This is a genomic window from Streptosporangium amethystogenes subsp. fukuiense (genome assembly GCF_042665875.1).
In the GTDB taxonomy this organism is placed as follows: Bacteria; Actinomycetota; Actinomycetes; order Streptosporangiales; family Streptosporangiaceae; genus Streptosporangium; species Streptosporangium fukuiense.
The window spans coordinates 4,413,101-4,639,053 of the sequence record NZ_JBHTEE010000001.1 but is presented as its reverse complement, the minus strand read 5'-3'; the positions used below and the strand labels follow the sequence as shown (position 1 = coordinate 4,639,053).

The window sequence follows — 225,953 nt, the reverse complement described above, 5'->3', positions numbered from 1 at the left end:
GGCTCCGAATATCCGCGGCCTTGTTGACGGAGTCAAGGACGACCTGTTCCCGCCGGACGGGCTCTCTTCCGATCGGCTGGTAACGGAGAAGGACGCGGTTCTGCCCTGGGTCTCGGCCCGGACCGGCCTCCCGGTCTGGAAGGAGGATTCCTCCGGGCCGAGATCGGGTCAGCGGTCGAAGTCTCCGGTCTTGATGCCGCGGACGAAGGTGGCCCACTCGGTGGGGGTGAGGAGTAGTTTGGGGCCGTCCGGGTCTTTGCTGTCGCGGACCGCGATGACTTCGGGCAGGTTGGCGGCCACCTCGACACACTGGCCGCCGTTTCCGCCGGAGCGTGATGATTTCCGCCAGATGGCAGCGCTCAGGTCCATTCGTGTTTCACTTCCTGGGTCTTCTTGAGGGGTGCGTGCTGACGTTCCCTGGCCGAGACCGGTTCAGTGGTCGAAGTCTCCGGTCTTGATGCCGTGGATGAAGGTGGCCCATCCGGTGGGGGTGAGGAGTAGTTTGGGGCCGTCCGGGTCTTTGCTGTCGCGGACCGCGATGACTTCGGGCAGGTTGGCGGCCACCTCGACACACTGGCCGCCGTTGTCCGAGGAACGTGATGATTTCCGCCAGATGGCAGCGCTCAGGTCCATTCCCGTTTCACTTCCTCGATTTTTTTGAGGGATATGTGCTCAGGATAAGCCCATAGCCGTATCGCCTCATAGCGCTTCCAAATGGAAGCCACAAGATCTTGGTTGTTCGTGATGTGTCCCTGAGCAGGTGAGTCTGAATGGACAACGTCCGGTTCCCCGTTCGGAAGCTCGGCGATCATGAAGGCTCCCGCCAGGCCCGCCACGCACTCCGAATCGACGACCTGGATGGAGATGGCGGACCGATGCGCGGCCTCCAGTAGATGACCAAATTGCTCTTGCATCAACTCGGGGTTACCGATCCGACGATGCAGCACACCCTCATCGATAAGAGCGAGGAGCGTGGGTGCATCTTCCTGATCAAGGATCCGTTGCCGCTGCATGCGGGCTTCGACACGCTGCTCCAGTTCTTCGGACGTGATTTGGGGCCCTCGGCTGAAGAGATACCTGGCGTATGCCTCCGTCTGGAGCAGGCCGGGCACCAGGAGGGGATCCCAGGAGCGGATGACGAGAGCTCTGGGTTCGATCTCTTCGGCCCAGTTCCAGAACCAGGCTGGTCCTCCGGGCTGGGCGATGATGTGCTCGCGTATCCCCGTGAAGGAGATGCCGTTGGCCTTCCCATAGAGCTGGTCCAGTCTCTCGGCGTCGGACTTGGACGGCGTCCGGCTGGCGCTCTCCAGGCGGCTGATCTGGGTCTGGGTGCAGCCGAGGCGTCTGGCCACGGCGGTCTGTGAAAGCTGAGCGGCCTCCCGTAGGCGACGCATCTCGGCACCGAACCGTACTCGGGGGGATCCAGGGTCGAGAGACGGCGCGTTTTCCATCACATTTCCTCTCGAATTAGGAAAAACGGACTTAATGTCCAGTCGGTGATATCGAACCCGGTCCGGGTAGACCAACGGCTGTCATCATCAGCTCTAGCCTGGACTGCCGATCCGCTAGCAGGCCAACTGCCGGTAAGACAGTCTAGGCACAGAAATTCTCTTCACGAAAGCACAAGAAAGAAAGTGGTTGATCACCTTCTTGGCCAGAGGAAGGTCGGACCGCACATGAATAAGACAGCACTCTCTCGCGCTCCGGTCGAGAACATCGGAAATCACTCGAAAAGGAGGTCCGTGACGGCAGACGGCCTTTTGGTTGGCCAAATCGCGGCTCTGGTCGGCGAGAACGTCCCTCCGCCGGGGCCACCGGCGGCCGGAACGTGCGGATCGTCTCGAAGTCGCCCTTTGCTGCGGATGGGCATGTGAAGGGTGTGGCGAAGGCGGGCCGGGTGAGTGAAGATTGATACGTCCCGGCGTCAACCCCTCCGGAGGTACTGAATGCGCGTCGCCCGGTTGCTGGCCGCTAGCTTGGCGCTGGCGATGCTGACCTCGGGATGCACTTCCGAGCCCTCCCTGGGAGAAGCGGCAGCGGAGCTACAAAAGGACACCCAACGCCTGGAAACCGACGACGTCTTCAAGAATCCACTCAAAAAGCTGCGCTTTCTTCAGCGTCCGGACAAGGATATTCCCTGTGCCAAGGACGGTTTTAGGCGTGTGCTGCGAGTAACGGCCGATTACCAACGTGGCAAGGAAGAATCGTTGGACTCCCATCTGGACGGAGCTCAGAGGCTTATGGAGAACACTCTTTCCCAGATCTTGGGCTACAGGATGGAATATGACATCAGCCAGGTGGATGCTCCGGAAGGACGGTTCATCTATGGCAGTAAGGAGATAGGGATCACCGTGAACGTGTATGTGGCACCAGAAGCGCCTACCTGGCGACTGCATGCGCAAACCGCTTGCCTGGCGCGCTGAGAGAGTCGGCCGCGTCAGTCCCGAGCTTGGACCTTCAGTAGGTTCTCGGCCAGGTCGCTGGTCTGGACTCGCGAGGAGCTTTCAATCTTTTCGTCGAGCTTATCGTTGCCGTCCATCCAGTCCTCATAAGCAGCCAGCTTCTGCTGGAGCACCTGCTCCCATCTCTTGTTGCCGATGGCTTCACGCTTGGCCTCGGCCACGAACTCGTCGTACGTCTTGAGGGTACTGGTGGTCGCATTAATAAGCTCTTTAGGAGGCTCGCTTGCTGGGTAGCCGCCGCTGTGGAGAAGGGATGCCATGTCGTACTTCAGTCGCTTGGCGAGATCGGACCGCTCCTTTTTGGCTGCGTCGACCTGTGTCTCGAAGCTGTCGGCCCATGCGTCCGACGCGGAGCTGACGATGTACGCCTGAGTGATCCCCCATCCGAGTTCGGCGACCGGACCCGCGATGGGAATCTCACCTAGAAGAAAGCCGGCGGTGTTCTTGGTGAAATCACGGGCCAAGTCGGCGACGGCGTCTTCTTCACCGAGCACGTCTACCGTCGTCCTGAATGCGATGCTGCCGAAGTCGCCAAACATCATCGAGATATCACGGAAGTGATTGTTATCACTCTGTGCGTCCAGACGGGCGGCGGCCAGCAAGGTGTCATGGCGAAACCGTGCCACCGTCGACTTGAACGCGTCGGCGACCTTGTCCTCGCCGACGAAGGTCTTCATGAATTGAGAGGTATCGACGGGATTGAGATAGAACGCGGGGGTCACCCCGGGGAAGGCTTCCCAATGCTTGGGGATCTGCATGCTGGAGGCGCGGTCGGCAGCCTTGTCGAAACGTCCGCCCGAGACCAGCTCGTGGACATACGAATTCGCGATCACGCCCATAGAGTCCTTGGCGACCGCTGGCAGGGCAGTGCCGAAGGAGCCTGCAACCTTTATTACGTCCAGGGCGAAGGCGGCGGCCTCCGGACTGTGCTGCCCGGGTTTCTCGGTCGTGGCCTCGCTGCCCGCCTCCGCGACCCGGCCGAAGGCGTCGGCCACCTGATCCCCGGTGCCCACCTCCTTGGCGTAGTCGAGGAACAGCTTCATCTTGTCGGTTCGGTTCAGCGTGACCTCGGCCCCGCCCATCCTGGCGAACACGTCCCGTACCGCCGTGCCGTCCCCGGCGAGCACCTCCAATCCCATGGCGACCAGGTCGGAAGGCAGGCCGTACGCCTTCGTCTCGGCAGGCCCGCCGGCACGCCAGTCCTGCCGGGGCTTCTTCGCGAAGTCGTCCAGGACCAGCGCACGGGTCGCCGCGCTACGTACGGACGAGGGGGCATTGGCGCCTTTGAGCAGCGCGAGCCGGTTCCACGCGGCGGCCCTGTTATCGGCTGGTTTCACCAGGTCGGCTCTGACCTGGGCGAAGGCCGGGACGAGGGCGGGGGCGTTCAGGGCCGCGCCGAGAACCTTGCTGAAGGTGGCCAGGTCCTGCTTGGCGGTCTTGCTGCCGGTGTTCGCGATGAGATTGGGCAGGCTGTCCCGGACCTTTGGGGACAGCAGGGCGAAGAAGGCGGCGGCGGCCTGGGGGGTGTCGGCGAGTTCGGCGACCTCGTCGATGTGCTCGTGGATGAGCTTGGCCTGCGACTCGCCGTGGAAGTTCACCAGGATGTTCTCGCCGTACATCCTGGCCAGGCCCTGGGCGATGTCAAAGTCCTTCAGCTCGTCGGGGAGCCGGATGAGCCCCGGTCCGCCCGCCGCGATCGAGGCCGCGCCGCCAGTGCCCCCCGCCCCGCCCAGCTCCGGGGCGCCGTTGCCCAAAGTTTTGATCAGGTCGATCCGGCCGTGCAGCATGGAGACCTGCCTCCCGCCCCAGTCGGCGATGTCGACGATCTCCCGGAGTGCGGGGGTGCCGATCCCGTACCGGCCGAGCTTCTCCTCGAACTCCCTGCTGAACGCGGTCAGCCGGTCGGCGGCGCCGCGCAGGGAGGTGGCCAGCGCACCCATCTGTTCGGGGTCGATTCCGCAGAACTCGGCGGTCGGTGCCATGGAACGTTCCCCCTCATGGTCATGACGGTCACGTGCGTCCGGCCAGCTCCCGGCGCATGGCGTCCGCCTCCGCCTCGGTCACCAGCGGGGGAGAGCGGCGCAGCTCTTCCTCGACCGCGTCCACCACGTTCTGGGCGATCCGTCCGAGCCGTTGATGCCGGTCTTCCAGCTCGGTGGTCCAGGCGGTGGCCGTCGGCCCTGTCCATACCCGCCCCGACCGCATCGCCGAGGAGGCGTGCTGGTATGCCTGCCGCACCTCGTGAGCCCGGTATTCGGCTTCGACCAGCAATTGCCTCAGCCGTTCGCGCCGGGGATTGGGCACCATTCGCTCGGCCACGCCACCCCCGTCCTTTTCATGACCCCGTGATGAAGGAAAAAGTCGCATACCAGAGTAGGTATTGATCGTCTGAATCGGCAAGTCCGGTACCCGGCCGGTATCGCGCTTCCGCTGGTGGAGCCATGACCACCCGCGCGGGCGAAACCGATATTTCGGTCATTCCCTCTCACGCTGGAGCGACTACTCCCCCCAACACCGTCGGAGTAACGGATGACGCTGTTCGAAAAGCACATCGACGCGATAGAAATCGCCGTCAAGACCGCGTACTGGATGTGTTTCGCCGCCGGTTTCACGCTGCTCTTCGCCGGTCACGTGACCGTGCTCATGGCCATCGCGATCGGCACCATGTGGCTGTCCCGTGCCACCCTGCGTCATATCAAGAAGACGCGGACACGCTGGGACGACGCGACCGCCGAAGAACTGGAACTACGGCGTGAGCAGCAGCACGCGCATCGTGAACGAGAGCTGCGCCTCCAGATCCGGCGACTACAGCGGCCGGAGGGGCGTGGCGACGGCCCGTGAGTCCCGTCTCCCGCCTTTCGGGGAGCGCCTGTGGAATGTCCCCGGCATGTGAGATGACGAGGCCCGGATCCGACGCGAGCCTGAGGAGCCGAGTAAGGCGGCCGGGTTCCACCGAACCACCGGTGACAGCGCCGCGAGTGTCAGGCCCTGTTTCACGACATGCTCTCCAAGGCGTCGCGGGTGTCCATGAGGGCGAAGCCGAGCAGGTTCAGGCCCCGCCAGGTGGTGGCGGAGGCGGCGCGTTCGTCGTCGGCGGTCAGGCCGATGCCCCAGATCCGGTCGACGGGGCTGGCCTCGACCAGCACGCGGGCCCGGGTGCCGAGTAGGAAGTCCCTCAGCTCGGGGTGTTCGCCGAACTTGGCGATGTTGCCGCGTACCACGATCTCGTAGCGGTGCTCGTCCCACACGGCGCCGTCGAAATCGCGGACCTCGCGGCCGAGTCTCTTCGCCTCGCCGGGGTGTTCGGCGGCGAGGACCCGCGCCGCGGTCTCGTCGTCGCCGAACAGCCACGCCTTGTGCGCCATCATGTAGTGCTCGGCGGACCGGAAGAGGTGCCCCTCCGTGGTGAAGGCGACCTCCCACCACTGGCTGAGGCATCCGGCGCCGACCCCGCCGTCACGTGGCGGCCGGTGGCCCCAGAAGAACAGGTAACGCAGCCGCTCGCCGTCCTGCTCGGCGGTGACGGCTTCGGCGACCGAGCGGGGAAGTCTGCTGAGATCGGACACCGGTACACCGTGTCATGGTCGGCCACCGTCCTGCCAGCGGATAATCGTTCTGGCCGGACGGCGAGATGACACTGATTACTTCTCAGAAAAAAGACGTCTCAGGAGGCGGGTGGTGGTGCGCTTCCGTTGTGGAACGGGTTCTCGGGCAGACGCTCTGGCGTGACGAGCAACCGGATCACGCCGGCCTTCACCTGCCACGCGTGCCAGACGATCCAGCCGCGTCCGACCCGGTCCGCGGGTAGCGGTTCGAAGGACAGGCCGCCCGTCTCCTCATCCGTCCGGATGAGGCTGAACACCGCGGTCAGCTCGCGCTTGCGCGCCTCGGCCAGCATGTCGTGCACGGAGCGGCCGTCTCTCAGCCGGACCCCGGCGAACATCTCACCCGGGGCCAGGGCCGCGTCGAAATTCGCGTACTCCTCTCCCGGCCTCGCCTGGCGTCCCAGCCTGACATTCACCCCGCCGGCGAAACCGGCGGGGATCCGCATCACCATGACGCAGTGGCTGCTCCGTCCCGGATGGCATCCCCTGGGCGCCGTCTCCACCGAGAGGGCGACACCCCCGAATCGGGGGCCGGAGGGGTCTGGTGTGCCCCGCGGGTCGGGGTCGGGAGAGTCCTTGCCGGTGATGACCATCCCCAGGGTCTTTCCCACCGCGTCCGGCGAGACGGGCACCGGGCGCAGATCGACGTTCAGGCCGACCGCGTGGAACGCCTCGGTGTACCTGTCGTAGTCGGCGAACGGATCCTTGATGCGGGCGACGTACTGGTCACCTTCCCGGTGGATCTCCACCGCGGAGTTGGCGTAGGAGGTGGCCGCGCCACCCCCGTCCTCCAGCAGGCTCGGACCCACGACGATGCCCGCCGCGAGCACGACCGCGGCGGCCAGGACCGGCACGAGACGACGGGGCCGGCGCCGGAGGAGACCGGGTCGACCGGCACGTCCCGGCTCCCGGACCGTGATCGAGGCCAGCAGCGCCCGTGCCCCCGCACCGGACGCGTGGCCGTCCGGCTGTCCGGGTTCGATCCGGGACAGCGGCCTCAGCAGCTCACTGATCTCATCGGCGTTCCTCACAGCGACCTCCCCGCCGGAACCATCCGGCTTTCCGTGGTGGACCGGACACCGGCTTCGTCGAGCGCGCGGGAGAAACGCCTGCGGGCACGGTGCAGCCTGACGCGTACGGCGTTGCGTGACAGACCCAGCATCGTGGCGATCTCCTCGCGTCCCAGTCCCTCCCAGGCGACCAGCGAGAGGAGCTCACGGTCGTCGTCGGACAGGCTCCCGAACACCTGGGCGATCACGCTCAGCTCGACGCCGTTGTCGGGTGAACTCCCGTAGAGGTCGGCCATCTCGGTGTCGAGCTCGACGCTGCGCCGCCGACGCCGGTCCGCGCTCCGGCGGTGGCCGGCCAGCACCTTGCGCGCCACGCCGTACAGCCAGAGCCTGGCCTCCTGCCCCGGTGGCAGCTCGCTCACCCGGCGCCAGGCGATGGTGAAGGTCTCCGCCACGACGTCCGCCGCGTCCTGCGGCGAGTCACAGCGGCGCACGGCGTAGGCCGTGATCTGGTGGTATGTCTCCCGGTAGACGGCCTCGAATCTGGCCAGCCAGTCGTCATCCATGGGCGCTTCCCAAGGCAGGTCTCCTTCGTGGGTACGAAAAGTGGACACTCCCTACATGGCGCGGACGGTCCCATCATTTCGCGCGGATTCCAGAAATCTGATGAACGCGCTCGTCGGCGAGAACCGGCTGACGGTGGAGCAGTTCATTCCAGTCGTGCGGTGAGGTTTCGGAACCCACTGTTCAGATCGGTCACAGCTCGTGATCCTCCCGTCGTGGAGTACCGTCCGGTTGTGACCGATGATCCGCTGGAGTCGCTGCGCCGGCTCTGTCTCGCGCTCCCCGAGAGCATCGAACGAATCAGCCACGGCGGGCCGGCCTGGTTCGTCCGAGGCAAGAAGATGTTCGTGACGTACACCGACCGTAACCACGACGACCGGACCACCTGCTGGTGCGCCGCTCCGCCCGGTGTCCAGGAGGCGCTGCTGGCCGAGGACCCCCAGCGTTTCTTCCGGCCGCCGTACGTCGGTCATCGTGGCTGGCTGGGGGTCTATCTCGACGTTCCCCAGGACTGGACCGAGCTCGCCGAGATCGTCACCGACGCCTACCGAACCGTCGCGCCCAAGCACCTGGTCGCCCGCCTGGAGTGAGCGCGGCCTGGGCGATCACGCACGGGCGCTTCCCACGGCAGGTCTCCTTCGTGGGTACGAGAAGTGGGCACTCCCTACGTGGCGCGGGCGGTTCCGTCGTTTCGCGCGTCTGGCGGACGCACGGGCGCGGACGTCGACAGCGGACGTCGACAATGGGGCATGCCTTTCACGTTGAGCCATACCGCCGCGATCCTGCCGCTGCGGCGACGGTTGCCCCCCTCGGCGTTGGCGGTCGGTGCGATGGTGCCCGATCTGCCGTACTACCTGCCGTTGCCCTTCTCCTCGAACACCACCCACGGCTGGCCGGGTGGGTTGCTGGTGGCCCTGCCGGTCGGAGTCGCGGTGCTCGTGGTGTTCCAGTTGCTGCTCCGCGCGCCGTTGACGGCGCTGGCCCCGGAAGGGGTACGTGACCGGCTGCCCGATCGGGCGCCCCTCGGGAACGGGGTCGCGGTGTCGGCCGCGCTGCTGATCGGGATCGCCACGCACCTGGTGTGGGACGGGTTCACCCAGGTGGGCGGTTTCGCCGTGGTGCACTGGCCGGCGATGCGCGTCTCGGTCGTCGGGGCGCACCGGGTGTTCAACGTGGTGATGTACGTCAGCTCGCTGGGCGGGCTGGTGGTCCTGGCCGGTTGGTTCGCGCTGTGGTACCGGCGTGCCGCCGTCACGCCGGGGCGCCTGCCCGGGGTGCCGGGACGGGTGCGCGGGTGGGTGCTGGCCGCCGGGGTGGGCGCCGCGGTCCTCGGCGCGGCCGTGCTGGGGAGCGGCGACCGTGCCGCGGTGAGCCTGTACGACCTGGTGCGCTGTGTGATTCTGGGCGGGGTCGGTGGGTTCGGCGTGGTACTGGTCGGCTACACGGCCGGGTGGCACGCGTGGTCGGTGCTGCGCTCCCATCGGGGCATGCCGACATGAAGCGGGGTCAGATCCGAGGGACCAGGCGCGTCCATGAAGCGAGGTCAGGCCTGAGGGTCCAGGCGCGTCCTGACCGCTTCGAGCACCTGGCTCTTCGACGGGTTCACCATCGCCTTCCCGGCCACGGTCACGGTCGGTACCGTCTCGTTCCCGTCCGCGACCGAGCGGACGAACGCCGCCGCCTCGGGATCTCCCCAGATGTTGACCTCGCTGTAGCGCAGCCGGGTGAAACGCAGGCGGGTGCGCAGCCGCATGCAGTACCTGCAACCGGGCCGCCAGTAGACGACCACGCCCTGGTGGTCGGCGTCCTGGTACGACGTGGCCCGGCCTCGGTGAGGCAGGTTCGTGACGACCAGCACCACGAACACGATGATGAGGACGAAGGTTGTGGGGGACATGGGAGCAGTATCTCAAGTCCCCCCGATCTCACCTCCGGCAGACGGGTGGTGGTCAGCCGATGAGGAGGGGAGCCAGCAGCCGCAGCTGTTCCAGTTGCCGATCGAGTGTCCGGGCAAGGGGTTGCACGGCGACGTGGTCGGCGCCGGCCGGGTAGTGGGCGCGGACACGTTCGGCGACGGTCTCCGCGTCCCCCGTGGGCACGATCGCGTCGACGAGCGCGTCACTGCCGCCCTCCTCGAAGTCCGCGTCGGAGAAACCCAGGTCACGCAGGTTGTTCAGGTAGTTGGGCAGGGCCAGGTACAGGGCCATGTAGTGGCGCGCGGTGGCCCGGGCACGCTCGGAGTCGGTGTCGACCACCACTGCCTGCTCTGGAGCGAGGACGGGGTCGGGGCCGAGGATCCTTCGGGCCTTGGCGGTGTGTTCGGGGGTGACGAAGTAGGGATGAGCTCCCTGGGCACGGGTCGCGGCCAGCTCCAGCATCTTCGGGCGCAGCGCGGCCAGCAACCTCGGCGCCTCCTCCGTCAGTGGGAAGCCGAAGACGGTGGCGTCCATGGTGTCCAGGTAGGCGCGCATGGCGGACACCGGTCTGCTGTAGTCGTGCCCGCGACTCGTGACCAGCGGAGCATGGCTCACGCCCAGGCCCAGTACGAAGCGCTCCGGCCACGCGTCGATGAGGGTTCTGGCCCCGTTGGCGGCGGCGGTCGCGTCTCGTCCGTAGATGTTGGCGATGCCGGTGGCCAGGATCAGGCGCTCGGTGGCGCACAGCAGCACCGCGGCGTTGGCCAGGGCCTCCTTGCTGTTCGGGGTCTCGCCGAACCACAGCGTGGAGTAGCCGAGCCGTTCGATCGCGGTGGCCGCGCGCCGCGCCTCGGCCGCGGGTGCCGTCGAGATCGACCCCAGCCACACACCGGTGCCGCCGAGGCGCCGCTTGAGCGCGGGCAGATCCACAGGGGGCGGTGCCGTGCGTTCGGACATCTTCAAGTTCCTTCCCGGACTCCTGCCGAGATCGACAGAGGATCCTCAGGTTGACCGAACGCCACGGAGCCGAGGGCTCCGGGCTGCCGGGTTCGGTGGCCCGGTCTCCGTCACCAGGGTCCAGGGGGCTCTGTACCCGGTGGCGGATCAGGGAATCGGCCGCCGACCTGCGATGGTGGATGCTCGCGGGCGGCCGGGCCGGGTTACCTTGGGGGAGATGGAAGAGAACCGGGCCCGGCGGGTGGTCGACGCGTTGCGTGACCGTGGCATCAACGCTCAACTGGCAAGAGGCGGCTATCAGATGGGGGTCCGGGTCCTGTTGCCCGACGGCCGCGAGGCCGACTGGGACACCGACGGTACGGCGGGGCTCGAAGCGCTGGTGATGCGGAACGGGATGCTGGTCGGTTTCGTGCCGGTGATCGAGGGGTCCGAGGACTTCGACGAGCAGCAGGTGGTCGACGCCATCGCGCGGACCGACTACGACCAGCCCATCGCCAGGCAGCGCGCGGTGGCCCCGCCCCCGGCCGAGCCGCTGCCCCGGGTGGGCGGCGTCTTCCGCCGTTTCCTGGACGGCTTCCGCTACCGGTGACGGGGGCATGGTTTCCGGCTGTCCCCCGGCGAGCGGCACGACCCGCCCTGTCATCGCGACCGCGGACACGTCGGCGGGCGTCCGGAGCTCGTGGGTCCCCGGTGGCCCACGCCCATGATCGGAGCGAACCGATCGCGACGACTTTCGTTCAAGTATGAACATCTCTGATTTTTCGTGAATAGTCCGATTGTGCTTTTTCTTACTGCTGCCAGAATTTCTCGTTCTTTGGTTTTTTTGTTGCTTCGCGACGGGTATTTCGGCCACGGAAGTAGGTCGTCCTATGAATGGAGCAAATAATGGCCATAGACGCTATTGCCCGCAAATCGGACCACTGGTTCAAGCTGGTCGACGTCAACGGAGACGGCAGGATCCAGCACAGTGACCTGCAGGCTCTGGCGGACAGGACCCTCAAGCACTTCGGCTACGAGAAGGGATCCGCCAAGGGACGCCGCCTCACGGAGGCGTACGACCGGGCCTGGGTGTCCATGGCCGAGGCCATGGACGCCGACAGGGACGAGGAGATCTCCAAGGAGGAGTTCCGCTCCTACATGGAGAACAACGCCAAGAAGGAGAACGCCGAGAAGCTCCTTCGCCCGGTGACCGATGCCGAGTTCGCGGCGGCCGACGTCGACGACGACGGACTTCTGTCCCCATCCGAGTACGCGAAGTTGCTGCAGGCCTGGGGGCTGTCCAGCAGCGAGGCGGAGAAGGGGGCGGGCAATATCGACACCAACCGCGACGGCCAGATCAGCAGCGAGGAATACTTCAGGGCCTGCCGCGACTTCTTCGTCGGCGAGCTCACCTCCCGTACCGGCCAGGTCTTCGGTCAGGTGAAATAGCCGGGGTGACGAGGGTGGCGGTCGCGCGGTCGGCGACCGCCACCTTTTTCGCGCGGTCCTTTTCCGGCGACTGCCGGGTGCGGCGTCACCGGGTGACGGGCAGTGTCTCCACGCGGCGGATCAGCAGATCCGAGCGCCACGGCAGCTCGTCGTCCGAGACGGCGAGGCGCATCGGCGGGCCCTCCGACAGCGAGGAGATCGCGACCCCTATCAGCATGCGCACCAGGGGCGCCCCCATGCAGTGGTGCGTTCCGTACCCGAAGGACAGGTGCGGGTTGGCGCCGCGGTGGAAGTCGAGCTCGCCCGGGTCGGCGAACACCGACGGATCGCGGTTGCCCGAGGGAAGGGCGGGGAGCACCTGCTCTCCGGCGCGCACCAGCGTGCCGCCCACCTCCACGTCCTCGGTGGCGTAGCGGGCGAAGGTGACGTGCGAGGGGAACGGCGCGTAGCGGATGAGTTCGTCGACGGCCGCCGGGATGAGACCGGGATCCGCGCGCAGCTCCTCCAGCTTCCCGGGTGAGGTGAGCAGGAGATAGAAGGCGTTCGTCAGCTGTGTCGAGACGTTGTCGACCGCCAGCAGGATGTCGTTGACCAGTTCCTTGATCTCCGCTTCGGCGAGCCCCCCGTCCTCGGCGGGAGCGCCGTCGGGACCCTCCTCGTCCAGGGCGTGGGCGAGGACGCTGACGAGGTCGTCTCTTGGCTCCGCGCGCCGGGCGGCGATGAGCCGGTCGGTGTAGCGGGAGATCTCCTCGACCCTGGCCTCCACGACGTCGGCCGCCAGCGCGGTGCTCGCGAACCCCTCGAACCAGTTCAGGAAGATCGCGAGATCCTGCTTGGGAATCCCGATCAGCGGGCACAGCACCTCCACGACCAGCGGCTTGATGTAGTCGCCGACCAGGTCGTACGGGGGAGGCGTGTCCGCGAACCCGGCCATGAGCGTAACGGAACGCCGCTCGGCGATCGATCGGAGCAGGTGGATCCGCTCGGTGTTGAACCTGAGCCCGCCCGCCAGCACCCGCCGTAGCCGGGTCTGCTGCGGCGGGTCGGTGTTGAGGATGCTGTCCTGGAGCGGGAGGGCGGTGAGGCGCGCCTCGTCGCCGCCGGTGGGGGGCGTCCGGACGAAACGGCGGTCGCGCAGCACCGAACGCATGTCGTGGTAGCGGGTCACCAGCCAGGCGTCGTCACCGTAGGGCGGGCGGACCCTGGTCAGCCCCGGCCGCTCGCGGCACCGCGTGTATTCGGAGTCGACGTCGAGACGGATGGGCTTGCCGAAAGGGTAGTCGACGGGCTCGGGAATGATGTCCACGGTCTCTCCGGTGAATGACTCGGTTCGCTGGCTTGGGTTCAAGTCCGGAATCGGCCACCGCGCCGGACCTCGGCGTCGCCGTTGACACCCGTCAGCCTGAGTCGGTTATCCGTTTTGTGGGCAATGGTGCCGTCGGTTGGTTCACCATCCGCGGAGGCGGCCCGGCTTCCGTAGCGGGGTTACCCGTGGGGCGGGAAAGGCAAAACCAAGAAAGACGGATCCCCCCTTTGTCGATAAATGGTTTTATGGCGAAAGGGGGGGCGTGCCGGTACCGCCGTTCGTGTAAGTGTTGACCCGAGTGGGTGGGAAACCGATATTCGAGGTCGTCGACTGTGCCGACCCCCACTGCTACTGTTTCGCTCGGCCGGGGAATTGATTCGATCGGCAATTTAAGCTTATTGGTGCCGGTTCGGGAGGTTTCTCATTTCTGGTCTGAATGGTGAGGACTCCGAACTCCGGGTGGACGCGGGAAACGTCAGAACGGCTCCCTCGGAGATCGAGTCGACCTACAACGAGATCGCCGCACTGGTGGGCGAGACGGCGGGGCCCGACCGGCACTACGGCTTCTGGGCGGGGCCCGACGACGACACCACGATCTCCGAGGCCACGGAGCGGATGACCGACTTCGTGCTGGCCCGGCTGGACGTGGGGCCCGGCTCACAGGTGCTGGACGTGGGCTGCGGCAACGGCCGTCCGGCGGTGCGCCTGGCCCGGACATTCGGGGCACGGGTCGTCGCGATCGACATCGACCGGCAGGCGCTGCGCAACGGGGCCGAGCACGCCGCGGCGCACGGGATGGCGGAGATGGTGGACTTCCGGCGCGTCGACGCGCTGGACCTGCCGTTCGCCACCGCCTCGTTCGACGCGGTGCTGGCCTTCGAGGTCACCCCGCACTTCGACATCGCCGATCTCTACCGGGGCATCGCCAGGGTGCTGCGTCCGCGGGGGCGCCTGGTGGTCGAGACGCCCTACCCGCGGGTTCCGATGACGGAGGAGATCCGCGGGCGCATCGGCCCCTATCTGGCCATGCTGAACGCCGTGTCGCTCGACACGCCCGAGGACCACCTGTCGGCGGCGCGGGAGGCGGGGATGGCGATCACCGAACTCGTCGACATCACGGAGAACGTGCGCGGTTCCTTCCCCCGGCTCGTACGGGCGCTCCGGAGGCGGCTTGAGACCGGGGCCGGCGCCGAGCGACTGCTCGACACCTTCGCAGCCTGGGCGGACGCCACCGAGGTCGGTGGAGTGGTCATGACCTTCAACAGGATGGAGCACTGACATGGCGGACATGACAGTCATCGGAACCGGCGTGATCGGTTCCGCGGTGGTGCGGGCCTGCGCCGACTCCGGCCTTGAGGTCTCGGTCTGGAACCGCACGCCCGAGCGGTCGGAGAGGCTCGCGGGAAGGAACGTCCACGTCCACGAGAAGGCGGCCGCCGCGATCGAGGCATCCCCGATCGTGCTGTTCTGCCTGCTCAACTACGAGGTCACCCACCGGGTCCTGGACGAGGCCGCGGCCGATCTCTCCGGCAGGCTCGTCGTGCAGAACGCCAGCGGCGTCCCCGACGACGTCACCCCGCTGCGAGCGCGGGTCGAGGCCGCGGGAGGCAGATACCTGGAGGCGGCGATCCTCAACTATCCGGACGCCATCGGCACCGAGGACTGCTTCACCGTCTACGGCGGGGCGGCCGAGGACTTCAAGGAACTGGCGAATGTGACCGAGGCGCTCTCCGGCAAGCAGGTGCGTCTGGGCTCCGACCCCGGTTACGCGAAGGCCTACCACGTCGTGTCCAGCGCCTTCTACTACGCGTTCGTCAACGGCTTCCTGGAGTGCTCGGCCATCGCGGAGAGCCTGGGCGTCCCCCTCAACGACTTCGCCGAATCCGTGCCGCTCTACGACCCCGGTTTCCAGAACACGATCGGCGTCGGCCTCGGTCTCATCGCGCGCCGCGACTACACCTTCGAGCAGGCTCCGCTGACCTCGCACCTGGACGTCCTCAACAACCTGACCGGCATCGCGGAGCGGGCCGGGATCGACCAGTCCTACCTGGGCGTGATGCGCGAGCGCGTGCTGAAGGCGATGGAGCAGGGCTACCGGCGCGAGCACGTGGCGGTGCTCACCGAACAGTTCCGCAGCCGCCGAGCGGCCGTCCATAACCGCTGAGGGGAAACATGCACGGGTTTGAACCGGTCGGCGGCGCGGCCGGTGCCGACCGTCTCTTCGAGAGATGGGCCGAGGTCGCGCCCGAGCGTGACGCCCTCGTCCACCCGGGCGGGCGGATGACGTACGCGGAGCTGCGCGAGCACGCCACGGTCCTGGCCGGTGAGCTCATGGCGGCGGGGGTGCGGGCGGGCGACACGGTGGGGGTGCTGATGGAGCGCTCCTTCCTGCTGCCCGCCGTGGTCCTGGCCATCTGGAAGGCCGGTGGCGCCTACGTGCCCCTGCCGCCGTCGCACCCGGTGGGACGGAACGAGCTGGTGCTGTCCGACACCGGCACCCGGATCGTCGTCGCCGACCGGGACCCGGAGGAACTGCTGCCGGGATGTGGCCTGCGCTCCGTACGGCCGGGCCTCGAAAGGCCGGAGCCCGCCACGGGATCGGCGCGGGGAGGCGCCGCACCGGCGACCCGGGCCGACAGCCTCGCCTACGTGCTCTACACCTCAGGATCGACCGGCGCGCCCAAGGGTGTGCTGGTGGACCACGGCGGCGTGACCAACCTGGCGGAGGGGCTGCGGCTGCTCTTCGGCGACCTCGAAGGGGCCCGCGTCCTGCAGTTCGCGCCGTTCACGTTCGACGCCTGGGTCTGGGAGTTCGCGATGAGCCTGCTCAACGGCGCGACCCTGTGCGTCCCCGAGGCCGGGGTGTCGCTGTACGGCCGCGAGCTGAGCCGCGTCCTGTGCGAGCTGGACATCACCCACCTGTCCGGCGCTCCGTCGCTGCTGGCCACCCTGCCCGAGGACGTCCCGGTGCCGGTGACCACCATCACCTCGGGCGGCGAGGCGCTGCCGGAGTTCCTGGTGGAGCGGTGGGCGCCCAGGGTGCGCCTGTTCAACGCCTACGGTCCGACGGAGGCCACCGTGTCCGCGACGGCGGGGCGCTGCCGGCCGGGGGCGGGCAGGCCGTCCGTCGGACGCCCGCTGGCCGGGGTCGAGGTCCACATCCTCGACGCGGCGGGTGACCCGGTCGCGGAGGGGGAGACCGGCGAACTGTACGTCGGAGGACGCGGTGTGGCGCGGGGATACCTGAAGCGGCCCGACCTGACGCGCGAGAGGTTCGTCCCCGACAGGTTCGCGGGGCGCCCGGGCGCGCGCCTTTACCGTACCGGCGATCTCGCCCGGCGGCTGGGAGGGGGAGAGATCGACTTCGTGGGGCGGATCGACGAACAGCTCAACGTCCGGGGATACCGGATCGAACCCGGCGAGGTCGAGGCGGCCCTGATGCGCCACCCGCGCGTCACCGGAGCGGTGGTGACCACCACCGGTGAGGAGACCGGAACCGCCAGGCTCACCGCGTACACGCAGCTCTCGCGGGGACCGGAGGTTCCCGCCGGTGAACTGCGCGAGCTGCTCGCCGGCCGGCTCCCCCCGTACATGATCCCGTCGCTCTTCGTGACACTGGACCGGCTCCCGCTGACCCCCCACGGCAAGGTCGACCGCGCGGCGCTGCCGAGCCCGGCGGGCGGCCGGCCGCGGCACGGCCACGCGGTGTCCTCGCGCCCGGGAGAGCGGGAGGTGGCCGAGATGGTGGGGCTGCTGCTGGGACTCGACGAGGTCGGCGCGGAGGAGAACTTCTTCGAGCTGGGCGGGACCTCGGTCGACCTCGTCACCCTCCAGGCCGACATCCACGAACGCCGGGGGGTCCTGCTCCCCGTCGCCGACCTCATCGCGGCCCCCGACGTGCGGTCGCTCGCGGCACTTCTCGACACGCGCGCCGGGGATCGTGACCGGTCCGGGCGAGACCTCGCGACGGCCGCCGCGAACAGGAGGAACCTGCTCGCCGGAAGCCGGTCACTGGAGGAACGCCGCTGGAAAGGACGACAGAGTTGAAACCGACGAACGCGGACGGCGCCGACATCGCGGGTGTCGGCGTCTCGGGTGCCGACATCGCGGTCGTCGGCATCGCCTGCCGCTTTCCCGGCGCGCGCGACGCCGCCGAATACTGGCGCCTCATCGCCGAGGGCCGCCGGGGCATCTCCGAGCTCACCCCGGACGAGCTGCGGGAGGGCGGGGCGAGCGAGGCGCGCCTCGCCGATCCCGAACTCGTTCCCGCCGGTGGCATCCTCTGGGACGCCGACCGGTTCGACGCCGCCTTCTTCGGCTACTCGGCGCGCGAGGCGGCCCTCATGGACCCGCAGCAACGCATGTTCCTCGAAGCCGCCTGGCACGCCCTGGACGATGCCGGCCACGCGCCTGACCGCTTCCCCGGCAGCATCGGCGTCTACGCGGGGCAGACCCTCGGCACGCACCGGGACAGGGACCGCGGAGCCTTCCTCGGCACCTCCGCGGACCTCCTGGCGGCCGCCGACGACAAGGACTTCCTCTCCACCCGGGCCTCCTACAAGCTCGGCCTGACCGGGCCGAGCATCACCGTGCAGGCAGCCTGCTCCACCTCGCTCGTCGCGATCCACCTCGCCTGCCGGGCGCTCATCACCCACGACTGTGACATGGCCCTGGCCGGCGGGGTCTCCTGGACGCCGCTGCGCAGGCAGGGCTACCTGCACCAGGAGGGCGGCGTCTGGTCCGCCGACGGCCATGTCCGGTCCTTCGACCGGGACGCGTCGGGGTTCGTCCCCGCGGACGGCCTCGGGATCGTGGTGCTGCGCAGGCTCGGGGACGCTCTGGCCGACGGCGACCGCGTCTACGCGGTGGTCACCGGAAGCGCGGTCACCAACGACGGTTCGGACAAGCTCAGCTACGCGGCACCCGGTGTCCGCGGCCAGCAGGCCGCGGTGGAGGCCGCGCTCGCGGTCTCCGGCGTCGACCCGGACACCGTCGGCTACGTCGAGGCCCACGGAACGGCCACGGCGCTCGGAGACGCGGTGGAGGTCACCGCGCTGACCCGGGCCTACCGGGCGGCGGGGGCGACCGGGCGTGGATACTGCCGGCTGGGCTCGGTGAAATCGAACATCGGGCACACCGACGCGGCAGCCGGAGTGGCCGGTTTCATCAAGGCCGCGCTGATGGTCCGGCACGGCCGGATCCCGCCCAGCCCCGTCGTCTCGCCGCACCCCAACCCTGAGATCGACTTCGAGACGAGCCCGTTCCGCCTCGCGGCGGAGCAGGAGGACTGGCCGCTCACGGATGTTCCCCGCCGGGCGGCCGTCAGCTCCTTCGGCATCGGCGGCACCAACGCCCACGTGATCCTTGAGGAGCCGCCGCCGTGCCCGCCCACCGCCCCGGCCCCTCCGTGGCAGCTCGTCGCGCTGTCCGCGCGTGACGAGACGGCCCTCGCCGAGATGGCCGGAGCCTGCGCGGACGCCCTCTGCGACGTCTCCGATCCCGAGTTCGCCGACCTCGCCCGTACCCTCGCGGCCGGCCGCCGTCATCTCCCCTTCCGGTACGCCGGAGTCTTCCGCGACCGCTCCCACGCCGTGGCGGAGCTGCGCGGGCGCGCGACCTGCGAAACCGCCTCCGCCGTCCGCGCGGGCAACGCCGACGTGGTGTTCATGTTCCCCGGCGGAGGCACGCGGTATCCCGGGATGGGGCGCGAGCTCTACCACGAGGAGCCGGTCTTCCGCGCGGCCGTGGACGAGTGCCTGGAGCTGCTGCCGGACCGCTCCGCCGCCGGGCGGTTGGGCGCCCTGTGGACGGACGAGCCCGGCGCGACGCCGGTCCCCGTCCCGGACGGGGAGAGCGATCCCGCCCTGGCGCTGCCCGCCGTGTTCGTCATGGAGATCGCGCTCGCCCGGCTCCTCATGTCGCGGGGGGTGATCCCCGCCCTGCTGATGGGGCACAGCCTCGGTGAGTACGCGGCGGCCTGCGTCGCGGGTGTCATGTCGCTGCGCGACGCCCTCGCCGTCGTGTCCAAACGCGGCGAGCTGCTGGCCTCGCTGCGCGACGGGGCGATGCTGGCGGTTCCGGCCTCCGAACGGGAGGTCGAGCCCTTCCTCGGAGAGGGGGTGTGCCTGTCGGTGGTCAACGGCCCGGCGTCCTGCGTGCTCGCCGGCCCCGCCGCCTACATCGCAGAGGTCAGGGAGCTGCTGGACCGGCGCGGGATCACCGGCCGCCTCCTGCCGCTCGGCACCGCCGCGCATTCGGCCCTGGTCGACCCCGTACTCGGGGAGTTCCGCGGCTTCATGGCCGGAATCGAGCTGCGTGCCCCCTCGACGCGCCTGGTCTCAGGCGTGACGGGGACCGGCGACGCCGACTTCGCCGACCCCGAGTACTGGGTCAACCATCTGAGGGCGACGGTCAGGTTCGACGCCGCGCTCGGCCACGTCCTGGCCGACGGGCCGAAGATCCTCGTCGAGGTGGGTCCCGGTACGACGCTGAGCACGCCGGCCCGGGCGAGGGCGGGCACGGACTCCGTGGTCGTCAACGTCACCCGCCATCCGCTGGAGGAGCGGGCCGACCGGGAGGTCCTGCTCCGCGCGCTGGGCCGGTTGTGGGAGGCGGGCGTCGAGGTCGACCTGCCCTCGCTCTGGCCGGAACGGCGGCTCCGGCTGCCCGCGGTGCCCTACCCCTTCGCGCCCACCGTCATCCGCCCGCCGGACCCGGCGCGCGGCGCGGAGCCCGCCGCCTTCTCCGGTGCGGAACGCTCACCCGGCGGCCTGTACGGGGTCACCTGGAAACGCGCCGTGGAGGTGCCGGCGGATCCGGGGCCGGAGGTGCGGGAGCACCGCTGGATCGTGCTCTCCGACTCGTCGTCCCTCGCCGAGGCGATCGTCGCGAAGCTGGCGGAGTACGGGGCCACCACGGTGGTCGTCACCCCGGGGCGGGCGTTCCAGCGCGTGGCCCCGGACCGGATCACGATCGACCCCGGGTGCGGGGAGGACTACGAAAGGCTCCTGAAGACGGTGGAGGCCGACGCGGCCGGACCGGCGCGGATCGTCTGCCTCTGGGGAGCGTCACCGCTCTCGCGGACCTGCCCGCCGCTGGGCCACGTCGTCGGCCTGGCCCGTGCCCTGAGCGGCCGGCCGCGGGCCGATCTCTCCCTGGTCACCAGGGGGGCCCTGGAGATCACCGGGAGCGAGCGGCTCGACCCGCGCGAGGCCCTCACGATCGGAGCCGCGGGGCCGCTCCGCCACGAGCTGGCCGACGTGCGCATCCGGCTCGTGGACCTGGATCCCGGTGACGGAAAGGAGCACGGAACCCGAGCCGCGGAACTCCTCGCCGAGCTCTGCCGCCCCTCACCCGAAAACCCGGGCGAGGACCCGATCGGCCTGCGGGCAGGACACCGCTGGCTGCGCCACTTCGAGCCGCTGCGGGTGACACCGGGAACGGGCCCCCGGATACGCCGGGGCGGGACCTACGTGATCACCGGGGGGACGAGCGGGATCGGGCTCCGGCTGGCCGGGCACCTGGCGGACACGTACTCGGCCCGGCTCGTCCTGATCGGGCGCGGAGCGTCCGGGGAGTCCCCGCCGCGCGGTGGCGAGGCGACGACCCTCCTTGCGGGCCGAGGAGACGAGGTCCTGGTACGCGGCGCGGACGTCGCCGACGCCCGGCGCCTCAGGGAGGTTCTCGACGAGACGCGGTCGCGGTTCGGCGAGATCCACGGAGTGATCCACGCCGCCGGTGTGCCGGGGGGCGGCATGGCGGAGTTCCTGACCGAGGACGACGTCGCCGCCGCGCTGCGGGCCAAGACCGAGGGGACCTCCACCCTGGTCTCCGCCCTCCGGGAGGTCGGCGCGCTTCCCGACTTCGTCGCGCTGTTCTCCTCGCTGGCCTCGTTCTCCGGGGTTCCCGGGCTCACCTGCTACGGGGCGGCCAACGCCTTCCTCGACACGTTCGCCCTCTGCGCGCGGCGGGACGGCCTGCCGGTGCTGTCGATCAACTGGGACCGCTGGAACGGGGTGGGAATGGCCCGTGACATGGAACGGCGCCACCGCGAGCTCACCGGTGAGGGGCTGAGCGGCGGGTTGAGCCCCGAGGAGGGAGTCGCGGCCTTCGAGAGGTGCCTGGCGGCCCTTCCCCTGGGACAGGTGGTCGTCTCCTCCCGGCCGCCGGAGGGCGCGGGGCAGGCCGCGCGGCGCCCCGCCGTGCCCGCCGCCCGGTCACGGCCTCCTCGCCCGCGCCACCCCGCCGCGCCACCCGCCGGCGGCACCGATGAGTGGAGCCCCCGCGAGCTGGAGCTGCTGGCCGTCTGGCAGGACGTGCTCGGCGTCGAGGTGATCGGGAGGCGCGACGACTTCTTCCTCCTGGGCGGTCACTCACTGAGCGCGCTGCAGGTGGTCCAGCGCTGCAAGGAGCGATTCGGGGTCCAGCTTCCGGTCAAGGCGCTGTTCGTCGCTCCGACGATCGAGGGCCTGGCGAAGGCACTCGCCGTGGCCCGGGCGGACGGCGAGGGAGAGGCCGGGGCGGGTGGTCCGCGCCCGGTTCTCGAAAGGAGCGATCTATCATGACCGAGACGATCCCCGCCGATCAGTGCATGTGGCTGCGCCGGCGGCAGGTGCTCGCCGAGCCTCGGCTGCGCCTGGTCTGCTTTCCCCACGCCGGGGGGTCGCCGAGTTTCTACCGGGGATGGCAGGACCATCTGCCCGAGGACGTCGAGCTGTCCGCCGTGTGCTACCCGGGCAGGCAGAACCGCATCAACGAGCGGCCGATCGACCGGATGGAGCCTCTCGTCGACCAGGTCTGCCGGGTGCTCCTCTCCCTGCTCGACCGCCCGTTCGCCCTGTTCGGGCACAGCATGGGCGCCGTGGTCGCCTACGAGGTCGCGGTCAGGCTCGCCGTGGAGCACGGGATCTCCCCGGTGTCGCTACTGGTGTCCGCGCACGCGCCGCCGCACCTGTGCGCGAGCGACGCGCGGCGGATTCCCATCGGCGACGACCAACTCGCCGAGCAGGCCGCGGCCGCGGATCCGGCGCTGCTGCGCTTCCCCGAGCTGATGGACCTGGCGATGATCGCGCTGCGGGCGGACCACGACCTGCTGCACGCCTACCGGCCCGCCTCGACCCCGAGGATCGCCGCTCCGATCACCGCCTACCTGGGGACGGACGACCGGCGGGTGAGCCACGACGAGATGCGCGCCTGGAACCGCGTCGCGGCCGCGGGGTTCGAGCTGCTGACCTTCCCGGGGGACCACTTCTACCCGGTGGGCGCGGAGGCGGCCCTCGTCACCGACATCGTGACCCGCCTCGGCGACACCGGTGTGCGGCGACTCTCCTCCTCCCCGCACGCGTGACAACCGTGATCGACGACAGCCCGCCGGTGCCGCTCTTCGTCCGCCGCTCCAGCGTCTGCCCCCTCGACCCGGCCGAGGAGTTCGCCCGGTTGCGGGCCGAGGAGCCGGTGGTCCGGGTCACCCTCTCGACCGGGGCGAGCGCGTGGCTGGTCACCCGCTACGCCGACGCCCGCCGCGTGGTCGCGGACCAGTGGCGATTCAGCTCCAGGGCGGCGGTCGACGGCCCGATCCCGCCGCCGGAGCCGCCGGGAGGGTTCCCGCCGCCGCGTCCCGGCTTCTTCTCGACGTACGCCCCCCGCGAGCACGCGCGCCTCCGGCGGATGCTCAACGCGGAGTTCGGTGCCCGCCGGCTGCGGGCGCTGCGCCCGCGTGTCGAGGCCGTGGCCGACGAGCGGATGGCGGCGATGCGCCGTTCCGGGCGCGGCGCCGACCTGATCGCGGACTTCGCGCTCCCGGTCCCGGCGCGGATCTTCCTCGAACTCCTCGGGATCCCCGAGCCAGACCGGGAGGGGTTGCGGCGCAACGCCGACGTCCTCCTCGACTTCGCCCCGAGGCCGATGGAGCAGGCGGTCGCCTTCGCCGAGCTGGACACCTACCTGAGCGCGTTCGTCTCCCGGTGCCGCCGTGATCCCGGCGACGGCCTTGTCGGCAGGCTGATCTCGTCGTACGGCGCGGAGCTCTCCGACGTCGAGCTGGCCGGGATCGCCGCCCAGTTGCTGCTCGCGGGGTACGCGACGACGGCCGGCACGATCGGGCTGGGAGCCCTGCTCCTGCTGCGCCACCCGGACCAGGCCGCGGCGTTGCGCGACGGTTCGGCGGATGTGGACCGCGCGGTCGAGGAGATGCTCCGCCACCTGTCGGTGGTCTCCTTCGGCAAGGTCTTCACCGCCGAGGAGGACGTCACGGTCGGCGGCCAGGAGATCCGGGCGGGGGAGTACGTCCTGTGCTCCCTGCCGTCGGCCAATCGCGACGCCGTCCTGGGGCCCGACGCCGACCGCTTCGACATCACCCGCGAGCCGCTGCCCCATCTCGCCTTCGGGCACGGCGCCCGTTACTGCCTGGGCGCCGAGCTGGCCAGGCTGGAACTACGGGTCTGCGTTCCCCGCCTGCTGAACCGCTTCCCCGGCCTGCGGCTGGAGGTCCCGTTCGAGGAGCTCCGGTTCACCCCGATGAACGCGGCCTACAGCCTCGAATCACTGCCGGTGTCCTGGTGACCGGCGAGCCAGATCGGTGTACGGAGGAAAGATGCCCAGCACGCCCTGTCCCACCACGGGTTCCTACGACTACCTGGCCTCGCTGACGGAGAAGGTCGGCGGGCTCGACCTGCACTACGGCTACTGGTCGGGGCCCGACGACGACACGCCGATCGAGGAGGCCACCGACCGGCTGACCGGGGTCGTGGTCGACCGCCTGGACGCGCGGGCCGGTGAGCTGGTGCTGGACGTGGGCTGTGGGAACGGGCGTCCCGCGGTGACGGTGGCGGAACGCACCGGGGCGCGGGTGACGGCGATCGACGTCGACGAGCGGGCGCTGGAACGAGGGAGGGCGTGGGCGCGCGAACGGGGCGTGGAACCGCTGGTCTCCTTCGAACGATGCGACGCGCTGGCCATGCCCTACCCCGACGGCGCGTTCGACGCGGTGCTGGTCTTCGAGTCGACGCCGCACTTCGCGCCGGAGCCGCTCTTCGCCGAACTCGTCCGGGTGCTGCGGCCCGGTGGCCGGTTGGTGGTGGAGGCCCCGTGCCTGCACGTTCCCGTCACCGGCGAGCTGCGGCCTCGGCTGGCGGCGTACTTCGAGATGTTCCAGGTCCACTCCATCGAGCAGGCCGGGACGTATGTGGAGATCCTGCGCGCCGCCGGTCTCGGCGTCGACGCCGTCGAGGACCTCACCGAGTACACCGAACCGTTCTACCGGCGGATCCTGGAGCGGCTCGACACCCATCGCGCGGAGCTGGCGGCCGAGTACGGCGCGGGGACCGTGGCCTGGATCCGCGACGGCATCGCCGACTGGGCCACGATCCCCTCGGGCAGCGTTCTGATCACCGCCCGAGGGCCGGACCGTCCCGCCTCAGCGGACGGGGTCGAAGTCCCGTAGGGCCGCGGGCTGCTTTCCGGTGGTGATCTGCTCGGCCAGCATGCGACCGGTGACCGGCCCGTGGGTGAACCCCCACATGCCGTGGCCGCCGGCGACGTACCTGCCGGGGGCGCGGGTGGCGCCGATCAGCGGCCTGCCGTCGGGGGTGACGGGGCGCGGGCCGACCCAGGTGTCGGTGCGCTCCTCCCAGGAGACGCCGCTGAGCAGCGGCCGGGCGGACGCGATGATCGCGTCGACGCGCCTCTGGTACAGCGGGGCGTCGGCGTCCCGGAACTCCATCGTGCCGGCGACGCGCAGCTTGCCCTGGTAGGGCGTGCAGGCCACCCGCACGGCGGGCAGGTAGATCGGCCCGGGTACGGGCTCGTCCGTCGGCACGGTGAACGAGTAGCCGCGTCCGGCGCGTACCGGCACCCGGACGCCCCAGGAGGCGCCGAGCTGGTTCAGCCACGCGCCGGTGGCCAGCACGACGGCGTCGGCGCTGACGGAGTCCCCGTCAGCCGACCGGACGGCGATCCCGCCGGAGTGGGAGTAGACGTCGATCACCCGGAAGCCGGACCGGATGGTGGCGCCCCGGGCGACGACGGAGCGGGCGAGCGACCGGGTGAACTCCCCGGGGTCGACGTAGCGCTGCCCGTCCAGCCGGATCCCGGCCCGCGCGCGCGAGGAGAGCTGCGGCGCCTGCCTGCCGAGGTCGTCACCCTCGAACGCGCTGTACTTGATCTCCAGGCCGGACTCGTTGATGCGCCGAAGCTCGTGCAGGAGCGCCACCGCCTGCCGCGGGGTCTCGAAGGCGGCCATGATCGGGGCCTCGACCGTGGGGGCCTCGACGCCGTTCGCGGTGAGCACGTCGAACGCCTCCAGGCACTCCTCGTTGAACGGGAGGTTGGCCCGTACGGCACGGCCCCAGGACTTCCAGCTGCAGTTCGCGGCGAACCGGGTGAGGAACGACAGCAGCGCCGGGTCGGGGGTGGCCGGGATGTGCAGCGGGGCGCTCGGGTCGAGCAGGGAGCGCAGGCCGTAGCGGAGGACGCCGGGCTCGTTCAGCGGGATGGCCAGCCCGGGGGAGAGCCAGCCCGCGTTGCCCCACGACGCGCCCGCGGCCACGTCGTCCCGGTCCACGACCGTGACCTCCACGCCGCGCTCCTGCAGGAACCACGCGGTGGACAACCCCACCACGCCGGCGCCGATCACCACTGCCGTACGCGGCCCACCGTCGATGCCCATGACCATTTTCTCCACTCTGATATTCATTGCCTCTTTCGAGGATCGCTGGCCTGGCCGGAGAGTGGTGTGTGCATTTCGGACAAGCGCAATGGTGTGTTTTGTCGTGCGAGAACAAGCGCCGGGGGCTGGGCCCCGGATCCGGCGCCCACCGCGGTTCCCTCCTCCGCTCCGCGGGGCACCGGCCGGACGGTGCCCCGCCGCGGGTCTAGGTCCGGCCGACCGCCAGCGCGATGATCATCGCCAGCCGCTTCTCCGGCAGTTCGAGCTGGAGGTTCGTGATCTCGGCCATCTTCCGCAGCCGGTAGCGGACCGTGTTCGGGTGGACACTGAGGCGGCCGGCGGCGACGGCCAGGTCGCCCTGCGCCTCCAGCCACGCGCGCAACGTCGCGATGTACTGGGTGCCGTGCTCGGAGTCATGCCGGGTCAGCTCGGCGACCGGCCCGCGGGCGGGGGTACGCCCCGCCGAGGCGGCGGCCCGGAGGCGTTGCAGCAGGATCTCGTCCCACGCCTCGTCGTAGACGACCGCCGGGGCACCGGCGGGCCGCATCGCCCGGAGGGCGAGGCTCTCGTCGGCCTCCTGCCTGCTCGCGGCCAGCTGGGCGGGTCCCGCCGGGCCGCCGACACCGGCGAGCACGGTGACCCGCCGCGGCAGGACGTTCGCGATCGCGGCGAGCCAGTCCAGGGCGGGCGTGGCATCGTTGTCACAGGGCAGCACCGTGTACAGGGTGTTGCCGAACAGCGCGCTCCGTCCTGCTCGCGACCAGCCGAAACCGGTGGTCGCGCGTTCGAAGGCCAGCAGGATCGCGGCATGCCGCTCCTCGGCGATGTGCGCCTGGAGCGCGATCACCCGGAACCGCTCCCGGGGCAGGCCGAGCCTGCTGATCACCGCGGCCGTGTCGGCGGTCCCCTCCAGCAGCTGGATGACGAGATCGGACTCCACCTGACGCTCCAGGTCCGCACTGACCCGGGAGCGCAGCAGGTGCAGCGCGACCGCCCGCGCCCCGTCCTCCAGGATGGTCCGGCGCGTGTCGGACAGCGGGCTCTCGCACTCGACCCAGATCGATCCCAGCAACTCGCGCCCCGCCCGCACCGCGACCACCATGCGGCCTCTGAGACCGTGTGCCGGTGAGGGGTCGACGAACAGCGGCTCGTCGGAGGTCGCCAGATGGGCGAAGACGCCCTCCCGCTCGAACAGCCGGCGCATGGCGTCCGGCACCCGCCTGCCCAGGATCGTCTCCAGCCGGGCCGGATCGGCGGTCTGCTGCGAGCCGGAGTAGGCCAGGACCCGCGACATCTGGTCCTCGATCGTCACCGCGTAGCCGAGTTCGGCCGCGAGCGTGTCCGCGAAGGCCAGCAGATCGTTCGGCCCCCGCCCGGTCTGGCTGCCTTCGAGCACCAGGCCGTACACCACGCCGAGGAGCTGGCTCCAGGACACCGCCGGTTCGACGAGCAGCACGGCGATCCCGTCGGCGAGGGCCTGTTCCAGCGTGCCCTCGTCGAGGGGAGGGTTCCCGTGCACCAGCACCGTGACGGCCCGCGCCGCCCGTGCCAGGCGTACGGCGTCGGACGCCGACTCCACGCCCACCGCCAGGAACACGTCACCGGTCGCGGGGCGGGTGTCGGTCGGATCATGTACCACCACGCTGCGCAGCTCGACGTCCCGCGACGCCGGAGCGCAGCAGAGCCGAGCCCCGTAGCCGCCGAGAACGTTCACCAACCGGTCCAGCTTCAACATCTACGCGACCTCTGCATGCTCTCTGCCGTGCCCGCCTGCCGGCGGGCTTGTGGCATGAACACCGTTCTAGCAGTTCGACGGTACGGCGATCCGGTGGGAACCGCCGAGGGCGGGGTCCGTCGGTGCCTGGTCCGGCGGTGAAATTTTCACCGGGCGGCTGGCGGGCCGGGGTGAGTCCGTCCAGGTGGCCCGGTGAGTGCCGGGCCGGCAGGCCGGTGGGGAGGTGGAGGTCCCTTGGCCCGCGGGGGGCCGCATTCTATGGTGCGAGGTGTGGGAGCGCTCCCACGATGGCCGGCGCAAGCCGTCCGACCCGCCTTTCCGGAAGACCTCCCCGAAGGGGCCCGATGTGCGCACCTCCCTCCTGACCGATCGGCTCGGCCGGCCGGGCCGCCGTCTCCGCGCCGGGCTCGCCGCGCTGCTGCTGGCGGCCGGGATGTCCGTCCCGGCGACGGCGACGGCGGCCGTGAATCCCTACCAGGATCCCGGCCTGCCGGTGGCGACCAGGGTCGCCGACCTCCTCTCGCGGATGACGCTGGACGAGAAGATCGGCCAGATGACCCAGGCGGAACGCGGCTCGGTCGGCAACTCCGACGTCACCACCTACCGGCTCGGCTCGGTGCTGTCCGGCGGCGGTTCGGCGCCCTCGCCCAACAACGCCACCTCCTGGGCGAACATGTACGACGGCTACCAGAACGCCGCCCTCGCGACGCCGCTGGGCATCCCCATGATCTACGGCGTGGACGCGGTGCACGGCCACAACAACGTGGTCGGTGCGACGATCTTCCCGCACAACATCGGGCTCGGTGCCACCCGGGATCCCGCCCTGGTGCAGCAGATCGGCCGGGCGGTCGCCGAGGAGGTCACCGGGACGGGTGTCGACTGGAACTTCGCCCCCTGCGTCTGCGTCGCGCGCAACGACCGGTGGGGCCGCACCTACGAGTCCTTCGGGGAACTGCCGGAGATCCCTTCGTCGATGACGAGCTTCATCACGGGCACGCAGGGCGCGACGCTGAACGGGCCGGCCTCGGTACTGGCCACCGCCAAGCACTATGTCGGCGACGGAGGCACCGTGAACGGCGTCGACCAGGGCGACGCGCAGCTGACCGAGACCGAGCTGCGGGCGGTCCACCTGCCGCCGTTCAGGGCCGCGGTGGAGCGCGGGGTGGGGTCGGTGATGGTCTCGTTCAGCAGCTGGAACGGCAGCAGACTGCATGGGAACCGGTATCTGGTCACCTCGGTGCTCAAGGACGAACTGGGCTTCACCGGCTTCGTCGTCTCCGACTGGAACGGCGTCGACCAGATCGACGGCGCCCTCGGGCTCTCCGCCGTCGACGTGCGAACCGCGATCAACGCCGGCATCGACATGGTGATGGAGCCCGAGGCCTGGCGGCAGTTCATCGACCTGCTCCGCGCCGAGGTGCAGGCGGGGCGGGTGCCGCTGTCCCGCGTCGACGACGCCACGAGGCGCATCCTGACCAAGAAGTTCGAGCTGGGACTCTTCGAGCGGCCACTGGCCGACCGGACCTACACCTCGACCGTGGGCAGCGGCGCGCATCGCGCCCTGGCCCGCCAGGCGGTGGCGAGGTCACAGGTGGTGCTGAAGAACGGCGGGAACATCCTGCCGCTGGCCACCGGCGGCGGCAAGATCTTCGTCGCGGGCAGGAGCGCCGACAACATCGGCCACCAGAGCGGCGGCTGGACGATCTCCTGGCAGGGCTCGTCGGGGAACATCACCCCCGGCACCACCATCCTGCAGGGGATCCGCGACACCGTCGGTTCCGCCACGACGGTGACCTACAACCAGAACGGCAGCGGCATCGACTCCTCCTACCGGGCGGCGATCGCGGTGGTGGGCGAGACTCCGTACGCGGAAGGTCAGGGAGACCGCACCGGGGCCATGGGGCTGGACGGCGCGGACCTGAACACCATCAACACGCTGCGCGCCTCCGGGGTGCCGGTGATCGTGGTCCTGGTCTCCGGCCGCCCGCTGGACATATCCTCCCAGCTCTCCGGGTGGAACGCGCTGGTGGCCTCCTGGCTGCCGGGCACCGAGGGGCAGGGCGTCGCCGACGTGCTCTTCGGCCTCACCCAGCCCACCGGCAGGCTCCCGGTGACCTGGATGAACAGCGCCGGCCAGCAGCCGATCAACGACGGGGACGGCAAGACCCCGCTCTTCCCCTACGGATACGGGCTGACCTACGAGTCCGCCGCGGACACCAGCCCGCCGACGGCGCCGGGCACCCCGACGGTGTCGAACGTGACCTCGTCGTCGGTGAACCTGACGTGGACGGCGTCCAGCGACAACGTCGGCGTGACGGGTTACGACGTGGTGCGGGTGCAGGGCACGACCGAGACCACGGTGGCGACACCGACGACCAACTCGGCATCCGTCACCGGGCTGGCGGCGAGTACCGCCCACACGTTCGCGGTGTACGCGCGTGACGCGGCGGGCAACCGCTCGGCCCGCTCGGCCGCGGTGACCGCGACCACGGGTGGCGGTGGCGGCGAAAACGGCACCTGCAAGGTCACCTACACGGTCAACGACTGGGGAGGTGGCTTCAGCGCCAACCTGACCATCGCCAACACCGGCACCTCGGCCGTCAACGGCTGGACGCTGCGGTTCGCCTTCCCCGGCGACCAGAAGGTCACCCTGCCCGCCTGGTCGGCGACCTGGTCGCAGTCGGGCACCGCCGTCGCCGCGACGAACCTGTCATGGAACGCGAACATCGCGCCCAACGCCTCGACCGGCATCGGGTTCAACGGCACCTATACCGGTGCCAACCCCAGGCCGACCGAGTTCACCCTGAACGGCGCACCCTGCACGGTGGGCTGACCCGCACCTCCCCGCGGCCGACCGGCGGACCCACGCGGCCGAACGCGTGGGTCCGCCGGCCCCGGTCACTTCCCGGTGGTCGCCTCGATCCTCACCGCCACCCCGCCCTGGAGCATCACCTTGGCGTTCAGGGGCTTTCGCGCGTTGAGCGCCCTCTCCAGCTGTGCCGCGGTGCACCTGTGCGGGACCTTGCCCGTGTCGCAGATCGTCCCCCGCGCGTCGAGCACCACCGCGTCCGGGCTGAGCATGACCGACTGCACATCGCCGTCACCGGTCTGCACGGTGATCCAGCCCGGCTGTCCCAGACTCGTGCCGAGTGGTCCGAGCAGGTAGACGGCCGGTCCGGTGTCCCCGGCGCCGTCGCCCTGCTCGTCCCTCCCGGGCTCGGCGGGGGGGTCGGTCGAGTCTGCCGGAGGCGAGGGCTCCGCGGTGACGGTGACGGTGACGGCAGGGGCGGGGGTGCTCTCGGATCCGGTGGGAGAGGCGGAGACGGCCGGAGCGGTGGAGGAGGCGGACGAGCCGTCCTCCGCCGAACAGGCGGAAAGGCCGGCGGCGAACGCGGCCACCAGCAGGATGTGTGTCATCTTCAACGACCTACTCATAAGCCGCAACACTCCCACGGAGTCCGGCACAACAACGAACCAGCCGAGATGTTCCCGATCAAGGTGATCAGCCGGTGCCTGCCGCCCGGTGTGTACCGCCGAAGGCGCGGCCGGTACGCCGAGGGTGAGCGGTGGGCGCGGCGGTGCGGCCGGCCCTGGGGTGCTGCGCAAGGAACTCGGCCGCTACGGCGAGGCCGAGACCCACTACCGCGGAGCGCCGGCCTGCCTGGAGCGGCACGAGGTGGAGCGCCTGGCGAGGTCCGGGCGGTGAACCCGTGCCCCGCCGGGGCGCGCTCACGGCCGGGGACGGTGCACCGGAAGGTCGAACCAGACACCGGTTCCGATCTGCCCGGTGCCGCACAGCCGGGTCCAGCGCGCCCCGCAGCGCCCGGAGGTGTACTCCTCGACGATCCGCAGGCCCCGTCCGCCGAGTGACAGCTCGTCCACGTGGCCGGGGAGCGTGAACGGGCGGCGCAGCAGGCGCTCGATCAGCGGGACCCCGCCGCCGGCGTCGGCGACCTCGGCCCTGATCGGCAGCTCGCGGTCGTGCAGGACACGCAGCTCGTAGGGGCCGGGGGCGTAACTGCCGGCGTTCGTGGCGAGCTCGGTCACCACGACCTCCAGGTCGGCGACGTCGTCGGGGGCGAAGGGCGGCCGGGACAGCAGGTCGTGCAGCAGCTTGCGGGCCCGGCGGGCGGCGTTGCCCGGGGGGAGACACCAGGCGGTCACTCGAAAGCGTCCGCGGTGCCTGCCGCGCACGCCGACCTCCAGAGCTGGAGCGTGCTCGGTGAGCATCGTTGCTCCTATCGAGTAGGACACCAGGGCCGCGGGATCGCGCTCGCTGGTCTGAATCCCCCATCCTGAGGGACAAGGCCGATATACGGAGAGTCGCAGGACCAATACTGTCCGCAGATCGGTCGGGTGATAGGTCGAGCCGATCACCTTGGGTGATCGGTCGCACCGATACGGCTCCGGCGACGTCGTATCGCCGGTTACCTTGGCGGCAAGGGAACTCGGCCGTGGGAAGAGCGGATGAACGTCAGCAACGTGAACGCGCGGGAAGTCGACCCCGCACTCTGGGAACGCCCACAGATGCGACAGGCTCTGGCCGCCCGCGACATGGCCACCGTGTACCGGTTACTGCAGCGGATCGGCGTCTCGCAACGTCACATCGCCGCCCTCACCGCGCAGTCCCAGTCGGAGATATCCGAGATCCTCAAGGGCCGCCAGGTGATGGCGTACGACGTGCTGGGCCGGATCGCCGACGGTCTGGGCATTCCCCGTGGCTACATGGGTTTGGCCTACGACGCCTCCTGCACCACACCGGTCCCGGCGGCGGCCGACCAGCGCGACGACTCCAACGAGGACGAGCAGGTGCGCCGCCTGCTCGCGCACGCCGCGCAGGTGACCATCGGCGCGGCGTCCGGGAACGCGGAGGAGTGGATCGAGCCGGTCACGCCCACGGAGACCCCCGTCCCGCACCGTATCGGCATGGCCGACGTCGAGCAGATCGAGACGGTGACCCGCACGCTGCGCGCCCTGGACTACCGGCACGGGGGCGGGGTCTGCCGCGACGCGGTGGTGGCACAGCTGGCCTGGTCGCAGCGGCTGCTCCGGGCCTCGTGCCCGGAGTCGGTCACCCTCCGCCTGCACCAGGCACTGGCCGACCAGCACAACCTCGCGGGCTGGACCTCCTTCGACGTCGGCCTGTACGGCTCGGCCAGAAGCCACCTGGCCCGCGCGCTCGAACAGGCCAAACACGCGAGGAACTCCTCGCTGGCGGCCAACGTCCTGTACCGGATGGGCCGCGTCCACCTGCACTGCGACCGCATCCTTGACGCGCTGCGGTTCTTCCAGCTCGGACAGATCTGCGCGCAGGACGCCAGCTGCGAGCGGACCGTGGCGATGCTCTTCGCCAACGAGGCGTGGGCCTACGCCCTGCTGGGCGACAGCGATCTCGCGCTCAAATCGATCAACCGGGCGGCCGACGAGCTGGCTCGCGCCCGTGACCGCGAGTCCCCGGCCTGGGTGAGCTTCTTCGGCGCCGCCGACCTCGACGCCACGAGCGGCATGGTGCACGCCGACCTCGCCGAGACCCACCTCGACACCCACCTCGGCATCGCCGAACGCTTCCTCACCGACGCGCTCGGGCAGCGCGACCCGAGCATGGCCAGGAGCAGGGCCTTCGAGCTGACCGCTCTGGCGACGGTGCAGCTCAGAGCCGGTGACATGACCGCCGGGATCGCCAACGGCAACGAGGCGGTCACCCTGGCGACCGAGATCCGCTCGATGCGGATCACCGACCGTCTCGCGCCGCTGCAGGCGGTCGCCATGATGCGGGCGCACGCCGGTGACGCCCAGGACCTCGCCCGGCGCATCTCGGTGGTGCGTGCGGCATGACGATGACCACCGACCACGCCGCAGAGCACGCCGCCGGTCAGGCAGGCGGTCTCACCCGCGATCGGCTCCACTCGCTGCTGGCAGCCGTCTGTGACCGGGCCGGGCTCGCGTCCGGTGACGCCGAGCTGATCAAGTTCACCAACAACGCGGTCTTCCGCCTGCGCCGGGCGCCCGTCGTGGTGCGCATCGCCGGATCCTCGGCCGCCCGCTCGCGGGTGCCGACCGTGGTGCGGGTCGCCCGCTGGCTGGCCGACCACGACTTCCCCGCGGTACGGCTCCTGCCGGGCTGCGAGCAGCCGCTCCAGGTGGAGGGCCACCTGGTCACGCTGTGGAAGCACGTCCCCGAGGTGGGCCCGCGCCCCGGCGGCGGCGAGCTGGCCATCCTGCTCAGACGCCTGCACAGGTTGCCGGACCCGCCGGTGGACCTGCCGGAGTGGGCCCCGATGGCCGAGGTCCGTCAGCGGCTCGCCGAACCGGAGGACCTGTCCGCGGGCGACCACGCCTTCCTGCTGGACGAGTGCGACGAGGTCGAGGAGCGGCTCGCCGCGCTCGACTACGCGCTCCCCGCCGGGGTCATCCACGGTGACGTGTTCATGGGCAACGTCATCGCCGGGCCCAGGGGGCCGGTGCTGTGCGACTTCGACAGCACCGGGACAGGCCCGCGCGAGTGGGACCTCGCCCCGGTGGCGGTCGGCCGCCTGCGGATGGACTACCCGGCCGACGAGCACACGTCGCTCGCCGAGGGCTACGGCTTCGACGTCACCCGCTGGCGCGGTTTCCCGGTGCTGCGCCGCCTCCGCGAGCTGAAGCTGGTCACCAGCGTCCTGCCCGTGCTGCGCAGCAACCCGGGTATCCGGTCGCAGTGGGAACACCGCATGCGCAGTTTCAAGGCCCGCGACCAGACGGTCAGGTGGCAGCCGTACCGGTGATCGATCCGGGCGGATCACCGGCGGCTGGTGTCGTACGGCGGCTGCACGGGTACCCAGCCTAGGGGGAAAGCCCAGGTGAGGGCAGTGGTCGGCGGGGGAGGGGTGGGGCGATGCCGCTGAGGCGGCCCGGTCACACCGGGCGGGGAAGCCGCGATCTGGAGGTCAACCCGATCTTCAGCCGGGAGCCGCTCCGGGTTCCGCGCTACGCCATGCCCGACGGGGAGATGGAGCCGGAGACGGCCTACCAGCTGGTGCACGACGAGCTGATGCTGGACGGCAACGCGCGGCTGAACCTGGCGACGTTCGTCACCACCTGGGCGGAGCCGCAGGCGCGGCGGCTGATGGCCGAGTGCGCCGAGAAGAACATGATCGACAAGGATGAGTATCCGCAGACCGCGGAGCTGGAGATCCGGTGCGTGGACATGCTCGCCCGGCTCTGGCACGCCGAGGACCCCCACCGCGCGGTGGGCTGTTCGACGGCCGGGTCGAGCGAGGCGGCGATGCTGGGCGGTCTGGCGCTCAAGCGGCGCTGGCGGCACCGGCGCCAGGCGGAGGGGCGCCCGGCCGGGAGGCCCAACCTGGTGATGGGCGTCAACGTGCAGATCTGCTGGGAGAAGTTCGCCGACTACTTCGACGTCGAGCCCCGGTACGTGCCGATGGAGGGCGACCGGTACCACCTGAGCCCGGAGACCGCCGTCGAGCTGTGCGACGAGAACACCATCGGGGTGGTGGCCATCCTGGGCTCCACCTACGACGGCAGCTACGAGCCCATCGCCGACATCGCCGCGGCCCTGGACGACCTGCGGGCCCGTACCGGACTCGACGTGCCGATCCACGTGGACGGCGCCTCCGGCGCGATGATCGCGCCCTTCCTCGACCCCGACCTGCACTGGGATTTCCGGGTGCCGAGGGTGGCGTCGATCAACACCTCCGGGCACAAGTTCGGGCTGGTGATGCCGGGGGTGGGCTGGGTGCTGTGGCGTGACTCCGAGGCGCTCCCCGACGACCTGGTCTTTCACGTCAACTACCTCGGCGGGGACATGCCGACCTTCGCGCTGAACTTCTCCCGCCCCGGTGCCCAGGTGGTCGCGCAGTACTACAACTTCCTGAGGCTGGGTTTCGACGGCTACCGCCGGGTCCAGCAGACCTGCCGGGACGTGGCGACCCGGCTGTCCGGGGAGATCGCCAGGCTGGGCCGGTTCGAGCTGGTCACCGACGGCGGCCAGGCTCCGGTGTTCGCCTTCCGGGTACGGGAGGGAATCGACAACTTCACGGTCTTCGACGTCTCCGCCGCGCTGCGCGAGCGCGGCTGGCTGGTGCCCGCCTACACCTTTCCGAAGAACCGCACGGACCTGGCGGTGCTGCGCGTCGTCGTCCGTAACGGTTTCAGCAACGACCTGGCCGACCTGTTGCTGCAGGACCTGCGCCGGGTCCTGCCCCGCCTTTCCGACCAGGACCGGCCGCGTCACACCGCCGAGGACGCCGGTGGTTTCGCGCACGGCGCCGGGGCCGTGCGGTCCCGGCACCACGGCTGACGGCGCCGGGCCGGGTACGGGCCGGAGCGGAGACGACGGAGAAGGAGAACCTTGGGATGTGCCGTCTGTTCGGCCTGAGCAGCACCCCTGAACGTACGCGTGCCACCTTCTGGCTGCTGGACGCCCCGGACAGCCTGAGTCGCCAGAGCCACCGCGACCCCGACGGGACCGGGCTGGGCTACTTCGACGCCGACGGCACCCCGCACATGCACAAGGCCCCCATCGCCGCCTACGAGGACCGGTGCTTCGCCGAGGAGGCCAAGGAGGTGGAGTCCAGCACCTTTCTGGCGCACATCCGCTTCGCCTCCACCGGCGACCTGGAGGTGCGCAACACGCACCCCTTCCTGCAGGACGGGCGGCTCTTCGCGCACAACGGGGTGATCGAGGGCCTGGACGACCTCGACGCGGAACTGGGGAAGGACCGGGAACTGGTCCGGGGGGACACCGACTCGGAGCGCTTCTTCGCGCTGATCACCCGTGAGACCAGGGCGCACGGCGGCGACGTCGCCGCCGGCATCGAGAGCGCCGCGCGCTGGGTCGCCAGGAACCTGCCCGTCTATGCCCTCAACCTGGTCCTCACCACGCCGCGGGACCTGTGGGCGCTGCGCTATCCCGACACCCACCGGCTTTACGTGCTCCGGCGTGCCGCCGGCGGGCAGCACGGCGTCCGGCACCTCGACCACAGCGGCAGCAACGACCGGATGCGCGTCCGCTCCCGCGACCTGGCGGGCGTCTCCGCGTCCGTGGTCGCCAGCGAACGCATGGACGACCATCCCCAGTGGCACCTGATGGAGCCCGGCGAGCTGTTCCACATCGGACCGGACCTCAGCCCCACCCGCCGGGTCGTGCTGCCGGAGGAGCCGGCCCACCGGCTGGGCCTCGCCGACCTGCGCCCGGAGGCCGCGGCCTCACAGCAGGCGACCTGAGAACGGGTTCCCAGGTCGCGACATCGAGCCGCACCCGGAGGCGAGGCCGACTTCCGCGCGGTCCACAAGGCGTACCCGGCCTCCTGGTCCGTGCCATCGCCCGGTGGGTCCGGCGGCTGAGCGAGGCAGGATGCCGCCGGCCGGGTGAGCCGGGGCATCAAGCCTGCAGTCAGCCCGGAGCCGACGGTCTCAGGGGGCCGATCGCTGGTCGACCGTCATGTCCCGGCCGGCCGTGTAGGCGTCCCTGCCCGCGTGGATGTTCTGCACGAGGGGCGCCGGAACCGGATGGTCGCGCGCCCATCCCTCCAGTTCGGCGGCGAACTCCTCGTCTCGCCGCGCGTACCAGGACAGTGCCTCGGCCAGCGACCTGACCCGGCCCTCGTCGCCGGGCTCTTCGATCGCCTGGTCCAGTGTCTCCGTGGAGCGCTCGTCGGAGCCGAAGATCGAGCGGATCCTCGCGCGGATCCGCTCGATCACCTCCAGGGCCATCTGTTCGCCCACAGTCGTGACCGCGCCGCCAGCGGCCATGAGGGCAACGGCGGACGACACCGCGGCTATGTCCATTAGAAACCGTCCCTATGCCGACGACTGTGGGATCAGACTAGGGCGAAGACGGCCGGAACAGAATCCCTGAAATCCGCATCTGTCTCGGCTATCCCAGCCTGGCGACGACCCCGGCGAACGCCTCATAGGCATCGGCCGTAATTACAAAATAGGAAATACCATATATTTCGCGATATTCCTGGAGGGAGTCCACCAGCCGCTCGGTGTCGCCCAGCAACAGGTGGGGTGAGCGCAGCGCTTCGGCGACCGGCAACCCGGTGAGCGGGCCGAGTCCCTCGGCCGCCGCTTCCGCGTCCGAGGTCACCGCCGTGTAGTAGACCCGGACGCTGAGTTCCAGCGCGTCGAACCGGGATCCGGCCGCAGCCCGGATCCACTCCACCTTGGCGGCGGTGGCCGCCCCGGTCATGGTCGCCGCGCTGGAGGCGTCCGAACGGCTCGACGCCAGGTTGGCGTTCAGGCCGACGATGTCGGCCTCGCGCGCGGCCAGCGACAGGATCGCCCGCCCGCCGCCGCCCACCATCAGCGGCGGCCGCGGCCGCTGCGCCGGCCGCGGTAGTCCGGCCACCTCGTCGAGGGTGTAGTGGCGGCCGGAGAAGCTGAACGACTCGTGCTCCAACAGACCTTTGACGACGGCGATCGCCTCGGCCAGCCGGTCCACCCGGGTGGGCGGGGCGGGCAGCTCGACCCCGATCCGGTCGTGCTCGGCGCGGTTCCACCCCGCCCCGAGGCCGAGCTCCAGCCGCCCCTCCGACAGCAGGTCGACGGTGGCCGCCTCCTTCGCCAGCAACGCCGGATGGCGGAACTCGTTGGCGAGCATGTGCGAGCCGACCCTCAGCGTCGTCGTGGCGTCGGCCGCCGCCAGCATCGCCGGAACCGGTGCGAGCTGGTCGCTGAGATGGTCGATGACGAGCAGCGTCCGGTAGCCGAGGTCCTCGACCGCGCGGGCGGTGTCCCGCCAGCGGGCCGCGTTCCGGGCACCCTCCGTCTCCACCCCAAAACGGAATGGCCGAATTTCCGCCACGGCATCTCCGTAAATGTCATCCGGTGGTAGAACCGGATTTTTCCTTGTCATTCTCCGGCTTTCTCCTCTAATAAGAGCAGAGCCTTCAGATATTCGCCATGACGGTGCAGCCCCACTCACGCGAGGCAGACATGCCGGTCCCCCCTGTCAGATGCGCCGTTGTCGGCTGCGGGAACGTCTCCGCCAAATATCTGAGGACCCTGACCCGGGCGCCGATCATCGACATCGTCGCCTGCTGCGATTCGATCCCCGAGCGGGCCCGGCGGCTGGCCGCGTCCTGTGCGCGGGCCGTGCCGGCCTCCCTGCCTGAGACGCTGCGGGACGCCTCGATCGAGCTGGTGATCAACCTGACCCCGCCGCGGTGGCACGCCGGGATCACCCGTCAGGCGCTGGAGGCGGGCAAGTCCGTCTACACGGAGAAACCACTCGCCGCCTCGGCCACGGAGCTGGACGAACTGCTGGCCACGGCCCCGGTGGACGGCGCGCTGCTGGGCGGCGCGCCCGACACCGCACTCGGGGCCGCCGCCCAGGCCGCCCGCCGCGCGATCGACGGGGGCCTGATCGGACACCCGCTGGGCGCGGCGGCGGCACTCCTGACCCCTGGACACGAACGGAGCTGTCCCACCCCCGAGGTCTTCTACCGGCCCGGCGCGGGACCGCTGCTGGACATGGGCGTCTACTACCTGAGCATGCTGGTCGGGCTGCTCGGCCCGGTGCGCGACGTCGTCGGCACACATCGCCGGCCCTCACCGTTGCGGTCGATCGACACCGGGCCGCGCGCCGGGGAGACCTTCCTCGCGGACGTGCCGACCCACCTGGCAGCCCTCCTGGAGTTCGAGACCGGGGCCGTCGCCACCCTGACGGCGAGTTTCGAGGTGTGGGGAACCCGGATCCCGCACTTGGAGATCTTCGGAACGGAGGGGACCCTCGCGATCCCCGACCCGAACTTCTACACCGGCAAGGTCCGGCTGAGAACGGCCCGATCACCGAGATGGACGACCGTGTCCTATCCGGCGGACGCGCCGCAAGGACGTGGGATCGGGGTCATCGACATGGCGCACGCCCTGCGGGGCCTGACCGAACAGCGGCTTACCGGCGAACTCGTCGGACACGTGATGGAGACCATGCTGGCCATCGAGACCCCTGAGACCTCCCCGGTGCGGCTGAGGGCCCGGTGCGACCGTCCCGCGCCGCTGGGCGCCGCCCCGTACGCCACCGGTTGCTGGTGGTGCGATCGGTGCGGTGATCCGTGAACGCGGCGCTGTGGTCGCTCGGTCTCTCCCTTGCGCTGCTCGGGCTGAGCCTGATCAACTGGCCGGTGCGGGCCGTCTGCCCCGATGGCCGGCGCTACCTGAGGGCGGGATCCGGGCGGCCGGTCGCGTTGCCGTTCATGCTGCGCTGGCTGTTGCCCGCGCTGTGCGGGGACTCCCCACGCCGATGGCGCTGGTGCACGACCACGCACCTGGTGGCGCTGCCGCCGCTGGTCACCGTGTGGATGGAGCCCTGGATCCCCGACGCGCGCCTGCGGGTGATCGGTGGCCTGCTGGTATGCGGCATGCCGGGAATCTGGCGGATCCAGCTCCGCTGGCCGGTGCTCGTCGATGGCACGGCCCTCGCCTGGGCACTCGGCTCGGCGATTCTCCTCCAGCGCGGGCTCTGGTTCCCGGCCCTGCTGGCGGCCCTCGTCGCCGGGTGCGTCAAGGAGTCGGCTCCGCTGTTCGCCGCCTGTTTCGCCTGGCACTGGCTGCCGTTGGCCGGTCTTGCCGCCCCGTTGATCCGCCGGCTGACCGGCACCGTCGGCGAGGACCACTTCGGGCAGTCCGAGCTGATGCGAAACCCCTGGCGGGCGGGCAGCCTCTACCACGCCGGAAGGTGGTTCGACCCGCTGGCGATGCTGACCCCCTGGGGGGCCGGGCTGCTCGCGCTGCTCGTCACCGACGTGCGCGTCGTGCCCATGCTCGTCGTCACCGTGATCTTCGCCTACGCCCAGCTGCTCGTCGCCACGGACACGGCGCGGCTGTACCAGTGGGCGGCCCCGCCGGTGGCGCTGGGCGCCGCCTCGGTGATGCCCGACCGCTGGGCGATCGCGATCCTCCTCGTCCACCTGTGCAACCCGTGGGCCGGCAGTGCCGAGACCTAACGCGAGACCTAACGAAGGAGAAGGTATGACGGGTGTCGTGGGGTTCGGCGGCTCCATTCACGACTTCGCCACCTGGCTGATCACCGAGGACGGCGGCAGCATCGCGATCGAGGACGAGCGGCTCAGCCGGGTCCGCTACGCGCTGCTGGACCCCGACCCCTGCCGGGCCTCCCTCGCCTACTGCCTGGACGCGGCAGGCCTGAGGGCCGAGGACATCCGGGCCTTCGCCGCGAACGACATGCTCACCCAGCTGCGCGGCTGGGAGCCCGAGATCTCGATCCGCTGGGTCAACCACCACCGGTCGCACGCCGCGAGCACCTTCTTCACCAGTCCTTTCGAGGAGGCCGTGGTGCTGGTCGTGGACGGAGCGGGAAGCGTCGTCGGACCGGGCGCCGGGGACCGGCACGAGCGGGAGACGACCACCTGGATGCTGGGCCGGGGCAACGAGCTCACCCAGCTCGGCCAGGTGGTGGGGGCCAAGCGGGGCGCCGCGTCGTCCAACGACCTGGCGGCGCTGATGTCCAACTCGCTCGGTGATCTCTACCGAGCGGTCACCGAGGGGATCGGCTTCGCCTTCATGCAGGCCGGCAAGGCGATGGCCCTCGCACCCTACGGTGACGACCGGTTCACCGGCGAGCTCATGGAAACCGTCGAGCTGTTGCCGGACGGACGCTTCACCATCACGCTGGAGGGACCGTACGGTGTGGTCGAGCGGATCCGCCGGATCCGCGCGGACCGGGTGTCCGGCGGGTTCGAGATCGACGCGAGCATCGCCTTCGCCGGTCAGTGGGTCCTGGAGCAGGTCCTGCTGCACGTGCTGGCCCACGCCTGGCGGGTGACCGGCTGCCCCAACCTGTGCCTGGCCGGGGGAGTCGCGCTGAACTGCGCGTTCAACGGAAAGATCATAAAGAACACCCCGTTCGAACGGGTTCATGTGGTCTACGCCCCCGGCGACGACGGAACGGCGCTCGGCGCGGCGATCCTCGCCGCACTCGAACTCGACCCGCCGACATCGACCGCGCGCTTCCCGGTCGGTCCGTACCGGGGGCGGACCTACGGCACGGAGGAGATCGACGACCAGGTCCTGCGTCGCACGGCCGAGCTGCTCGACCGGGGCGGGGTGGTCGGCTGGTTCGAAGGGCGCGCGGAGTTCGGACCGCGCGCGCTCGGCCACCGCAGCATCCTCGCCGACCCCCGGCGCGCCGACGTGGCACGGCGGATCAACAGCCGCGTCAAACAGCGCGAGTGGTTCCGGCCGCTCGCCCCGGTGGTCCTCGCGGAGGCGGCCGGGGACTACTTCGAGGCCGACTGCGCCTCCCCCTGGATGCAGTTCGCCTGGCCCATCCGGCCGGAGCACAGAAAGACGCTCGCCGGCGTGTGCCATGTGGACGGCACGGCCCGGGTCCAGACGCTGGACCCGGAGGGCAACCCGTCGCTCGGCCGGCTGCTGGCGGAGTTCGCCGGCCTCGGCGCGCCCCCGGTGCTTCTGAACACCTCGCTCAACATTCGCGGTGAGCCGATCGTCGAGACCCCGGCCGAGGCGATGGCGGTGTTCCGGGAGGCCGATCTCGACGCCATGGTGGTGAACGGAACCCTGTTCGAACGCCGGCCGCACTGACGGCGGGCCGTGCCGAGGTCAGGGGACGGCGCGGTCGTCCGCCGGCTCGATGAGCCGGCCGGTCACCGGATCCATCGCGGGCAGTCTGCCGAAGAGCGTCAGCCGCCGCCGTACGCTCCCGGCGGTCCGTTCCAGGCGGGTGGCCACCGTGTCGAGGTCATGGAAGACGTCAAAAGCGCGTACCAGCGCCGCGTCCTCGGCGTCGTTCCAGGGCCGCTCCAGCACGCCGCCGGTATCGGTCCCGGGTGGGTCCGCCGCGAGTGCCGCGGCCACGGCCCCGAGCGGCTCCGCGAGTTCGGCGGCCGTCACCGGCCCGGTGTCCGGACGCAGGTGAACGGTGATCCGCCAGTCGCCGTAGCGCGCTTCGAGGACATGTACTCCGTCGCGGCGGGAAACGTTGGTGACAATCGCCTTCATCATCGGGCTCCCCTCGGGGATAATCCTCGTGTCACTCTGGACTCCTTCCCGATGCGGCAGGTGCGATGCCCGAGATGCACGCCGGACGCGACCTCTACGTCGCCGGACGAGACCTGATCATCCATCAGCATCTGGACCAGCCGTTCACCATCACCGCGGGGCTCTACCAGCTCCCTGCCGACCTCGCGGACTTCACCGGGCGTGAGGAGGCATTGGAGACCCTGCGCTCCTGGCTCGCCGGAGCCGAGGACACGGTGGTGCTGAGTGCGATCTCGGGCATGGGCGGGGTCGGCAAGACCACCCTCGCGATACGGCTGGCGCACCGGCTCCGGGACCTCTTCCCCGACGGCCAGTTGTACGTGAACCTCCGGGGCGCGGAAGCCGAGTCCCTTGACCCCTCGGAAGTCCTCGCCGGATTCCTGCGCGCGTTCGGCGTGCAGGGCCCGGCGATCCCGCCGGGGACGGCCGAACGCGCCGCCTTCTACCGGGGGCTGCTGGACGGCAGGCGGGTGCTCGTCGTTCTCGACAACGCCGCGTCCGCCGCCCAGCTCCGGCCGCTGCTGCCCGGCATGCCCGGTTGCGCGGCACTGATCACGAGCCGCCAGCGCCTTCCCACGCTGGAGGGTGCCCGGGGCTTCGACCTGGACGTGCTGACGCACGAGGCGGCGCTCGAACTGCTGAGGAAGATCGTTGGTCCGGTTCGGGTCGATGCCGAGGCGGAGGCCGCCGAGCGGCTGGTGCGGCTCTGCGGCCACCTCCCGCTCGCGGTCCGGATCACCGGGGCCAGACTGGCGGTCCGGCCGCACTGGCGGCTGGCCCGGATGCTCATCCGGCTCGAAAACGAGCACCACCGCCTCGAAGAGCTGAAAGTCGGTGACCTCAGCGTGCGCGCCTCGTTCTCCCTGAGCTATGCGGCCCTGACCGAGGAGGAGCAGTCGGCCTTCCGGCTGCTCGGGCTGGTCAGGGCACCCGACTTCGCCCCCTGGGTACTGGCGGCGGCGCTCGACTCCGACCTGGCGGTCGCGGAGGAGCTCATCGAGCGGCTGGCCGACGTCCAGCTCCTGGAGGCGGTCGGCGAGGACGCGGTGGGGCAGCTCCGCTTCCGCTTCCACGACCTGCTGCGTTCGTTCGCCCAGGAGCGGCTGCGTGACCACGGCTCCGCGGACGAGGCCATGGAACGCGTACTCGGCGGGTATCTGGCGCTGTCCAAACGCGCCCTCCACCTGATGTCGCCGAACAGCAAACGAGACGCCCTGGCGCCCCGGGCGAGGCTCTGGCTGCCCCGCGACCTCGACGCCGACCTCCTGGTCGGTCCCCGGCCGATGGACTGGTTCGTCACCGAGGAGGCGGGCATCGTCGCCGCCGTCGGGCAGGCCTACGAACACCGGCTGTGGGACCTGACCTGGGAACTCGCCGATCCGCTGCACTACCATTTCCGGGTGCTCGCCCGCTGGGCCGAATGGGTGGCGACCCACGAACTGGCGCTGGAGGCGGCGAGGCTGGCGGGCAACCGGCGGGGCGAGGCGTGCATCCTGCGCAACCTCGGGAACGTCTACCGGGACCAGGGCCGCCCGGCCCGGGCCATCGCCTGCTACGAGGCGGGCCTGGCCATCGCGACGGATCTGGACAGCACGCTGCTGAGCGCCTTCATGCTCAACGGGATGGGGGAGGTCTGCCTGGATCGCGGCCGGATGGTCGAGGCGGCCGCCTACTTCGAACGGGCACTGCCGGCCTGGGCCGGGATCGACGACCTGACCGGGGTGGCGTACACCCACACCCATCTCGCGATGAGCTACCTCCAGCTGGGGCGGCTCGACGAGGCCCTGGCCCAGGCGGAGCGGTCGCTGGTCATGCAACGTGAGTTCCACGACCGCAGTGGGGAGAGCTACGCGCTGACCGCGATCGGGGACGTCCAGCGGGTGCGCGGACGCGCTGAGGCGGCCGCCGGGCTATACGGGCAGGTGCTGGAGATCGCGCGCGAGCAGGGCGCGAAGCTGTCCGAGTCCGACGCGCTGATCAGGCTCGGCTGGGCGCACCGTGACCGGGGCGAGGTCGGCGAGGCCGAGGCGGCGTTCGCGCGGGCGCTGCCGCCGTACATCGAGTACGGGCATCGGCGCGGCGAGGCCGAGGCCACCGCGGGGCTCGGCGCCGTCGCGGCCGACGCGGGCCGCTTCGCCGAGGCGGTCACCCGGCTCGACCAGGCGTTGCGGATCGCGGCCGAAGCCGACGACGCGCTGGCGCAGGCCCGGATCCTCACCCTGCTGGGGGACACCTGGGCGGAGGCGGGCGACACCGGGGTCGCCGCCGAGCACCGGCGGCTGGCCGCCGACCGGTTCCACGAGGTGGGTTCGCCCCGCGAGGCGGAGCTCAGGAAGCCGATCTCAGGGAACTGATCTCAGGGAGTCGGTCTCAGCTCTCCAGCAGAACGCTCGCCTGCATGTAGTTCGCGTTGTAGCCGAGATAGCGGAAGCCCAGGGCCCGCTCGGCGAGGAACTCACGGAACGCCCTGAGCTCTCCCTCCTCGGCCTCAAGGTAGTTCCAGTACTCGTCGAACTGGATGACCGTCCCGGGCCCGAGACGGTCTCCGAGCAGGTCGAACGCGGTGCGCGTCGAGGAGTAAAGATCGCAGTCGACATGGACGAAGCCGACCCGGCAGGCCAGCTCCGGCAGGGCCCTCGGGATCGACTCGTGGAACCAGCCCTCGTGCACCCGGATGTCCGGCAGGTCCAGGTGGGGCCTGGCGAACCGGTAGTCGTGCTTCCTCGCCTCACCTCCCCAGTCCTCGGGCAACCCTTCGAACGAATCGAACCCGTGCAGCGTCACGGCGAGTCCGGCTCGTGCGGCGACGGCCCTGATCTGCAGGGCGCTCTCCGCGCTGCCGAATCCGAGCTCCACCCAGCACCCCAGCGCCGGGTCCACGGCACGGATGCTGGCCTCCAGCAGGCTGGGCTGGTCGTAGAAGACCGGCACCCCGGAGAATTCCCGAGCCTCGAACTCGGCCGCCCTGATCGCGTTGGCGACCTGCCGCCGGAAGGCGGCCGAGTGCGGTACCTCCTGACCGCTGTTGCGCGGCCTGCCGTCGGTCATCCGAGCCGGTCCTCCCCCACCAGGGCCAGGGCCCTGACCAGACCTGCCGACCGGGACGCGGCAGCGATCAGCGCGGGCCAGCGCTCCAGCAGGAAACAGTAGTCGGCGAATCCGTCCGCGACCTCCGTGACATGACGGTGGACCTCGTCGAGCGTGGCCGTACCGATCGCGTTCAGCCGTGCCGCGACATCGCCATCGGTCTCCGCCGCTGCGGCCAGGTGCGCCGCGCCGAACTCCGCGGCGATGCCGGGGAGCGATGGAGCCTGCCGGGCGACCGCCTGCTGTGCCGCCGTACCGAACCGTTTCGCGTCGACCTCTCCTGGCGGGCGCCAGAAGTCCTCGGGACGCGCGGCCACCCGCGCGGCAAGCTCGCTCCAGATCCGCCAGAACAGCAGGTAACGCAGGTCCCGCACCGCATAGCGGACCGCGGCCGAGAAGTCGGAGCGCCCGCGCCGGGTCTCACCGTAGCGGTGGTGGACCTTCCGAGAGTGGAACAACACCGGGTACCCGACGGCCAGCAGCAGATTCCGCTGGATGAAGTCCGATCCCAGCATCTCGGTGAGCGGCATCTCCGGCACCGTACGGAAGATCTCCTTGACACAGGAGACGCCCATCTCCACGCTTCCGGGCCGGTCGGCGGTGACGAAATCGGAGTCGTAGGCGCGGGCCGGTTCGTCGACCAGGTACTCGCGGAGCAGCTCGTCGATCTCCCGATCGCTCAGGCCGGGTTTGATCTCACGCTCGATACGGCGCACGAACTCCGGTCCCGCCGACAGCAGGTCGCGCCGGTCCAGTGGCGGATCTCCCACGTAGGTGCTGGCGACGAAATACACCCCCGGTCCGGTCAGCGCGCGCAGTTCCAGTTCTCCAGGGAACGCGAGGACCTCCCCGCGCGGCGTCGGGTGCGTGTCGGAGTCCCGGCGCAGCAGCACCTGGGCGTCGAGTGCCACCGCGACCAACGCCGCGATGTTCGGCCCCGCGCCGTACGAGACCCCCTGGGGGATCAGGAGCCTTTCCAGCAGATCCCGATCCGCCGGTTCATCGGCCGCGGCTTCCACCAGCGCCCGTACGTAGGTTCGCCGCCCCTCCGGGGTCAGATGAAAGGCCCGTACGGACCGTTCGGCGCTGAGCCGCCCGAGCAACTCGGCATGTTCGGAGATCCAGTCGGCCGGAAACGACTCGACGAGCAGGAAGGGGATCTCCTCCCCGTACTCGCGGGAGAGGAACAGGCTCTCGTCCATATACGAGACGATGGCCTCGGGACAGCGACGGTGCGTGGGAACGTAGAGCAACCGTTTCGGCATGCCACAGCCTCACTGGGAAACTCGCGATCAGCACACTCCCGAACTGTAAGATGCCTCGACATTCCTGTCCATGCTCCGTACGTCCGAGAGATCTCCTGTGTTCGGGAGAGCCCGTACGTCTGGGGATCAGGAGAGGCCGCCGGCGACGGCCGCGGTTCCGGGTCCCTCAGCGAGGGGCGGACGGCTTCGCGCAGGACGAGCGCAGGACGAGTTGGGCGCCCACCCGGTAGGCCCGGCCTGCCCGCCCGGTCCGTACCGGAGCCGTTGACCGGTCGGCCCGTTCGATCTGCTGGAGCAGCAGGTTCATGGCGAGATCTCCGAGTTCGCCGGCCCCGTTGTCGACGACGGTGATGGGCGGCTGCCACCAGCGCAGCCAGGGGATGTCCTCGTAGCAGATCAGCGAGAGCTGCTCGGGAATGACGATGCCGGCACCGACGAGGGTGGGCAGCATGCCGAACACGGCCTCGTGGTTCGCGGCGAACAGCGCCGTCATCTCCGGGTTGCGGCGCAGCAGCCGCTCCGTCGCCTCGGCGCCGAAGGCGGAGTCGAACGGTCCGCGTTCGACGAGTGACTCGTCGACCTGATGGCCGCGTTCCCTCAGTGCCTGCTCGTAGCCGGCGAACCGCTCCAGGCCGGAGTTGGCGCTCAGCAGGCCGCCGATGAAGCCGATCCGCTCGTGACCCAGGTCGAGCAGGTGTGAGGTGGCCGCGTGGGCGCCCTCGCGGTCGGAGGCGAGCACCGACGGCGCGGCGCTCTCGGCGGCGGCGCGGATGACGTTGACGACCCCGATGCCCTCGGCGAGCAGCGCGTTGGCCATGGCCGTGTTCCTGCCCGTGCCTATCATGATCAGCCCGTCCACCCCGTGCGCGGCGAGGGTCCGGAGGAAGGACTCCTCCCGCCGCGGGTCCGCGTCGGTGATGCAGAGCATCACCTGGTAGCCCTCGGCCGCGGCGCGACGCTGCACGACCTCGGCGATGGTGTGGAAGGACGCGTTGATGAGGTTGTTCAGCACCAGTCCCACGACGTGAGACTGCTTGGAACGCAGTGCGCTGGCCGCGCGGTTGGGGCGGTAGCCCATCCGGTCCGCGACCTCCTTCACCGCCACCCGGGTCTCCGGGGCGATCAGCGGTGAGCCGCTCAGTGCGCGGGAAGCCGTGCTGCGTGACACCCCGGCCGCGGCGGCGACGTCCTTCAGCGTGATCGCCATCGTCCTTCTTTCTGGGATCGATCCCATCCGGGGGAAAATTTTGCCACAAGATCGTGAACTCTTGGTGAGGTGTCGGGAAATTTACCCAGGTTAAAAACATATTTCAGCCTTGACCTGAATCTCCCGAGTGCTGCAACCTAATGCAAGCGATCCCAAAAAATGACTACAACATTGATCTCCGGGGGTTCCATGGACCGCGACGACGTCACCTGGCACGGCTACTGGCCGGCCGCGCCCACCCCTTTCACCAGCGAAGGCGAGCTGGACGAGGACGCGTGGCGTGCGCTGCTCCGGCTCTACGCCGCCCAGGGCGTGCACGGGGTCCTGGTCAACGGGAGCACCGGCGAGTGGTTCAGCCAGAGCGCGGCCGAACGCCGCCGGGTCGCCGAGATCGCGGTGTCCGAGCTCTCCGGCAGGGTCCCGGTGATCGTCGGCGTCACGGCCTACACCGCCGCGGAGGCGATCGGGTTCGCGCGGCACGCCGCCGAGGCGGGCGCGGACGGCGTGCTCGCCACGCCCCCGCCGTACGTGCACCCGGGGCCTGAGGACATCCTCGCCTTCTACCGGCAGGTCAGCTCCGCGACGGAGCTGCCGTTCATGGTCTACAACTGGCCGCGCGGGGTGGCCGTCGACATCTCCGCCCATCCCGGGCTGATGTCCGGACTGGCCGACCTGGACAACGTGGTGGCCATCAAGGACAGCACCGGTGACTGGCTGCGGATGCTCGGCACCGTGGAGGAGGTCGGCGACCGGGTTCGGGTGTTCGGCAGCTTCCTGCACCGGCGGGGCCTCGCCGTGCTGCTGGAACTGGGCGGGGACGGGAACATCGACGGCGGCGGCATGGGCGCCCCGTTCGCCGTCCCCTACTACGAGGCGGTCGCGGCGGGGGACCGCGAGGCGGCGCGCGGCTGGGTCGACCGGTACGCGGGGCTCTCCTCCCGGCTGATCAACCCCGACTACAGCGGCGTGTACGGCGCGCCCATCGCCCAGCTCAAGGCCGCCATGGCGATGCTCGCCCAGCCGGGCGGGCACGTCCGCCCGCCGCTCCTGCCGATCACGGATCCGGAGAGGCTCGACGCGATCGGCGCCGTGCTGAAGGAGTCCGGCCTGGTCGAAGCCCTTTCCGGGGACAACGCGGACACCGTCTCGGGGCGGGCCGGGCGATGACGACGGCGCAGGGCCGCACCGGCCGGCATGCCGGGCCGAGCCGGGCCCCGCAAACGGAGATCGTCGTCGACGGCGACCCGGTGCGGGCCGTCGACGGCATCAGCCTCGCCGCGGTCCTCGTCGGCGAGCGGCGGTGGAGCCTGCGGCGCAATCCGGTGGGCGGCGACCCGCGCGGCCCGTTCTGCGGGATGGGCGTGTGTTTCGAGTGCGAGGTGACCGTGGACGGCCGTCCGGGGGTCCGCGCCTGCATCACCAGGATCTATGCCGGCATGCGGGTCGAGACGGCCGCAGAGGGAGAGGCTCCGCATGACCGCTGAGCGCAGCGCGGCCACGTACGGCGAGGTCGTCGAACGGGATGTCGTGATCGTCGGCGGCGGTCCCGCGGGGCTCAGCGCCGCGGCCCGGCTCGCCTCCGCCGGCCTGGCCGTGACGATCCTCGACGAGCAGCCGGAACTGGGCGGGCAGTACTACCGGCGGCCCGCGCCCGCGGTGGCGAGGCACTGGGGCGACCACCGGCCCGAGGGCGGCCGGCTGATCGCCCAGGTGCGCGCGGCCGGCGTCGAGTGCCGTACCGGCCATCTGGTCTGGGGCGTGGACGACGACGGGCGCACGCTGCTCGCCTCCGACGACGCCGAGCATCCGGTGCGGTTGCGCGCCCGCCATCTCGTGCTGGCGACCGGCGCCTTCGAGCGGGTGTTCCCCTTCCCCGGCTGGCAGCTTCCCGGAGTGACCACCCCGGGCTTCGCCCAGCACCTGGCCGCGAGCGACCACACCACCATCGGGGACCGGGTGATCCTGGCCGGTTCGGGGCCGTTCCTGCTGCCGGTCGCCTGCTCGCTGATCGAACTCGGCGTGCGCGTGGCGGGCATCGCCGAGGCGGGCAGGCCGTACCGGCCGAGCCTGCGGGCGCTGGGCACGCTCGGCCACCCCGCGCGACTGCGCGAGCTGGCCTCCTACGCCGCGCGGCTGGCCCGCGCCCGGGTGCCGATCTGGCAGGAGACCGTCGTGCTCCGCGCAGACGGCCGCGACCGGGTCTCCTCGGTGACCCTCGCCGCCGCGGCCAGGCCCACGCGTCCGGTCCGCACCGTCGAGGTGGACGCGCTCTGCGTCGGGTACGGCTTCCGTCCCCAGACCGACCTGGCCCGCATGCTGGGCTGCGAGGTGCGGATCGACGTGGCCAGCGGGGACGCGGTGCCGGTGACCGACGCGGCGGGACGCGCCTCCCGGGCCGATGTGTACGTGGTGGGCGAGGCGGCGGGAATCGGCGGGGTGCACGCGGCGAAGGCCAGAGGGCTCGCCGCCGCGCACGACATCCTGGCCCGCGAGGCCCGCGTGGCCGTACCGGTGTCCGAGGCCCGGCGGGTGGCGTCGGCCAGGCGCCGCCTGGAACGTTTCACCGCGCTGACCGACTCCCTCTACCCCGGCCCGGCGGCGCTGCTCGCCACGCTGGCGCCCGCACTGCCCGCCGACACCATGGTCTGCCGGTGCGAGGCGGTCCGCGCGGAGGAGATCCGCACCACCGCCGCGGGAAGCGCCGACGGCGACCTCAACGCCACCAAAGCCTGGACCCGCGCGGGAATGGGCCCCTGCCAGGGCCGGGAGTGCGGATTCGCGGTCGCCGGACTGGTCCGGTCCGTCATGCCCCGCCGGGGCGCGGGCGACGGTGAGTCCCGGGTGGAGGTCTTCCCCTCCCGGTTGCCGGTGCGCCCCGTCCCTCTCGCCACGCTGCTGGAGCTGGCCGGACCGGAATCGCAGAAAGGCGACGCATGAGCACGCGGACCGCGGACGCGGTGATCGTGGGAGCCGGGGTGCTCGGCGCCTCGGTGGCCAGCCACCTGGCCCGCAGCGGCCATCGGGTGCTCGTACTCGAACGCGGCGCCCCCGGCAGGGAGGGCTCGGGAACCACCGCCGGCAACCTGCACATGCAGGCAGTGCACACCAAGCGCCCCGGTCAGGCGGTACCGCTGGACAGCGCGCGGTTCCTGCCGCTGCAGCGCGCCGCGAGCGACCGGTGGGAGACGCTGGAGGAGGAGCTGGAAACCTCGGTGGAGGTCCGCCGCACCGGTGGTTTCACCATCGCCGAGACCGAGGAGCAGTACCAGGAACTGCGCGACAAGCACGGCTGGGAGGCCGCCGCCGGGATCCACACCGAGATCCTCGACGGAGACGCCGCGCGGGCCGCGCTGCCCCTGCTCGGACCGACGGTGGCCGCCGCCACCTGGTGTGACCTGGACGGCTACGCCAACCCGCTGAAGGTCACCCCCGCCTACCTGGACTCGGCGGCCAGGCACGGCGGCCGGACCGTGGCGTTCGCGCCGGTCCGGCGGATCACCCGCAACGGCGACGGCTGGCGGGTGGTCGCCGGGCGCGGCGCCGCCGAGCGGGTGGTGGACACCCCCGTGGTGGTCGACGTCGCGGGGCCCTGGCTGGGGGAGATAGCCGCCCTGGCCGGGATCACGCTGCGGATGACACCGGTGGCGATCCAGATGCACGCCACCGTGCGCTCCTCGGCCACCATGTCCCACCTGGTCCAGCACATCGGCGAGGGACTGTCGGTGAAGCAGGTCGCCGCGGGCAACCTGCTGATCGGCGGCGGCTGGCCGGCCCTGAGCATGGACCTGGCCGGCCGGAGCGACACCAGCCTGGACAGCCTGGTGGGCAACGTCGCGCTGGCGGTCCGGGTGTTGCCGTTCATCCGGGACCTGCGGCTGCTGCGGATGTGGGCCGGGCCGCTCGCGGCCACGCCCGACGAGATGCCGGTGATCGGCGAGGTACCCGGCGCCCCCGGGTTCTACGTGGCCGGAGGCACCTACGCCTTCACCTTCGCCCCGCTGTGGGGGGAGACGCTGCGCTGCCTGATCGAGGGGAAGCCGCCGCCGGTCGACGTCTCCGACCTCGGTCCCGGCCGGCTGATGGAGCGGTGGGGTCAGCAAGACAACGGCCCAGAGCAGGAAAACCACCAGGACAGAAGGAGTAAGCGGTGCTGACATCACCTCGGCTGCGGCCCACGTCGGAGCCCGAGACCCTCTGGTTGACCGGTGGGCACGTCGTGGACGTCCGATCAGGACGGATCCGCAGGAACGCCAACGTGCTCGTCGCGGCCGGCCGGATCGAGAAGATCACGGCGGACGCCCCGCCCCCGGGAGCACGGACCGTCGAGCTGGGCGGCAGGTACCTGATGCCCGGCCTGATCTCGGTGCACACCCACCTGTCGGTGCTCTACCCCTTCTCCGCCACCGACGAGACGGAGAACCCGGGGCTGACCGCGCTGCGCGCGCTGTCCCGGGCACAGGACGCCCTCGTCGCGGGGGTCACCACGATCCGCTGCGTGCACGAGCAGAACCGCGCCGACCTGCTGGTGCGCACCGCCGCGGACCAGGGCTGGGTGGCCGCGCCGCGGATCGTCGGAGCGGGCCGGGCCATCTCCACCACCGGTGGCCACGGCAAGGGCGCCGACTGCTCCTACGCCGACGGGCACGACGGCTTCCTGCGCGCGGCCAGGCAGGAACTGGACGCGGGCGCCGACCTGCTCAAGATCTTCATCACCGGTGGCATCGCCCACCAGGGCGAGTCGTTCACCGGCGCGCAGATGACCGCCGAGGAGATGCGGGCCGTGGTCCGCGCCGCCGAGGAGCACGGCAGTTACGTGACCGCGCACGCCGGCGCCGGCTCGGCGATCCGCGAGGCGCTCGCCGCCGGAGTCCGCGGCTACGAGCACGCCTACGACCTGGACGACGACACGGCCAAGCTGATGGCGGACCGGCGGGTGTTCCTCACCCCGACCCTGTGCGTCACCCGCTGCCCCGACTGGATGGCCGAGCACAGCTTCACGCCCTGGCAGATCGAGCGGGCGGTGGAGGTCGGCCCCGGCCACCTGGCCAGCATCCGGCGGGCGGTCGCGGCCGGCATCGCCGACCCGGACGACCCCGGCGCGCCGGGCATCACCATGCTCGCCGGCACCGACTACCCGCCGGGCGAGCCCATCGAGGACACCGTCGTGGCGGTCCGCGAGATGGAGTTCCTCACCGACGCGGGCCTCAGCCCCCTCCAGGCGGTACGGGCCGGCACCTCCGAGGCCGCGCGCCTGGTCGGGCTGGCCGGCCAGGCCGGTGCCGTCGAGGAGGGTTACCTCGCCGACCTGGTCGTCACCGAGCGCGATCCGCTGAGCGACGTCTCCGCGCTGCGCCGGATCCCCTTCGTCATGCAGGCCGGCCGGATCGTCCGTGACGATCTGCCGGCCGTCCCCGCCCCGCAGCAGGTCCCTGGAGGTGCCCTGTGAATTCCCCCGACACTCCGGCCGGCCGTACCCGCTTCGCCGTGGACATCGGTGGCACGTTCGTCGACGCGATCGCCTACGACGAGGAGACCGGGCAGATCCGGCTGCACAAGGCCTCGACCACTCCCGGTGCCCCCGAGCAGGGCGTCCTGGACGCGGTGGGCGGCCTCGCCACCCGGCTGGACGGGGTGGAGGCGTTCGTGCACGGCACCACGCTCGGCCTGAACGCGATCCTGCAGCGCCGCGGCGCGGACCTCGGCATCATCACCAACGAGGGCTTCAGGGACCTGCTGGAGATCGCCCGCGCCAACGTCCCCGGCCAGCACATGTACGACTTCTCCTACGCCCCGCCGCCGCCACTGGTGCCGCGCCGCCGGCGGGTCGGCGTGCCCGGCCGGATCGACGCGCAGGGCGACGTGGTGCAGGACCTGGACGAGGACGCCGTGCGCGAGGCCGGCCGGATCCTGGTCGAGGAGCAGGGACTGGCCTCACTGGCCATCTGCTTCCTGCACTCCTACGCCAACCCCGAGCACGAGCGGCGGGCCGCGCGCATCCTGCGCGAGCTCTACCCGGACGTGTCGATCTCGGTCTCCACCGACATCACCCGCGAGTACCGCGAGTACGAGCGGACCAGCACCGTCACCCTGGACGCCTACATCCGGCCGGTGCTGAGCGACTACATCGGCACCCTGGAGGCCAGGCTGACCGAGGCGGGGCTCACCCACCCGCTGCACATCATGCGCTCGGGCGGCGGTGCGATGACCGCGGAACTGGCCCGCCGCGCCCCGCTGATGACCGTGCTGTCCGGCCCCGCCGGGGGAGTGGTGGGCGCCTCCTTCCTGGCTCGCGAGCAGAACCTGCCCAAGGTGATCTCCTTCGACGTCGGCGGCACCAGCGTGGACTGCTGCGTCATCGAGGACGGCGAGCCGGGCGAGGTGCACGAGGCGGGCATCGACGGCTTCCCGCTGCTCATCCCGATCTTCGACATCCGTACCGTGGGCGCGGGCGGCGGCTCGATCGCCTGGATCGACGAGGGGCTGCTCAAGGTCGGCCCGCACAGCGCCGGCGCCGTGCCGGGGCCGGTGGCCTACGGCGCGGGCGGCACCGAGCCGACCGTCACCGACGCCTCGCTGGCACTCGGCTACCTGGACCCCGCCGCGTTCCTCGGCGGCGACATGACCATCGACGCGGACGCGGCCCGCGCCGCGATCGACGTCAAGCTGGCCGGCCCGCTCGGGGTGACCGTGCCGCAGGCCGCCGCCAGCGTGCTGCGGGTGCTGCTGGCCCGGATGGTCGGCGCGCTGCGCGAGATCACCGTGGAGCGGGCGCTGGACCCGCGCGAGTTCGCGCTGCTGGCCATCGGCGGCGCCGGACCGCTGCTCGGCCCGATGCTCGCCAGGGAGATGGGCATCGCCACCACGATCGTCCCGCAGGTGCCCGCCGCGTTCTCCGCCTTCGGCATGCTGATGTCCGACCTGGAGTACGAGTTCGCCGCCACCGTGCTGCGCTCCCTCAGCGACGACAGCCTGGCCGTCCTGGAGAGCGAGTTCGCCGACCTGGAGGCACAGGGCGACGAGGTGCTGTCCGCGCAGGGCATCAAGCCGGAGGACCGCACCCTGATCCGCAGGCTGGACATCCGCTACCACGGCCAGGAGCACAGCCTCGGCATCGACCTGCAACCCGGCGACACCGCCGCGAGCGTGCTGGCCCGGTTCAACGCCCAGCACGAGGCGCGCTACGGCCACGCGATGGCCGACACCGGGCAGATCCTCACCCTGCGGGTGCGGGCGGTGGGACGGCTGGCCAAGCCGGCGCTGCGCGAGCTGGCGCCCGCCGGACCCGGCGGGCCCGAGGCGGTCGGCGAGCGGCCCGCCTTCGACGTCGCCACCGGCGAGACCGCCGTGTTCCCGGTCTACGACCGGACCACCCTGGCGCCCGGCCACGAGGTGAGCGGCCCGGCGATCGTCGAGGAGGGCACCTCGACGACGGTGATCTTCGGTGATCAGCGGCTCACCGTCGACACCTATGGACAGCTGCTGGTGACCGGTACCGGAGGAACCCTGTGAACAGCCCTGAGCGCCTGGACGGCGCGACCGTCGAGGTGATCCGCAACTACCTGGTCTCGGTGGGCGAGCAGATGCGCCGCACCCTGGTGCGGGCGGCCTTCAACCCGGTGATCTACGAGGTGCTCGACTTCGGCATCTCGATCTACAACGCCGACCTGGACCTGACCGCCGAGGCCGCCGGGATCACCTCGTTCCTCGGGGCCAACGACCACGCCATCGTCAAGGGCGTGGAGTACGTCGGCCGGGAGAACTTCGCGCCCGGCGACGTCTACCTGCTGAACTACCCGTACTGGAGCGGCGCGCACTCCTACGACGCGATGCTCTTCGCGCCGGTCTTCCGCGACGGGCACGAGGGCCCCGCGGCCTACCTCGCGGTGCGCGCGCACTGGATGGACCTCGGTGCCAAGTCCCCGGGCTACGTCCTGGACTCCACCGACATGCACCAGGAAGGCCTCATCTTCCCCGGCACCAAGATCGTGAGTCGCGGCGAGGTGGTCCGCGACATCGTCGAGCTCATCCGGTTCAACTCCCGGCTGCCCGACCTGACCATCGGCGACTTCCACGCCCAGCTCGCCGCCCTGCGCACCGGCGAGAACCGGCTGGCGCAGGTCTGGGAGAAGTTCGGCGGCGAGACCGTCGACCAGGCCATCAGGCAGGTCATCGAGCACGGTGAGCGGGTCGCCCGCAAGGCCCTGGCCGCGCTGCCCAACGGCACCTGGACGGCCTTCGACTACTGCGACGACGACGGCATCACCGAGGACCTGATCCGGATGGAGGTCAAGGTCACCATCGACGGCGACCGGATGGAGGTCGACTTCAACGGCTCCGACGGCGCGGTGGCCGGCCCGGTCAACCTGCCGATCGGCTCCACCGAGAGCCTGGGCAAGGCCATCTTCAAGGAGCTGACCACGCCCAGGGAGCCCTCCAACGCCGGGCACTACCGGGCATTGGAGATCAAGGCCGATCCCGGCAACTTCTTCCACGCCGTCTACCCGGCCGCGACCTTCACCCAGTGGAGCGCCATCGTCGCGTTCGAACTGATCCACAAGGCGCTGGCCCAGGTGATGGACTCGATCCCGGCCTCCTCCGGTGGCGACGAGCCGGGCTTCATGGCGCTCGGCCACGACCCGCGCACCGGCGCGGACTTCGTGATCAGCAACAACGAGGGCATCGGCTGGGGCGCGCGCAAGGACCGCGACGGCGCGAACGCCCAGCAGCACCCCTCCCAGAGCGTCGTCAGGAACACCCCCGTCGAGGTGCTGGAGCACAAGTCCACCGTGTTCCACGAGCGGCTGGAGCTGATTCCCGACTCCGGCGGCGCCGGCCGGTTCCGCGGCGGCGTCGGCGTGCTCAGGCAGGTCCGCTACCTCGCCGACGGCGAGGTGCTGTCGATGAAGAAGAAGAGCAAGACCCGGCCCTGGGCGCTGGACGGCGGCCAGGAGCCCGAGCCCAGCGAGATGGTGCTGTGGCCGGACACCGACCGGGCCAAGCGGGTCGGTATGTACCGGGCCGCCATGAAGGCCGGCGACCGGTTCGTGAACCGGACCGCCGGAGGCGGCGGCTACGGCGACCCTCTCGACCGCGACCCGGCCGCGGTGGTGGCCGACGTGCTCAACGGCTACGTCAGCGCCGAGGCCGCGGAGCAGTCCTATGGCGTGATCGTGGACGGCGACGGCTGGCGGCCCACGCCGGCCAGGGCCGCCCGACTCAAGAGCGAAGGGTAGACGACAGTGCACCGACCCCCCGCCACCCCGGTGGCACGTGGCCGCAAGGGCACGCTGGGCCTGACCTCAGTCCTGCTCGTCGGCGCGCTGGCCCTCGCGGCCTGCGGCCAGAGCACCTCGGGCGCCTCCGGCGGCTCCGACGTCCGCAAGCAGACACTGATCATCGCGGAGAACGAGCCGCCGGCCACCTTCGACCCGGTCCAGGCCGACAACTCGACCGTCGACGAGGTGTCCATCCCCGCCTACGACACCCTGGTCAAGTACGGTAAGGGCGGCGTGCTCGCCCCCGCCGTGGCCACCGAGTGGACGTTCTCCAAGGACGGCAAGACCCTCGACCTGACGCTCCGCGACGACGTGACCTTCCACGACGGCACCAAGCTGACCGCCGCCGACGTGAAGTACACGATGGACCGGATCAGCAAACTGCAGATGGGCGTCGCGTCGCTGCTGACCGCCTACGACTCCGCCGAGGTCGTCGACGACACCCATCTGACGATCAGGCTGAAGCAGTCCTACGCGCCGTTCCTGGGTGCGCTGTCGCGGGTCTACCTGCTCAACTCCAAGCTCGTCCAGGCCAACGCGGGCTCCGACGACGGCCGCCAGTGGCTGGCGGCCAACGGCGCGGGATCCGGGCCGTACAAGCTGGCCGGGTACACCCCCAACCAGGAGGCCAAGTTCACCCGGCACGACGGCTACTGGGGCGGCTTCACCAACCAGGCCAAGGACGTGGTGATCCGCTACCTGCCGCAGGCGACGACCCAGAAGACCGCGCTGAGCAACGGTGACGTGGACATCGCGATGGACATCGACCCCAACGACTGGGCCGGTCTCGAAAGCGCCGGCCACGTGGTGGACAAGGCCGACACCAACGTGCAGCTCTACACCTTCTTCAAGATGAAGGACTCGCCGACGGCCGACAAGGCGCTGCGCGAGGCCATCACCTACGCCTACGACTACGACCAGCACCAGTCGGCCATCCTCAAGGGCGCGGGCAAGAAGGCCGCCGGCGTGCTGGCGGGCACCATGGCCTGCGCCGACCCCACGGTCGCGCAGGCGGGCTACGACCTGGAGAAGGCCAAGAGCGTCCTGGACGCCGCCGGTCTGAAGAACGTCACGCTGACCATGAGCTACCTCAAGGCCACCGCCGAGATGGAGCAGGCGGCCACGCTGCTCCAGTCCAACCTCGCCAAGATCGGCGTGAAGGTCGAACTGTCGGCGGTCACCTACCCGCAGTACGTCGAGATGCTCAAGAGCAACGCGACCACGCCCGACCTCGGCATGATCTACGGCTTCCCGCCCTACCCGGACCCGGACTCGGTGCTGTACCTGCAGTTCGACTCGAAGTTCATCAACAACGGGCAGAACAGCGGCGGCTACCACAACCCGAAGGTCGACAAGCTGGTCGAGGACGCTCAGAAGCTGACGGACATCGAGGCCCGCTGCGCCCTCTACAAGGAGGCCCAGCAGACCATCGCGGCCGACCACCCCTCGGTCAACATGTCCAACCCGCAGTACGTGACGGTTCACCGCGAAGGGCTCACCGGCTACGCCTATGACCCCGCGCACCACCAGACCGTGGACGTCTACCAGGTGCAGGTCGGCTGACCCGCCGGGCTCGGCGCGGACCGCCGCGCCGAGCCCGCCCATCATCGGAGATCACCACTGAGGGGAGGTACCCCATGGCTCGTTTTCTGCTACGGCGGCTCGTGACCAGCGTCGTCGTTCTGGCAGGCCTGGCCGTCGTCACCTTTCTGATGACCCAGGTACTGCCCGGCGACCCGGCCAGGACCGCCGCGGGGCGTAACGCGACCGCCGAACAGGTGGCACAGGTACGGATCCAGCTCGGCCTCGACCAGCCTCTGTGGCAGCAGTTCACGGGGTATCTGGACCGGCTGCTCCACGGCGACCTGGGCATCTCGGTGTTCACCCAGCGGCCGGTGCTCGACGACATCGCGGCCATGCTGCCCTCCTCGGTGGAACTCGTGCTCGCCGCGATGGCGATCAACATCGTGGTGGCGGTACCGCTGGGCGTGTACGCCGCCTACCGCCGAGGCCGGTCGGCCGACATCGCGGCCCGGCTCATCGCCCTGCTGGGCGCGGCGGTCCCGGTCTTCTGGCTGGGCCTCATGCTTCAGCTCGTCTTCGCCGCGGAACTCAGGCTGCTGCCGCTGACCGGCCAGCTCGCCTTCGGCCAGGACGTGCCGAGGATCACCGGGATGACCTCGCTGGACGCGCTGCTCGGCGGGAACCTGGCCGCCTTCGGCGACGCCCTGCAACACCTGATACTTCCCGCCCTGACGCTGGCCGCCTCGTTCGTCGCGGTGGTGGCCCGCACGGTGCGCTCCTCAATGATCACCACGCTGGACTCCGACTACATCACGCTGGCCCGGGCGACCGGCGCCTCGGAGTTCCGTGTGGTGGTACGACACGGCCTGCGCAACGCCATGGTCCCGGCCAGCACGATTCTCGGCATGCAACTCGGCTGGATGCTCGGCTCCACGGTCCTGGTGGAATCCATCTTCGGCAGGACGGGCATCGGCGCCCACGCGGTCGCCGCCGTCCTGCAGAGCGACCTCTACACCGTGATCGGCACGGTTCTCGTGATCGGAGTGGTCTTCGTGGTGGCGAACATCGCCGTGGACCTGGTCCAGCTCTGGCTCAACCCACGGCTGCGCAGGACGAAGCGCCGCACGGGCGAGCCGGCCGCACCCGCCCTCGCGGAGGTGAACGCGTGAGCGCCGGCGCCACGGCGCACGCCGGCACGCGCCGCCGCGTCCTGCCCCGCGTCCCGATCGTCGAGCGCGCCGCGGTGACGGTGGCCGTGGCGATGGTGCTCCTCGCCGTCGTCGGGCCGTTGATCGCGCCACACGACCCCTACGCGGTCGACCTGTCCAAGGCCCTGCTGTCCCCCTCGGGTGACCACTGGTTCGGCACCGACGCCAGCGGCCGTGACGTGCTCAGCCGGGTGCTGTCCGGCGCGCGGGTCACCCTGCCCGCCACGATGATCGTGATCGTCGCCGCGGCGCTGATCGGGACCGTGGTCGGCACGGTCGCCGCCCTCGGCGGGAAGGTCGTCGACGAGGTGCTGATGCGGATCACCGACATCGGCCTCTCGCTCCCGTCGATCATCCTGGCCCTCGGCCTGGCCGCCGCGCTCGGCTCCGGCCTGCAGTCCGCGGTGATCGCCCTCTCCCTCACCTGGTGGCCCGGCTACGCGCGGCTGGTGCGCACGCTGGTCCGCGACGTCAAGGACGCCGAGTACGTCGACGCGGCCAGGATGCTCGGCGTCTCCAGGACCCGTCTCGTCTTCCGGCACATCCTGCCCAACGCGCTGAACACCCTGTACGTGCAGACCACGCTGGACGTCGCCGCGGTGATGCTGGTCATCTCCGGCCTGTCCTTCGTCGGCGTCGGCGCGCAGGTGCCGTCCGCCGAATGGGGGGCGATGATCGCCGCGGCGGCCAACAACCTCACCAACGGCTGGTGGGCGGTGGCCTTCCCCGGCCTGGCCATCATGCTGACCGCGATCTCCTTCAACCTGCTGGGCGACTGGTTGCGGGTGCGCAACGACCCGACGATCCGCGAGGGGGCCGGCCGATGACGGACACACCACTGCTCGCCGTACGAGATCTGCGGGCGAGTTTTCCCGGGCCCGAGGGGCCGATCGAGGTCGTGCACGGCGTCGACCTGGAGCTGGCCCGCGGCGAGAAGGTCGCGCTGGTCGGCGAGTCCGGCTCCGGCAAGTCGGTCACCGCGCGAGCCGTGCTGCGGCTGGACGCCGGCGCCACGCTGACCGGGCGGATCGAGCTGGACGGCACCGACCTGCTGACGCTGCCGCCGCGCCGGATGCGCGAGATCCGCGGTTCGGGGGTCGGCCTGGTCTTCCAGGACCCGCTGGCCTCGCTCAACCCGGTGATGACGATCGGCTGGCAGATCACGCAGCCGCTGGTCATCCGAGGGGTGTCCAAGAAGGTCGCCAGGCGGCGCGGCGTCGAGTTGCTCTCCCGGCTGGGCGTGCGCGACGCCGAGCGGCGTTTCGACGACTACCCTCACCAGTTCTCCGGCGGGATGCGGCAGCGGGTGGTGATCGCCATCGCGATCATCGCGGAACCCGCGCTGCTCATCGCCGACGAGCCGACCACCGCACTCGACGTGCGGGTCCAGGCGCAGGTGCTGCGGCTGCTGCACGAGCTGGCCGACGAGCGGGACATGGCGGTCCTGCTGATCACCCACGACCTGGGCATCGTGGCCGGGTTCGCCGAACGGGTGGTGGTGATGCGCCACGGCCTGGCGGTGGAGAGCGGCCCGGTCGAGGAGATCTACGCCCGGCCCCGCCACCCCTACACCAGGGCGCTGCTCGCGGCCGTGCCCCGGATCGGGGGCGACCTGTCCAGGCCGCTGGCCACCATCGGCTCCGCGGTGGAGACGGCCGAGGAAGGGACGGTGAGCCCGTCATGAGCGAGCCCCTGCTGCGGGTGCGGAACCTGGTCAAGTCGTTCGAGGGCAGGCGTGTGCTGGACGACGTCTCCTTCGACATGATGCCGGGCGAGGTGCTCGGCCTGGTCGGGGAGTCGGGCTCCGGCAAGTCCACCACCGCGCGGTGCGTGGCGCGGCTGACCGAACCCGACTCAGGCCGGGTGGAACTCGGCGGGCGCGACGTGCTGGCGGCCGGCCGCGGGGAGCTGCGCTCCCTCCGCCGCGAGATGCAGATGGTGTTCCAGGACCCGTACTCGTCGCTGAACCCCCGGATGACCGTGGCCCAGTTGCTCGAGGAGCCGCTCGCCGTGCACGGTCTCGAACCGGACCGGCGCCGGCGCAGGGAGCGCGCGGCGGCCCTGCTGGAGACGGTGAGCATGTCCGCCGAGCACCTGGACCGCTACCCCAGGTCGTTCTCCGGCGGGCAGCGCCAGCGCATCGCCATCGCCCGGGCCCTGGCGGTCGAGCCCCGGCTGCTCATCTGCGACGAGCCGATCTCCTCCCTGGACGTCTCGGTCCAGGCCCAGGTGCTCAACCTGCTCCGGGACCTGCGGCTGCGGCTGAACCTGTCGATCCTGTTCATCGCGCACGATCTGGCGGTCGTCTACTACCTCTGCGACCGGATCGCGGTCATGGAGCAGGGACGGCTCGCTGAGATCGGCACCCGGGAGCAGGTGTACGGGGCGCCGGAGCACCCCTACACCCGGTCGCTGCTGGCGGCCGTCCCGATCCCCGACCCCGCCGCCGAGCGTGCCCGCCGCGCGGCCGAACCCCAGTACTGAAGGAGGACCCGTGGAGAATCTGCGGATGTTCGTCAACGGCCAGGCGATGTCGGGTGGCAGCCTGAACACCGCGCTGAGCGGCGCGGTGTTCGTCGGCCCCGTCGAGACCGCCCCCCGCTACCGGTTCTACTCGGTGCGCGACGAGTTCCCCGGTCTGTACCCGGTGACCTCCGACGGGCACGCCGTGCCCGGCGAACTGTACGAGGTGAGCTACCGGATCCTGCGCGAGCACCTGTTGCCGAACGAGCCCGAGGAACTGGAGCTGAGCGTGATCGAGCTCTCCGACGGCAGCGGATCGCTGTCCATGCGGATGCGCGACGGGTCGCTGACCCTGCCGGGGGTCACCGACATCAGCACGGCCGGTGGCTGGCGCGCCTATCTCGCGTCCGGCCGGACGCAGGGCGCGATCGGATGAGGGACGCCGAGCTGGTGGTGCGGGGCGGCACGGTGGTCGAGGCGGGCTGGTCCGCCCCCGCCGACGTGTTCGTGGCCGGCGGCGTCGTCGTCGCCCTGGCCGAGCCGGGCACACCCGCGCCGGGCGGCGCGACCGAGGTCGACGCGACCGGGCGGCTGGTCATGCCGGGCGGGGTGGACCCGCACTGCCACGTCGGCTTCACCTCCGGCGACTTCACCTCGCTCGACGACTACACCAGGTGCACGACGGCCGCGGTGTTCGGCGGCACCACCACGATCGTGGACTTCGCCATCCCACGGCCCGGCCAGGCACCTGCCGACGCGGCGTACGCCCAGCGGGCCAAGGCCGATCGGGGACTGTGCGACAGTGCCCTGCACGCCTGCGTCGTGGAGTGGGACGAGACCGTGCCCGACCAGCTCGGCGCGCTGGTCGCGGACGGCATGCCCACGGTGAAGATGTTCACCACCTACCGCGGCGAGACCATGGCGGGCGAGGACACCATCCTGCGGACCATGAGGACGCTGCGCGACCTGGGCGGCATGGTGGTGATCCACTGCGAGGCCAACCACATCATCGAGGACACCCAGGAGCGGTGCGCGGCGAGCGGCAGGATCGGCGCCGAGCACATGGCCGCGACCCGTCCCGAACTGGCCGAGACCGCCTCGGTGGCCGAGGTGCTGGCCATCGCCGAGTCGCTGACGGCACCGGTCTACTTCGTGCACCAGTCCACCGCCGAGGCGGTCGAGCTGGTGGCGGCGGCCAGGCGGCGCGGCGTGCCGGCGTTCACCGAATCGGTCGCCCACCACCTGGTGCTGGACGACGGCAACTACGACGGCCCCGCCCCGGAGCGGTTCGTCTGCTGCCCGCCGCTCCGCTCCCGCCAGGCCGTCGACGCGCTGGGACGCCACCTGTTCACCGGGGAGATCACCACGATCGGCAGCGACCACTGCTGCTACGACGTGGCGCAGAAGGAGTCGCGGCGCACCGACGTGCGGGCCATGCCCAACGGCCTGCCCGGGGTGGAGACCCGGCTACCGGTGATCTTCTCCGAGTACGTCGCCGGGGCCGGGCTGCCCGCCACCCGGTTCGTCGAGCTGACCGCCGCCAATCCGGCCAGGACCAACGGCCTGTACCCGCGCAAGGGCACGCTGATGCCGGGCTCGGACGCCGACATCGCGATCTGGGATCCGGCCGCCCGGTGGCGGGTGAGCGCCGGCGACCTGCACATGGCGACGGACTACACGCCGTACGAGGGCATGACCCTGACCGGCAGGCCGCGGACCGTCCTGGTCGGCGGCCGGGTGGTGGTCCACGACGGCGTCCTGGTCGACCCCGTCCCCCGCGGCCGGCACCTGTCCGCCGGGCCGATCTCGCTCACCCCGGCACTGGGGCGCACGGCCCCGTGACGACATCGCCCCGGCCGGCGGCCGGGGCGATCTCACCCTCCCCGCTACTCGGGCTTGGCGCCCACCAGGGCGACGGAGTTGCCGAAGACCTGCTCACCGCGGCCCATCTCGGCGTGCACGCGGGGGAGGTCGGTGAACTCCACGACGCGCCCCAGGCACGGGTCGATCTTTCCGGCGATGACCAGGTCGTTGTAGGCGACGGCCTGCGCGTCGTTGGTGCCGTGGCTGCCCTGGAAACGCTTCTGCCGGGTCCAGTGGTAACGCAGGTCCACCATGGCGTCGAAGCCCGTGGTGCCGGCGCAGATGACCACCATGCCGCCGGGCTCGCAGACCATGATGCTGGTCGGCACGGTGGCGGCGCCCGGGTGCTCGAAGACGATCGCCGGGTCCTTCCGCTCGCCGACGATCTCCCAGATCTTCTTGCCGAAGGCGCGCGCCTGGCCCAGCCACTCCTTCTGGCCCGCCTTGTCGTCGACCAGCGGCGGGATTCCCCAGTGGCTGTAGTCGCCGCGCTTGATGTAGCCGATCGCGCCCTTGGCCAGGGCGTACTCGCCGCGCTCGTCGTCGGAGACCACCGCGACCGGCTTGGCGCCGGCCAGGTTGACGAGCTGGATGGCCTGCGTGCCGAGACCGCCGGAGCCGCCCCAGACCAGGACCACGTCGCCCTCCTGCACGGTGTTCCCCTCGAAACCGTGCAGCATCCGGTAGGCGGTCGTGCCGACCAGGGTGGGCGCCGCGGCCTCGGCCCAGGAGAGGTGGCCGGCCTTGGGCAGCACCTGGTGGGCCTGCGCCCGGGCGAACTGCGCGAAGGACCCGAAGTTCGTGTCGTAGCCCCAGATCCGGGCGGACGGGGCCACCATCTGGTCCTTGCCCCGGAGGATCCAGGGGTCGTTCTCGTCCCAGTAACCGGGGTGCACGATGACCTCGTCGCCGACGGCCACATTGGAGACCTCGGAGCCCACGGCGTAGACGATGCCGGACGCGTCGGAGCCGCCGATGTGGAAGTCGTAGGGCTCACCGGCGCGCTGGCGCAGCCCGATGACGTCGACGGGGTAACCGCGGGCCGCCCACACGTTGTTGTAGTTGACCCCGGCCGCCATGACGGCGACGAGGACCTCGCTGGGGCCGAGCGGCGGGACCTCGATGTCCGTCTCGACCTGGAATGCCTTCTCCGGGTCGCCGAACCGGTCCTGCCGTACGACCAGCGCGGTCATCGTCTTCGGAACCTCGCCGATCGGCGGCAGTTCTCCCAGCGGGACCGCCCTGTCGGTCGTGCTGACCGATTCGCGCTTCATCTCGGACATGCGTATTCCTTCGTACGTTGAAATCGAGAACTACGGGCCGGGTGACCCGTCAGGCCTGCTCCGCCGCCTCGTCGGCGAGGGTCAGCACCTTGTCGAGGACGTCCACCGCGAAGTCGATCTCCTCGCCGGTGATCACGAGGGGCGGGGTCAGCCGGAGCACGTTGTTGTTCGCCGACAGATACAGCCCCTGCTTCTTCGCCGCGGCCACCACGGCCGTCATCGGTGCGGCGGCCGCCCCGGTGGCGTTGAACGGGACCAGCGGCTCGCGCGTCCCACGGTCGGAGACCAGTTCGAGTCCGTAGAACAGGCCACGGCCCCGGATGTCGCCGATGCTCACGTGCCTGTCGGCCAGCCGGTCCAGGCCGAGGCCGAGGCGCTCGCCCATCTCACGGGTGTTGGCCAGGATGTTCTCGTCCTGCATGGCCTTGATCGACGCCACGCCGGAGGCGCAGGCCAGCGGATGGCCCGCGTAGGTCAGCCCGCCCCAGAACTTGTTGACCATCAGCCAGTCGGAGATCCGCTGGTTCACGACCATCGCGCCGAGCGGGACGTAACCGGAGTTGAGGCCCTTGGCCGTGATCAGGATGTCGGGGGTGACGTCCCAGTGGTTGCAGGCGAACCATTCCCCGGTACGGCCGAAGCCCGCCATCACCTCATCGAAGATAAGGATGATTCCGTACTTGTCACACACCTCGCGGATGGACCGCAGATAGCCCTCGGGAGGGTAGATGAGCCCGTTCGTCCCGGTGACGGTCTCCAGGACGACCGCGGCGACGGTGTCCGGGTTCTCGTACTGCAGGATCTCCTCAAGGTGCGGACCGCCGGAGCAGACGGGGCACGGGTCGGGGTGGCCCACCGGGCAGCGGTAGGTGTAGGGGTCGAACATGCGCACCACGCCGAAGGAACTGGGTTCGGCGGCCCAGCGTCGCGGGTCGCCGGTGAGCGCCATGGCGCCCGCCGTAGCCCCGTGGTACGAACGGTAACGGGCGACGATCTTGTGTCGCCCGGTGACGTGCCTGGCCAGCCGGACGGCGTTCTCGTTGGCCGCCGCGCCGCCGGTGGTGAAGAAGGTCATCTTCAGGTCGCCGGGGGTCAGTCCGGCGATCAGCTCGGCGAGCTCGGCGCGTGACCGCTCGGCGTAGTTGGGACCGATGTAGCACATCCGGTCCGCCTGCTCCTTGATCGCCTCGACGATCCTGGGGTGCTGGTGTCCCAGGTTCATGTTGACGAGCTGCGACTGGAAGTCCAGGTACCTGTTGCCGTCGTAGTCCCAGAACCAGGAGCCCTCACCGCCGGCGATGGGGGCGGCGTTGACGCTCCCCTGCGTCGACCAGGAGTGGATGACGTACTCCCGGTCGGCGGCCCTGATGCGGTCGGCGGTCCACTCGTTCGTGTCCACGACCCTGTCCGTGATGGTCATTCTCGCCTACTGTCCTGCGGTTTCCGCACCGAAGACCGCCAGCCGCGCGAGCGGGCGACCGGCGCTCGCCGCGACGCAGCCCACCAGGATCTCGCCGGGCAGCGGTGCGCCGGGGACCTGCAAGGTGACCGTCTGGTGGTGTGAACGGGTCTTCGAGTCGGTCTTGTGCTTGAGGGGCACGTCGATGGGGGCTCCGGGCAGGCCGACCTTCTCGGCGGCGGGCAGGAGTTCCGTCCCGCCCGCGGCGTTGCGGAAGACGTTGCCGAAACGCAGGTTGTGGATGAGCGCGGAGCCGTGCTCCACCTCGCCCGCGACGCCGACCAGCGCCACCTTTCCGAAGGCCTCGACCTCGGTACCGAGGAGCTCGACACAGGCCGGTCCCACCAGCTCGCCGATCTGCTCGCCGACCTCGTCCGCCAGCGTGACCAGGTCTTCGACGTACCCGCTGCCGTAGGGGTTCTCGATGACAATGCCGACGAAGGCCACCCGGTGCACGGGGTCGACCTCACGGCCGTTCTCAAGGTGGGTCTCTTCCAGGTGCCGGATGGTCTTTCTGACCTTGATGCTCATGTTCTCCCCTTTAATGGTTCATCTATTGAACCAGCGGTTCAGATAGTACGCAAGTGGTGCCGTGGCCTGTCAAGGGTTGACCGCCGGTCCCCTCGCGCGCCGCCGCGAACCCGCGGCGGCGCGCGAGGGGTGTGCGAACGTCAGCCCAGCTTGATGACCGTGCTCTTGTTCTCGGTGTAGTGCTGCATGACGTCGTAGCCCATCTCGCGGCCCCAGCCGGACTCCTTGAAGCCGCCGAAGGGCAACGCCGGGTCGAAGACGCCGTAGCAGTTGACCCAGACCACTCCCGCGCGCAGCGCGCGGCTCATCGAGTGCGCCCGGGAGATGTTCTGGGTCCAGACACCGGCCGCGAGACCGTACGGCGAGTCGTTGGCGACATCCACCAGGTCGTCGACCTCGCGGAACGGCGTGGCCACCACGACGGGGCCGAAGATCTCCTCGCGGACGATCCGCATGTCCGGGGTCACGTCGGTGAAGACGGTGGGCTGGAGGTAGAAGCCCCGGTCGCCGACCGTTTCGCCGCCGCTCAGCACGGTCGCGCCCTGCTCGACACCGGAACGCAGGTAGCCGGTGACGCGCTCCAGGTGCTCCTTGCTGACCAGCGGCCCGATCTGCGTCTCCGGATCGAACCCGTCGCCGATCCTCATCGACGCGCCGATCGCCGCCACCCGCGCGACCACCTCGTCGAAGACGGACTCCTCGACGTACAGGCGCGAGCCGGCCACGCACTGCTCGCCCATGTTGGAGAAGATCGCCGCCGCGGCTCCCGCCGAGGCGGCCTCGAGGTCGGCGTCGGCGAAGACGATGTTGGGGCTCTTGCCGCCGAGTTCGAGCGTCACCCGCTTGAAGTTGCCGAGCGACGCGGTGGCGATCGCCCGTCCGGTCTGGGTGGAACCGGTGAACGACACCTTGTCCACCAGCGGGTGCTCCGCGAGGGCGGCTCCCGCCGAGGGGCCGTAGCCGGGCACGACGTTGAGCACCCCTTCGGGAAGCCCGGCCTCGATCGCGAGCCGGGCCAGCCGCAGTGCGCTCAGCGGTGTCGCCTCGGCGGGCTTCAGCACGCAGGTGTTACCGGCCGCCAGGGCCGGGCCCACCTTCCACGCCGCGTTCGACAGCGGGTAGTTCCAGGGGACGATGAGGGCGCAGACGCCGAGGGCCTCCCGCTGGGTGAAGGCGTGGTAGTCCCCGGGCGTGGAGAGGGGGATCGTCGCGCCGGTGACCTTGGTGGCCCACCCGGAGAAGTAGTGGAACGCCTTGACGGAGCCCCGCACGTCGATCATCTGGGACTGGGCGTAGGGCTTGCCGTTCTCCAGCGTGGTGAGCCGGGCGAGTTCCTCCCCGTCCCGCTGGATGAGGTCGCCGAGCCGCCAGAGGATCTGCGCCCGCTCGCCTGGCTTCATCCTCGGCCACGGCCCGGAGTCGAACGCCTTCCTGGCCGCCAGGACGGCACGGTCCACGTCGCTCTCGCGCGCCTCCTGCACCGAGACGAACACCTCGCCCGTCGCCGGGTTCACGACGGGGATCCGGCCGCCCGCCTCGGACTCCTCCCACTTCCCGTCGATGAACAGAAGCGTGTGCTCGATGGGCTTCTGCTGGGCTTCGGTGTCGGGGGTCGCGGCCATCACTGTCCTTTTCGTGCGGATCGTACGGTGGTTGGGAAGACTGTCAGTGCTCGTGCAGGATGACGCCGCGGATGTTGACCCCGGCGTGCAGGTCGTCGTAGGCCTCGTTGATCTGCTCAAGGCGGTACGTGCGGGTCACCAGTTCGTCGAGCTTGAGCCGGCCGGCGGAGTGCATCCCCAGCAGCCGCGGGATGTCGGCGACCGGGTTGCAGTTGCCGAACAGGGAGCCGGTCAGCGTCTTGGTCCGGTTGGAGAAGTCGCGGGGGTTCACCGCGATGTGCTTGTCGGTGGAGCCGAGGGAGGCGACGACGCAGGTGCCGGCCTTGCCGGTCAGGTCGAAGGCCTGGCCGATGATGTCGCCGTTGACCCGTCCCACCGTGATGACGGAGACGTCGACGCCCCGCCCGCCGGTGATCTCCTCGATCCGCGGCCGGGCGTCGTCGAGGGAGGCGAAGGTGTCGGTCGCGCCGAAGGTGGGAGCCTGGCTCCGCGCGAACTCCGAGGGGTCGACAACGATGACGTGGTCGGCGCCGGCGTGCCTGGCACCCTGGACCACGTTCATGCCGACCCCGCCGGCGCCGAGGACGAGGACCGCGTCACCCGGCCGGACGTCTCCGGCGTTGACCGCCGCGCCCCAGCCCGTGAGCACGCCGCAGGAGACCAGGCACGCGGCGGTGAAGTCCGTCGAGTCGGGCACGGCGACCGTCTGGCTCTCGTGGCAGACCAGGTAGTTCGCGAAGGTCCCCAGACTGCTGGTGGCGGTGACCCCGTGGCCGTCCGCGAGCTGGAAGCGCAGGGTGCCGTCCATCGCGTATCCCGGCCGCACGCCGGCCGTGCTCTCGCAGAGGTAGGACCTGCCCGCGGCGCAGTAGCGGCACGAACCGCAGACGGGCACGAACAGCGTCGCCACCCGGTCGCCGACCTTCACCCGGGTGACACCGACGCCGACCTTCTCCACGATGCCGGCCCCCTCGTGCCCGCCGACCTGAGGCAACTCGGCGCGGATGTCCCCGCGCACGACGTGGTCGTCGGAGTGGCAGATCCCGGTGGCCATGACCTTGACGAGTACCTCGCCGGGGCCGGGGTCGCCCACCTGGAGATCCTCCACGCTCCACTTCTCCCCGACACCGTGGATTACCGCTCCCCGCGCCTTGACCATCGTTTCGCCCACCTCGCCAGCTACGAATATTCGGTTCACTCAGCAAACCATTGTTTCAAAATCGTCCTCTGTTGCATAATGCCATGTCAAGGGCCTCGGGAGAATGTGAGCGGGAACGCAGTGCCCCGCCGAGCGGGGTGGTGAAGGCGCCCGGACGGTGTCTGGAGGCGGGAGCCATCGGTCGCGGCCCCCGGTGGATGGGGGTGCGCCGGAGTCGGCGGGAGATCCGGGCGGTGGAGGCGCCGATCGTCGCTCGGAGGTCCGGCGGGGGCGGCCTCGTCACGGCGGGAAGCCGGCGGGCCGGGCGCGTGTTCCCGCGGATCACCGGCACGTTCTGCCGGCGCGGGGCCGACGGGCCCCGGCGCGACGGAGCCTACCCGGTGCCGGTCGATGCCCTCGCGGTGTCACAGGGTGTCATGAAATGTCGCGGAGTGTTGTGCGATGTCCGCACAATGTGGATCGGCCGTCGCCGGACCGGTCGGTCCGGCGACGGCCGATCGACTCAGTAGAGCGGCAGTCCGCTGGCCATCTGCAGGTCGGTGACGCTGAGCAGGTCGCTGAGGCGCTTCGACGTCTGGAGCAGGTACGGCGCCGTCGTGTCCACCCACTCCTTGGTGAGGCGGAAGGTGGGGCCGCCGATCCACACGGCGTACGGGTACTTGTCGCGGACCCGGACCGGCGCCGCTATCGACGCGGCGCCCTGCTCCAGCTCGTCGACGGTGTAGGCGTAACCGTGCTCCCGGATGACATCGAGGCTCTTGAGGAACTCGTCGAAGTCGCCGAGGTGGTCCGGCGCGTGCTCCTCGAACTCCTGCGCGTAGTCGTCGACGACCGTCTGGCGGTCCAGCGCCGCGAGCAGCACCTTGCCGGTGGAGGTCGCCCACACGGGCTGGGTCCGCGGGACGGGCTTGGGGGTCTGGCCGATGAGCCGCGGGCCCGGCATCTGGGCCACCACCATCACGTTGGGTGGGAGGAGCACGTCGAAGCCGCAGGTCTCCTGCGTCTGCGCGGCCAGCTCGGTCAGGACCTGCCGCATGTTGCGGTAGGCGCCGTCGTTGTCCAGCAGCCCGCCGACGAGCGACAGGAGCCCCAGGGAGACCCGGTATCGGCGGTTGTCGGGGTCGAGCGTCAACCAGCTCTCGCGCTCCAGCACGTTGAGGACGCGATAGCAGGTGGCCTTCGGAATCCCTGACTCCCGGGCCACCTCGCTGAGCCCGACTCCCTCGGGGTGCGCGGCGACGGCACGGAGCACCGAGATGGTGCGGCGTACCAGGCCTGACTCACTCGCCGCCATTCTTCCTCCGGAGAGATTTGCTTGTTCGGCCGAACCCTAGCGGGAAATCCCGAGCAATGCTCAACATCTTTCTGCTCGCCAGAAACAGTGGCATTTGTCTGATTTGTTCCGAATGTTCAAGTTTCGGGGTATGGCCCTCTTCGTGCAAGCGTGACGAGATTATCGTTGAGGATGCGGATGCTGCCAAGCGCGCACCGGGCCTCCGTGGATCTCTCCATCGTCGCACCGGTGCGGGGGCCGCCGAAATGCAGACGTCCTGAACCGAGGACGGGCACCTGAACGCCGGCATCGGTGAGTGAGGGCGGAGCCTTTGACGATCTTTCCGTGAACCGGAACGCGCACGCGTTCCGGCACGGGCGTCAGCGCAGAGTCGGGTCGAAGGTGTCACGGAAACCGTCACCGACCAGGTTGAGCGCCAATACCGTCAGCAGGATGGCCATGCCGGGAAAGATGCTGATGTGCGGGGCGGAGGCGACGTACTGCCGGCCGTCGGCGAGCATGGCGCCCCACTCCGGGCTGGGCGGCTGTGCTCCGAGACCCAGGAAGCTGAGCGAGGACACGCTCACGATGGCGAGCGCGAGACCCACCGTGGTGATGACGATGATGGGCGCGCTGATGTTGGGCAGCACGTGCTTGAACGCGATGCGGAAACCGCGGACCCCCGAGGCGTGGGCGGCCTCCACGTACTCCTTGCCCACCACCTCCATCGTGGCGCCGCGCACCACGCGGGCGTACTGCGGGATATAGGTGATGCCGACGGCGATCGCCGCGTTGCGCAGGCTCGGGCCGGCCACCGCCACGATCAGGATCGCGAGCAGGAAGTAGGGAAAGGAGAGCACCAGGTCCACGCTGCGCATCAGCAGGCTGTCGGCGACGCCGCCCCGGTAGCCGGCGACGATGCCGATGGCGGTGCCGACCACCCCGCTGAGAACGATCACTCCGATGGCGGCGAGCAGGGTCGCGCGCGCGCCGAGCATGATGCGGCTCAGGATGTCGCGCCCGAACGCGTCCCGGCCCAGCCACGCTCCGGCGTTGGGCCCCTCCCTGCGCAGGCTGAGGTTCTGCGCGGTGGGATCGTGTGGAGCGATCCAGGGGGCGAGTACGGCGATGAGGATGATCACAGCGAGGATGACCAGGCCGATGAGCGCCGCACGGTTGCGGGCGAACATCGTCCAGGTCTCCTTCCAGGCGCTGCGCTCCTGGACGGCCCCTTGGGCGCTCTGCGCCGTGGCTACTGCCGCACTCATACTCAGACTCCTCGCTGCCGGGGGTCGGCCCACTTGTAGAGCATGTCGACCAGCAGGTTGATCAGGACGAAGACGACGGTTCCGAGGAGGACCGCACCGCGCACCACCGGATAGTCACGTCCTTCGATGGCCGTGACGATCAGGCGGCCGATTCCGGGGATGCCGAAGACCGTCTCGGTGAGCACGGCGCCGCCGATCAGTCCGCCGAACTGAAGGCCGATCACCGTCATCACCGGCACCAGGGCGTTCTTCAGGGCGTACTTCATGACCACGGTGCGTTCGGGCAGCCCGGCGGCCCGCGCGGTGCGGACGTAGTCGCTGCTCATCACCTCGAGCATGCTGGACCGGGTCAGCCGCGCGATGACGGCGAGCGGGTAGGTGCTGAGCGCGATGGCCGGCAGCACCAGGTGGCCGTAGGTCCCCCAGCCGAAGGCGGGGAAGATCGGCCACTTCACCGCGAAGCCGATGATCATCAGGATGGCCAGCCAGAACACCGGGAGCGACACCATGGCCAGCACCCCGACGCGGGTGACGGTGTCGATGAACGTGTACTGCTTGACGGCGGCGACGATGCCCACCGTCACACCGACGAGCACGGCCAGGATCATGGCCGTCAGCGCGAGCGTGGCGCTCACTCCGGTGGTGCGCGCGAGCTCGAAGGCGACCTCGCGCCCGCTCCGGTAGGAGACGCCGAGGTCTCCCTGTACGGCCTCCGTGATGAAGGAGAAGTACTGCAGGAACAACGGCCGATCGAGTCCGAGTTCGGCACGGAGTTCGGCGACCGCCTGTGGCGAGGCGTTTTGGCCGAGCAGCAGGGTGACCGGGTCACCGGGGGCCATCTCCAGGGCCACGAAGATGACGAACGAGATGACAAGTAGCAGCGGCACCAGCTGCAACAGCCGTCTGCCTACATAAGACAACATTTCCTCGCATCTCCTCATTTAGGCCGCGGAGAAGCTCCCCCGGTGACCTTCGAGCGGGGGGTTACTTCTTGACGGTGACGCCCGACAGGTCCCAAAGACTGGCCATCGTGGTGTGGAACCCCTGGACCTCGGCACGCGTCGCGTAGAAGTTGGTCGAGTAGTGGATGGGAACCACCACGACGTCCTCCTCCACGATCTTGCGCTGGATCTCGTTCATCAGGGCCTCGCGCTCCGGCGTCCTGATGGGCAGGAGGGCGAGTTCGTCGATCTCCTTGTCGGCGCCCGAGTAGCCCGCCATGTTGTTCACCGCACCGGAGCGGAAGACGCGGGTCAGCATGTCGGCGGGGTCGCCGGCGGCCACACCCCAGCCCAGCCAGTACATCTGGGTCTTGTGCTCAAGCAGCGAGGTGAACCACGTCCCGGACTCCTGGACCTTCAGGTTGGCGGTGACCCCGATCTCCTTGAGCTGGGACTTGATGACCTCGGCCACCTCCTTGTCCTTGAGGTAGTAGCTGGCCGGCAGGACCAGGTCGAGCGTCAGGTCGCCTGCTCCGGCCTCGGCCATGAGCTTCTTGGCGCCCTCGAGGTCGTGGTCGATGTTGATCGGGTCGGCGGCGGCCGTGACAAGCGCCGGCGGGAGCAGCCCGTTGGTCGCCGGGGTACCCACGCCTTCGAGGACGTTCTTGACGATGCCTTCCTTGTCGATCGCCATCGCGATCGCCCGGCGGACCTTGACGTCGGGAACCTGCTTGAGCTCGAAACCGAGGAAGATCGGCTGCGCCTTGGGCTCGATGAGCTCGTTGATGTCCGGGGACTCCTTGATGAGGGAGAGCTCGGAGGGAGGCGGGTTCTCGATGACGTCGACGTCGCCGGACTGGAGCGCGGCCAGACGGGTGCTCGCCTCGGGGATCGGGACGATCTCCACGGTCTTGACCTGTGACTTCTCGCCCCAGTAGCCCTCGTTGCGCTCCAGGACCATGCGCTCGTCAGGGTTCCAGCTCTTGAGGGTGTACGGCCCGGTGCCGACAGGGTTGGCCGACAGGTTCTTCTCGTTCTCCTTGATCGCCTTCGCACTGATGATGCCCGCGACGGGGACGGAGAGGTTGTTGAGCAGGCTGGAGAAGGGCTTGCTGAGGATCAGCTTGACCTGCTTGTCGCCGACGAGCTCCACCGACTTGATCACGCCGAGGTAGCCCTTGCCCTGCGGGGCCTTCATCGCGCGTTCCAGGTTGGTCTTGACGACCTCGGGGGTGAGGTCCGTGCCGTCGGTGAACGTGATCCCGTCGCGGATGGTGAAGGTCCACTCGGTGTCGGAGTTCTGCTCCCACGAGGTGGCCAGCCCAGGGATGGGCTTGCCGTTCGGGTCGAGCTTGACCAGGCGCTCGTAAATCAGGTCGAGGCGGATGAAGTCCGCGGTGAGGGAGAAGTTCGGCGGATCGAGGCTCTGGGCGTCGGAGGCCATGCCGACTCGCAGCGTCGCGTCCTCGGCCGCCACGGGGGCGCTCTCCTCGGCGCCTCCCGAGCTCAGGCCGCAACCCGCCAGGGTGAGGGAGGTGAGCATGGCCAACGCCGCGGCACTGCGGCGCGGCCATGTTTTCCCGGGGTGTTTCATGAAGTTACGTCCCTCTCTCTTTCGCTGTCCTCGGACGTAGTGTTCGGCCCCCGAAACCGATGCCGGCGCCTGACGCCGGCGGTGTCCTGCCAGGCAGGTGTGTGGGTGTCACGCCTCGCGGTAGGGCGCGTCGCGCGCCTCAAGGAACGCCTTGAGACCGTGTTCGGCGCGGATCGCGCGCAGGTTGTCCCGCTCGGGAACGCCGGTGGAGTCCAGGACCAGGGTGTCGGCGAAGCGGTGCCCCATCTGCAGCCCCCGGAAGCCCTGCATGTCCTGCATCATCCGGACCGAGCGCTTGACGGTCTGGAGCGTCAGCAGCGGGGCGTTGACGATGCGCTGGGCGAGCCGGAGCGCCGCCGCGTCGACCTCGTCGTCCGGCACGACGGTGTTGACCAGGCCGAGGCGGTGGGCCTCCTGCGCGTCCACGCTGTCGCCGGTGAGGTACATGTGGTTCATCAGCTTGAAGTGCGTGAGCCACGGGAGCAGCAGCAGCGGGGACAGGGTGCCGTGGCGGATCTCGGGCTCGCCGAACGAGGCGTTCTCCCCGCACACGGTCAGATCACCGATGAGCGCCAGGTTGCAGCCGGCGGCGAGCGCGACTCCCTTGACCGCGGTGATCACCACCCGGTCCATGTACCAGAGCTTCTCCAGCATCTTCGCGTTACGCTGGGCGATGTAGTCCGTCTCCACGGTGTTCGCCGGGGACGGGTCGTTGACAAGGTCGATACCTGAGGAGAAGGCCCGGTTGCCTTCCGCGCCGAGGACGACGGCCTTGATGGTGCGGTCCGCCTCGATCTCGTCGATCGCCGCACTCAGCTCGTTGACGGTCTGGGCGCGGAGGGCGTTCAGGGCCTTCGGCCTTGCCAGTGTCAGTATCGCGACCTGACCGTCACGTTCCAGACGCACGTCTTCGTAGGACACTCGCTCTCCAACCCCTGAGGTATCGGTCCGCTGTGTGGACCATCGATTTGAGTAGTGGACCCGAGGTGGCCTTGAGGTGTCAAGAGAAAACGGGCAAGTTCATATGGGTGAAACGGACAGGCAACAATAGGAGGGAAGCCTCCGGAGGGTCTTGGGGTGCGTGAACCCCCGATGGCTCCGGCGGCGCGCGGCCCGATTTTCCGGCCGATCCGGCGCCGGAGCCGGGGTCTCCCGGCTGGATCGGCCGCCGATCCGCGGATCGGCGGTCACGTCGATCGAGTGACCCATGTCATAGCCGTCGAGGTCATTCGAGTCCCCGGCGGCGGGTTTCCTGGCCGTGGGTGTCGGACCCGGGCATTGACAGAGACTGTACCCTCGTCAAAAATGAACTGGCAGTTCGCTCAGTGAACCAGTTGACGGGTGTGGCCGAGGGCCGGGATCGCTGTCACCGCATGTCCGACCATGAAGAGAGGTTTCGTGCACTTCGATGTTGCTGTCACGGGTGGACTGCTTGTCGACCCGGACTGGGGAACGCTGGCGGGCAGTCTGGGGATCAAGGACGGGCGGATCGCCGCCGTCCTGGCCCCCGGTGAGCGACTCTCCGCGGACGAGGAGATCGACGCCACCGGGCTGGTCGTCATGCCGGGTGTCATCGACCCGCACACGCACCTCGGCTACGCGCAGTCCTTCGAGGCCGACCTGGAGACCGAGACCCGATCGGCGGCCCTCGGCGGCGTCACCACGGTGATGAGCTTCTACCGTCAGTACAAGGGCGCGGAGCCGGCGCCGTACGACGAGCTTCCCGAGCTGATCGCCTCGGTCGACGAGAAGTCCACCGTCGACGTGGCGCTGCACTTCGGCATGCTCGCCGAGTCCCAGGTGCGGCAGATACCGAAGTACGCGGACGCCGGCGTCAGGTCGCACAAGTTCTACATGGCCTACCGGGGCGCGGACGGAGCCACCGTCGGGATGGTGAACGAGTGCGACGACGGGCTGCTGCTGGAGGGCCTGCGCCTGCTCGGCGAGTCCGGCGGCGTGGCCTGCGTGCACGCGGAGAACACCGACATCGTCAACCGGACCATGCGGCAGGTGCGCGAGTCCGGGGCCACCGGGCTGCGGGCCTGGTCCGACGCCCGGCCGGCGTTCGCCGAGGCGGAGAACATCCAGCGGGTGGCCTTCTTCGCCGAACGGGTGGACGCCACCGTCTACCTGGTGCACATCGGATCGAGCGAGAGCCTTGAGGCGGCCAAGCGGGTCAGGGGCACCGGCGGCAAGGTCTGGGTGGAGACCTGCCCGCACTACCTCACCCACACCTACGACAGCGAGGTGGGATCGCTTGCCAAGATCAACCCGCCGGTGCGCACGGCGGAGGACGTCGAGGCGATGTGGCGCGGACTGATCGACGGTGACGTCGACACCGTCGGCACGGACCACTGCGCCGTGCCGCTTGAGCGCAAGCAGGGCGACATCTGGTCCGCCGCGGCGGGATTTCCGGGCATGGCGACGACGCTTCCGGTACTCCTCTCCGAGGGGCACCACAGGCGGGGGATGAGCCTGCAGCGCATCGCGCAGGTCCTGTCCGGCAACGCCGCCTCGATCTTCGGCATGCCGGCCAAGGGCAACCTGCGGGTGGGGGCCGACGCCGACCTCGTGCTGTGCGACCTCGACGCGGAGCGCGTCGTCGACCACGAGACCCTGGGCGGCTCGTCGGCGTACAGCATCCTCGACGGGCGGACGCTGCGCGGGTGGCCGGTGCGCACGCTGCTGCGCGGCAGGACCGTGGCCGTCGACGGGGAGGTCGTCGGCGAGCCGGGTGGCCGGTTCCTGGCGCGGTAGAGACCGGAAAACAGCGACAACCACTGAAGTCAACCCGTATTACCGGGTCTGACCTGCGGATTATCGGTAATGAGTGAGAAGGGCTGAACCCCAATGAAGGCAAAAGTGCTGCTGGTCCAGAACGGACCGGCGACCGTTGACACCGAGAAGAACGTCGAGGAGAACCTCGCCCTGGTCGCCGAGGCCACGAAGGACTACTCGCCGGACTTCGTGGTGTTCAGCGAGCTGTCCAACACGCAGTACTTCTGCGGCTACAACACCCCCGAGCACTTCAAGCTCGCCGAGCCGATCGACGGGCCGTCGGTCAGGCGTTTCCAGGAGCTGGCCAAGCGGCTCGGCAGCTATGTGCTCTTCCCCTTCTACGAGAAGGGCGAGGTCAAGGGCGAGTTCTACAACAGCGTGGCGGTCATCGGCCGCGACGGCGAACTGATCCCCGGCGACCTGCCCGACGGTCGTCAGGTGAAGGTCTACCGCAAGAACCACATCCCCGACCAGTGGAGCTACAGCCCCGGCCTCAACGAGCGCTACTACTTCAAGGAGGGGCCGGGCCTGGCGACCTTCAGGACCGAGTTCGGCAAGATCTCCATCCTGATCTGCTACGAGCGCTCCTTCCCCGAGGCGTGGCGGGTGCTCGCGCTGCAGGGCTCGAAGATCATGTTCGTCCCGGTGGCGGCGTGGGGCCCGAACCGCGCCGACTCCTGGGGCGGAGAGCTGCGCACCGCGGCCATCCAGAACGGCCTGTTCGTCGTCGCCTCCAACAAGGGCGGCGTGGAGAACACCGAGGGCCCGCGTCACTTCTTCGGCGCCAGCCGGATCATCAGCCCGCTGGGCGAGGAACTGACCGCCGCGCCGGCCGGTGAGGGCCCGCACATCCTCAAGGCCGAGCTCGACCTGGACGAGATCGACCAGCACGGGGTCCGCTACACGTTCTTCCGCGACCGCCGTCCCGAGCTCTACGGCTCGCTCAGCGACGACATCGCGCGCGGTGTCCTGTAAGTCGGTGGCCGCCCACTCGGAGATAGGAAAAACACCATGGACGTAGGCGTCTTCCTCGGGTCGCAGTACGCGCCCCAGCAGGACATCTACTCGGCCTTCCAGGGCCTGGTCGAGCAGACGCGGTTGATCAGGGACACCGGCTACGACGCCGTCTGGCTGGGCCAGCACTTCCTGAGCGCCCCCGACCAGTACCTCCAGACGACGCCGATGCTCGCGCGTCTGGCGGCGGAGGCGGGTGACATGAGGCTGGGCACGAACCTGCTGCTGCTGCCCCTGCTGAACCCCGTCGACATCGCCGAGCAGTACGCGACGATGGACGTGATCACCGGCGGCAGGCTCATCCTGGGCGTCGGCCTGGGGTACCGCGACGAGGAGTTCAACGCCTTCCAGATCAACAAGAAGCACCGGGTGGGCCGCCTGGTGGAAGGCGTGGAGATCCTCAAGCGGCTGTGGACCGAGGAGAACGTGTCGTTCGAGGGCAAGCACTTCACCCTCGACAACGTGACGATCAGTCCGCGCCCGATCCAGAAGCCCCGCCCGCAGATCTGGTTCGGCGCCACCGCCGACCCCGCGATCAAGCGCGCCGCCCTGCAGGGTGACGCGTGGATCGCGACGTCGATGACGGAGTGGGGGGAGATGAAGCAGCAGGTCGACCTCTTCCACCAGACCAGGAAGGAGGCGGGCCTGCCGGAGAAGGTGGAGTTCGCCAAGTGTGTGGAACTCTTCGTCGGCGACGACAAGGAGTCCGCGCTCAGGGAGGCCGAGCCGTTCATCGGCGCGAAGTACAAGGCGTACTACAGCTGGGGCATGGGCGACAACGTTCCCGGCAACAGCGGCGCGAACAGCAGTGACTTCGCCGACCTGGCCAGGAACCGGTTCATCATCGGCGGCGTCGACGACGTGATCCAGGACTGCCTGCACCACCGCGACACGCTGGGCGTGACGCACCTGATCGTCCGGCTGAACTTCCCCGGGATGCCGATGGAGCTGGTCCGGCGCAACATCGAGCGGTTCGGCAGGGAGGTCATTCCGGCCATCCGCTGACCTGGGCCCTCCGGTCGCTCCGTCACGGCGCTTTCCTGCGGTCGTCGCAACACGCTGATCTGTTGCCGGCGGCAGCCGGCCTGGCGAGGGCATGGGTTTCCGTGTCACCTCATGGTGTGGGAACGCGGAAACCCATGGCCCTGAACCGGGGGACCGGCCGGCGTGGGCGCGTTCGGATCCCCAGCCTAGAAACGGTCCGCGTGCTCGTCCGCCCACTGTGTGAACGTACGTGCCGGACGGCCGGTCACCCGGGTGACCGTGTCGTCCACGGTCTTGGAGGAGTCACCGGACGCGGCGTACCAGCCGACGACATACTCGGCGTCCGCCCGGGACACTCCGGTGGCCAGCAGCCTGTCGACCGCCTGTTCGTGCGTTATCGGCTCGAAGGCGATGTCGCGGCGGAGCGTCCGGGACAGGATCGCGATCCGCTCACTCGGGGTCAGCGCTTCGGGTCCGGTGAGGTTGTAGGACTGTCCCGCGTGGCCGTCATCGAGCAGCGCGACGGCTGCCACGGCCCCGATGTCGGCCTCGTGCACCAGCGCGCTGGGAAAGTCGTACGGTTCGCGGACCACTCCTTCGGCTCGGATCGATTCGGCCCAGCCCAACGTGTTGGACATGAACTCCTGTGCTTCCAGACGTGTCCATTCCACGCCTGAGTCCGCCACCGCCTGCTCGACCGGGCCCACCCAGCCGCCCCACAGCACGGTGAGGCGCTGAACGCCCGCGGCGACCGCCCGCTGGACCAGCTCGGGCCCGACCTCGGCAAGTCCGTTCGTCACCGTGATATGCAGCCGGTCGACGCCGTGGAGTGCGGTGTCCAACTTCTCTGGTGTGTTGTGCGTGCCGGCCACCAGCTCCACCTCGGCCGGAAACCTTCCCACGTTCGCCGCCGGGTCTCGCGTCAGGGCCCGAACCCGCTCTCCTCGGCGGACCAGTTCTGCCACAACGTGCCGGCCGGTGTTCCCGGTGGCACCTGTCACCAAGGTCGTCATAGTCGAGTTCCTTAGGTCGTCTTGCTCGGATGGGTCGCCGACGAGCCTAGAAACTCAACCGCAGTTGAGGTCAAAAGTCCGGCACGATAACGCGATCACCGGTGTTTCCCCAGGTCGCGGTGGTCGATGTCCATCCTCATGCCGGCCTCGGACGCCGCGCTCCGCTCGTTTGGGGATGGTGGCACGAGTCTTGCCGACACCCCGATTCCCGCACTCGGCCTCCTCGAAGGCCGACAGGCCAACAGCCTCGCGCATCAACGGAGATCTCGCCGCGCGGACCTCCGGTGGTCCTAGGTCCAAGGTCCCGGGTCATGCCGACCGGGCGTCCGATGCCGCGGACCGCGGCGAGCGGCATAGTCGTGCCGAGGACAGCGCGGAACACGCAGGGAGGGGAGGGGCGATGACCGGACCTGACGGACCGAGCCCGGGCGCCGCCCACCCCAGTGCCCTCAAGGGGTGTGCCAACAAATGTCCGCCGGTTCCGGTGCAGCCATGACAGGCCACCGAACCACATACGGACGAAAGGCACACCCATGTCCACAGCTCAGTCCCCGGCCCGCGGCCGACGGCCGGGATGGAGCCTCGCGCTGCTCGCGCTCGGGCACCTGATCATCAGCCTCGACTTCACCATCATCTATGTTGCCCTGCCCGACATCGCGACCGATGTCGGCTTCACGCCGCACACCCTGCAGTGGGTGGTCACCGCGTACGTCGTCCTCTATGGAGGCTTCCTGCTGTTCGGCGGCCGGCTGTCCGACCTGGTGGGACGCCGGCGGATGTTCGTGCTCGGCATGGCGCTGTACGGCGTGGCCTCCGTGCTGGGCGGCCTGGCCACGGCGCCGGCGGTGCTGCTCACCGCGCGTGCCTTGCAGGGCCTCGCCGGCGCGGTGCTGTTCCCCGCGGTGCTCGCCCTGGTCAACACCGCCTTCGCCGAGGGCAGGGAGCGCAACCGTGCGCTGACGGTCTGGGCCATGGCCGGCGCCGGCGGGCTCACGGCGGGCGCGCTGGCCGGCGGGGTGCTCACCCAGGCCCTGGGCTGGCAGGCCGTGTTCTACGTCAACGTCCCGCTGGCCGCCGCGGGTGCCGCCGCCGCCTTCGCCCTGTTGCCCCCCGACGGCCGCGTCAGCAGAGGAAGCGTCGACGTGCTCGGAACCCTGACCGGTACCGCGGGCGTCACCCTGTTGATCTTCGCGGTCGCGCACGGCTCCGAGGTCGGCTGGGCACGGGCCGAGGTGATCGCCGCGACCGTTCTCGCGGTGGTTCTGCTGGCCACGTTCCTACGCGTCCAGGCCCGGGGCCGGACGCCGCTGATGCCGCTGCGGCTGTTCCGCAACCGCGCGCTCAGCGGAGCGGTCGTGGTCATCCTCGTCTTCGGGCTGACGATGCAGGCCGTGCCGTACTTCCTGACCCTGTACTTCCAGGACGTCCTCGGCTTCAGCGCCCTGGAGACCGGGCTGGCGTTCCTTGGCCCGACCCTGTCGATCACGGCGGGAAACCTCCTCAGCGAGCGACTGGTCCACCGCTTCGGCACCCGGAGCACACTGATCACCGGCATCGTCGTCAACGCCGTGGGCGCCGCGTTCCTGGCCCCCGGCATGCACACGGACGGATCCTTCCTCACCGTCCTGGCCGGGATCGTCGTCATCGGCCTGGGCATGGGCATCACCTACGAGGCCATGTGGATCGCCGCGGGCACCGGCGTCTCGGCGGGCGAACAGGGTCTGGCCTCCGGGGTGGCCTCCACCGCGCTGCAGGTGGGAACCGCCGCGGGTCTGGCGGTTCTGGTGGCCGTCGCCAACCACGACATCGAAGGGCTGTCCGGACAGGCCCTGCGCGCCGCCTCCGCCGAGGGAATGCGCGCCGCCGTCTACGTCCTGGGCGCCGTCATGCTGACGGCCGTCCTGGCCGCCCTCAGGCTTCCCGGCCCGCGTGCCCGGGTCGCCGCCGCCTCCCAGCCCGTCCCCGACCCGGACGCCGCCGACCTGCGTCCCGCCGGCTGACAGCGTCCGCGGCTCCGGTCGCGGCGAATCTCCCGGCCGATGGCCGAGGGCGCGCGGCCCGGCCCGCGCGCGATCTCCCGCACCCGGTCGGCGATGTGGATCCGCTCGTCCTCCCGCAGACGGCGGGAGATGTCAGAAGGGGGCTCCGCCGGTCGTCCGACCGGCGGAGCCCCCTTCTGCCTCGCCCTGTTCGGCACTGAGCCGTTCCGCCGTCGCTTCCCGGCCCGGTGGTCGATCCCGGCGATCCGACACGCTCCGATGCGGCCGGAGTGCCGGTCAGCTCGCCTGGTCGTTGATGAGCAGGCAGTCGACCGCGGCGACTCCCTCTCCCTCGGGCAGCACCAGCAGCGGGTTCACCTCGGCGGCGGCCAGACCGGGCAGCGAGGCCGCCATCTCGGAGAAGCTCACCGCCGCCTGGACCAGCGCGGCACGGTCGTAGGCCGGGCCGCCCCGGTAGCCCGCGAGCAGCCTGCCGAGCACGCTCGCGTCGAGGAGTTCCTCGACGTCCCGCGCGGTGACGGGCACCGGGCGGGACGCCGCCTGGCCCATGAGCTCGGCGAGGATCCCGCCGGGGGCGATGGAGAGCACGAGCCCGACCTGCGGGTCGTCGACGACCCCCATCAGGCACTCCAGCTTCTGGCCGCCCACCATCCGCTGCACGAGGATCCCGGTGATCCGTGCCCCGGGCAGGTGGCTCTCGACAGAGGCGAGCATCGCCTCGGCGGCGGCCTTGGCCTCTTCGGGGGTGGTGACGCCGAGGACGACGCCTCCCGCCTCCGTCTTGTGCGCGATGTCGGGGGACTCGACCTTGAGCACCACGGGTGTGCCGACGCGCTCGACCAGGGCCGCGACCTCGTCGACGCCCGCCGCGACGCCGAAGGGCGCGACCGGGACGCCGGCGGACACCAGCGCCTCCATCGCGTCGGCGCCGGAGGCGACGGCGTGCGGCGAGGGCCAGCCGCCGAGCCTCTCGACCTCGGGCCGCGCGGCGAGGGTGAACCTCGGCCAGTCGAGCCACGAGGTGAGCGCGTGCACGCCGGGGCGCAGCCCCATCACGACCGGCACACCGGCCGCCGACAGCGTGGCGTGGATGACCGGGTCGAGCGGCCCCGCGGTCATGGTCAGCAGCACCACCGGGGTCTCGACGTCGCGGGCGACCTCGGCCAGGATCTCCGCCTGCCTGCGGTAGAGCGCCTCCTGGCCGGGGCCGGAGAGACCGACGTTCATCGCGAACACGACCGCGCCGATCTGCGGCTGGTCGGCGACCAGCCGCAGGGAACGGAGCAGGAGCGTCGGGTCCTCGACGGCGGAGCCGGTGACGTCGAGCGGGTTGTTGACCGCGGCGAAGCCGGGCAGCAGTTCGGTCAGCAGGTCGACGGCGGCGGGTTCGAACGCGGGCAGTGAGAGGCCGGAGGCCTCCGCGGCGTCGGCCATCAAACCGCTCGCGCCTCCGGAGATCGACAGCACGCCGACGCCGGTGGCCGCCGAACTTCCGCGACGCAGGTGCGAGAAGAGCAGCACCGTCTCGCGGAACTCGTCGAGGTCGGAGACGCGGATGGCCCCGACCGAGGCGAGCAGGCCGTCGAGCGCCGCGGCGCCGCCGGAGATGGCGCCGGTGTGGGCCATGGCGGCCTGGCGGCCGAGGTCGGACCGGCCGCTGGAGACGACGACGACCGCCTTACCCCTCTCGCGGGCCAGGCGGCAGGCCGCGGCGAACTTCGGAGCGTCCCGGAGCCCTTCGAGGAAGACGCCGATCACCTCGGTCGACTCGTCCTCGGCGTACCAGGCCACGTAGTCCGAGACCGTCGCCGACACCTCGTTGCCGGTGGTGATGAGCGCGGAGGCGGCGAGCCCCCGGCCCATCGCGGAGTCGGTGACGGCGTGCGAGAGCGCGCCGGACTGCAGGATCAGTGCGACGTTGCCCAGGGGCAGCGGATCGACGATCCGCCCGGAGTACGCCGCCGCGCCGCTCGCCAGGTCCGCGGTTCCGTAGCAGTTGGGGCCGCAGGCCACCATGTCGTACTTGTCAAGCAGGCGGCGCAGTTCCGCGGCGCGCTCGGAGCCGACACTTCCCTCGCCGAAACCGCTGCCGATCAGCACCGCCGCGCGGATGCCGCGCTCGCCGGCGTCCCTGACGGCCGCCAGCGCGGAGTCGGCGCCCACCGCGACGACGATGAGGTCGACGCCGTCGGGAAGCTCGCGCACGGAGGGTACGCACGGAACGCCGAGCACGTCGGCGTACTTCGGGTTGACGACGTGCAGGGCGCCCTCGAAACCGAACCTGCGCAGGTTCTCGAGGACCCGGGTGCCCCGGTTGAGTCGTGGTGAGGCGCCCACCACCGCGATGGAACGCGGGCGCAGGAGCGGTTGAAGGTTGCGGAAGCCCGAATCAGGCACGGTTTGTCACCATCCGGTCACGGAGACGGACGTTGGCTTGCGAGAGAACATCCCTGGAGGGCGGATCGGGAGATTCGAGTGATTCTCACCACAAGCCGACGACTCTGCCCCTGGTATCAGTAACATAAGGGGACGAATTTGATCCAGTGGTTTACCTACTGAACCACTTGCTTAGTGTAGCAAGGGCCAAACCGCCTCAGGAGACGCCATGACAGTCAACGATGGCCAAGGCGACATCGTTCTTGATATCCGGAACCTGCGTACCCGGATCGAAACCTTGAGAGGCGTCGTCCATCCCGTCAACGACGTCTCCTTGCAGTGCTTCCGTGGTCGCACTCTCGCGGTGGTCGGCGAGTCTGGATCCGGAAAAAGCATGACATTTCTATCCGTACTTGGGCTACTGCCCCCCGGCGGGTCGATCGAGTCCGGGACGGTGAGCTACCTCGGCCAGGAGTACACCCTTGAGGGTAAGAGCCGGTTGAGCCAGTTGCGCGGCAAGTCGATCGGGATGATCTTCCAGGACGCCCTGGCCGGTCTCAATCCCTCCTTCACCATCGGGCAGCAGATCGGCGACGTGGTGCGCCACCACGAGAAGACCTCCCGGGCCGAGGCCAGGCGGCGGGCGATCGAGACCCTCGGGCTGGTCGGCATCCCGAACCCCCGCGAGCGCGTCGACTACTATCCGCACCAGCTCTCCGGGGGAATGCGCCAGCGAGTGATGATCGCGATGGGGGTCGCGCTCCGGCCCCAGGTGCTCGTCGCCGACGAGCCGACCACGGCGCTCGACGTCACGGTCCAGGCCCAGATCATGGAGTTGCTGGACGGGCTCCGCCGGGAGCTCGGCATGTCGCTCGTGATCATCACACACGACCTCGGCGTCGTCGCGCGCTACGCCGAGGAGGTCGCGGTGATGTACGGGGGCCGCGTCGTCGAGCACGGCAGTGTCCGTCAGGTGCTCAAGAACACGGTCCATCCGTACACCGAGGCGCTGCTCCGGTCCAGCCCCCGGCCCGACGCCCACGTCGCGGAGCTCGACCCGATCCCCGGCCAGCCCCCGAACCTGCTGGCCGTCCCCACCGGCTGCAGCTTCCATCCGCGCTGTCACCGCCGCGACGACCGCGAGCTCTGCGCCACCGACATCCCGCGCCTGCGCGCGCTGACCCCGACCAGCCAGTTGACCGCCTGCCATCGCGCCGAGGAGATGGCACTGCAGGATGTGAGTGTGTGATGGCCGCTGAGATCGCGGAGCCCGCGGACAGCCCGGGTCCCTTCGTCGCCGGACCCGACGCCGTTCTCCGGGTGGAGAGGCTCTCCAAGCACTTCGGGAAGAAGAAGCGGTTCGGCGGCTCGTCCAACATGGTCAGGGCGGTGGACGAGGTCTCCTTCGACCTCGCCCGCGGCGAGACGCTCGGCCTCGTCGGCGAGTCCGGGTGTGGCAAGACGACGCTGAGCCGGATGATCCTGCGGCTGATCGAGCCCACCGGCGGCCGGGTGCTCCTGGACGGCGAGGACGTCACCAAGCTGGCGGGGCGCAGACTCCGCGAGTTCCACCAGCGGGTCCAGGTGGTCTTCCAGGATCCGTACGCGTCGTTGGACCCGCGCCAGCGGGTGGCGGCCAGCGTCGCCGAACCGCTCACCAACTCCGGCATGTCCAAGCAGGAGAAGCTCGACACGGTGCACGGGATGCTGGAGCGGATGGGTCTCCAGCGTGCCCAGGCCAAGCTGTTCCCGCACCAGTTCTCCGGCGGTCAGCGCCAGCGCATCGGCATCGCCCGCGCGCTCTCGGTCACCCCCCAGGTGCTGCTCCTCGACGAACCGGTGTCGGCGCTGGACGTCTCGATCCAGGCGCAGGTCCTCAAACTCCTGCAGGACCTGCGTCAGGAGTACGGCCTCAGCTACATCCTCATCTCGCACGACCTCTCCGTCGTACGGCACGTGAGCGACCGGGTCATGGTGATGTACCTGGGGCGGATCGTGGAGATCGCCGCCAAGGACGACATCTACACCTCGCCGCACCACCCGTACACCGCCTCACTGCTGTCGGCGGCGCCGGTGCCCGACCCCGATGTGGAGCGTTCCCGCGAGCGCATCCAGCTGCCCGGTGACCCGCCGAACCCGGCGAACCCTCCCTCGGGATGCACCTTCCACCAGCGCTGCTTCCACGCCGAACTGCTCGCCCAGAAGCTCCCCGCCGGCGAGGTCCACGAGCTGGACGGCGGGCGCAAGGTCCCTCGCGCCTGCGTCCGGCAGGCGCCGGCCCTGACCCTCAAGGCCGACGACGAGCACTGGTCGGCCTGCCACTTCCCGCTGGAGCGGGAGCAGGCCGCGACGATCATCGCCTGAGTCTCCGTTCCCGAACACGTCCGCGCTTCCGATCGGTGAGCCTCTCCCGGTCGGGGTGTCGGCGTGCCCCGGGGCCGCCGCCGGCGGCCCTCCCCGGATACAAGAAGTTAACCGCCGCCCCGTTGACAGTGCCGCTGTCGACCCGTTGAATGAACCGCAGATTCACTCAGTGAACCGCCACCACCATGGGAAGTCATGAACGCACAACAGCCAGCACGCAGCAGGGTCGTCATCATCGGTGGCGGCATCGTCGGGACAAGTGTCGCCTTTCACCTGGCCAAACTGGGTCTGACCGATGTCGTCCTGCTTGAGCAGGGCAGCCTGTCGTGTGGCACCACGTGGCACGCCGCCGGACTGGTGGGCCAGCTGCGCGCGACGAACGAGATGACCAAGCTGATCAAGTACTCCACCGAGCTCTACGCGACGCTGGAGGAGGAGACCGGGCTCGGCACCGGCTGGAAGCAGTCGGGCAGCCTCTCGGTCGCCCGCTCGCCCGAACGGATGACCTCGCTGAAGCGGACCGCGGCGACCGCGCAGGCGTTCGGCGTCGAGGCGCACGTGATCAGCCCCGCCGAGGCCGGCGAGAAGTGGCCCATGATGCGGACCGACGACCTGGTCGGCGCGGTCTGGCTGCCCGGGGACGGCAAGGCCAACCCCACCGACATGACGCAGGCCCTCGCCCGCGGCGCCCGCAACCGGGGCGCGAAGGTGCTGGAGAACACCAAGGTCATCGGGATCGACGTGGTCGACGGCCGGGTCACCGGGGTGCGCACCGAGGCCGGCACGATCGAGTGCGAGATCCTCGTCAACTGCGCCGGCCAGTGGGCGGCGCAGGTCGGGGCGATGGCCGGGACGACCGTCCCGCTGCACTCGGTCGAGCACTTCTACGTGGTCACCGAATGGATGGAGGGCATCACCAGCGATCTGCCGGTGATGCGCGACCAGGACGGCTACATCTACTTCAAGGAAGAGGTCGGCGGCCTGGTGATGGGCGGGTTCGAACCCGACGCCAAGCCGTGGGTCGGCCCGCACGACATCCCCGACCCGTTCGTCTTCCAGTTGCTCGACGAGGACTGGGAACAGTTCGCCGTCCTGATGGAGAACGCGATCATCCGCGTCCCCGCGCTGGAGACCACCGGGATCAAGAAGTTCTACAACGGGCCGGAGAGCTTCACCCCCGACAACAACTTCATCATGGGGCAGACCCCCGAGATCCCCAACATGTACGTGCTGGCCGGGTTCAACTCCACCGGAATCGCCTCGGCGGGCGGCGCGGGCCTGGCCCTGGCCGAGTGGATCATCGAAGGCGAGTGCACCCGCGACCTCTGGCCGGTCGACGTACGGCGCTTCGCGAAGTTCAACGGCAACGAGACCTGGCTGCGGGAGCGGACCAAGGAGACGCTGGGCCTGCACTACGCGATCCCCTGGCCCAACCGCGAACTGGAGACCGGCCGGCCGCTGCGCCGTTCCCCCGTCCACCACCTGCTGGAGGCCGCGGGCGCGGTCATGGGCAGCAGGATGGGCTGGGAGCGGCCGAACTGGTTCGCCCCCGAGGGGGTGTCCAAGGAGGTGGAGTACTCCTTCGGTCACCAGAACTGGCGCCCGCAGGTCAACGCGGAGGTCGAGGGGACCCGCAACGGGGTGGCCCTGCTCGACCAGACGGCGTTCTCGAAGTTCCTCATCAAGGGGCCCGACGCCGAGGAGACGCTCCAGTACCTGTGCACCGCCAACATGGCGGTCAAGCCGGGCACCACCGTCTACACCGGCATCCTCAACGACCGCGGCGGCTACGAGTCCGACGTGACGATCACCAGGCTCGCCCGTGACGAGTACCTACTGGTGACCGGCTCGGCGCAGACCACCCGTGACCACCACTTCATCACCGTGAACCTGCCCGCGGGCTGCCGGACCCAGGTCGTCGACGTGACCTCGTCGTACGCGGTGCTCGGAATCATGGGACCGAAGTCTCGCGAACTGCTCAACCGGCTCACCAAGGCGGACCTGTCGAGCGAGCGGTTCCCCTTCTACACCAGCCAGGAGATCGAGCTGGGGCCGGTGCCCTGCCGTGCCACCCGGGTCAGCTACGTCGGTGAGCTGGGCTGGGAGCTCTACATCCCCACCGAGTACACGGTGACCGCCTACGAACACCTCACCGACGCCGGTGCGGACCTGGGCCTCCTGCCGATCGGCCACTACGCGATCGACGCGATGCGCATCGAGAAGGGCTACCGGGCCTGGGGCCGTGAGCTCACGCCCGACCGGACGCCGGTCGAGGCCGGCATGTCGTTCGCGTGCAAGCTCAACACCGACATCGCGTTCCGCGGACGTGAGGCCGTCGAGAAGCAGAAGCAGCACGGCGTCACCAGCCGCATGGTGTCGGTGACCGTCGACGACGCCGGAACGGCGCTGTGGGGAGGCGAGCTCATCCTCCGCAACGGCGAGCCGGCCGGGTTCGTCAGCTCGGCGGCCTTCGGGCCGACGCTGGGCAAGGGTGTCGGGCTGGCGTACATCGAGCGCGAGCACGACCTCGTCGACGCCGAGTACATCAACGCGGGGACCTACCAGCTGGACGTGGCCGGGGACATCCTCGAGGCGAGCGTGAGCCTGCGCGCCCCGTTCGACCCGACCGGTTCGAGGCTGAAGGCATGAGCCAGGAAGAGACGCACATGGAAAGCGGCAAGAAGTCCATCGTCATCACGCTGTCGTGCACCGACCGGCCCGGCATCGTGCACGCCGTCATCGACTTCTTCTTCCGGCGCGACTGCGACATCGCGGAGAGCCAGCAGTTCGGCGACCCGGACTCGGGACTGTTCTTCATGCGGGTCCACCTGCGGACCGGTCCGGCCACGCCGTCGGTCGCGGAGCTGGAGAACGAGTTCGGCCCGGTGGCCGAACGGTTCCAGATGCACTACAGAATCCACGACCTCGGCGTCAAGCCGCGGCTGCTGCTCATGGTCTCCAAGTTCGACCACTGCCTCAACGACCTGCTGTACCGCTGGCGGTCCGGGCAGTTGCCGGTCGAGATTCCGGCCATCGTGTCGAACCACCCCGACCTCGCGCCGCTCGCCGAATGGCACGGGATCCCGTTCCACCACGTGCCGGTCACCAAGGAGACCAAGCCCGCCGCCGAGCAGCGGCTGCTCGAACTGGTCGAGGAGAACCAGGTCGACCTGGTGGTGCTGGCCCGGTACATGCAGATCCTCTCCGAGGACCTGTGCAAGGAACTGGACGGGAGGGCGATCAACATCCACCACTCGTTCCTGCCGAGTTTCAAGGGGGCCAACCCCTACGGCCAGGCGCACGAGCGCGGTGTCAAGCTGGTCGGCGCGACCGCGCACTACGTGACCTCGGACCTCGACGAGGGCCCGATCATCGAGCAGGACGTCGCCCGGGTCGACCACTCGGCGTCGGTGGAGGACCTGGTCGCGCTGGGCAGGGAGACCGAGTGCCGCACCCTGGCCAGGGCCGTCCAGTGGCATGTGCAGCAGCGGGTGCTGCTCAACGGTCACCGTACGGTCGTCTTCACCTGACCGTCGCCGGAGTGCGCCGGGGCCCGGTCGGCGAAACCCAGGTCGGGGTCCCAGCGTAGGGAGACGTGGCCGCCGGGAGTGCGGACGCTCAGCCGTCCGCCGGACCGGGTGACCTCGGGGTCGGCGGTGCCGGGCACGATCAGGGTGAGTACCGACTCGGCGGGCGGGGACAGGACCGTCGTCGCCTCGGCCTGCCTGAGGTGGCCGAGGGCGATCGTCTCGGTCCGCACGGTCTGCCCGCCGAGCGGCCGGCCCGAGGGCGTCGCGAGTTGGAGCAGCGTCACCCACCACTCCCCGTCGGCCAGGACCACCTGGCCGTCACGGTTGGCGACCACCGTGAGCGAGGGGGCGAAGTGCCACAGGTTGCGCAGCGCCGACCCCGCCGGGACCGAGTCCAGCACGGCCATCAGGTCGGCGCCGTGGCCGACCAGGACCGACCGCGTACGGCCGACGCCGTACGCGGTGTCGGTGAACCGGTAGCACTGCCGCGCCTGGGTGACGGACGAGCCCACCAGGCGCGTCGCCGTCCCCTCGCGGAGGTCCGCGCCCACCACGACGGGCACGTTGTGCGCCTCGGGGGAGATCGTCCACCTCCGGTAGGCGGTCCGCTGGTAGGAGTGGAAACCCGCCTCCACCAGGATGTCCCGGCCGTGGGCGTGGTAGGTGACGCCCAGATGGTCCTCATGGCCGTGCAGCCGGCGGCCGGCACCGAACCTGATCGAATAAAAGGCCGACCTCGGGTCGTCCCATGCCGTCCTGCCGAAGACGTAACCGTCGTCGAACACCCGCACGGTGTCCTCCCCGTGCCGGAAACCGCTCGGGCGCGTGTCGGCCGGGCTGTCGCCGATCGGCACCAGGCGGCCGTCGGGCTGGGTGGCGTGGCTGACGTAGGTCTCCAGCGAGTCGCGCCGCGCGACGAGCCCCGCGGGGACCTCGGCCCCGGACGCCCTGATCGCCTCGATCGCGACGCCCAGCCGCCGGTGGACGTATATCCCGTACCGCGGAGCCTGCTCGTGCAGCACGCCCTGCGCGTCGATGGCGAGTTCCGCCGAGTCGGTCATCCGCCGGACGGCCAGGTCCTTCCACCGCTCCTGGCCGAGACGGCAGCCGACCGTCAGCAGCGCGATGTCCTGGTCCAGGCCGTGGTTGTGACCCCGCCGGTAGAGCGCGGGATCGGACAGGATCTCGGCGTGCTCGACCAGGCTCTCCGACAGCCAGTCGTCGCGCACGTGCGCGCTGAGGCAGACCAGGACCGGGGCGCGTAGCGCGACCGGGTGCTCGGCCCAGGCCCAGGGACTGATGCCGGTCGCGCCGCGGGGATTGGCGCGCGCCCAGTCCTCGGCGATCCGGGTGGCGCGGTCGAGGTACTCCGCCTCGCCGGAGCGCTCGTACTCGGCGATCAGCCCGCCCACCCACCGCAGCGCGTGCAGGTTCAGCGTCCAGGAGCGGTTCCGGTGCGGGTCGGTCCGCCAGTCGATGTCGGTGCCCAGGTCGACGGGGGGCAGGCCGACGAGCCTGACCAGGCCCGCCATGACCTCGGACACCTTGATCGCGGGAAACAGGTCGGCGGGGCAGATGACCGGTCCTTCGCTCGTCGCGAGCGAGGGCGCCTCGGGACGATTCCTGATCAGGTCGAGCGCCTTACGGGCATGCCAAAACAAGCGATTGCTCCAAACAGTGTCTCGGGCGGCCCACCCGCGCACCCGCGAAGGGGCGGCGAGGGCGAACGGGCCGTCAGCGTGCGGGGGCAGGTCCCCCGGGTGGGCTAGGGAAGTTCGGGAACGGCGGGCCGGTCATCGGTCCAGCCCGCCTCCAGGACCAGCTCGACCTCATCGCCCCTGACCCCCGGCCGGCCGGTGACCGTGGAGGAGAGCACCCGGGAGCTGTCCGGATCGATGATCAGTGTCCGCCGCACGGCCGCGCCGTTCCGCGCCCCGGGAGGCTGAACGGTGAAGGAGAACCCGGCCCCCACCCGGCCCCGCTCGTCCGTGGCGCTGCCCAGATACCGGATGTTCGGCAGCTCGGCCAGCGCACGGTAGGCGGCCGCGCGCACGTCCGGCGGCGACGGCTTGCTCCACAGCAGGCCGCTGAGCGCGTCCGCGACGACACCGTCGACGGTGCCGGCCGGAACGTCGCTCACCGCCTCGGTGACCCACTCCTTCAGCGCGGCGGGGGCGACCGGGAGCCTCTGGAGCTGCTCGAAGGTCATCTCATGACCGGCCATGCTGAAGGGCACCTTGCCGGTGATGGCCCGCAGCTCGCCCTTCTCCGGCGAGGTGGAGAGCACCTCTCCCTGGCTCGACCACTCGGTGGGGGAGCCGTCGCGACGCCAGGCCTCCTCGTCGGCCGCGCTTCCCGGGCGCGCCCCCAGCGCCCGGGAGGCGGACCAGACCCGGCCGTCCCTGGCGACCCACTGTTCGGTGAGCCGTGACTCCACCACCCAGTAACGGTTCGCCCCCCTGCCCAGCCGCTCCGGGTACGTCCGCCGGTGCAGTTTCCTGACGCGCCAGTAGGCGTTCGCCGCCGCGGGGTCCGACTCGGCGGTGGTCGCCGCCGCGAGCAGGACCGACCGCCCGGAGATCGTCGCGACCCGGTTCGGCGCCCCCGCCTCCCCGGTCATGCCGGGAACCGCGACCGCCACGGTCACCGCCGCTGTCACGGCGGCGGCCGCGAGGCCGGCCACGGCCGCGGTCCATGACAGCCGCCACCGTCGCCTCCTGGGCTCGTCGGTCAGCAACCCGCGTACCCTGGCCTTGAGGAGCGGATCGAGCCGCGGCTCGCCGTACAGCTCGCGGACCGTCTTCAGCTCATCCACGATCGGCCTCCTCGGACTCCAGCATCGGGTTGGTCTCGCCCAGCGTGGCGCGCAGCTTCCTCCTGGCCCGGTTCAGCCGTGACCCGACAGTCCCGTACGGGATGCCCAGGGCGGTGGCGACCTCCTCGTGGCTCAGCCCGGCCAGGGCGACGAGGAGCAGGACGTCGCGATCTCGCTGGTGTAGTCCGGCCAGGGCCGCCGCGAGACTCGGCCGCAGGCTTTCCGCGCTGACCCGCACGGCGACGTGCTCCTCGTGCCCCGGGGTGTCCGGGTCGGGGCCGTGGCGCCCGAGCGCGCGCAACGTTCGCACCTCGACGCGGCGGTGCCTGCCGATGAGATTGGTGGCGATGCCGTACAGCCAGGCCCGCACGCCGGCCCGCGACGGGTCGTACTGCGCCCGCTTGCGGAACGCGGTGAGGAACGTCTCCGCGACGATGTCCTCCGCGGCGTCGGCGCCGAGCCGCTGGGCGACGTAGCGATGGATCTCGCCGAAGTAGGTGTCGAAGATCGCGCTGAACCGCTCGGACTCGGCGAGGGAGAGCCGGACGACGTGGGCGTCCTCCGCCGGATGGGCGGCCCAGGACATCGCGGTCACGATGGTCTTCCCGTCATGTGCAATCCTTCGAACGCGAACGGCGGTCCCTCTCTATCGCCCGATCCGCCGATTCGCTTTCACGGTCGCGAAGCCCACCTAGCGCGCCGCCGGAACGCGGTGCCGGTGAACGTCCCCGGCCGGTCCGCTCCCGGCGCCCGCCGTGGGCCTCCTTTCCGGACTTCTCTCCGGTGTCCACGTGTCGCGCCCGGCGCGGTGAACCCCGCGGGCCGGACGCCGGATCCGCGTCGCGGTGCGCGGGGCAGGAGGTCCGCCGGACAGTGGAGCGACGATAGGCCATGAGGAGGACGACGCGCGCCGCGTCGTCGCCTAGCGTTCCCGGCCTCGCCCCGCCGGTCCAGACGCGGGCCGGAACGCAAGGGAAGATCTCATGCCGTCGCTCTCCAATCCACTCGGCTTCCGCAGATGGGCCGCGGGGGTGTGCCTCATCGTCGCGCCGCTCCTCTACATCGCGGGCGCCGTCGTCGACCCGGCCCTGCGGCAGGGCGGTGACACCACCGGCGTGTACGGCAGGTATCCGGAGCAGGTCTCGGTCAGCGCCTCGCTGCTGCACTGGAGCTGGGTGCTGATGATCCCGGGAATCATCGGGATGATCCACCTCATCCGGCACCGGGGAGTCGTCTTCGGCCATCTCGCCGGTGGTCTCGCGCTGCTCGGCGTGGTGAACTTCTCCGGGCTGATGCTCGGGGACTTCTTCTACTCCCGGCTCGAACGCGCCCTGCCGCCCGCCCAGGGCGAGATGCTCGCCGAGCAGGCGTTCGCCGACCCCGGTGCCACCTTCGGGTTCCAGATCCCGGGCTTCCTCGGGCTGCTCGGCCTGTTCCTGCTCGGACTGGCCCTGGCCTACGCCGGCCACGGGCCGTGGTGGGCGCCCTTCGCGATCATCGCGGGCGTCTTCGGAACCCTGGTCTTCCCGATCGGCACGGCCGTGGGCGGCCTGCTCTACCTGGCCGGTTCCGGGGTGATCGGGCTGCGGATGCTGCGGATGACCGACGCGGAGTGGGCCGGGCGGGAAGCGGATCAGCCGGTCGCCGCCGGGGTGCCCAGCGGGAACCGGGCGACCACCCGGTAACCGCCGCCGGGGACGGGACCGGCGGACAGCTCGCCGCCGTGCAACGCGGCCCGCTCGCGCATCCCGATCAGACCGTGCCCGCCAGGGCGCCGCCCGTCCGAGCGGCGCCCGCCTCCTGTGCCGTCGTCGGTGATCTCCACATCCAGCCCGGTCGGGCCGTGCGCGATGACGACGTCGGCACTGGCGGCGGGGGAGTGCTTCAGCACGTTGGTCAGAGCCTCCTGGATCACCCGGTAGACGGAGAGCGCGAGTCCCGGCGGCAGGGCACGCGGCTCGCCGGTGATCCGGAGGCGGACGTCCAACCCGGCCTCCCTGACCTGCGCGACCAGCTCGTCCAGCCGCTCCAGGCCCGGCTGGGAGGCGCCGGGGTCCGGATCGCCGGTCCTGCGGAGCACCCCCAGCATGAGCTGGAGCTCCTCGACCGCCTCGCGGCCGGCCTTCTCGACCCCGAGCAGCATGTCGCGCTCCCGCCTGTGCTCCTCGCCGAGCCGCATCCGCACCCCGCCGGTGTGCAGGGTCATCACGCTCACGTTGTGCGAGACGATGTCGTGGAGCTCCCTGGCGATCCGGGCCCGTTCCTCCGCCACCGCCTGCCGGGCCCGCTCCTCGCGCTCCACCTCAAGGCGGATGGCGCGTTCCGCCAGCCGCAACGTCCGGTCGATCTGGCGACGCAGCAGGATGCCGCTCCCGTACGCCACCCCCATGAAGACGGCGCTGATCATGAATTCGGCGAGGTCGTTGCGCTGGAACGTCTGCAGGCCGGCGTACGCCACCAGTACGCACGCCAGCCCCGCGAGCCCGCGGCGGCTCCGCAGCTCCGCGGCGCTGGCCACGGTGTGGACCAGGATGAGCGTCGAGTAGAAGTGCCAGGCGGCGTAGTAGCCGTCGCCCGCCACCGCCCGTACGGCCAGGCCGATCGAGATCAGTGCGAGGAGCAGGGCGGTGGGGAACCTGCGCCGGAGCAGCAGCAGCGTCCCGGCGACGACCGCCCCCACCGCCAGCGGCACCGGATCGCTGATCTGGCCGGGCTGGGAGCCCTGGCGGCCGAAGGACTCGACGAGGCCGGTGATCACCACGGCGAGGGAGAGAAGGAGATCCAGCCAGGTCGGCCGCCAGTCGCCGAGCGCTCTCCTCAGCACGACCGGTCCCGCTGTCCGGGCCGCACGACCCCGGCCTCGTAGGCGAACACGACGGCCTGGATCCGGTCGCGCAGGCCGAGCTTGTGCAGCACCCGGGCGACGTGGGTCCTGATGGTCGCGTCGCCCACCTGGAGCCTCCTGGCGATTTCGGGGTTGGACAGCCCCCGGGCGAGCAGACGCAACACCTCCAGCTCACGCGAGGTGAGCGTGGCCAGCTCGGGCGGTGCGACCGGCCTGTGGTGCGCGGTGAACGAGGCGATCACCCGCATGGCGGCCGCCGGGTCGATGAGCGCGTCGCCGGCCGCCGCCACCCGTACCGCCTCGATGAGCTGCTCGGGGGGCGAGGTCTTGAGCAGGAAGCCGTTCACTCCGGCGCGGAGTGAGGCGTGCAGGTTCTCGTCGGTGTCGAAGGTGGTCAGCATGACGATCCTGGGCGGATGCGGGTCCGAGAGCAGTCGCCGGGCGGCGCCCAGGCCGTCCAGCCGGGGCATCGCGATGTCCATCAGCAGCACGTCCGGTCGCAGTCGCCGGGTCACCGAGAGGGCTTCCAGCCCGTCGACGGCCTCCCCGACGACCTCGATGTCCGCGGCGCTCTCCGCGACGAATCGCAGCCCGGTGCGGATCATGGCCTGGTCGTCCGCGATGACCAGCCTGATCCTCGCGAGACCGTCCGTCCTACCAGGCATGCGTAGCAGGTTACCGAGATCGACCGCCTGCGGACCACCCCGGCCGGGGCGCCGTGGCCGACCGGGCATCCGCCGGGTGGCGGAGCGGGGGTCCGTCACACGGCGGACGGCCGGGTTCGACCTGATACCGGAGCCGAGACCGCGGCGGGCCGACGGCGCGCGGCGGCCACTCGCGGACCGCGCCGAAAGCCGGGTGGAACGGCACCGGCCCTGGTTTTCGGGACACCCGGTCGCCGCCCTGAGATTCATCTCAGATTCGATTGTTGTTCATTTAGGTGTTATGCCACGGTCCTTCTTATGATCAACCGCTATGAAGACTGACGCTGGGAACAATCTCCGCAACCGGCTGCTGGGCTCGACCGTGTCGCTGGGCCTGGGTGCCGGAGTCGTTGCCTGGCTCTCGCCGGAGGGAACGGGCGGGGCCGGTCCGGCGAAGGTCGTGGAAGGCGCCTCGGCCTCCGGGTACCGATCGGTGACCGAGGCGGTGGCGAACGCGCCCTGGTGGGCGAGCACGGCGATGGAGATCGCCACCGACGGCACCCTCGTGCTCCTCGGGCTGATCCTCGTCGGAGTGTGGTGGACCGCCCTGCGCCGGGGGGACGTACGTGGTGTCGCCGGAACCGTCATGATCGGCGTGGGCACCGTCGCCGCCTATGCGATCAGCGAGACGGTGAAGCTGATGGTGACCGAGGAACGCCCCTGCCGGGTGGTGCCGGGAGCCGCGGCGGCGATCGCGGAGTGCCCGGAGGTGGGGGACTGGTCGTTTCCCAGCAACCACGCCACCCTGGCCGCCGGGCTCGCGGTCGGGCTGGCCCTGCTCCGTCCCCGCCTCGCCGCGCTGACCCTGCCGCTGGCCGCGGTGGCGGCGCTGCTCCGGGTGATGGTGGGAGTCCACTACCCGCACGACGTGCTCGCCGGTGTGATTCTCGCCGCAGGCGTGGTGGTGGCGGTGCTGCTCGCGCTCACGCCGCCAGCGGTGCGGCTGGTGTCGCCGCTGGTCGAGCGCCTGGGCCGGAACGACTCCGACCCCGAGGGCCGGTACGGTCGCCGTCCGGTCGCCGCCGCGGGCCGGCACCGGGCCGGCCCCTCCCTCCAGCACGGGCGGCCGATGGGGGACCTGCCCGCCGAGCCGCATCACTTCGATCCTTTCCGGGCCGACCTGTCGCAGGCGTCGGACAACGGCCGGCACAGCGGACGCTTTTGATCCGAGGCCGAAGGAGCCGTTGCGCGACGTTGAACATCCGTTTCCGGGGGGCGCGAAAGGCCGGCACTACGCTGGGAACGGTGGTCGCGCGGGGATTCGCCGACCCCTCCCGCGCGCTCCCGCGCGGCGGGCGGACTCGAACCGAGTTCCGCGGGCGACCACACGGACCGACGGGGAAGGCTCCGATGGACGAGGCCGGGCTGCAGCGGCTCGTGGACCAGGTCGTGCTCGACATGGGGGCCGCGTTCGGAGCGGCGACGGTCGTGCTCGGAGACCGGCTGGGCCTGTGGAAGGCGATGGTGGGTGCGGGCCCGCTCAGCCCCGGTGACCTGGCCTGGCGCACCGGCACCAACGAGCGGCTCGTCGCCGAATGGCTCGCGGCCCAGGCATGTGCCGGATACGTCCGCTACCGGGACGGCACCTACACGCTGACCGACGAGCAGGCGAGGGTGTTCGCCGACGAGACCAGCCCGGTGTTCATGACCGGGCTCGCCGAACTGATCTCCTCCGTCTACCGCGACGAGGCCGGGATCGCGGCGGCCTACCGAGGTGCCGGGGAGCTGGCCTGGCCCGACCACGACCGGGCGCTGTTCAACGGCACCGAGCGGTTCTTCCGCCCCGGATACGCCGCCCACCTGCGAGACAGCTGGATTCCCGCACTCTCGGACGCCGAGGGGAAACTGACCGCCGGGACCCTGGTGGCGGATGTCGGCTGCGGGCACGGCGCCTCGACCATCGTGCTGGCGGAGGCGTACCCGAACTCGCGCTTCACCGGCTTCGACGCGCACCTGCCCTCGATCGTGCGGGCCCGCGAGCTGGCACTGCAGGCCGGGGTCACGGACCGGGTGAGCTTCGAGACGGCCTACGCCGACGACTACCCGGGGGCCGGCTACGGCCTGGTCTGCCTGTTCGACTGCCTGCACGACATGGGCGATCCCGTTGCCGCGCTGCGACACGTGCACTCCACCCTGACGCCCGACGGCACCGTGTTGCTGGTCGAGCCGTTCGCGCACGGGCGACTGCCGGACGACCTCAACCCGGTGGGCCGGCTCTTCTTCAACGCCTCGGCCACCATCTGCGTACCCAACGCGCTCGCCCAGGGCGGCACCGAGGCCCTGGGCGCGCAGGCCGGGCGGGAACGGCTCTTCGAGGTGGCCCGGCAGGCGGGTTTCACCCGGACCCGCCAGGCGACCGCCACCCCGTTCAACCTGGTACTGGAGCTGAAACCGTAGCGGGGTGCGTCATCGGCCGGACAAGTCGATGACCACGCCGCTCCGCTGTCCGCGACGGCATGGGAATCCGGGCCACCCCTTTCAGGGCGATCATGCGGTGGAGCCGGTCCCGCCCTGGCTGAAGTACCAGAGCCAGATGATGCACAGGTTGCTGACCGCGATGCGGCTTTGTTCCCTGCCGGCGAGGTCGCCCTGACGCAGGCTGTCCAGCAGGGCGCGGCCCAGCGCGTCGAGGCCGCGGCTGTCGGAGCCGGTGGCGGCGAGCGAGATGTCGAGCAGGTACCGGTTGTAGGCGGAGCCCAGGCCCATGTTCGCGCCCCTACGGTAGATCCACTCGCAGGACTGGCGCAGAGGCGTACGGTGGGTTGGAGCCGAGGCGGTGACCTCCGTGAACACCGGTGTGCCTTTGATCTGCGAGGGGGCCGTCACCCCGTTCACCTGAAGCCAGGTGTGCCCGCCCGCCAGGACGAGTACCAGGGTGACGGCCAGCACGCCCGCGGCCCCGAGCGCGGTCGCGCCCGATCGGCGAGCCGGCCGGAAGTCCTGGACGTCGGTTGCCCCACCCGCCGGGGCCCGCACGGGTTTCCGCCGGGTGGTGCGTAGCAGCGCACCGATGCCCGAGCCCGCCAGCGTGCCCACCGTCCCCGCGGTCAGAGCCATCGCGCCGTGCAGAAGGGCCAGCGCGCCCAGGTAACCGGCGAGCGAGTTCGGTGTGCACAGCGGAGCCGATCGGCCACAGAGGATGATCGTCGCTCTGACCGTGAACACCAGGGGCAGGGTCATCCCGACCAGGTAGGAGGTCAGCAGACCGTACACCGGGCCGAGTCCTGATCGGTTGGAGCGGCTGACCACCAGCGCGGTCGCGAATCCGGCGACCAGTGCCGAGGTTCCCGTCGCGATCACGGCCGACCACCCCTCGGCATGCGCCTCGCCCGCGAACGCGGGGGCGAGCGGCAGTAGGAGGCGAGTGAGCCAGGCATTCAGTCCCTCTGGCAGGAGGAGAGCGCCACCTGTCGTCAGTATCACCACGCAGCCGACAGGGACCACTACCGCGCCACGCGGAACCACGGAAAGGGTGTGCTTCTCCAGGGGCCGGCGGAGCCGTGCGGAAAGTGGCAGCAACAACGCCAGGACGAGCGCCATCAGCGTGCTGAGGTCCGCCAGGCCGCTGACCGTCTGGTAGACCAGCTGAAGGAACGGCAGGCTGATCTCGGCGGGCAGGCCACCGGCCGCCGCGTACCAGTTCGCGAACAGCGTGCCGAACAGCAGGCCGCCCACCGGGACGGCTGCGGCCAGTGGTAGCCGGGGCCGTGCGGAGACGCCGAGCCAGGCGGTCGCGGTGACGGCGTTCCATCGGCAGAACGCGATACAGATCACCATCAGCAGGAGCGCCGCCACCACTCCCAGGCGGATGTCTCTGACCAGCAGTTGGGCGAGGTTGCCGTCGATGGTGAACAGCAGGCTCAGCAGCCCGATGTACAGCCCGGCCGCCAGAGCCATGCCCGAACCGATCCCGCCGGGCACCGGGAGTCCCGACTCCCGAGCTCGCAGGACGCCCCGCCAGAGGGAGGTTCCCGCCACCGCCGCGACCAGCGGCCCCTGGATCGTTCCAGCCAGCAGATACGCGTTGCGCCCCTCGTCACCGAGCAGATCCGTCGCGAAGACGGTCAGGTAGGGAAAGGTCAGCGCCGAGGTGACCCCGGTCAGAAACATGTCCAGGAGGTTGGGGCGCAGCAACCAGGCCGGATCGTCGACCACGCGTTTCCTGGACTGGACGGTGGGGTGCCACAGGAGCGTCCGTCGCCACGATCGGACCCACCGGGAATCCGCTCTCGCCAGGTCGACGGCATTGGGCGGGAAGGCGGGATCTTCGGCTGCCAGGTTGGCCTCGGCCGCTCGAACATCGGCATAGTGCTCGCGCACCCTGGCGACGGCGACCGTGGTCAGGAAGGCGATGGCCAGGGTCAGCAGCAGTGGGATCGCGCGTCCCGGTAGCTCACGGAGCGGCCCGGTCATGACGAACACCAACATCACGGTCACCGCGAGTGCGAACGTCCACCAACTGGCCAGGGTCAGGCCGGTTATGTTCAGGTCGCGGTTGCGGACATGGGCGAGCTCGTGGCGCATCACCGCGTTGAGTTCCGGCTCCGACTCCGGATACCTGCGGATGAGCCCGAAGCTGAGCCGTACCCGGCGCGAGCCGAACCGGCCGAAGGCGCGCCCGCTGTCCCCGTCGTCATGAGGGTTGACGAGTATCGTGACGCGGCCCTGGAGCCCGGCCTCGGCGATCAGCCGCTCGACCCTTGCCGAGGCTTCCGGATAGGCGGCGACGGGCAGTGGCAACAGGTGCTGCCTGCGGGAGGTGATCGCGGGCGCGGCATTGTGCAGCAGAACCACGACCAGTAGGAAGAGCGCGATGACCACCACGTCGAACAGCGCGTTCCAGAGATGAGCGTCCCTGTCACACGTCAGGTAGGTGGAGACCACCTGGGCGGCCCGGCCGGTCACGGCCTGCCGATCCGCCGCGACGGCGCACTCCAACTGCATCGGGCCTATTCGGCTGACGGGACTGGCGAGGTAGATGGCGGTTAACGCCGAAAGTCCGATCAGCAGGACGAAACGGGTGGTGGTAGCCGTGGGCAGCGTGAAAGGAGTCGCTGTCACTTCGGGTGTTTCCAGCCCTTGACGATGGTTTCGGCGAGTCGGACGGCATTCTCGGGGGTTACCCCATGTTCGGCCGCCGCCTGGATGGCCAGCTCGCGCAGGCGCTCCTCGTCGTCGGCGGCGGGAAGCTCGGTGTCCGTCCCTTCCTTGGCGAACCGGCCTTTCAGGGCCGACCATGCCGACTGCCCGGCCGCCTTGGTCAGGTCCTTGCCCACATCCGTGATCACGGCCATGGCCAGGGTGGTGAGAAACGGAACGGCGACCGACCATCCCGAGGCGTTGGGCTCGTTGGACGGTTTCCCCGCACGCCGGGCGGCCTTTGGATTGTCCAGGTACGCCTGGGACAGGAAATCAAAGTCCTTGAGCTCGCCGGGAGCGAGTTCGGCGACGACGTCACGGGCCAGCTCAACGACGGTCTGTGGCACGATGCCTCCACACTGAAAGTGATCTGGGCCCCGATGTCACGAATTCTAGCCAGCCATGGATCGTTTTTCAGGCGGCAATACATGCCACAAATGAATTGACGCTGAAATATCCTATTTTGGGATTCAATGCGCTTTATGTGTACTGATGGCGTTCCTGTCGTAGCGATGCTGGAACCGGCGGCCCGCCCTCGTCGTGGAGATCGAGTGCTCCCGAGGCTCGGCCAGGCCGCCCGATGGACTGGTGACAGCCTCCGGCCGGCCAGACATCTCGTGTCTCTTCCGCCGGTCCCGCGGATCAGGACACCCGGGACGGGCCGGCGGTCCAGGTGTCGCAGGCGGCGGGGGAGAGCGCGCGATAGCCGCGTTCGAACCAGCGGACCCGGTTGGCGCCGCTGCCGTGGGTGCGGCGCTCGCCCTCGTCACCGCTGGCGCGGAGCTTCTCGGACAGTGCCTTCCAGTCCTGATCGGTACGGGGCAGCGAGTCCCGTACGCTGCCCAGGAACACCCCCGACAGGCAGTCGGCCTGGAGTTCGTAGCGGCGGCCGAGTTCGGCCTGGCGGGTGTGGTCGGAGCGGACGCGCCTCTCGTAGTGGTCCCTGACGCCGGTGAGGCTCTGCAGGTGGTGGCCGTACTCGTGGGCCGCCACCTTGAAGGGGTACAGATCGGTGCGGTCCTCGATCCAGGAATCGGTGAGCGGGAACACCAGCGTGGCCCGTTTCGTGCAGTAGAAGGCGTCCGCGCCTTGGGGCCAGGGTATGCCGCAGACGCGCCGCGCGGGTTCGGGGTAGAGGCGGACCGTGGGCGCGCGGAACCGCAGCCCGGACCGAGCGAAATGGGCGGACCACGAGGTGTTCAGACACTTCATGACCGCGGTGAGGTACTCGCCCGGCTGTGGGATGCCTCTGTCGATGAGCGGCGGCTCCGGGCACGAGGTGGCCGCCAGCCTGCCGGACTTCAGCAACGAGGGCTTGGGCGCGGCGGCCTGCGCGACTCCGGCGGGCAGGACGGCAAGACACGCGGCGACCAGCGGGACCCAACGCCGGAGAGGTCGCCGGGAACCGGCGCGGAACGGGAGGAGGCGCATGACCGGACAGCTTAGAACTCCCGGTGCCTCTGCCACGCACCCGGCTCGCGCCGGCCCGGGTGGCGATCGGCGGATCAGCGTGTCGGGGCGCCGTCCCACCCTCGCGCCGCCGGGCCCGCGTCATCCGCGGCCTGGCGGGCGTTCCCCGGCGGCACGCCGAAGGTCCGTTTGAACGCCCGGCAGAACGCCGCCTCGGACTGGTAGCCGAAGCGGCGGGCGACCGCCGAGAGCGGCTCCGGTGTCCGTCGAAGGTGCATGCGGGCCAGCTGCATGCGCCAGTGGGTGAGATAGCGCATGGCGGATTCACCGACCAGGTCGGTGAAGCGCGCCGAGAAGGCCGAGCGGGACATGCCGACCTCCTGCGCGAGCGCGGCGACGCTCCACTGCCGTTCGGGCGCGCGGTGGATCAACGTGAGCGCCCGCCCCACCTGCTCGTCGCGCAGGGCGGCCAGCCAGCCCTGATTCGCCTCGGGCGCCGAGTCGAGCCAGGAACGGATCGCCTGGATGACGAGGATGTCGGCGAGCCGGGTGATGACGGTCTCGCCGCCTGGTCGCAGGGCGAGAGCCTCGCGGGAGATGAGCCGGAGCGTGCTGTTGAGCCAGTTGGCGGCGTCGTCGTCCCAGGCGTCGATGTGCAGCACCTCGGGAAGTTGCGCGACGAGACGCTGGGCCGCCACATGGTCGAAGCGCACGACACCGTAGGTGGCGTGCGTGAGGTCCCCGCCGCCACCGTGACGCATGATCTCGTAACACTCGCTGACCTGCTCGACCGGTATGTCGAAGAGCGGTTCGGTATCGGCGTCGGGACCGCTCCGCAACCGGTGCGGGGTGCCGTGCGGGATCAGGGTGAGACTGCCCTGCCGGAGCAGGAGCGGTCCGGCTCCGTCGATCTCCAGCAGGCAGCGGCCCGCGGTGACGACCAGCAACGTCATCGACCCGTCGAGCGCCGGTACGTCGACCCCCCACGGCGCGGTGAGTTCGGCACGGCAGTAGAGGGTGCCGGTCAGCCGGAGCAGGTGCAGGGTCTCGCCCAGCAGGTCGGCGGGCGCGGGGAACGGGCGAGGGGCACTCGGCATGGCCGTCATGGTGTCACCGCTCTCGGCCAACCGTCCACGAAGATAGACGAGCTGCAAAGAAAAGCGGACTTTTTTCCATTGTTAGTCCAGAGATGCCGCACAAGACTGGACTCATCGGCAACCAAAGGAGCATCAGGAGCATGCGGCGACCCCACACCCTCGTCATCGGCTCGACCGGCAAGACCGGCCGACGAATCGTGCAACGGCTCGCCGAGCGCGGCCACCCGGTCAGGGGCGGCTCGCGCCACCTCGACCCGCCCTTCGACTGGGAGCGGCCCGACACCTGGCCCCAGGCGCTGCGCGGCGCCGAATCCGTCTACGTCTCCTACTTCCCCGACCTCGCCGCGCCCGGCGCACCGGCCGCGATCGAGGAGCTGACCGCGTGCGCGGCCGACGCGGGCGCCCAGCGGCTGGTGCTGCTCTCCGGCAGGGGCGAGCCCAACGCGCAGCGCTGCGAGCGGATCGTCGGCGAGTCCGGCCTGAACCACACGCTCATCCGGACGAGCTGGTTCTCGCAGAACTTCAGTGAGGGCCACCTGCGGGATTCGGTGCTCGGCGGCGTGATCGCGCTGCCGGCCGGCGAGGTCGCGGAACCGTTCGTCGACGTCGACGACATCGCCGACGTCGCGGTCGCCGCCCTCACCGACGACCGCCACTCTGGACGGCTCTACGAGCTCACCGGGCCGCGCCTGCTGACCTTCCACGAGGCCGCGGCCGAGATCGCGAAGGCCGCGGACCGGCAGGTCGAGTACGTCGCCATCTCATCGGAGGTGTTTCACGCCACCCTGGAGCGGAGCGTCGGTCTCGGCTACGCCGACCTGCTCACGGACCTGTGCGAAGAGGTGTTCGACGGACGCAACGCCTCGACGGCCCACGGCGTGCGAGAGGCACTCGGCCGCGAGCCCCGCGACTTCGCCGACTTCTGCCGTACGGCCGCGGCTTCCGGGGCGTGGAGATGACGAGCCCGCCGTACCCGCCGGAGGGAGCGGTGAAGACGCGGAACGCGAGACCGGTGAGACTCATCCTGCTGGTGTCCGGTGTGGTGGCGGTCGGGATCGGCGCGGCGACGCTGTTCGCGCCCGCGGCCTTCCACGGCGCCAACGGCATCGAACTCGGGAGCGACGCCGGCCTGCTCAGCGAGACCCGGGCCGCGGGCGGCGCGCTGCTGGCGGCCGGTGCGCTGATCCTGCTCGGCGCGTTCGTCGCGCGGCTGGCCTTCACCGCCACGGTCGTCGGTGCCGCGACCTACCTCGCCTACGGCCTGTCCCGCCTGCTGAGCATCGCACTGGACGGGATACCGGCGAGCGGGCTGGTGCTCGCGGCCGCGCTGGAGCTGATCATCGGGCTGGCCTGCGCCTTCGCCCTGGTGCGGGATCGCCGCCAGGGCGGGCGAGAGACCCCGGCTTGAGCGGTCAGTGGCGGGACAGGGCGCGGGTGATGCCGGTGGCGATGGTGGTGACCAGCACCCAGCCCGCGATCACCAGCCCGTAGGCGACCCACTGGCCGCCGCCGGCGGGCTGGTACGCCTTCTCCTGCCCGAAGTCGATGATCGGAAGCAGCAGATCCAGCGCGTAGAACAGCGCGTTGAAAGCGGGACCCTTGCCGGGTTCGGCACGGGGCGGGTTGTGCACGGCGAACACGACGGCACCGGTGACGAGCAGGGCCAGAAACCACAGGGCGGCGCGGACGGGGCGGTAACCGTACCCGACCGTGACGTCCTGCAGCCACCCCCAGGCCCGCGCGTACAACGGGAGCGCGGCGCGCTGCCGCCGCTGCTTGACCAGCAGCACGGTACGGGCGTCGACGTCCTGCCCCAGCCGCCGGTAGGTGGCGGCGAGCTGCTCGTACGGCTGCGGCACGTACCCGTCGGGATCGTCCCGCAGCCAGGCCAGGCGCCGGGCGGCGGGCAGCCTCGGATCCAGGGCCTCGTAGCCGAGGCCGTCCTGGCGGCGCGGCGACCAGGTGGCGGGGTCGTCGCGGATGACCCCGATCTGGGCGTGCCGCAGGTCGACGACGCCCTCGGGCGCCAGCTTGGGGCGCAGGTACAGCTCGCGGGCCTGCAACTGCCAGGCGGCCAGGGCGCGGCCGCCCGGCGCGGACAGGGTCGCGTCGTTGAGATACAGGTGCCTGCCGACGTGGGTTCCGATCAGGGTGAGCTCGCCTTCGGCGACGAAGCCGCGCCCGCACTCCAGGCCGCCGCCGATGCTCGCCCCGGCGAGGTCGAGCGCCCGGCCACCCGGGTTGCTCAGCCGGGCGCCGCTGAAGTCGGCGGACGTCCCGACGCGCGCGTCGGCGAGACGGACCGCACCGTCGGCCCGGAACCCCTTGGTGCACGACAGCCCGCCGCCGACGTTCACCCCGTCGGCGTCGAGCACGACCTCGCCGGGCGCGGACAGGTTCGTGCCGGTCAGGTTCAGCGACCCCGAGATGCGCGCCTGGGAGAGATCCACCCGCCCCTCGGTGCTGAGCTCCTCCGCGTCGAAGCTCCCCTCGACCTGTAGCTCCGCGGCCTGGAGCGCGTCACCGCCGGGACGGATCAGGCGGGCGCCGCTCAGGTTGAGCTCCCGGTCGACCCGCGAGTTGGCCAGCCGTACGGTGCCCGTCGCGGTGAACTCGGCGCCCAGGTACAGGCCGCCTTCGGCGGTGACCCGGGAACCACGGAAGGCCATCTGACCGAGATGGTCGATCGTGGTTCCGGTGAAGCCGAACGGCCCGCTCACCCGGGCGTTGCGCAGGCTGACCATCCCGGTGACCGTCATCCACCGGCAGAGGACGTTTCCGTCGGCGATCAGTCCGTCCAGGTTCAGTGCGCTCCGGCCGGAGGCCGCCAGACGGGCATGATCCAGAATCACGGTGCCGCTCACCTTGACGTTGGAGAACCCGACCTGGTCCGTGGCGTCGAGCCCGATCGCGGCGATGCCCCGCCCTGCCTGGAGCCGGTCGCAGTCGATGGCCGTGCTCCGCGCGTGGCTCAGCATGAGGCTTCCGGCGAGCTGGGCTCCGCGCAGTTCCACCGGGCCGGTGAACACGCATCCCTCCAGCAGCAGATGCCCGTCGATCTGCGCGTTGGAACCGTACAGGCCCGGAAGGTGGGAGCCGTTGAAGCTCAGCTGCGGGCAGCGAGTCCAGTGCAGGCTGGGTTTCTCCACGAAGAAACAGGACAGGAACCGGGCGGAGTGGCGGAGGGTGGAGTAGGCCAGGTTCACCCACTCGGTGATCCGGGCCCCCTTGATCCGGAGCGCCGGGATCCGGTGCGACCGGGGCGGCTCCTCGCTCATCAGCAGAACGGCGATCACCCTGGCCCGGATCGTCCGCCCCTCGTCCCAGGCCGCCCCCGCCGCCGGGTCGTCCTCCTCCGGTCTCCCGGTACTGAAGTCGACCTCCTCCCCAAGCGGAAACGCCTCCCACACCCGGCGCTCAGCATCGGACAAGTCCTCGACCCGCACATCGCCCCCTTTACGCAAACACTGCCATCTTTTGATCGTTTGCGTCCAGAGAGTCGAGGCAGGACGCGCGCCGGCTCGTGCGGCCGGGAGAACATCGGCCAGTGGCCGGTGTTCATCTCGACCAGCCGCCAGTGCTCGCCGTTCAGCAGCCTGGCCACTCGGGCGGCCCACCTGGTAACGGGTGTTCGCGGTCACGTTGGACGCGGCAGGGGTGCCCGGGATGCCCGGCACGGTGGTGTCGGCGGAGGCGCCGACGGGCGGGGTCTGCTTGATATGAAATATCCAGATGGTGGCGGTTTTGCTGTCGGAGGAAACGGGGCCGCCCGAGGCGGGGGAGGCGGATGATCCTCTATCCAGGGCCTTCGCTCACGGGCAGTCGAACTCTTCGTTGGCCGTGAACCAGATCTTCTGGTTCTTCCCGTTCGGGAGCAGGCCACACGCCAGCCTCTGCTGCTGCGTGCCGTCCGACAGCGGTTCGAGAACGTAGATGGGCCTGTTCGGCGGGTACTTGTTGCCGCTGTCGAGGTTGAGGGTTCCGGTCGCGCCCAGATGTCCTTCGATGCCGGGGTCGTTGAGCCTGGCCTGCACCTCATGGGACTCGACCGTCTTCGGGCTCCCCAGATAAACCGCGTCGACGGCCTCGGACATGACGTTGAGCGCGTCATAACCACCGGCGGCATCACTGTCCGGGGTAATTTTCAACTTATTGAACACATCGCCGAAATTTTCTATGAATTTTTGGGAGGAGAAGGGCAGTGGTGTCGTTTCCAAGTCCAGGAAACCCGTGTAGAAAAGCCTGACGAAGGGGTAGTTCTTTTTCAGGATGTGAGGTTCCTCGATGAAGTCCTTCGGCATGGTCTCCGACAGAATGTTGAGCGGCGGGACGATTCCCCCGGTCTCGCACTCGCTGGACCTCTGCAGGGCGGCGAACAGATTCGGTATCAACGCGGACCGGCCCGTGTAGACGACCAGCCCCTGCGGCTTCTCCGCCGCCCGGCAGATTCTCGCGGCCACATCGCCCGGCTGCTGTTTGGGGTCGTTCTCGTCGTAGGCGACGTGTTCGACCGCGCCCGGACCGTACTGTTCCGTGAATTTCTCCATGAGGTCGACACTGAAGGATTCGTCCGCGGGGTCGTAGACGACAACGGCCTTCCGATAGCCGTCGGCGTTCTGCGAGGTGTGGGAGGGAACCCGGATCTGGTCGGAGTGCCGGGAGAACTCGACCATGATCTGCGCGATCCGGCTGTTCGGCGGAGAGACCTGAAAGTAGTTGCGTGACTTGTGGTCTTCGACCATGTTGCTTCCGGTGACGGAACTGGCTATCACCGGGATGTCCTCGGCGCCCAGTTCCCTGACCGCGGCGAGGGACTCCTCGCGGCTCTGAGTGATGCCGACGACGCCCACGATCCGGTCTTCGGCCGCACGACCGATGATCTTTGCGGCGACGTTCGGATCATCGGGACTGTCCGGTCTCAGTGCCCCGTACGCGAAACGTTCGCCGGGGTTGGCGATGAGCAACTTGAGTTGCATCCGGCTCTGCAGGCCCGCCTGCTTCTTCTGCGTGTTCAACCAGTTCTGTGCGGCGATCACCCCGCGCAGGGTCTGCAGGCCGTTGGGGGGAAGGTTGCCCGCTCTGGCGCTGAGCGGGGCGAAGAAGACCACGGAGCGGTAGGGGAGGTCGGGGTCCAGGCGCCTGTTCTGCTCATCGACGATCTTCTCCAGCGCGCGTAGTTCCTCATCCCGGCCCGGAGCGGCGAGACTGCACTCCTGGCCGTCGGTGACCCCCACGATCTCGCCGGTCTTCACCCGCTCGCACGAGTTCTGCTGCCAAGGCCGGAGGTAGTACAGGGTCGTTCCCGCGACGAGCACCAGCACCAGCGGCAGCAGGGCCGGACGTACGTAGTCCGCGAAGCTGTTCGGCCGCACCATGACCCGGGACGGAGGCGCCAGAGCGTTCGCGGCCGCACCGTCGTCGTCCTCCGGCGAGAGCGTCACCACGTAGACGCCCTCGGTCACCGGGCCCTGCGGCTCGGACCGGTAGAGATCGCCGACCAGGTCCGCGACGGCGGACGGGTGCTGCGGGTCGGAGCCGACCGGAACGGCGTAGGACGGCACCGGGCCGGTCAGGGCGCCCAGGATCATCAGGGGCGCGGAGTCCTGGGCCCTGACCACGTGGGCATAGGTGTCGAGGAATTGGCGGCCGGGGGTGCCCGGGGCGCCGACCTCGCGGAGCAGGACCACGAACGACCACTGCCGCCGCAGGCGATAGATCCACAGCCGCGAGGGCCGGGAGGCCCTCTCAAGATCACGGAGCAGGGCCATCACCAGGATCCGCTGGGTCAGCACCGGGTCCTGCCGGTACCGGCCCTCGGCGGAGAGATCCAGGGCCGCCGTCAGGAAGTCCCCGCCGGCGCCGGGTATCTGAGGCCCCACCCAGCGCAGGCCACGACTGCCCCGGAGCCAGAGGCCGTAGATCCACGCGGGTAAGCCGAACACGAAGAAGCTGAAGACGGTGCGGACCAGGCCGACCAGGCCCTCCTGGCCCAGGGTCCCGGCCAGTTGTGCCAGGGTCGCCAGCCATTTCCTCCGGCGGATGAGCTCCAGATAGAGGCCGTCGCGGAGCTGACCGCGCTTCGCGCCGATCGTGCCGTCCCCCGCCGACGTCCGCAGTACCGCCCGGCAGGTGTGGAACCGTGGCAGCTTGAGCTCACCGCCGTTTCCCCGGGGAAGATTGCGCGCCAACTGGTGGACGAGGTCGTCGAGTAGGTCGATATGCGGCTCGGCGTCCCGCAGGCGGGTGTCGTCGATGAGGGCGTACGGGACGAGGGCTCGCCTCGCGCCGTCGCGGGTCTCGCAGAGCCGCTCCTGGTAGTCGACGATCGCCCGCACGGCCGCGTCGTCCGCGGGGTCGGCCTCGATCTCACGTCTGAGCAGGATCACCGGCAGCCTCCGATTATCGGGCCGGTGGCCCGCGAAGGCGTCGAATTTGCCGATCAGGTAGTGGATCCCCAGCGGGAGCGCCACATCCGTCTCCTTTGATGAAACCTGTCCCTTGGGATATATCAATGGATCGAGTCAAACCGTACTTGAGTCCCCCGGGTAATGGTGTCAATTTTCAATTGAACTAACAACATGTAGTTTCTCCGCAGATTTACGGCTTCGTGTGATGCTAGTAGTTGGGGTATTTTTCCTAGAAAGTGGTATCTCATACCACGACGTCCTGTCGTACCGAATCCGAAGGCCCAACGTGACCCGTGATCACGCTTCTGGCCTGCGGCGACAGACGCCCCTGGGCAATGGAGAGCTGACAGGGGGCGGTCCCTTTCGCGGTCACTGCCGGGCCAGGGCGCGGGAGATGGCGATGGTGGCGAACAGCACCCAGCCCGCGATCAATCGCCGGACGAACCCCCGCCTGTCCTGCTGCGCTGGGGGGATCAGCTCGACGTGCGGCCGGTCTACCTCTCCACCGACCTGGACGGCGTGAGTGATCAGCGGGTGGCGTCGTACGTTGCCAAGTACGCGACCAAGAGGGCCGAATCCGCGGGAACGGTGGACCGTCGCATCCGTGACGCCGGAGAGGTCGCCCGGCTGGCCGTGACCGAACACGCCCGGCGCATGATCTTCACCTGCTTCGCCCTGAACCGCCTGCCTCAATACCGGCTGCTCCCGCTGCGGCAGTGGGCTCACATGCTGGGCTGCCCGTGGCCGCTTTTCCACGAAGTCGCGCTACTACTCCACGACTCTCGGCGACCGACGCCGGACCCGTGCCGACTACCGCGCCGCGCAAGCCCGGATGCTCCTCGGCCTGCCCGACCCCGTCGAAGGGAACACGCTCACCCTGTCGGAGTGGCGTTACGCCGGAAGCGGCCACCGGAACGGCGAACCCTTCTGGGCCGAACTGGCTCGGCAACGCATCGCCACTGCCTGCATGACCGCTCGTGAACGGGCGGAATCATCTGCTTCGACTTTCAACGTGATCCCGTCACGCGGAGGGCGGCGCTTCGGGAGAAAGCATGGATTGCAGGTGTTCGCGCGCCTGCCGTATCTCCGGGGTGGCGTTCCATTTGAGGGATGCTCGGAGTATTTCGTGGACCCGTTTGTTGACTCTGGCCGAAGCGATGAACGGGAGTGATCGAGCCAGCTCGTTCATTCGGTCGGCTGCGAAAGACGGGTCGGAGGCTCTTAGAGCCGTTTGGATCTGCCGTCCCAGATATTGAGCCCTAAAGAGCGGCGACCACTGCCCGATCGTGCTGGCCGCTTCGTTGAGCAGCGTTCCGGCTTCCTGGTATTCACGAAGGTGGCTCAGTCCTATACCGACATCGCCCGACAAGGCGGCTTCCCCGAAGGGGGAAAGCCCACCGACGTTGAGCGCGCGATTAAGCGCGTCTCGGGACGCTGCTCCCTGCTCGGGTATGAGCGCCAGAGAACGCCCAAGCCTCATGTTCAAGGAGGCTTGCTGACTGCTGGTGATGTCCGGGACCTGTAGTCCTCGCTGAGCGTAGGTGACTCCTCGGGCGTGATCGCCTCGGTAGAGACTGACCCGGCTCAGGCTGTCGTACGCGCGGGCCTGGCTCTTGAAGTCCTGGGCTCGCAGTGCGAGGTCAAGCGCGATTCCGCCGGTCCGGTCGGCTTGGGCCAGCTTCCCGGCGTCATACAGAACGAGGGTGACCTGGTACATAAGCTCGGAAACCGCTTTTTGCAGGGACCGCTCGTTGACGTTTTTCAATACCCGATCGACGTGCTGCATGTGGCTTGACGCACGCGACATAAGCGGAATTCCGCCAAGCTCATACCGGCTGCGAGCAAGTGACGTGGCCAACGCATTCACATAGTTGGCGTCCTGGTAGGAATTCGCGCCGGTAGAGGGAACGAAGATAACGGATGCGGCAGCTGCCAGAAATTCCCTGCGTTCCACAGACTCCTCCACTTTGGGTGATATGCGTATTTCCCGGCCTACGCGTGCCAGTAGGCTGACGGCCTTGGCCATGCCGGTGTCCTTCTGACCTCGGGACACCTCGGAGACCCATGCCTGGGAAACGCCCAGTTCACGGGCGAGATCGGTCTGGGTCCATCCTCTTTGCTCCATGATCGCTTTAAGGGCTTCTGGGAAATTCCGCACATCCACCGAATGAGCGTATCGTTGTGAGCGATCTTTCCCTAGTGCTCCTATCGCTGTAAGCGATGCCCCCGCTGGTGCTCTCAAAAACAGGTCTGAACCATGAGGCTCCCAAAGAGCGCACGCCTGTGAGAGGAAAGCCGGGTGTTATGAGAGTGACGAAAGCCGAAACAGAGGGGCAGAACGAAAACCAGCGTGGCGATGAGTACGGCGAGACGATCACCGACGCCACAGCGGAAAGCCAGGACGAGGCTTTGGCCGTCGTGCAACGGCTTCTCACCGAGCGGGGCATCCGTTCCCACCGCCACAACACGATCAGCCTCGGGCTCTACGGCAGCCACCTGGACCTCCCCACCTGGCCTAACCGGCCTGACTCCCGGACATGGATGAAGCGGCATCCGCCCGAACTGGCGGTGATCGGTCCTCAGGGCTGGCGCGATGCCACGGTGACCGTGGGCTCTCGCTCGGGCTGCTACCTGGTGTCCATCCGCAACGGTCCTGATCTTCAGGCTGTCGGGCAGGAACAGCCGGAAAAGGTGGTTGACCTGATCCTGGCCGCTCGTGGGACGTGATCGTGTACGGCTGGGTCATCCTGGGCGATGCGGCCACGAAGCGAGTCAACGGCCAAGAGGTCATCATCACTGCTGGGAAGTCGGGTGACCTCGGGGCGGCCATCAGGGCTTGGGAGGACGGCGAACGTCACCGGATGGTTTACGAACTGGGAAACCTCGGCCGCCTGGTCGATGATGCGATGACCCGCCTACAGCTCCGACAGTCACAAAAGCGCACAGTGAAAACCGCTGACGTCAACTCCTGCGAACCATGCGCGGGAGCGGAGACGGCCGGCGCCAATGCGAAGCACCCCAAAGGGGCCGCGTAGCGGTTGGGGCCGGTGGTCGCAGCGGGCGCAACTTCCAAGCTGACCTGGGATGAATCCTGATCAGCCTGGGCAGCTGCATATCCGGGACCGTTGAACGTGGGCGGCCGATGGGGTGAGGCAAGACGGGGAATTAGTAGTTGCTGTTCACGTCGCCATGGTCACCCGGTGGCAAGCCCCGACGAAGGAGGGGCGCGGCAGTCGATCGCCCCGACTCTCGTCGATGGGATCCGGAGTCGGCGATCGTCAGGGCTCAACCCATTCGATCGTCTTTGGATAGGAGCCGGACGAATGATCTTTTAGGCGTGTAAATCCTGCGATGCTACAAATTACACATGCATAGATCGCTGGCAGGCGTGGTGGTGCTCACAGGAATGTTGCTCGCCCTCGTAGGCGCAACCATGGCGGTGCTGTTTGGAGTCGGCGCGTCATCGAGGGTTGTGGATCCCCTGTCCTCGCCACCGACTTCGGTCGCGAATACGGGTGCGGTGACAGAGATCCTGGACGATAACGCGGATGAAGATGAGGAAGAACCTGAGAAGCGCCTGGCCGCCGGGAGGGCGTGGCCGCTCAAGATAAGCCAAGCCACCCGCGACAAGTTGGCCACCGCGAGCCGCACCGCCGCTGGCCCCTCCGCAAAGTCTGCCAGGGTGGCCACCGGGGGAGTTGTCTACTACGGCGTGGTCTACGGCGAAAGCGAGGAGACCGACACCTACTACGTGGTCGCGTCGCTGAGCGAACTGCACTTCTGGGCACGTGAGGGCCGCGGCGAGTGGCGCTTCCGAGGTGACTACAACGCGCGGGTCTGCGCGCCGCCCGTACCCACCTCGTTGTATGCCGCGTGGGGATTGAATTTTTCGACACGGGCCCCGGGTGAATATGAACTTTGCCGCGAATGATGCAGACAGCGCAAGCCCTGTCCTTCTAGCCGCTAGAGGCTGGTCAGAGCGCCCTGTGAGCTTTTAGGGCTAGCTATGTCGGTAAGTTCAAGCGCTGGATGTTCGTGATCGCCAGAGCTGGCGCAATGTGAAGCGTTCCGTGGGAGCCGCGTAGCGGTTGGTCCGGTCAGTCGCAGCTCGATCCGTGGGCGGCGGTGCGATCCCACTGCGGCGGTCGATGGTCGAGTGTGGCGACCCGGCGGTGCGGTGGGCGGCGGGGTCCGGCCGTTCGCGCCGGGCGGGCGCGGGACGGGACCGGCCCCCAGGCCGCATGCCCGGTCCCGATGTCCGCGCGGCGCGGGCGGGCGTGCCCCGCCGTGCGGCGGCGCGGAGCGCTGGCGCCTTGACCATGTAATGAAAATCCTCGCGGATAGACCTGCTGAATCGATCTTGATCATGCAAATCAGGGACCTGCATGGCCGGTTACCTGTAAGTCCTGGCAGCTCAGAGGATCGATCGCTCAACGAGCCGCTGCGCCGCCCGCTCCCTGGCGAATAGTTGCCTTTGCGAGTGAACTAGTGATAGCCGATGTCAAACCACTTGATCATCTCCAGTGCCGGGACGTCCTGGACGTCGTGGGCCATCGCGAAGTACCGGTCCAGGCCGGTCAGGTGCCGGTAACGGTCGGGCACCGCGTCGACCAGGACACCGGTGTCGAGCACCTGGTCGTACTCGCCGGGATCTGCCAGGGCTGGCCCACCCCCGCCGACCTGTCGGGCAACCCTGTTCACGGCGCCCTCAGCGGCCCCTGCCCTGCGTCCTCTACCCCCGGTTCCAGCTGTCGCTCTTCATCCTGACCACAGCCTCCCGGCGACCCACATCTCAAGATCCTGCGGCGGCGAGGGCCTTTTCGAAGGAGGTGTAGGCGTCCGGGGTGAACAGGACGAACCGCAGGTCGGTGACCTGAGCCGGAATGGTGCGTACGGTGCCGAGCGCGATGCGGGCGGCGTCGTCGATCGGCCAGCCGTAGACGCCGGTGGATATCGCGGGAAAGGCGACGCTGGTCGCGCCCAGCTCGTCGGCGACCCGGAGGGACTCGCGGTAGCAGGAGACCAGCAGGTGCGAGCGGTCCTCGGCGGCGGAGAAGACGGGGCCGACGGTGTGGATGACCCAGCGGGCCGGCAGGTCGCCCGCGACGGTGGCCACCGCCTGGCCGGTCGGCAGCCCCTTGCCGTAGTGCGAGGCCCGCAGGTCGCGGCAGGCGGCCAGGATCGCGGGACCACCGCGCCGGTGGATGGCCCCGTCGACTCCGCCGCCGCCCAGCAGCGAGGAGTTGGCGGCGTTGACGACGGCGTCGACATCCTGAGCGGTGATGTCCCCCCGGACCAGCGTGATCTCCATGAGGTCGAGTCTGCCGGAAGAACTCCGACCTCGGCCGAAACAACCGAACTCCTCGGTCGTTTCGGTACTGCTCGGCCTTCGTGATTCCAGGAGAGGTCAGGGGCGCGACGTTGCCGGGATGGCGGGCCTGTCCGGGGAGTCTGGCCAGGTGGGCGGCATTTATCCCGTTGAGTTCTCGGAGACGATCTGTAGGTTGTCAGCATGTCTTCGTCGCTTCGCCTGGAGAAGGTCACCGCGGACAATGTCGAGGCAGCGTGCCGGCTGAAGGTGCGCCCCGACCAGGAGGAGTTCGTGGACCCGGTCGCGTGGTCACTCGCCGAGGCGTACGCGCGACCTGAGGTCGCCTGGCCTCGACTGATCTTCGACGGTGAGCAGCTGGTGGGCTTCGTCATGGGCTTCTTCATGGTCCGTTTCAACCCGGACGACCCGGATGACACGCCCCGCTGCGGAATCTGGCGGCTGAACATCGCCGCCGACCAGCAGGGGCGGGGATATGGCCGCTTCGCGGTGGAGTCCGTGTGCGAGGAGGTCCGCGGACGTGGACAGAACCGCGTGACGGTGACCTGGGCTCCGGGAGAGCGCGGGCCCGAGCGCTTCTACCTCCGGCTCGGCTTTCGCCCGACCGGTGAGAAGAGCGGCGATCAGGTCGTCGGCGAGCTGGCCCTGACCGGGCGCCGAGATGGATTCCAGACGGGGCCGGCCGAGGTTCGTCGTCTGACGACCGAGGACTGGAGGACGTTCCGTGATGTCCGGCTCGCGGCACTGGCGGACGCACCGGAGGCCTTCTCCTCCTCGCTCGGGCGGGAACAGGCGTACGACGAGGCACGGTGGCGTGCCGGGATGCTGCCGGAGCGCGGGGTGAAGGCGGTCGCGGTCGTTGACGGCCGGGTGGCCGGGGTCGTCGGCGGCTGGGTGCCCGAAGGCCGGGGTGGGGCGGTCGAGGTGTACGGCATGTGGGTCGATCCGGCCGCGCGGGGCGCCGGGATCGGTGCCCTGCTCGTCGAGGAGGTCGTCGCGTGGGCCGCCGAGCACGGACATCGGAGGATCCAGCTGTGGGTGGTGGACGGCAACGACGGGGCTGACCGGCTGTACCGGCGCCTGGGTTTCGAGGCCACCGGCGAGTCCGAGCCGCACACCAACGACCCCGGCCTCCACGAACGGCTGATGGTCCGCATGCTCGCCGCCCGGCCTCAGGTCCATCACGGCACCTGAGGGGCGAGGGCGGAACAGACGCCGCCTAGTGCGGGACGTGCTGAGGGTCCTCCACATTGTCGAGTATGTGCTCCCGTCCCCATGCGCCGAGCGGCGCCAGCGCCCCGTTGAGCGAGACGCCAAGCGAGGTCAGCGAGTATTCGACGCGGGGCGGCACCTCGTCGTACACCTCGCGGTGCACGATGCCGTCCGCCTCCAACTCCCGCAGATGGGAGGCGAGCACCTTCTCGGTCACCCCCGGCACCAGCCTGCGCAGCTCACCGAAGCGGCAGGCCCGTTCGTCGAGCGCCCAGAGGATCAGCACCTTCCACTTGCCGCCGATCACGTCCATCGCCGCGTCGATCCCACACACGTACGCCCCCGGCCTCCGCGCGACCACCATGGTTCACCTCTCCCGCCTGCTCACTCACCCCAGAGTAACCACGCACCTCAAAGTGCGTACTTGATCGATTCGGCGCGTGCGGCAAGTCTGACCTGCATGAACGACAACACCTCTGAGAAGTCCCGGCTCACTCTCCTCGGGCTCGGCGCCATGGGCACCGCGCTCGCCCGTGCCTGGCTCGCCGCCGGGCATCCGCTGACCGTCTGGAACCGTACCTCCAGCCGGGCCGAGCCGCTCGCCGCCGAGGGCGCGACGGTCGCCGTAACGGTCGCCGAGGCGGTGACCGCGAGCGATCTCGTGGTCATCTGCCTGCTCGACGACGCCTCGGTCGGCGAGGCCCTGGCCGACGCCGATCTGACGGGCAAGGACCTGGTCAACCTCACCACCGGCACCCCCGCCCAGGCCCGCGCTCGCGCCGAGTGGGCCGAGAGGCGTGGCGCCCGCTTCCTGGACGGTGGGATCATGGCGGTCCCGCCGATGATCGGCGCGCCGGAATCCGGCGGCTATGTCTTCTACAGCGGATCCCGTGCCCTCTTCGATGCCCGCCACAGCGCACTGGCCATCCCGGCCGGCACCGTGTACGTCGGTGAGGATCCCGGCTTCGCCGCCCTCCACGACGTGGCGTTGCTGAGCGCGATGACCGGGATGTTCGCCGGCATCTCGCACGCCTTCGCACTGATCCGCAAGGAGGACATCGCACCGAAGGACTTCGCCCCTTTGCTGGTCGATTGGCTCACCGCCATGGCCCCCTCCGCGTACGAGATCGCCGGCCACCTGGAGAGCGGCGACTACACCAGAGGCGTGGTCTCCAACCTCGCGATGATGGTCGAGGGCAACTCGACGCTGCTGCGCACGGCCGAGGAGCAGGGGGTCAGCGCCGAGCTACTGACCCCGTTCACGGCCTTGATGGAACGCCGCCTCGCCGGCGGCCACGGTGATGAGGGCACCACAGGCGTGATCGACCTGCTCACTCGCTGAGGTGCTTCGCCTCCCCGCGACGGGGAGACGACCTCCACGGGGCCGGGCGTGTCCGGCGAAGCACGGGGCGGACCAGCTGGAACACCCGCTCGGCCACGGAGCAGGCGGCGCCGGCGACTCCGGAGATCACGGGGGCGGTGCCAGCAGTTCGACCGTGCCGCGCTCGCCGTCGACCCGGATCCGGTCGCCGTCGCGCAGGCGCATGGTCGCGTTGCCGGTGCCGACCACGGCCGGGATGCCGAGCTCGCGGGCGACGATCGAGGCGTGCGACAGGGGCGCGCCCATGTCGGTCACGACCGCGGCGGCACGGGGGAACATCGGTGTCCAGCCGATGTTGGTCAGCGTCGTCACGAGGATCTCGCCCGGGGCGAGCCGGTCACCGTCCTCGGGACCGGAGATGACGCGGACGACCCCCTCGACGATGCCGGGCGCACCGGGGAAGCCGGTCACCGTCTCGCTCACCGGGGCGCCGTCCCCTCGGGCGTCGAAGATGTCGCCGCGCCGACCGGGGTCGGCGGCCCAGCGCTCCGGATCGAAGCGGCCGACGATCAGCGTGGGGTAGGCGGGCAGCGCGGCGTACCGCTGGTACGTCGCCCGCCGGACCGCCACCTTCTCCAGGGGGGACGCGTCGCGGCGCAGCACGGCGAGGATCTCCTCGATCCGCAGGAAGAACAGGTCGTCACCGTGGCCGGTGAGCTCCCCGGCCCGCAGGACGAAGGCGCGCAGCGCCCAGAAGGCGCGCACCACCTCCGAGCGGGCCGTCTCCCGGTCGCGGACGATCGCGTTCCACCGTGCCACCCGCTCTCGCGTCCTCGCCACCTTGTCGGGGTGGCGCTCTCCGAAGCGCTTCCAGGCCGCCTCGCGCGCCTCCCGCTGCCGGTCGAGCAGCGTGCCGGCGTGTCCCCGCGTTTCCGGCATGGCCGCGAGCTGCGCGTCGATCCACCCCGGGTCCTCGCCGGGACGGGCGGTCGAGACCTCGAACTCGTGCGCGCCCCGGTGCCCGTAGACCTCGGCGAACGTCTCCCGGTCGATCTCTTCGGCGGCGAGCCTCTCCAGGCCGACGATCGTGCCGAGACTGGCCAGTTCCCCGTCGACGTTGGCGCCGGTGAGCATGGCCTCGGCGTCCCGCTCGCCCACCAGTTCGCGCAGCCTGTCGCGGGTCATCACCAGGGCGTTGCCACCCTGGCGCCCGGCGGCCTCCAGGACCTGGCAGGACTCCACGAAGTACGGCAGCAGCTCGGCCTCCCAGAGCCGGGCCAGCTCGTCGGTGGTCGCGGCGGCGGCGACCCGCCCGCGCAGCGCCGTGCAGCGCTCCCGCGCCGTGGCCAGGAAGGGGCGCATCCTCTCGGTGTTGACCGCCACCCGCCTGCGCAGGGTGAAGGCGAGCGGCAGCACGCCCTTGACGATCCGCCAGCGTGAGGCCGGCAGCAGCGGCACGTCCAGGCCGGGCGGCAGCTTGCCGAAGACCTGCTCGATCGCGCCGAGCCTGCTCCGCATGCCCAGGGCCCGCGCCACCGAGAACGCGATGCTCAGGTTCATGTAGAAGCGGCCGCCGATGTTGCCGACCACGTTGAAACCGGGCATCTTCGAGGCCGACATCGCCTCGCCGATGAAGATCTGCACCAGCGACCAGGTACACGGCGTCATCACGTCGGGGATGGCCTCGCCGAGGTTGGCGCCGGTCCACAGGTAGTCACCGGCCAGGCTGTCGTTCCACTCCTCGACCGGCTGCCTGAGCCGGGTGATCGGGCGGGCCTGCAGGACGAGGAACACCCCGTCGCGCCTGGCCCACTCCACGTCCATGGCCGTCCCGTACAGCTCCTCGATCTCCGTCGCGAGCCGGGCGAGCCGCAGGACCTGCTCGCGGTCGAGCACGCGGCGGCGGCGCAGCTCCTCGGGCACGGGTTCCTCACGCGTGCCGCCGGGCGTGCGGACCGTCATGACGGTCTTGTCGCCGACGTGCTCCTCGACGATCTCCCCGCCGTCCCCGGCCGCCCTGCGGACGACGACGGTGTCGGGCGTCACCTGCCCGCCCACGACGGCCTCGCCCAGCCCCCAGGAGGCGTTGATCACAACCTGGTCGCGTGCGCCGGTGACCGGGTTCGCGGTGAACAGGACGCCCGCCGCGTCGGCCTCCACCAGCTCCTGCACCACCACGGCCAGCGCCACACCGTCGTGCGGTACGCCGTTCGCCGTCCGGTAGGCGATGGCGCGCGCGGTCCACAGCGAGGCCCAGCAGCGACGGACCGCGTCCAGCAGGGCGTCGGCGCGGACGTTGAGGTAGGTGTCCTGCTGACCGGCGAACGACATGTCGGGAAGATCTTCGGCGGTGGCCGACGAGCGCACGGCGACCGGCACGTTCGCGCCGAGTCTCGCGTGGGCCGCGCGGATCTCGGCGGCGGTCTCCGCGGGCATCTCCCGGGCGGCGAACAGCGCCGCGATGTGCCGGGACGCCTCCTCGGGGGGCGTGCCCGAGACGGCCGCCATGATCTGGTCGTTCAGGCCGTCGCGTGAGACGAAGTCGAGGTAGGCGTCGGTGGTGACGTGGAAGCCTCCGGGAACCGGCAGGCCCGCGCGGGCCAGCCGGGCCAGCGAGGCCCCCTTGCCGCCCGCCAGGGCGAGGCGGGCCGCTTCGTCGTCAAGGGGGAGGGTCTTCAAGGCGTACTCTCCTCAGAGCCAAGGGAGACGCGCAGTTTCCGCTGCGCGGCCTCCACGGCGGCGTCGACGTACTCCAGGGTGGCCCGCGCCACCGCGCGGGCGTCGGCGGGCGGGATCGGGCCGCCGGGCTCCAGCGCTCTGCCGCCGGCGTCGGCGATCAGCTCCGCCAGGCGCTCGTCGGCCGGCCGGTACCCGGCCGGCATCATCGACGGGACGCTCAGGAACCCGTACAGGATGGAGACGAGCGTGGTCACCTGCTCGGCGGGCGTCAGGTCGCTGCGCAGGGCGCCGTGTTCGAGCAGCGTGCCGAAGTAGCCCTGGAAGCCGGCGTCCAGTTCGGCGCCCGCCGTACGGTCCCGCTTCTGGCGGGTGAGCCTGCCCAGCACCTCCGAGTCGCCCAGGACACTCGCCCGGATCAGGGGCCTGCCCAGGATCCCGGAGGCGAGCAGCCTGAGCAGCTCTCGGAGGGTGGCGGGGCCTTCGCCGATCCGCCTGCGCACCTCGGTGATCATCTCGACCCGCTCACGGCGCAGCAGCGCGGCGAACAGCTCCTCGCGGGTCTTCCAGTGCAGGTAGATCGTGCCCTTGGCGACCCCGGCCCGCCGGGCGATGTCCTCGACGGTGGTCTTGTCGTATCCCCAGCGCAGGACGAGGTCACCGGCGATGTCCAGGATGTGGTGCGCCCGCGCGAGCCGCTGCGAGGCGTCCTGCGGCGGCCGCCCCACTCTTCTGGTCCGTGACTCCACGACCCCTACCATTTCCCAAAAACTTGACCCTATGGGCTTATCTGGTCATTTAATTGATAGCACATCGTCGGGGTGGCGGGCGAGCACGCCCGCCACCCCGAACCGACGCCCCCGCTGCCGAGCCCCTGACCGGCTCGAACGCGAGATGACCTTTTGCTCGGGCGGGAACCGGAGTGTGACGAGGTGCGGTGGCGTCAGTTCGAGGGGACGGAGCCCTTCCTTCTCCGGGGCCCGGCTGAGGCCGGGGTCGGACCAGGAATACGCGCAGTGCGGCGACCCTTCGCCGGTCAGGTGAACCTGAGTGTGATGGCGTCGCTGTGTCCGGACCAGTTCACCGTCAGACGCCGGTATCTGCCCTGATGGGCGTGGGGGCGGGCCGCAGAGGTCACGGTACGGACAGGACGATCTTTCCGTGGGCGTGACCGGTGGCGCTCAGTTCGTGGGCCTTCGCGCCGTCCTTGAGGGGGAGGACCGCGTGCAGTGGCACGGTGAACCGGCCCTCGGTGGCGAGGGCGGCCGCCACGGCCAGCCCGGCGTAGCCGAGCTCGTGTTCGCTGTTGCCGGGGCCGAGGGAGAGCCGTACGCCGTGTTCGTGCGCGTTCGGGTCGGCGATGGACACGACCCGGTTCGCGTCACCGGCGATGGTGACGAGATCGGGCAGTGAACCCGAGCCCGCGGTGTCGAGCACCGCGTCGACACCGTCGGGTGCCAGGGCGGTGACCCGCTCGACGAGGCCGGGGCCGTAGGTGGTGGGCGTCGCACCGAGGCCGGCGAGGAACTCGTGGTTGTGTTGACCGGCGGTGCCGATCACGGTGGCCCCTCGGGCGACCGCGAGCTGTGTGGTGACCGTGCCGGTGCCTCCGGCGGCGCCCTCGATCAGCAGTATCGTGCCCGCTGTGACGCCCAGGGCGTTCAGGACTCGGGTGGCCGTCTCGACATCGGCCGCCGCGCCGCCGGCCTGTTCCCAGCTCAGCGCGTCCGGCTTGGCCGCCCACACGGTGAGCACGGCGAACTCGGCCGCCGCGCCGCCGTGGCCGGCGACGTCGACCAGCCCGAAGACGGCGTCGCCGACCGCGACACCGGTGACGCCGTCCCCGATTTCGTCGACGATGCCCGCGGCGTCCACGCCGGGGATGTGCGGCAGGTCGAGGGGCAGTAACCGGTGGAGCATGCCAGAGCGCAGTTTCCAGTCGGAGGGGGTGACGCCGGCGGCCCGGACGGTGATGCGGATCTCGCCGGGACCGGCGTGCGGCTCCTCGGCATCGGCGACGGTGAGCACGTCAGGGGAGCCGTACTGGGAGAACTGAAGAGCGAACATGTCGGTGCCTCTCCCGGATGGAAGCAAAAGCGGACGGGGTGTTCCGTTTGTCTCGGACCTTAACATGAAATCGGAACACCCCGTCCACTTGCGCTAAAGTGAGAGACATGATCGCCAACGCCTCTCGGATGCCGAGCGACACCGCCGAATCGCAGGGGCTGCGCACCGATGCGCTGCACAATCGCAACCGGATCGTCGAGGCGGCCCGCGAGACCTTCGCCGCACTCGGACTCGACGTGACGATGCGCGAGATCGCCCGGCGTGCCGACGTCGGGGTCGCGACGCTCTACCGCCGCTTCCCCACGAAGGAATCGCTGATCACCGAGGTGTTCGCCGAGCAGATAGCGGAGTGCGCGTCGGCCGTCGACGACGCCCTCGCGGACCCCGACCCGTGGCACGGATTCTGCACGGTCATCGAGAAGGCGTGCACCATGCAGGCCGTCGACAGGGGTTTCACCGCGGTGTTCCTCTCGGCGTTCCCCGGCGCGATCGGCTTCGAGCGGGAACTCGACCACAACGTACGCGGCTTCGCCGAACTGACGCGGCGCGCGAAGGAGAGCGGGCGGCTACGCGCCGACTTCGCGTACGACGATCTCAAGCTCCTGATCATGGCCAACGGAGGCGTCAGCGCGGAGTCCCCCGAGGCGACGCTGGCCGCGTCCCGCCGGCTGGTGGCCCTGCTGCTCCAGTCCCTCCACGCCCACCCGGCCGACCCGCCCGCCCCCCTTCCACCGTCCGTCGCCCTCGGACCGCATCACCTGGTGAACCCGCCGACGGTGTGAAAGGTCCGGCTCCTCGTCAACAGGCCGTCGGCGCGAAGACCATGAAATACGAGGAGCAGGTCGGCGCCGACCGCTCGGGGGAGTGGGACGGCTTGGGGCGGCCCGGCTGAAGCCGGGGTCGGATCAGAACACGCGCAGCGCGGTGATGAACCATTCGAAGTCAGGGACCCTGGGCGGAAACGGCGGCCTGCCGTTGAGCACACCCACGAGCTGCCAGTATCGCTCCACCCGGCGGTCGGTGAACGTCTCCACCTGGTCGGCCACCCGGATACGGTCTTCGGCGGGCAGCTCCGGATCCACGATCCGATCCAGGATCGCCCTCCCCTCGGCCGACTCGGGGCTGATGCCGGCGGCCACCGCTCTCCCGGCGTGCTCAAGGACCAGAGCGGGATCGTACGGCTGCGGCCCGGACTCTTCGCCGGGTGCGGCGCCGGCCACCGCCATCTGGCGCACGCGCTCCTGGAAGCCGGCGTCACCGATGAGTTCGGCGAGTTCCAGCCAGGCCTCCACCTGCTCCGGGGTGGGTTCGTCCGGCAGCTCCGCCGGGATCTGGCGCATCGAGGCCGCGATCTGGGCCCCTGGCGCCTGCGGGTCGATGCCGTCGAACGTGCGGTCGACGAAGTCGTCGATCATTCGCTGCCGTTCCTGAGCGGACAGGCGGATCAACTTGTGCATGAGCATCATCTCCTCGGTCGTGCTCTCCTGCTGGGCGATCGACCGCAGCACTGCCCGGCGCAGCCGGAGGGAGCGGATCTGGGTGTCCAGCGCCCGCATGTGCGCCCGCGCGACGTCGGCCACCGTGCACTGCCTGGTAAGGACCTGCTGGACGGTGTCGAGGTCCAGCCCCAGTTCGCGTAGCGTCCGCACCAGGTCGAGCCGGGCCACCGCCTCCATGTCGTACAGGCGGAAGCCGCCCGCCGACCGGCGCGTCGGCGGGATGACGTCGATATCGGACCAGAAGCGGATCGTACGCACCGACAGGCCCGTGCGGTCGGCCAGCTGTCCGATGGTGAGCAGTCGGTCGCGGTCGTTCATCACAGCAGCATCGACCCTCCAGTCGCTGGAGAGTCAAACCGAATTATGTGCTTCCTCGGGGCAACGGCCGGCGGGCGCCGCGAACCTCTGACGGCCACCGGGCTTCCCCCGCCCGTACGTCAGCTGGGAAAAGCGCTTCGTGCCCGCACCCTCAGCTCCACGACCCCCGGTTTTTCTGAGCTCTGTGTCGTACGCGAGCCCCACGGGTGGCAAGTCAGCTGGGCCAGCCGACCGGGTTCGAGCATGACTCGCGGGAGATTCCCGATCCGGTGTCCGGGAAAGTGCCGTAGCGCTCGTGGTGCAGGTGGGCGAAGAAATAGCACATCCTCTCGCACTCGGCGTCCGGCACCGCCTTCTTCGGATCCTCGGCCACCGCGGCGTAGAAGTCGCGGCCCAGCGCGACGATGAAGCCGCGCGCGTAGAGGAAACCGTCGTCGGAGCCGTCGGTGACCGCGTGGACGTCCGCGCGGTCGATGTCATGGAGCTTGGCCTCGACCACCCGGTCGAGGTCCGTCAGTTCGTCCGCCGACAACCCCTCGCTGAGGGAGCCGAGATTGCTCAGGAACTCCTTCAGAGCGGTGTCGACCACAGTGAACGGCGGATTGTCGTAAGGGTCCTCGCCGGGGGCGGGCGTCCGATGCGCCAGCTCACGTCGCGCCTGGTTGACGTCCACCCCCAGCGGTGCCCAGGCCGCCTCCACCAGGTCCCAGAAACCTGCCTCGTCCTTCATGCCCGTCGCCGCCTCTCATGACCAACCCTGCGATCTGTGCCGCTCACCCAACCAGAAGGCACCGACAGTCAGCCGCCGTCCGGGCGGCTCGCCGGTCACCGACTCTCCTGCCGCGCTGGTTGTAGTGCCGATTACACCGGACGCGGTAGGAGATCGATCCCGTTGGTTGACGCCCTGAAGTACGCAGTCACTTACCGTCGGGGTGCGGATTCAACGGTCATGCCGGATTTTCGAGGCGATCGTGTCCCTGGGGGTCGGCGGTTGTTCCCGTGTCACCGGTCGTGATGAAGGAGTCGTGCATGCGCGTACAGCGGATCAAGCAGAAGACGGCGGCGGTCCTGGCCTCGGCGATCGTGATGGCCGGCTTGGGGGTTGTCACCGGCGTCTTGTCCGCGTCCGCCCAGGCGGCGGAGTGTCATCAGAACTCGGTCCAGAACAACTCGGACCAGGTCCTGAGGATGAAGGGCGACTACAACCTCAAGAACGGCATCGGCTCGGTCTGCGGGAACATCACTCTTCTCAGCGAAGGCACCATCTTCTACGTCTGGTGTTTCGTGTTGAACCCGGATTCCGGGAAGGTCTGGAACTACGGCCGGGTAAAGGGCACCCAGACCAAGGGGTGGATCTCCAACGACAACGCGACACACGTGAGCGGCACCGCGGACTGGTGCTGAGGCCCGTCCTGCGCACGGCGGGGGCCGGCCCATGACGGTGATCAGCAGGCGAGGAGGTCCTTGAGCGGGCCGCCGAACAGGGACATCGCAAGATCGAGCTATGGGTCGTGGACGGGAACGACGGGGCCGAACGGCTGGGACGCGGCGGGTGGTGCGGCCGAATCCAGCCGGGAGCGACAGCCGAACGCGACAGCCGGGTGGCCCGAGGGGATCGCCCCCTCGGGCCACCCGGCCGACGGCCTCAGCCCCCGATCGCGGGCATGCTCTCGGGAACGGTCTCCGCCGCCGCCTCAGGCCTCGGGGCCGTGAGAAGCCCCACCAGGTGGTCCGCGATCGCGGAGATGGTCGGCTGCTGCCACAGCAGGGTCGCGGGGAGACGGCAGCCGAAGCGCTTCTCCAGGCGCCGCCGGACCATGACGGTCATCACCGAGTCCAGCCCCTGCTCGACAAGGGGACGCCGGGGCGCCAGGTCCTCAGCGGCCAGCCTCATCACGGCCGCGATCTCCGCGCGGACCTCGGGCAGGACGCGCTCGCGCAGGTCCTCGGGCGTCAGGCCGGCGAACGCCTCCGCGGGCCCCCGGAGATCCTCCTCGGCCGGGGCGGGCGCGTCGATCACCGGATAGCGGAGTCCCGTGAGGTGTCCCACCACCCGGCCGTCCACGTCGGCCAGGAGCGCCCGAACGGTGTCGTCGGCGTCCGGGTCGACGGCCGCGTCGATGATCACTGTCGAGGGTGGCGTGCCGATCAGCACCATCTCGTCGATGTGCACGACCATGCGCAGCACCGGATCGCCGGGGAACACGCAGGGCGCCACGGACATCGTCGCGTCCAGTGCCGGCGCCCAGCTCCCCGGTTCCCCGGTGCGGACCGTGGCCCGCAGCACGCCGTCTCCGCTCAGCAGCGTCTCAATCCTCCAGTCGAAGCCCGTCGAGGGCACGCCGACGGTGGCCAGCCGCCTGTGCACGAACCCGGGGTCGATCGGGGTGAGAGCACCGGCGTCCGGCAGCACGTCTGGTTTCACCTGGCCCGGAGCGGCCACGTCCGCGGTGACGTGCACCAGCCAGGCGGGTTCGGGCTCGTCGGGGCCGGCCGGTGTACGGGCCGCGAGCCGTACCACCGGAGGCTCGTGCACGACCTGGATCTGCCTGCGCTCCGCGGTCATCAGCGGATGCATCATCTCCACGTCGGTGAGCGTGACGTCCTCGTCCTCGACCGCGTGCAGGAACGTGTTGACCAGCACGGCGGCGGGCACGATCTCGACCCCGTTGAGGGTGTGGCTGCCCGGGTAGGGCCGGTTGGCGTCCTCCAAACTGGTCCGCCACACCCGGGTCCGGCTGCCCGCGAGGCTGGTCCCGGCTCCGAGCAGGGTGTGGGAGTGCACGTCGTGCCCTCGGTTGTCGTCCTCAATGTACGATTCGCGCCAGTGGCGGCGGTGCTGCCAGGCGTACGGCGGCAGCTCGGCCAGGCCGCCGGACGGCTGCAGCCGGCTCCAGTCCACATCGACGCCGTGACAGTGCGCCGTGCCCAGCGCGACGAGGAAGGTCTGCGGCTCCGGCTGGTTCCGGCGCAGCGACGTGCCGACGAACACGTCCTCGAACCCGTTCTCCGAGAGCGTCTCGGTCACCGAGTGCGCGACCACGGGGTGAGGGGAGATCTCCAGGAACACGCGGTAGCCGTCCTGCGCCGCGGCCGTCGTCGCCGCGGTCAGCCGCACCGGGTCCCGGAGGTTCGCCGCCCAGTACGCGCCGTCCAGGACGGGCGTCGACCGGGGGTCCGTCAGCGCGGTCGTGTACATGGGGACGCGAGGCGCCCCGAACGAGAGATCGGCGGTGGCGGCGGCCAGTTCGACGGCCAGAGGCTCCATGTGCGGGCTGTGGAAGGCGACATCCGACGCCACCCGCCGCACCACGATGCCCTCGGCCGGCCACTCGTTCAGCACCGCCTCGACCGCGGCGACGTCGCCGGACAGCACGGTGGAGCCGGGTGCCGACGAGATCGCGGCCACCAGGTCGGTACGGCCGGCCAGCCTCTCCGCCGCCTCCTCGAAGGACAGGTCGACCATCACCATGGCCCCCTTGCCCTCGGCCTGGCGCAGCAGCCGGGAGCGGCGGCAGATCAGGCGGGCGCCGTCGGCGACGGTCATCGCGCCGGCCGTCACGGCCGCCGCGATCTCGCCGACGGAGTGACCGATGACGGCCTTCGGAGCGACCCCGTACGCGTTCCAGAGCCTGGCGAGGCCCAGCTGCATCACGAAGATCATGGTTTGCACGCGGTCGATGGTGTCGAGGTCACCGTCGGCCAGAACCTGCCGGGGAGAGAAGCCGATCTCCTCGGCGAAGATCGGCTCCACCTCGTCGACCAGGGACGCGAACTCCGGCACGGCGAGCAGCTCCCGCCCCATCCCGCGCCACTGGCAGCCCTGACCGGAGAAGACCCAGACCGGCCCGGGGCCGAGCTCGGGCAGCACGTCACCGGTGAGGACGGCCTCGGCCGGCACGTCCTCCGCGAGCCTGCGCAGGCCGGCCGCCAGCTCGTCCCTGTCCGCCCCGATCACGACGGCACGACGGGCCAGATGGGTGCGCCGGAGCGCCAGCGTGTGCCCCGCCGACGCCAGGTCGAGCCCGTTGCCGAGGTGATCGGCGAGCCTGCCCGCGTACTGTCGCAGAGCCTGCTCCGACGCGGCAGACAGCGGGAACAGCTCTCCGGTCCCCTCACCCCGGGGCGCCTCCCGGGCTGAAGGAGCCTGCTCCAGCACGATGTGCGCGACCGTGCCGCCGTACCCGAAGCTGGAGACGCCCGCCCGGCGGGGGTGGTCGCGCTCCGGCCAGGCTGATCGTTCGGTCACCACGCGAAGGCCCGAGGTCTCCCACGGGATGGCCGGGTTCAGGGTGGTCAGCACGCTCGGGGGGATCTCACCGCGGTCGAGGGCGAGCACCGCCTTGATGACGCCGGCGATGCCGGCGGCGCCTTCGAGGTGACCGATGTTGGACTTGACCGAGCCGATGAGGCACGGGTCGCCGGGGGACCGCCGCGTGCCGTACACGGAGGAGAGCGCCCCCGCTTCGAGCGGGTCGCCAAGCCGGGTCCCGGTGCCGTGCGCCTCGATGTAGTCGACGGTGGACGGCGCGACGCCCGCCTGCCGGCAGGCCCGGGTCATCACGTGTTCCTGAGCCTCCCCGCACGGCGCCATGATGCCGTTGGTGTGCCCGTCCTGGTTCACGGCGCTGCCGATGACGAGCGCGAGGATCCGGTCGCCGTCGCGCTGCGCGTCGGACAGCCGCTTGAGCACGACCACGCCGCAGCCCTCGCCGCGCCCGTAGCCGTCGGCCGACGCGTCGAACGACTTGGACCGCCCGTCGGGGGCCAGGGCTCCGGCTGTGCCGAGCGTGAGGGTCTGGCCCGGGGTGACCAGCAGGTTGACGCCGCCGGCGAGGGCGATGTCGCTCTCGCCGAGCCGCAGGCTCTGCGCGGCCAGGTGCAGCGCGACCAGCGACGCCGAGCAGGCGGTGTCGATCGCCATGCTGGGTCCGCGCAGGTCCAGGGAGTAGGAGATGCGGTTGGCGACGGCGCAGGTCGCGGCGCCGATCCCGGTCCACGCCTCGATCTGGGGCAGGTCCTCCAACAGGCGGCCGCCGTAGTCGGCCGTGCAGACCCCGATGAACGCCCCGGCGTCGGTGCCGGCCAGCCGGTGCGGCGGCAGGCCGGCGTTCTCCAGGGCCTCCCACACGGTCTCCATCAGGATCCGCTGCTGCGGGTCCATCAGCTCGGCCTCGCGGGGCGACAGGCCGAAGAACTCCGCGTCGAAGCCCTCGATGTCGCTCAGGAAGCTGCCGTGACGCACGGCGTCGCGCAGCGCGGCGGCGTATTCGGGGCTCCGGTTCTCATACCGGCGCCAGCGTTCGGCGGGCAGCGGCCGGGTCGTGTTCCGGCCGGCGCACAGCAGGTCCCAGAACTCGTCCGGTGAGCGGACGTCGCCGGGAAGGCGGAATCCGATCCCGACCACCGCCACCGGTTCCGCCCGGACTCCGCGCGGGCTGTCGACCATCTGCTTTCGTTTCCCTTCGGTTCAGACCCATTGAGGATTTTCGATGATCTTGATCACGGCGCCGGAGACGGTCACCCCCGGCCCGGTGCCGAGCATCAGCATGTGGTCGCCGGGACCCAGCTGCCCGGTCATGAGCAGGTGGTCGAGGGAGAGGACCTGGTCGCCGGCCCCGCAGTGGCCGATGGTGCGGCCGTAGTCCCAGGTCGAGCGGGACATGGGCAGGTCGAGCGCGGCCATGCACCGCTGTTCGACGATCTCCTCGGAGTAGTTCATGAACGCCACCCGGGCGAGATCGCGGGCCTCGATCCCGCTCTCGGCCAGCACGCGCTCGATGACCTCCAGCAACGCCCGCTGGATCTTGAACAGCGCCGCGGTGGCCTCGCCCTTGGGCATGACCTGCTGCCGGAACTGCTCGTTCCTGGCCGCGAAGCTCATCCGGCGCCCGACCGTGACGCCCGGGGGGAACAGGGGTTCGCTGCCCCGGTGCAGTTCCTCGGCTTCCACCACCGTCGTCGTGCAGACCGACGTCAGGCGCGCGAAACCCCGCTCCTTGGTGAGCACGAGCGCGCCGGCTGCGTCCCCGCCGATGTAGCCGGGGCCCATCCGCCACCGGTCCATCAGCGGGGTGCCGTAATTGTCGGCGGAGACCAGCAAGGCGGCCTGCCGGCCGGGAGCGGCGCCCAGGTAGCCGGCCGCCAGTTCCAGGGCGATGAACATCCCGTTGCAGCCCTGCCGGATCTCGGTGGCCAGGACGTCCCCGCCGACGAGGTGACGCTGCAGGTAGGAGTGCGGAGGCCAGCCGTCCGGTCCCTGGTGCCACGTCGAGGCGTACAGGAGAAGATCCAGGTCGGCCGGCGCCCGACCGCTGCGCTTGAGCGCGCTCCGCGCCGCGTGCAGGGCCATCTCCGGAGCCGGTACGTCACCGGCCACCGCCGCCCCGGCCAGGTTGTGCAGCTCGGCCTCTTCGGCCGGGTACCAGCCTTTGGCGACGGCTTTCTCGACGCTGACGACGGTCCGGGGGAGGAAGGCTCCCACTCCGCTGATGTACGTGTCCGCCAACTGCATGACTCTGCCCTTGCCCCGGCTAAACGGATTCGAGTTCTCTGACCATCGCCACGATGGTCACGACGTCCCGGAAGTTCTCGGGGTCGAGCTTCGCGGCGGGGATCGGGATGCCGATGTCCCTCCGGAGGAAGTTCAGCAGCCGCGCCGTCCGCAGGGAGTCCAGGAGACCCGACAGCAGGAGCGGGGTCGTCTCGTCGACCTTGATGTCGTCGCCGTCCAGGACGAGGTTCTCCTGGATGAAGTCGACCAGCCTTCGCGTGAGCTCGGTCATGCGCGTGCCCCGCTCGTGACGGGAGAGGTGGCCAGGACCCTGAACGCCGCCGCGGCGACGGACGTCCCGGAGCCGAACCCGACCATGAGCAGATGATCGCCGGCCACGAGCCCGCCGGTCGCGATCAGATGCTCGAAGGCGATGAACTGGTCCACCGCGCCGCAGTGACCCACGCGCCTTCCGTAGTCCCAGGTCGTCTGATCCTCGTCGATGCCCAGCCAGGACATCTGCCCGTCCAGGTCCTCACGGCGGCCGTGCGGCAACGCCACCCGGGTGATGTCGGAAAGTCCGATCCCGGCCTCGTCCAGGGTCTGTTCGACCTGTTGCATCATCGTTTTTTGGATCGTCAGATGAATACCGGTTCCCTGCGCCTTGAGCAGCCGCTGACGGAACTCCTCGTGCCGGTCTCCGAAACTCAGCCCTCTGCCGATGGTGGCGTCCGGGGGGAACAGGGGGTAGGCGCCGTCGTTGACCGCGTCGGCCTCCGGGATCACCGTCACGTTCACCGACAGGAGCTCGGCCATGCCGTACCCCTTGCCGAGGATGAGCGCGGCCGCGGCGTCGCCGATCAGCGCCCCGGGGGTCATCCGCCAGCGGTCCACCAGCGGGGTGCCGTGGTTGTCCGAGGAGACGACCATGGCCGTCTCCCGGTCCGCGTCGGCCTGCAGGTAGCTCGCCGCCAGTTCGAGCGAGCTGATCATCCCTACGCAGCCGCTCCGGATCTCGAACGCCGGCACGTTCCCGCCGAGGAGGTGCATTTGCAGGTAGTGCTGGGGCTGCCAGCCGTTCGGGCCCTGGTGCCAGACCGACGGGTAGAGCAGAAGGTCGAGATCGCGCGGGGAGGACTCCCCCCAGCGGTCGTACGCGTCCAGGACCGCGAGACGCGCCATCTCGGGCGCGGGCATGTCGCCGGCCACCGCCGCGCCGATCTGCTGGAACTTCTCGGCCTCCTCGCCCGGGTACCAGCCCTCGCGAACCGCCTGCTCGACGCTCACACTCTCAGGCACATAGACGCCGAGACTCCTGACGAACATATTGGATGTACGCACACGTTTCCTAACTCATAGACGATCCCGGACAACGGCCTTCAGGCAGCGGAAGGCGGCTTATCCGATTTATTTTGGGTCCGGGATATCAAGCGGCCCCCGGCCGGCCAATGAAAACAACAGGAAATAGGCCGGCGAGCCGTCCGGGGCAAGACTAGGGGCGGACCGTCGGATAAAGCAATATGAACGCCGGCGTCCCGGTCCGCGACATTCCGTGACCGGGATTCGACGGAGCGTGTTTAATTCTGGAAATGCGCCTTTCCGCTCCACGCCGCGTTTTCCCGAATGTAATTCCGGACGACGGGAGAAAACGGTGCCGGGCCGTCGCCGTTCAGCTCAGGCCCGGTGCGTCATATCAGGCGGGCACTCTCGTGCAGACGATGTTGTTGAGTTTGAACTGGGCTGGAATGTCGTTCGTCCCGGTGGCGGTCGCCGAGAAGCCGAAGCTCTGACTGGAGCCGGGGCCGACGTAGGAGTTGTGGCCGGCGTCACGGACGGTCACCTGGGTGCCGGTCTGGGTCACCGTGGCGTTCCAGGCGGTCGTGATCTGCTGGTTGCCCGGCCAGGTCCACGTCAAGGTCCAGCCGTCGATGGCGGTCGTGCCGGTGTTCCTGATGGTCACGCTGCCGTTGAAGGCGCCGTTCCAGACGCCGGTGGAGTAGGTGACCTCGCAGGAGGTGCCCATCTTGAGCCCGCCGCGCAGGAAGGTCGCGAAGTTGGCCCAGGTGGGGTTCAACGTGCCGGTGCCGACGGTCTCGGCGCAGTTGGAGGTGGTGCGGACGGTCTGCATGCCGTACTGGGCGGGGTCCATGATCTGGGGCACCATGTGATCCGCCCCGGGTACCGAGACGAACGTGGCGTTGCCGCACTGAGCCTTGATCCTGTTGTAGAGCAGGACGCTCTGCCCGTGCGGTACCAGGAAGTCGGCCTGGCCGTGCAGGAACATCAGCGGCGGGTCGTTGCTGTCGACGTAGGTCATCGGATTGGCCTGGGCCACCTGGGCCGGGCAGGTCTGGATCGGGCAGCCGACCAGGAGGGATTCCGGGGAGGCGGGAGAGTTGTGGTCAAGCCCGCCGGTCGGCAGGTTCTGTGCGTTCATCTGCAGGAAGTCGGTCGGGCTGTAGAAGGCGAGTCCTGTCTGCACGGCGCTGGAGACGCCGGTCGTGCCGACGGTGCCCTCCAGTGCCGCCACGCCGCCGGACAGGGTGGCCATCTCCGTCAGCCAGCCGCCCGAGGAGTCGCCCATGATCGCGAAGCGGTTGGGGTCGATCTGGTACGTGGCGGCGTTCGCGCGCAGCCAGCGGATGGCCGCCTTGATGTCGTGCACCTGGGCCGGGAAGATCGCCTGAGCGCTGGACCGGACGCTGACGCCGGCCACGGCGAAGCCCAGCGGGTTGAAGATGTTCGCGATCGCGTCCGTGCCGGCCTTGCCGTCGTCGCTCGTCCACGCCGAGCCGGTGTGCCAGATCAGCAGCGGCCGGGGCGTGATGCCGGTGGACGGCAGGTAGAGGTCCAGTAGATGTCCCCTGCTGCCGGCCGGTTGTGCGGGCGCGTAAGCGATATCGGTGATCACCTGCGTGGCGTGAGCCGGCGGCGCGGAAGCAGCTGACACACCGACGGTGGCCAGCACGGTCATCGCCATGCCGACAATCATGGCCCTGCAGATTCGAGCTTGCATGGTGCGACTCCGGTTGGTCGGATGATCGCCGCTTCCCCGGTGACCGTCCGTGTCTTCTCCTGTGCCGGGGCAGCCACGATCAGCACGCCGACCGTAGCGCATGCGAGAACAACGTCCTGCTCGAGTGTCGCGGCTTACATCGATATGGGCGGGGAGACGATATGACAGGTAAGTGACGATGGTCAAAGTTTTCTGCACATCGTGCCAACCGAACAGGAAGAGCGGTATAAATCGTACTTTATAGATCACATAGTACGAAGACAGTCCAGATCATCCATGGCATGCACAGGCGGTCGGATACCCGCCCACGAGGTCTTTCAAGGCCGCCACGTCTGGAATTGGACAGCGGCTGGAACCCCGAGAACAGGCGACCCGGGAAGAGACGCCGGCTTTACCGGCGGTAAACATCCGTGAACATGTGCCGCCCGCGACAACGCCGATGAAAGTTTCAGCGCCTTCCCGCGCTGATTCGAACGTGACAATCGTCATGGCGCGCGGTGAGTGATAATGTCCACCGTCATGATCACCCCAGTCACAGGAGGACGAATGCGAAAGGTACGCGCTGTTCTCGTCTCGGCCGTCATGGTTCTCGGCGTGTCATTGACGATCGGCGCCACCCCGGCGCACGCCGAGAGGCTGGCCGGCGTCTTCAAGGACCACTCGGAGTGCGAGCGGATCGGAACCTCCGGCATCACCCAGGGCTGGTGGGACGGCTATTCATGCGTGTGGGAGGGCGACTACCGCTATTACTTCCTCTACGCGTGACCCCGTGAGACGCACGCGTCCCCGGCTCTGCGGGATCGAACCGGGGGCGCGAGCCCGTGACCCACGGGTCGCGGCTTCAAGCCCCACCCGCCCTGCTGAGCCGATCAGGTGTTGTGGGCGCCGGTGGGGTTGAGTGCGGATGTTCTTCTGGTGAGAAGATCGGGGGTGCTCCGAATAGCGAACGCAGTACTCACAAGATCACCGGAACCGCTGCACGCACTTGCGCTGAAGCACCGTGAACTGCTGAAGTTCGTGGTGGTGGGTGGAACAGCGTTCTTAGTGGACAACACGGTGTTCTACGGGCTGAAGCTGACCATTTTGGAACCGAAGCCGGTGACCGCGAAGATCATCGCGGTGCTGGTGGCGACGATCGTGTCCTACGTGTTGAACCGCGAATGGTCGTTCCGGACCAGGGGCGGCCGCGAGCGCCGTCACGAGGCGGCGCTGTTCTTCCTGGTCAGTGGCGTCGGTCTGGTGCTCAGCTCCGCGCCGCTGTGGATCTCCCGGTACGTGTTTCGCCTGGAGACCCCGGATGTGAGCCTGGTGACCCAGGAGATCGCCGACTTCATGAGTGCGCAGATCATCGGCACGCTGATCGCCATGGTCTTCCGCTTCTGGGCGCTCCGAAAGTGGGTCTTCCCCGACGAGAAGGTCCAGTCCGGCAGCGTGCGGCTGGCTCCCACTCCCGATTCCACGGATGAGGCGGCTTGATGGCGGCGAATGTTTCGGCATTTGGGCTGCTTCATGCCGCTGCTGCGCCCCACGAGCCCGGCCCCGCGGATGACCGCCGAAGATCATGATCAGCTGCACTTGCTCACGGAATCGCGGATCCTGCATGTTCGACGATCGCCTGGCGGTGTTCCTCCACTACGCCGGCAGCGGCCTGGGAAAAGCGAAGGTGACCTCTACCGATCCAGGCGACATGGCGTGGTGCAAGAGCGCTTTCGAGACCGTCTGGAAGTTCGCGATCCCGCACATTGAGTACACGCCGACTTAGCCCCGCCCAGTGTCAATGGCCAAGGGCGTGTGGTTCTGGTGCTTGTTGTGTGGAGTCGTAACGGAGCGTCGACTGGGTGAGATGGTGCGGTCGCGAGGGGGGCGGTTCGGCCGGACGAGTGGCCTGGATCAGGCATCGCAACCGCGGCCGGTCACCGCACGCGGGGTCCGGTGTGTCCGACGATCGCCAGGATGACCGTGTCCCACACCTGGTACGGCGGCATCTGGTGGCCCACGCCGGGCAGCGGGACCAGCGATGTATCGGGGATCTCGCGGGCCAGGGCCTCGGCGTGGCCGTAGGGGAAGAGCGGGTCCTCAGTGCCGTGCAGGACCAGGGTCGGTGCGGTGATCTCGCCGAGGCGGGGGCGGATCGGCTCGCCGCCCTCGATCATCCAGTGGTTCGACGCGGCGGCCGGGACCGGGCTGCGGTCAAACGCGCGCCCGGCGGTGCGGCGTACACGGTCCTCGTCGACCGGGATCGTGCCGGAGAAGGCGTGCTCGGCGGCGAGGAAGTACGCGATGACCGCGTCGCGGTCGGACCAGTCGGGGCCGGAGGCCGGCTCCTCGAACATCTTGGCCAACGCCTCGCTCATCGGCGGCAGGTCAGGATTGTCCGGACCACCGGGTCCGCCGGGGCTGGTGGACATCAAGGTGAGCGACAGGACCCGTTCCGGGTACTCGATGCCGAGCAGCTGTGCGAGGCCCCCGCCCATCGAGATGCCCACGATGTGCGCTGCGGCCAGGTTGTACGCGTCGAGCACACCGACCGCGTCGGCGAGCAGGTCGTCTTGTGTGTACGTCGGCGCGCCGACCGGGAACGTCGTGGAGCGGCCGGTGTCGCGGGTGTCGTAGCGGATCACGTACCGGCCGGACGCGGCGAGCCGGGCGGTGAAGTCGTCGTCCCACCAGTCCATCGACGACTCCGCACCCGAGATGAGCAGGATCGCGGGGGCGGCCGGGTCGCCGAAGGCCTGTACGGCCAGGTCGACACCGTTGGCGTGCACTGTCTTTTGCGGTGTGGCCTGGGACGGGCTCGTGGCCTGCCGGCTGTCGTGCATGGTGTGCCTCCTGGGTCGGGGCCGAGTGCGCCTCGTCGTGACTCTACTTCGATAATCGAAGTAGATGCTACTGTTTTCATAGTTAAAGTTGACCGTCTACGGACGAGGTGGCGATGGCGAACGTGAAGACCCCCGAGAAGGCCGGTGAGAAGTCCGGGAAGCGGACGTATGGACAGGCGTGCCCCATCGCCCACGCGCTCGACATGATCGGCGAGCGCTGGGCGCTGCTGGTGGTGCGCGAACTGCGCCTCGGGCCACGCCGCTACGCTGATCTGCAGGCCGCCCTGCCCGGACTCGGCCCCAGCGTGCTCGCACAGCGGCTGCGTGATCTCGAGGCAGTCGGCGTACTGCGCAGGCGTACGCTGCCACCGCCTGCGGCCAGCAGGACGTACGAACTCACCGAATGGGGCACCGAGTTGGAGCCGGTGTTCGCGGCGCTTCGGACCTGGGGCATGCGCTCACCGGTCGTGCCGCTGACCGGAGGGATCAGCGCCGACACCGTACTGCTCGGCTTGCGGGCCTTCTTCGTGCCGCAGTTGGACGCGCCGTGGACCGCGACGTATCGGATCGCCCTGGAACGCGACGTCTACCGCGTCGAGATCGTCGACGGCGAACTGGCCACCGTCGCGCGCGACCAGGGTCCTGCCCCCGCGGACGTATACCTCGAGAGCGACCACCTCACGCTGCAGTCCGTACTGAGCCACGAACGCTCACTGGCCTCGGCAATCGATGACGGCGCGCTCACGGTGACCGGCGACCTCAAGGCAGTCAGGCGACTGATCGGCGCAGTCCCACCACGCTGACGGCGATCAGTGCACCCCAGGCCAGGGAAGGCGAACTCGGAGTCGCGGACATGGACGGTGCCGGCGCAGCGAGAAACCCCCGGGTGACCGTCAGCCGTATCGTGTGGTGCCTGCGCTGCAAGGCCTTGACGGCCGCCGCTCATTCAGCCTTCCTCGTCGTCTCCGCACCGACGGAGCGCTCGCTCGGCAATCCCGCTGGAAAGCCTGTCCGTCACCGATCTGGCCCGGTCGAAGGTCTCGTTACCGACGCGCCTGGCGGCATCGACGCCCGCTGTTCCTGTCTCGAACACCTTGTCCCGCACCTCCGCGGCCGCGTCCACCCATCGTCTCGCCTCCAATGACTGCCGACCGCGCTCGATCCCGAGCCGCCCTTGAAAGTCAACGACGGCGGTCGCGACCTGGTTGCTCGAATGCACCACGGTCCGGGACGTGGTCGGGTGCAGCAGCACTTTGGTGTTGGCCGTGTCGGCGGCCGCATCCATGCGGGCCATCAGATGGTCGGTGCTCCGTGAGATGAGTTCCAGCCGATGACAGCCAGGCCATCGCCGTCACTGATCAGCTGAATCTCGCTGTCCATCGTTGGCTCCTGGGGGCGGGCAGGGAGAGCCCTGCGATGGATGGGGACTCTGCGTAGCGCGCGGGCAGGCACGTCGGAGTCTTCCAGGATGGAGGTTCCCACGCTCGCCATCCGGAAAATCTCGACGTGCCCGACGCCACCCCTGGACTGATCATGTCGATCCCAACCACCTGCCCGCACCAAGCTCGGTTGACCGACCTGGGTGAGGCTTGTCCTTGCTGCGGTGCGCCCAGATGATCAAGATGTAAGCTCCCCGGACGCGGGTCCGGACACGCAGTGCGGGGCGTCCTGCGAGATACCCCCTCCTCCGAGAGGCGACCATGCAGTCACCGACCTACCTGCACGACCTTCTGGTCTCGACCATCTTCACCGAGGGACTCGATGCCGAGATGGACCTGTGGGCGCTGGGATTCAGTGCCATGTGGATCAAGGGCGCGGACCTCAACGCCCTCGCCCGAACCTTCCACCTGGACCTCGCCACTCGTACCCCGTGCTACCTGAGCGAGATCCTCGACCACGCCATCGACGACGAATCCCGCTGGGTGGCCGAGGTCAACGGCTGGATCGGCATCGTGCCGGCGCACGGCCACGGCGAGTTCCTGCGCTCCGTCACCGAAGGCGGCCGCCAGGCCCTCGGCCTCCTCATGGACATCAACGGCAACGCCTACTTCGACTACGCCCGCGACGGGCGCACGGTCGTCTCCTTCGCCCCGCTCTCGCCCGAGAACTGGAAGCGGTCCGGCGACGACCCGCACGCGCTCGATCACCTGATGTACGGACTGCGCTTCCAGATCAGCGATGACGACGTCCTCGACAATCCCGTGGAGGATCCAGAGAGCATCAGCTCGGCCTTGGCGCTGATCGGGCGCATCACGGAAACCGACATCGCCACCGACTGGTTCCTGGCACAGCACTCACGCATCAGACCCACCTCCTGAGGGCTCGCGCCCGGGACAGGAGTGCACCGTTGGCTGGCCGTCGTGACCTGCTGGAGGCGGGAGAACAACTGACCGCACCAGTCAAGGAGGGGGCAGCCCAGGTAAGGGTTTCGGTCGGTGTCCGAGAGATCTCACTGCTTGCCATGAAGTCCGATTCCGCCGGAAATCGTCAGGAATTCAAGCGACACCCGCGTATAGGCTTATGAGGTGGTGCTTTCCGAGCTTCGACGTGAGATGGTGCTCGCCGCCATCACCGAGTTCGACCGGCTGGGCCGTGACACCTTTCTTGAGAAGTACGGCTACCGCCGGGCCATCGGCTACTTCCTCGTCCACGACGGCAAGCGGTATGACTCCAAGGCGATCGCCGGAGTCGCCTATCGGGGAGTCAGCGGCAGGCCGCTGCGTCCTGACGAGTTCTCCGGCGGGAACGCCACCGTTGCCCGGGTGCTCGGTGGCCTGGGCTTCGAGGTGACGAAACCGGGGCAAGCCGCCAAAGTGCCCTGATCGTCGCGAGGTTGCTCAGCGCCTACTTTCCCCCGGCGTTGACCACAAACCGAGTCGGGTCAGCCGTCGATGTCCGGTGAAGTTCAACGTGCCAGGGTGCCGCACTTAGCGGTCAGGGTGGGATGAGGCGGGCCTGTGATGCGATGTCAGTCTTCTGGAAGCGGTCGTACGCTGAAAGGGATGCTGGACAGCTCTTCGTCGTTCATGGTGAAGATCCACTTGTAGTGATGGCCTGGCTTCAAGGGCGGGGGCGGCACGTTCACCGTAAAGCTGGTTTGCAAGCCCGTCTTCTGTAGGATTTCATCGACTTCCGCCTGTGCTGCCTTGTCCAGGCCGACACTCCCACCGAACTGAATCGGCCTGTCCCCTTCCGGGGACGGTGCCTTGACTGATTTACCGTCCTCGTCGACCAGGTAAAGGTTGAATTCGTGCGGCGAACTTGCCTCATCCCAGGACAGCCGAAGGAAGACGGCAATCGTCATGGCTGGAACAACGGGACCGGTTACCGACCATCCTGCGCCAAGCATATGGATTTTTCCGGTGACCGAGTCGGGCTGAGCGGAATCGCATAGGAGAAGGAACGCCTGCACTATGCGCTCCTTCGATTAATATTGACGGCCATGATGCCTGTTGTGCCATTTTGCGCCGTTGTCGTCGATGTTTCTCCTCCGGCACCCTTCATGCGAACTATGAGCGAGGAAGGCGCCTGGGTCGCGGGCTCCTTGGCAGTGGTCACGCAGACCATGTGGCGAACTTCGGCTCCGATGGCAAGGGCGTACCGGCGAATCGTGGAAAGATGTGGATCTCCCCCGATGCGCTCGAAGTCGGAAACGGACGGCTGGCTGCGCCCCATGCGGCTCGCCACATCCGACTGAGAGAGGCCGAGTTGCTTGCGCGTCGTGACAAGAGCCTCGATCAGCTGCATGTCACGCTCGATGGCAGCGCTCTCCCGGCGCACGGCAGGGTCGTCTAGATCGATGCCCAGCAGATCGGCGATGTGCTGATCCATCATGACCTCCTCATATCGGGTTCACCTTATATCCTGCCTCGCCACTCGGCCAGCCGATCCCGAGCGACTTCCATGGCTCGGTCTTGAGCTCCAGAGCTTCCCTTCATGTGGAACTTGAGACCGAGAAGGATGTGTTCCCCTTGAGGGTTGACGGCGTAGTACAGGCGGTACTCGTTCCTCTCGTAGGTAAGCCGAGCCTCGTGTAGCCCTCTGCCCAGGTGCTTGGTGTCGCGTCGAAGCGTCGTGCCATCCGCGATGCGCCGCATGAGGTTCCCTAGCTCCAGCCTCGGCGGCTTGCCCTGCAAGACCTCGTGGATCTCCTTGCTGACCACATCAGATCCAGAAACCGTGGTATAGAACTGCCACGTTGACCTCGGCCTGTCCTGCACGCGTGCACCTTTGCCTGCGTTTGGCTATCGATAGTGAATGAACCTACATGGCTTGAAGTGCAATTGCTCCCCAACTTGGGGAGTCCACTTCGGTAGATGTGGATCGCGCGGCTGAGCTGCTAGGAGCTGAGGTCTGAATTGTGTCAAAAATCCGACAGTGAGGTGATTACTGGGTCGATCATAGGTTTTGGTGCGTTTAGGGCGGAGCTGGGAGTATGGCTAGAAAAGGTGGTGGAGTGACGTTCGAGGAAAAGGCCTTCGCCCTTGCGGTTGCTGGAGCAGGGCATGTCACCGACCTTGGAAGTCCTCGCCCAGATGAACACCTCCGGAGGAGATTGCCGGTGAGATCCCCGACCGAATGCTTCAGTTCTTCACGTCGGCAGGCCCATGAACATCTCTGACGACGCGTTCGAGGAGCTGTTGGCCGGCTTCGAGCGCAGCGCCGTTCACCTGGAGATGCGGGATGCCTACGGCACCGCGGTGGAACTGCCCTACATGGCCAGGTGGGCTGCTGGAGAACCGGATGACCTGGAGTGGCTGCAGGGCTGGTGTTCCACACTGCGCGAACACGTGAAAAGCGGCAGGACGGTACGAAGAGCGCGTATCGTGTCGGAGCCGCTGAGCGACTATCAGCGCTGGTCGTACAGCATCGCTCAGCCGATGGTGGAAGCCGGTGAGGACATCCGCTGGGTTCCTCGCCGTCTGGTCTCGTCGATCCCCCTGCCGGGCAACGACTTCTACCTGTTCGACGATCGCCTGACGGTGTTCCTCCACTACGCCGGCAACGGCCTGGGAAGAGCGAAGGTGACCTCTACCGATCCAGGCGACATAGCGCTGTGCAAGAGCGCTTTCGAGACCGTCTGGAAGTTCGCGATCCCGCACAGTGAGTACACGCCAACCTAGCCCCGCCCAGCGGGCCGCCGAAGCTCTCGGACAGCGCCTTCGTGAGATTCGTACGGGTGCCAACCTCACCGGCCGCGTCCTGGCGGCCGAAGCGGGTTGGCACTACACCAAGGTCAGCCGCCTGGAGCACGGCGGCAAGACCCCCACCGAGGAAGAGCTCCGGACCTGGTGCCGGATCTGCGACACCGAGGACCAGATCCCGGATCTGATCGCCACTCTTCGGTCGATCCACTCGATGTACCAGGAGTTCCGGCGTCAGACGCACGCCGGAATGAAGCGCCTGATGCAGGTACACGTCCCCCTGTACGAGCGAACTTCGCTGTTTCGGATCTATGAGCACAATGTGATCCCGGGCCTGTTCCAGACGGCCGACTACGCAGCCGCGATGCTCTCGCTCTGGATCTCGTTTCTCGGCACCCCGAACGACCTGGAAGCCTCCGTGATCGCCCGCATGGAGCGTCAGCGGGTCATCTACCAGGCGGGCAAACACTTCAGCGTGCTCATTGAGGAACAGTCCCTGCGGACCTGGTTCGGTACGGCCGAAGTGCAGGCCGGACAGCTTGACCGCCTGCTCACCGTCATGTCGTTGCCGACGGTCTCGATCGGCATCATCCCGATGATGATCGAGCGGCCCTGTGTGTCCTCCACCGGCTTCTGGATCTTCGATGACGAACTGGTGTGCCTGGAGACACCGACCGCGAACATCGAAGTCACCCGCCCTTCCGAGGTCAAGCTGTACTTGCGCATGTTCGGTCACCTCGCGAGCGTCGCCGTCTACGGGAAGGCCGCGCGCCAGATCATCACTTCGGTCGCCGAGGAACTACCCTCCACGAAATAGCGCAACATTCCGCAGCCAGTCCTCTTCGGTATCGCCGTCTAGCGCTTATGGGCGATCACCCGCTCGCTTGCTCCGGGAAACACCATAACCAGGATGTGCTGCGGCAGGTCCTGCGCCCAGACGGGCTCGCGGTAGTGCACTCGCACCCGGTAATGCCCTTTGCCGAGGAAGGCGAGATTGGATACGGTGCCCGGCCCTGACATCGGATTCACGATCACGAAGTCTCCCGTAGGGCTCTCATAGCCGATCTCGACCACCTTGTCCCAGGCCTTGACCTCGACGGGTGGCCGACGCCGGTAGGTCTCCGCGGTCAGGCAGATCTGGGACTCGGCGCTGGCGCCGATCACCAGGTGCCCCGGTGTGCTGCCCACCAGATCGTGACGCAGGGCGGGATCATCGTCCGAAGTGAGCTCATGATCCTCGAACGCCGCCAGACCGATCTCGGACCATAGGCGATCGCGGGCCACAGCGACGGGTGTGATCAGCGGCCGGTGTCTGGCCTCGTCACAGGCGACCTGGTTCGCCGCGTCCCACCGCTCGATCTCGGCCTCCTCGGCGGCGATCTCCATGTCCCACTGGCGCGCGGCCGCCGGGCAGATGGGCACGATCAGCGAGACGTCCACGCGGATGTTCGGATACGCCTCGCACTGCTTACGCCCGTAGGCGAGCAGGTGATGGTCGGGCATGGTGGGAAAGTAGAGGCGCGCGTTGCAGAGGAAGGGCAGCTCGCCCCGGAGCGACAGGGGCTCCTCGGACCCGCACGCGTCGCGGCCGGTGACGGGCCCGGACCCGAGGTCGGCGACGGGCAGGAAGCACAGCAGGCCGCTCACCGTCGCGGTCGCCGCCGCGCGCTGGAACCACCGGCTCCGGGCAAGCCTGCGCAGCCGGTGCCGGGGCATCCGCACCGCTGCCAGCGCGCAGAGCGCGGCCAGTGCAAGCGCGACATCGGCGATGAGGAAGGCCAGCACGCCGCGCAGGAAGCCCACCTCGTCCAGAGTCGTCCGGCAATACCGGTCGGCACCCAGCTCCAGGGCCAGGGTCAGGGCACCCGAGCCGTGGGTCAGCAGGGCGGCCACCATCGGCACTCGCGCGATCGTCCGCCCGACCGGCTCGCGCCCTCGCCTGACGCCTGCCCAGTGCGCCCCGAGGGCCAGAACCAGCGCGGAAACGGCCGCGTACCGCAGCGGCGTCCTCCACCGAAGCGTCGCCCACACGCCGGAATCGATCTCAAAGCCCGAACAGAACCCCACCAGGAGCGCGAGGTTCCCTCCCGGCCGGGTGACGACGCCCCACATCCCGGCGGTGGCCAGGACTACAGCGGCGGCCCACCATAAACGCGATCTTGCAGACACGAACCGTCAACCTATCGTGCTGTCAGGCGGACTGACAGAGAGGCCTTTCATCCTGAGTAGCGGCCCTCTTCAAGGGCTTGCAGGACGAGAATGGCCTGGACGATCGCGGTGGCGCGGCGCGGGCAGCAACGCGGCTTGGTCAAGACCTTCCAGGTCTTCAACGTGGCGACGGCTCGCTCACCGAGGGCGCGGATACGGGCGCGGGAGCGATTGACGTCCCTACTGAAGGAAGCCGCACTGACCAGCGGGGATATTACCGGAGAGGCCTTTTCGAGCGTACGTTTCGACGATCGATGGCCGCTTGATGCTTTGGGGAGAGTGCGGGAGTGCCGCCGTCAGGGGGCAGGGTCGCGCCGAAGCGCCGGTAGCACTCCAGCCGAGCGCGAGCGGCGTGCCAATTGAGATCGCGATCGTCGTCCACTGGTGGTTCCCCGGTAACCTCAAGAACCCTTTTGTAGCCCTTTCCTACCTTGCCGTCATCGCCGTGCACCACCAGAGCGGTGAGCTGCGGGTCACCGCTTTGATGGCTTTCATAAGCCACTTTGTCCAGAGTGGCTCCGATCCAGTTGGGGAGAATAACCCTGGTGCGGATCCCTGTGCTCTCCTGAATCTTCTCGGCGAGCTCCTGGTAGGTAATGGTCGCGTGATAGGTCCCTGCCACGCCAACGAGCAAGGAGTAGGCCTCATGGGCCCAGATCTCCAGGGCCTCCGTTCTCGTTACGGGAGTGTCGTCAGATACGCGCCAATAGCCATGTCGTGACATGCTCGGCCCCCTGAAGTCCACGGTGCATCTAGCCGTCCAACATCACTTTTCCGCATTTCACGCATATATGCCATGAGTTTGCTTGGGCTGTATTGGTACCGGTCACTTGGTGCAGGTCATCGGAATTTTCCGTGCGCGGGTTAAACGTTGCCGCTTCGTGGTGAGTGCTGGACGCCGAGGTCGTTCATCTGGGTCAGCAGGTCCTGGACGTTTCTGGCTTCGATGGGGCCGGGGGTGTTGGGAAGCCAGGTCGGGAAGGCCCAGTATCGGCGGGCCCAGCAGCGCCAGAGGATGACCCAGCCGGGGTGGCGGGCTTCCAGGTCGCGGGCCAGGTCGGTGGCGTTGTCCGTGCTCGCCGCAGGCTCCGGATCGGGGAGGTCGGGTACGGGGTCCGCTCCGCGACGGCGGCCTTTTGGGCGGAGGGATTCGTTTGCTGGTTCGGCCATGAGAACCGGTGCTTTCCGTCGTGGTGGGAGTGGGAAGGCCGGCGTCCCGGACGAGGGGGATCAGATCCGTGGACGCCGGCCTTTTGTTCGGTCCACGCTCGGCCGGGGAAGCCACTGGCGTGGACCGACTCCGGGGTCAGGGTGATCGGGGGACGATCCTGGCTGCCCGGAGGTCAGGGGGGATCAAGTCTGGGTCGGTAGGTCGAACCAGACACCGGTGCCGAGTTGGCCGGTGCCGCATAGCCGGGTCCATTGGGTGCCGCAGTGGCCGTGGGTGAGTTCGGTGACGATGCGCAGGCCCCGGCCGCCGAGTTCGAGGTCATCGATGCGGTCTGGGACGGCCGGTGGGCGGTGCAGGAGGTGGTCGATGAGGGTGGTTCCGGCTCCGGCGTCGACGACCTCGGCTCTGACCGGCAGGCCGTGGTCGTGCAGCAGGCGCAGTTCGTAGGGGCCGGGGGCGTAGCGGGTGGCGTTGGTGACCAGTTCGGAAACCACGATCTCCAGCTCGTCGAGTACGTCGGCGGCCAAGGGCAGTTTGGCCAGCCGGTCGCGGAACACTTCTCGGGCCCGCCGGGCCGCGTTGCCGGGAGGCAGACACCAGGCGGTCATCCGGAAGCGGTTCTGGGCTCTGCCGTACTCGCCGGGGTCCGGGACGGGAACGTGCTCGATGAGCATCGTCGCTCCTAACGGGTGGAACTGGGGGCAGTCCTGCGATCAGGTCGGCAGATGCTCGGCGGGCTCGCTTGGTTTCGCCCCGGTGGGAAAGCCTGAGGTCAACGCTGCTTCCAGGACCGGCGGCGCACATGGGGCGTCTCCATGAAGGCGTACAGACAAAGCCAGCGGTCGTGTCTTTCTGTGACTGTGCGAACACTGCTCGCTGTCACGCCTCGATGATGCAGTGCAGGCCGCCTCTCGGGCAAGTCATTCCTAGAAGAAAGTCTTTCCTCTAGAGAGGATGGCGTTTCCTCAAGCTGTCCCGAGCACTACGCTCCCCACGAGGAAGGAGGTGACCATGCCCGTCGAACCCACCCCGCGACGTCGGCGTCTGGGCGCGGAACTCAGGCGCATCCGCGAAGCCCTCGGCTGGACCCAGGAGGAAGCGGCCGGCCACCTCGGATACCAGTCCCTCTCAACGGTCAGCAAGATCGAGAATGGACTGCAGGGGCTCAAGATCCAGCAGCTTCCGCACTTCTTCGAGGTCTTCGGCATCACCGACCCCGCCCTGCGGGAAGAACTCCGCGACCTCGTACGCCGGGCCGGCGAAGCCGACTGGTGGCAGCGCTACGAAGGCGTGGTCGACGACCCCCTCGGCGACTATCTCTCCCAAGTGGAGAGCGCCAGCGGCCTGTTCGTCTTCAATCCCCTCGCCGTTCACGGACTGCTCCAGACACCCGGTTACGCCCGCGCGGTGACCGAAGGCAGCAGAGTCTGGAAGACACTAGGAGACATCGACCATTTTGTGGCGCTACGGCTGGAACATCAGCGCACCATGCTGGAGCGCCGATCCCCACTGAAGATCTGGACGGTGCTCCCCGAAGGGCTGCTGCGCCAGGAAGTCGGCGGAAGGTCCTGCATGCGCGCCCAGGTCGAGCACCTGATCCACCTCGCCCGCACCAACCCCACCGTCACGATCCAGGTCCTGCCGTTCTCCGCCGGAGCGCACGCGGGAATGGACGGCCCCTTCATGCTCATGTCCTTTCCCACGGGTCGGGACCTCGTGTGCATCGAGTCCCTGCGCGCCTCCCTGCACCTGAACGAGCCCGAGACCGTCGAGCTCTACCGAACCGCCAGCGACCTGCTGAAGTCCGACGCCCTGTCGCCGAAGGCATCGCTCCCCCTTCTCACCACGATCGCCAAGGACCTCGCATGAACAAGAGCACCCTCGACCCCGAATGGATCGAAGCCCAACTCCACAACGCCCGCTGGCACACCAGCAGCCTCAGCAGCGGCGGCACCAACTGCGTCCAGGTCGCCTTCCTGGACCGGGGCATCGTGGCCCTGCGCGACTCCAAGAACCCGGAGAAGACTCCGCACCTGTTCACCGACGCCGAGTACGACGCCTTCACCGGTGGCATCGAACGCGGGGAGCTCCGACGCCCCTGAACGCGCGAACTCATTTGAACGAAATGACTGACCGCGATCCTCGTGTCATCGTTGCTGTTTCGGACATCTACGCACGAGCTGGATGTCGCTTCCCGGATGGCGAGGTTCGCTGTTTCGTCAACATCGGTGTTCTGATGAGACGGAGCGACTCAAAGCAGGTCACGTACATGCTGGATGAACGTGAACCACTCGCCTGGCCGAGTGCTGCTGTGCTTGTTGCGCTTCAGAGTCAGTTCCAGAGTCTTCCTGAGGGGGACCGGCGACTGCATGATGGCTTCGTTCCGCTGTGCGAGTCTGAACGTCTCCTGCTCCGTGGGGAGTCGGTTGCTCTTCTGGCCGTTGCATCCCGCGTGGGTGGGAGCCAGGTTCCAGACCGCGTCCAGGTCGGGTGTCGTCCCCTTGCCACCGGTGGGAAGAAGCCTCCTGAACGAGAGGGGGAACACGTGGTCGACGGCGACGCTGTCGATGCCCAGTGTGATGAGGTCCGCGCAGATCAGGCAGAGGCCGCGCTGGAAGCCGATGACCGCGTCCGTGACACCTGCGACCGATCGGCGACGCTGCCTGTCGGTGAGTTGCAGGGTGCTCATGTCCACGACGACCCCCTCACGGATCAGGCTCTGGCCGATCCCGATGGCGAAGGACGTCTCCACGATGCTCCAGCGGGCTGACAGTTCGCCCCGCAGGGTCGGGGCCTGCTCCGACTGGGCGATGTCGCGGAGTTCCTTGCTCAACCGGACGACCCGTTCGTGGGAGCGGCCGGTCACCTCGTAGAAACGGTGCGGCACCTCCGCTCCTTCGCCACGCAGGTTGTGGAACTTCTGCATCACCATCCTGGGCATGGAGTCGACAGCCGCCGCCAGTAGTTCTTCGGTGGGACTCCCGAGTCTGAGGGACTCCGCGGCTTCTCGCTCAGCCACCGAGAGGAAGTCCTTCTCTCCCCGTTCGCCCTTCTGGGATACCTGCGGTGCCTGGCCGAGATGCCGTACCAGCCCCATCGCGTACGGCACCGCCAGGTCCCGGAGCAGGATCTCCGAGCGGCCTTCGGCGGCGGCGTCCAGGAGGGCGGCGCCAAGGGCGAACTTGTAGGTACGGGTGTTCGCCCCTATCAGTACGGCCATCCGCCACGAGGACCGCGCGCTCTGTTCCCAATGAGAGAGATCCAGCCCCATATGACGACCGCCACCCTTGGTGTGTATTTGCCGAAATACAGGCCATTTTCACCGCTTGTGTCGGGGAACGCGCACGGCGGAGGAGCCCGGTAGTCTCTGGGCTTTCCGAAGGAGGCTGTACGTGCGCGAAGGAGTGCTCTGAGGTGGGGAAACTCGTGCGGGACAGGATTCCGGAGATCATTCGGGAGCATGGCGGGGAGCCGGTGGTGATCGTGCTCGGGGAGGCCGACTATCGCGCGGCGCTGCTGGAGAAGCTGTTCGAGGAGTCGGCGGAGCTGCGCGAGGCCGCGGTGACCGAGGTGGCGGAGGAGATCGCCGACGTGCTCGAAGTGCTGCGGGCCATCGCCAAGGCGCACGGGCACGAGTGGGCGGACATCGAGAAGGTCGCCGAGGCCAAACGAGCCGAACGGGGGGCGTTCCTCGGACGCGTCTACCTCGAAGGATGACGGCAATCGGGGCAATCTACGGTCTTTCCTCCCATCCCTAACGCGGCCCTCTGGAGTCCGGCGAATGATCAAAAATGGGTTGATCTTCTCGGTAGGGTGAACGCAGGTGCCGGTTCGAAACCGAGCTGTTCTGCGTGGGGGCTGTAGCGCAGTTGGCCGTCGCGCTTTCTCTGGCAGGGGAAGAGGGCGCTGGTTCGAATCCAGTCCCGGGAGGATGACGTGGACTCCGAGACCGTCTGGACGGTCCTGCGAGCGCTTGGCGAGGCCAGGCGGCTCCCGCTGGACGATCCGGATCGCAGGTGGATCGCGCACGCGGCGCTCGCACTGGTCCGTGACGGGCAGCAGCGCCGCAGGCAGGACCGAGATCGTGCCGCGAAGGAGGCCGACGCCGCGGTGCTGGCGGCGACCGCGATGGGCAGTCCGGACCGGGTGATCGACGCTCCCCTCTCGGAGAGACCGGTGGGCGAGCCGGCCGGAGAGCTGCGCAGGGCGCGGTGTTGCTACGTCTGCAAGGGGAAGTTCACTCGGGTGGGCAGTCTGTATCACCTGCTCTGCCCCTCGTGCGCGGCATTCAACACCGCGCGCCGTACGGCCCGTACCGATCTGTCGGGGCGGCGGGCGCTGGTCACCGGGGGACGGACGAAGATAGGGCATCAGCTCGCGCTGAAGATGCTCCGCGACGGCGCCCACGTCACGGTGACCACCCGCTTTCCGGCCGACGCGGTCAGCAGGTTCGCCGAAAGCGGTGACTGGGGCGGGCGCCTGGAGGTCGTGGGGATCGACCTGTGCGACCCTCGCCAGGTCATCGCGCTCGGCGAACGGTTCCTGGTGGCCGGGGATCCGCTGGACATCCTGGTCAACAATGCCGCACAGACCCTGCGCCGGCCGCCGTCGGCCTACGCCGCGCTGGTCGAGGGGGAGCGGGCCGGGCTTCCGCCGGGGGCGTCGGCGGTGCCGGGGTTCACGCCGGGTCCTACGGTGCGACTCTCCGGTGACGGGAACCGGGGTCCGTCGGGTCTTCCACTGCCGCCTTCCGGTGATGAGGGCTGGGGTCTGCCGGGTCTTTCACTGCCGCCGCCAGGTGCCGGGCTCCGGGATCTGGCGGGTCTTCCGGTGCCGTCAGGTGACGGGGCTTGGGATCTGCCAGGTCCCCCGGTATCCCCTTTCGGGGATGAGACCCGGGGCCTGCTGGTCTCGACTTCCGTGGGCGAGGCCGAGCGACTGTCGGTCTCGCCTTCCGGGGATGTGAATCCGGGGCTGCCGGACGCGTCCGGTCTGCTGCCGGATACGTCGGCGGGTAACTCATGGTCGGTGCGGATCGGTGAGGTGGACCCGGCCGAGCTGCTGGAGGTCCAGCTCATCAACGCGGTCGCGCCGTTCCTGCTGATCGACCGGCTGCTGCCGTTGCTGCTCGCCGCGCCCTTCCCTCGCAGATACATCGTGAACGTGTCGGCGGTGGAGGGACAGTTCGCGGTGCCGAACAAGACCGGCCGTCACCCGCACACCAACATGGCCAAGGCCGGACTTAACATGCTGACCCGTACCAGCGCCGCCGATCTGGCGCGGCAGGGTGTGTACATGTGCAGCGTGGACACCGGCTGGATCACCGACGAGAACCCGGTGCCGGTGCGGGAGTGGCTCGATCGCCGGACGCCGCTGGACGTCATCGACGGTGCCGCGCGGGTCTACGACCCGATCGTGCGCGGCGAGGCGGGCGACCCGGTGCACGGCGTCTTCCTCAAGGACTACGCGGAGGCCCCATGGTAGGCGGACCTCATGACCGGGATCGTACGGAGGCGCCTATGGACGCGGGCGGGCTCGCGATGCTCGTTGACCGGGTGCTGCCCGCCGGAGGTATCGGGCGACTGTTCGTCAGTGGCAATCCTTCTCGGTCCGGCGGGTGCCGAGGAGCCGGCGAGGCTGATCTCGGCGGACGGCTGCGGCGGCCAATGAAGCGGAGAGTCAGGTAGGTTTCAGCCGGGTGGTGTCTTGCGCGCCCACCGGGGCGGTTCGCGTCTGGCGGCTTCGATCGCCGCGCGGGTGGGGCGCCCGACCGAATCGGGGATCCGGTCGAGGGGGACACCGAGCGCCTCAGCCCAGAGGCTGCGCCAGGAGAGTCGCCGGGCGGCCTTCCGCTCGGCGCGGTGACGGCGACGGTCGGCCTCCGCCCGGGCAGCGGACTCGTCCCGCAGCCACGGCGGGGTTTTCCGGAGCAGTCTCGCGACGTGGTCGGCCGCCCAACGGCCACTTGCCGGGCGGAGCCGCCGGATCACGTCGGCCGGTATGCCGAACATCTCGGCCACGGACTCGTCGGACAGCCGGGAGGCCGCTCGGGTGGCCTGGTCGACGGCGGCTCGCTCGGCTCGGCGCCGCTGGGAGACTTCTTCGGCGGCACGCCGCTTCTCCGCCTGGACGGCTCGTTGCAACTCCACCTCCGCCCGTGCCCGCAGTAGCCAAGGAGGAGGTGAGGAGATCGCCTCGCGGAGGAGGGGAGCCAACAGGTGGCCGCCGAACTGGGGCAGCTCGGCTGGGACCATCTCAACGGGCACACCCAGCTCCTGTTCCGCGTCCCGGGGCGAGACCAGGAGACGCACAAGTTCCACTGATCTCGGAGTGAGTTCGGCGAGCATCGCCTCCAGCTCGGCGCGAGAGAGGCGGGCATCCCGCAGGATCTCGGTGAGCGGTGGGACGCGGGGGTCCGCCATGCGGTGAAGGGGTCTGAGCGGCCCCGGCCAGACGCCGGCGGCGGCCATCAGTGCAGCGGTCCACAGGAGGACCCGCACGCCGTCCGCGTCGAGGGTGGGCTTGGTCGCCTCTATCTCCGCGCGGGCCGCGACGGCGCGTGCGAGGTTCAGCTTGCGGGTCTGGACGGCCTTCCTGGCGGCCTCGGAGCGAGAGACCGCCCGCGCGGCGGCGCGTAGCTCGGCGTCCGCGTGGACGTGGTCGGCCAGAGCGTCCACGTCAGCGGCGCGGTAGTAGCGGACGGTGAGGGTCTGGCCGTACTTCCGGATCTCCTCGGTGGCCACGGGCGCCAGACCGGCGGCGGCGATGATCCGTTTGAAGCGGTCGGCCGAGACACCGAGTCTGGCCGACGCCTCGGTGATGGTGCAGCGGCGTTCCGCGGCGAGTAATTGCCGGAAGTGCTCGATGTCGGCTTCGGCCGCCCTGACGGAGACGGGATCGAAGGTCCGGTCGGGAAGGCGCCGGAGCAGGCCGGTCGTGACCGCGAGCTCGATCTCCCAGACGCTGAGCCCGAGCGACTGCCGGACCGCGTTCCTGCCCAGGCCCCGTGCCATGGCCCCACCTCCCGTGTCGGACGTCAGTGTGCCGGGCCGCTACGACATTTCAGTGAGTCGTCACCTGGAATCGGAGAGTGATCGGGGCATCGTCGTGGTTGTCGCAGGCGTCGTCACTTCGTGGATCGCCGCTATCGGCGACGGCGGCTTCGCGCCCGGGGGCGGATCGTCGCCACCGGTTTCACTGACGAACATCACCGGGGCGGCTGCCTGCTCGCCACCGGTAGTGGGCGTCGGGGAGGTTCTCCTCGTTGTCGGTGCCGTCTCCCAGTGCCATCAGTGTGAAGCCGTGTCGTTCGTAGAAGCGGCGGGCGCCGGTGTTCTGCTGGAACACGTGCAGGTCGAGCAGGCCGGGCCGTACCTTTCTGACCTGGGCGAGCAGGGCTGAGCCGATGCCGTGGCCCTGGGCCTCCGGCGCGACGTACAGGTGTTCCAGCCACTGGCCGTCCAGTGCGGCGAACCCGGCGACCTGGCCGTGCAGTTCGGCCACCCAGGTCTCCTGGCGGGCGACCACGACCCCGGCGATCCAGGCCCTGGTCTCCTCGTCGGTGTGCAGGCACGGCAGGTAGGTCATCTGGCCACGCGCGGCCAGGAAGACGTCCGCGATCCGCTCCGCGTCGCCGTGCCATGCTCGGCGTACGAGAGGCAGCGCGTCGTGTGCCGTGAGTTCGGCCATCTTGCGCAGCCGAAGGAAATGGGTGAACGCCTCGGACATCGTCATACAGTGACATGTCCGGATATGAACGGGCCATCGGATATCGCGGCATCCTTTGATGTCAGCGCAGGCCGAGCGTTTGGTGTGGCCGTGGGGCGTGAGAGCGAACGGTGCGCCGGGCGGGCGCGCGAGGTGGTGGCGGTCGAGTGCCCACGGCCGGTGGCGCGTGGTCACTCGCTCGTCAAGGATCGGTCTGCGTCTCCGACTTGGGGGAGAGCCGCGGAAAACCGGTCGCTGTCCGAGGTGGTCTGCTTCTACGCTCAATGACCATGACTGTCGAGTGGGCTCCGCTGAGCAAGGCCGATGTCGAGGCGTGGGCGGAGTTGCTGGTGGCGATCGACGAGGTCGATCAGGTCGGGGGGCGAGAGGACGCGGACGATCTCGCCGAGGAGCTCGTCAACCCGCTGCTCGATCCCGTCGCGGGCACGCTGGGGGCGTGGGAGTCCGGCCGGCTGGTCGCGTACGGGGTGATCATGGCTCGGGCCGCGGCCGAGCCGGTGCATCGGATGAGTTTCTGGGGCGGGGTGCGTCCGGAGTATCGGCGCCGGGGGCTGGGGGGTCACCTGCTGGAGTGGGCGATCGGCAACGCCCCGGTGCTGCACGAGCGGCGGTTCCCCGGGCGGCCGCTCGAACTCCACGTCGAGGTGGACAGTCGCAACGAGGGCCTGCGGGCGCTGGTCGCCGGGGCCGGGATGGAGCCGGCCCGGTGGTTCTACGGGATGGCCCTCGACCTGGGCGCCGAGCTACCGGAGGTCTCGCTACCCGATGGGCTCCAGATTGTCACCTACCGGGACGACCTGGAGGGCGCCGTCCTGCAGGTGCGTAACCGCTCGTTCGTCGACCACTGGGGGAGTGTCCAGCACACCGCGGAGTCCTGGCGGAACACCGTCGTCGGGGTGAAGGTGTTCCGGCCCGAGGGGTCCTTCGTCGTGCTGGACGCGTCGGGGCAGAGCGTGGGCGTGCTGCTCACCCACTACTTCGAGGCCGACACCGAGGCGACCGGGGTCCGCGAGGCGTGGATCCAGATCATCGGTACTCTGCGCGAGTGGCGCGGGCGCGGGGTGGCGAGCGCGCTGCTCGCGCACGCGCTGCGCGAGTTCCGCACGCAGGGGTACGACAAGGCCGGGCTGGGGGTCGACGCCGACAACCCGACCGGGGCTTTCGGCATCTACACCCGCGCCGGGTTCGAGATCGCGCACCGGACGGTCGCCTACGGGCTCCCGCTGGTTTCCTAGTGCGAGGAAGCACGGATCCGCACCGGCCCAGGAGGCCGGGGCGGCCGCCCTGACAGTCTCGGGGGTGCGCCTTCCGTTGAGGAAAGGTCACTCACATGGGAGACCGAGTTGGGCGCGCAACTCTGACTGATCGAAGTAGAGGCGCAGGCTCACGATGAGCCCGTTCTCGATCGTGCAGATGTAGCAGCAGCGTAACGATATGGGGCGACCCGACGCCGTGATCACCTGGCCATCGGGCAACATGTACGGTCCCGTATGGGTGCCCACCATCAACAGCTCGTCAATCGCCACATCGCCGACGTCGAACGACTCCATGATCACTGCGTGAACGTCCGGAAAGGCCTCCCAGAACTGTTCCAGGTATGAGGCGAGTTCTTCGTGCCCCTGGGACAGGCCTTCCGGGCTGACGGTCACCCCGATCGGACTGACGGTGCGCAGCAGCGCGTCTATGTCATGGGCGTTGAACGCGGCGGTGTACCTGTCACGTACTTTCCGGGCATCGGTCATGGTGTCGCTCCCCTCGCCGCGAGTGGATGCGTACGACGCGGCGTTTTCTCCTCAGGTCGGCCGCCTCTTAAGGGAGGCCTGCCATGTAGATTGCCGCGACGACTGGGGCGAACACCTGAGTGAAGGGTGCGAACGCGCGGCCGAAGACCTGAGGCTGTCAGGGCGGTCTACCCGGCCCCTGGGCCGGGGAGGCCGGTGCTTCCGAAGGAACGTCGCATTAGAGATCCCGGCAGTACATGATCATGTCGCGGCCCTGCACGGTCGGGTGGTGAGCGTTACTTCAGGCGCTTCTCCACCGGATCGGCCGGTACTTCGGGTCACGCGTCGACCCGGTACGGCCGTGGGCCGGCCGCACCGGGAGGGGAGATCAGCGCTTCCCGCGAGTGGGGAGCATGTCGTCGGCGGGGAGGGGCGGCGGGGTGGGGCTGTTGACGGTGACGCCGTCCGACAACCCGGCCCAGCGTTCGAGCGTCGCGATCGCCGCGGCACGATCGGCAGGGCTCAGCCAGGAGATGTTCGCGCTGTGGCCGATGCGGGGGGCGACATACAGATGGGAGTCATTCTGGCTGGGTGTGAACCGCTCCGCGCTCCACGGGTCGTTCTCGCCGTAGATGAACATCATCCGGCTTGACTCCTTACGCACCCAGCGGTCCACGTCGAGCATCGGTTTCGGGTCGTGCTTGGGGCGCAGTTCGGGAGGGAGCACCGAGTTGGGCTGGTACAGCTTGGGGTACCTGGTCAGGTGGCGCAGGTGCGCGAACTTCAGCTCGGGCCAGCCGAGCTGGCTCGCCGCCTGGTAGTAGTACGGGATGTAGCGCGCGATGCCCTGATCCGTGTTGAACGAGAAGTCGGCGAGGTCGTCGATCCAGTCGTAGATCTCGTCGTCGGAGGCGGCGGTGGCCGGTACCTCCGAGCAGTCGGTCCCCCGGGAGTAATGCCAGAACACCCAGGCCGTGTCGAGGACCGTCAGCTCGAACGACCGGTCGGGGGTGCCCAGTGACCTTCTGAAGGTGAGCCCGTCGAGCGCGGCGGCCCTCACCAGCTTCGGAACCAGCCGCTTGCGCCGCTTGAGCGCCTCGATCTGCACGTTCTCCAACGCGGTACGGCAGGCCCGGGTGGCCACCTTCGCGAAGAAGTCGTCGTAGGCGCGGTCGGACGGGTTGACCCGGTCGTTCGGCGTGACGTAGGCCACGACGCCGTCCACGTCGTCGGGGTAGAACCGCCGGTGGTAGACCGAGGCCATGCCTCCCTTGCTCGCGCCGGTCTGGATCCACTTCCCCGTGTAGATCGTCTTGAGTGCCTCGACGATCCGGTGCTCGTCGTCGGCCTCCTGCCGGATGTCGAGCTTCTTCCAGTCCATCGGGTCCGGCCGGGAGGTCCGGAAGAAGCGGTGCTCCACCGAGACCTGGTTGGCGTCCAGCAGCCGGGTCGGCTCGGTCTGGGAGGGACGGGGGGTGATCGGCAGACTGTACCCGCCGGTGGAGAGCACGGTCGGTGCGTCGGCGGACCGGTGCAGCAGGGTGAGCCGCTGCTGGTATGTGCCCCTGCCAGGATCACGATGGTCGACCGGCTGGGTGAGCCGCAGGACGAAGAACCGGTAGCCGATCGACCGGGTCTGCGATACCACGGTCAGCCCGGGGATGGCCGTGAGCTTGCCGAGGAGCTCGTCCTCGACCGCCGCGGCGGAGGACACGGGGGCGGGTTCCGCCGCTGCGGGGGTGACTCCGGCCATGCAGGCCGATCCGGCGGTGAGGACCGCCAGGATGAGGGCGGAAGGTGCTCGCACTGATATGTCTCCTTCTGACACACAAGGTGTTGAAAGAGGCTATCGATCATGTTTTGTCGGTGGTGTTCCTCGGTTCCAGCGTTACGGAAGTGTTCGTGATGGTCGGCTGTGGACGGCCGTACGCGGCGTGGCTGGAACGCCTGCCAGACCAGGGGGAACCTGGCGACCCCCTGAGACATGAGGGCGGGGACGCCCCTGTGGGCCGTCCCCGCCGGTCACGCGTGTCAGTTGTGGTTGTGCTCGTACATGCCCTTCTCCGGGACGGTGCTGGAGACCACGGCCTCGTAGGACTTGCCGCGGGGGTTGGGGCGGGGGTCGACGAGGCCGGCGCACTGGCCGCTGCCGGTGACCTGGTTGGACACTCCGGCGTTGGACGGCGCGGGCGTGTTGCCGCGGCAGGAGAGCGCGCCGCGGACGCCGGTGCCCGCCATCACGAGCGCGTCGACGGTGGTGTTGTCGTTCAGCACCGCCGCGCCCCTGAGGTCGGAGCCGGCGACGATCAGCCGGCCGGTGGTGCCGGAGATCGAGACCGCACCGTTGACCTGGGCCTTGAGCAGGTGCACCTCGGCGGCGCCGGTCGCGGTGACGGCCCCGTTGATCGTGCCGCCGGTCACCACCAGGGACGCGCCCGAGGAGACGGTCACCCCGCCGTTGATCCGGGCGTCGTTCAGGCAGGTGACGCCGGAGTGGGCGACGAGGGTCCCGTTCCTGGTGCCGGTGACCGTGGTGGTGCAGGCGGGCGGCGGCGCGAGGGTGGTGACCGTGAAGCTCCTGGCCGGGCCGTGGTTGCCGCTGGGGTCGATCGAGCGGTACTCGACGGTGTGCCTGCCGCGCGGCAGCTTGCCGAACGTGAGGCTGTCGATGACGGTGCCGCTCTCGCTGAACGTCCACGGCAGGTCGGCGGAGGTCGGCCAGCCGAAGTAGTTGAACCAGCCGTCGCCGTCCACTCGGGACTCGCTCACCACGTAGCCGTCCTGGTCGTCGTCGCCGGTGAGCTTCATGGTGAAGGGGCCGTTGTAGACGTGGACGTCGCCGGAGGCGACCAGCGGCTCGGAGAGTTCGTAGCCGGTGGTGGGCGGTGTGTTGTCGACGGTCCAGGACCGGGTGTCGCCGCCGGAGACGGCGGTGAGGGTGTGGTTGCCGGGGGTGAGCGTGAGCGCGCCCAGGTCCAGGTCCCCGTCGCTGTCGTCGAGCCGCGTGCCGTCCAGTGTCCAGGTGACGGCGGGGACGCCGTCGTCGGGGTGGGTGGTCTCGACGTAGACCACCTCGTCGTGGCCGACGGCCTGGTTGGTGGGTGTGGAGGAGAGCAGGCCGGCGCCGACCTCGGCGGGGACGGTGGTCACGGTCGTGTCCACGGTCCAGGTGCGGGTCGCGGTGAGGGCGCCGGAGCGGATGGCCGGGTCCCGTACGAAGTCGGTCGGGTCGGTGACGGTCGCCTTCACCGTGTGGGTGCCGGCCGGCAGGTTCAGCGTGCGGAGGTCGAGCGCGGTGCCCTCACCCGGCAGTTCGGTGCCGTCGACGCTCCAGACGGTGGTCAGCGAGTGGCTGTTGGGGTGCAGCGGCTCCACCCAGAGCACCCGGTCGGCGCCGACCGGCGACGTGGTGGGCGTGCCGTCCTGGATGAGGCCGGTCTTGGCGGAGATCCTCTGGGTCATGACCTCGCGGCTGACCTGGTCGTAGTAGTAGCCCAGCGTCCTCATGATGGAGTGCTCGCTGGGCCGCCAGACGCCTTTGCCGAAGTACAGGCCGCCCTCGTGACGGCCGATGGTGCCGCCCGCCTCGCTGGGCTCGCCCAGCCAGCGCCACCACTTCTTCCGCTGGTCGGCGATCTGCTGCTCGGTCAGCAGGGTGTGGTGTACGGAGCCGGGCTCGGCTCCGGTGTAGGTACCGCCCTCCACGCCGCGCGTGTAGTAGGTGTACTCGTCCTGCAGGCCGCCCAGCGAGTGGCCTATCTCGTGCGGTGCGATGAGGGCCGACATCGAGTTGTGGCCCGAGGAGGTGGCGTAGGCGCCGCCCGCTCCGCCGTAGGTCCCGCTGTTGCCCAGGGCCAGGATCTGCCGGTTGGCGCTGCTGGTCCCGGTCACCAGGTTGGCGTACGAGTTGGCCGCCGAGTTGCTCATGGTGATCAGGCGTTGGACGCTGGCGGGGTTGCAACCGCCCCAGAAGGCCATGCTCAGCGGGGTGTTCTTCTTCCCCGAGGCCAGGTCGGGGTCACAGCCGATGCCGGACTCGCCGGAGACGATGTCCACCCGGTAGACGTTGAAGTAGTTGCGGTAGGACTTGTACGGCTCGATGGACCACATCACATTGAGCTGCTGGTCGGTGTCGGCGGCGAACGCGGACTGCTCGCTCTCGGTGTAGCCGTCACCCATGATGATCAGATTGAACCGCTTGGCCGGGGCTCCGGTGACCTGGAGCGGCACCACGGTGGCGCTGCCGACGGCGGCGTCGGCGGCGTTGGCGGCGTTGGCGGGTGCCATCGGAACGGTGAGCAGGGCGGCGGTCATCGAGACGGCCGCCAAGGCGGTGAGCGGCCTGGTGATACGCATGGCGGGGGGAACCTCCAGGGGGTGACCGGGGCGTCGACGCCCCGGGTACCTATTTCAAAATTTGCGGGCTCATTTGGTGGAGCGCCCGGGGCCTGGCCTGGGCTGGGCTCCACCGGAAGCTCCCGGCAGGGCCGAGGGCCGGCCGCACCGGGAGGGCGATCAGCGCTCCACGCGAGGGGGGAGCATGTCGTCTTCGGGGAGGGGCGGCACCGCGCGGTTGTTGACGGTGATGCTGTCGGACATCCCGGCCCAGCGCCTGAGCGTCGCCGTCGCCGCGTCACGATCGGCGGGGCTCAGCTGGGAGATGTTCGCGCCGTGGTTGGCGCCGGGGGCGACGTACAGGTGGGAGTCCTTCCGGCTGGGCGTGAACCGCTCCGCGCTCCACGGGTCGTTCTCGCCGTAGATGAACATCATCTGGCTCGCGTCCTTGCGCACCCAGCGGTCCACGTCGAGCATCGGCTTCGGGTCGTGCCCGGTGCGCAGGCCGGCGGGGAGCACCGAGTTGGGCTGGTACAGCTTGGGGTATCTGGCCACGCCGCGCAGGTGCGCGAACTTCAGGTCGGGCCAGCCGAGCTGCTGCGCGGCCTGGTAGTAGTACGGGACGTAGTACGACATGCCCTGGTCGGTGTAGAACGAGAAGCCCGCGACGTCGTCGATCCACCGGTAGATCTCGTCGTCGGAGGCGGTGGCGGCCGGTACGTCCGCGCAGTCGGACACCCTGGAGTACTGCCAGAACGCCCAGACCGCGTCGAGGACCGTCATCTCGAACGAGCGGTCCGCGGTGCCCAGGGAGTCGTCGAAGGTGAGCCCGTCGCGGGCGGCGGTCGCCTCCAGCCGGGGAACCAGCCGCTCGCGCCGCCTGAGCGCCTCGGCCTGCACGTTGTTCAGCGCGGTACGGCAGGCCCGGTCGGCCACGTTCGCGAAGAAGTCCTCGTAGGTGTGGTCGGACGGGTTGACCCGGTCGTTCGGCGCGACGTAGGCCACCACGCCGTCCACGTCACCGGGGTAGAACCGCCGGTGGTAGACCGAGGTCATGCCGCCCTTGCTCGCGCCGGTCTGGATCCACTTCCCCGAGTAGACCGTCTTGAGCGCCTCGACGATCCGGTGCTCGTCACTGGCCTCCTGCCAGAGGTCGAGCGTCTTCCAGTCCGCCGGGTCCGGGCGGGAGTTCCGGAAGAACCGGTGCTCCACCGAGACCTGGTTGGCGGTGAGCAGCCGGGTCGGCTCGGTCTGGGAGGCGCCGGGGTTGACCGGCAGGCCGTACCCGCCGGTGTGCAGCACGACCGGCGCGTCGGCGGACCGGTGCAGCAGGGTGAATCGCTGCTGGTACGTGCCCCTGCCCGGGTGGCGGTGGTCGATCGGCTGGGTGAGGCGCAAAACGAAGAACCGGTAGCCGGTCGGCCGGGTCTCCGAGACCACGGTCAGCCCGGGGATGGTGGTGAGCTTGCCGAGAAGTTCGTCCTCGACCGCCGCGGCGAGAGAGGCGAGGCCGGGTTCCGCCGCGGCGGCGGGGGTGACCCCGGCCACGCCGATCGAGCCGGCGGTGAGGGCCGCCAGCATGAGGGCGGGAAGTGTGCGCACTGATATGTCTCCTTCTGGCACACGAAGTGTCGAAGGAGGCTATCGATCATGTTTTGTCGGTGGTAGTCCTGATTTGTATCATTTCAGTGTTATGGGAGTGTCTGTAGTGATTGGTCGGGGCCGATCATGACTTCGTGTACAGGGCCTGCCAGTAGTAGCTCCACGGGGTCCCCCAGCCGTCCGCGACGAGTCGCCAGTCGTCGCCGGGCTGGTACACCTCGACGAAACGCTCGGACTGCGCCTGGACCGCCTCGCTGTCGTGCACGTCGATGATCTCGCGGAGCAGGCCGGATTCGAGGGCCTGCTGGACCACGGCCTGCCCCTCGTAGTGCCCGTCCAGGTCCGGGTCCAGGTACTTGCCGACCGGGTTCTTCGTGTAGAAGCGGGTGGCGACGCCGTCGATGAGGGAGAGGTAGTTCCTGACCGTGTCCGCGGGCATCTCGGCGAACGAGTCGATGTTGACGCACAGGTCGAAGGGCTCACCGCCGGTGAGATCCTCCACCTCGTCGATCCCCAGGAATCTGATCTTCTCGAACTGCTCGCCGTCCAGCACGGCGCGCAGGTACTCGCGGGAGAGCCTCAGGCAGTTCTCCAGGTCGATGATGTGGTATTCCGCGACATCATGGTTCGACAGGATGGCGTGGCAGGACCGGCCGTACCCGGCACCGATCTCCAGGATCCGCGCGCCGTCCAGTTTCACGGACCGTGCCATGAAATCGAGTTCGAGAACCGCCTGCAGATAGTCCAGGCAGATCGGCTCACCTTTCAGGGTGACCGCGATGGGCTCTCCCAGCTGGCGGTTCCTGATTCGGAGCAGTCGCTCCCAGTTCTCCGGCGACAGCTGGAGGCCAAGATTGTGGATGAGCGTCTTCAGATATCTCCGGCCATTGACCTCGGGATTCCAGAGCGCGAGCTTGTAGTTCACCCGGCTGGATTTGAAACGGCTCAGATCGGGGGTCTCCGCCAGCGCGAGATTGGTCTCGTTAATGTGCGCCCACTGACTGCTCTGGCCATATTTATGACTCATTTGTCTGCTCTTTCCTGGAGCTCGGCGATTCAAGGTCCGCAGGGCGCCGCACCCACGTCCGCACGAGTATCGCGCACCGAACCGGCTCGCGCCTAGATCACTTCTCCGGCTCTCCCGGGGCCGGGAACCCCGGCACGCGGAGGCCATCCGGAGGGGGCGGTGCTCGGGCACGGTGTTGATCGTGGACATGATCATTACAGAGGGTCAACAGCGGTGCCGTCGAAAGCCCAGGTCAGCGCGTGGGCGTTACCCCTGGGACAACTGGATGTACGCGCAGTTCCACAGGTTGTTGTCAATAAATTTATCCAATTGTGACCTACCGACTATAAGATCACGTTTCATGATCACGAATCTCGCCGTACCGGACGGGCCATCGGTTTGGCCGTGGCATAAGGCTCCGGGCGTCGCGGCGCCGGACGGGCGGTTACCCACGGTTACCCGCTGACACGGCGGGTCTCGGTGGGCTAGGAATGATGTCTGAACGAGACGCTCGCCGACCGATTCGGAACGTGAAGGAATTCGGGATTGTCGATGCTTTTGCCGTTGGGTCAACGGACTTGCCGTGGCGCAGGACCCGATACGATCGCCAGTTTTTCACGAACAGCAGGCCGCCCTCTCACCACAGCCCCGTCGAGAACGACCCCCGTCTGAGAACTCCACGAAGTGCGGAGTGGTTCACTCTGCCACCGCGTGGGACCCGGGTCGCCAGACTAAACGAGGATGTAGTAAATGCTGGCATCGCAGCATCGCAGCGTACTTGATGTCCTGAAGGGGTTGCTCGCCGAGAGTGGCGCGGGGAACGGCCGGTTGGTGCTGGTCAGTGGGGGGCCGGCGAGCGGGAAGACCGAGTTGCTGCACGAGTTCTCGCGGGTCGCGGCCACCTCCGGCGCGTTGCTGCTCAGTGCCACCGGGTCCCTGGGGGAGAACACCCTGCAGGCGGGCATGATCGACCAGTTGTTCCACGGCGCGGGGCTGCCGCCGGAGGTCTCGGACCAGGTGTCACGGCTGATCCGGCGGCACACCGTGACACCCGGCGCCACCCGGCACGCCGAGGCCGAGGTCGTCCGCGAGATAGGCGATGTCCTGCTGGAGCTGTCCAGGGAGCGCCCGGTGGTCGTCGGCGTCGACGCCGTCCACCTGGTGGACGGCCTCTCACTCCGGCTGCTGCTCTATCTGTGCCGCAGGATAAGCTCCGCCCGCATTCTGCTGATCATGAACGAGTGGGATCTGCCGCAGTCCACGGTCCCGTCCTTCTCCGCCGAGGTCACCCGAGGGTTCCACCACCGGATCTGGCTGACCCCGCTGTCGGTCGGTGACATCGCCGAGGTGCTGCCCCCGCCGATGGATCCGGCCGCCGCCGTCGCGATCCACCGGCTGAGCGGCGGGAACCCGATGCTGGTCGACGCCCTGATCGAGGACCGGCGCGCCGACCCCGACGACCCGGTCGCCGCCGGGGCGGCGTACGCCCAGGCGGTGATGGCGTGTCTGCACCGGTGGGAGCCGGAACTGCTCCGGGTGGCCCGGGCCCTGGCGGTCCTGGGGGAGCCGAGCTCCGCCGGGCTGACCGGCGGCCTGGCGAAGATCAATCCGAAGGCCGCCGAGCGGGCGGTGGAGGTCCTGACCGAGGCGGGCCTGCTGGCCGACGGCTGGTTCCGGCACCCGGTGGCCGCCGCGGCGGTGCTGGACGGCATCGGCGCCGAGGAGCGTTCGTGCCTGCACGTCCGCGCGGCCGTGCAGCTGTACCGGCGCGGGGTGTCCACCACGAAGGTCGCGGGGCATTTCGTCGCCGCGGACCGGGCGCCGGAGGACTGGGCGACCGGGGTGCTGCGGGACGCGGCCGAGCAGGCGCTGGCCGGCAACGAGGTGGCCGTGGCCGTGCAGTGCCTGGAGCTGGCCCTGCGCTCGGTCCGCGACGAGGGCGAGCGTCTGGTGATCACGAAGGTGCTGGTCCGGGCGCTGTGGCGGGTCAACCCCTCGGCGGCCGCGCCGCATCTGCCGCTGCTGCGGGAGGCCCTGGAGAAGGGATGTCTGTTCGGCCAGGACGCGGCGGCCGTGGTGCGGCACTCGCTGTGGAACGGCGACGTGCAGACGGCGTCGAGGGCGATGGAGGCGCTGACCGCGACCCCTGACCTGCTGAACGTGCAGACCGCCGCCGAGCTGCACCTCACCTACCAGTGGTTCTACGGGACGTCGCGGGGTCCGCACGGAAGGTTCGACACCGCCTCCGCCTGGGGCGACGAGGCCCGCAGGATGACCTCGATCTGGACGCACGGCGACGGCGAGGTGGCGCTGGTGAGCGCCGAGAACATCCTGCAGAGCTGCCGGCTCGGCGAGACCACCCTGGAGGTGGTGGCCATCGCCGTGCTGACCCTGATGTACGGGGGCAGGACGGAGCGGGCCACCCACTGGTGCGACGAGCTGATCGACGAGGCGGTCCGTAGCGGCGCGCTCACCTGGCAGGCCGTGCTCGGTGCGGTTCGGGCCGAGATCGCGTTCCGGCAGGGGGAGGTGGTGGTCGCCGCGGCCAGGGCGGAGGCCGCCCTGGAGCTGATGCAGGCGCAGAGCTGGGGCATCCTGATCGGCTACCCGAGGTCGACGCTGCTGCTGGCCCACACCGCGATGGGGCAGTACGAGGAGGGGGCCGAGCTGCTGCAGCAGCGGGTGCCCGACGAGATGTTCGCGACCCTGATCGGCCTGCGTTACCTGCACGCGCGCGGTCACTACTACCTGGCCACCGATCGGGTGCTCGCCGCGATCAGCGACTTCCAGACCTGCGGCAGGCTCATGCAGGACTGGGAACTCGACCGGCCGATGCTGGTTCCCTGGCGCAGCAATCTGGCCGAGGCGAACCTCCGGCTCAGCCGCTGGGGGGTGGCCCGCGACCTGGTGACGGAGCAGATGGAGCGGCTCAAACCCATCGACCTGCGGACCCGGGGCATCTCCCTGCTGATCCTGGCCGCCGCCAGCGGGCTGGCGCGGCGCACCGAGCTGCTGCGCGAGGCGGCGGAGTGCCTGCGGACGGCGGGCGACCGGCTGTTGCTGTCCCGGGCGCTGGCCGATCTGGGCGCGGCCCTGCAGCAGCTCGGAGAGGCCGACGAGGCCAAGCCGCTGATCTGCCGGGCGATGCGGGAGGCCGAGATCTGCCACTCCGGCGTGATGCCCCTGCGGCTCGGCAGGAGCTGGACCACCGGCCCCGTTCTGCCGGACGCGGGGGAGCCCGCCGAGGAGCCGAACCCGCTGGGGCTCAGCGACTCGGAGTGCAGGGTGGCGGAGCTGGCCGCGCTCGGGCACACCAACCGGGAGATAAGCCGGACGCTGCACATCACGGTGAGCACCGTCGAACAGCATCTGACCCGCGTCTACCGGAAGCTGGGAGTGAAGAGCCGGGCCGATCTGCCCCCGGAACTCGCGCCCCCCGACCGGCGGGTGTCCGCCAGGCCACCCGATACGGGATCGAGGGCCAGGCCGGGCATGCGGGGAATCGCACAGTGAACAGTCTGCCAATCCCAGGAGTCACCTATGCCAGTCACGTCGTCGTGCCGGATCTGCTCGGGCACGGTTCGCGAGTTCCTCGACTTCGGAAGGCAGCCTCTCTCCGACGCGTTCGTGACGCCTGAGGACTTGGCGGAGGAGTTCTTCTTCACCCTCGCCGTGGGGATCTGTGAATCGTGCACGATGGTGCAGCTCATGGAGGAGGTGCCGCGTGACCGCATGTTCCACCAGGGCTATCCGTACCTCTCCTCGGGCTCGGCCGTCATGCGCGAGCACTTCCAGGCGATCGCCAAGCGCTTCCTGGCCACCGAGTGCACCGGCCCCGACCCGTTCATCGTCGAGCTCGGCTCGAACGACGGCACCATGCTCGGAGTGATCGCCGAGTCGGGCGTCCGGCACCTGGGGGTGGAGCCGTCCGGCGGGGTGGCGGACCTGGCCGCGGCCAAGGGCGTCCAGGTGCGCAAGGACTTCTTCGAGGAGGAGACCGCCGCCGACATCCTCGCCGACGAGGGACCGGCCGACGTCATCTACGCCGCCAACACCCTGTGCCACATCCCCTACATGGAGTCGATCCTCCGCGGGGTCGACACGCTGCTGGCGCACAGCGGGATCTTCGTGTTCGAGGACCCGTACTTCGCCGACATCCTGGAGCGCACCTCGTTCGACCAGATCTACGACGAGCACTTCTTCTTCTTCACGGTCCGCTCGGTCCAGGAGATGGCGCGGAGATTCGGATTCGAACTCGTCGACGCGGAAAGGCTCCCCGTGCACGGCGGCGAGGTCCGCTACACCCTGGCGCGCCCGGGGGCGAGACCGGTGAGTCAGGCCGTGACCGACCTGCTGGCCGAGGAGAGCGCGGCCGGGATCACCGAGCCGGCGACGCTCGCGGGCCTCGCCTCCAGGGTCGAGCTCATCCGCGAGCGGTTGCCGGCGCTGCTGGGCGAGCTGCGGGAGCGGGGCGAGCGGGTCGTCGGATACGGCGCCACCGCCAAGAGCGCGACGGTGACGAACTACTGCGGCATCGGCCCCGAGCTGGTCCCCTTCGTCTGCGACACGACCGTGGGCAAGCAGGGCAGGCTCACCCCGGGGGCGCACATCCCGGTACGGAGCCCCGAGGCGTTCCGCGACCCCTACCCGTCGTACGCGCTGCTCTTCGCCTGGAACCACGCGCAGGAGATCATGGAGAAGGAGAAGGAGTTCCGCGAGGCGGGCGGCAAGTGGATCCTCTACACCCCCGAGGTGCACGTTGTCTGACCGACCGTTGCTCGTGGTCCTGGGCGCCTCCGGTTTCGTGGGCTCCGCCCTCGTGGCGGAGCTGGTCCGGCGCGACGTCCGGCTGAGGCTGGTGGCACGGAGGCCCGCCGTGGTCGGCTCGGGCCACCCTGCCGAGATCGAGATCCGCACCGCGGACCTCACCGTCGAGGGCCAGGTCGCCGAGGCGATCGCCGGCGCGGACGCGGTGATCAACCTGTTGCTCTACACCGGCGGCGACGGGACCTGGCGGGCGGCGGAGGACGAGTCGCCGGGGGAGCGGGTGAACGTCGGCGTGGTACGCGACATCGTCTCGGCCCTGCGGGCGGAACGCCGGGACGGCCCACCCCCCGTGGTCCTCTTCCCCGGCTCGACCTCACAGGTCGGCCCGAGGACGGAGGCCAGGGTCGACGGCACCGAACCGGACGCCCCGGTGACCGCCTACGACCGGCAGAAGCTGGCCGCCGAGCGGGAGCTGAAGGCCGCCACGGAGGAGGGCCTGCTGCGCGGGATCACGCTCCGGCTCGGCACGGTGTTCGGCGGCCGGGTCTCCCCGACCGCCACCGACCGGGGGGTGGTGACCACCATGGCGCGCCGCGCGCTGGCGGGTGAGCCGCTGACCGTGTGGAACGACGGGAAGGCCGAGCGCGACCTGCTCTACGTCGAGGACGTGGCCGGCGCCTTCCTGGCCGCGCTCGACCACGCCGACTCCCTCGCGGGCCGGCACTGGCTGGTGGGTACGGGCGGCGGTCGCAGCGTCCACGACATCTTCACGACCATCGCGGAGACCGTGGCCGCACGCACGGGCGCCCCGGCGGTCCCGGTCGTCTCGGTGCCGGCGCCGCCGGACGCCACCGGAATGGACTTCCACAGCGTCGTCGCCGATCCGGTCGCCTTCCACGCGGTCACCGGATGGCAGGCCCGGGTGCCGTTCCGCGAGGCGCTGGAGCGCACCGTCTCCTCGCTGATCCGCGGTGACGAGGTGCCGCTCTGACCCGACCCCTATCTTGCTCGCGGGCGACCCCTACCTTGTTGACCCCGCCCCGGCGGCCCGAGCATGCTGGACCGCGCTCCGTGAGCGTCCGTCATCCTTGACCGATTGGCGACTGTTGTGACCGAACACCCCCCGGCGGCGCAGCCGTAATGAGATCCCGCGCGCTCGCCGTCACCGGCGCTTTCGAATTCACTCCCGAGGTGTTCCCCGACGAGCGGGGCCTCTTCGTCTCCCCGTTCCAGGAGGCGGCGTTCGTCGAGGCGGTCGGGCACCCGCTCTTCCCGGTCGCGCAGACCAGCCAGAGCGCCTCGGCGCGCGGTGTGCTCCGCGGGATCCACTTCACCCTCGCCCCGCCGGGGACCGCCAAGTACGTGCACTGCGCGCGGGGAAGCGCGCTGGACATCGTCGTCGACCTCCGGGTCGGCTCCCCGACGTTCGGGGTGTGGGACCAGGTGGTGCTGACCGGTGAGAGCTTCCGCTCGGTGTACTTCCCGCCGGGGCTCGGCCACGCCTTCGTCGCGCTCCAGGACGACACCGTGATGTGCTACCTGCTCTCGCAGCGGTACCGGAAGGAGAACGAGCTCGCGCTCTCGGCGCTCGACCCGGAGATCGGGCTGCGGCTGCCCGGGGACCTGGCGCTGACCAGGTCGGAGCGGGACCTGGAGGCGCCCACGCTGGCGGAGGCGCGGGCGCTCGGCAGGCTGCCCGACTACAAGGAGTGCCTGCGGATCGAGGACACCTTCCGGCGGGTGTGACGGCGGCGTGCGCGGGCCGGCCCCCGGGCCGCGGCCCTGGGAAGATGAGATCTCGTATCAAGGGAGCCAGCATGGCCGTATCCCCCCGGCGGCAGACTCGTTCACCGTTGCAGGTGCGGCTCGCGGAATCCGTGCTCTCCCCCGGCGGGTGGTTCGCGACACTCGACGAGTTCCACCGATGGCTGTCCGAGACGGCGAGCCGTGCGTACATGAACGTGCGGAAGGTGCCGTTGAACGGGCTGTCCGGCTGGGAGGTGGAGCGGCACACCGGGAACATCCGGCATCGGACCGGAAAGTTCTTCAGCGTCGAGTGCCTGGACGTCCACGTCCCCGGCCGGACGGTCTCCCACTGGTCCCAGCCGATCATCAACCAGCCGGAGATCGGCATCCTGGGCATCCTGGTCAAGGAGATCGACGGGATCCCGCACTGCCTCATGCAGGCCAAGCACGAACCGGGCAACCACAACGGCCTGCAGCTCTCTCCCACCGTGCAGGCCACCCGGAGCAACTACACCCGGGTGCACCGGGGCAGGCCGGTCCCCTATCTCGACTACTTCCTCGACACCTCCGGCCGCGAGGTGATCGCGGACATCCGCCAGTCCGAGCAGGGCGCCTGGTTCTACCGGAAACGCAACCGGAACATGATCGTTGAGATCACCGGGGAGATCGAGGTCGCCGAGGGCTTCTGCTGGCTGACCCTCGGCCAGCTGCACACCCTGATGTCGGTGCCGGACCTGGTGAACATGGACGCGCGGACCGTGCTGGCCTGCATGCCGTTCTCGGGGGCCGGGCTGACGTCGGCCCTGATGTCGGCCCTGACCTCGGCGCCGTCCGCGGAGCCTGGCGACGGGTTCCGCGCCGCGCTCGTCCGCTCCTGTGATCCGGGCGAGGCCGGCCCGCACACCATGGGGGAGGTGCTGAGCTGGATCACCGACATGCGCACCAGGACCGACCCGCGGGTCAGCCTGATCCCCCTCAACGAGGTGCGGGGATGGCGGCGTACGGACGAGCTGATCTCCCACGAGACCGGCCGCTACTTCGACGTCGTCGGGGTGAGCGTGGAGGCGGGCGGGCGCGAGGTCGGCCACTGGGACCAGCCCATGATCGAACCTTCCGGGACCGGGGTCATCGCGTTCCTGGTCGGGGAGATCGACGGAGTGCTGCACGCCCTGGTGCACGCGCGGGTCGAGCCGGGCTACGCCGACGTGGTGGAGCTGGGGCCGACCGTGCAGTGCACCCCGGAGAACTACGAGCACCTGCCCGCCGGGGCCCGCCCGCCCTTCCTGGACGAGGTGCTGGGGGCCGGCCCCGGGCGCGTCAGGTTCGAGACGATCCTGTCGGAGGAGGGCGGGCGCTTCCACCGCGCCCGCAACCGCTATCTCATCGTGCACACCGACGCGGCCGCCGGGATCGACCATCCCGAGTACCGCTGGCTGAGCGTGTCCCAGCTCGGAGAGCTGCTGCGGCACAGTTTCTATCTCAACATCCAGGCGCGCAGCCTGCTGTTCTGCCTGACCACCCTGACTACAACGCCGCCAGCACCTCTCGCAGCGCGCTGATCACCCTGTCCTGGACGTCGGCGGGCAGGGACGGGTACATCGGCAGCGAGAAGATCTCACCGGCCAGTTCCTCGGTGACCGGCAGGCTGCCCCTGCGGTAGCCGAGGTGGGCGAACCCGGTCATGGTGTGGACCGGCCACGGGTAGCTGATGTTCAGCTGGATGTCGTACGCCTTCAGCGCCTCGATGATGTCGTCGCGGCGGGGGTGGCGCACCACGTAGACGTAGTAGACGTGGTCGTTGCCCTCGGCGAGCGCGGGAAGGACGAGTTCGGTGTCGCCGAGGCCGTCGGCGTAACGGGCCGCCACCGCGCGCCGGTCGGCGATGTACCGGTCGAGCCGGCGCAGCTTGCGGCGCAGGATCTCGGCCTGCAGCTCGTCCAGCCTGCTGTTGTGGCCGGGGGTCTCGACGACGTAGTAGGTCTTCTCCATGCCGTAGTAGCGCAGCCTGCGCAGGTTCCGCTCGACCTCGTCGTCGGAGGTGAGCGTCGCGCCGCCGTCCCCGTAGGCGCCGAGCACCTTGGTCGGGTAGAAGGAGAACCCCGCCGCCTTGCCCATCGACCCCGCGACGCGCCCGTGGTGGCGGGCGCCGTGCGCCTGCGCGCAGTCCTCGAAGATCATCAGGTCGTGCCTGGCCGCGAGCCGCTCCAGCGGCTCCATCTCGACGCACTGGCCGTACAGGTGGACCGGCAGGAGGCATCGGGTCCGCTCGGTGACGGCGGCCTCCACCTGGGCGGTGTCCATCAGCTGGTTCTCCCGGTGCACGTCCACGAAGACCGGGGTCGCGCCGATCGCGTCGATCGCGACCACCGTCGGCGCCGCGGTGTTGGAGACCGTGATCACCTCGTCGCCGGGGCCGATTCCCATGGCCTGCAGCCCCAGCTTGATCGCGTTGGTGCCGTTGTCGACGCCGACGCAGTGCCGCACCCCGTGGTAGCCGGCGAACTCCGTCTCGAAGGAGCGGACGCTCTCGCCGAGGACCAGCTGCCCTGACCGGAACACCGTCTCGACGGCGTCCATGATGTCCTTCTGCTCGCTGTCGTATTCCCGCAGATAGTCCCAGACGCGCGTGGTCATCGCAGTCCCTTTCTCGAAAGCTCGGCTCAGCATAATGACCGGCGGGAATCGGGGGAGCCCCTGTATCCAGGCGGAAACCGCCACTCTGGGGGGTGCCGCACGGGGGGTTAGGGGTTACCCCTAACCCCCCGTGCGGCACCCCAGTCTCCGTCACCGGTCATTGCGGGCGAATGGCGGCCCGGGTAGGGTGGCGCTCTTTTCTCGTTGTCGCGCGGTGAACCCGATCCCGGGCGGGGGCGCCCGCGGAAGACGGTTAGGGGTGTTGCCCCAAATGGGCCCTAACTAGCATTGCCGACAGGTCGCAGTGACTGATTTGTCGCCGATGGGCTAGTTCTTTTTGCCGCGAAATCAGTGCTTATCAGATCAGACATCCCAGAGAGACAGGATTCTCCAAGATGGCGAAACATTTCCTCTTCATGGTTCATCCCGACCACGGTCACGTGATCCCCAACCTGGCCGTGGTGACGGAACTGGTCCGCAGAGGAAACCGCGTCTCCTATCTGACCGGAGACATGATGGTGGGCATCGTGGAGGAGGCCGGCGCCACCGCGCTGCGCTACGACTCGAAGTACCGGGACTCGGACTTCCTGAACCTGGCGCGCGACCCGCTCTACCTGCTCTCGGTCCTGCTCGACGAGAGCGCGGACATGCTGGCGGCCCTGGAGTCCTACCCGGCCGACGACCTCCCCGACATGATCGTCTACGACACCTCCATTCTCTACGCGGGGCGCATCCTGGCCAGGAAGTGGAACCGGCCCGCGACCCAGCTGATCCCGATGTTCGCGTCGAACGCGAACTTCTCGTACCTGAACGCGATCTACAACTCCGACGGGGCAGAGCAGTCCATGCCGAACTGGGTGGACGACATGTTCGCCCGGATCAGCGCCCTGTCCGGCGCGCACGGGGTGGACGTCCCGCCCGCGGAGCTGTGGTGGGAGATCCAGGACTTCAGCATCATCAACATGCCGCGGTCCTTCCAGTACGTCGGTGACAGCTTCGACGAGCGGTTCGCGTTCGTGGGGCCGTGCCTGGGCGAGCGGAACTTCCTGGGTGAGTGGCGGCCGCCGGCCGGCGGGCTTCCGGTCGCGCTCGTCTCGTTCGGCGCGGTCTTCAACGAGTACCCGGACTTCTTCCAGATGTGCGTACGGACCTTCACCGGCGTTCCGTGGCACGTGGTGATCACGGTCGCGGACGGGATGGACCCCGCGGACCTGGGCCCGCTGCCCCCCAACATCGAGGCGCATCGGTGGATGCCGCACCACAAGGTGCTCCAGCACGCCTCGGTGGCCGTCACCCACGGGGGCATGGGCACCGTGATGGAGGCGCTGCACTCCGGCTGCCCGATGGTGGTCGTCCCGACCTCGTCCATCGACGCGGTGGCCGCCCGGCGGATCGAGGAGCTGAACCTCGGCCGGTCCATCCCGCCGGAGGAGGTCACCGGGGAACTGCTGCTCCAGGCGGTGCTGGAGGTGGCGGGCAGCGAGGTCATCCAGCGGTGCACGGGGGAGATGCAGAAGGATCTGCATGCCTCGGGCGGCACCCTCCGGGCCGCCGACGAGCTTGAGAAGTACCTGATGCGGATCCAGTGATGGGCGGACCACTCGAGTTTCGGATCATGGGACCGCTCGGGGTGTTCAGGAAGGGCGAGGAGCTTCGGATCGGCGGTCCCCGGGAGCGCGCGATCCTGGCCAGCCTGGTGCTGAACGCCAACCGCGTCGTCGGGGTGGACCGGCTGATCGAGGCGGTGTGGGGCGGGCACGCCCCACGGAGCGCCCGCGGGCAGATCGCCATCTGCGTGTCGCGGCTGCGCAGGGCGCTGGGGGACCGGGCGGACGACGTCATGACGTCGAGCCCCGGTTACCTGCTCAGGGCGGCCCCCGAGCAGATCGACAGGCTCCGCTTCGACGACCTCGTGGCGCGGGCGCGACGGCAGGCCGCCGGGGGAGACCGGGAGGGCGCGATCACCGTCCTGCGGGACGCGCTCGCCCTGTGGCGGGGGACCCCGTTCGAGGACATCCACAGCATGCGCTACGACGCGGCCCGGCTGCGGGAGTCACGGCTGGAGGCGATCGAGGCCTGCCTGGAGCTGGAGCTGGAGCTCGGCAACCACCTCAAGGTGATCGCGGAACTGGTTCCGGTGGTGGAGGAGCACCCGCTCAGGGAGCGCGCCCGGGCGCAGCTGATGCTGGCCCAGTACCGCTCGGGGCGCCGCGCCGAGTCACTGCGGACCTACCAGGAGGGCCGGCGGCACCTGGTGGAACAGGTCGGGCTCGAACCCGGCCCGGAGCTGAGACGGCTGCACGACCAGATCCTGCGGGACGAGTCCGCGCTGATGGAGGTGCCGGAGGTACGGCGGGCCGAGGAGTTCGTCCTCCCCTCCCAGCTGCCCCCGCAGACCCTGCCGTTCACCGGGCGCACCGCGGAACTCGCCGTCCTGGACGACGCGCTCCGCTTCTCCCCGGAGACGACCGGGCCGGGAACGGTGGTCGTGACGGGCCTGGGCGGCTTCGGAAAGACCGCGCTGGCCCTGCGGTGGGCGCACCGCAGGATCGCCCAGTTCCCCGACGGGCAGCTCTTCGCCGACCTGCAGGGGGACGAGGGCGCGGCGGCCCTGACCCCCGGTGTCGTCGCCGGCCGTTTCCTGCGGGCGCTCGGCGTGGCCGGCCACGCCATCCCGGAGGATCTCAGCGAGAAGCTGGCCCTGTACCGCAGCAGGACGGCGCGCCGGCGGCTGCTCGTCGTGCTGGACAACGCCCGCGACAGCGCCCAGGTCATCCCCCTGCTGCCGGGCGGCGCGCACTGCCGGGTGATCGTCACGAGCCGGGATCCGCTCGACGAGCTCGTGGCCCGCCAGGGCGCGCACCGGGAGTTCGTCCGGCCGCTGGGGTTCGAGGAGTCCAGGGCGCTGGCGGTGATGCTGGTCGGCACCGCCAGGATGGAGGCCGAGCCGCAGGCGATGACCAGGCTCGCGGCCAGTTCCTCGGGATGCCCGCTGACCCTGCGGATGGCGGCGGCGCGGCTCTGCTCGGGGTCCTACCGGGGATCGGCCGACGAGCTCGCCGGCCACGACGGCTACAGCCTCGCCAGGATGGTGCCCAGGGCGTCGGTCAGCGCGTTCGCCGACGCCGCCGCGCCGGGGGAGCGCCAGCCGACGTGACCGTCGGGGCGGATGAGCACGGCTCCGGCGGTGCCCACGCCGAACTCCTCCGCCCACGTCGGTGAGGTGAGCTCCGCCGAGCCGTCGGCGGAGATCTCCAGGGCGGTGACGGCGACCCCGGTGTCCTGGGCCGCCTGCTTGGCGGCCTGCGCCCAGCCGGTGCCCGCGGGCGTCATCAGGGTGAACGAGCCGCCCAGCAGGTCCAGGGTGGAGACCCGGCCGCCCCGCCGGGACAGCCAGACGTGGGGCATGCGGTGGCCGGGGCGGGCGGTCGGCACGTAGGTCCGGTAGGGGTCGGCGGGTTCCGGGGCGGGCGTCCCGTCCGCGACGACGGCGGCGGAGTCGTAGTGGAAGCCGAGCACCAGGCCCTCCGAGCTGCGCCGGCCCGCCTGCTGGTCGATCGACTCCTGCATGGTCAGGCGGCCCTCCATCATCTGGAAGGTGATGAGCGCGTTGTTCAGGCTCTCGGTGACCGTACGGTCGGAGATCGGGCGCCGCTCGGGCGTGTAGGTGTCGAGCAGGCCGGCCCCCGCGGTGCCCCGGAGCACGGCGGCGAGTTTCCAGCCGAGGTTGTGCGCGTCCTGGATGCCACAGTTCATGCCGAACCCGCCCTGCGGGGTGGACACGTGCGCGGCGTCCCCGGCGAGGAAGACCGGGCCGCTGCGGAACTCGTCGGCGACCACGGCCTGCTGGAGCCAGGGCATGATGCCCACGATGTTCACCGCCAGGTCGGGGATGCCCGCCGCGGACCGCACCGCCGCGACGCAGACCTCCTCGGTGAAGTCGTCGGGGCTGCCGCCGTTCGCCGGGTCGTACCCGGTCTGGATCATCCACCGGCGCTGGTTGTCCACCGCCTCCACCGCGCACGGCGGGTTGCTGAGCAGGAAGTAGAGCGCGGCCTGGCGATCACGGAGCAGCGGCCCCAGGTCGGCGTCGAACATGACGCTGATCATGTTGCCCAGCGGGGGAGGGCCGGTCATGGCGATGCCGAGCGCGTCCCTCGTGGTGCTCCGGCCGCCGTCGGCGGCCACCAGGTAGCGGGCGCGGACCCCGCGGCGGACCCCCGCGGACTCGATCGTCGCCTCGACGCCGTCCGGGGTCTTCCGCATCTCCGTCATGGTCGTGCCGAACCGGACGTCGGCGCTCGGCTGCGCCTCGGCGAGCGCGCGCAGGATCACCTCGAAACGGTCCTGGGCGCAGATGTAGGTGTAGGTCGGGCTCTGCGGGGCGTCCTCGTGCAGGGGGGCGACCGCCCGCAGGAAGTCGTCGTCGGTCAGCGACGTTCCGACGCCCACCGCCAGGGTCTCCTCGCGGGGCAGTCCCGCGCGCTCGACCTCGTCCTGAATTCCCCACGCGCGGACCAGTTCCATGGTCCTGGTGGAAATGAGGCGGGCCTTGGGAAAGAGGGAGGTTTTCTGGTGCCTTTCGACGAGCAGCGAGGATATTCCGTACCTCGAAAGCTCGATCGAGGCGGACAGGCCGACCGGGCCGCCTCCGACAATCAACACCTCGACATCGAGCTCGTCCATGGCGTCAGCGTTCCGCACCGCTGTTATCAGCGTCAATAGCCGGATATCCGGATGATATCGGGCTGAAAACCGCCTTCAGTAGCCTCTCCCCTTGTAAGTGGACGATCAGATCGGCTCCCTTTCACCTCACCACTGACACCCTGGAGACGAGGATGCTCTTTACCGAAGGCTCCGTGGCCCTGGTAACAGGCGGGTCGCGCGGAATCGGGCGGGCGGTGGCGCTCGATCTGGCCAGGGAGGGCGCCCACGTCGTGGTCAACTACCTGCGCGCCGAGCAGGATGCCAAGGACCTCGTCGCCCAGATCGAGCAGGAGGGTGGCGGCGCGACGGCCGTGCAGGCCGACGTCACCAAGGAGGAGGAGGTCCAGCAGCTCTTCCGCGGCCTGCGCTCCGACTTCGGCCGGCTGGACGTGCTGGTGACCAGCGCGGGCATCACCCGCGACCGGCACCTCGTCGCCATGAGCCTCGCGCAGTTCCGCGAGCCGATGGACGTCAACGTCACCGGCACCTTCCTGAGCTGCCGGGAGGCTCTCCGGATCATGCAGCACCAGCGGCGCGGCTCGATCGTGACGCTGTCGTCGGTCAGCGGGCTCGACGGTGGCTTCCCCGGCCAGACGAACTACGTGGCGTCCAAGGGGGCGATCATCGCCTTCAGCAAGGCGCTGTCCTACGAGGCGGCGCCGCACGGCGTCCGGGTCAACGTGGTGGCCCCCGGCTTCGTCGCCACCGACATGACCCGCAGCGTTCCCGCCCAGATCAGGAAGCAGTACGAGTCCCGCATCCGGCTGGGCCGGATGGGCAGGCCCGAGGAGATCGCGTCGATCGTGAGCTTCCTCGCCTCGGACAAGGCCTCGTACGTCACCGGAGAGGTGATGGTCGCCCACGGTGGCGGCCTGGGCTGAGCCTGTCATCGCAAGCACGAGCTTCGACAGCACGAGCACGGAGGAAAGATGACCATCGACGAGCTGCGCGCCAGGGCCGCCCAGCGTCAGCAGGCGTGTGACCAGATCAAGAAGATGATCGTGAACCGGTTGGATCTGGAGATCGAGCCGAACTGGATCACCGACGACCAGCCCCTGTTCGGCCGCGGCCTTGAGCTGGACAGTCTGGACATCCTTGAGCTCTACGTGGCGATCGAGGCGGAGTTCGGGGTGGCCCTCTACGACAGCGAGATGGCGGTCTTCGGCTCGGTGTCCCGGCTCGCGGAGACGATCAAGCCCGAACTGCGAGCGGCAGCCGCGGTATGACCGTTGCCCAGTCGTCCAGGGAATCGCTCAGCCTGAACAACGACCAGATCAGGGAGCTGATCCCGCATCGCTGGCCGATGCTGCTGCTCGACCGGGTCGACAAGGTCGAGCCGGGCGTCAAAGGCACCGCGATCAAGAACGTCACCGGGACCGAGATCTGGTTCCAGGGACATTTCCCCGACGAGGCGATCCTGCCGGGCGTCGTGGTCATCGAGGCGATGGCCCAGCTCGCCGGAGTGGTCTTCTCGCTCACCGGGACAAGCAAGATCAGTTACTTGGCGGGGGTCAGGTCGATGCGCTTCCGTCGCCGGATCGTCCCCGGTGACCAGCTGGTCCTGACCGCGGAGCGGAGCGCGGGCGGCAGAGGCTTCGGGGAGTACCGGGTCTCGGCGCGAGTGGACGGGAACATCGCCGCCGAAGGAATCATCACGATCGCCGACCCGGCGGCCGGCAGCACTCATGGAGAGGTGTGAGAAATGGAATCCGTGCTTGCGAACGCGCATCCGGAGGAGACCGTCTTCGGCGAGGTGCTGGACGCGACGGTTCCGCTGCGCTTCTCGACGCCGGCCGAGGAGTACAAGGCCCTCAGGGAGCGGGCCGCGATGCTCGACCTGAGCGGGCTCGGCCTGATCGAGATCAGCGGTGACGGCGCCGTCGACTTCGCGCAGCGGGTCCTCGCCCGCGACGTCGAGTATCTGACCTCCGAGCGCTGCATGATGAGCCTCGTCCTGGACGAGTCAGGACAGATCGTCGACCAGGTGGTCGTGTGGGGCCGGGAGAACGGGATGTTCCTGGAGAGCTCCTGCGGAGCCGGGCCGCGCCTGCTCGAACACCTGCAGAAGCACAACGACGAGGGCGTCGACATCGTCGACCGCTCCGGCGAGCTGACGATCCTGGGCCTGGAGGGCCCCTACGCCTGGGGCGTGGTGGGCCGGCTGATCGACAGCGAGCTGGCCTCGCTGCCTTTCGAGGCCGTGGTGGACACGACCTGGAACGGCGTGGACATCGTGTTCGGGCGGACCGGGTTCACCAGCGAGTACGGCTACCAGATGATCGTGCCCAGGGAGTCGGCCGCCGAGCTGTGGAGGCGGTCGCTGGAGCAGGCGGTGCCCGCCGGCAACGAGGCGCTGGAGATCGCCATGCTGGAGGTCCGGCAGCCGGTGATCCGGCACGAGGCGACCGACGGGGTCAGCATCATCGAGGGCGGCGCCAACTGGCTCGTCGACATCACCAAGGAGTCGTTCATCGGCAGGGAGGCGGTGCTGGAGGCGTTCAACGGCTCCGTCGCCCGCCGGACCCTCGGCTTCGGCGGCGGCGACTCGGTCCCCGAGCCCGGCACCCGGGTCCTGGCCGCCGGTCAGGACATCGGCGAGGTGGTGTACGCGGTGCACAGCCTCGGGCTGGGCACCACGCTCGGCCTGGCACGGGTGGACGCGGAGTTCGCCGCGGCGGGCCTGACGTTCACCGTCGGCGACACCGAGGTCACCACGCTGACCAGCCCCTACATCGCACCCAAGAGCTGGAGCATCCCGATCATCTGATCGGTCGATCGTCGAAGAAGGAGTGAGCATGGCGTCGCGCCCCGTCGTCATCACCGGTCTGGGTGTAATCTGCGCCATCGGCCGTGACCCGGAAGAGTTCTGGCTACGGCTCATGGCCGGCCAGGGTGGTGTCACCCCGGTCGACGACGAGGCGTTCGCCGTGTTCACCGCCAGGTACGCGGGCCAGGTCCCCGAGGAGTGGATCACCGGGCAACTGCCGGACTCCGACGCCGCCCTGGACCGCACCGCCCAGCTGGCCCTCATCGCGGCACGTCAGGCCGTCGGCCAGGCGGGGCTGTCGGCGGGCGACGTCGAGGCCGATCGGTTCGGGCTGGTGCTCGGCAAGTGCCAGGCGACCCCCGACGCGGCGGGCCGCTACCAGCCCATGCACCGCACCGGCGACGTGGTGGCCGGGCGGCTGGGCATGCGCGGGCCGCGCATCCTGGTGTCGACGGCGTGCGCGGCCGGCGGCAACGCCGTCGGCCTGGCCAAGGACAAGATCCTCACCGGTGAGGCGGACGTGGTGCTGGCCGGCGGCGTCGACCCGCTGCTGTTCGGGACCTACGCCGGGTTCGCCGGGTTGCAGGCGCTCAGCACCGGGCCCTGCGCGCCCTACAGCCGCTCCGACGGCCTCAACCTCGGCGAGGGCGCGGCCTTCCTGCTGCTCGAACCGCTGGACCGGGCGCTGGAGCGGGGGGCGACCCCGCTGGCCGAGGTCGCCGGGTACGGGCTGTCCGCGGACGCCTACCACGCGACCGCGCCCGACCCCACCGGGCGAGGCGGTGCGAGCGCGGTACGCCGGGCGCTGGCCGACGCGGGCATGAGCACCGACGACGTGAGCTACGTCAGCGGGCACGGCACCGGGACGCCGGCCAACGACGCGATGGAGGCCAAGGTCATGCGGGCGGTCTTCGGTGACCGCGCGCCGCGGGTGCCCACCAGCAGCATCAAGTCCTTCGTCGGCCACACCCTGGGCGCGGCCGGCGCGGTCGAGGCGGTCGCCGGCGTGCTGGCGCTCCGGCACGGCATGGCGCCGCCGACCATCGGCTTCGACACCGAGGTCACGACGGACCTGGACTTCGTGCCCAACGTGGCCAGGCGGATGCCGATCGAGACCGTGGTCTCCAACAACTACGCCTTCGGCGGCAACAACGTCGCGCTCGCGCTGACCACCCCGGGGAGCGTGCGGGATTACGAGGAGTTCCCCGACCGGCCGGTCGTGATCAGCGGTCTGGGCCCGGTCAGCGGGCTGGGCACCGGGATCGCCGAAGTGGCCGAGGCCATCGCGGAAGGCCGCCAGGCCGTCGGCCGGGCGCCCTCGCTGGAGGGGCGGACGTTCGCGCCCCGCTCGCTCTGGCGGCATATGAACCACCTGTCCAGGATGGCGATCGCGGCCTCCCGGCTGGCCTGGGAGGACGCCGGGATCAAGCTGCCCAGGGCGGCGCTGGACAACGTCGGGTTGATCTTCGCGACCGCGGCGGGCTCGGTGGAGAGTACCGGCGGATTCGACGAGAGCGTCGCGGTCGACCCGAACAAGCCGGCCGTGCTGAGCTTCTCCAACGTGGTGCTGAACGCCACCGGCGGCGCGGTCTGCCAGACCCTGGGGCTGCGCGGCCCGACCACCACGATCTGCAACGGCGAGGCCTCGGCCTCGATCGCGCTGGACTGCGCCGTTGAGATGATCAAGGCGGGCAAGGCGGACGTGGTGCTGGTGGTGGCGGCGGACGAGGCGACGGCCGCCGGGGCCGCCGGGGCCGCCGGGGACACAGCGGTCACCCCCTATGACCGGGAGCGCACGGGGTCCGTTCCCGGATCCGCGGCAGTGGCCATCCTGGTGGAGTCGGCCGAGCACTGCGCCGAACGCGGGGGGCGCGCCTACGCGCGAATCCTGGGCAGCGGCCACGCCGGTACCGGGGAGCAGGGCGAGCGGGAGTCGATCAGGCGCAGCCTGGCAGGTCTCTCCGCGGGGCAGGCCGGTCTGGTCGTCGGCGCGGGTACCGGCGGCCGGTACGACGCCGACGAGGCGGCGGTCCTGCTCGAACTGGTGCCGGACGGCCTGCTCACCACCTCGGTCGGGCAGACCGGTGACTGCCAGGCGGCCTCGGGCGCGATGAACCTCGCCGTGGCCGCCCTGGCGATCCGCGACGGGATCGCTCCCGCGCTGCACGGCCTGGAACACCCGTACGCCGGTGAGGTGGAGTCCTACGTCAGGAAGCCGCACCTGTCGGAGGCGGTCGATCAGGCGCTGGTGCTGACCGCGGCGGCCGACTCGGTGCGCGGCGCCGTCCTGCTGGGGGCGATGCCATGAGACCGGTTCCCGAGGCCGGCCCGCCGTTCGACGTCTCGGAGACCGATCGGCTGCTGACCACCACCCGGTCCGTCCGGCGGCGGCTCGACCTTGACCGGCCGGTGCCGCGCGAGGTCGTGGAGGAGGCCCTGGAGGTCGCCGTCCAGGCCCCGACCGCCAACAACCAGCAGCACTGGCGCTGGCTGGTGGTCACCGAGGCCGGCATCAAGGAGAAGCTCGCCGAGATGATGCGGGTCTCCTGGAACTTTCACCGCAACGACGTATGGACCGGTGCCGGTCGCAGGAGGAACACCGAGGCGGCACGGCGGAACAACGCATCGGTGGTCGCGCTGGCCGAGGGGATCGCGAGGGTGCCCGTCCTGGTCATCCCCTGCGTGCTCGGCCGGCCGCCGGACATCGCGGCCATCGACGCCGCCTGGGAACGGCAGATGGCGGCCAAGCCCGCGGAGGACACCGGACACGGGGTGCGGCTCGGCGCCATGCGGGCGAGCACCTTCTACGGCTCGATCTTCCCGGCGATCTGGTCCTTCCAGCTGGCACTGCGCAGCCGGGGCCTGGGCAGCACGATCACCTGCATGCACGTGCCCTTCGAGCGGCAGGTGGGCGAACTGCTCAACATCCCGTCCGGGGTCACCCAGGTGTGCATGGTGCCGGTCGCCTACACGATCGGTACCGACTTCCAACCGGCGAAGCGGTACCGAGCCAGAGAACGCACGTATTGGGAGGGATGGCAGACATGACCGTTGAGTACGCCGACGTAGTCGTCGTCGGTGGCGGAATCGCGGGCGCGTCCGCGGCCAGCAAGCTGGCCGCGGGTGGTCTGTCGGTCGTCTTGCTGGAGAAGCAGAAGGTCTACCAGGACCTGGTGCGCGGTGAGTGGCTGGCGCCCTGGGGCGTTCGGGAGGCACAACTGCTCGGCGTCGCCGACTGCTTCGCGGCCGGCGGTGCCTGGGAGATCCGCGAGTGGATGACCTGGGACGAGGCCATTCCCGCGGACGAGGTCGAGGCCATCGACATGACCCGGTCGATGCCCGAGGTCGGCGGCCCGCAGTCCTTCCCGCACCACGCGGTGTGCGAGCTGATGGCGGCGCAGGCGGCGGAGTACGGCGCCAGGCTGGTGATGGACGCGGCCAAGATCAAGGTCACTCCCGGCGCGGAGCCGAGGGTCACCTACCTCGACAACGGCACCGAGCACGAGATCAGGACCAGGATGGTGCTCGGCGCCACCGGCCGGGTCGGCAACGTCGGCCGGCAGATCGGCGTCTCGATGAGCGGCTCCGTGCACCACTGGGGCGGCGGCATGATGGTCGAGGGGCTGGACGACTGGCCCTCCGACGTACAGGCGATGGGCACCGAGGGCGACGTCATGTTCATGGTGTTCCCGCAGGGCTTCGGCCGGGCGCGGCTCTACCTCAACCTCGCGACCGGCACCCAGCACCGCTACCGCGGACCCGACGCGGTGCGGAACTTCCTGAACGCCTTCGAGCTCAACTGCCTGCCCGACCGGGGCAAGGCGGTGACCCAGGCGATCCCCGCCGGGCCGCTGGCGGTCTGGCCGTCGATGACGCTCATCCCCGACGGGCCGCCGCTGACCGATGGGGTGGTGCTGATCGGCGACGAGGCGGGAAACGGCGACACCGTGCTGGGCACCGGCCTGTCGTGCAGCATGCGCGACGCCAGGACCGTCGCCGACATCCTGCTGGAGAACGACGACTGGTCGGTGGGGGCCTTCGACCCCTACCTGAAGGAGCGCAAGGCGCGGATGGACCGACTGAACTTCGGCGCGGCCATCATCAGCAAGCTGTACGCGGAGTTCGGGCCCGAGGCCACCGAGCGGCGCAGGCGCGCCCGCCGGTTGATGTCGCAGAACGTCGCACTGCAGGTGACGGGGCTGTTGAACATGGTGCCCCCGGAGGATGTGCCGGAGTTCGGCTTCAGTGAGTTCTTCGCCGAACGGTTGTTTAGGGAGACCGCATGAGCATGGAATCGTTGGTCAACAGGACGCTGCACGTCAACGGCGTCGACATCGCGTTCGTCGACCAGGGCGAGGGCGACCCGGTGGTCCTGCTGCACGGATTCCCGGACTCCTCCTACCTGTGGCGCCACCAGATCCCGGCGCTGGTCGAGGCGGGTTTCCGGGTCATCGCCCCGGACCTGAGAGGGTTCGGCGAGTCCGGCAAGCCGCAGGAGGTCGAAGCCTACGACATGCAGACGATCGTCAACGACGTCGTCGAGCTGACCCTGGCACTGGGCATCCGCAAGGCGCACCTGGTCGGCCACGACTGGGGTGCCGCCATCGCGTGGATGTACTCGTTCCTGATGCCCCGCAGGGTCGACCACCTGGCCGTGCTGTCGGTCGGCCACCCGGGGGTGTTCTCCACCCCGACGCTGGAGCAGCGGGCGGCCTCCTGGTACATGCTCTTCTACCAGTTCCCCGGGGTGAGCGAGGCGCTGCTGCGCCGCAACGGGTGGCGGCTGTTCAAGCAGATCATGGGCCGCGAGGGCGACCACACCCGCTACCTGCGCGACCTGGCCCGCCCGGGCGCGCTGACAGCCGGACTGAACTGGTACCGGGCCAACCGCTCGCCGGAGTCCGAACTCCGTCCCGAGCGGCCCTTCCCGCCGGTTCTCGCCCCCACGCTGGGCATCTGGTCGGCCGGTGACAAGGCCATGATGGAGGAGGGCATGACCGGCTCCGCCAAGTACGTCAAGGGCCCCTGGCGCTACGAGCGGATCGAGGACGCCAGTCACTGGATCCCCCTCGACGCCCCCGATCAGGTCAACAAGCTGCTGATCGGCTTCCTGGGCACCGAGAAGCCGGCCGAGGCGGCCAACCGCCGCAGGCGGCGGCTCTAGCCGGGGGGACAGGGAGATCTCATGCTCGGGTTCCTGTTTCCCGGACAGGGCACGGTCCGCGTCGGCATGGGCGCCTGGCTGCGCCGCAAGCCGGTGGCCGCGCAGGTGTTCGCCCAGGCGGACGAGCTGCTCGGGCAGCCGATCTCGCCGCTCTGCGCCAAGGGGCCGCTGGACCGCCTGGTCGCCACCGAGCACGCCCAGCCGGCGGTGACCGTGTGCAACCTGGCGGCGCTGGCCGTGCTCCGCGCCGATGGGCACGAACCCGGCCTGGTCGCGGGGCACAGCGTCGGCGAGCTCAGCGCGCTGTACGCGGCGGGCGTGCTCGACCTGGCGGGCACGCTCCGGCTGGTGGAGATCCGGTCCCGGCTGATGGCCGAGGTCGGGGTGACGGGCGGGATGAGCGCGGTGATGGGGCCGGCCGTCGAGGAGGTCGAGGCGCTGGCCGCCGAGGCCGCCACCGCGGACGAGCCGCTCGTCGTAGGCCTGGAGAACGCGCCGGGCCACACGGTGGTCTCCGGCGCCCTGCCCGCGATCGAGCGGCTGGGCAAGCTGGCGAGCGGCGCCAGAAAGATCGTGCCGCTCCAGGTCAGCAACGCCTTCCACTCTCCGCTGATGGCCCCGGCGGTGCCCGGCTGGCGGGAGGCGGTGCGCGCCGCGCCGATGGCGCCGCCCCGCGTCCCGGTCGTGCCCAACGTCACCGCCGAACCCACCACGGATCTGGACGTGATCAGGGAGGCACTGATCACCCAGCTCACCGAGCGGGTGCGGTGGACCGAGACGGTGCTGCGGACCACCACGACCACCCTCTGCGTCGAGGTGGGAGACAGCAAGGTGCTCGCCGGGCTGTCGCGCGGCGTCGGCGCCCGCTGCCTGAGCATGACCGACCCCGGCACACCGCGGCGGCTGGCCCAGGAGCGGGGCGCGTGAGCCGGTGGGGCTGCGCCATGGTCTCCTTCGCCGGGCTCTCCCGGCCGAAGGAGCTCCTCGGCGAGATGCGGCTGGAGCAGGTCTACACCCGCCCGGAACGTCTGCGATCGGGCACCGGCCGCACCCTCCAGCACTGGGCGGGCCGCCTCGCGGCCAAGCGGGCGGTGCTGCGCCTGCTGGACGTCGCGGAGACCGCCGAGCATCTGGGCCAGGCGGAGGTGCTGCCCCGGCCCACCCCGATGTGCTCCCGGAGCGCCGTCTGCCTGCACGGGCACCCGCCCGGCGTACGGCTGAGCGGTGCCCTCGCCGACGCGGCGGGGGACAGGGAGCGGATCCGGATATCCATCAGCCACACCGCCGCCTGCGCGCTGGCGGTCGCGCTGGTCTCGGCGCGGCTCCCCGAAGACGACCACCCCGATGGGGTTTGACGATGAGGTTCGACGGTGAGGCCTGACATGGACATGCGACAGATCGCGGAAAACCACCTGAAGGCCTGGCAGAGCGGGGACGCCGAGGCGGTGGCCGCGTCGGTGGACGCCTTCGGCGATCCGGACACGGCGGGCCCGCTGAGCGGGGAGGCGCTGGCCGCCCACGCGGGCGAGGTACTGGCCCGGTTCGGCAACCTGCGCTTCCACGTCGAGCACCTGGCAGCCACCGAGGAGTTCGCCGTGCTCTCCTGGACGTTGGAGGCCGACCACCGCGCCCCCTACCTGGCCATGCCCGCCGTCGGCAGGCCCGTCCACGTCACCGGGACCGACCTGCTGGTCAGGGAGGGGGGGACGGTGCGCGTCCAGCGGTGCTTCGACCGGCTGGCCGTCGCCGCCGCGCTGGGATTCGAGGCCAGGTTCGTGCCCGAGGCCGACGAGGAGCGGGAGTTCGGGGTGAGCACGCGGACCACCCCGGGGCGTACCGCACGTCCCGGCGCCCTGGCGCTGACCTGGCTGGAGGTCGACGACGGCGCGCAGGCGGCCGAGGTCGACCTGCTCAGCGTGGAGGTCGTCAAGGCTTTGCGCGCCTCGAAGGGATTCCTCGGCGCCTCGACCTTCGACATCGGCAGGCGCAAGTTCACCCTGAGCGCCTTCGACCGCCCGGAGTCCGTCCGCGCCGTACACGGCCGGCCCCACCAGCGGGCGATGCGGCGCTTCTTCAAGGGTGGACTGTGCACCCGGGCGCTCACCAGCATCTGGCTGCCGGCCACGGTCCGCGAATACGCCCGCTGTCCCGACTGCGAGACCGTCTTCTCGACGGACGAGGGCGCGGCCTGTGGTTGTGGCTGGATTCCTGAGCGCGAATCCCTATTGTGACTGGAGTGCGATCTTGCCCACCCCTTCCCCCTGGTCCCCCTTCACCGCCGAGCACCGGCTTGACGACGGTGACCGGCCAACCGTGGTGTTCATGTCCGCCCTGTTCGCCGGAGGCTGGATCTGGGATCATCCCTACCGGCGGCTGGAGAGCGCCGGCTGGCCGGTGCTCCGCACCAACGAGCCCATCTGCGCGCTCGACAGCAAGATCGTCGGTTCGATCGAACGACTCGGCGACGTGCTGCTCGAGGTCTGTGACGAGGCGGGGGTCAAGGACATCGTCATCTGCGCCAACTCCCTCGGCGGCCTGGTCGCGATCGACCTGGCGGGCCGCTTCCCCGAGCGGGTACGCGGCATCGTGGTGAGCGGGGCCCCCGGTCTGACCCCCGACCCCGACGTCGGCCTGAGCTTCGACCGCAGAGCGAGCGTGCAGCCCGCCGGCGAGGAGTTCCGCGACCGCATGCTGAGCGCCCTGTTCCACGGCGAGCCGCTCTTCACCGAGGAGCAGCTGGAGACGACCGCCACCCTGCTGCGGCACCCGCCCGCGATGGTGAGCATGGCCCGCAGCATCAAGGCCACCCGCGTCTACAAGGTGCTGCCGGCCATGGACAAGGTGACCTGCCCGTCGATGTACGTGTGGGGGGAGCACGACCGGATGACCCCGGTCGACGCCTGGGTGAAGGCCCTGGCCGGCTACCCGCAGTACGAGATGGTCCTGGTCGGGGAGTGCGGGCACATCCCGATGATCGAGCGCGCCGAGGAGTACTCGGCCTGCCTCGACCGGTTCCTGGCGCCCTTCGCCGAGGCGGCCGGGACGGCCGGAGCGCCCGCGTGACCCGCTCGGCGGTCCTGGTGGGCGTGGACATCGTGGAGACGGACCGGATCGCCAGGACCGTCTCCGACGGCGGCGCCGCCTACGGCAGGCGGGTCACCACGCCCGCCGAGCGGGAACTGCACGCCGGCTCGCCTCTCGCGGCCGCCGCCTCGTTCGCGGTCAAGGAGAGCTTCATCAAGGCGGTGGGCGGCCGGCCGGCCGGGTTCGACTGGCACGACTTCGAAGAGCGGGGCGAGGAGCAGCGGTGGGCCACCCCGCTGCTGGCCGAGGCGGCGTCGGTGCTGGGCGCGTCCACCGAGCTGACACTGACCACGGGCGCGTCGTACACCATCAGGGGCGCCAGCCGCCGTGCCGCCCTGGCCCGGCTGGCGCCGCGGGAGAACGACGCCCCGGTGGCCGGCGCGGCCCGGTGGGGCCTCCGCGCCGGACTGCTCGTCGCGCTGGCGATAGTGACCGTCGATTCCAAGGGAGCATTGTGATGTCGCTTGTCCAGGCGGAGGGGGAGACCTTCGTCGAACCCGGAGAGTCGATCCAGCGAGCGCTCGACGAGGCGGGGCCGGGAGCGACCATCCGCCTGACCGAGGGAACCTACGCCGAGAGCCTGTGGATCAGGCACAGCGGGGTCACCCTGGTCGGTGAGGGGCCGGAGCTGACCAGGCTGGTTCCCGGTGCGGCGGCGGAGGTGGGCATCCCGCAGCTGCACGACGCGTCGGAGGACGTGGTCAGCGGCGTCAGCGTGCACGGTGACGGCATCCGCGACGTCACCGTGCGCGGGCTGGCGGTGAGCGGCTTCTCCGGCTCCGGCGTCTACGCGCACACGGTCCAGGGGCTCGTCGTCGAGGACGTCGAGGCGCGGGACAACGACTTCTGGGGCATCTACGTCCGCGAGTCCAGCGGTGTCGAGGTACTGCGCTGCCGGGCCTCGGGGAGCCAGTACGCGGGCATCGCGCTGAGCTTCTGTCCCGAGGCGAACGCGCTGGTCGCGGAGAACGAGACCTCCGCCAACGCCTTCGGGATCTTCGTCGACAACTCCTCGAAGGCGCGGATGCTGCGCAACACCTGCCACGGCAACTCCGCCGGGCTGCTCCTGCTCAACCAGACCTACGAGGGCGAGCTGCCGGGTGGGGTGAACGACTGCCTGGTGGCGGAGAACGAGCTCCGCGGCAACGGGCTGCTCAGCGGGGAGGGCAACCCGAACGGCCTCGGCGAGGCGGGCCCGCCGATCTCCGGGGTGGGCCTCGCGCTGATCGGCGCCCACCGCGTCACCGTGGTGGGAAACCGGATCCACGACAACCACCCGAGCGGCCCCTCGGTCATGGGCGGGGCGTTCGTGCTGGGATCGTCCAAGGACTGGGGAGGCGACGAGTCCCTGGACAACCACATCTCCTGGAACCGGATCACCGGCAACACCCCGCTCGACGTCCAGGTCGACGCCGACTTCACCCGGCAGGGTTTCGCCAACAACGTGGCGAACGCCACCGCGCCCGACACGATCGAGGGCTGCGCCGCCGAGGAAACCCGATGACCGCCACCCTGAGCTGTACGGGGCTGAGCAAGAGGTACGGCGACATCCTCGCCGTACAGGACGTCGGCTTCTTCATCGAGAAGGGGGAGGCCTACGGCCTGCTCGGTCCCAACGGGGCGGGCAAGACCACCGCGATCTCCATGCTGGTGGGCCTGCTGCAGCCGGACACGGGGAGCGTACAGGTCTGTGGCCACGATCTCGCGACCGATCCGCTCGCGGCGAAGGCGAAGATCGGGTACGTCCCGCAGGAGATCGCGCTCTACCCCGACCTGACCGGCAGGGAGAACCTGCGCTTCTTCGGCAGGCTCTACGGGCTGCCCCGGCGGGAGCTGGCGAAGCGGATCGACGAGGTGCTCGACTTCGTCGGCCTGTCGGACCGGGCGGACGGAAAGATCGACACCTACTCGGGCGGGATGAAGCGCCGGATCAACATCGGCGCGGCCCTGCTGCACCGGCCGGAGGTGCTCATCCTGGACGAGCCGACGGTCGGGGTGGACCCGCAGAGCCGCAAGGCCATCCTGGACGGGGTCGAGCAACTGGTGGCCGACGGCATGAGCCTGCTGTACACCTCGCACTACATGGAGGAGGTCGAGCGGGTCTGCAAGCGCGTCGGGATCATCGACCACGGCAAGGTCATCGCCGAGGGCACCCGCAAGGAACTCGTCTCCACCCTCGGCAGCGCGGACCGGGTCGAGCTCGTCCTCGACGGCGACCTGGACGTCGCGACCGACAAGCTGCGCGCGGTGGAGGGGGTCACCGAGGCGGTGCGGGTGGGCACCTCGTCCATCCGGCTGATCGTCAACGAGGGAAGTCACCTGCTGCCCACCCTCATCGCCGCGGTGCGGGGCATCGCCGTCGTGACGGCCGTCGAGGTCGTCGAACCCGACCTTGAGGCCGCGTTCCTGCACCTCACCGGCAACAAGCTGCGGGACTGACGATGCTGAGAGCTCTTTTCACGGTGAGCCGTCTCGAACTGCGCGCCAGGTTCATGGACGGTACGGCGGTGCTGACCGCCCTGCTCGCCCCCGTCGTGCTGGCCTCGCTGTTCGGGTTCGCCCTCGGCGGAGACGATCCGCCCCTGCGCGCCACCGTGGGCTTCGTCGATCTCGACGGCGGGGAGTTCCCCTCCAGCGTGCGCCGGGAGGTGCTGTCTGCCAAGGAACTCGACGGCATGCTGACCCTGCGCGACCTCACGACGGAGAAGGACGCGCAGCAGACCCTCGACGACGGGGACATCGGCGCGGCGATCGTGTTCCCCCCGGGGTTCAGCCAGGACGTCGGCGCCGGACGAGGGGGGAAGGTCACCGTGCTCACCTCCCCGGAGACACCGCTGGCCGGAGTGGTCGCGAGCAGCATCGTCGACCGGATCTCCGCCCTGGTGGACGCCCGCACCCTCGCGGTCAAGGCGTCCCTCGACGCCGGCGTCCCCGCGGACAAGGTCAAGGAGTTCGTCGAGCGCAACGGCGCGAGCGGTCCGGCGCTGACCCTGGAGAGCGACCCCATGGCGGGCGGAAAGGTCGACCTGTCGGTCTACTACGGCTCCGGCATGGCCGCGCTCTTCGCCTTCTTCGTGGTCGGCACCTCGGTCAGGAGCCTGCTCACCGAGCGCAACCTCGGCACGCTCAACCGGATGCGTGCCGCGCCCATCCGGCCGTGGATCCCGATCGTGGGCAAGGGGGTGGTCGGCTTCCTGCTGGCACTGGTCAGCGTCTGCGCCGTCTGGGCCTCCTCGGTGCTGCTGTTCGGCTCCACCTGGGGTGATCCGCTCGCGGTGTTCGCGCTCTGGACCGCGCACGTGCTGGCCGCCGCCGCGATCACCATGCTGGTGGCCAGCAGGGCGAGGACCGACTCCCAGGCCGACGGGCTGATCATGGGCGTCTCCTTCGTCTTCGCGTTCCTGGGCGGCAGCCTGGTGCCGATGTACAACCTGCCGGACTTCCTGCAGAAGGTGGCGCTGTTCACCCCGAACGGCTGGACGTCGACGGGACTGACCGAGCTCGCCGGTGGCGGCGGGGGCCTGGCGGCGGTCGCCGGCCCGATCGCCGCACTCTGCGGGATGGCACTCGTGGCCGGCGGCATCGCCGCCCTCGGCTTTCGGAAAGGACTACTCGGTTGAGCCCGAGCCCGGTCAGAGCCCTGGTGGCGGCCAACCTGCGCCGTCACTCCCGCGACAAGGTGGGCCTGTTCTTCATGGTGGTCATGCCGTTCGTGACCATCCTCTTCGTCGGGATGGCCCTGGGCGGAAGCGGGTCCGGGCAGGATCGGATACCGGTCGGGGTGGTCGCGCGGGACTCCGACCCGGTGGCGACGGCCGTACTGCGCCGGCTGGAGGCCGGCCCCGACCTCGCGATCGAGCGGATGGACACCGAGGAGCAGGTGCGGTCCGGGGTGCGGACCGGCGCCCTGGCCGCGGGGCTGCTGATCCCGCCCGGGTCCACCGATCTGGAGCTGGTCATGACCCAGACCAACGGCAGCGGCATGGCGGCACGCGGCATGATCGAGGTCGCGGTCGGCAAGGTGGCCGCGGTGCTCGAAGCCGTGCGGGCGGCCGAGGCGGCGGGCGCGTCCCCGGCCGAGGCCGAGGCTCTGGTGCGCAAGGCCCAGGCCTCCTCGGCCCAGGTGGCGGTGAGCACCAGCGGCGGCGCGGAGAGTTCCACGCCCCGCGGATTCGCCTACACCGCGCCCGCCAACGTGCTGCTGTTCACCTTCGTCAACTCCATGGCGGTCGCCGCGGCCCTGGCCGAGAGCCGCAGGCTGGGCATGATCCGCCGGTCCCTCGCCGGACCGGTGCGGGAGCGCTCGGTGCTGCTCGGAGAGGTGCTGAGCAGGCTCATCATCGCCGTCGTGCAGGCCTGCCTGATCATGGTGGTGAGCACGCTGATGTTCGATGTGTCCTGGGGAGACCCGGTGGGCGTCGCGGCGGTCGTCGGCTCGTTCTGCCTGGTGTCCACCGGTGCCGCGGTGCTGGTCGGCAGCCTGGTGCGGTCGCCCTCCCAGGCCCCGGCGATCGGGCCTCCGCTGGGCATCGTGCTCGGCATGCTGGGCGGCTGCCTGTGGCCGCGAGAGGTCGCGGGCGAGACCCTGAACATGATCGGCTACCTGGTCCCGCACGGCTGGGGGATGGACGCGCTGATCACTTTGACCAAACCGGGCAAGGGGCTGGGCTCGGTCCTCATCGAGGTGGCCGTACTGCTCGGGATGGCGGTGCTCCTGCTGGGCGTCTCGCTCGTGGTGTTCCGCAGGCGCATGCGCACGTCCAACTGACCGAACGCGGCACTGCGGAAAGGGGGCGGCGAATGCGCGTCCTGGTGACCGGCGGGACCGGTCTCACCGGCTCCCGTCAGGGGTGTGCGCTCACGGGCGGTGCCTCGGGGGCCGCGCCGGACCCGGCGGTCCGCACATGAAGGGCATCGTGCTGGCCGGGGGCTCGGGCACCCGGCTCCGGCCGCTGACCACGATCACCTCCAAGCACCTGCTGCCGGTCTACAACAAGCCGATGGTCTACTACCCGCTCTCGGTGCTGATGCTGGCCGGAATCCGGGAGATCCTGCTGATCAGCACCCCCGAGCACCTGCCGGGATTTCGGGCGCTGCTCGGCGACGGCTCCCGGCTGGGCCTGCGCCTGAGCTATGCCGTCCAGACCGCGCCCCGCGGGCTGGCCGACGCCCTGCTGGTCGGCGGGGAGTTCGTGGGCGACGACCCGCTGGCCCTCATCCTCGGCGACAACGTCTTCTACGGCCACGAACTCCCCTCGGTGCTCCGCGACGAGGTCGGCAAGCTCGACGGCTGCACGGTCTTCGGCTACCCGGTCGCCGATCCCGAACGGTACGGGGTGGCGGTCACCGGTGAGGAGGGCCGGCTGGTCGACATCGAGGAGAAACCGGCCCGGCCCCGGAGCAACCTCGCCGTCACCGGCCTCTACCTCTACGACAACGTTGCGCTGCGCTACGCCGCGGAGCTGACCCCTTCGGCGAGGGGCGAGTTGGAGATCACCGACCTCAACCGGCGCTTCCTCGCCGAAGGCCGCGCCCGGCTGGTCAACCTGGGCCGGGGCACGGCCTGGCTGGACACCGGCACGCCGGACAGCCTGCTGGAGGCCGGGGTCTTCGTGCAGGTGCTGGAGAAGCGGCAGGGCGTGCAGATCGCCTGCCTGGAGGAAGTGGCCTACCGGATGGGCTACATCGACGACCACGGGCTCCGCGAGCTGATCGGCCAGGTCGGGCCCGTGACGGAGGAGGGGCGCTACCTGGTCCGGGTGCTGGAAGCCGCGATATAAACCAAAGTTGACATAGGCGATCGCCTGTGTCGGGAGGGGGAGCCATGGAGCCGATGGGGCTTCTGGAGTGCAGCCCGCCGCTGGCCCGAGAGTCGCTGAACGCCCAGCAGGCCGCGGCGGTGGCGCGGGTCTTCAAGGCGCTCGGCGATCCGGTGAGGCTGCGCATCCTGTCGATCGTGGCCGCCGGTGGCGAGGCCTGCGTCTGCGACATCGCCGCGGCCTTCGAGGTCTCCCAGCCGACGGTCAGCCACCACCTCAAGGTCCTCAAGGAGGTCGGCCTGCTCACCTCCGAACGCCGCGCCTCCTGGGTCTACTACCGCGTCGTCCCCGAGTCCCTGGCGGAGCTGTCGGCCCTGCTGAACACTCCGGCCGCGGTCTGAGGCGAGGTGGCGGGTCAGGCGGCCGGGGCACGCCTAGCATGGAGGTATGCGCACCGATCCGGTGACGTTGTTCCTCTGCGGGGACGTCATGCTCGGCCGCGGCGTCGACCAGATCCTTCCGTACCCCGGTGACCCGACGCTGCGGGAGAGCCATGTCTGCGACGCTCGGACATATGTCGATCTCGCGGAGGCGGTGAACGGCCGAATTCCCCGGCCGGTCGGCTTCTCCTGGCCGTGGGGGGATGCCCTGGGAGTGCTGGAGGAGGTCGCGCCCGATACCCGGGTGGTGAACCTGGAGACGAGCGTCACCCGGAGCGATGACTTCGCGGTGGGGAAGGCCGTGAACTACCGGATGAATCCAGCCAACCTGCCCGGTCTGCTGGTCGCCCGGCCCGACGTCTGCGTGCTGGCGAACAACCACGTCATGGACTTCGGCCGACGAGGTCTGGAGGAGACGCTCGACGCCCTGGCCGACGCGGGGCTGCGGGCGGCGGGGGCGGGCCGGGAGGCGGGCGAGGCGCGGCGACCCGCGATCGTCACCGTCGAGGGCGGCGGGCGGGTCCTGGTCCTCTCCTGCGGGACGGAGTCCAGCGGCATTCCGCCGGAATGGGCGGCGGCCCCGGATCGAGGGGGTGTCGATCTCGTCTCGGAGCTGTCGGAGAGCGCCGCGGCCGAGGTGGCCGGCCGGGTGCGGCGGGTGAGGCGCCCCGGTGACGTCGCGGTTGTCTCCATCCACTGGGGCTCCAACTGGGGTTACCACGTCGCCCGGGAGCAGCGGCGCTTCGCGCACCGCCTGGTCGACGGCGGTGTCGACGTGGTGCACGGGCACTCCTCGCACCATCCCCGGCCCGTCGAGGTCTACCGGGGCAGACTCATCCTGTACGGCTGCGGTGACCTCATCGACGACTACGAGGGCATCACCGGCTATGAGGAGTACCGGGACGATCTTCGGCTGCTGTACTTCGTGTCGGTGGAACCGGAGTCGGGCAGGACGGCCGGTCTGCGGATGGTGCCCATGCGGGCCCGCCGGATGCGCCTCCGGCACGCCTCGGCCGAGGACTCCGAATGGCTGCGGGCGGTTCTCGACCGGGTCGGCCGCGACCTCGGCTCACGGGTCGACCTGGAGCCGGACGGCGCCCTCGCGCTCCGGTGGACGACATGACCGCAGGCGCCTCTCCCGAAGATCTCATCCGGGCCGTCCGGGCGGCGGGCGTCCGCGACGAGCGCCTGCTGGAGGCCGTACGCGCGACGCCGCGAGCCGGGTTCGTTCCCGCGGACCGTGTCGAGCTCGCATACTACGACGAGCCCATCCTGATCGGGCACGGGCTGGTGACCACGCAGCCCTCGCTGTCGGCAAGGATGATCGAAGGTCTCGGTCTCGGCGGGACGGAACACGTGCTTGAGATCGGCACCGGCCTCGGTTTTCAGACCGCGCTGCTCGCTCGCCTGGCCGCCGACGTCGTGACCATCGACCTGTGGGCGGATCTGGTCCGGCAGGCGCGCCGGAACCTCGCCCGGCAGGGGATCGGCAATGTCGAACTGCTCGTCGGGGACGGCGGCCGCGGCGTGCCGGACCGCGCCCCGTACGACGGCGTCGTGGTGTCGGCCGCCTTCCCCGAGGTCCCCCCGCCGCTGGTCGAACAGCTCCGGCCCGGCGGCCGTCTGGTACAGCCCATCGGACCGGGCGGGCGGGAGGAGGTCGTCCTGTTCCAGCGCACCGTGACCGGACTTGAGCGTCGGCAGGTCCTCACGCTGGCCAGCTTCGTCCGCCTTCGCGGAAGGTACGGCTTTCCGTCCTGAGCGGGTGCCCCGCCTCCCCGCGGACGGTGATCGGGAGCACGGCCTCCACGACCGTGCCGCCGCCCGAGGCCGGGCCGATGGGGCGGTGCGCAGGCTGATCCTGGCCATGTTGATCGCCATCGCCATGTCGGTCAGCGCGTGGCCGAGCCCGTCGTGCGGATCCCGGCACAGGCGACGGCACTCCTCCTCGCGGACGCCGGCCACCACGGCCGCCAGCGTGTCCCCCGGTTCGATGACGGCGGTCACGGCAGTTGCCAGACGCCGGAGAGCACCGCGGCCAGGACCAGCGCCGCGCCGGCCCCCAGCCAGAGCCCGCGCCGGGCCGAGTCGCGCAGCATCGCCAGCGCTCCCGCTCCCAGGCTCAGCGCCAGCAGGTAGACCGCGTGCCAGAACGCCGACCCCGAGGCCTCCTGGAACGTCCACATGGGGGAGGTCCACAGCACGAACTCCACCAGGAAGCCGAGGAAGCGCTCGGAGCTCTGATAGACGACGTAGTTGAAACCGACCAGCACGAACATGACCGCGAACGGCACGCCCCGGTAGGGCGCCCAGCGGGCGGTCGCCGTCCCCAGCAGCGTGGCTCCGAGCACGCACAGCGGCCCGGCGGCCATCTCCCACACCGTGGGGGTACGTCCCAGATCCACCTGGAACATCAGGCAGAGGCCCAGCAGCACCGCCTGGAACAGGCCGGCCAGCACGAACGGCCCGAGGGCGGCCAGGCAGGCGGCGGCCGTACGGTGCGCGCGGTCGACCGGTGTGGTGGACAGCAACTCGTCCGTGCCCGCCCTGCGTGCCGCGGTGCCGATGAGGTTCGCGGCGAAGAACGCAGGTACGCCCCACTCCATCACCATCTGAGCGGTGATCACCCTGAAGGAGTCCTGCGGCCACTCCCAGGTGTGGCTGAAGAGCACCGCCGTCATCAGCGCGGGCCCGAGCAGGGTGAGCGGGTGGCGGAGCAGCAGCCGGAGCTCGGTGTAGGCCAGCGCGGGCACCGCGTGACGCGTGGTCGCGGGCCACCGCTCCGCGAGCCGCGACAGCACGGCCATCGCAGTGCCTCCGGAGACCGGGCCGCCGGTCAGGGTCTCCGTAACCGGCCCGGTGTCCGCCGCCCGGGACAGGGCGCCGTGGTCGTACGTCATGCCGCCGCCTCCGCGGCCGTGCCGCCGAGCAGCAGCAGGTAGCCGTCCTCCACGGTCGGCTCGGCCAGGCGGGCACCCTCCGGAGCGGGCCCGATGTTGCGGAACAGCCCGTCACCGGTGCGCCAGGAGAGCACTCCCGACTTCTCCGCGGAGAACCAGACCCGGCCCTCGGCCAGTGCCCGGATCTCCTCGGGCGTGCCCTCGAACTCGCACCGTCCCGCCTTGAGCACGACCACCCGGTTGCAGAGGGCGGCGACGTCCTCGGTCTGGTGGGTGGAGAGCACGACGGCCCGGTCCTGCCCGATGTGCGAGATCAGCTCGCGGAACCGGAGCCGCTGCTCGGGGTCCAGGCCGACGGTCGGCTCGTCCAGCAGGATCAGCTCGGGGTCGCCGAGCAGGGTCTGCGCGATGCCCAGCCGCCGCCGCATGCCGCCGGACAGCGTCCGGATCCGCTTCCCGCTCACGGAGGTCAGCCCGACCTCCTCGATCACCCGGCGCACCTCGTCGTGCCGGGCCCGCCGCTCCACCATCTCCTTCAGGATCGCCACGTAGTCGACGAACTCGAAGACGGTGAACCCCCGCTGGTAGCCCGGCTCCTGCGGCAGGTATCCCAGCCGCCGCCGGATCTCCAGCCGGTCCCCGGCCGGGTCCCGGCCGAGCAGTCTCAGCTCGCCCTCGTCCGGTGCGAGCACGGTCGCCAGCATCCTGATCAGCGTGGTCTTACCCGCGCCGTTCGGCCCCAGCAGGCCGGTCACCCCCTTTCCCGCGGTGAAGGTGAGCCCGTCCAGGGCCCGGCCGCGACCGTAGGTCTTCACCAGACCCGCTGCCTCGATCATGAGAACTCCCTGCGGCGCGCGATGAGCAGAACGCCGGATACGAAGGTGATGGCCAGGTAGCCCGCCTGGCCGGCGCCGCCGAACATCGCCAGGCTCGGCTCGCGGAGGTTCGTGGCGACGACCACGAGCAGCCAGGTCGCGGCCACGGCCGCCCCGCAGTGGCGCGGGTCGAACCGGCTGGAAAGGACGAGGGTCAGCGAGGTCAATGCGAGCGAGGGCAGCAGCCACGCGGCCACGGTCCAGTCGTCGCCCAGCAGACCGAGGCCCATCACCAAGGCCAGCGCCGACGAGGACGTCAGCACCGCGGCGGCGCGCATCAGCATCAGCCGGAACATCGAGTACGGAGCCGCCAGGCCGATCTCGTGGGCCGGATCGCCGTCCCGGCCGAAGGCCACGGCGACTCCGGCGACCGGCAGGATCGGGGCCAGCGTGAGATAGGAGAGCAGCCCCCACCGGGTCGTCTCCCCCGAGGCCAGCGCGGCGAACAGGAGCGCCACGGTGCTGGCCGCGATCCACGGCAGGCGCAGCGAGTGGGTGGCGCCCAGCAGCCGGGCCGTGTGGTCGTGGACGCCGATCGCCCGCAGCAGCCGTTCGAACGGTCCCGGCGCGGGCGTGTCCACCGCGTCGGCCACCTCCGCCCAGACCCGGTCCAGCCGGGAGCGCGGTACCCGGGGCGCGAGCAGGCTCCGGCATTGATCGCAGGCCAGCAGGTGGGCCTCGACCGAGGCGGCCAGGGTCGGGTTCAGTTCCCCGTCGGCGTACCTGACGGCCAGGCCGTCGTCCATGTGCCAGGTGCTCATACCAGCTCCTCCCTCAACAGTGCCTTCGCTCGCATCATCCGGGTCTTGACGGTCCCGGCGGGGATGCCGAGCAGCCGACCGGCCTCCCGGGTGGTCAGCCCGTCCAGCACCGTGGCCTGGACCACCGCGCGCAGTTCCGGGGAGAGCCGGCCCATCGCCTGGCCGAGCTCGCCGTACTCGATGCCGAGCAGCACCTGCTCCTCGGCCGAGACCATGACCTGTTCGTAGGCGGGCAGTGGCACCGCCGGGCGGCGGCGGAGCTGGTCCAGCAGGCGGCGGATACCGATGCCCCAGATCCAGGCCGCGACCTCTCCCTTGCCCTTCCAGGTGCGCGCCGTACGCCAGACGGCCACGAAGGTGTCCTGGACCGCCTCGTCCACCAGCGCCGGGTCGGCGCACCGGCGGGTGAGCCGGATGACGAGCCAGGGTGCGTGCCGGGCGTAAAGGACCTCAAGGGCCCGGCGGTCCCCGTCGGTGACGGCCTCGAGCAGTCGAGCGTCCGTCCAGCTCTCGTGCTCGCTCATGGGAGCCCTTTCAACGGTGTCATGCCTCTCTGTCGCATCCGATCGCCTCAGCGGTTCATGGCGTGGAACGAACCGAATGCGGTGTCGAGCCCGACAGGTGAGGCATGAGAAGGAAAATACTGGTCTCGCTGGTGGCGCTGTCCATGGTGTGCGCTGCGACGTCGTGTTCGCGGGGAGTGCCGCTCGACGGTCCTCCGGGCACCGGGAAGATCATCATCGACGCGGACATGGGCGAGCTGAACGACGACGCGCAGGCCATGTTCCTGCTGGCCGCCGCCGAAGGGGTGGAGGTGCTCGGGGTCACGACCGTGGGCGGCAACACCTGGCCGGAGGAGGGCACCGCGTACGCGCTGCGCCAGCTGGAGCTCATCGGCAGGACCGACATCCCCGTGGTGACCGGCGAGACCAACGTGCCGGCGCCGAGGGAGGACTACGACGGGGCCCTGGACCGGCCGCGGCCGGCCTCCCACCGCGCGCTGGCCACCCCGCCGCACGGCGGCTACGCGACGACCCGGCCCGCGGCGGGCAGCGCCTCGGACTTCATCGCCGACCAGGTGGGACGCCACCCCGGCGAGGTGACCGTCTTCGCGCTCGGCCCGGCCACCAACCTGGCGCGCGCCGTACGGGAGCACCCCGAGATGGTCCCCCTGGTCAAGGAGATCGTCTATCTGGGGGCCGACACGGAGGGCGAGGAGTTCAACCGCTGGTTCGACCCCGAGGCGTCCCGGGTCGTCTTCGCCGCTCCGTTCAAACGCGAGCTGGTCGTCACGCTGGAGGCGGCGCAGCGGCTCACCCTGGACGGGAAGACCTACGAGCGGGTGGTCACGGGCCCGGAGAGCCCGGTCAGGAAGCTCTTCAAGGAGATTCAGGGACCGCTCTTCGCCGGTGACCCGGGACACCGGGCGTTCGTCTGGGACGCCGTGGCCGCGGCGGCCTTCCTCCGCCCCGAGATCGTCTCGGACACCGACGGCCGCACCGTGCTGGAGGTGGACCCGGACCGGTTCTGGGACCTCTACGTCACGCGGATCGGCTCGGCCGGGTCGCCGAGCCGAGGGCTCGAACCCTGACCTCCACCGGTCGGAGTGGAACTTTCAGATGGCCGGGAACATGCCGGAGTCGATCGGGCCTGGTAGCCCCGTGGGGCCGGGGCGGCGGGCCCGAGTGCGCTTGCGCGGGGGAGGAACCGCTCTATGGTGCGAATTATGGGAGCGCTCCCACATTAATCCGCGACCGAAAGCGGTGCCAGCATGAGGCGAACGAGAGAACGTGGAGTGCGGCGGGCCGTCATGGCGGTCCTGGCCGCCCTCGGCCTGGTCCTCACGGCCGGGGCGGTCGCCGCTCCGGCGCACGCCGACACGACGATCTGCGAGCAGTACGGCGCCACCACCATCCAGGGCGGGAAGTACCACGTCCAGAACAACAACTGGGGCGACGACACCAGGCAGTGCGTCAACGTCACGGGCCTCGGCTTCTCGGTGACGGAGGCGAGCCACGACAGGCCGACCGACGGCGCACCGGGCTCCTACCCCTCGATCTTCGCCGGCTGCCACCGCGCCCAGTGCACCTCCGGCAGCGGTCTGCCCATGCGGATCAGCGACGGCCGGTTCAACGGCATCCAGACCAGCGTGCACATGACGTATCCGAGCGGCGGCGTGTACAACGCGTCCTATGACATCTGGCTCGACCCGGCTCCCCGGACGGACGGGCAGAACACCGGTGCGGAGATCATGGTCTGGCTCAACCGGGTGGGGCCGATCCAGCCGATCGGCTCCCGAGTGGGCACGGTCAGCCTCGCCGGGGCGAGCTGGGAGGTCTGGTACGGCAACGTCGGCTGGAACGTGATCTCCTACGTCCGCACCCTGGCGACCACGTCGATCGACTTCACCGTCCGTACCTTCGTCGACGACGCGGTCAACCGTGGCCACGTTCAGCGGTCCTGGTACCTCACCAGCGTCCAGGCGGGCTTCCAGCCGTGGGTCGGCCAGACCGGCCTGGCGGTGAACAACTTCTCCTACGGCATCATCGGCGGTGGAAGCTGCTCGGCCACCGGCACCCTGTCGTACGGGGGGAACAACATCTATGCGGTCGATCCGATCAGCGTGACCAACACCGGTCCCTCCACGATCAGCGGCTGGACCGTCACCGTCACCCTGCCGGCCGGGCACAGCCTCATCGGCTCCTGGGGCGCCACCGTCACCACCAGCGGGCAGACCGTCACCGCTCGCAACCTGAGCTACAACGGCTCCCTCGCACCCGGCGCCAGTGTGAGCTTCGGCTTCCAGGCCGTCCGCCCACCCGGCGTCCCGCAGTGGCCCTCGGGCTACACCTGCGTCGCCTCCTGACCGGGTCCGGGGCGCGGCCCACCCTGGCCGTGCCCCGGACCGTCCGATGGCCGTCGCCCCCGAAGTGGATTCACCCGCTTCTTCGGCCCACGGCCCGGTAGCGCGAACAGAGGACAGGCAAGAGACTGGTCCCGATGCGCACAGCGGCGGAGGCGGGATGACGACGGCACCCATCGAACCATTCGAGGCCGCGCGACCGGGGCGGCGGCCGGAGCTGGACGCGATCCGCACCCTGGTGGTGGTCGGGCTGGTGTTCTTCCACTCGGCGCTGGTGTTCGACACCCGCGACGACTACTACGTGAAGAACGCCGAGACCACCGAGGCGACCACGATCGCCGCCGGTCTCGGCGTGGTGTGGGCGATGCCGATGCTCTTTCTCATCGCCGGTCTCGGCTCGTGGCACTCGCTGCGCCGGCGCGATCCGGCGGGGTTCGCCGCGGAGCGGCTGCTGCGGCTCGGCGTGCCGCTGGTGTTCGCGACGCTCACCATCATCCCGGTGCCGCAGTGGCTGCGGCTGCGGGCCGACCCCGCGTACCACGAGTCGTACCTGCGGTTCCTGCCGCGCTTCTTCGACGTGCGCCTGGACCTGGCGGAGTTTCCCTTCGTCGTACAGGGCGAGCACTTCGAGGCCGGGCACCTGTGGTTCGTGGTGATGTTGCTCGCGTTCGCGCTGTCGCTGGCAGCGCTGGTCCGCTGGTTTCCCCGCGACCTCGGCCGCCGGATCCGCGACCGGCTGGCCACGACGGTCCGGCGGCGCGGCGCGGTGCTGCCGGCCGGCGTCCCGATCGCGATGGTCAGCGCGCTGCTGGGCCTGGAGGAGGCGTACGCCGGCTGGAACCGCTGGGCCTACCTGCTGTTCTTCCTGTACGGATTCGTGCTCGCCGCCGACGAGCGGTTCCGGGCGGCGATGCGCCGGGACGCGGTGACGGCCGGAGTACTCGGTCTGACCCTGTTCATGATCGGCATGCCGGGGTTCCTGATCGCGGGCAACGCTCCCGGAGGCGACCCCTTCACGGACATGACCGCTCTCTCGATCGGTGTCCGCACCCTGTACGGCATGGCGGGGTGGTGCTGGCTGGTCGCGATCCTGGGACTTCTCGACCGTCGTCGCGGGGCACCGGCCGCCGCGCGGGACACGCCGGACGGCCGGGGCCGGCGGCTGTACGGCTATCTGGCCACCGCCGCGTTGCCGCTGTACGTCCTGCACCAGCCGATCGTCGTGGGGGTCGCCTACGGGGTGGTCCGCTGGGAGGCGCCGATCGTGGTCAAGTACCTCGTGATCGTCGCGGCCTCGCTCGTCCTGACCGTGGCCGCGTACGACCTGCTGGTGCGCCGCACGCGGGTGACCCGGTTCCTGTTCGGGATGCGTGGATAGGCGCCGTTCACCCGGCCGGGCTCATTCGCCGTTGCGCAGGTCGGAGAGGCGTTTCGCCGAGTAGCGGATGTCCTCGAAGCGGACGGTGCAGCCCTGGCCGGTCGGCGACTGGGCGAGGAAGCCGACCTCGGGGTCTCCGTCGAGCGCGAAGTACCTGGTGAGATGCCAGAAGCCGGTGCCGGTGGAGACGTGGAAGGCGAAGGCGGAGCCGATCCGGGAGATCCGCAGCCGCAGGTCGTCGCCCTCGGCGGTGAAGGAGTTGCAGTCGTCGGACACCCCGCGGGTCACCACGGAGACGATCGTGGGTCTGCCCTGCGGGGACATCTCCAGGCAGAACTTCGCCCAGGTGCGCTCGTCGCCGTGCAGCACCAGGACCCCGGCGTCGTAGGTGCTCAGCAGGTCGACCCTGATCCGGGCGCTCAGCGTGAAGTCCCCGTCCAGCCGCCCGACCAGGGCGGGGGCGTTGGCGAAGCGGTCGGGGCCGCCGGGGTCGGTGAACAGGTCGGTGTTCGGGCCCGCCTCGATGGCCAGCGCGTCGTCCCCGTCGACGTTCCATCCGACCGGCTGGTTCAACCAGCGCAGCGGAGCGGGGAAGGCGGGCAGAACGACCGGCCGGTTCATCAGGTACCTCCAGCGTGGAGACCTCCGCCTTCAGGCGGGGGAGGAAACGCGGCACCTTGCCGCGTTTCTGGGTGGGTGGTGTAGCCGTAGCCGTCGGCTCGTTGGAGCAGGCGGACGTGGCGGTGGCCGATGCCCTGCACGGTGCCGTACCGGGTGGTGATGTTGAAACTGCCGGTGCTGCGGACCGCGACCCGCCCGGTGTGAACTCCGGCCTTCTTGCCGGTCGGGACGGTCGCGCGGACCAGGTCGCCGGTGGCGAACCCCTTGACCTGCTTGGTCCGGGGCAGTCGCAGCCGAGGGAAACCGTAGCGGTCGGTGCGGGTGCGGGCGTAGGCGCCGCGCCCGGTCGCCTTGAGCACGAGCACGGTGGACGGCCAGGTGGTCACGGTGTCGAGGTCGCCGACGTGTAGCGCGTCCAAGGTGTGGGACTTGGCGGCGCCGGTGCGGGAGCGGTTCCATTTGGTGCGCCCGCCGGAAGCGGTGTGAACGGGCAGGCCGGTGGCCTTCAGTGCCTGCCACAGTGCCCAGCGGGTGGCATTGACGGCGGCGGCGTCGCGCAGCGGAGCCTTCGCCTGCCGGAGGATCCTCGTCAGGAGGGCGGGTCTGTCCTTGAGGAACTCCTGCACGGGGGTGGCGTTCTTGGCCTGGTTACAGCCGATGCAGGCCAGGGTGAGGTTGCTGATCCGCTCAGAGCCGCCCCGGCTGCGGGGGTGGATGTGGTCGAGGTTGAGCGGTACGCCGCTCACACCGCAGTACGCGCAGGTGCGCCCCCACTTGGCCAGCAGGTATTCGCGGGCCTCGTACCCGGCCAGGGTGCCCAGCTGGTACTCCGCTCCTTCGAGCGGCCGCCCGGCCGACAGGGCGTGGGTGTCGAAGGAGACCTTCTCCACGTGGACGGCGGTCACGGGCGCCCACCGGGTCAGCCGCGCCACCCACGACATGGTGGTCTCGACGCGGTGGCGAAGCGACGGCGCGAGCCACCCTGTCGGTTTGGTGCGGTTGAGGAACCGGGGAGCGCGGTGGCGCAGGTTCCGGGAACGGCGGCCCCGGCGCAGTGCGGCCCGCGAGGTGAGCCTGTCGCGGATCAGCGCGCCTCGGTGGTCGAGCTGGATCGCATACCGTCCGGCCCGGCTCCCCTCATGGCCGGTGAACACCGCCAGGCCGGTGTGCCTGGAGCCGGGGTCGATGCCGACCTGCACGCCTTCGATGGCCGAGGCCGCCGCGTCGCGGTCCTTGAGACGGATGACGAACGGGGTGTGGCGCACCACCACCGCCCGCCCGGCCGCCAGCAGGCGACGGGCACGGGCGGGATGGCAGGGGTCGAGCGGGTGGCCGCGGCGGTCCAGGACGAACACGACCGGGTGAACCTCACGGTTCGCTCCCTCCGGCGCCGAAGCGTCCTCGGGGTGACGCCGAACGGACCGGGTGCCGGTCGGTTCGATCTCCCCTCGCCCAGGTCGAACACCAGGTACCGCCTGGCGGCGGTGTCCGTGAGCCGTTTCGTGCCCACCCTCGGGCGTGTCTGCTCCCACGGATTCGAGAGCCTGGGGCTGAGGAAGCACCCCAAGGTCGGTCTGCGATCTTGTGTTCAACGTGGCCATCAAAATGCACCTCCTTGAGCTGATGGCCAGGGCTGGTCAACGCGGGGCTTCAAAGCGCATCGCTGCACCTCAAGCCCCCTCCTTCAGGAGGGGGTCGTTGACGGGATTCTCCTTCTCGTACGGGGCGGACTCGTAACCGGAGGCTCACCGGACGTCGAGTGCGATCCGCGTCCGGCAGGTGACGCCTGACTTCCGAGCAGCTTGTGGATCATCCTTGGCGTGCCCGATGGTACCGCTCCCGTAAGGGCACATGAAAGCACCTTGTCCACTCCTCGCGTTCACCGGCGAGCATCGGCCGGGAGAAGAGGGACCGGGTTTCCCCGCTCGTCGCCGGGTAGCAGGAGGGCATGCGCATCGGAAATACGGAGATCAGGGTCCTGGGCGGCTGGGCCGGGTGCCTGACCATGATCCTTGTCTCCGTGCTGCTCTCCGTCCTGCTGACGGTCCTGCTCAACATCCTGCTCCGCTGACCGTTCACCGTGGATGTCGCGGCAGGAGTGCCCCTGCGCTTTCCCGTGTTCTATAGTTCTTTGGAATATTGGCTACAACGGGCCTGCAGGAGGGCACGATGTCATATCCGGAGCCTCGTTACCTGGGCGAGACGGGCGAGAGCAGCGGGTTCTTCCGGCCGGCGAGTGCGGGACCGGACCTGGTGATAGGCGAAGGCGGGACGGAGGTGCGCTACCTGGGCACCGGCGCCTCGACGAACGGGCAGTTCGGTCTGTACCGCTGGGACATGGGCGCGAAGCCGTCCGGCCCGGACCCGCACTTCCACCGGACGATCTCCGAGTCCTTCTTCGTGCTCTCCGGGACCGTGCGGCTGTTCAACGGGAAGACCTGGACCGACGCGACGGCGGGAGACTTCCTGTACGTCCCGGAGGGCGGGGTGCACGCCTTCCGCAACGAGTCCGGCGAACCGGCCTCGATGCTGTTGCTCTTCGCGCCGGGAGCACCCCGCGAGGGCTACTTCGAGGAGCTCGCCGAGATCGCGGCCGACGGGCGCCGGCTCAGCGACGCGGAGTGGACGGACGTCTATCTCCGGCACGACCAGTACATGGTCTGACGGCCATGGCGGAGTTTCCCGAGGAACCGATCTACCGGCAGCTGGCCCGGATCGGCAGGACGCTGGCCAGTCCGGTACGGCTGAGGCTGCTTGACGTGCTCGACCAGGGGGAGCACACCGTCGAGCAGCTGTCCGAGGAGGCGGACATCCCGCTGAAGAACACCTCGGCCCAGCTGCAGCAGCTCCGCGCGGCCCACCTGGTGACGAGCCGCAGGGCGGGTACCCGGGTCTACTACCGACTGGCCGACGAGCGGGTCTCGCGCTTCCTGGGCGAGCTGCAGGACTTCGCCGCGGAAAGGCTCGCCGATCTGCGGGAGGCGGTGTCCGAGCACCTCGGCGAGGTCGCGGTCCTGGAGGCGGTGACCGCCGACGAGCTCGCCGCGCGTCTCGACGACCCCGGCATCGTGATCGTCGACGTCCGTCCGGCCGCCGACCACGCCCGCGGCCACGTGCCGGGGGCGGTGTCGGTTCCGCTGGCCGAGCTGCGGGACCGGCTCGACGAGCTGCCCAGGGACATCGAGATCGTGGCCTACTGCGGCGGCCCCTACTGCGTGGTCTCCCCGCAGGCCGTGCGCCTGCTCCGCGACCACGGCTTCTCGGCGCGCCCGCTGGCCGGCGGGCTCGCCCACTGGCGGCGCGCGGGGAGAGGGCTGCGGACCGGTTCCGCCGCGGCCCCGTAACGGGCCCGCGGCCGAATCGTCGGAGTGGATCACTGCCGTTCCCGGCATGTTCGGTTCGCAGCAGCAGGCTGCTCTGTCGACTGCCGGGACGAAGGCCGCCGCGCCCGGCGGGTTCCCTCGGATCACCCGCCGCGAAGAGGCCGGCCTATGACCGCCTGGGAGGAGATCCGCGGACTCATCGACCGCCGGACGCCCACGCCGTCGCGGTTACGGACCGTGCTCAGCAGGGTCTTCCACGCTGGAGCGTCCGATCCGACGCCCTCGCTCATCGGGTTCTGACACGCGGCCGGGCCGGGGGCCTTACGCTCCCAGTGCGGGAAGGAGGTGTCGTTCCTCGTAGGCGAAGTGCTCCTCCAGATCGCGGGCCAGCCGCTCCAGCTCCGCCCGGAGCCGGTCCGCGTCGGCCGTAGCGGTGCCGGAGGTGAGGTCGGCGAGCAGTGCCTGGAGATCCGTCAGGGCCTGCGCCACCAGGTGGTGTTCCCGGCGGAGCCGGTCGAGTGCCGGGGCGAGCTCGGGAAACTCCTTTTCGAAAACGGTGAACGCGCCGTTCTCGTTGGTGTGGTGCGCATGGAGTGCGCCGCAGAAGGTCAGGCAGTGCCGGGCCAGTTCCTCGCCCAGCCGGGGTGCCGGCGTCCCGGCGGCGTACGGCTCCGCATGCCCGGCGAGGAAAGCGTCGACGTCGCGGCGGACCGAGGCGAGTTCCCGGCGGAGCCGGTCGTGGACGGTTCTCAGGTGTTCGCCGATCGCCCGGTTGCGCGCCGGGTCGGCCGCGAGGTTCAGGCGGTGCAGGGCTATCACCGGGATGACCCGGGTGGTGCCCGCCTGGTAGGCGGCGAACGCCGGGTCGAGTTCGGCCTGGACCGCGTAGAGGCGGTCGCGTTCGTCGCCTTCGAGCGGCACCGCCTCGGCGGCGTACGTCTCGGTGCCGCCGTCGGCGGTGCCGATGGTGACCATGACCCGGGGGTCGGCCACCAGGTTGTGGTACCAGCCGGGGTTCTTCGGCAGGCCGGCGTTGGAGGCGAAGACCAGGACCCGGTCGCCGTCGCGCAGGTACACCGCGGGGTTGGTGTGGGGGCGGCCGCTCCGGGCACCGGTCGTGGTCAGCAGGACGAGCGGGGCGCCCTCGAACATTCCGCCCACCCGGCCGCCGTTCGCGCGGAACTCGTCGATGACGAGCCGATTGAACTCCGCCGGTGTGGGTTGCTGTTCTGCCATGGGGGAGCACCTCTTCGGTAGCATCAGCGAGGGAAGCGATTTTGCTTTGATAGCAAAACTACTTTTATATGAAAGCTATTGAGTGGGGTGGCGGATGTCAACCGATGATCGGGAGACGGACGGATCCGGGCTGGGCGTCGACGACACGATCCGGACGCTGCTGCTGCTGATGCCGCGGATGGTCGGGCGGGTGAAGCGGATCCGGATTCCCGAGGAGCTCCAGTCCTTCTCGCTCGCCCCCCGGCATCTGTCGCTCCTCGCCTACCTGCTGTTCGACGGATCGCTGGGCGTGAACGAGCTGGCGGCCCGGCTGGAGGTGGCGCCGGCGACGGTGAGCCTGATGGTCGGAGAGCTGAGCCGCAAGGGCATCCTGGAGCGGCGCGAGGACGAGAACGACCGGCGCCGGAAGATCGTGAGCATCGCCGACGCGCACCGGCCCGCGATCGACGGCTGGCTGGGGCGGGGGGCCACCGCCTGGCGCAGGGCGCTCGAACCGCTGACGGCGGACCAGCGGCGGATGTTCGTCGACACGCTGGCGGCGTACGAGCGTGGAATCACCGGGGAGCAGGACCTCGGGGACGGCGGACGCCCCTGAGGCACGTCGCGCGGCGGGTGGTCATGGTTCCGGCTCGTCCCGCGGTAACCGTGTTCACCCGCGGAAGCGCCATATCGCGGCGGTCATCCCGGAGAAGAGGGACCAGGCCGCCGACCGGGGCCATCCCTTGATCACGACTGAACACGCGCCCTAGCCCCGGTGCCGGCGTACCATGCCCGCCGCGAGGGGGGCGCCCGCGAAGTCACCGGCCGCCACGCGGGCGGCGACGGTGCGCCGGACGAGACGGTCGGCCAGGGCGGGGGTGTGCCTGCCCACCATCATCTCGACCCGCCCCCGGCGGGTGGTCGCCACGTCACGGGGGGCCCGGCGGGCGGTGACCGCGCGGACGATCGCGTCGACCACGCCCTCGACGGGTTCCGGCCGGGACACCGCGTCCAGGGAGAGCCCGGCCTGTCTCGTGCTGTCGTGGATCGGGCTGCGGACCATGCTCGGGTAGACGGTCGTCACGCCGACATGCGTGCCGACCTCGAGACGGAGCGCGTCGGCGTAGGCCGCGAGCGCGCGCTTGGAGACGCCGTACGCCGCCGCCAGCGGCAGCGGCAGGACCGCCATCCGCGAGGCGATGAAGACCACCCGCCCCCTGGCGCGTACCAGGTGGGGCAGGACCGTCGCGGTCACCCGCCAGGCGCCGAGCAGGTTCAGCCGCAGCTGCGCCTCCACCTCGTCGCCCGGGGCGAGTTCGGCCGGGGCGGGCCCGCCCCGGCCGGCGTTGTTGATCAGCAGGTCGATGCCGCCGAGCAGGGCCGCGGCCTCCGCCACCGCGGCGTCGACGGACTCCTGGGAGGTGATGTCGCAGGCGATGATCGGTATGTCGGAGCCGTCGGGGCGGGCGGTGGGACGGGCGATGTCCAGGCCGACCACCCGCGCGCCCTGGGCGGTGAACCGTGCGCTCATCGCCCTGCCGAAGGTGCCCGCCGCGCCGGTGACCAGGATTCGGCGGCCGGCCAGCGCGCGCGCCGGGGACGGGCGCAGCTCGCGGTTCACGACGCGGAGGTACTGGTCGACGTCGATCCGCATGTGGGGCCTGCGCTGTCCCCAGCGCTCCCGCGCGGCGTCGAGTTCGGCCGAGGCGATCCGCCGCGCGCTCTCCGGATCGGGCAACCGGTGGGCTCCGGTCCGTACGGCGGCCACGAGGCGGCTCTGCGCCTCGACGACGGGCAGCGCCGAGCCGGTCGACTGCATCAGCCCGACGTAGCTGATCGAGTCGTCGCCGATGGGGAAGACGTGGCGGTAGAGCAGCAGGCTCGCCGGGTCGGGCACCGTGTCCGCGTCGAGGAACGGGGTCACGGCCCGGTAACCGGTGCACCAGACGATGTGGTCCACCTCGTCCGCCCGCCCGTCGGCGAAGTGGACCCGGGAGCCGTCCAGGCGCGTGATGCCCTGCCGCGCGAGAATCTCTCCTCTCGCGATCAGCCCGGGAACGGAGTCGCTGAGGGTCGGGTGGTCCTGGAGCACGCCCCGACGGGGCGCGGCCAGGCGCGGCCCGGCGGGTTTCCGGTCGGCGATCCTGAGCACCGCCTGGGAGACCACCTGGCGCACCCGCCAGGGGAGCAGGGCGGCGAGGGCGCCGTTGAGCTGGTCGGAGGGGCGGCCGAGCAGCCGTTTGGGCAGCACCCAGACACCGCGCCTGGCCGAGAGCAGCACGGTGGACGCGTGGCCGACGAGCTCGGCGGCGATGTCCATCGCGGAGTTGCCGGTGCCCACGACGAGCACCCGCCTGCCGGCCAGCTCGGCGGGGGTGACGTAGTCGTGCGCGTGTGACTCGGTGCCGCCGAACGTCCCCGGGTACGGCGGTTCGGGGTGGCGGGGCTCGTGGTTGTGGCCGTTGGCCACCACGAGATGCTCTACCGTCTCGGTGTACGGCCCGTCGGGGCCGGTCAGCGCCAGTTCCCAGCCGTCGCCGGTACGCCGGGCCGATTCGAGCGTGGTGGCGAACCGGAAACTCTCGCCGACCCCGAAGTGCTCGGCGTACGACCGCAGGTACTCCAGCATCTGGGCGCGGGTCGGGTAGTCGGGCCACTCGGCGGGCATGGGGAAGTCGGAGAACTCCGTGCGCGGCTTGCTGGTGTTGAGGCGCAGGCCCCGGTAGGACGCGGTGCCGGCGTCCAGCCGCCACAGGCCGCCGAGACAGGGGGCGCGCTCGATGCCGAGCACCGGCAGGCCGGCCTCGATGAGGGCCTTGGCCGCGGCTATGCCCGCGGCGCCGCCACCGATGACGGCGGTCACTCCCCGGCCCGGTTCCGCTGAGCTCATCCGCTGCCTCCCATATTCCATCGGATGATGGAATATTAGCCGTCCACGGCGCTCGCGCCAGGGGGTGCGTAGAGCCGGTCGACGAAACGGTGGGCGTAGGCGCGGAACTCGCGCCGCTCGCGGTCCGCGGTCACCGGGTCGCCCCCGCGGGCGGTCAGGGCGGCCAGGGAGGTCACGTGGCCGTGGGCCGCCCAGACCAGGCCGCGCACGGTGATGTGCGGCGTCGGCTCGACGAGGAGGCCGCGGGTGGCCGCCGCCAGCAGGGCCCGCTCGATCTCGCCGTAGATCGGCAGCGAGTACGCCTCGTCCAGCGACAGGTGGAGGCCGGGGTCCAGCCACCGGCGCAGCCACAGGAACGTGGTCTGGGGGTGGTCGTCGAGGAAGTCCACGAACGCGTCCACCAGGTCGTGCATGGCGCGCACCACGTCGGCCGCCGGTCCGGAGCGCGCCGCGGCGAGGAGGGCGCGCACCGGCGGCGTGAGCGTCGCCCGCTCCAGATCGAAGACGCGGGCGAAGCAGGCGTCGTACAGCGACGCCTTCGAGGGGAAGTGGTGGTGCACGCTGGAGACGTCGATTCCGACCCGGGCGGCGATGTCGCGCATGGAGGCGCCGTCGGCCCCGTGCCGGGCGAAGAGGTCGGTCGCCGCCGCGAGGATGCGATCGGAGGTGGACGGCGCGGACCTGTCCCTGGGTGGGCGTCCCCGGCGGCGGGCCGGGGGCGCGGAGACGTCTTCCTCGCTCTTCCTCATGCCGGACAGTCTGGCCGCGATGCCCCTGCCTCGCAATCCATCGATGAATGGATTGGCAAGAAAAGCGGCGGGTCACCGGGAAGCAGAACGCGATCTTGTCCTGCGGTCCCGGCGAGGCACCCCTACAGTTGTGTGCCAATTGCCGGGCTCGGAGTTGATGGCGGGAGATCATGGGGGTTTGGGAAGGGGCGGCCGTGGTGCTCGCCGGGCGGTACCGGCTGGACGAGCTGATCGGCCGCGGCGGCACGGGCGAGGTCTGGCGCGGTTACGACCTGCGGCCGGGCTGGCCGGTGGCGGTCAAGATCCTGGCACCGCAGGTGGCCGACGCCGCGGTGCGCGAGAGATTCGCCAGGGAGGCCAGGACCGCCGCGCGCGTCGTCCACCCCAACGTGGTGACCGTGCTCGACATGGGCGAGCACGAGGGCCGCCCGTACCTGGTGATGGAGTTGCTGACCGGCCGGGACCTCGCCGCCGAGCTGGCCGAGCGCGGGCCGCTGAGCGTGGCCGAGACGTGCCGCCTGGCGGGGCAGATCGCGCTCGGGCTGGACGCCGCGCACCAGGCCGGGGTCGTGCACCGCGACGTCAAACCGGCGAACCTGCATCTGGGCGCGGGCGGCGCGCTCAAGGTCGTCGACTTCGGCACGGCCAGGGTCGCGACCGAGGCCGCGATGCGGCTGACCTCGGTGGGCACCGTCATCGGCACGGCCGCCTACCTGTCGCCCGAGCAGATCCGCGGCGAGGCCGGAAACGCGGCCGCCGATCTGTACGCGCTCGGCTGCGTCTGCTACGAGCTGCTCTGCGGGCGGCCCCCGTTCGTCGGCACGGCGACGGAGGTGATCTCCCAGCACGTCGGTGTCCGGCCGGACCCGCCCGGCCGCCACCGGCCCGGCATCCCCGCGGAGCTGGAGAGGCTCGTCCTGGCGCTGCTGGAGAAGGATCCCGCCGCGCGGCCCACCGGGGCCGAGGTCGTCCGCCGGCTCCTGGCCGCGACGCCCCGCAGAGCGCCGCACGCGCCCGGGCCCCCGGCGCAGACCTCCGTGCTGCCCTCGGTGCCTCCCGCCCCCGCGGGAGGGAACGGCCTGCCGGTGGAGACGTGGGCGGGGCGTGCGACGAGGTATCTGCGGGAGAGCCCGCCCGGCCTGTTCCTGGCGATCCTGCTGGGCGTGGTGGCCCTGCCGGTGCTGGTGGCCCTGTGGGTGTCGGCCTCGCCGGATCCGGCGGGACAGCGCACCGCGGCGTCACCCGCGATCACGTCGGCGGCGCCCTCGGAGGCGCCCTCCCCGGCGTCGTCCGCACCCGTGTCGCCGACCCCCGCCGTGCCGCCGACCCCCGCCGTGTCACCGACCCCCGCCGTCTCGCCGAGCGCGTCCGAGACACCGGCCCCCGCGCCCAGCCGGACCGCGCCGGCGGCGGACGGATGGCAGACACGTCTGGCGGCCCTGGCGCAGGCGGTCACCGCGCAGGAGCTACAGGGGAAGATCGACCCCAAGACGGCCCGCAAGGTCCGCGAGCGGATCGCCAAACTCGCCGGGAAGCTCCAGGAGGGCGACAACGGGAAGGCCCGTGACGAACTGCGCAAGCTCGGCCGTGAACTGAGCGAGGCGCGGCGGAAGGGCAGGCTCGCCTCCGACGGGCCGCTCGTCGACTTCCTCCGGACCTCGGGTCTCACCTTCCAGGTGGACGGCCAGGTGGACGGTTACCAGTCCGGGCCGCTTCATCACAGCAGCGACGACGATGACGACGACTAGGGCCGGTACGTGGTCGAGATCGCACCGGCCCTCACCCTGACAGGCCGCCGCCCTGGCGCGTGGCGAGATCACTGATGACGGGTGGTCCTCGATCGGGTCTCGCCCTCCCGGGCGGGCACGGCCTGATTCCGGGCCGGCGGTAACCGAAGGAGCCGGTCAAGGGATGGGCCGACCGGCAAGGCCCACCTGTCCGCCGTCCCCGGTCCCGGCGGCAGGGTGGAGACGGATCCACCCGCGGGTCCACCCTGTGGAGGTGCCGCTCCTGCCCGGCCGCTCCGTACCGTGACCGCCATGGACATGCGAACGCGTGACTCGGCGAGCGGCGGCGGACGGCGACGGGCCGGCCTGGCGATCACCCTGGTGGAACTGCTGCTCAAGGCGTCGGGAGGCAAGGTGAACGGGAAGTTCCTGGCGGCGGTGGCCGTGGTGGCGATCGTGGTGGTGGCCGGTTTCCTGCTGTTCCGGCTGCTCATGCTGGATGTCATCATGCAGGTCGTGGAACAACGCCGGTAGGCGTACGACGGCCTGGGGGGACCGATGGTCGACATCTGGCGGTGGGTCGTGCGGCTGTTCGCGGCCGACGACCCGGAGACCGGGTGGCTGATCCGGCTCCTGACGACGGGCTTCCTCGGCTGGACGCTGGCCACCGCCCGCCCCGTGGAGGCGGCGGGCTGGGTGGTCGGTCTGCTGGCCGCCTCCTTCACCTGCTGGCTGGCGTTCCTCGCGCTCGACCGGCGGACGCCCCGTGCCGCCCTCGGGCTGCTCGCCACCGGGGCGGTGCTCGCCGCGTCGGCGGCCGGCCCCGGCGACAGCGCCGCGGTCGTCTTCCTCGTCGCGTTCCAGCTGATGTTCGCCTCGGACCTGCGCCCTCGGCTGCGCACGCTGCTCGCGCTCGGGCTCCTGGACGCGGCGGTGGCCGTGGCGGGCATGGTCCTCTGGGGGCGGGCGCCCGGTGCGATCACGCTCTACCTGGCGTTGCTGGCGATCTGTCTGCTGCTGGCACTGCACCGCAGGCAGCACCGGATGCAGGCACTGCAGACGCGGCTGCTGCTGGAACAGACGAGGCGGGCACAACACGAGAGCGCCAGGGCGGCCGCGATGGAGGAGCGGGCCAGGATCGCCCGCGAGATACACGACGTGCTGGCGCACTCCCTGGGCGCGCTGGGCGTGCAACTGGAACTGGCCGAGGCGCTCCTCGCGGAGAAGGACGACAGGCAGGGGGCGGTGGCGCGGCTGCGCCGGTCCCGCCGCCTGGCCGCCGAGGGGCTCCGTGAGGCGCGTGCCGCCGTCGCCGCGCTGCGGGCCGACGTTCCGGAGCTGGGCCAGGCGCTCGCCACGCTGGCGGGTGAGCACCGTGACCATCACGGCACTCCGGTGAGCGTCCGGGTGGAGGGCACCCCGCGGCGGCTGTCGTCGCCCGCCGAGGTCTCGCTGCTGCGCACGGCGCGGGAGGCGCTGACGAACGCCGCCAGGCACGCCCCCGGCGCGCCGATCGACGTGGCCCTGTCGTTCCGGGGGCGATGCGTACGGCTCAGCGTCGCCAATGCCACTCCGGGGACGCCCGTCCGGGAGCGGGAAACCGCCGTCGCGGGGTTCGGGCTCGCTGGGATGGGGGAGCGGATCGCGCTGGTGGGTGGCACGCTCCGGGCGGGCGCGGACGCTCCGGGGCAGGGCTGGACCGTCACGGCGGAGGTGCCCGCGTGACCGGGTCCGCGGGGGCTCACGAGCCCTGCGCGGCGGGCGCCCGGACGGTCAGGGTGCTGGTGGCCGACGACCAGCAGCTCATGCGCGAGGGTCTGGTCGCCCTGCTCGGCCTGGTCGACGGGATCGAGGTGGTCGGCGACGCGGGCGACGGCGAGCAGGCGCTCCGGCTGGCCGCCGAACTGCGGCCCGACGTGGTGCTGATGGACCTCCGGATGCCCGTGATGGACGGCGTGACGGCGACCCGGCGACTCGCCCGCGACCATCCGGATGTGGCGGTTCTCGTCCTGACCACCTACTCCGACGACGAGTCGGTGCACGCCGCGCTGGCCGCGGGCGCGCGCGGCTACCTCACCAAGGACGCGGGCCGCGCCGAGATCGCGGCCGCGTTGAGGTCGGCCGCCGCCGGGCAGTCCACGTTCGACGCGACCGTGTCGCGTCGTCTGGTCGACGCCCTGATCAGGTCCGGAGCGGTTCCCCCGCCGGACGGGCTGACCGCGCGCGAGGTCGAGGTGCTGCGGTTGGTGGCCCGTGGTCTGCCGAACGGAGAGATCGCCGCGGCGCTGTTCATCGCCGAGACGACGGTGAAAACGCACATCAACCACGTGTTCGCCAAGATCGGCGCGCGTAACCGGGCGGAGGCGGCCGGCTACGCGCACCGCCACGGACTCGTGCCCGGCTGAGACGGAGCGTTCCGCACCCCGCGGCAGGCCGGCGCGCAGGCGAGACCTGGTGATCCCAACCTTCCGGAGCGCGGGACGGGGACGCCCGCCGTTCCCGGGTACTTCCGAGGTATGACCGCAGAATCGAAGGATCCGCTGGCGGATCTCAATCCGTTCGACATATTCGACACCGAGGCCGCCCGCCTCGACCGCTTCTTCTCCGGGCTCGACGCGGAGGGCTGGCGGCGTCCCTCGCGGGCGGCGGGCTGGTCGGTCCGCGACGTGCTCGGGCACCTGGCGGGGGAGGAGCTGTACAACCACGCCTGTCTGGACGACGACATCGACGGGTTCGTCGCGATGCTCGGGAACGAGGGTGTGGAGGGCGGTTTCAACGCCTTCAACGCCTGGTGCGTGGAGCGCCGCCGCGACGTTCCGGTCGAGGAGGTGCTCCAGGAGTGGCGGCGCGAGAACGGGGAGACGCGCGAGCGGATGCGCGGACTCGGCCGCGACGCCCTGCTGCCGACCCTCGCGGGACCGTACCCGGTGGGGCTGCAGACCTTCCACTACGACTCGGAGTACGCCACCCACGCCGACGACGTCGGCGCGCCCGTCGCGGAGGACGAGGAGGACGAGCGGACCTGGTGGCGAGCGAGGGTGGGCGCGTTCGTGCTCGCCGAGCAGGGTTCGAAGGTCCAGGTCGAGCTGACCGCCGACGGGATCTGGGTGCACGCCTACGACATGAGCGAGCAGCTGGGGCCCCCGGCGTTCGTGGCGGCGACCGTCGGCCGCCTGCCGGACGACCACCCCGTCGACCATCCTCTCGACCGCAGGCTCAGGGCCGCCCTGCGCTGTCTGGCCTGAGCTTTCGGCGCGCGTTCCCGCCGGGGCCTCAGTGGTCGTCCTGCCCCTGCCGCCCCTCGTCCCGGCCTCCGTTCCTGTCCTTGCGGCGCATCCGGTGCAGGGTGCCCGCCCGCGCGCGCTCCTCGGGGTGGGCGCGTACCCTGCGCAGGCTGAAGACGACGGTGACCAGCAGCACCAGGAAGATCACCAGCAGTGAGAGCGGGGTCGGGATCTCGGGGAAGGACTTGGAGACGTCCTCGTGCAGGAAGGCCAGGATGAGTTTCAGGCCGATGAAGCCGAGGATGACCGCCAGGCCGATCGACAGGTAGACCAGGCGCTCCAGCAGGCCCTCGATCAGGAAGTACAGGGCACGCAGCCCCAGCAGCGCGAAGGCGTTGGCGGCGAAGACGATGAGCGGGTGCGTGGTGACGCCGAAGACCGCGGGAATGGAGTCGAGGGCGAACAGCAGGTCGGTGCTTCCGATCGCGAGGAAGACCACGAACAGCGGGGTGACCATCCGTTTTCCGTCCTCGCGGACGACGAGCCTGCCGTCGTGCAGGTTCTCGGTGACCGGGAGCGCCTTCGAGACGAAGCGGATCAGGGGGTTGCTCTCGATGTCGGGCTCCTCGTTCCGGTGCCGGACGAGCTGGATCGCCGTCCAGATCAGCAGCAGGCCGAAGAGCAGGAATGTGAAGGAGAAGAGGCTGATGGCCGCCGCGCCGACCGCGATGAGGACGGCGCGCAGCACGAGGGCGGTGGCGATCCCGAAGAGCAGCACCTTCTGCTGGTTCTCCGGGGGCACGGAGAAGCGCGCCATGATGATGACGAAGACGAAGAGGTTGTCGACGGAGAGGCTCTTCTCCACCAGCCATCCGGCGAAGTACTCGGTCGCCAGCGCCGACCCGGCCAGCCACCACAGGACCAGGCCGAAGGCGATGGCCACGCCGATGTAGAAGACGCTCCAGGCGGTGGCCTCGCGCATGCCCACGGCGTGCGGCCGGCGCGCCGCCACCACGAAGTCGAGGACGAGCAGCGCTATCACCAGAACGACGACCGCGATCCACATGCCTATCGAATCGATCGCCATCCGTGTTCCCTCCAGCCGGTTGAGAATCCTCGCTTACCCTCAGGTAAGGGGGTCCACACCCGGAGGCCACCGGCCCGCGCGGGGACGCGGGCGGGTGCGGGGAGCGCGGGGTCAGCGGGCCGAACCGGCCCGGCGCTTGGTCCAGACGTCCAGGGCCACGGCGGCGAGCAGGACCAGGCCCTTGAAGAGCATGACCCGCTCGCTGGGCGCGCCGATCAGGGACATGCCGTTGTTGATCACGGCCATGATGAGGCCGCCGGTGAGTGCGCCGACCACCTTGCCCACCCCGCCCTGGACCGCGGCGCCGCCGATGAAGGCGGCCGCGATGGCGTCCAGCTCGAAGCCGTTGCCCGCCGTCGGGCCGGCCTGGTTCAGCCGCCCGGCGAAGATGATCCCGGCGAGCGCGGCGAGCACCCCCATGTTGACGAAGATCCAGAAGGTGACGGACTTCACCTTGATGCCGGACAGGCTCGCGGCGTTCAGGTTGCCGCCGATGGCGTAGATGTGGCGGCCGAAGACCGCGCGGTTGGTCAGCAGCGTGTAGCCCAGCACCAGGATCGCCAGCAGCACCAGCACCCAGGGCAGGTTCTTGAACCTGGCGAGCTGCACGATGACCACCATCACCACCGCGGCGGCGGCGCCGATCCTCAGCAGGAACACCGGCAGCGCGTCGACCTGCTGCCGGTAGCCGAGCCGCGCCTGGCGGGCCCGCCACTGGGTGCCGGCGATCCCGGCCACCGCGGCCAGGCCGACGAGCAGCGTCAGCAGGTCGGCGCCGCCGAGCGGGCCGAGGCCGACGTTGCCGAAGAAACCGGGCACGAAGCCGTTGGCGAGGGTCCGCACCTCGTCGGGGAAGGGTCCGATGCCCTGGTTGCCGAGCACGGTCAGGGTCAGCGCCCTGAAGACCAGCATTCCGGCCAGGGTCACGATGAACGCCGGTATGCCGAAGTAGGCGATCCAGTAGCCCTGCCAGGCCCCGATCAGCGCGCCCGCGACCAGCGTGACCAGGATCGCCAGCGGCCAGGCCACGTCCATGTCGACCATCAGCACCGCCGCGATCGCGCCGGTGAGTCCCACCACCGAGCCCACCGAGAGGTCGATGTGACCGGCGATGATGATCAGGATCATGCCGATGGCCAGGATCAGGACGTAGGAGTTCTGCACCATGATGTTGGAGATGTTCTGCGGGCTGAGCAGCTCTCCGTCGGTCAGGATGGAGAACAGCACGATGATCAGCGCGAAGGCGATGTAGATGCCGCTCTGCCGCAGGTTGACGGAGAGGCGGCCGGCGGGCGCCTTGGCGGGTACCGCCGGAAGGCCGCCGCTCGATGGCGCTGTCTCACGGGTCGGGACCTTCATCGTGCCCTTACTCCTTTTCCTTGGTCATGAGCTGCATGAGCCGCTCAGGGGTGGCCTCGGCCCGGGAGACCTCACCGGTGATGCGGCCGGCGGACATGGCGTAGACGCGGTCGCAGACGCCGAGCAACTCGGGCAGCTCCGAGGAGATGACCAGGATGGCCCTGCCCTGGTCGGCGAGCTGGTTGATGATCGAGTAGATCTCGTACTTGGCGCCCACGTCGATGCCGCGGGTGGGCTCGTCGAGGATCAGCACGTCGGTGTCGGTGAAGATCCACTTCGACAGCACCACCTTCTGCTGGTTGCCGCCGCTGAGCTTTCCGGTGACCGACAGCACGCTGGGAGCCTTGATGTTCATGCTCTCCCGGAAGCCGTCGGCGACCTGGTACTCCTTGTTGTCGTCGACCCAGCCGCGCCTGGCCAGCTTCCTCAGCGCGGCGGCCGACACGTTCCGCTTGATGTCGTCGATCAGGTTGAGGCCGTACCGCTTGCGGTCCTCGGTGGCGTACGCGAGCCCGTGGCCGATCGCCTCGCCGACCGTGCGGAGCTGGATCTCCCTGCCGTTCTTGTAGACGCGGCCGGAGACGCCGACCCCGTAACTCCGGCCGAACACGCTCATCGCCAGCTCGGTGCGGCCGGCGCCCATCAGGCCGGCCAGGCCGACGATCTCGCCGCGGCGCAGTGTCAGGTTGGCGCCGGAGACGACGACGCGGTCGTGCTGGGTGGGGCTGTGCACCGTCCAGTCCTCGATCCGCAGCGCCTCCTCGCCGATCTTCGGCTCGTGCGGCGGGAAGCGGTGTTCGAGGTCGCGGCCCACCATGCCGGCGATGATGCGCTCCTCGGTGACCTCCTCGCCGCTCATGTCCAGGGTCTCGATCGTCCGGCCGTCACGCAGGATCGTGGTGGAGTCGGCGATGGCCTGGATCTCGTTCAGCTTGTGCGAGATGATCACCGAGGTGATGCCCTCCTCGCGCAGCCCGCGCAGCAGGTCGAGCAGGTGCGCGGAGTCCTCGTCGTTGAGCGAGGCGGTCGGCTCGTCGAGGATGAGCAGTCTGACCTGCTTGGACAGCGCTTTGGCGATCTCCACCAGCTGCTGCTTGCCGACCCCGATGTCCATCGAGCGCGTCACCGGGTTCTCGCGCAGCCCGACCCGCTCCAGCAGCTCGGCGGCCTCGGCGTTGGTCCGGTTCCAGTCGATCAGGCCGCGGCTGGTCCGCTCGTTGCCGAGGAAGATGTTCTCGGCGATGGACAGGTACGGGCTGAGCGCCAGCTCCTGGTGAATGATCACGATGCCGTGCTTCTCGCTGTCCCTGATGTCGGAGAAGCGGCACGGCTCGCCGTCGAAGAAGATCTCGCCGTCGTACGAACCGTGCGGGTACACGCCGGACAGGACCTTCATCAGCGTCGACTTGCCGGCGCCGTTCTCCCCGCAGATCGCGTGTATCTCGCCCCTGCGTACCGCCAGGTTGACGTCCTGCAGGGCTTTGACGCCCGGGAACGTCTTGGTGATCCCGCGCATCCGGAGTATGTCGTCGGTCAAGCCGTCCGCCTCCTCGGCGTCTTCCGGGAGCCCCGCCACCCCCGCGGACGTTCGCGGGGGTGGCGCCGCTGCTCCTACTTGAGCTGGTCTTCGGTGTAGTAGCCGGAGTCGACGAGGACCTTCTTGTAGTTGTCCTTGTAGACGATCACGGGCTCCAGCAGATTGGACGGGACGACCTTGTTGCCGTTGTCGTAGTCGGTGGTGTTGTTCACCTCGGGCTTGCCGCCCTTGAGCACCGCGTCGGCCATCTCGACGGTGACGGCGGCCAGCTCACGGGTGTCCTTGTAGATCGTCGCGTACTGCTCACCCGCGATGATCGACTTGACCGAGGCGACCTCGCCGTCCTGGCCGGTCACGATCGGGTACGGCTGGCCGGCGGTGCCGTAGCCGCTGCTCTTCAGCGCCGACAGGATGCCGATGGACAGACCGTCGTACGGGGAGAGCACGCCGTCGACCAAGGTGTCGCCGGAGTAGGACTTGGTGATCAGGTCCTCCATCCGCTTCTGCGCGGTGGCCGGGTCCCAGCGCAGGATCGCGACGGTCTTGAAGTCGGTCTGGCCGCTCTTGACGACCAGGGTGCCGGCGTCGATGTACGGCTTCAGCGTCTCCATCGCGCCGTTGTAGAAGAAGGTGGCGTTGTTGTCGTCCGGCGAGCCGGCGAAGATCTCGATGTTGAACGGGCCCTTGGCGTCGCCGTCGGAGCCGTCCTCCTTCTTCAGCTTCAGGCCGACCAGCAGCGAGGTCGCCTGCTGCACGCCCACCTTGAAGTTGTCGAAGGTGGCGTAGTAGTCGACGTTCGGCGAGTTGCGGATGAGCCGGTCGTAGGCGATCACCGGGATCTTCTTGTCGGCCGCCTGCTGGAGCTGCGTGGTGATGGCGGTGCCGTCGATCGAGGCGATGATCAGCAGCTTGGCGCCCTTGGTGATCTGGTTCTCGATCTGGTTGACCTGCGTGGGGATGTCGTTCTCCGCGTACTGCAGGTCGACCTTGTAGCCCAGCTTCTCCAGGGCGCTCTTGACGTTGTCACCGTCGTGGATCCAGCGCTCGGAGGACTTGGTCGGCATCGTGACGCCGACCAGGGTGTCGGCGGGCGCCGCGGAGGCGGCCTCCGACGCGCCCTGGTCGACGGTCTTGACGCTTGAGCCACAGGCCGTCACTCCCATGGCGAGAGCCAGGCTCACCGAGAAGGTGACCAGCTTCGCGAACTTCATCGAATACCTCCAGTGTGGGGGTCCGGGGTCCTGGCCGGGGGGAGGGCCGCGGGAGAGATGGGAGGCGGCGCGTCCCGAGAGCGGCGGGTGCTCGGGCGGCGTGTGCCGCCACCGGGGCGCGTTCCTTCGGGGCCGTGCCCGCGGCGATGGGGGAGCGAGCCGTGACCCGGCTCGCTCCCCCATCCGTGAACAGGTCCGTGAACAGGTCCCTGAGCAGGGTCCTGAGCAATTCCGTGAGCGTTTTCTTGAGCGTTTTCGTAAGTGTTTTTGTGAGCGTTCACAACAGCGGCGCGGGACACCGCGGGGATCCGGCCGGCTGTGTGACGAGACATCAAATGCCGGAGTCGGCCGGCTGTCAACCCCCGGGTGGTCAGCAGTCCTCGCGTCATGAAGACCTTCCCGGAGGATATGTGAGCGTTAACAACGGGGTATGGGACAGTTAAGGGCGTGATGACGGTGCCGTCAAGTAGGCGTTAACGAATGGTTCCCGTGTAACCAGACTGCAATGTGGCGGGTGCTTGACGCGAGGTGTTGTTAGCGCTCACAGTCTGTCCCAAGCCACCAGAAGGAGCCGACCGTGAGCCCGAGCCACGAGCGCCGCCCGCCGGTGATGGCGGATGTCGCCACGAAGGCCGGCGTGTCGCACCAGACGGTCTCACGCGTGCTCAACGACCACCCCAACGTCCGTGCCGAGACCCGCGCCCGGGTGCTGGCGGCGATCCACGAGCTCGGCTACCGGCGCAACATGGTGGCCCGCGCCCTGGTCACGAGGCATACCCGCACCCTCGGCGTGGTCAGCTTCGACACGACCCTGTACGGGCCGGCGAGCACCGTGTACGGCATCGAGCAGGCCGCCAGGTCCGCGGGGTACTTCGTCAGCATGGTCAGCCTCAAGACCATCGACACCGCGGGAGTGCGCGACGCGCTCGGCTACCTGGCCGAGCAGGGCGTCGACGGCATCGTGGTGGTCGCGCCGCAGCGCTCGGCCGCCCCGGCGCTGGCCGACGTGCCCACCGACATCCCCGTGGTGGCCGTCGAGGGCGGCCACTCCGGCGACGTGTCGGTGGTCAGTGTCGACCAGGTCCACGGTGCCCGGCTGGCCACCAGGCACCTGCTCGACCTCGGCCACGAGACCGTCTGGCACATCGGCGGCCCGCCGGACTGGCTGGAGGTCGAGGGGCGGATCGAGGGGTGGCGCGACGTGCTGGTCGCCGCGGGCCGTCCGATCCCCGAACCGCTGCCCGGTGACTGGAGCCCGCGCTCCGGCTACGAGGCGGGTCTGCGCCTGGCGGCGGTGCCGGGTGTCACCGCGGTGTTCGTCGCCAACGACCAGATGGCGCTCGGCGCGCTGCGCGCCTTCGCCGAGCGGGGAGTGCGGGTGCCCGAGCAGATCAGCATCGTGGGGTTCGACGACATCCCGGAGTCGGAGTTCTTCACCCCGCCGCTCACCACGGTCAGGCAGGACTTCGGGGCGGTCGGGAGATGGAGCATCGAACTGCTGCTCAGGCAGATGGAGGCGGGCGCGGAATGGTCCCACGAGCGGCATGTCGTTCCGCCGAGGTTCGTGGCCAGGGCCAGCACCGCACCGGCCCACACGTGACGCGAACAAGTCCGCCCGTCGATGTTAGCGCTAACGGTCAGGCGAGCCCCGGCGATCCACACCGGCACCGGACGCCCGGCCGGTGGGACGGCGGACGCCGGCCCGTACGAAGACGATCCTCACGCGGGAGCGGGCCGGAGAGGCGCCGCCCACCCGCCGCAACTGACCTGGCGGGCCGCCTCGCGGGCGGCCCGTCTCCTGGGAGGAAAGGGAGTCGCATGGCCGCACCCGACCCGATCCTGCGGATGATCGGGATCAGCAAGGAGTTCCCCGGCGTCAAGGCGCTGACCGGCGTGGACTTCAGACTCCTGCCGGGGGAGGTGCACGCGCTGATGGGGGAGAACGGCGCGGGGAAGTCGACGCTCATCAAGGTGCTCACCGGCGTGTACGACGTCGACGCGGGCCGGATCGAGCTGGCCGGCGCGCCGGTCTCCTTCGCCGGCCCCCTGGAGGCGCAGCGGGCCGGGATCAGCACGGTCTACCAGGAGCTCAACCTCTGCGCGAACCTCTCGGTGGCCGAGAACATCTTCATCGGGCGCGAGCCGCGCCGCTTCGGCCGTATCCGGTGGGGTGAGACGCGCCGGCGCGCGGCCGAGCTGCTCGCCAGGCTCGACCTCGACCTGGACGTCTCGGCGCCGCTGTCCTCGTACTCGCCGGCCGTGCAGCAGATGGTGGCCATCGCGCGGGCCGTCGACATCTCCGCGAGCGTGCTCATCCTCGACGAGCCGACCTCCAGCCTGGACGCGGGAGAGGTCGCGCAACTGTTCCGGGTGATGCGGCGGCTCAAGGACGAGGGGATCGCCATCCTCTTCGTCTCGCACTTCCTCGACCAGGTCTACGAGATCGCCGACCGGATGACGATCCTGCGCAACGGCCGGCTGGTCGGCGAGCACCTCACCGCCGAGCTGAGCCAGGTCGAGCTGGTCGGCAAGATGATCGGCAACGAGCTCGCCGACCTGGAACGGCTCGACGAGAAGCCCAAGGACCTGGCGCGGACCGGCGACGTGGTCATCGAGGCGAGGGAACTCGGCAGGGCGGGGGCGGTGCAGCCGTTCACGCTCTCCATCCACCAGGGCGAGGTGGTGGGCCTGGCCGGGCTGCTCGGCTCCGGCCGCACCGAGATCGCCCGCCTGCTCTTCGGCGCGGACCACGCGGGAACCGGAGAGGTGGCGATCGACGGTACGCCGGTCTCGCTGCGCACCCCGCGCGCCGCGACCGCCAGGGGAGTCGCCTTCTGCCCGGAGAACCGGCGGACCGAGGGCCTGATCGCCGACCTCACCGTACGGGAGAACATCGTGCTGGCCCTGGCGGCGGCGCGTGGCTGGGCCAGGCCCATACCGCGCCGCCGCCAGGACGAGCTGGTGGAGAAGTACATCGGCGCGCTGCGCATCAACCCTCCCAACCCCGAACAACTCGTGCGCAACCTCAGCGGCGGCAACCAGCAGAAGGTGCTGCTGGCCCGCTGGCTCATCGTCGAGCCGCGGCTGCTCATCCTGGACGAGCCGACCCGCGGCATCGACGTCGGGGCCAAGGCCGAGATCCAGCGCCTGGTCGTCTCCCTGTCCGACGGGGGCATGGCCGTGCTGTTCATCTCCGCCGAGCTGGAGGAGGTGCTCCGTCTCAGCCACCGGGTCGGCGTGCTGCGCGACCGGCACCTGGTGGCGCAGCTGCCCAACGACGACGACCTCACGGTCGACGTCCTCATGGAGACGATCGCCAGCGGAGCCCGCC

Annotated in this window: 203 protein-coding genes and 4 pseudogenes (1 of these 207 cut by a window edge); 116 read left to right on the top strand and 91 right to left on the bottom strand. The window is 69.8% G+C overall.

Features of this window, described 5'->3' with window-relative positions; genetic code table 11:
- Positions 1-168 precede the first annotated feature (168 nt).
- The 3 genes from ACFQVD_RS19685 to ACFQVD_RS19675 form a co-directional block, all read right to left on the bottom strand.
- Positions 169-369, bottom strand: a complete 201-nt coding sequence (locus ACFQVD_RS19685; protein WP_343976399.1) for a DUF397 domain-containing protein — start codon at positions 367-369, stop codon at positions 169-171.
- Between the two features lie 63 nt (positions 370-432).
- Positions 433-633: a DUF397 domain-containing protein gene (locus ACFQVD_RS19680; protein ID WP_343976396.1), complete on the bottom strand. Its 201-nt coding sequence runs from the start codon at positions 631-633 to the stop codon at positions 433-435.
- The gene (locus ACFQVD_RS19675) at positions 624-1,451 is read right to left on the bottom strand and encodes a helix-turn-helix domain-containing protein (protein ID WP_343976393.1); all 828 of its coding nucleotides are present in this window, start codon (positions 1,449-1,451) and stop codon (positions 624-626) included. The genes ACFQVD_RS19680 and ACFQVD_RS19675 overlap by 10 nt, the downstream gene beginning before the upstream one ends.
- Before the next feature lie 495 nt (positions 1,452-1,946).
- On the opposite strand from ACFQVD_RS19675, the gene ACFQVD_RS19670 reads away from it, so the two are divergent.
- A complete protein-coding gene (locus ACFQVD_RS19670; RefSeq protein ID WP_343976390.1) occupies positions 1,947-2,423 on the top strand; it encodes a hypothetical protein in 477 nt (158 codons plus the stop codon).
- Positions 2,424-2,437: 14 nt separating this feature from the next.
- On the opposite strand, the gene ACFQVD_RS19665 is transcribed toward ACFQVD_RS19670, so the two are convergent.
- Complete coding sequence (locus ACFQVD_RS19665) at positions 2,438-4,444, bottom strand: hypothetical protein (protein WP_343976387.1); 2,007 nt, start codon at positions 4,442-4,444, stop codon at positions 2,438-2,440.
- 28 nt (positions 4,445-4,472) lie between these two features.
- Positions 4,473-4,781, bottom strand: coding sequence for a hypothetical protein (locus tag ACFQVD_RS19660; RefSeq protein WP_343976384.1), 309 nt, complete (start codon positions 4,779-4,781; stop codon positions 4,473-4,475).
- Positions 4,782-4,991: 210 nt separating this feature from the next.
- Between ACFQVD_RS19660 and ACFQVD_RS19655 the strand changes: the two genes are divergently transcribed.
- The gene (locus ACFQVD_RS19655) at positions 4,992-5,303 is read left to right on the top strand and encodes a hypothetical protein (RefSeq protein WP_343976381.1); all 312 of its coding nucleotides are present in this window, start codon (positions 4,992-4,994) and stop codon (positions 5,301-5,303) included.
- A gap of 152 nt (positions 5,304-5,455) precedes the next feature.
- On the opposite strand, the gene ACFQVD_RS19650 is transcribed toward ACFQVD_RS19655, so the two are convergent.
- From ACFQVD_RS19650 to ACFQVD_RS19640, 3 genes are all read right to left on the bottom strand, one after another.
- On the bottom strand, positions 5,456-6,028 hold the full coding sequence (locus tag ACFQVD_RS19650) for an NADAR family protein (protein WP_343976378.1): 573 nt from the start codon (positions 6,026-6,028) through the stop codon (positions 5,456-5,458).
- Between the two features lie 98 nt (positions 6,029-6,126).
- Positions 6,127-7,098, bottom strand: a complete 972-nt coding sequence (locus ACFQVD_RS19645) for a hypothetical protein (protein ID WP_343976375.1) — start codon at positions 7,096-7,098, stop codon at positions 6,127-6,129.
- Positions 7,095-7,643 carry an RNA polymerase sigma factor gene (locus ACFQVD_RS19640; protein WP_343976372.1) on the bottom strand — a complete coding sequence of 183 codons (549 nt, stop codon included), beginning with the start codon at positions 7,641-7,643 and terminating at the stop codon, positions 7,095-7,097. The genes ACFQVD_RS19645 and ACFQVD_RS19640 overlap by 4 nt, the downstream gene beginning before the upstream one ends.
- Positions 7,644-7,874: 231 nt before the next feature.
- Between ACFQVD_RS19640 and ACFQVD_RS19635 the strand changes: the two genes are divergently transcribed.
- A complete protein-coding gene (locus tag ACFQVD_RS19635; RefSeq protein ID WP_343976369.1) occupies positions 7,875-8,231 on the top strand; it encodes an MmcQ/YjbR family DNA-binding protein in 357 nt (118 codons plus the stop codon).
- Between the two features lie 159 nt (positions 8,232-8,390).
- The gene (locus tag ACFQVD_RS19630; protein ID WP_343976366.1) at positions 8,391-9,140 is read left to right on the top strand and encodes a DUF4184 family protein; all 750 of its coding nucleotides are present in this window, start codon (positions 8,391-8,393) and stop codon (positions 9,138-9,140) included.
- 44 nt (positions 9,141-9,184) lie between these two features.
- Here ACFQVD_RS19630 and ACFQVD_RS19625 read toward each other — a convergent pair whose 3' ends face one another.
- Together ACFQVD_RS19625 and ACFQVD_RS19620 are read right to left on the bottom strand one after the other, a co-directional pair.
- The gene (locus tag ACFQVD_RS19625; protein WP_343976363.1) at positions 9,185-9,538 is read right to left on the bottom strand and encodes a glutaredoxin domain-containing protein; all 354 of its coding nucleotides are present in this window, start codon (positions 9,536-9,538) and stop codon (positions 9,185-9,187) included.
- A gap of 52 nt (positions 9,539-9,590) precedes the next feature.
- Positions 9,591-10,514: a TIGR03620 family F420-dependent LLM class oxidoreductase gene (locus tag ACFQVD_RS19620; RefSeq protein ID WP_343976360.1), complete on the bottom strand. Its 924-nt coding sequence runs from the start codon at positions 10,512-10,514 to the stop codon at positions 9,591-9,593.
- 217 nt (positions 10,515-10,731) lie between these two features.
- Here ACFQVD_RS19620 and ACFQVD_RS19615 point away from each other — a divergent pair, with 217 nt between their 5' ends.
- Together ACFQVD_RS19615 and ACFQVD_RS19610 are read left to right on the top strand one after the other, a co-directional pair.
- Positions 10,732-11,103 (top strand): hypothetical protein, encoded by a 372-nt coding sequence (locus tag ACFQVD_RS19615; RefSeq protein ID WP_343976357.1) that lies wholly within the window; start codon positions 10,732-10,734, stop codon positions 11,101-11,103.
- A 296-nt stretch (positions 11,104-11,399) separates the two neighbouring features.
- Positions 11,400-11,942, top strand: a complete 543-nt coding sequence (locus ACFQVD_RS19610; protein ID WP_343976354.1) for an EF-hand domain-containing protein — start codon at positions 11,400-11,402, stop codon at positions 11,940-11,942.
- A gap of 85 nt (positions 11,943-12,027) precedes the next feature.
- Here the strand turns inward: ACFQVD_RS19610 and ACFQVD_RS19605 are convergent, their stop codons facing one another.
- Complete coding sequence (locus ACFQVD_RS19605) at positions 12,028-13,248, bottom strand: cytochrome P450 (protein ID WP_343976351.1); 1,221 nt, start codon at positions 13,246-13,248, stop codon at positions 12,028-12,030.
- A 459-nt stretch (positions 13,249-13,707) separates the two neighbouring features.
- Here ACFQVD_RS19605 and ACFQVD_RS19600 point away from each other — a divergent pair, with 459 nt between their 5' ends.
- The 7 genes from ACFQVD_RS19600 to ACFQVD_RS19570 are packed head-to-tail and all read left to right on the top strand — an operon-like array spanning position 13,708 to position 24,688.
- Positions 13,708-14,526, top strand: coding sequence for an SAM-dependent methyltransferase (locus ACFQVD_RS19600; protein WP_343976348.1), 819 nt, complete (start codon positions 13,708-13,710; stop codon positions 14,524-14,526).
- Between the two features lie 10 nt (positions 14,527-14,536).
- Positions 14,537-15,412, top strand: coding sequence for an NAD(P)-dependent oxidoreductase (locus ACFQVD_RS19595; RefSeq protein ID WP_343976345.1), 876 nt, complete (start codon positions 14,537-14,539; stop codon positions 15,410-15,412).
- Positions 15,413-15,420: 8 nt separating this feature from the next.
- Complete coding sequence (locus ACFQVD_RS19590) at positions 15,421-17,295, top strand: non-ribosomal peptide synthetase (RefSeq protein WP_343976342.1); 1,875 nt, start codon at positions 15,421-15,423, stop codon at positions 17,293-17,295.
- Complete coding sequence (locus ACFQVD_RS19585) at positions 17,292-21,812, top strand: type I polyketide synthase (RefSeq protein ID WP_386271707.1); 4,521 nt, start codon at positions 17,292-17,294, stop codon at positions 21,810-21,812. The genes ACFQVD_RS19590 and ACFQVD_RS19585 overlap by 4 nt, the downstream gene beginning before the upstream one ends.
- Entirely contained in the window at positions 21,809-22,594 is a 786-nt protein-coding gene (locus tag ACFQVD_RS19580) for a thioesterase II family protein (RefSeq protein ID WP_343964270.1), read from the top strand. Before ACFQVD_RS19585 ends, ACFQVD_RS19580 begins: the two co-directional genes overlap by 4 nt.
- On the top strand, positions 22,591-23,808 hold the full coding sequence (locus ACFQVD_RS19575; protein WP_343964272.1) for a cytochrome P450: 1,218 nt from the start codon (positions 22,591-22,593) through the stop codon (positions 23,806-23,808). The genes ACFQVD_RS19580 and ACFQVD_RS19575 overlap by 4 nt, the downstream gene beginning before the upstream one ends.
- Positions 23,809-23,839: 31 nt before the next feature.
- The gene (locus ACFQVD_RS19570; RefSeq protein ID WP_343964274.1) at positions 23,840-24,688 is read left to right on the top strand and encodes an SAM-dependent methyltransferase; all 849 of its coding nucleotides are present in this window, start codon (positions 23,840-23,842) and stop codon (positions 24,686-24,688) included.
- Here ACFQVD_RS19570 and ACFQVD_RS19565 read toward each other — a convergent pair.
- Both ACFQVD_RS19565 and ACFQVD_RS19560 read right to left on the bottom strand, forming a co-directional pair.
- Entirely contained in the window at positions 24,662-25,912 is a 1,251-nt protein-coding gene (locus tag ACFQVD_RS19565; RefSeq protein WP_343964276.1) for an NAD(P)/FAD-dependent oxidoreductase, read from the bottom strand. The genes ACFQVD_RS19570 and ACFQVD_RS19565 overlap by 27 nt on opposite strands.
- A 205-nt stretch (positions 25,913-26,117) precedes the next feature.
- Positions 26,118-27,647, bottom strand: a complete 1,530-nt coding sequence (locus tag ACFQVD_RS19560) for a PucR family transcriptional regulator (protein WP_343964278.1) — start codon at positions 27,645-27,647, stop codon at positions 26,118-26,120.
- 346 nt (positions 27,648-27,993) lie between these two features.
- Between ACFQVD_RS19560 and ACFQVD_RS19555 the strand changes: the two genes are divergently transcribed.
- Positions 27,994-30,480, top strand: coding sequence for a glycoside hydrolase family 3 N-terminal domain-containing protein (locus ACFQVD_RS19555; RefSeq protein ID WP_343964280.1), 2,487 nt, complete (start codon positions 27,994-27,996; stop codon positions 30,478-30,480).
- Between the two features lie 65 nt (positions 30,481-30,545).
- Here ACFQVD_RS19555 and ACFQVD_RS19550 read toward each other — a convergent pair whose 3' ends face one another.
- Complete coding sequence (locus ACFQVD_RS19550; protein ID WP_386368591.1) at positions 30,546-31,064, bottom strand: hypothetical protein; 519 nt, start codon at positions 31,062-31,064, stop codon at positions 30,546-30,548.
- Positions 31,065-31,206: 142 nt separating this feature from the next.
- On the opposite strand from ACFQVD_RS19550, the gene ACFQVD_RS19545 reads away from it, so the two are divergent.
- Entirely contained in the window at positions 31,207-31,353 is a 147-nt protein-coding gene (locus tag ACFQVD_RS19545) for a hypothetical protein (RefSeq protein WP_343964284.1), read from the top strand.
- Between the two features lie 23 nt (positions 31,354-31,376).
- Here the strand turns inward: ACFQVD_RS19545 and ACFQVD_RS19540 are convergent, their stop codons facing one another.
- Complete coding sequence (locus ACFQVD_RS19540; protein ID WP_343964286.1) at positions 31,377-31,877, bottom strand: ATP-binding protein; 501 nt, start codon at positions 31,875-31,877, stop codon at positions 31,377-31,379.
- A 237-nt stretch (positions 31,878-32,114) separates the two neighbouring features.
- On the opposite strand from ACFQVD_RS19540, the gene ACFQVD_RS19535 reads away from it, so the two are divergent.
- The 4 genes from ACFQVD_RS19535 to ACFQVD_RS19520 all read left to right on the top strand — a co-directional run bounded on the left by ACFQVD_RS19535 (position 32,115) and on the right by ACFQVD_RS19520 (position 36,872).
- Positions 32,115-33,482, top strand: a complete 1,368-nt coding sequence (locus tag ACFQVD_RS19535; RefSeq protein ID WP_343964288.1) for a helix-turn-helix domain-containing protein — start codon at positions 32,115-32,117, stop codon at positions 33,480-33,482.
- Positions 33,479-34,411, top strand: a complete 933-nt coding sequence (locus tag ACFQVD_RS19530; RefSeq protein WP_343964290.1) for a phosphotransferase enzyme family protein — start codon at positions 33,479-33,481, stop codon at positions 34,409-34,411. Before ACFQVD_RS19535 ends, ACFQVD_RS19530 begins: the two co-directional genes overlap by 4 nt.
- 110 nt (positions 34,412-34,521) lie before the next feature.
- The gene (locus ACFQVD_RS19525) at positions 34,522-35,946 is read left to right on the top strand and encodes a glutamate decarboxylase (RefSeq protein WP_343964292.1); all 1,425 of its coding nucleotides are present in this window, start codon (positions 34,522-34,524) and stop codon (positions 35,944-35,946) included.
- A 56-nt stretch (positions 35,947-36,002) separates the two neighbouring features.
- Positions 36,003-36,872 (top strand): class II glutamine amidotransferase, encoded by an 870-nt coding sequence (locus tag ACFQVD_RS19520; protein WP_343964294.1) that lies wholly within the window; start codon positions 36,003-36,005, stop codon positions 36,870-36,872.
- Positions 36,873-37,061: 189 nt separating this feature from the next.
- On the opposite strand, the gene ACFQVD_RS19515 is transcribed toward ACFQVD_RS19520, so the two are convergent.
- Positions 37,062-37,373 (bottom strand): hypothetical protein, encoded by a 312-nt coding sequence (locus ACFQVD_RS19515; protein ID WP_343964296.1) that lies wholly within the window; start codon positions 37,371-37,373, stop codon positions 37,062-37,064.
- A gap of 151 nt (positions 37,374-37,524) precedes the next feature.
- Positions 37,525-38,427 (bottom strand): TIGR03621 family F420-dependent LLM class oxidoreductase, encoded by a 903-nt coding sequence (locus ACFQVD_RS19510; protein ID WP_364149085.1) that lies wholly within the window; start codon positions 38,425-38,427, stop codon positions 37,525-37,527.
- 161 nt (positions 38,428-38,588) lie between these two features.
- Here ACFQVD_RS19510 and ACFQVD_RS19505 point away from each other — a divergent pair, with 161 nt between their 5' ends.
- The 3 genes from ACFQVD_RS19505 to ACFQVD_RS19495 are packed head-to-tail and all read left to right on the top strand — an operon-like array spanning position 38,589 to position 42,215.
- A complete protein-coding gene (locus ACFQVD_RS19505) occupies positions 38,589-39,710 on the top strand; it encodes a Gfo/Idh/MocA family protein (RefSeq protein ID WP_343964298.1) in 1,122 nt (373 codons plus the stop codon).
- Positions 39,707-40,597: a hypothetical protein gene (locus ACFQVD_RS19500; protein ID WP_343964300.1), complete on the top strand. Its 891-nt coding sequence runs from the start codon at positions 39,707-39,709 to the stop codon at positions 40,595-40,597. The genes ACFQVD_RS19505 and ACFQVD_RS19500 overlap by 4 nt, the downstream gene beginning before the upstream one ends.
- Before the next feature lie 25 nt (positions 40,598-40,622).
- Positions 40,623-42,215: a carbamoyltransferase family protein gene (locus ACFQVD_RS19495; protein ID WP_343964302.1), complete on the top strand. Its 1,593-nt coding sequence runs from the start codon at positions 40,623-40,625 to the stop codon at positions 42,213-42,215.
- A gap of 18 nt (positions 42,216-42,233) precedes the next feature.
- Here the strand turns inward: ACFQVD_RS19495 and ACFQVD_RS19490 are convergent, their stop codons facing one another.
- Positions 42,234-42,635 (bottom strand): hypothetical protein, encoded by a 402-nt coding sequence (locus ACFQVD_RS19490; protein ID WP_343964303.1) that lies wholly within the window; start codon positions 42,633-42,635, stop codon positions 42,234-42,236.
- A gap of 62 nt (positions 42,636-42,697) precedes the next feature.
- On the opposite strand from ACFQVD_RS19490, the gene ACFQVD_RS19485 reads away from it, so the two are divergent.
- Complete coding sequence (locus ACFQVD_RS19485; RefSeq protein ID WP_343964305.1) at positions 42,698-45,025, top strand: ATP-binding protein; 2,328 nt, start codon at positions 42,698-42,700, stop codon at positions 45,023-45,025.
- Positions 45,026-45,041: 16 nt separating this feature from the next.
- Here the strand turns inward: ACFQVD_RS19485 and ACFQVD_RS19480 are convergent, their stop codons facing one another.
- The 3 genes from ACFQVD_RS19480 to ACFQVD_RS19470 form a co-directional block, all read right to left on the bottom strand.
- A complete protein-coding gene (locus tag ACFQVD_RS19480) occupies positions 45,042-45,719 on the bottom strand; it encodes a class I SAM-dependent methyltransferase (protein ID WP_343964307.1) in 678 nt (225 codons plus the stop codon).
- Positions 45,716-47,023 (bottom strand): DUF6271 family protein, encoded by a 1,308-nt coding sequence (locus ACFQVD_RS19475; protein ID WP_343964309.1) that lies wholly within the window; start codon positions 47,021-47,023, stop codon positions 45,716-45,718. The genes ACFQVD_RS19480 and ACFQVD_RS19475 overlap by 4 nt, the downstream gene beginning before the upstream one ends.
- Before the next feature lie 166 nt (positions 47,024-47,189).
- Positions 47,190-48,230 carry a LacI family DNA-binding transcriptional regulator gene (locus tag ACFQVD_RS19470; RefSeq protein ID WP_343964311.1) on the bottom strand — a complete coding sequence of 347 codons (1,041 nt, stop codon included), beginning with the start codon at positions 48,228-48,230 and terminating at the stop codon, positions 47,190-47,192.
- 159 nt (positions 48,231-48,389) lie between these two features.
- On the opposite strand from ACFQVD_RS19470, the gene ACFQVD_RS19465 reads away from it, so the two are divergent.
- From ACFQVD_RS19465 to hydA, 14 genes are all read left to right on the top strand, one after another.
- Positions 48,390-49,397, top strand: coding sequence for a dihydrodipicolinate synthase family protein (locus tag ACFQVD_RS19465; protein ID WP_343964313.1), 1,008 nt, complete (start codon positions 48,390-48,392; stop codon positions 49,395-49,397).
- Complete coding sequence (locus ACFQVD_RS19460; protein WP_386271700.1) at positions 49,394-49,714, top strand: (2Fe-2S)-binding protein; 321 nt, start codon at positions 49,394-49,396, stop codon at positions 49,712-49,714. Before ACFQVD_RS19465 ends, ACFQVD_RS19460 begins: the two co-directional genes overlap by 4 nt.
- Positions 49,704-51,167: an FAD/NAD(P)-dependent oxidoreductase gene (locus ACFQVD_RS19455; RefSeq protein ID WP_343964317.1), complete on the top strand. Its 1,464-nt coding sequence runs from the start codon at positions 49,704-49,706 to the stop codon at positions 51,165-51,167. The genes ACFQVD_RS19460 and ACFQVD_RS19455 overlap by 11 nt, the downstream gene beginning before the upstream one ends.
- Positions 51,164-52,384, top strand: coding sequence for an NAD(P)/FAD-dependent oxidoreductase (locus ACFQVD_RS19450; RefSeq protein WP_364149065.1), 1,221 nt, complete (start codon positions 51,164-51,166; stop codon positions 52,382-52,384). Before ACFQVD_RS19455 ends, ACFQVD_RS19450 begins: the two co-directional genes overlap by 4 nt.
- On the top strand, positions 52,378-53,676 hold the full coding sequence (locus tag ACFQVD_RS19445; protein WP_343964323.1) for an amidohydrolase family protein: 1,299 nt from the start codon (positions 52,378-52,380) through the stop codon (positions 53,674-53,676). Before ACFQVD_RS19450 ends, ACFQVD_RS19445 begins: the two co-directional genes overlap by 7 nt.
- Entirely contained in the window at positions 53,673-55,739 is a 2,067-nt protein-coding gene (locus ACFQVD_RS19440; protein ID WP_343964325.1) for a hydantoinase/oxoprolinase family protein, read from the top strand. The genes ACFQVD_RS19445 and ACFQVD_RS19440 overlap by 4 nt, the downstream gene beginning before the upstream one ends.
- Positions 55,736-57,463, top strand: coding sequence for a hydantoinase B/oxoprolinase family protein (locus tag ACFQVD_RS19435; RefSeq protein ID WP_343964327.1), 1,728 nt, complete (start codon positions 55,736-55,738; stop codon positions 57,461-57,463). The genes ACFQVD_RS19440 and ACFQVD_RS19435 overlap by 4 nt, the downstream gene beginning before the upstream one ends.
- Before the next feature lie 6 nt (positions 57,464-57,469).
- On the top strand, positions 57,470-59,068 hold the full coding sequence (locus ACFQVD_RS19430; protein WP_343964329.1) for an ABC transporter substrate-binding protein: 1,599 nt from the start codon (positions 57,470-57,472) through the stop codon (positions 59,066-59,068).
- 74 nt (positions 59,069-59,142) lie between these two features.
- Positions 59,143-60,198, top strand: coding sequence for an ABC transporter permease (locus ACFQVD_RS19425; protein WP_343964331.1), 1,056 nt, complete (start codon positions 59,143-59,145; stop codon positions 60,196-60,198).
- On the top strand, positions 60,195-61,064 hold the full coding sequence (locus ACFQVD_RS19420) for an ABC transporter permease (protein ID WP_343964333.1): 870 nt from the start codon (positions 60,195-60,197) through the stop codon (positions 61,062-61,064). Before ACFQVD_RS19425 ends, ACFQVD_RS19420 begins: the two co-directional genes overlap by 4 nt.
- Positions 61,061-61,921 (top strand): ABC transporter ATP-binding protein, encoded by an 861-nt coding sequence (locus ACFQVD_RS19415; protein WP_343964335.1) that lies wholly within the window; start codon positions 61,061-61,063, stop codon positions 61,919-61,921. Before ACFQVD_RS19420 ends, ACFQVD_RS19415 begins: the two co-directional genes overlap by 4 nt.
- Positions 61,918-62,721, top strand: a complete 804-nt coding sequence (locus ACFQVD_RS19410; RefSeq protein ID WP_343964337.1) for an ATP-binding cassette domain-containing protein — start codon at positions 61,918-61,920, stop codon at positions 62,719-62,721. Before ACFQVD_RS19415 ends, ACFQVD_RS19410 begins: the two co-directional genes overlap by 4 nt.
- A gap of 10 nt (positions 62,722-62,731) precedes the next feature.
- Complete coding sequence (locus ACFQVD_RS19405) at positions 62,732-63,136, top strand: allophanate hydrolase-related protein (RefSeq protein ID WP_343964339.1); 405 nt, start codon at positions 62,732-62,734, stop codon at positions 63,134-63,136.
- Positions 63,133-64,542, top strand: a complete 1,410-nt coding sequence (gene hydA / locus ACFQVD_RS19400) for a dihydropyrimidinase (protein ID WP_343964341.1) — start codon at positions 63,133-63,135, stop codon at positions 64,540-64,542. Before ACFQVD_RS19405 ends, hydA begins: the two co-directional genes overlap by 4 nt.
- Before the next feature lie 44 nt (positions 64,543-64,586).
- Here hydA and ccrA read toward each other — a convergent pair whose 3' ends face one another.
- The 10 genes from ccrA to ACFQVD_RS19350 form a co-directional block, all read right to left on the bottom strand.
- Positions 64,587-65,846 (bottom strand): crotonyl-CoA carboxylase/reductase, encoded by a 1,260-nt coding sequence (ccrA, locus tag ACFQVD_RS19395; protein ID WP_343964343.1) that lies wholly within the window; start codon positions 65,844-65,846, stop codon positions 64,587-64,589.
- Positions 65,847-65,895: 49 nt separating this feature from the next.
- Positions 65,896-67,266, bottom strand: a complete 1,371-nt coding sequence (locus ACFQVD_RS19390; RefSeq protein ID WP_343964345.1) for an aminotransferase class III-fold pyridoxal phosphate-dependent enzyme — start codon at positions 67,264-67,266, stop codon at positions 65,896-65,898.
- 6 nt (positions 67,267-67,272) lie between these two features.
- The gene (locus tag ACFQVD_RS19385; protein ID WP_343964347.1) at positions 67,273-67,836 is read right to left on the bottom strand and encodes an amino acid synthesis family protein; all 564 of its coding nucleotides are present in this window, start codon (positions 67,834-67,836) and stop codon (positions 67,273-67,275) included.
- A gap of 140 nt (positions 67,837-67,976) precedes the next feature.
- A complete protein-coding gene (locus ACFQVD_RS19380; protein ID WP_343964349.1) occupies positions 67,977-69,458 on the bottom strand; it encodes an aldehyde dehydrogenase family protein in 1,482 nt (493 codons plus the stop codon).
- Between the two features lie 43 nt (positions 69,459-69,501).
- A complete protein-coding gene (locus ACFQVD_RS19375) occupies positions 69,502-70,629 on the bottom strand; it encodes a Zn-dependent alcohol dehydrogenase (RefSeq protein WP_343964351.1) in 1,128 nt (375 codons plus the stop codon).
- Positions 70,630-71,119: 490 nt separating this feature from the next.
- Positions 71,120-71,911, bottom strand: a complete 792-nt coding sequence (locus ACFQVD_RS19370) for an IclR family transcriptional regulator (RefSeq protein WP_343964353.1) — start codon at positions 71,909-71,911, stop codon at positions 71,120-71,122.
- A gap of 359 nt (positions 71,912-72,270) precedes the next feature.
- Positions 72,271-73,158, bottom strand: a complete 888-nt coding sequence (locus ACFQVD_RS19365; protein ID WP_343964355.1) for an ABC transporter permease — start codon at positions 73,156-73,158, stop codon at positions 72,271-72,273.
- A 2-nt stretch (positions 73,159-73,160) separates the two neighbouring features.
- Positions 73,161-74,081, bottom strand: a complete 921-nt coding sequence (locus ACFQVD_RS19360) for an ABC transporter permease (RefSeq protein WP_343964357.1) — start codon at positions 74,079-74,081, stop codon at positions 73,161-73,163.
- Positions 74,082-74,142: 61 nt separating this feature from the next.
- Complete coding sequence (locus tag ACFQVD_RS19355) at positions 74,143-75,693, bottom strand: ABC transporter substrate-binding protein (RefSeq protein ID WP_343964359.1); 1,551 nt, start codon at positions 75,691-75,693, stop codon at positions 74,143-74,145.
- Between the two features lie 108 nt (positions 75,694-75,801).
- Positions 75,802-76,614 (bottom strand): enoyl-CoA hydratase/isomerase family protein, encoded by an 813-nt coding sequence (locus tag ACFQVD_RS19350; RefSeq protein ID WP_343964361.1) that lies wholly within the window; start codon positions 76,612-76,614, stop codon positions 75,802-75,804.
- A 477-nt stretch (positions 76,615-77,091) separates the two neighbouring features.
- Between ACFQVD_RS19350 and ACFQVD_RS19345 the strand changes: the two genes are divergently transcribed.
- From ACFQVD_RS19345 to ACFQVD_RS19335, 3 genes are all read left to right on the top strand, one after another.
- Complete coding sequence (locus ACFQVD_RS19345; protein WP_343964363.1) at positions 77,092-78,450, top strand: dihydroorotase; 1,359 nt, start codon at positions 77,092-77,094, stop codon at positions 78,448-78,450.
- 93 nt (positions 78,451-78,543) lie between these two features.
- Positions 78,544-79,446 (top strand): carbon-nitrogen hydrolase family protein, encoded by a 903-nt coding sequence (locus tag ACFQVD_RS19340; protein WP_343964365.1) that lies wholly within the window; start codon positions 78,544-78,546, stop codon positions 79,444-79,446.
- A gap of 36 nt (positions 79,447-79,482) precedes the next feature.
- Positions 79,483-80,490: an LLM class flavin-dependent oxidoreductase gene (locus ACFQVD_RS19335; RefSeq protein ID WP_343964367.1), complete on the top strand. Its 1,008-nt coding sequence runs from the start codon at positions 79,483-79,485 to the stop codon at positions 80,488-80,490.
- A 185-nt stretch (positions 80,491-80,675) separates the two neighbouring features.
- Here the strand turns inward: ACFQVD_RS19335 and ACFQVD_RS19330 are convergent, their stop codons facing one another.
- Complete coding sequence (locus tag ACFQVD_RS19330) at positions 80,676-81,482, bottom strand: NmrA family NAD(P)-binding protein (RefSeq protein ID WP_343964369.1); 807 nt, start codon at positions 81,480-81,482, stop codon at positions 80,676-80,678.
- Between the two features lie 533 nt (positions 81,483-82,015).
- On the opposite strand from ACFQVD_RS19330, the gene ACFQVD_RS19325 reads away from it, so the two are divergent.
- Positions 82,016-83,482 (top strand): MFS transporter, encoded by a 1,467-nt coding sequence (locus tag ACFQVD_RS19325; protein ID WP_343964371.1) that lies wholly within the window; start codon positions 82,016-82,018, stop codon positions 83,480-83,482.
- A 276-nt stretch (positions 83,483-83,758) separates the two neighbouring features.
- Here ACFQVD_RS19325 and ACFQVD_RS19320 read toward each other — a convergent pair whose 3' ends face one another.
- A complete protein-coding gene (locus ACFQVD_RS19320; RefSeq protein ID WP_343964373.1) occupies positions 83,759-85,879 on the bottom strand; it encodes an acetate--CoA ligase family protein in 2,121 nt (706 codons plus the stop codon).
- 208 nt (positions 85,880-86,087) lie between these two features.
- Here ACFQVD_RS19320 and ACFQVD_RS19315 point away from each other — a divergent pair, with 208 nt between their 5' ends.
- From ACFQVD_RS19315 to purU, 4 genes are all read left to right on the top strand, one after another.
- The gene (locus tag ACFQVD_RS19315) at positions 86,088-87,107 is read left to right on the top strand and encodes an ABC transporter ATP-binding protein (protein WP_343964375.1); all 1,020 of its coding nucleotides are present in this window, start codon (positions 86,088-86,090) and stop codon (positions 87,105-87,107) included.
- Positions 87,107-88,222: an ABC transporter ATP-binding protein gene (locus ACFQVD_RS19310; protein WP_343964377.1), complete on the top strand. Its 1,116-nt coding sequence runs from the start codon at positions 87,107-87,109 to the stop codon at positions 88,220-88,222. Before ACFQVD_RS19315 ends, ACFQVD_RS19310 begins: the two co-directional genes overlap by 1 nt.
- Positions 88,223-88,417: 195 nt before the next feature.
- Positions 88,418-90,871: a GcvT family protein gene (locus ACFQVD_RS19305; protein WP_343964379.1), complete on the top strand. Its 2,454-nt coding sequence runs from the start codon at positions 88,418-88,420 to the stop codon at positions 90,869-90,871.
- Positions 90,868-91,752, top strand: coding sequence for a formyltetrahydrofolate deformylase (purU, locus tag ACFQVD_RS19300; protein WP_343964381.1), 885 nt, complete (start codon positions 90,868-90,870; stop codon positions 91,750-91,752). Before ACFQVD_RS19305 ends, purU begins: the two co-directional genes overlap by 4 nt.
- On the opposite strand, the gene ACFQVD_RS19295 is transcribed toward purU, so the two are convergent.
- The 3 genes from ACFQVD_RS19295 to ACFQVD_RS19285 all read right to left on the bottom strand — a co-directional run bounded on the left by ACFQVD_RS19295 (position 91,728) and on the right by ACFQVD_RS19285 (position 95,153).
- Entirely contained in the window at positions 91,728-93,413 is a 1,686-nt protein-coding gene (locus ACFQVD_RS19295; protein ID WP_343964383.1) for a heparinase II/III family protein, read from the bottom strand. The genes purU and ACFQVD_RS19295 overlap by 25 nt on opposite strands.
- 104 nt (positions 93,414-93,517) lie before the next feature.
- Positions 93,518-94,567, bottom strand: coding sequence for a CU044_5270 family protein (locus tag ACFQVD_RS19290; protein WP_343964385.1), 1,050 nt, complete (start codon positions 94,565-94,567; stop codon positions 93,518-93,520).
- Positions 94,560-95,153: an RNA polymerase sigma factor gene (locus ACFQVD_RS19285; protein ID WP_343964670.1), complete on the bottom strand. Its 594-nt coding sequence runs from the start codon at positions 95,151-95,153 to the stop codon at positions 94,560-94,562. The genes ACFQVD_RS19290 and ACFQVD_RS19285 overlap by 8 nt, the downstream gene beginning before the upstream one ends.
- 397 nt (positions 95,154-95,550) lie before the next feature.
- Here ACFQVD_RS19285 and ACFQVD_RS19280 point away from each other — a divergent pair, with 397 nt between their 5' ends.
- Positions 95,551-96,252 (top strand): hypothetical protein, encoded by a 702-nt coding sequence (locus ACFQVD_RS19280; RefSeq protein WP_343964387.1) that lies wholly within the window; start codon positions 95,551-95,553, stop codon positions 96,250-96,252.
- Here ACFQVD_RS19280 and ACFQVD_RS19275 read toward each other — a convergent pair.
- Together ACFQVD_RS19275 and ACFQVD_RS19270 are read right to left on the bottom strand one after the other, a co-directional pair.
- A complete protein-coding gene (locus ACFQVD_RS19275) occupies positions 96,201-97,391 on the bottom strand; it encodes a sensor histidine kinase (protein WP_343964389.1) in 1,191 nt (396 codons plus the stop codon). The two genes, ACFQVD_RS19280 and ACFQVD_RS19275, sit on opposite strands and share 52 nt — an antisense overlap.
- On the bottom strand, positions 97,385-98,077 hold the full coding sequence (locus ACFQVD_RS19270) for a response regulator transcription factor (protein ID WP_343964391.1): 693 nt from the start codon (positions 98,075-98,077) through the stop codon (positions 97,385-97,387). The genes ACFQVD_RS19275 and ACFQVD_RS19270 overlap by 7 nt, the downstream gene beginning before the upstream one ends.
- 310 nt (positions 98,078-98,387) lie before the next feature.
- On the opposite strand from ACFQVD_RS19270, the gene ACFQVD_RS19265 reads away from it, so the two are divergent.
- Complete coding sequence (locus ACFQVD_RS19265) at positions 98,388-99,281, top strand: phosphatase PAP2 family protein (protein ID WP_343964393.1); 894 nt, start codon at positions 98,388-98,390, stop codon at positions 99,279-99,281.
- Positions 99,282-99,466: 185 nt separating this feature from the next.
- Entirely contained in the window at positions 99,467-100,513 is a 1,047-nt protein-coding gene (locus ACFQVD_RS19260; RefSeq protein ID WP_343964395.1) for a class I SAM-dependent methyltransferase, read from the top strand.
- A 90-nt stretch (positions 100,514-100,603) separates the two neighbouring features.
- Here ACFQVD_RS19260 and ACFQVD_RS19255 read toward each other — a convergent pair whose 3' ends face one another.
- The 4 genes from ACFQVD_RS19255 to ACFQVD_RS19240 form a co-directional block, all read right to left on the bottom strand.
- Positions 100,604-103,177, bottom strand: coding sequence for a M48 family metallopeptidase (locus ACFQVD_RS19255; protein ID WP_343964397.1), 2,574 nt, complete (start codon positions 103,175-103,177; stop codon positions 100,604-100,606).
- Positions 103,174-103,602: a hypothetical protein gene (locus tag ACFQVD_RS19250; RefSeq protein ID WP_343964399.1), complete on the bottom strand. Its 429-nt coding sequence runs from the start codon at positions 103,600-103,602 to the stop codon at positions 103,174-103,176. The genes ACFQVD_RS19255 and ACFQVD_RS19250 overlap by 4 nt, the downstream gene beginning before the upstream one ends.
- Positions 103,603-103,897: 295 nt before the next feature.
- Complete coding sequence (locus tag ACFQVD_RS19245) at positions 103,898-104,686, bottom strand: neutral zinc metallopeptidase (RefSeq protein ID WP_343964401.1); 789 nt, start codon at positions 104,684-104,686, stop codon at positions 103,898-103,900.
- Between the two features lie 74 nt (positions 104,687-104,760).
- Entirely contained in the window at positions 104,761-105,762 is a 1,002-nt protein-coding gene (locus tag ACFQVD_RS19240; protein ID WP_343964403.1) for an AraC family transcriptional regulator, read from the bottom strand.
- A gap of 140 nt (positions 105,763-105,902) precedes the next feature.
- On the opposite strand from ACFQVD_RS19240, the gene ACFQVD_RS19235 reads away from it, so the two are divergent.
- Positions 105,903-106,721 (top strand): NmrA family NAD(P)-binding protein, encoded by an 819-nt coding sequence (locus ACFQVD_RS19235; protein ID WP_343964405.1) that lies wholly within the window; start codon positions 105,903-105,905, stop codon positions 106,719-106,721.
- A 53-nt stretch (positions 106,722-106,774) separates the two neighbouring features.
- Positions 106,775-107,170, top strand: a complete 396-nt coding sequence (locus ACFQVD_RS19230) for a DUF4345 domain-containing protein (RefSeq protein WP_343964407.1) — start codon at positions 106,775-106,777, stop codon at positions 107,168-107,170.
- A gap of 4 nt (positions 107,171-107,174) precedes the next feature.
- Here ACFQVD_RS19230 and ACFQVD_RS19225 read toward each other — a convergent pair whose 3' ends face one another.
- Both ACFQVD_RS19225 and ACFQVD_RS19220 read right to left on the bottom strand, forming a co-directional pair.
- Complete coding sequence (locus tag ACFQVD_RS19225; protein WP_343964409.1) at positions 107,175-109,208, bottom strand: hypothetical protein; 2,034 nt, start codon at positions 109,206-109,208, stop codon at positions 107,175-107,177.
- A gap of 366 nt (positions 109,209-109,574) precedes the next feature.
- Positions 109,575-112,232 carry an ABC transporter substrate-binding protein gene (locus ACFQVD_RS19220; RefSeq protein ID WP_343964411.1) on the bottom strand — a complete coding sequence of 886 codons (2,658 nt, stop codon included), beginning with the start codon at positions 112,230-112,232 and terminating at the stop codon, positions 109,575-109,577.
- A 420-nt stretch (positions 112,233-112,652) separates the two neighbouring features.
- On the opposite strand from ACFQVD_RS19220, the pseudogene ACFQVD_RS19215 reads away from it, so the two are divergent.
- Both ACFQVD_RS19215 and ACFQVD_RS19210 read left to right on the top strand, forming a co-directional pair.
- Positions 112,653-112,847 (top strand): annotated as a pseudogene (locus ACFQVD_RS19215) (replication initiator); the annotation flags it as partial.
- Between the two features lie 73 nt (positions 112,848-112,920).
- A pseudogene (locus ACFQVD_RS19210) lies at positions 112,921-113,097 on the top strand (replication initiator); the annotation flags it as partial.
- Positions 113,098-113,190: 93 nt separating this feature from the next.
- On the opposite strand, the gene ACFQVD_RS19205 reads toward ACFQVD_RS19210, so the two are convergent.
- Complete coding sequence (locus ACFQVD_RS19205) at positions 113,191-114,333, bottom strand: helix-turn-helix transcriptional regulator (protein WP_343964415.1); 1,143 nt, start codon at positions 114,331-114,333, stop codon at positions 113,191-113,193.
- A gap of 146 nt (positions 114,334-114,479) precedes the next feature.
- Between ACFQVD_RS19205 and ACFQVD_RS19200 the strand changes: the two genes are divergently transcribed.
- From ACFQVD_RS19200 to ACFQVD_RS19190, 3 genes are all read left to right on the top strand, one after another.
- The gene (locus tag ACFQVD_RS19200; RefSeq protein WP_343964417.1) at positions 114,480-114,896 is read left to right on the top strand and encodes a hypothetical protein; all 417 of its coding nucleotides are present in this window, start codon (positions 114,480-114,482) and stop codon (positions 114,894-114,896) included.
- Between the two features lie 2 nt (positions 114,897-114,898).
- Positions 114,899-115,204, top strand: a complete 306-nt coding sequence (locus ACFQVD_RS19195) for a hypothetical protein (protein ID WP_343964419.1) — start codon at positions 114,899-114,901, stop codon at positions 115,202-115,204.
- Positions 115,205-115,536: 332 nt separating this feature from the next.
- Entirely contained in the window at positions 115,537-116,100 is a 564-nt protein-coding gene (locus tag ACFQVD_RS19190; protein WP_343964421.1) for a hypothetical protein, read from the top strand.
- Positions 116,101-116,654: 554 nt separating this feature from the next.
- On the opposite strand, the gene ACFQVD_RS19185 is transcribed toward ACFQVD_RS19190, so the two are convergent.
- A complete protein-coding gene (locus ACFQVD_RS19185) occupies positions 116,655-116,870 on the bottom strand; it encodes a hypothetical protein (protein WP_343964423.1) in 216 nt (71 codons plus the stop codon).
- A 91-nt stretch (positions 116,871-116,961) separates the two neighbouring features.
- A complete protein-coding gene (locus ACFQVD_RS19180; RefSeq protein WP_343964425.1) occupies positions 116,962-117,480 on the bottom strand; it encodes an O-acetyl-ADP-ribose deacetylase in 519 nt (172 codons plus the stop codon).
- A gap of 201 nt (positions 117,481-117,681) precedes the next feature.
- Here ACFQVD_RS19180 and ACFQVD_RS19175 point away from each other — a divergent pair, with 201 nt between their 5' ends.
- Complete coding sequence (locus tag ACFQVD_RS19175; RefSeq protein ID WP_343964427.1) at positions 117,682-118,692, top strand: GNAT family N-acetyltransferase; 1,011 nt, start codon at positions 117,682-117,684, stop codon at positions 118,690-118,692.
- A gap of 25 nt (positions 118,693-118,717) precedes the next feature.
- Here the strand turns inward: ACFQVD_RS19175 and ACFQVD_RS19170 are convergent, their stop codons facing one another.
- A complete protein-coding gene (locus tag ACFQVD_RS19170; RefSeq protein WP_343964429.1) occupies positions 118,718-119,074 on the bottom strand; it encodes a winged helix-turn-helix transcriptional regulator in 357 nt (118 codons plus the stop codon).
- A gap of 96 nt (positions 119,075-119,170) precedes the next feature.
- On the opposite strand from ACFQVD_RS19170, the gene ACFQVD_RS19165 reads away from it, so the two are divergent.
- On the top strand, positions 119,171-120,052 hold the full coding sequence (locus ACFQVD_RS19165) for an NAD(P)-dependent oxidoreductase (protein ID WP_343964431.1): 882 nt from the start codon (positions 119,171-119,173) through the stop codon (positions 120,050-120,052).
- A gap of 126 nt (positions 120,053-120,178) precedes the next feature.
- Here the strand turns inward: ACFQVD_RS19165 and ACFQVD_RS19160 are convergent, their stop codons facing one another.
- The 3 genes from ACFQVD_RS19160 to ACFQVD_RS19150 form a co-directional block, all read right to left on the bottom strand.
- Positions 120,179-122,710: a PEP/pyruvate-binding domain-containing protein gene (locus tag ACFQVD_RS19160; RefSeq protein WP_343964433.1), complete on the bottom strand. Its 2,532-nt coding sequence runs from the start codon at positions 122,708-122,710 to the stop codon at positions 120,179-120,181.
- Positions 122,707-123,456 carry a TetR/AcrR family transcriptional regulator gene (locus tag ACFQVD_RS19155; RefSeq protein WP_343964435.1) on the bottom strand — a complete coding sequence of 250 codons (750 nt, stop codon included), beginning with the start codon at positions 123,454-123,456 and terminating at the stop codon, positions 122,707-122,709. The genes ACFQVD_RS19160 and ACFQVD_RS19155 overlap by 4 nt, the downstream gene beginning before the upstream one ends.
- A 385-nt stretch (positions 123,457-123,841) precedes the next feature.
- Entirely contained in the window at positions 123,842-124,774 is a 933-nt protein-coding gene (locus tag ACFQVD_RS19150) for an NADP-dependent oxidoreductase (RefSeq protein WP_343964437.1), read from the bottom strand.
- A 107-nt stretch (positions 124,775-124,881) separates the two neighbouring features.
- Between ACFQVD_RS19150 and ACFQVD_RS19145 the strand changes: the two genes are divergently transcribed.
- Positions 124,882-125,556: a TetR/AcrR family transcriptional regulator gene (locus ACFQVD_RS19145; protein ID WP_343964439.1), complete on the top strand. Its 675-nt coding sequence runs from the start codon at positions 124,882-124,884 to the stop codon at positions 125,554-125,556.
- 123 nt (positions 125,557-125,679) lie between these two features.
- Here the strand turns inward: ACFQVD_RS19145 and ACFQVD_RS19140 are convergent, their stop codons facing one another.
- Positions 125,680-126,591 carry a helix-turn-helix domain-containing protein gene (locus ACFQVD_RS19140; protein ID WP_343964441.1) on the bottom strand — a complete coding sequence of 304 codons (912 nt, stop codon included), beginning with the start codon at positions 126,589-126,591 and terminating at the stop codon, positions 125,680-125,682.
- A gap of 214 nt (positions 126,592-126,805) precedes the next feature.
- Entirely contained in the window at positions 126,806-127,321 is a 516-nt protein-coding gene (locus ACFQVD_RS19135) for a DUF4240 domain-containing protein (RefSeq protein ID WP_343964443.1), read from the bottom strand.
- Between the two features lie 299 nt (positions 127,322-127,620).
- Between ACFQVD_RS19135 and ACFQVD_RS19130 the strand changes: the two genes are divergently transcribed.
- Positions 127,621-127,995: a hypothetical protein gene (locus ACFQVD_RS19130; protein ID WP_343964445.1), complete on the top strand. Its 375-nt coding sequence runs from the start codon at positions 127,621-127,623 to the stop codon at positions 127,993-127,995.
- A gap of 241 nt (positions 127,996-128,236) precedes the next feature.
- Here ACFQVD_RS19130 and ACFQVD_RS19125 read toward each other — a convergent pair whose 3' ends face one another.
- The 5 genes from ACFQVD_RS19125 to ACFQVD_RS19105 form a co-directional block, all read right to left on the bottom strand.
- Entirely contained in the window at positions 128,237-132,040 is a 3,804-nt protein-coding gene (locus tag ACFQVD_RS19125; RefSeq protein ID WP_386368586.1) for a type I polyketide synthase, read from the bottom strand.
- Positions 132,041-132,061: 21 nt separating this feature from the next.
- Complete coding sequence (locus ACFQVD_RS19120) at positions 132,062-133,105, bottom strand: ketoacyl-ACP synthase III family protein (RefSeq protein ID WP_343964449.1); 1,044 nt, start codon at positions 133,103-133,105, stop codon at positions 132,062-132,064.
- 19 nt (positions 133,106-133,124) lie between these two features.
- On the bottom strand, positions 133,125-133,376 hold the full coding sequence (locus ACFQVD_RS19115) for a phosphopantetheine-binding protein (RefSeq protein ID WP_343964451.1): 252 nt from the start codon (positions 133,374-133,376) through the stop codon (positions 133,125-133,127).
- The gene (locus tag ACFQVD_RS19110) at positions 133,373-134,383 is read right to left on the bottom strand and encodes a ketoacyl-ACP synthase III family protein (protein WP_343964453.1); all 1,011 of its coding nucleotides are present in this window, start codon (positions 134,381-134,383) and stop codon (positions 133,373-133,375) included. Before ACFQVD_RS19110 ends, ACFQVD_RS19115 begins: the two co-directional genes overlap by 4 nt.
- A gap of 394 nt (positions 134,384-134,777) precedes the next feature.
- Positions 134,778-136,064, bottom strand: coding sequence for a cellulose binding domain-containing protein (locus ACFQVD_RS19105; protein ID WP_343964455.1), 1,287 nt, complete (start codon positions 136,062-136,064; stop codon positions 134,778-134,780).
- Positions 136,065-136,646: 582 nt separating this feature from the next.
- Here ACFQVD_RS19105 and ACFQVD_RS19100 point away from each other — a divergent pair.
- From ACFQVD_RS19100 to ACFQVD_RS19090, 3 genes are all read left to right on the top strand, one after another.
- The gene (locus tag ACFQVD_RS19100) at positions 136,647-136,865 is read left to right on the top strand and encodes a hypothetical protein (protein ID WP_343964457.1); all 219 of its coding nucleotides are present in this window, start codon (positions 136,647-136,649) and stop codon (positions 136,863-136,865) included.
- 108 nt (positions 136,866-136,973) lie between these two features.
- Positions 136,974-137,576, top strand: a complete 603-nt coding sequence (locus ACFQVD_RS19095) for a GtrA family protein (protein WP_343964459.1) — start codon at positions 136,974-136,976, stop codon at positions 137,574-137,576.
- 124 nt (positions 137,577-137,700) lie between these two features.
- The gene (locus ACFQVD_RS19090; protein WP_343964461.1) at positions 137,701-137,862 is read left to right on the top strand and encodes a DUF6879 family protein; all 162 of its coding nucleotides are present in this window, start codon (positions 137,701-137,703) and stop codon (positions 137,860-137,862) included.
- A 151-nt stretch (positions 137,863-138,013) separates the two neighbouring features.
- On the opposite strand, the gene ACFQVD_RS19085 is transcribed toward ACFQVD_RS19090, so the two are convergent.
- The gene (locus tag ACFQVD_RS19085) at positions 138,014-138,919 is read right to left on the bottom strand and encodes an alpha/beta fold hydrolase (RefSeq protein ID WP_343964463.1); all 906 of its coding nucleotides are present in this window, start codon (positions 138,917-138,919) and stop codon (positions 138,014-138,016) included.
- Positions 138,920-139,032: 113 nt separating this feature from the next.
- Here ACFQVD_RS19085 and ACFQVD_RS19080 point away from each other — a divergent pair, with 113 nt between their 5' ends.
- Positions 139,033-139,722, top strand: coding sequence for a winged helix-turn-helix transcriptional regulator (locus ACFQVD_RS19080; protein WP_343964465.1), 690 nt, complete (start codon positions 139,033-139,035; stop codon positions 139,720-139,722).
- A gap of 143 nt (positions 139,723-139,865) precedes the next feature.
- Here ACFQVD_RS19080 and ACFQVD_RS19075 read toward each other — a convergent pair whose 3' ends face one another.
- Positions 139,866-140,204, bottom strand: coding sequence for a hypothetical protein (locus ACFQVD_RS19075; RefSeq protein WP_343964467.1), 339 nt, complete (start codon positions 140,202-140,204; stop codon positions 139,866-139,868).
- A gap of 415 nt (positions 140,205-140,619) precedes the next feature.
- On the opposite strand from ACFQVD_RS19075, the gene ACFQVD_RS19070 reads away from it, so the two are divergent.
- On the top strand, positions 140,620-141,237 hold the full coding sequence (locus ACFQVD_RS19070) for a DUF6461 domain-containing protein (RefSeq protein WP_343964469.1): 618 nt from the start codon (positions 140,620-140,622) through the stop codon (positions 141,235-141,237).
- Positions 141,238-141,444: 207 nt separating this feature from the next.
- Positions 141,445-141,741, top strand: a complete 297-nt coding sequence (locus tag ACFQVD_RS19065) for a hypothetical protein (protein ID WP_343964471.1) — start codon at positions 141,445-141,447, stop codon at positions 141,739-141,741.
- A gap of 146 nt (positions 141,742-141,887) precedes the next feature.
- Here ACFQVD_RS19065 and ACFQVD_RS19060 read toward each other — a convergent pair whose 3' ends face one another.
- From ACFQVD_RS19060 to ACFQVD_RS19050, 3 genes are read right to left on the bottom strand one after another with little or no spacing between them, the layout of a single operon-like run.
- The gene (locus ACFQVD_RS19060; protein ID WP_343964473.1) at positions 141,888-142,331 is read right to left on the bottom strand and encodes a DUF6941 family protein; all 444 of its coding nucleotides are present in this window, start codon (positions 142,329-142,331) and stop codon (positions 141,888-141,890) included.
- Entirely contained in the window at positions 142,331-142,750 is a 420-nt protein-coding gene (locus ACFQVD_RS19055) for a helix-turn-helix domain-containing protein (RefSeq protein ID WP_343964475.1), read from the bottom strand. The genes ACFQVD_RS19060 and ACFQVD_RS19055 overlap by 1 nt, the downstream gene beginning before the upstream one ends.
- A gap of 26 nt (positions 142,751-142,776) precedes the next feature.
- Positions 142,777-143,139, bottom strand: coding sequence for a hypothetical protein (locus tag ACFQVD_RS19050; RefSeq protein WP_343964477.1), 363 nt, complete (start codon positions 143,137-143,139; stop codon positions 142,777-142,779).
- 387 nt (positions 143,140-143,526) lie between these two features.
- Here ACFQVD_RS19050 and ACFQVD_RS19045 point away from each other — a divergent pair, with 387 nt between their 5' ends.
- The 3 genes and pseudogenes from ACFQVD_RS19045 (at position 143,527) to ACFQVD_RS19035 (ending at position 144,880) form a co-directional block, all read left to right on the top strand.
- On the top strand, positions 143,527-144,042 hold the full coding sequence (locus ACFQVD_RS19045) for a DUF6879 family protein (protein ID WP_343964479.1): 516 nt from the start codon (positions 143,527-143,529) through the stop codon (positions 144,040-144,042).
- A pseudogene (locus ACFQVD_RS19040) lies at positions 144,023-144,223 on the top strand (helix-turn-helix domain-containing protein); the annotation flags it as partial. The gene ACFQVD_RS19045 and the pseudogene ACFQVD_RS19040, both read left to right, overlap by 20 nt.
- A gap of 54 nt (positions 144,224-144,277) precedes the next feature.
- On the top strand, positions 144,278-144,880 hold the full coding sequence (locus ACFQVD_RS19035) for a DUF5753 domain-containing protein (protein ID WP_343964481.1): 603 nt from the start codon (positions 144,278-144,280) through the stop codon (positions 144,878-144,880).
- 38 nt (positions 144,881-144,918) lie between these two features.
- Here ACFQVD_RS19035 and ACFQVD_RS19030 read toward each other — a convergent pair whose 3' ends face one another.
- The 5 genes and pseudogenes from ACFQVD_RS19030 to ACFQVD_RS19010 all read right to left on the bottom strand — a co-directional run bounded on the left by ACFQVD_RS19030 (position 144,919) and on the right by ACFQVD_RS19010 (position 148,116).
- The gene (locus ACFQVD_RS19030) at positions 144,919-146,094 is read right to left on the bottom strand and encodes a hypothetical protein (protein WP_364149000.1); all 1,176 of its coding nucleotides are present in this window, start codon (positions 146,092-146,094) and stop codon (positions 144,919-144,921) included.
- Positions 146,095-146,279: 185 nt separating this feature from the next.
- A pseudogene (locus tag ACFQVD_RS19025) lies at positions 146,280-146,447 on the bottom strand (IS5/IS1182 family transposase); the annotation flags it as partial.
- Positions 146,448-146,485: 38 nt separating this feature from the next.
- The gene (locus ACFQVD_RS19020) at positions 146,486-146,893 is read right to left on the bottom strand and encodes a hypothetical protein (protein ID WP_343964485.1); all 408 of its coding nucleotides are present in this window, start codon (positions 146,891-146,893) and stop codon (positions 146,486-146,488) included.
- Positions 146,894-147,135: 242 nt separating this feature from the next.
- Entirely contained in the window at positions 147,136-147,441 is a 306-nt protein-coding gene (locus ACFQVD_RS19015; protein ID WP_343964487.1) for a hypothetical protein, read from the bottom strand.
- A 183-nt stretch (positions 147,442-147,624) separates the two neighbouring features.
- Positions 147,625-148,116 (bottom strand): ATP-binding protein, encoded by a 492-nt coding sequence (locus ACFQVD_RS19010; protein WP_343964489.1) that lies wholly within the window; start codon positions 148,114-148,116, stop codon positions 147,625-147,627.
- Positions 148,117-148,453: 337 nt separating this feature from the next.
- Between ACFQVD_RS19010 and ACFQVD_RS19005 the strand changes: the two genes are divergently transcribed.
- Together ACFQVD_RS19005 and ACFQVD_RS19000 are read left to right on the top strand one after the other, a co-directional pair.
- Positions 148,454-149,311, top strand: coding sequence for a helix-turn-helix domain-containing protein (locus tag ACFQVD_RS19005; RefSeq protein WP_343964491.1), 858 nt, complete (start codon positions 148,454-148,456; stop codon positions 149,309-149,311).
- Positions 149,308-149,544, top strand: coding sequence for a DUF397 domain-containing protein (locus ACFQVD_RS19000; RefSeq protein WP_343964493.1), 237 nt, complete (start codon positions 149,308-149,310; stop codon positions 149,542-149,544). The genes ACFQVD_RS19005 and ACFQVD_RS19000 overlap by 4 nt, the downstream gene beginning before the upstream one ends.
- A gap of 149 nt (positions 149,545-149,693) precedes the next feature.
- Here the strand turns inward: ACFQVD_RS19000 and ACFQVD_RS18995 are convergent, their stop codons facing one another.
- The gene (locus ACFQVD_RS18995) at positions 149,694-150,662 is read right to left on the bottom strand and encodes a hypothetical protein (RefSeq protein WP_343964495.1); all 969 of its coding nucleotides are present in this window, start codon (positions 150,660-150,662) and stop codon (positions 149,694-149,696) included.
- 194 nt (positions 150,663-150,856) lie between these two features.
- Between ACFQVD_RS18995 and ACFQVD_RS18990 the strand changes: the two genes are divergently transcribed.
- Together ACFQVD_RS18990 and ACFQVD_RS18985 are read left to right on the top strand one after the other, a co-directional pair.
- Positions 150,857-151,159 carry a nucleoside triphosphate pyrophosphohydrolase gene (locus ACFQVD_RS18990; protein WP_343964497.1) on the top strand — a complete coding sequence of 101 codons (303 nt, stop codon included), beginning with the start codon at positions 150,857-150,859 and terminating at the stop codon, positions 151,157-151,159.
- 219 nt (positions 151,160-151,378) lie between these two features.
- A complete protein-coding gene (locus tag ACFQVD_RS18985; protein ID WP_343964499.1) occupies positions 151,379-152,926 on the top strand; it encodes an SDR family NAD(P)-dependent oxidoreductase in 1,548 nt (515 codons plus the stop codon).
- A gap of 206 nt (positions 152,927-153,132) precedes the next feature.
- Here the strand turns inward: ACFQVD_RS18985 and ACFQVD_RS18980 are convergent, their stop codons facing one another.
- Entirely contained in the window at positions 153,133-154,455 is a 1,323-nt protein-coding gene (locus ACFQVD_RS18980) for a hypothetical protein (RefSeq protein WP_386368583.1), read from the bottom strand.
- A gap of 181 nt (positions 154,456-154,636) precedes the next feature.
- Positions 154,637-155,170, bottom strand: a complete 534-nt coding sequence (locus ACFQVD_RS18975; protein WP_343964503.1) for a GNAT family N-acetyltransferase — start codon at positions 155,168-155,170, stop codon at positions 154,637-154,639.
- A gap of 269 nt (positions 155,171-155,439) precedes the next feature.
- On the opposite strand from ACFQVD_RS18975, the gene ACFQVD_RS18970 reads away from it, so the two are divergent.
- On the top strand, positions 155,440-156,405 hold the full coding sequence (locus ACFQVD_RS18970) for a GNAT family N-acetyltransferase (protein WP_343964505.1): 966 nt from the start codon (positions 155,440-155,442) through the stop codon (positions 156,403-156,405).
- 87 nt (positions 156,406-156,492) lie between these two features.
- Here the strand turns inward: ACFQVD_RS18970 and ACFQVD_RS18965 are convergent, their stop codons facing one another.
- From ACFQVD_RS18965 to ACFQVD_RS18945, 5 genes are all read right to left on the bottom strand, one after another.
- Entirely contained in the window at positions 156,493-156,912 is a 420-nt protein-coding gene (locus ACFQVD_RS18965) for an ester cyclase (protein WP_343964507.1), read from the bottom strand.
- A 367-nt stretch (positions 156,913-157,279) separates the two neighbouring features.
- Positions 157,280-158,698, bottom strand: coding sequence for a S28 family serine protease (locus ACFQVD_RS18960; RefSeq protein WP_343964510.1), 1,419 nt, complete (start codon positions 158,696-158,698; stop codon positions 157,280-157,282).
- Between the two features lie 224 nt (positions 158,699-158,922).
- On the bottom strand, positions 158,923-161,247 hold the full coding sequence (locus ACFQVD_RS18955; protein ID WP_343964512.1) for a M64 family metallopeptidase: 2,325 nt from the start codon (positions 161,245-161,247) through the stop codon (positions 158,923-158,925).
- A gap of 159 nt (positions 161,248-161,406) precedes the next feature.
- Complete coding sequence (locus ACFQVD_RS18950; protein ID WP_343964514.1) at positions 161,407-162,828, bottom strand: S28 family serine protease; 1,422 nt, start codon at positions 162,826-162,828, stop codon at positions 161,407-161,409.
- A 124-nt stretch (positions 162,829-162,952) separates the two neighbouring features.
- Positions 162,953-163,855, bottom strand: coding sequence for a putative sugar O-methyltransferase (locus ACFQVD_RS18945; protein WP_343964516.1), 903 nt, complete (start codon positions 163,853-163,855; stop codon positions 162,953-162,955).
- Between the two features lie 729 nt (positions 163,856-164,584).
- Between ACFQVD_RS18945 and ACFQVD_RS18940 the strand changes: the two genes are divergently transcribed.
- From ACFQVD_RS18940 to ACFQVD_RS18920, 5 genes are all read left to right on the top strand, one after another.
- On the top strand, positions 164,585-167,347 hold the full coding sequence (locus ACFQVD_RS18940) for a LuxR C-terminal-related transcriptional regulator (RefSeq protein WP_343964518.1): 2,763 nt from the start codon (positions 164,585-164,587) through the stop codon (positions 167,345-167,347).
- A 27-nt stretch (positions 167,348-167,374) separates the two neighbouring features.
- Complete coding sequence (locus ACFQVD_RS18935) at positions 167,375-168,601, top strand: class I SAM-dependent methyltransferase (RefSeq protein WP_343964521.1); 1,227 nt, start codon at positions 167,375-167,377, stop codon at positions 168,599-168,601.
- Positions 168,594-169,592, top strand: coding sequence for an NAD-dependent epimerase/dehydratase family protein (locus tag ACFQVD_RS18930; RefSeq protein WP_343964523.1), 999 nt, complete (start codon positions 168,594-168,596; stop codon positions 169,590-169,592). Before ACFQVD_RS18935 ends, ACFQVD_RS18930 begins: the two co-directional genes overlap by 8 nt.
- Positions 169,593-169,741: 149 nt before the next feature.
- Entirely contained in the window at positions 169,742-170,347 is a 606-nt protein-coding gene (locus tag ACFQVD_RS18925) for a dTDP-4-dehydrorhamnose 3,5-epimerase family protein (protein ID WP_343964525.1), read from the top strand.
- Positions 170,348-170,418: 71 nt separating this feature from the next.
- A complete protein-coding gene (locus ACFQVD_RS18920; protein WP_343964527.1) occupies positions 170,419-171,906 on the top strand; it encodes an NDP-hexose 2,3-dehydratase family protein in 1,488 nt (495 codons plus the stop codon).
- Here ACFQVD_RS18920 and ACFQVD_RS18915 read toward each other — a convergent pair.
- Positions 171,872-172,981: a DegT/DnrJ/EryC1/StrS family aminotransferase gene (locus tag ACFQVD_RS18915; protein WP_343964529.1), complete on the bottom strand. Its 1,110-nt coding sequence runs from the start codon at positions 172,979-172,981 to the stop codon at positions 171,872-171,874. The genes ACFQVD_RS18920 and ACFQVD_RS18915 overlap by 35 nt on opposite strands.
- A 395-nt stretch (positions 172,982-173,376) precedes the next feature.
- On the opposite strand from ACFQVD_RS18915, the gene ACFQVD_RS18910 reads away from it, so the two are divergent.
- Both ACFQVD_RS18910 and ACFQVD_RS18905 read left to right on the top strand, forming a co-directional pair.
- A complete protein-coding gene (locus ACFQVD_RS18910; protein ID WP_343964532.1) occupies positions 173,377-174,570 on the top strand; it encodes a macrolide family glycosyltransferase in 1,194 nt (397 codons plus the stop codon).
- Positions 174,570-176,138 (top strand): AfsR/SARP family transcriptional regulator, encoded by a 1,569-nt coding sequence (locus ACFQVD_RS18905; protein ID WP_343964534.1) that lies wholly within the window; start codon positions 174,570-174,572, stop codon positions 176,136-176,138. The genes ACFQVD_RS18910 and ACFQVD_RS18905 overlap by 1 nt, the downstream gene beginning before the upstream one ends.
- Here the strand turns inward: ACFQVD_RS18905 and ACFQVD_RS18900 are convergent.
- Positions 176,054-177,667, bottom strand: coding sequence for an FAD-dependent monooxygenase (locus ACFQVD_RS18900; RefSeq protein ID WP_343964536.1), 1,614 nt, complete (start codon positions 177,665-177,667; stop codon positions 176,054-176,056). The two genes, ACFQVD_RS18905 and ACFQVD_RS18900, sit on opposite strands and share 85 nt — an antisense overlap.
- Positions 177,668-177,819: 152 nt before the next feature.
- On the opposite strand from ACFQVD_RS18900, the gene fabG reads away from it, so the two are divergent.
- From fabG to ACFQVD_RS18795, 21 genes are all read left to right on the top strand, one after another.
- The gene (fabG, locus tag ACFQVD_RS18895; protein WP_030916371.1) at positions 177,820-178,569 is read left to right on the top strand and encodes a 3-oxoacyl-ACP reductase FabG; all 750 of its coding nucleotides are present in this window, start codon (positions 177,820-177,822) and stop codon (positions 178,567-178,569) included.
- Between the two features lie 48 nt (positions 178,570-178,617).
- Positions 178,618-178,914: an acyl carrier protein gene (locus ACFQVD_RS18890; protein ID WP_343964540.1), complete on the top strand. Its 297-nt coding sequence runs from the start codon at positions 178,618-178,620 to the stop codon at positions 178,912-178,914.
- Positions 178,911-179,387 (top strand): 3-hydroxyacyl-ACP dehydratase FabZ, encoded by a 477-nt coding sequence (gene fabZ, locus ACFQVD_RS18885; protein WP_030916365.1) that lies wholly within the window; start codon positions 178,911-178,913, stop codon positions 179,385-179,387. The genes ACFQVD_RS18890 and fabZ overlap by 4 nt, the downstream gene beginning before the upstream one ends.
- A gap of 3 nt (positions 179,388-179,390) precedes the next feature.
- Complete coding sequence (locus tag ACFQVD_RS18880; protein ID WP_343964543.1) at positions 179,391-180,455, top strand: aminomethyltransferase family protein; 1,065 nt, start codon at positions 179,391-179,393, stop codon at positions 180,453-180,455.
- Positions 180,456-180,483: 28 nt separating this feature from the next.
- On the top strand, positions 180,484-182,763 hold the full coding sequence (locus ACFQVD_RS18875) for a beta-ketoacyl-[acyl-carrier-protein] synthase family protein (RefSeq protein ID WP_343964545.1): 2,280 nt from the start codon (positions 180,484-180,486) through the stop codon (positions 182,761-182,763).
- The gene (locus ACFQVD_RS18870; RefSeq protein WP_343964547.1) at positions 182,760-183,503 is read left to right on the top strand and encodes a nitroreductase family protein; all 744 of its coding nucleotides are present in this window, start codon (positions 182,760-182,762) and stop codon (positions 183,501-183,503) included. Before ACFQVD_RS18875 ends, ACFQVD_RS18870 begins: the two co-directional genes overlap by 4 nt.
- Positions 183,500-184,741, top strand: a complete 1,242-nt coding sequence (locus ACFQVD_RS18865) for an FAD-dependent oxidoreductase (RefSeq protein WP_343964549.1) — start codon at positions 183,500-183,502, stop codon at positions 184,739-184,741. The genes ACFQVD_RS18870 and ACFQVD_RS18865 overlap by 4 nt, the downstream gene beginning before the upstream one ends.
- On the top strand, positions 184,738-185,619 hold the full coding sequence (locus tag ACFQVD_RS18860) for an alpha/beta fold hydrolase (RefSeq protein ID WP_343964551.1): 882 nt from the start codon (positions 184,738-184,740) through the stop codon (positions 185,617-185,619). Before ACFQVD_RS18865 ends, ACFQVD_RS18860 begins: the two co-directional genes overlap by 4 nt.
- 21 nt (positions 185,620-185,640) lie before the next feature.
- Positions 185,641-186,546 carry an ACP S-malonyltransferase gene (locus ACFQVD_RS18855; RefSeq protein ID WP_343964553.1) on the top strand — a complete coding sequence of 302 codons (906 nt, stop codon included), beginning with the start codon at positions 185,641-185,643 and terminating at the stop codon, positions 186,544-186,546.
- Entirely contained in the window at positions 186,543-186,974 is a 432-nt protein-coding gene (locus tag ACFQVD_RS18850; RefSeq protein WP_343964555.1) for a phosphopantetheinyl transferase, read from the top strand. Before ACFQVD_RS18855 ends, ACFQVD_RS18850 begins: the two co-directional genes overlap by 4 nt.
- 27 nt (positions 186,975-187,001) lie before the next feature.
- Positions 187,002-187,850 carry an ester cyclase gene (locus tag ACFQVD_RS18845; RefSeq protein WP_343964557.1) on the top strand — a complete coding sequence of 283 codons (849 nt, stop codon included), beginning with the start codon at positions 187,002-187,004 and terminating at the stop codon, positions 187,848-187,850.
- Between the two features lie 13 nt (positions 187,851-187,863).
- Positions 187,864-188,682, top strand: a complete 819-nt coding sequence (locus tag ACFQVD_RS18840) for an alpha/beta fold hydrolase (protein ID WP_343964559.1) — start codon at positions 187,864-187,866, stop codon at positions 188,680-188,682.
- Complete coding sequence (locus ACFQVD_RS18835; RefSeq protein WP_343964561.1) at positions 188,679-189,161, top strand: 4'-phosphopantetheinyl transferase superfamily protein; 483 nt, start codon at positions 188,679-188,681, stop codon at positions 189,159-189,161. The genes ACFQVD_RS18840 and ACFQVD_RS18835 overlap by 4 nt, the downstream gene beginning before the upstream one ends.
- The gene (locus ACFQVD_RS18830; RefSeq protein WP_343964563.1) at positions 189,161-190,207 is read left to right on the top strand and encodes a right-handed parallel beta-helix repeat-containing protein; all 1,047 of its coding nucleotides are present in this window, start codon (positions 189,161-189,163) and stop codon (positions 190,205-190,207) included. The genes ACFQVD_RS18835 and ACFQVD_RS18830 overlap by 1 nt, the downstream gene beginning before the upstream one ends.
- Positions 190,204-191,142 (top strand): ABC transporter ATP-binding protein, encoded by a 939-nt coding sequence (locus ACFQVD_RS18825; RefSeq protein ID WP_343964565.1) that lies wholly within the window; start codon positions 190,204-190,206, stop codon positions 191,140-191,142. Before ACFQVD_RS18830 ends, ACFQVD_RS18825 begins: the two co-directional genes overlap by 4 nt.
- Before the next feature lie 2 nt (positions 191,143-191,144).
- On the top strand, positions 191,145-192,323 hold the full coding sequence (locus ACFQVD_RS18820; protein ID WP_343964567.1) for an ABC transporter permease: 1,179 nt from the start codon (positions 191,145-191,147) through the stop codon (positions 192,321-192,323).
- Complete coding sequence (locus tag ACFQVD_RS18815) at positions 192,320-193,471, top strand: ABC transporter permease (protein WP_343964569.1); 1,152 nt, start codon at positions 192,320-192,322, stop codon at positions 193,469-193,471. Before ACFQVD_RS18820 ends, ACFQVD_RS18815 begins: the two co-directional genes overlap by 4 nt.
- 136 nt (positions 193,472-193,607) lie before the next feature.
- Positions 193,608-194,483 carry a glucose-1-phosphate thymidylyltransferase RfbA gene (gene rfbA, locus ACFQVD_RS18810; protein ID WP_343964571.1) on the top strand — a complete coding sequence of 292 codons (876 nt, stop codon included), beginning with the start codon at positions 193,608-193,610 and terminating at the stop codon, positions 194,481-194,483.
- 44 nt (positions 194,484-194,527) lie between these two features.
- Complete coding sequence (locus ACFQVD_RS18805; protein ID WP_343964573.1) at positions 194,528-194,863, top strand: ArsR/SmtB family transcription factor; 336 nt, start codon at positions 194,528-194,530, stop codon at positions 194,861-194,863.
- Between the two features lie 46 nt (positions 194,864-194,909).
- On the top strand, positions 194,910-196,025 hold the full coding sequence (locus tag ACFQVD_RS18800) for a CapA family protein (protein WP_343964575.1): 1,116 nt from the start codon (positions 194,910-194,912) through the stop codon (positions 196,023-196,025).
- Positions 196,022-196,663, top strand: coding sequence for a protein-L-isoaspartate O-methyltransferase family protein (locus ACFQVD_RS18795; RefSeq protein ID WP_343964577.1), 642 nt, complete (start codon positions 196,022-196,024; stop codon positions 196,661-196,663). Before ACFQVD_RS18800 ends, ACFQVD_RS18795 begins: the two co-directional genes overlap by 4 nt.
- A gap of 242 nt (positions 196,664-196,905) precedes the next feature.
- Here ACFQVD_RS18795 and ACFQVD_RS18790 read toward each other — a convergent pair whose 3' ends face one another.
- From ACFQVD_RS18790 to ACFQVD_RS18775, 4 genes are read right to left on the bottom strand one after another with little or no spacing between them, the layout of a single operon-like run.
- Positions 196,906-197,802: a hypothetical protein gene (locus tag ACFQVD_RS18790; RefSeq protein WP_343964579.1), complete on the bottom strand. Its 897-nt coding sequence runs from the start codon at positions 197,800-197,802 to the stop codon at positions 196,906-196,908.
- Positions 197,799-198,638: an ABC transporter ATP-binding protein gene (locus ACFQVD_RS18785; protein ID WP_343964581.1), complete on the bottom strand. Its 840-nt coding sequence runs from the start codon at positions 198,636-198,638 to the stop codon at positions 197,799-197,801. The genes ACFQVD_RS18790 and ACFQVD_RS18785 overlap by 4 nt, the downstream gene beginning before the upstream one ends.
- Positions 198,635-199,438, bottom strand: a complete 804-nt coding sequence (locus ACFQVD_RS18780) for a zf-HC2 domain-containing protein (RefSeq protein WP_343964584.1) — start codon at positions 199,436-199,438, stop codon at positions 198,635-198,637. The genes ACFQVD_RS18785 and ACFQVD_RS18780 overlap by 4 nt, the downstream gene beginning before the upstream one ends.
- A complete protein-coding gene (locus ACFQVD_RS18775; protein WP_343964587.1) occupies positions 199,435-199,962 on the bottom strand; it encodes an RNA polymerase sigma factor in 528 nt (175 codons plus the stop codon). Before ACFQVD_RS18775 ends, ACFQVD_RS18780 begins: the two co-directional genes overlap by 4 nt.
- A 104-nt stretch (positions 199,963-200,066) precedes the next feature.
- On the opposite strand from ACFQVD_RS18775, the gene ACFQVD_RS18770 reads away from it, so the two are divergent.
- The 3 genes from ACFQVD_RS18770 (at position 200,067) to ACFQVD_RS18760 (ending at position 203,679) form a co-directional block, all read left to right on the top strand.
- Positions 200,067-201,029 (top strand): nucleoside hydrolase, encoded by a 963-nt coding sequence (locus tag ACFQVD_RS18770; protein WP_343964589.1) that lies wholly within the window; start codon positions 200,067-200,069, stop codon positions 201,027-201,029.
- Between the two features lie 180 nt (positions 201,030-201,209).
- The gene (locus tag ACFQVD_RS18765; protein WP_343964591.1) at positions 201,210-202,304 is read left to right on the top strand and encodes a GH12 family glycosyl hydrolase domain-containing protein; all 1,095 of its coding nucleotides are present in this window, start codon (positions 201,210-201,212) and stop codon (positions 202,302-202,304) included.
- A 157-nt stretch (positions 202,305-202,461) separates the two neighbouring features.
- Positions 202,462-203,679 carry an acyltransferase family protein gene (locus ACFQVD_RS18760; RefSeq protein WP_343964593.1) on the top strand — a complete coding sequence of 406 codons (1,218 nt, stop codon included), beginning with the start codon at positions 202,462-202,464 and terminating at the stop codon, positions 203,677-203,679.
- Between the two features lie 21 nt (positions 203,680-203,700).
- Here ACFQVD_RS18760 and ACFQVD_RS18755 read toward each other — a convergent pair whose 3' ends face one another.
- Both ACFQVD_RS18755 and iscB read right to left on the bottom strand, forming a co-directional pair.
- Positions 203,701-204,300 (bottom strand): DUF1349 domain-containing protein, encoded by a 600-nt coding sequence (locus ACFQVD_RS18755; RefSeq protein ID WP_343964595.1) that lies wholly within the window; start codon positions 204,298-204,300, stop codon positions 203,701-203,703.
- Positions 204,300-205,655: an RNA-guided endonuclease IscB gene (gene iscB, locus ACFQVD_RS18750; RefSeq protein WP_343964597.1), complete on the bottom strand. Its 1,356-nt coding sequence runs from the start codon at positions 205,653-205,655 to the stop codon at positions 204,300-204,302. The genes ACFQVD_RS18755 and iscB overlap by 1 nt, the downstream gene beginning before the upstream one ends.
- A 593-nt stretch (positions 205,656-206,248) precedes the next feature.
- Between iscB and ACFQVD_RS18745 the strand changes: the two genes are divergently transcribed.
- From ACFQVD_RS18745 to ACFQVD_RS18730, 4 genes are all read left to right on the top strand, one after another.
- On the top strand, positions 206,249-206,371 hold the full coding sequence (locus ACFQVD_RS18745; protein WP_343964598.1) for a hypothetical protein: 123 nt from the start codon (positions 206,249-206,251) through the stop codon (positions 206,369-206,371).
- A gap of 98 nt (positions 206,372-206,469) precedes the next feature.
- Complete coding sequence (locus tag ACFQVD_RS18740; protein WP_343964599.1) at positions 206,470-206,964, top strand: cupin domain-containing protein; 495 nt, start codon at positions 206,470-206,472, stop codon at positions 206,962-206,964.
- A gap of 5 nt (positions 206,965-206,969) precedes the next feature.
- On the top strand, positions 206,970-207,644 hold the full coding sequence (locus tag ACFQVD_RS18735) for an ArsR/SmtB family transcription factor (protein WP_343964601.1): 675 nt from the start codon (positions 206,970-206,972) through the stop codon (positions 207,642-207,644).
- 147 nt (positions 207,645-207,791) lie between these two features.
- Positions 207,792-207,923 carry a hypothetical protein gene (locus tag ACFQVD_RS18730; RefSeq protein WP_343964603.1) on the top strand — a complete coding sequence of 44 codons (132 nt, stop codon included), beginning with the start codon at positions 207,792-207,794 and terminating at the stop codon, positions 207,921-207,923.
- Positions 207,924-207,944: 21 nt separating this feature from the next.
- On the opposite strand, the gene ACFQVD_RS18725 is transcribed toward ACFQVD_RS18730, so the two are convergent.
- Positions 207,945-208,859, bottom strand: coding sequence for a nitroreductase/quinone reductase family protein (locus ACFQVD_RS18725; protein WP_364155168.1), 915 nt, complete (start codon positions 208,857-208,859; stop codon positions 207,945-207,947).
- A gap of 94 nt (positions 208,860-208,953) precedes the next feature.
- Between ACFQVD_RS18725 and ACFQVD_RS18720 the strand changes: the two genes are divergently transcribed.
- A complete protein-coding gene (locus ACFQVD_RS18720; protein WP_343964609.1) occupies positions 208,954-209,454 on the top strand; it encodes a MarR family transcriptional regulator in 501 nt (166 codons plus the stop codon).
- Between the two features lie 150 nt (positions 209,455-209,604).
- Here ACFQVD_RS18720 and ACFQVD_RS18715 read toward each other — a convergent pair whose 3' ends face one another.
- Together ACFQVD_RS18715 and ACFQVD_RS18710 are read right to left on the bottom strand one after the other, a co-directional pair.
- Complete coding sequence (locus ACFQVD_RS18715; RefSeq protein ID WP_364155170.1) at positions 209,605-211,728, bottom strand: SDR family NAD(P)-dependent oxidoreductase; 2,124 nt, start codon at positions 211,726-211,728, stop codon at positions 209,605-209,607.
- A 35-nt stretch (positions 211,729-211,763) separates the two neighbouring features.
- A complete protein-coding gene (locus ACFQVD_RS18710; protein WP_343964613.1) occupies positions 211,764-212,477 on the bottom strand; it encodes a TetR/AcrR family transcriptional regulator in 714 nt (237 codons plus the stop codon).
- Positions 212,478-212,647: 170 nt separating this feature from the next.
- On the opposite strand from ACFQVD_RS18710, the gene ACFQVD_RS18705 reads away from it, so the two are divergent.
- The 5 genes from ACFQVD_RS18705 (at position 212,648) to ACFQVD_RS18685 (ending at position 217,449) form a co-directional block, all read left to right on the top strand.
- The gene (locus ACFQVD_RS18705) at positions 212,648-214,225 is read left to right on the top strand and encodes a protein kinase domain-containing protein (protein ID WP_343964615.1); all 1,578 of its coding nucleotides are present in this window, start codon (positions 212,648-212,650) and stop codon (positions 214,223-214,225) included.
- Between the two features lie 291 nt (positions 214,226-214,516).
- Positions 214,517-214,738 (top strand): hypothetical protein, encoded by a 222-nt coding sequence (locus tag ACFQVD_RS18700; RefSeq protein ID WP_343964617.1) that lies wholly within the window; start codon positions 214,517-214,519, stop codon positions 214,736-214,738.
- Positions 214,739-214,762: 24 nt separating this feature from the next.
- Positions 214,763-215,929: a sensor histidine kinase gene (locus tag ACFQVD_RS18695; RefSeq protein ID WP_343964619.1), complete on the top strand. Its 1,167-nt coding sequence runs from the start codon at positions 214,763-214,765 to the stop codon at positions 215,927-215,929.
- Entirely contained in the window at positions 215,926-216,609 is a 684-nt protein-coding gene (locus ACFQVD_RS18690; protein ID WP_343964621.1) for a response regulator transcription factor, read from the top strand. Before ACFQVD_RS18695 ends, ACFQVD_RS18690 begins: the two co-directional genes overlap by 4 nt.
- Positions 216,610-216,720: 111 nt before the next feature.
- Positions 216,721-217,449 (top strand): maleylpyruvate isomerase family mycothiol-dependent enzyme, encoded by a 729-nt coding sequence (locus ACFQVD_RS18685; protein WP_343964625.1) that lies wholly within the window; start codon positions 216,721-216,723, stop codon positions 217,447-217,449.
- Between the two features lie 28 nt (positions 217,450-217,477).
- On the opposite strand, the gene ACFQVD_RS18680 is transcribed toward ACFQVD_RS18685, so the two are convergent.
- The 4 genes from ACFQVD_RS18680 to chvE all read right to left on the bottom strand — a co-directional run bounded on the left by ACFQVD_RS18680 (position 217,478) and on the right by chvE (position 222,622).
- Positions 217,478-218,515 carry a TerC/Alx family metal homeostasis membrane protein gene (locus ACFQVD_RS18680; RefSeq protein ID WP_343964627.1) on the bottom strand — a complete coding sequence of 346 codons (1,038 nt, stop codon included), beginning with the start codon at positions 218,513-218,515 and terminating at the stop codon, positions 217,478-217,480.
- A 111-nt stretch (positions 218,516-218,626) separates the two neighbouring features.
- Complete coding sequence (gene mmsB, locus ACFQVD_RS18675) at positions 218,627-219,874, bottom strand: multiple monosaccharide ABC transporter permease (RefSeq protein WP_343964629.1); 1,248 nt, start codon at positions 219,872-219,874, stop codon at positions 218,627-218,629.
- Between the two features lie 7 nt (positions 219,875-219,881).
- Positions 219,882-221,390, bottom strand: a complete 1,509-nt coding sequence (gene mmsA / locus ACFQVD_RS18670; protein WP_343964672.1) for a multiple monosaccharide ABC transporter ATP-binding protein — start codon at positions 221,388-221,390, stop codon at positions 219,882-219,884.
- Positions 221,391-221,485: 95 nt separating this feature from the next.
- The gene (gene chvE, locus ACFQVD_RS18665; RefSeq protein WP_343964631.1) at positions 221,486-222,622 is read right to left on the bottom strand and encodes a multiple monosaccharide ABC transporter substrate-binding protein; all 1,137 of its coding nucleotides are present in this window, start codon (positions 222,620-222,622) and stop codon (positions 221,486-221,488) included.
- Between the two features lie 610 nt (positions 222,623-223,232).
- Between chvE and ACFQVD_RS18660 the strand changes: the two genes are divergently transcribed.
- Entirely contained in the window at positions 223,233-224,222 is a 990-nt protein-coding gene (locus ACFQVD_RS18660; protein WP_343964674.1) for a LacI family DNA-binding transcriptional regulator, read from the top strand.
- A 218-nt stretch (positions 224,223-224,440) separates the two neighbouring features.
- Positions 224,441-225,953 carry the 5' portion of a sugar ABC transporter ATP-binding protein gene (locus tag ACFQVD_RS18655; RefSeq protein WP_343964633.1) on the top strand. Its footprint extends 5 nt past the window's final position, so only the first 1,513 of its 1,518 coding nucleotides appear in the window; it begins with the start codon at positions 224,441-224,443; the stop codon falls past the right edge of the window.

Excerpts from the sequence above, each read along its gene's own strand:
- ACFQVD_RS19685 (WP_343976399.1), bottom strand. The coding sequence starts at position 369 with ATGGACCTGAGCGCTGCCATCTGGCGGAAATCATCACGCTCCGGCGGA.
- ACFQVD_RS19680 (WP_343976396.1), bottom strand. The coding sequence starts at position 633 with ATGGACCTGAGCGCTGCCATCTGGCGGAAATCATCACGTTCCTCGGAC.
- ACFQVD_RS19675 (WP_343976393.1), bottom strand. The coding sequence starts at position 1,451 with ATGGAAAACGCGCCGTCTCTCGACCCTGGATCCCCCCGAGTACGGTTC.
- ACFQVD_RS19670 (WP_343976390.1), top strand. The coding sequence starts at position 1,947 with ATGCGCGTCGCCCGGTTGCTGGCCGCTAGCTTGGCGCTGGCGATGCTG.
- ACFQVD_RS19665 (WP_343976387.1), bottom strand. The coding sequence starts at position 4,444 with ATGGCACCGACCGCCGAGTTCTGCGGAATCGACCCCGAACAGATGGGT.
- ACFQVD_RS19655 (WP_343976381.1), top strand. The coding sequence starts at position 4,992 with ATGACGCTGTTCGAAAAGCACATCGACGCGATAGAAATCGCCGTCAAG.
- ACFQVD_RS19640 (WP_343976372.1), bottom strand. The coding sequence starts at position 7,643 with ATGGATGACGACTGGCTGGCCAGATTCGAGGCCGTCTACCGGGAGACA.
- ACFQVD_RS19630 (WP_343976366.1), top strand. The coding sequence starts at position 8,391 with ATGCCTTTCACGTTGAGCCATACCGCCGCGATCCTGCCGCTGCGGCGA.
- ACFQVD_RS19625 (WP_343976363.1), bottom strand. The coding sequence starts at position 9,538 with ATGTCCCCCACAACCTTCGTCCTCATCATCGTGTTCGTGGTGCTGGTC.
- ACFQVD_RS19620 (WP_343976360.1), bottom strand. The coding sequence starts at position 10,514 with ATGTCCGAACGCACGGCACCGCCCCCTGTGGATCTGCCCGCGCTCAAG.
- ACFQVD_RS19615 (WP_343976357.1), top strand. The coding sequence starts at position 10,732 with ATGGAAGAGAACCGGGCCCGGCGGGTGGTCGACGCGTTGCGTGACCGT.
- ACFQVD_RS19610 (WP_343976354.1), top strand. The coding sequence starts at position 11,400 with ATGGCCATAGACGCTATTGCCCGCAAATCGGACCACTGGTTCAAGCTG.
- ACFQVD_RS19595 (WP_343976345.1), top strand. The coding sequence starts at position 14,537 with ATGACAGTCATCGGAACCGGCGTGATCGGTTCCGCGGTGGTGCGGGCC.
- ACFQVD_RS19590 (WP_343976342.1), top strand. The coding sequence starts at position 15,421 with ATGCACGGGTTTGAACCGGTCGGCGGCGCGGCCGGTGCCGACCGTCTC.
- ACFQVD_RS19580 (WP_343964270.1), top strand. The coding sequence starts at position 21,809 with ATGACCGAGACGATCCCCGCCGATCAGTGCATGTGGCTGCGCCGGCGG.
- ACFQVD_RS19570 (WP_343964274.1), top strand. The coding sequence starts at position 23,840 with ATGCCCAGCACGCCCTGTCCCACCACGGGTTCCTACGACTACCTGGCC.
- ACFQVD_RS19565 (WP_343964276.1), bottom strand. The coding sequence starts at position 25,912 with ATGGGCATCGACGGTGGGCCGCGTACGGCAGTGGTGATCGGCGCCGGC.
- ACFQVD_RS19560 (WP_343964278.1), bottom strand. The coding sequence starts at position 27,647 with ATGTTGAAGCTGGACCGGTTGGTGAACGTTCTCGGCGGCTACGGGGCT.
- ACFQVD_RS19550 (WP_386368591.1), bottom strand. The coding sequence starts at position 31,064 with ATGACACACATCCTGCTGGTGGCCGCGTTCGCCGCCGGCCTTTCCGCC.
- ACFQVD_RS19540 (WP_343964286.1), bottom strand. The coding sequence starts at position 31,877 with ATGCTCACCGAGCACGCTCCAGCTCTGGAGGTCGGCGTGCGCGGCAGG.
- ACFQVD_RS19535 (WP_343964288.1), top strand. The coding sequence starts at position 32,115 with ATGAACGTCAGCAACGTGAACGCGCGGGAAGTCGACCCCGCACTCTGG.
- ACFQVD_RS19530 (WP_343964290.1), top strand. The coding sequence starts at position 33,479 with ATGACGATGACCACCGACCACGCCGCAGAGCACGCCGCCGGTCAGGCA.
- ACFQVD_RS19525 (WP_343964292.1), top strand. The coding sequence starts at position 34,522 with ATGCCGCTGAGGCGGCCCGGTCACACCGGGCGGGGAAGCCGCGATCTG.
- ACFQVD_RS19520 (WP_343964294.1), top strand. The coding sequence starts at position 36,003 with ATGTGCCGTCTGTTCGGCCTGAGCAGCACCCCTGAACGTACGCGTGCC.
- ACFQVD_RS19505 (WP_343964298.1), top strand. The coding sequence starts at position 38,589 with ATGCCGGTCCCCCCTGTCAGATGCGCCGTTGTCGGCTGCGGGAACGTC.
- ACFQVD_RS19495 (WP_343964302.1), top strand. The coding sequence starts at position 40,623 with ATGACGGGTGTCGTGGGGTTCGGCGGCTCCATTCACGACTTCGCCACC.
- ACFQVD_RS19490 (WP_343964303.1), bottom strand. The coding sequence starts at position 42,635 with ATGATGAAGGCGATTGTCACCAACGTTTCCCGCCGCGACGGAGTACAT.
- ACFQVD_RS19485 (WP_343964305.1), top strand. The coding sequence starts at position 42,698 with ATGCCCGAGATGCACGCCGGACGCGACCTCTACGTCGCCGGACGAGAC.
- ACFQVD_RS19480 (WP_343964307.1), bottom strand. The coding sequence starts at position 45,719 with ATGACCGACGGCAGGCCGCGCAACAGCGGTCAGGAGGTACCGCACTCG.
- ACFQVD_RS19475 (WP_343964309.1), bottom strand. The coding sequence starts at position 47,023 with ATGCCGAAACGGTTGCTCTACGTTCCCACGCACCGTCGCTGTCCCGAG.
- ACFQVD_RS19470 (WP_343964311.1), bottom strand. The coding sequence starts at position 48,230 with ATGGCGATCACGCTGAAGGACGTCGCCGCCGCGGCCGGGGTGTCACGC.
- ACFQVD_RS19465 (WP_343964313.1), top strand. The coding sequence starts at position 48,390 with ATGACTACAACATTGATCTCCGGGGGTTCCATGGACCGCGACGACGTC.
- ACFQVD_RS19460 (WP_386271700.1), top strand. The coding sequence starts at position 49,394 with ATGACGACGGCGCAGGGCCGCACCGGCCGGCATGCCGGGCCGAGCCGG.
- ACFQVD_RS19455 (WP_343964317.1), top strand. The coding sequence starts at position 49,704 with ATGACCGCTGAGCGCAGCGCGGCCACGTACGGCGAGGTCGTCGAACGG.
- ACFQVD_RS19450 (WP_364149065.1), top strand. The coding sequence starts at position 51,164 with ATGAGCACGCGGACCGCGGACGCGGTGATCGTGGGAGCCGGGGTGCTC.
- ACFQVD_RS19425 (WP_343964331.1), top strand. The coding sequence starts at position 59,143 with ATGGCTCGTTTTCTGCTACGGCGGCTCGTGACCAGCGTCGTCGTTCTG.
- ACFQVD_RS19415 (WP_343964335.1), top strand. The coding sequence starts at position 61,061 with ATGACGGACACACCACTGCTCGCCGTACGAGATCTGCGGGCGAGTTTT.
- ACFQVD_RS19410 (WP_343964337.1), top strand. The coding sequence starts at position 61,918 with ATGAGCGAGCCCCTGCTGCGGGTGCGGAACCTGGTCAAGTCGTTCGAG.
- hydA (WP_343964341.1), top strand. The coding sequence starts at position 63,133 with ATGAGGGACGCCGAGCTGGTGGTGCGGGGCGGCACGGTGGTCGAGGCG.
- ccrA (WP_343964343.1), bottom strand. The coding sequence starts at position 65,846 with ATGTCCGAGATGAAGCGCGAATCGGTCAGCACGACCGACAGGGCGGTC.
- ACFQVD_RS19390 (WP_343964345.1), bottom strand. The coding sequence starts at position 67,266 with ATGACCATCACGGACAGGGTCGTGGACACGAACGAGTGGACCGCCGAC.
- ACFQVD_RS19385 (WP_343964347.1), bottom strand. The coding sequence starts at position 67,836 with ATGAGCATCAAGGTCAGAAAGACCATCCGGCACCTGGAAGAGACCCAC.
- ACFQVD_RS19380 (WP_343964349.1), bottom strand. The coding sequence starts at position 69,458 with ATGGCCGCGACCCCCGACACCGAAGCCCAGCAGAAGCCCATCGAGCAC.
- ACFQVD_RS19370 (WP_343964353.1), bottom strand. The coding sequence starts at position 71,911 with ATGGCGGCGAGTGAGTCAGGCCTGGTACGCCGCACCATCTCGGTGCTC.
- ACFQVD_RS19365 (WP_343964355.1), bottom strand. The coding sequence starts at position 73,158 with ATGAGTGCGGCAGTAGCCACGGCGCAGAGCGCCCAAGGGGCCGTCCAG.
- ACFQVD_RS19360 (WP_343964357.1), bottom strand. The coding sequence starts at position 74,081 with ATGTTGTCTTATGTAGGCAGACGGCTGTTGCAGCTGGTGCCGCTGCTA.
- ACFQVD_RS19355 (WP_343964359.1), bottom strand. The coding sequence starts at position 75,693 with ATGAAACACCCCGGGAAAACATGGCCGCGCCGCAGTGCCGCGGCGTTG.
- ACFQVD_RS19340 (WP_343964365.1), top strand. The coding sequence starts at position 78,544 with ATGAAGGCAAAAGTGCTGCTGGTCCAGAACGGACCGGCGACCGTTGAC.
- ACFQVD_RS19335 (WP_343964367.1), top strand. The coding sequence starts at position 79,483 with ATGGACGTAGGCGTCTTCCTCGGGTCGCAGTACGCGCCCCAGCAGGAC.
- ACFQVD_RS19330 (WP_343964369.1), bottom strand. The coding sequence starts at position 81,482 with ATGACGACCTTGGTGACAGGTGCCACCGGGAACACCGGCCGGCACGTT.
- ACFQVD_RS19325 (WP_343964371.1), top strand. The coding sequence starts at position 82,016 with ATGTCCACAGCTCAGTCCCCGGCCCGCGGCCGACGGCCGGGATGGAGC.
- ACFQVD_RS19315 (WP_343964375.1), top strand. The coding sequence starts at position 86,088 with ATGACAGTCAACGATGGCCAAGGCGACATCGTTCTTGATATCCGGAAC.
- ACFQVD_RS19310 (WP_343964377.1), top strand. The coding sequence starts at position 87,107 with ATGGCCGCTGAGATCGCGGAGCCCGCGGACAGCCCGGGTCCCTTCGTC.
- ACFQVD_RS19305 (WP_343964379.1), top strand. The coding sequence starts at position 88,418 with ATGAACGCACAACAGCCAGCACGCAGCAGGGTCGTCATCATCGGTGGC.
- purU (WP_343964381.1), top strand. The coding sequence starts at position 90,868 with ATGAGCCAGGAAGAGACGCACATGGAAAGCGGCAAGAAGTCCATCGTC.
- ACFQVD_RS19285 (WP_343964670.1), bottom strand. The coding sequence starts at position 95,153 with ATGTCCTGGGCCGCCCATCCGGCGGAGGACGCCCACGTCGTCCGGCTC.
- ACFQVD_RS19280 (WP_343964387.1), top strand. The coding sequence starts at position 95,551 with ATGCCGTCGCTCTCCAATCCACTCGGCTTCCGCAGATGGGCCGCGGGG.
- ACFQVD_RS19270 (WP_343964391.1), bottom strand. The coding sequence starts at position 98,077 with ATGCCTGGTAGGACGGACGGTCTCGCGAGGATCAGGCTGGTCATCGCG.
- ACFQVD_RS19265 (WP_343964393.1), top strand. The coding sequence starts at position 98,388 with ATGAAGACTGACGCTGGGAACAATCTCCGCAACCGGCTGCTGGGCTCG.
- ACFQVD_RS19260 (WP_343964395.1), top strand. The coding sequence starts at position 99,467 with ATGGACGAGGCCGGGCTGCAGCGGCTCGTGGACCAGGTCGTGCTCGAC.
- ACFQVD_RS19245 (WP_343964401.1), bottom strand. The coding sequence starts at position 104,686 with ATGCGCCTCCTCCCGTTCCGCGCCGGTTCCCGGCGACCTCTCCGGCGT.
- ACFQVD_RS19240 (WP_343964403.1), bottom strand. The coding sequence starts at position 105,762 with ATGCCGAGTGCCCCTCGCCCGTTCCCCGCGCCCGCCGACCTGCTGGGC.
- ACFQVD_RS19235 (WP_343964405.1), top strand. The coding sequence starts at position 105,903 with ATGCGGCGACCCCACACCCTCGTCATCGGCTCGACCGGCAAGACCGGC.
- ACFQVD_RS19190 (WP_343964421.1), top strand. The coding sequence starts at position 115,537 with ATGCATAGATCGCTGGCAGGCGTGGTGGTGCTCACAGGAATGTTGCTC.
- ACFQVD_RS19180 (WP_343964425.1), bottom strand. The coding sequence starts at position 117,480 with ATGGAGATCACGCTGGTCCGGGGGGACATCACCGCTCAGGATGTCGAC.
- ACFQVD_RS19175 (WP_343964427.1), top strand. The coding sequence starts at position 117,682 with ATGTCTTCGTCGCTTCGCCTGGAGAAGGTCACCGCGGACAATGTCGAG.
- ACFQVD_RS19170 (WP_343964429.1), bottom strand. The coding sequence starts at position 119,074 with ATGGTGGTCGCGCGGAGGCCGGGGGCGTACGTGTGTGGGATCGACGCG.
- ACFQVD_RS19165 (WP_343964431.1), top strand. The coding sequence starts at position 119,171 with ATGAACGACAACACCTCTGAGAAGTCCCGGCTCACTCTCCTCGGGCTC.
- ACFQVD_RS19150 (WP_343964437.1), bottom strand. The coding sequence starts at position 124,774 with ATGTTCGCTCTTCAGTTCTCCCAGTACGGCTCCCCTGACGTGCTCACC.
- ACFQVD_RS19145 (WP_343964439.1), top strand. The coding sequence starts at position 124,882 with ATGATCGCCAACGCCTCTCGGATGCCGAGCGACACCGCCGAATCGCAG.
- ACFQVD_RS19140 (WP_343964441.1), bottom strand. The coding sequence starts at position 126,591 with ATGAACGACCGCGACCGACTGCTCACCATCGGACAGCTGGCCGACCGC.
- ACFQVD_RS19135 (WP_343964443.1), bottom strand. The coding sequence starts at position 127,321 with ATGAAGGACGAGGCAGGTTTCTGGGACCTGGTGGAGGCGGCCTGGGCA.
- ACFQVD_RS19130 (WP_343964445.1), top strand. The coding sequence starts at position 127,621 with ATGCGCGTACAGCGGATCAAGCAGAAGACGGCGGCGGTCCTGGCCTCG.
- ACFQVD_RS19125 (WP_386368586.1), bottom strand. The coding sequence starts at position 132,040 with ATGGTCGACAGCCCGCGCGGAGTCCGGGCGGAACCGGTGGCGGTGGTC.
- ACFQVD_RS19120 (WP_343964449.1), bottom strand. The coding sequence starts at position 133,105 with ATGCAGTTGGCGGACACGTACATCAGCGGAGTGGGAGCCTTCCTCCCC.
- ACFQVD_RS19115 (WP_343964451.1), bottom strand. The coding sequence starts at position 133,376 with ATGACCGAGCTCACGCGAAGGCTGGTCGACTTCATCCAGGAGAACCTC.
- ACFQVD_RS19105 (WP_343964455.1), bottom strand. The coding sequence starts at position 136,064 with ATGGCGATGACCGTGCTGGCCACCGTCGGTGTGTCAGCTGCTTCCGCG.
- ACFQVD_RS19100 (WP_343964457.1), top strand. The coding sequence starts at position 136,647 with ATGCGAAAGGTACGCGCTGTTCTCGTCTCGGCCGTCATGGTTCTCGGC.
- ACFQVD_RS19090 (WP_343964461.1), top strand. The coding sequence starts at position 137,701 with ATGTTCGACGATCGCCTGGCGGTGTTCCTCCACTACGCCGGCAGCGGC.
- ACFQVD_RS19085 (WP_343964463.1), bottom strand. The coding sequence starts at position 138,919 with ATGCACGACAGCCGGCAGGCCACGAGCCCGTCCCAGGCCACACCGCAA.
- ACFQVD_RS19080 (WP_343964465.1), top strand. The coding sequence starts at position 139,033 with ATGGCGAACGTGAAGACCCCCGAGAAGGCCGGTGAGAAGTCCGGGAAG.
- ACFQVD_RS19075 (WP_343964467.1), bottom strand. The coding sequence starts at position 140,204 with ATGGATGCGGCCGCCGACACGGCCAACACCAAAGTGCTGCTGCACCCG.
- ACFQVD_RS19070 (WP_343964469.1), top strand. The coding sequence starts at position 140,620 with ATGCAGTCACCGACCTACCTGCACGACCTTCTGGTCTCGACCATCTTC.
- ACFQVD_RS19055 (WP_343964475.1), bottom strand. The coding sequence starts at position 142,750 with ATGGATCAGCACATCGCCGATCTGCTGGGCATCGATCTAGACGACCCT.
- ACFQVD_RS19045 (WP_343964479.1), top strand. The coding sequence starts at position 143,527 with ATGAACATCTCTGACGACGCGTTCGAGGAGCTGTTGGCCGGCTTCGAG.
- ACFQVD_RS19035 (WP_343964481.1), top strand. The coding sequence starts at position 144,278 with ATGTACCAGGAGTTCCGGCGTCAGACGCACGCCGGAATGAAGCGCCTG.
- ACFQVD_RS19015 (WP_343964487.1), bottom strand. The coding sequence starts at position 147,441 with ATGGCCGAACCAGCAAACGAATCCCTCCGCCCAAAAGGCCGCCGTCGC.
- ACFQVD_RS19010 (WP_343964489.1), bottom strand. The coding sequence starts at position 148,116 with ATGCTCATCGAGCACGTTCCCGTCCCGGACCCCGGCGAGTACGGCAGA.
- ACFQVD_RS19005 (WP_343964491.1), top strand. The coding sequence starts at position 148,454 with ATGCCCGTCGAACCCACCCCGCGACGTCGGCGTCTGGGCGCGGAACTC.
- ACFQVD_RS19000 (WP_343964493.1), top strand. The coding sequence starts at position 149,308 with ATGAACAAGAGCACCCTCGACCCCGAATGGATCGAAGCCCAACTCCAC.
- ACFQVD_RS18995 (WP_343964495.1), bottom strand. The coding sequence starts at position 150,662 with ATGGCCGTACTGATAGGGGCGAACACCCGTACCTACAAGTTCGCCCTT.
- ACFQVD_RS18980 (WP_386368583.1), bottom strand. The coding sequence starts at position 154,455 with ATGGCACGGGGCCTGGGCAGGAACGCGGTCCGGCAGTCGCTCGGGCTC.
- ACFQVD_RS18975 (WP_343964503.1), bottom strand. The coding sequence starts at position 155,170 with ATGTCCGAGGCGTTCACCCATTTCCTTCGGCTGCGCAAGATGGCCGAA.
- ACFQVD_RS18970 (WP_343964505.1), top strand. The coding sequence starts at position 155,440 with ATGACTGTCGAGTGGGCTCCGCTGAGCAAGGCCGATGTCGAGGCGTGG.
- ACFQVD_RS18965 (WP_343964507.1), bottom strand. The coding sequence starts at position 156,912 with ATGACCGATGCCCGGAAAGTACGTGACAGGTACACCGCCGCGTTCAAC.
- ACFQVD_RS18955 (WP_343964512.1), bottom strand. The coding sequence starts at position 161,247 with ATGCGTATCACCAGGCCGCTCACCGCCTTGGCGGCCGTCTCGATGACC.
- ACFQVD_RS18945 (WP_343964516.1), bottom strand. The coding sequence starts at position 163,855 with ATGAGTCATAAATATGGCCAGAGCAGTCAGTGGGCGCACATTAACGAG.
- ACFQVD_RS18940 (WP_343964518.1), top strand. The coding sequence starts at position 164,585 with ATGCTGGCATCGCAGCATCGCAGCGTACTTGATGTCCTGAAGGGGTTG.
- ACFQVD_RS18935 (WP_343964521.1), top strand. The coding sequence starts at position 167,375 with ATGCCAGTCACGTCGTCGTGCCGGATCTGCTCGGGCACGGTTCGCGAG.
- ACFQVD_RS18925 (WP_343964525.1), top strand. The coding sequence starts at position 169,742 with ATGAGATCCCGCGCGCTCGCCGTCACCGGCGCTTTCGAATTCACTCCC.
- ACFQVD_RS18920 (WP_343964527.1), top strand. The coding sequence starts at position 170,419 with ATGGCCGTATCCCCCCGGCGGCAGACTCGTTCACCGTTGCAGGTGCGG.
- ACFQVD_RS18915 (WP_343964529.1), bottom strand. The coding sequence starts at position 172,981 with ATGACCACGCGCGTCTGGGACTATCTGCGGGAATACGACAGCGAGCAG.
- ACFQVD_RS18910 (WP_343964532.1), top strand. The coding sequence starts at position 173,377 with ATGGCGAAACATTTCCTCTTCATGGTTCATCCCGACCACGGTCACGTG.
- ACFQVD_RS18905 (WP_343964534.1), top strand. The coding sequence starts at position 174,570 with ATGGGCGGACCACTCGAGTTTCGGATCATGGGACCGCTCGGGGTGTTC.
- ACFQVD_RS18900 (WP_343964536.1), bottom strand. The coding sequence starts at position 177,667 with ATGGACGAGCTCGATGTCGAGGTGTTGATTGTCGGAGGCGGCCCGGTC.
- fabG (WP_030916371.1), top strand. The coding sequence starts at position 177,820 with ATGCTCTTTACCGAAGGCTCCGTGGCCCTGGTAACAGGCGGGTCGCGC.
- ACFQVD_RS18890 (WP_343964540.1), top strand. The coding sequence starts at position 178,618 with ATGACCATCGACGAGCTGCGCGCCAGGGCCGCCCAGCGTCAGCAGGCG.
- fabZ (WP_030916365.1), top strand. The coding sequence starts at position 178,911 with ATGACCGTTGCCCAGTCGTCCAGGGAATCGCTCAGCCTGAACAACGAC.
- ACFQVD_RS18880 (WP_343964543.1), top strand. The coding sequence starts at position 179,391 with ATGGAATCCGTGCTTGCGAACGCGCATCCGGAGGAGACCGTCTTCGGC.
- ACFQVD_RS18875 (WP_343964545.1), top strand. The coding sequence starts at position 180,484 with ATGGCGTCGCGCCCCGTCGTCATCACCGGTCTGGGTGTAATCTGCGCC.
- ACFQVD_RS18870 (WP_343964547.1), top strand. The coding sequence starts at position 182,760 with ATGAGACCGGTTCCCGAGGCCGGCCCGCCGTTCGACGTCTCGGAGACC.
- ACFQVD_RS18865 (WP_343964549.1), top strand. The coding sequence starts at position 183,500 with ATGACCGTTGAGTACGCCGACGTAGTCGTCGTCGGTGGCGGAATCGCG.
- ACFQVD_RS18860 (WP_343964551.1), top strand. The coding sequence starts at position 184,738 with ATGAGCATGGAATCGTTGGTCAACAGGACGCTGCACGTCAACGGCGTC.
- ACFQVD_RS18855 (WP_343964553.1), top strand. The coding sequence starts at position 185,641 with ATGCTCGGGTTCCTGTTTCCCGGACAGGGCACGGTCCGCGTCGGCATG.
- ACFQVD_RS18845 (WP_343964557.1), top strand. The coding sequence starts at position 187,002 with ATGGACATGCGACAGATCGCGGAAAACCACCTGAAGGCCTGGCAGAGC.
- ACFQVD_RS18830 (WP_343964563.1), top strand. The coding sequence starts at position 189,161 with ATGTCGCTTGTCCAGGCGGAGGGGGAGACCTTCGTCGAACCCGGAGAG.
- ACFQVD_RS18825 (WP_343964565.1), top strand. The coding sequence starts at position 190,204 with ATGACCGCCACCCTGAGCTGTACGGGGCTGAGCAAGAGGTACGGCGAC.
- ACFQVD_RS18820 (WP_343964567.1), top strand. The coding sequence starts at position 191,145 with ATGCTGAGAGCTCTTTTCACGGTGAGCCGTCTCGAACTGCGCGCCAGG.
- rfbA (WP_343964571.1), top strand. The coding sequence starts at position 193,608 with ATGAAGGGCATCGTGCTGGCCGGGGGCTCGGGCACCCGGCTCCGGCCG.
- ACFQVD_RS18805 (WP_343964573.1), top strand. The coding sequence starts at position 194,528 with ATGGAGCCGATGGGGCTTCTGGAGTGCAGCCCGCCGCTGGCCCGAGAG.
- ACFQVD_RS18800 (WP_343964575.1), top strand. The coding sequence starts at position 194,910 with ATGCGCACCGATCCGGTGACGTTGTTCCTCTGCGGGGACGTCATGCTC.
- ACFQVD_RS18795 (WP_343964577.1), top strand. The coding sequence starts at position 196,022 with ATGACCGCAGGCGCCTCTCCCGAAGATCTCATCCGGGCCGTCCGGGCG.
- ACFQVD_RS18790 (WP_343964579.1), bottom strand. The coding sequence starts at position 197,802 with ATGACGTACGACCACGGCGCCCTGTCCCGGGCGGCGGACACCGGGCCG.
- ACFQVD_RS18785 (WP_343964581.1), bottom strand. The coding sequence starts at position 198,638 with ATGATCGAGGCAGCGGGTCTGGTGAAGACCTACGGTCGCGGCCGGGCC.
- ACFQVD_RS18780 (WP_343964584.1), bottom strand. The coding sequence starts at position 199,438 with ATGAGCACCTGGCACATGGACGACGGCCTGGCCGTCAGGTACGCCGAC.
- ACFQVD_RS18775 (WP_343964587.1), bottom strand. The coding sequence starts at position 199,962 with ATGAGCGAGCACGAGAGCTGGACGGACGCTCGACTGCTCGAGGCCGTC.
- ACFQVD_RS18770 (WP_343964589.1), top strand. The coding sequence starts at position 200,067 with ATGAGAAGGAAAATACTGGTCTCGCTGGTGGCGCTGTCCATGGTGTGC.
- ACFQVD_RS18765 (WP_343964591.1), top strand. The coding sequence starts at position 201,210 with ATGAGGCGAACGAGAGAACGTGGAGTGCGGCGGGCCGTCATGGCGGTC.
- ACFQVD_RS18760 (WP_343964593.1), top strand. The coding sequence starts at position 202,462 with ATGACGACGGCACCCATCGAACCATTCGAGGCCGCGCGACCGGGGCGG.
- ACFQVD_RS18755 (WP_343964595.1), bottom strand. The coding sequence starts at position 204,300 with ATGAACCGGCCGGTCGTTCTGCCCGCCTTCCCCGCTCCGCTGCGCTGG.
- ACFQVD_RS18745 (WP_343964598.1), top strand. The coding sequence starts at position 206,249 with ATGCGCATCGGAAATACGGAGATCAGGGTCCTGGGCGGCTGGGCCGGG.
- ACFQVD_RS18740 (WP_343964599.1), top strand. The coding sequence starts at position 206,470 with ATGTCATATCCGGAGCCTCGTTACCTGGGCGAGACGGGCGAGAGCAGC.
- ACFQVD_RS18735 (WP_343964601.1), top strand. The coding sequence starts at position 206,970 with ATGGCGGAGTTTCCCGAGGAACCGATCTACCGGCAGCTGGCCCGGATC.
- ACFQVD_RS18730 (WP_343964603.1), top strand. The coding sequence starts at position 207,792 with ATGACCGCCTGGGAGGAGATCCGCGGACTCATCGACCGCCGGACGCCC.
- ACFQVD_RS18725 (WP_364155168.1), bottom strand. The coding sequence starts at position 208,859 with ATGGCAGAACAGCAACCCACACCGGCGGAGTTCAATCGGCTCGTCATC.
- ACFQVD_RS18720 (WP_343964609.1), top strand. The coding sequence starts at position 208,954 with ATGTCAACCGATGATCGGGAGACGGACGGATCCGGGCTGGGCGTCGAC.
- ACFQVD_RS18715 (WP_364155170.1), bottom strand. The coding sequence starts at position 211,728 with ATGAGCTCAGCGGAACCGGGCCGGGGAGTGACCGCCGTCATCGGTGGC.
- ACFQVD_RS18710 (WP_343964613.1), bottom strand. The coding sequence starts at position 212,477 with ATGAGGAAGAGCGAGGAAGACGTCTCCGCGCCCCCGGCCCGCCGCCGG.
- ACFQVD_RS18705 (WP_343964615.1), top strand. The coding sequence starts at position 212,648 with ATGGGGGTTTGGGAAGGGGCGGCCGTGGTGCTCGCCGGGCGGTACCGG.
- ACFQVD_RS18700 (WP_343964617.1), top strand. The coding sequence starts at position 214,517 with ATGGACATGCGAACGCGTGACTCGGCGAGCGGCGGCGGACGGCGACGG.
- ACFQVD_RS18695 (WP_343964619.1), top strand. The coding sequence starts at position 214,763 with ATGGTCGACATCTGGCGGTGGGTCGTGCGGCTGTTCGCGGCCGACGAC.
- ACFQVD_RS18685 (WP_343964625.1), top strand. The coding sequence starts at position 216,721 with ATGACCGCAGAATCGAAGGATCCGCTGGCGGATCTCAATCCGTTCGAC.
- ACFQVD_RS18680 (WP_343964627.1), bottom strand. The coding sequence starts at position 218,515 with ATGGCGATCGATTCGATAGGCATGTGGATCGCGGTCGTCGTTCTGGTG.
- mmsB (WP_343964629.1), bottom strand. The coding sequence starts at position 219,874 with ATGAAGGTCCCGACCCGTGAGACAGCGCCATCGAGCGGCGGCCTTCCG.
- mmsA (WP_343964672.1), bottom strand. The coding sequence starts at position 221,390 with ATGCGCGGGATCACCAAGACGTTCCCGGGCGTCAAAGCCCTGCAGGAC.
- chvE (WP_343964631.1), bottom strand. The coding sequence starts at position 222,622 with ATGAAGTTCGCGAAGCTGGTCACCTTCTCGGTGAGCCTGGCTCTCGCC.
- ACFQVD_RS18660 (WP_343964674.1), top strand. The coding sequence starts at position 223,233 with ATGGCGGATGTCGCCACGAAGGCCGGCGTGTCGCACCAGACGGTCTCA.